Source organism: Prevotella koreensis, from assembly GCF_003977605.1.
In the GTDB taxonomy this organism is placed as follows: domain Bacteria; phylum Bacteroidota; class Bacteroidia; order Bacteroidales; family Bacteroidaceae; genus Prevotella; species Prevotella koreensis.
Genome location: NZ_RYYU01000001.1, coordinates 300,189 through 530,874, shown reverse-complemented (window position 1 = coordinate 530,874; position 230,686 = coordinate 300,189). Strand labels below are relative to the sequence as shown.

The window sequence follows — 230,686 nt, the reverse complement described above, 5'->3', positions numbered from 1 at the left end:
AAGAAACATAAATGAATAGTTCAGAAAGATATATGATGCGCGGAGTGAGTGCGGCAAAAGAAGACGTACACAACGCGATAAAGAACATTGACAAAGGAATTTTTCCATTTGCATTCTGCAAGATAATCCCCGACATCCTCGGCGGAGACCCGGAATATTGCAACATAATGCATGCAGACGGAGCAGGGACGAAGTCAAGCCTTGCGTATATGTACTGGAAAGAAACCGGCGACCTATCCGTATGGAAAGGAATTGCCCAAGACGCAATAGTGATGAATACCGACGACCTTCTGTGTATTGGTGCGGTGGATAACATTCTTGTGTCAAGCACTATCGGGCGTAACAAGATGCTTATTCCCGGAGAAGTTATATCGGCAATAATCAACGGAACAGACGAATTGCTTGCAGAACTCAGAGCATCAGGAATAGGAATACACCCAACCGGAGGCGAGACGGCAGATGTTGGTGACCTCGTAAGAACGATTATAGTAGATTCCACCGTGACATGCCGAATGAAACGAAGTGAAGTAATCGACAACGCTAACATACGTCCCGGTGACGTAATCGTAGGTCTATCTTCCACAGGACAGGCATCATACGAAAAGCGATACAACGGCGGAATGGGAAGCAACGGACTTACATCGGCACGCCACGATGTGTTCTCAAAATATCTTGCGGAGAAATATCCGGACAGTTTCGACCACAGAGTGCCGGAAGGACTGGTATATAGCGGTGCCTGCAAACTTGAAACTCCGGTATCAGTAAAATACAGAACTCCCGACTCACAGGAAATTTCACAGAAGATAACCGCAGGTCAGTTGGTACTATCACCAACCAGAACATACGCACCGGTGATAAGGAAAATGCTCGACTATATGCGAGGCAGAATACACGGAATGGTGCATTGCACAGGCGGGGCACAAACAAAGGTTCTTCATTTCGTAGGAGACAACTGTCGCGTGATTAAAGATAACATGTTCGATGTTCCACCGCTTTTCCAACTTATAAAGGAACAAAGCGGAACAGACTGGAAAGAGATGTATAAGGTATTCAACATGGGACACCGCATGGAAGTTTACCTTAATCCTGAAGATGCCGACCGCGTGATTGAAATAGCAGGAAATTTCAACATCGATGCACAGATTGTGGGACATATCGAAGAGGGTCGTAAGAGTCTCACCATAAAGAGCGAGTTCGGAGAATTCGATTATTAATAACACAATAAAAACGTATCACTTACCCACACCCCATAACGACAATGACAGAGAATAACAATATACTACAAAAACTCGATGGCCTTGAGGCTCGCTACGAAGAAGTTACAACTCTAATTACCGATCCGGCAGTGATTGCTGACCGGAAAAGGTTCGTGAAACTCACCAAGGAATACAAGGATCTCGGAGACATCATGAACGCAAGAAAACGATACATCGACTGTCTGAACGGAATAAAAGAAGCAAAGGACATCCTTGCAAACGAGAGCGACCCTGAAATGAAAGAGATGGCAAGAGAGGAGCTTTCGCTTAACGAGCAACTGCAACCGAAACTGGAAGAAGAAATAAAGATTGCACTGATACCAAAGGATCCGGAGGACAGCAAGAACGTACAGATGGAGATACGTGCCGGAACGGGTGGCGACGAGGCTTGTCTCTTTGCCGGCGACTTGTTCCTGATGTATAAGCGTTATTGCGAATCTAAAGGTTGGCAACTTTCTGTGACCGACTTCAATGAGGGTGCAGTAGGAGGATATAAGGAAATAGACTTCGCCGTATCGGGGTCAGATGTTTATGGCACGCTAAAATATGAGTCGGGAGTGCATCGTGTGCAAAGAGTGCCCGTAACCGAGTCTAATGGAAGAATGCAGACATCTGCTGCAACAGTGGCGGTGCTGCCTGAGGCTGACAAATTTGAGGTGAACATCAACGAAGGAGAGATAAAATGGGACACATTCAGAAGCTCGGGAGCGGGCGGACAGAATGTAAACAAGGTGGAATCCGGTGTCAGACTGAGATATATGTGGAAGAATCCGAACACCGGAGAGACGGAGGAAATTCTGATAGAATGTACCGAAACGCGCGACCAGCCAAAGAACAAGGAACGCGCATTGTCACGTCTATACACGTTCATCTACGATAAGGAACACCAGAAGTATGTCGATGACATAGCAAGTCGCAGAAAGAGCCTCGTGTCAAGCGGCGACCGTAGTGCAAAGATACGCACCTACAACTTCCCGCAGGGACGTGTCACCGACCACCGCATCGGCTTCACAACCCACGACCTGCAAGGATTTCTCGGTGGAGACATACAGCCAATGATTGATGCACTGATGGTTGCCGAGAATGCCGAAAGAATGAAAGAAAACGAACTATAACCTCATAGGAAAGACAATGACAAGAAAAGAGATTACAGAACAGATTTTCAAAAAGAAATCGTTCCTATGCATCGGATTAGATACCGATATTAAGAAAATACCGAAGTCACTGCTTGACAACGATGACCCTATCTTCGATTTCAACAAGGCGATAATAGATGCCACCGCCCCATACTGCGTGGCATACAAACCTAATCTCGCATTCTACGAGGCTGCCGGAATAAAGGGAATGATTGCCTTTGAAAAGACAGTTGAATATCTTAAGAAAAATTATCACGAACACTTCATTATTGCAGATGCAAAACGTGGAGACATAGGTAACACGAGTGCGATGTATGCACGTACTTTCTTTGAGGAATACGATATCGATGCACTCACCGTGGCACCTTACATGGGAGAAGACAGTGTTGCACCGTTCCTCGGCTACGATGGTAAATGGGTGGTGCTGCTGGCACTGACGAGCAACAAGGGTAGTTACGATTTACAACTCACAGAAGACAAAAGCGGTGAGAAACTGTTTGAAAAGGTGCTTCGGAAAGCACAGGAATGGGGAAATGATGAAAATCTCATGTTCGTGGTCGGAGCAACACAGGGCAGAATGTTCGAGAATGTGAGACGCATTGCACCGCACAGTTTCCTCCTCGTGCCAGGCATCGGTGCACAAGGAGGTTCGCTCGAAGAGGTGTGCCGTTTCGGAATGACAGACGACTGCGGTCTGCTTGTCAACTCGTCGCGCGGTATAATATATGCCTCTTCCGGCAACGATTTCGCAGAAGTTGCGGCAAGCAAGGCAGAAGAGGTTCAGCAGCAGATGCAGGCTCTGTTACCATCTTTCAAATAAGTCGAGCGAGCCGCCGAGGGTGACAATCACTATGACGATGTTGCGCAGCGTGACGATGACGTTCCTCACGTCGCCCTCGCTCAATGACGTTTCCCTGACGATGCGCTCCACGAATCATTTCGAGGAGAACTTCAGCGGAGCCTTCTGCACGGCACAATAGGCCTTCTGTCCCTTGCGCGGCCCTATGTGCATGATGCTTTCAATCACATTGAATACCGGCATATTGTTTGTTGTTTTAAGTTATGAAAAAAGGGTGTAGTTCGCCTTGGAGCGGCATCCCGTTAATATCATTGTTCCGCATCTGCTTTCACACTCCTATAAGGACTCCTCGTGCACTCCTATAAGGACTCCTCGTGCACTCCTATAAGGACTCCTCGTGTACTCCTATAAGGACTCCTTGTGCACTCCCATAAGGACTCCTCGTGCAAGTTGTCCTCTTGAGTTTTTTAAGAGGCGGTTATATAAGATAAAATGGTGGAGGAACAAATATCCTTCACCATTTTATAATTATATTTGATTGTTATACATAGCGAAATGGCATATAACAACTATTTCCGGATATTCATTTCGCGATTTAGTTATCTTTCTTTGCCGTGGTATTCTTTTTTACAGTCTTCTTTTCTGTAGATTTCTTGACTGCAGACCTTTTATTTTCAACCTTATCAAGTTGTAGTTTCAGTCGTTCCTCGGCAGTTTGAAGTTTCTCCACTTTTGCCTGCAACCTCACAATCTCCTTTTCTTTCATTGTTATTTCGTCGCCTTGATTCTTTATTGTGGTGAGCAGAGAGTTGAGTTCTTCATTATCTATCTCATCGGGGTAAAGGCTGTTGACACGGTTAATGAAATCGCCAAGCACATTCATGTAGTTTGTGAATGCATCAAACGGAGAACTGTATATTCCACGGTCGAGCCCGATAATCGATGACTTTGTGGTCATGAAACGGAAATTGTTAGATGCCTGCAGATAGTCCCAGTCTTGGTTAATCTTAGGGTCATTTGCAATTCGCACACGATCGGCAATACTATATAGTTTGTTGAAAGCCTCACGCTGCATTACATTGCCAAGCCAGGCAGAAATGTCGCGTTCTTCATTTACCCACGACATGGGGTCTGATACGTTTATTGGGCCGACACTCTTGGTTTTCGATATTACCTCCGATGGTGTTGAGAAAGTGATGCCTCTCTGTTTTGCATACACCGGTATTGCCCGCATAAACTCAAGAATGTTTGACGACAACGGCTGTGCCACACCAAGAGCCGATAGTTCCATGAATATATTTATAACCTGCTTCTCTTCTGACAGGCGCGCTATTCGCTCAACGTAATCATCGGCAAAGAGAGGATATTTCTCCCACTCGGTGTTGCTGAAACGCAGCGATATGTCGTCAGAAAGTTCCACGTCACGAAGCAGAAGTTTCAATGCCGGAGCGAGAGAACAGTTATACACATAGTGCGGTGATTTCCATCCGAGTATATGTTTTGCCCCCTCGGTGAGCATTCCTTTGAAACCAAGTGCCGCGACCTGTGCTCCTATATCATCAGAATAGATTAGCGACGAGTTACGCATTACGGTGGGCTTTCTGCCGAAGTATTGCTCTACCTTTTCTGCTTGTTTTTTCACATCGGCAGCAAAGGCAGCCTCGTTGGCAAGTGATGAAAGACCATGACTATAAGGTTCGGCGAGAAACTCCACGCATCCCGTGCCATTGAGTTCCTGTAATTTCTCAAGAACTTCAGGTGCATGCATCTCAAGTTGTTCCATACCTACTCCCGAAAGCGAGAATGCCACCTTGAAATATCCCTCCGAGTCGCGTATCATCTCTCCCAACACATTTAGTGCCGGAATATATGAACGCTCCACGATGTCGCCTATAGTGCGCTCGTTCTCATAGTCATCATAATAATAATGGTCTGTACCGATGTCGAAAAAACGGTAACGTTTGAGATGTATAATCTGGTGTATCTCAAAATATAAGCATATTGTTTTCATACGTTAATCCCCCTTTTATCCCTTTTGGGAAGCCGTAACGGGGCATGGGCTTTCATATTTGTGTTTATTTTCCTTATTCTTCTACTTTTGAACGATACTATTCCCAACCGAGTGTACGGCGGTAGAGCGTGCGAATCCATGCTCCCACTTTCTCCCATGTAATCGTGTCCACCTCACGTTTCCCCTCTTCCTGAAGATACCTGAACAGACTCTCATTGTTACAGATAGAGTAGATGGCATCGGCAAGCGCATGTATGTCCCAATAGTCAACCTTTATACAGTTTTCAAGAATTTCCGCACAACCGCTCTGCTTGGATATGATGGTAGGCGTACCGCACTGCATTGCTTCCAGCGGAGAGATGCCGAAAGGTTCGGAAACCGACGGCATGACATATACATCAGATGCTTTCAAGCACTCATACACCTGCTTTCCACGCATGAAACCGGGGAAATGGAATCGGTCGGCAATGCCGCGTTCTGCAGCAAGGTTTATCATTGCCTCCATCATATCACCTGAGCCGGCGAAGCAGAAACGCACGTTGCGTGTGCGGTGCAGTACCATGTTGGCTGCCTCAACAAAATATTCAGGCCCTTTCTGCATCGTGATGCGTCCGAGAAAAGTAACTACTTTTTCCTTACCTGTATGGTCGGGACGCGGGATGTCTTGCAGTTCCTGTCGCAGCGGATAAACGGCGTTATGCACAGTGTAACACTTGCGTGGATCTTGGTGATAGTGGTTAATGACGGTCTGACGGGTGAGTTCTGAAACACACATTATGCAGTCGGCATTGTCCATACCGTTCTTCTCCATGCTATATACCGTAGGGTTTACATTTCCGCGCGAACGGTCGAAATCGGTTGCATGGACATGAATACAGAGAGGTTTTCCGCTTACATTCTTTGCATGTATGCCTGCCGGATAGGTCAACCAATCATGCGCATGAATTATGTCAAACTCCTCGGTGCGTGCCACAACTCCGGCAATGACAGAGTAGTTATTTATCTCCTCGTGCAGATTTTCGGGATAACCTCCCGCAAATTCCATTGCACCAAGGTCATTCACGTGCATATAGTTGAAATCAGCATATATATGCTCGCGCAGACGATAGTAATATTCGGGAGCCATAATTTTGCCCACACGCCCCTTCACGTATTCGTAGTCCACGTCACGATAGGCAATTGGCACTGCATTCATGGCAATGATACGCGCCGCATGAGTGCTCTCATCGCCGAAAGGCTTTGGCAGACATAGAGCCGTTTCTATATCGCCCTGCGCTTTCAAGCCCTCTGATATTCCGTAATTTGCAGTGGCAAGTCCTCCGAAAACATGTGGAGGATACTCCCAACCAAACATTAAAACTTTCATAGATTTCCTTATTTATATGTATATTTCTCCAGCATCTTCAAGGTGCGGAGAATCTCTGCGACATTCATTGCAAACGACATTGCCCCACGTGCACGGAAAGGTGGGTTACCGTCGCTCATCTCAGGAATTGTACCGAGACAGTTGATAAGCATTTCATCTTCGTAACCAATCATCTGTCGCTCAATAAAACTAAGGCGCGTCTGTTTATATAGTTTAAGACATGCCTCCATATAAAAACCTCCAAGCCACGGCCACGCAGTGCCCTGATGATAGGCATGGTCACGTTCCGACTGCGACCCGACGTACATAGGGTTATACCCATTGCTCTTAGGTGAAAGAGAACGCAATCCCTTCGGAGTGAGAAGTTCGCGGGTACAAATGTCGAGCACCGACTTCTGATGACTGCGGTCGAGTGGCGAATAGTCTAAGGCTACAGCAAAAATCATGTTGGGACGCACGCTAAGGTCAGACACGTTGTCATCCACATAATCGTAAAGATAGCCGTATTCGTTAAGGAAAGTGTCGTTAAAAGATTTGCGAGCCTTTTCCGCACGTTCCTCCAACAAACTCACTTCTTCAACAGAATTGTCGTAAGTAGCAAGTTTGGCGGCAAATTTCAAGGCATTATACCATAGCACGTTGAATTCAACTATAAATCCTGTACGCGGAATCACAGGATGCCCATTCACCGTTGAGTTCATCCAAGTGACGGCTTTATCCTTACCATCGGTGCGCAAAAGTCCATTCTCTTCAAGCGTGAGGTTTGGATGTCTGCCATCAATGATGAATCCAATGATGTCGCGCACCAATTTACCATACATCTTTATACATTTCTCATCGCCGGCCTCCTTTGCATATTGTTGTATCGCCCATATTGCCCAAAGCGGCACGTCGGGTTGCTCTATTTCGTATATTTTCACAGTATTCGGCTTGCCTTCCATGAACTCTCTAAGTCCGTGCTCCGCCGTTTTCATCACGAGTTCAAAATAATGCTGTTCCTCAATGGCAAGTGTCAGTCCGGGCAGCGAGATGAACGTGTCGCGTGCACGGCATTTGAACCACGGATACCCGGCAAATATATATCTCTCGTCTTTTTTCGTGCGATTATGGAATTGGTGCGCAGCGTTCACGAGACAATGGAAAAAATTATCTCGCGGAGAACGTTCTTCCACCTCCTTGTCGAATAATGTTTTCAGCGAACGCGTCTTCACCTCGCTTGTTGAGGCTGCGAATACCACACTCTCTCCTTTCTTTATGTCCATCTCGAAATATCCCGGCACGTAAAGGTCTTCGTTTGAAGAATATCCTCTCTCTTGGTCTTTTGGATATTCCATAGCGCGGTACCAATCGGGCATGAACACGAAATTGTTCTTCTTTGAGAACTGCATGTAAAGTTCAGGGTAACCTGCATACATACATGTACATATTCCATTGTCCACGTCATGGTAGTCCCTGCTTGCAACCGAGTTCTCATGAGTAAACTCTCTAACGCTGCGGAAAGCAAGGAAAGGACGTAAACGAAGTTTTGTTGCCGAATGGGCATCAACCAAGGTATAGCGTATCAGAATACAGTCTTCATAGTGTCGGAACACCACTTCTTTCTTTAGCACCACCCCACCGACACGGTAAAGCGTAGTAGGAACTTTGCCGCAGTCGAATTCGCGGATATACTTATGTCCATTAGGACTATAGTTGTTACCCTGATACCTATGCAGACCAAGATTGAACTCGGCACCATGCTGAACTACCGTGGCATCAAGCGAGGACAGCAAGACATGGTTCTCGTTGTCAAGTCCGGGTATCGGAACCACAAGCATACCATGATATTTACTCGTGTTGCAATCCACAATCGTAGAACACGAGTATGCCCCAGAGCGGTTGGTACGCAGCAACTCGCGTGTCAATGCCTCCTCCAAGTTGGTCATCATGGCCTTTTCAAATCGAAGATAACTCATATTTATATATATTCAAAAACAATAAATTTCACTTTCATAGAAAATCAACTTCATGATTGTTGGTTGTGCATGTTTTCATTCCTTATCAGTCCGGCATGATGAAGTTTAGCACCTCTTGTTCCACCTCCACACGATAACTTCCATGAATATTTTCAAGCATTCTGCCGTCTATATTGACAGGTGCATGGGGCGTACCCACAAACTCCACTTCACGAGTGCGATATGGATGCACACTCTTATGGTTGAGAATCTTTCCCGATACGAAAAGATAGAACCCCTCCAACAACTGCATCACTTCAGGGTGATAGACCACTGATACGTCAAGCAATCCATTGTATGGCACGGCATTAGGCGTCTGTCCGTAACCATGAGCATTGCCTACACACACCGTCATCACCTTGCGTTTAACAACATCACTGTTTATCTTAATGTGCATCTTGTAGTCTTTCCTCCTGAATATCAACAATACGAAAGAGAATACGAACGACAATATTCGCGAACCTAAGAAACGACGGGTCTTCTGTCGTAAGTTCATTATATCGGAAAGCAGTCCAACGTTAACACTGTTTAAGAAGTAACGGTGCTGCTTATTTCCCTGTTTGTCTGTGTATCTGATGCAACCAAGGTCTATTTTTCTCACGCGACGTTTGATTATCCATTCTATCTGTCGCTCTATGTCGCCTTCTCCCATTTCCCAAAATGATGCAAAGTCATTCATCACGCCGTTCGGTATCAGTCCTAAAGCAATCTCATCGCGTACATGCTTCTCTGCTTTCATCAAACAGTTGGCCGCATCGTTAAGTGCAGAATCGCCTCCAACAACCACTATGGTTTTGTAGCCGTTGCTCATTAGCATCGTTATCAGACGTTCCACGCTCTTGCTGTTCTCGCTCTGCACGAAGTCGTATTCCACATTCTTCTCCAGAAGACAGTGTTCAACTTTCTCCCAGAATTTATTACGACGTTGCGTAACATGCTTCGGGCAATACACTATGCCCCATCTCGACCGGTTCTCCATATTCTTATCGATTAATCGGAAATCACCTGTTGTCTTTCTCTTCTAAATTTTAGAATACGTTCTATCTTTTCCTCCATAGACAGTCTCGCATCCAACCATTTTATCTCAGTCCCTCTGCGTTCCATTCCTCTGAACCACGTCATTTGACGCTTCGCAAACTGATGGATTGCAATTTCAAGCGATCCGAACATTTCTTCGCGAGTAGTCTTTCCGATAACATACTCCGTTACATACTTATATTCAAGTCCGTAATATATAAGATCATCGGGCGACACACCACTTTCAAGTATGCCCCTTATCTCTTCCACCATACCCTCGTCAAGCCTCTGTTTCAGTCTCTTCGTTATTTTTTCTCGGCGCATATCACGGTCTATATCAACACCGATAACGAGCGAATCCATCTTCGGCATGTCCCTTTCTTCGGTAGGGTTCTCAGCATTATATGTTTCAATCTCTATCGCGCGTATTGCTCGTTGCGCCGTGTCCAAATCGGTCTTGTTGTGCATGGTGGTTTTATTCCGCGCTTTCAGTTCACGGAGGATTGCTGTCAGTTCGTCGAGTGTCTTGCCTTCCAGACTTTCTCTTAGCGCAGCGTTCTGCGGCACAAGAGAGAGAGCATAGCCTTTCAGTGCTGCCTCTATATACAATCCCGTACCTCCACATAGTATCGGTTCCGCTCCCCTACCCACTATTTCATCGTAGGCATTGTGGAAATCTTGTTGATAGCGGAAGAGATTATACTTCGTCCCCGGTTCGGCAATATCAATCAGATGATATGGTATCTGCTTTCCGTCAACAACATAGTCGGCAAGGTCTTTGCCCGTACCGATGTCCATGCGGCGATACACTTGTCGGCTGTCGGCAGAGATTATCTCCCCACCGATGCGTGCCGCAAGATGTGCCGCAAGAGTTGTCTTGCCACTTGCCGTAGGGCCAAGTATTGTTATCATGTTTGCAAAGATAAATAATTTATTTGAAAAAAGAAAGAATTTTCCTATTTCTAAAAAAATATTATTGTCTTTATCTAAGTATATGTTCATAATTAATTGTAATCATCCGTATGTTTATTTTTTTTCTTTGAAAAATCGTTCGGCATCTTTGTCGTTTGAAAAATATTGTTTACTTTTGCATTTGTTAAACCATAAAACTATATTTGTTATGAGAAATACAATGATAAAGATAATGGTATGTATCGCTCTTATATTGTCTGTAACGACATCATGCGAGAAAGGTTATTATGGAGAGAACGAAGATAATAAAACCGTAACGCCTCCTGACAACAAAGACGACGGTAATAAAAAGGATGACGGCACTGATAAAGGAGACAAGGACACTGGCGGAGGTGATGAGTCAGGAGACTCCGGCTCGGATGGCAGTGATACCGGTAATGACAACGATGAAACTGAAACACAGCCTACCGACAATGACAAGTTGACCGTAAATCAATTCATTAAATACAATTTTACAGGACAGAGATGGGTGACAGGCTATATCGTTGGCGCATGCACAAAGTCTATAAAGAATGCCGATTTCGAACCTCCTTTCAAATATCCGCAGGCTATACTGCTGGCTGATAATCCAAAAGAGAAATATCAGGGAAATGTAATCAGCATTGGATTGCCAAGCGGTTCGTCAGCGAGAAAGCAACTCAATCTCGTGGATAATCCCAAAAACTACGGTAAACGAATTTCCATATTTGGCGAACGTGCCACTTATCTGGGTATTACAGGTATCAAGAAGCCGGATGGTTGGGAGTTCGAGTAATCCACAAAAAGACAGGAAGAAAGTTTTAACCCAAATCTCTAAGTTTGCAATATGAATTGCAGTCATTAGACTGTTATTTCTCCATCTCGTATTGACTTTATCGCTTACTGACATCTTTTACTTGCTTGCTACCATATTGCCAGCCCTATTTTCTCGCCGTAGTTCGCTACATCTTTGATAATGGAACAGACTACCTGACCAACAATCAAGCAAAATCTGTGCAGGCTTTAATGAACGATTGGGGATAAAAAATGACAATGGACGTAAAATTTAGTCCATTGTCATTTTTTTTTTTTCAATTATCAATTCTCATTTTTCATTTTCTTTATTCCATTATTAAGGAAATCCAAATATCCCTTAATATCCTCTTTGTAAACGAAAGAACCGGAGAGTGGTTTTCCTTCAGCATCAACCGTAACATAGAACGGCTGTGCGAGATAACCGAACTTAGTTTCTTCGAGATAACTCCACTTGTCGCCCACGGTGCGCAATATCTTCTTCGTATTGTTAGGCATTGTAACCTCAAGGGGCTCTTTCAGCGGTGTTTTATCATCGACATAAAGCGAGATGAGGATGTAGTCGTTGTTCAGACAGTCAGCCACTTGTGGGTCTGTCCATACGGCAGCCTCCATCTTACGACAGTTCACACAACCATATCCTGTAAAGTCAAGAAGAACCGGTTTACCTGTTTTTGCTGCTTCGGCCATTCCCTCCTCATAATCTAGATAGTGTGCCTCCACAACTTTTGTGTTCAGATTAAAGTCCTGCGTATTCATCGGCGGTGCAAACGCACTGATTGCCTTACACGGAGCACCCCACAGTCCGGGTATCATATAAACAGTAAAAGCGAGAGACATCATACCAATCATTATCGCTGCCACCGGTTTGGCATTGGTATCGCCACCCTCTATATCGCTTTGGAAACGCATGATACCACAAAGATATAGTCCGAGCATTCCGAAGATAATAATCCACAGACTTATGAATACCTCACGGTCGAGCAGATGCCAACCGTAAGCAAGGTCGGCCACAGAGAAGAATTTCAAAGCGAATGCAAGTTCTATGAAACCTAATGTTACTTTAATGGTGTTCATCCAAGAACCACTCTTAGGTGCCTGTTTCAGCCAAGCAGGGAACATCGCGAACAGTGTAAACGGCAGGGCGAGTGCTATGGCAAAGCCCAACATTCCGATTGCCGGTGCCAAAATCTTACTTGATGTAGAGAAATCGACAAGCAGGAATCCGATGATAGGACCGGTACATGAGAACGAAACAATTGAGAGGGTAAATGCCATGAGGAATATTCCCAGCAATCCACCGGTCTTACCGGCTTTTGAATCCAACTTGTTACTCCATGATGACGGCAACGTAAGTTCGAACCAACCGAAGAACGAAAGGGCAAATACAACAAGGAGCACACAGAAGAAAATGTTCATGTATGCGTTCGTGGCAAGGTCGTTGAGTTGTTGAGCACCATAGAGTCCTGTAACAGCGAGACCTAACGTCACATAAATAACAACAATAGAAAGGCCGTATGTCATTGCATCGCTTATTGCCTTACGCTTGTTGTCTTTCGCTCTTTTAAGGAAGAAACTTACGGTCATCGGTATTATAGGCCATACGCATGGAGTCAGCAAAGCAATGAATCCGCCGAGGAAGCCCATAAGGAATATTTTCCAAAGCGAAGATGTATTTTCTGAATCTCCGTTCATTGCATTCAGTTCGTCTATCACCGGCTTCCATAAATCTCCGGATATTTGCCCTGTGGTAACAGTGGTTCTTGCAGCATTGGCGGCAGAATCTGCCAGTGTAGTGTTTTCTTCGGCATCATTCTCTGCGTTGTCTTTGGCTGCAGCAGCATCTTCTTTTTGTTCTTCCTGAGCATCTTTGTCGTCAGTTTTCGGCGCATCACCGTTATAACTGAAATCTACAGAAGTAGGCGGCAGACACATCTCGTCGTTGCATGCACCATACTCAAGTCGGCCACTTACACTATATTTTCCTCCGGTGGCCTTGAAACGCTGTGAGAAAGTGACGTTATTCTCAAAGAATCTCACTTTCATTCCGAACATTTCATCAAATTCATTGTGCTCTTTACCAATGGCTTTCATTTTGCCCTCGGCTTTCGCACCCTCGATTTTATCAATAGTCAATTTGGCAGAAGTAGGACCTCCTGCCGGCAATCCGATGCCATAAACATGCCACCCTTTGTCGATAGTGGCAGTGAAAAGCACATCGAATGTGTTTTCATTGACTTGTTTTTTTGCAGCCTTGAATCGTACTGGCTTTCCCATCATCTGTGCAGATGCATTGCTTGCAAATAATGCCACGATGATGAATACTAATAAAGATTTTAATCTTGACATAATAGTTTTTTATATTTAAGGTTTATAAGATTTTTATCTGTGTTCTTTAATTCTCTTTTTCATCTTCCACAACCTTCGGACCTCTCACCTTATCGGTCTTTTTCAGTCCGCTGCGTATCTCGATGTTCACTCCGTCACTCAGACCAGTAACCACTTTCTTACGCTCATAGGTCTTATTGTCTCCTTCACCTTTTACTATATATACGTATGTTTCCGAATTTTCAAACACTATTGCACTCTCCGGAATAGATAGCACTCCTTTTGCACTCTGCAATTCAATCTCTGCATTTGCACTGTAACCGGAGCGCAGTTTACTTCCCGCAGGAACACTTACCGCAGCCTTTACCTCAAACTGGTTTGCACCGTTTGTCTCTATGGCCTTGGGCGATATGTATTCAAGACGTGCATCGAAATGCAGGTCTTGCAGTGCACCAATGGTTATTTTCATAACCATTCCCTCGTGCAGTTGCCCCACCTCTGTCTCGTCAATATTGCCACGGAATATAAGGTCGCGCATATCTGCAACGCTTGCTATAGTTGTTCCATCGTTGAAAGCGTTGCTCAGAATCACCGAGTTTCCCACTTTCACCGGTATATCGAGTATTATTCCGCTTATCGTAGAACGTATTAATGTACTGCTTGCACTGGCATTGCTTGCCGACACACCGTCGCGCACAACCTGCAACGCGTCAGTGGCAGCCTTTTTCTCTTCCTGTGCCTGTTTCAGAACCTGATGCACTTTATCATATTCGTCAGCACTGACGAGTCCCTTATCGTATAATGTCTTTTCACGCTCATAGTCTGTCTGTGCCTGTTTCAGGTTAATGTTGGCAAGGCTCACTCGACTCTGTGCCGAACTCAGTTGCGACATGTCGGGTATCACCTTCACCTTAGCAATCACTTCTCCGGCAGTCACAACGTCTCCGGCAACTTTATAAATCTCTGTTATGATACCGCTTATCTGCGGTTTCACATTGATTTCATTGCGTGGCTCTATCTTACCGGTGATTACTGTAGTCTTACTGATATTCATCACTTTCGGTTCAAACTCGTCATACACATCTTCCTTAGGCAGGGACTTTATGTATAGAAACACAAATGTCCCAAGGAACACCAATGTAACCAAAGCCGCCAAAACAAATTTATAATATCGTTTCATATATTTATGATTTACTTTTCATAATCGCTCAACACTCATCCATCAATCCTCAACGCTCATCACTCATCCCTCATAGCATCAACAGGTTTTATATTCATCGCTCTCAATGCCGGAGCAAGCCCTGCCACTACGCCCAACACACTAAGAAGTGCGAGTGCCGCAAGTGCCGCCCAGAAACTTATTTGGAAGTGAGCGGCAAGAATACCATCGGTGGTATTTCCCAGTTCCAGCATCTCCAGAATAAATACCGAGAATAGTATTCCCATCATTCCGGCCACTGTCGTGAGCAACATACTCTCGGTTATTATCTGCGAGAGAATGTTAGATGGTGTCGCTCCTATCGCCCTGCGTATTCCGATTTCTGTCGTCCGTTCTTTTACCGTGACCATCATTATATTGCTAACACCAATCGCTCCGGCAAACAGAGTGCCGATACCGACAAGCATTATCAGGAAATTCACTCCCGAGAAAAGGTTGCTTACCATTCCGAACATCACCTCCGAGTTGAAAACACTTATGGCTTTCTCGTCAGTAGGGTCTATATAGTGAGCCTTTGCAATCACCGCTCGCATATTGTCGGTTATCTCGCTTATTGGCACTCCATATTTCGCAGTAACGGCAATAATGTGTACGGTGTCGCCTTTATTGTAAGCCTGCTGCATCATCGACAGCGGTACCGATACCGATTCGTCGGCATTTCCGTTTATGTTGATATTGCCGCTTGAGTAGTCAACACCTACCACATTATAATATATATTATCCACACAGATGCGCTTTCCGCATGGGTTGCCGCCACCGGGGAACAGTTCCTTATATATATTCTTTCCAATGACACACACCTTACGGTTCTGCTTTATGTCCATATCATTGAGAAATCTCCCGTATTTCAACTTCGGTTGTTCCACATTCTGATAGCCTGCGAGCAGTCCTTTCATTGTCACACTGCTCTTTTTCTCACCGTATGTGGCCGTGCGTCCCCATTCAGAAATCATAGGCTGAACCTCCTCAAGACCTGCCACATGCTGCTTAAGCCTCACCACATCGTTATAGTTCATGCTCCACGATCTGCCTTTACGCAGTCCGTTACATGGCTTTGTCGTAGGCTGTGCCCATATCATTGCCGAGTTTGTGGCGAAACCGTCAAAGTTGCTTGACAGCAACTCGCGCAATCCATTGCCACCTCCGAGCAGTGTCACAAGCATGAATATGCCCCAGAACACCCCAAAGCCTGTAAGCAACGAGCGGCTCTTGTTTCTCGTTATTGTATCGAGAATTTCTCTATGACGGTCAATATCAAATAGTAGCACCTTTTTTACTTTTCAACATTCAACTTATCACTCCACCCGAATACGACAGAAAACTCTTTCGAAGCAAAGCGAAGAAAGAACGCTCAACACTCAACGCTCATCACTCCGCCCTCAGTGCCTCAATCGGCCTTATCCTTGCCGCTTTCCTTGCGGGAACCATCCCGGCAACCGTTCCGGCTATCACCATCAGCAACGTTGCTTCTATGCAAACGTCTAAACCGACTGTCGGGTTAAGGAATATAGTAGCCTCGAACACTCCGGAATTCACCTTGGTATGTCCGATGGTTGCATCCATATATTCGTTGGCTGCCACCCCGAACAACATTCCCAAATATCCGAAGAACGTAGTTATTATAACACTCTCTATTATTATAAGTTTCAGGATAGACCACGGTGTTGCACCAATGGCTTTCCTTATTCCGAACTCGCGTGTGCGTTCTTTCACAGTAATGAGCATGATATTCGACACCCCGACGATACCACTCAACAGCGTGAACAAACCAATAACCCACAATGCCGTCTGTATGATTCTTGTTCCTTTATCCATCTGCATGCTCTGCGTGAAACGATTCCATATCCATATTGCTCCCTCATCGTCGGGTGCTGCTTGGTGGTTACTGTTGATTCTTGCCTTGTATTGCTTCTCGAAATCCTCGTTTTCCTTTTCGGTTTTCAGTCCGTGGAACGAGAACACTATAATATCAGTCTTGTCACCTTTATTATATATCGTACGGAAAGTGGTAAACGGAGTGTATATATAAGCATTTCGTCCGCTTTTATCGGCCTTGTATATACCAACTACGCGAAATGTCATTTTGCCCACATTGACATACTCGCCAACGAAATCTTTCATCTCACCATTCCACAGTTCCTTGGCATCATCGTTATTCATAACGATAACCTTGCGTCTTTCCTGCAAATCAATGTCGTTAATAAATCGTCCGCAAAGCATTTCTTTCTTGTCAACCAACGCATCATCGGGATATACTCCCTGCATTTGCGTACTGACATAACTATCCCCGCGGCTTACGATGTTTCCCGATTGCTGTATTGAGGCCACCACTTTATCTATTACATTGCCAAACTCTTTGTTTGTAGTAGAGATGTCTTTATCGTTCAGCGTTATATTGCGCCCTTCTTTCAGTCCGTTGTAAGCCTTTGTTGTGGAGCCTGCGCCCACCATCATCGAGTTACTGAAGAATCGCGATGTCTTTTGCATATTTGCGTTTATCAGTCCGTTACCGGCACCAAGCAGAAATATAATCATGAAAATACCCCACGCCACTGAAAATCCTGTCAGTGCCGTGCGCAGTTTATTCCTCCTTGCTGTCGCTAAAATTTCTGCAAATATATCACGCATAGTTAATATCCATTCATCGCTCCACGTTCAACACTCATCTCTCAACACTCAACGCTCAATCACCCCATCCTTAATCCTTATCACCCTATCGGTCTGCCCTGCTACCCCCGGATCGTGTGTCACGATAATCATCGTCATTCCCTCATTGCGGTTCAAGTCTTTCAGCAGTTGCATCACTTCCACACTCGTTTTGGAATCGAGAGCACCGGTAGGTTCGTCGGCAAGTATTATCTGTGGGTTTGTAATCAATGCGCGTGCCGTGGCAACACGCTGTTTCTGTCCTCCCGACATTTCGTTTGGATAGTGGTCGGCCCAAGCCTTCAATCCCAGTTTGTCGAGATATTCCATTGCCATCTGATGACGCTTGCGACGACCAACACCCTGATAGAACAATGGTAATTCAACATTCTCCACTGCCGTTTTGAATGATATGAGATTGAACGACTGGAAAATAAATCCTATCATTCTGTTTCGGTATTCGGCGGCCTTACGCTCGCTGAGGTCTTTTATCAACGTCCCTCCGAGAACATATTCTCCGGAATCGTAGTTGTCGAGAATACCGAGAATGTTGAGTAAAGTAGATTTACCTGAGCCTGACGCTCCCATGATGCTCACAAACTCGCCACGGCTGATGTCAAGGTCGATTCCTTTCAGCACATGCAACGGTTGTGCACCAAGATAGGTCTTGTTTACACCTCTCAGATGTATTATACTTTCCATATCGTACTTTTTCGGGTAGCAAAGATATATAAAAACGATAACATGGCAAACAAAAAAACACTTTTTTATACTTTCTTTTAATGTGAAAACTTGTGTAGTGTTATGCGTTTAGTATGGCATACGAATGTAATTTCGCCCAATTTGCTGACCAAAACCGCCCATTTTGCAAAGCAATTTCGCCCAATTTGCTTTTCAATTTCGCCCAATTTGTTCCGTTATGTCATAGAAAAAGCCGGGCAAAACATTCAGAATTGCCCGGCATTACCTATGATTAGCAAAAGCCATTAATTGTCATGACCACAGTCTAAAGCCTTCAATGCCTCGCCAGTTGTTTCGGTTAAGAGAAGTCTTCATCATCTTCCCATGATGTGTAATCATTTTCCTTGGCTCCTGCCTCAGTTCCGTCAGGGGCGATAGGCACGTCGCTTGTTCCTTGAGATATTGTTCCCAACAGTCCTTCACAATTTACATGGACAAGATTTATTTCCGGTTTTTCGTATTTCTTCATTGTCGTTTATTTTATAAGTAGATGTTCTAAATTGAACACATCTACAATCTATCTTTCTTCTTTGTTTACTTTGTCATCATCTTTATGTCTCTTTTTCATTCTCCTCTCGTCTTTAATCAGTCATGTAACCAGTTACACTCTTTATTTTAATAAGAGCGGAATGACTGAAAGAGAGACATAAATATCATGAGAACTTATTTTTAATACATACTTGATATTTTTTTACCATTCAATATGTATATCCCTTTTGGCAAACGTTCCATGTTGCCATCTTTAGCAACGAGTGTTCCGTTCAGGTTGTATATGTTGCCATCGTGTGTCGATGTGGAAACATGATGATTGATACCTGTTGTGCTCTCGAACTCAATATCCTTTGCCGGTGATGTCCCGGTGGGACATGAGAAATAGCAGCGGAACGCTCCGACGTTAACACCATGTTGCTCGTTTGCCTGTGCAAATGTACCATCGTTTGCGATATATATATAATAATTTGTTGTATTATCAGAAACAATGTTCTTGCGCTCCATTGTACCAATGAATTTAAAGGTACCCACTTGTTCCGGTATAGGTGTTCCGCAGAGTATGTATTTATCGTTGAACGGCTGCAGACTCTTGGCTGTTACGTTTGCAACGAAGAGATAAGGTTTGAATGCTTCTATTGCCGTTACTTCCTTGAATATTAACACGTCGCCTTTCTTCTCTGCCATATAATATGCCTTTCCTTTCAACTGCGACATTTCTTCTGACGAGATTCCGAACGGCAAACAAATAGTGCTGCGGCGATTGGCGGTAAATTCGCGGTCGAAAAGCGTTGTGGTGTTTATACCGATACCGGTTCTTGCAGACATTGTGTAATATCCTCCGTTAATAATCTCGTATTCCGAACTCTTCACACTTGTATTGTCCTGTCCGTCGTTAAACAGAAATTTGTTTGGACTGTCGGTCTGAGAATTATTATATTTCCATTTCCAAATTTTATTGCCATTGGCAGCCTTGCCCACATATTGGCATGGTTGTCCGGGCCAGTTGTCGCCTGTATATTTCACCCCTTGTCGTTCGGTATTCCATGCCCAGCACGATACGCTGTTCCATGCTACCGGTGATTCGAAGAACGCCACCAACTCATTATTGTTGAATGTGAGAGGACTTATTTCATCACTGATAACCTTATCCTTATTCTCTTCCGTTTCGTCAGTAACATTATTGTTGCTATATGTGTAGAATACATCACCTGTTATATTCTCAATGTTACCGGTCTTGGTATCGTCACCTCCCTTACTTACTATGAAATTCAGACTATTTGTTTTGAAAGTCATATAGTAGTAAGGCGTATCACCCACCATCTTCTTGTGTCCGAGTTGTGTTCCCGGCCAACCATCTGAAAGTACTTCATCGTTCGCTCCCCATACATACAAATATAATGGGTCTTGATCGGCTTTCACATATACATTTATGTCTTTTGCCGTTTCGGTCTCGATATAGTAGGCATAGTTAGGATTTTCGGCTGTTCCCTCAGACACTTTGGTATATCCTCGCATATCTACCCCTTGCGGAAAGCCACTGAGAACCATCACTTTTTTGTTTTCTCCCTGCACTATTGTAACATATCCGCCATCGTAATATTTACCTGACACTATTTTGCTTTGATTGGTGATACCGGCCTCTTTGCGTGCCGCTATCATCTTCGCCAGTTCCACCTTGTGGTCTTTCCAATGTTGCAGGAATATGCAAGGCGTTCCGGGCATTGCAAGAATGAATGCGTTGGCTGCCAAAACGTTATTGTCCAATCGGTTTGATTTTTCTCTGTAAGTGTCGTGGTTGTCAACGAATGTCACAGCATAGCGACTCATGTTAGGATCGCCGGCAATTCCTTTGTTTGAAAGTGCTCCCCAATTGTTGTTCTCGAAAGCGTTATTGATAATGTCTTTCAGCGGAAAATCGAATGCCGCAGAGGTATATCCGGTTCCCTTTATCCAGTTTACGACGTTGGTATAGTTTCCGTCCCAATATTCGCCCACAGAATATGTCGGCTTTGCTTCGTTGTTATATATCTGTATAAAACCTGCACCGAAACCTTTCACCATGTCATAACGGAATCCGGCATACTCCAATTCGTTCTTCAGGAAGTTCACGTATGTCTTTATGTTCTGCTGAACAGTGGCATTGGTATGATCGAGATCGCGATAACCATCGAAATCATCTCCGGTATCATCGTTTCCTGTCAGTTTGCCCTTTACAGGAGAATCGTCCTTACGATTTGCCTCATCGGTGCGACAAATGCCAGAAAAGTTGTTGTTATCCCATGTCAAAGAATAGTTGAAACCGGTCTTACTGCCTGTCACATTTTCGTTGGGGAAATCTGCCCAAGAGTCCAATCCGTTCTTATGATTCACCACTACGTCGGCAATAATTCCCGTTTCTTTTTCTTTGAAAGTAGAAATCATTGTCCGGAGTTGTTCTTCTGTACCGAAACATGAGTTGTTGTTGAGCCAGAAACATGGGTCATAACCCATGCTCTTGCTATTTGGGTCGTGATAAAAACTTGATGTTTTTCCGGCATTGGGTATCCAAATGAGTGAGAAATTTCTTGAAAGTTCTTCTGCTTGATTTGTCAAAACAGACCATTTGGTGTCATCGTATGAGTCCCAATAGAATCCTTGCAACATCACGCCTTTGTACTGTGAAGGCCAGCCTTCGGCCTGTGCAAAGATAGGTATGCACAAACACCATAGAAATACTATTTGAATTAAACGTCTCATAAAACAGTTTGATAAAATTATTATTTGTTTAAAAGTTTTTTCTTACGATTTCCTTATTGCCCCAAGGATGTATGTGCAAAAATATAAAGTAAAAATAACATCTGTAATTGTTATGTGCATTATCATTATCTGTCACAATGTAAACGTTTGCATAAAAAGCACATAAAAAACGTGTTACGGACACCGCTTGAGAATGTCCGTAACACGTTTTTAATATAAATAAACCATCTACAGATTGTCGAGAATCACCTCATTTTCCGACTCCTTGACATTGTCATCGGTCTCCTTGTTATTCGGTGGCAATATCGGATAGCCGTTCTCATCGTACTCTGTTTCTCCGTCTTCATCATATATACTGTCGTTTGTCTCTTGACGAGCAGGAGTCCAACCACCACAATAGTACATATCTTGTGTTATTCCGAGCGATGACGGTGATGGAAAATGTGCTCTGTAACGTTTGAAAGCAGGGTCTGCAAGCACTTTCTCAAGGAAAAGTCCGCAAATTGGCAACGCCGTTCGCGAGCCTTGTCCCAAAGCACCTGTACGGAAATGGATGCTTCGATATTCGCCTCCTACCCACGCTCCGACCACAAGTCGTGGCGAAACGCCCATGAACCAAGCATCGGAGTGGTTGTTTGAAGTTCCTGTCTTGCCGCCAAAGTCGGTATCAGTGAACTGACTGACATACTGCCACAGCGACATCGACGTACCTCCCGGTTCGCGCATTCCGCCCATAAGAAGTTGCTGCACAAGTCCTGCAGTCTTCTTAGAGACGGCCTCCTCGCCGTCAGATGGTGCAAGGAAAACCTCTTCGCCGTTACGGTCGATGATGCGTGTAACAAGCACAGGCTCAATGTGTGTGCCGTTGTTGGCTATTGTGGAGTAAGCATTCGCCATTTCAAGAAGGTTGACATCGCTCGAGCCAAGAGCCAATGACGGTTGGTCATCGAGCGGACTCTTGATACCCATGCGCTCTGCAGTGGCAATGATATTCTTTATTCCCATCTCTTGTCCCAGCCTTACGGCAATGGTGTTGATACTCCGTGCGAATGCCGATTTCAGCGGAATACTGTCTCCTGTGAATCTACCATCAGAGTTATGAGGTGTCCAGATGGTTGTTTCATGCTTCTTCTTGTCATACACTTCCATTCGTATATACTCGTCACGACGCTTGTCACAGGGCGTTAATCCTTGGTTCATAGCCTCAGTATAGACAAAGAGTTTGAACGTGGAACCGGGTTGTCGCATTGCTTCTACCTTGTCATATTTCCACGAAGCGAAATCGATGTCGCCCACCCAGGCCTTGACATGACCATTCTGTGGTTCCATAGCCACAAAGCCGCAGTGCATGAAACTCACCATGTATCGTATGGAATCCATTGTCGACATTTCCTTTTCAATGCTTCCTTTTTCATAGTCGAAGAGTCTCACCTTGTGTGGTTTATTGAGATAATGGGTAATGGAGTCGGGAGAGTTGGGGAACTTCTTCTTCAAACTTTCATACACAGGAAGTTTCATTGCTATATTCTCTATGAATCCAGGTATCACCTGCTGGTTCTCATCACGCCATGGTTCGGCTCCATGCCAATGGTTGTCGAAATTACGCTGCACCTGTCTCATCTGTTTGAATGCAGCCTCTTCAGCATATTTTTGCATTCGTGTATCGATGGTGGTGTATATCTTCAGTCCACTGGTATATAGGTCGTAACCATTGTATTCACACCATTCTTTCAGGTGTTTTGCCACTGCCTCGCGGAAATATGTTGCCTGACCATCGTATGGGTTGTCAACTTTCACATCGAGTTTCATAGGAATCTTCGATATTGAATCTTTCTGTTCCTTGGTTATATCGCCCAGTCTCATCATGTTGTCAAGCACCACATTCCTTCTTGCTATACTGTTCTCCGGGTGAGATATGGGATTATAAGTAGTAGTGGCCTTCAACATTCCCACAAGAGTAGCGGCCTGCTCCAATGTCATTTTCTGTGGAGTGGTGTTGAAATATGTCTTACATGCAATCTTTATTCCGAACGAATTGGCACCGAAATCAACAGTATTGGCATACATCGTAAGTATTTCATCCTTGCTGTATAAACACTCAAGTTTTACGGCAATAATCCACTCTTTGCTCTTCATTATCAGCATACGTATGCCAGGAATGTTCCCAAGTATGCCCGTACTGTACTGGGTTCGCACTCTGAACATATTCTTGGCCAACTGCTGTGTGATAGTAGATGCTCCACGCGCATCGCCCCCGAAAATCATATCTTTTACCACAGCGAACAAGCCTATAGGGTCTATGCCAAAGTGTTTGTAAAAACGTTCGTCCTCCGTGTCTATTAGTGCGCGCCAGAATGCGGGATTAACGTCTGAATGTTCTACCGGAGTGCGATTCTCGTTATAATATCTACCTATAAGCACTCCGTCGGCACTGTATATTTCCGAGGCATCACTTGTTACAGGATTGCTTATCTGAAAGAAACCGGGTGACTTGCCGAACAGCCACAGGAAATTCATATCCACGGCACCGAGATAGAGCATGAAAGACACCATTAAGGTAGCAACGGCAGCCATGGTCTTGACATACCAAGGCCTGTTGATATAAAGACCCTTATACCATTTCTTAAAAGCAAAGAATCTTTGCCTGCACCATGATAATGTCTTTGATATTTTCTTAGAAAGTGATTTTTTTGCCATATTACTTTTCTTTCATAAAAGATTACTTTGCAAAAATACAAAAAAAGCGTATCAGTTGACAACGCTTTCTATATAATTTATGATTTCTTCAACATTGTTTGGTGAGAACCACCTTATTTCTTCATCGCGCTTGAACCATGTAAGTTGCTTTCGGCAATACCTACGTGTATTCCCTTTGATACGCTCTATTGCCTCATCGAGTTGCAAAACGCCATCGAAATAAGTGAATATCTCCTTATATCCTACTGTATTCAAGGCATTCTCGTTTCTAAAAGGGAGCATACGGCGCGCCTCATCCACAAGTCCGTCGGCAATCATACTATCCACACGGAGATTTATTCGCTCGTAAAGTTCTTCTCTTGGACGGTCAAGTCCTATCTTTATTATATTGAACGGACGTTCTTTTTTCTCGTCTTTTCTGAACGATGTATATGTCTTGCCGGTCTGGTGACATATCTCCAGGGCATGTATAACGCGGCGATGGTTTTTCTTATCTACAATCTCATAATGGCAAGGGTCAAGCCTTCGCAGTTCCTCAACAAGCGAGTCAAGTCCCTCTTCGGCATATCTGCGTTTCATCTCAATGCGAATATCCTCACGGATAGTAGGAATATCGTCAATGCCTTTGCATACCGCATCAATATACATCATGCTTCCGCCGGTGAGCAATGCCAAGTTGTCTGTTTCCAACTGCTTGCCAATCAACGTCAGAGCATCCTGTTCGTAAGATGAGGCACTGTAATAATCGCAAATGTCGTGAGTTCCGACAAGGAAATGCTTCACCCTCGACTGTTGTTCGATTGTCGGTGCAGCAGTACCTATTGGTATGTCGCGGAATATTTGTCTGGAGTCCGCGTTTATTATAGGTATATGAAAATGCTCGGCCACACTGAGACAAAGTTCTGTCTTGCCTACGCCTGTGGGGCCGAGTATTACAATAAGAAAACCTTTCTTTAACACCTTATCTCAATATTCCTCTCTTGGAACTCTCAACGAAATCAATGATATACTTTATCTCAGGAGTCATCGGAAGACTGTTCTTTATTTCCTCGACACCCTCTGAAAGCAGTCCCTTGGAATAGAGAAGACGATAGGCCGTGTGTATCTGTTCTATCTGTTCGTTGCTATATCCACGGCGGCGCAGACCTATAAGGTTTACTCCCGCATATCGTATAGGTTCTTTTCCGGCAATTATATACGGCGGAATATCTTGTGACGAACGACTTCCACCCTGCACCATAACGTATCCGCCGATGCGACAGAACTGATGAATAAGCACCGATGCGGAAATAATGGCACAGTCGTCAACGGTAACCTCTCCGGCAAATTTTGTGGAATTGCCGATTATGCAGTTTGAACCTACAACACAATCGTGGGCAATGTGCATGTTCTCCATCAGCAGGTTATTATTGCCTACGGTGGTTTTGCCTTTGCTTGCCGTACCCCTTGAAATGGTTACATTCTCACGGATAGAGTTGTTATTGCCTATCTCGCAGATAGAGTCTTCGCCTTGAAACTTCAAGTCTTGCGGCTTAGTAGAAAGACTTGCGCCGGGGAATACCTCATTGCCCGAACCGATACGTGCTCCGTAATTCACCGTGACGCTGTTCTGCATCACGTTATTATCACCGATAACGGTATTACGGTCGATGTAGCAAAATGGTCCGATGATGTTGCCATCGCCGAGTATCGCCTCGGGATGAACGAATGCTAAAGGACTTATCTGGTTTGCCATAGATTTAAGTTTATCCCTCTCTAACCCGAAGTTCGGGAAGACCTAAAAGGGATTCGGGTCTTTCAATGGTTATAAATGCCGCCCTTGCAGGCAGTATATCAGAGTCAGTCTATTACTTGTTCTTCACTATCTGCGCCGTGAACGTTGCCTCACTGACAACTTGGTCACCCACAAACATATATCCTTTCATCGAAGATATGCCGTGACGTACCGGTGCAAGCAGGTCAACTTTGAAAAGAAGCGTGTCACCGGGCACCACCTTTTGGCGGAACTTCACATCGTCTATCTTGAGGAAATATGTGCTCCACTTTTCAGGTTCCTCGACATTATTAAGCACGAGAAGTCCTCCACACTGTGCCATTGCCTCAATTTGCAGCACTCCGGGCATAACCGGTTCCTGTGGGAAATGTCCTTGGAAGAAAGGCTCGTTGCTTGTAATGTTCTTCAATCCCACGATGCTCGTTGGGCCGAGAGAAATCACCTTGTCAACAAGTTGCATGGGATAGCGGTGCGGGAGCAGTTCGCGAATACGATTCACGTCCATCACCGGTGCTTCGTTAGGGTTGTAGAACGGAGCCTGTACCTCGTGTTTGCGTATTTCCTTGCGCATCATGCGGGCAAATTTATTGTTGATAGTATGCCCCGGACGAGTAGCAATGATACGTCCCTTTATCGGCTTTCCTATCAGCGCCATATCGCCAATTATGTCAAGTAGTTTGTGACGAGTACACTCGTTCTCCCACACAAGCGGTTTGTGCTGTATATATCCGATGTTGTTTGCATCCATGTGTGCCACTCCGAGCAGGTCGGCAAGTTTGTCGAGACGCTCCTGTGTGGTTTTCTGTTCATATATTACGATAGCGTTATTCAGGTCGCCGCCCTTTATCAGATTAGCGTTCAGCAATGGTTCAATATCACGCACGAATACGAATGTGCGTGCCGCAGCCACTTCATCGGCATATTTTTCCATATTGTCGAGCGATGCGAACTGGCTGTTTATGAATTTCGAATCAAACGAACACATAGCGGTGATTGAGAACTCCTCATCCGGAAGGATTGTTATAACAGAGCCGCTTTTCTCGTCTATCACCTCATGCTTGTGACGTATTACGTAGTAGTCCTTTGGTGCGTTCTGCTCCTCGATGCCTATTTCGTTAATCTTATCTACATACATTGTTGCAGATCCATCGAGTATCGGAAACTCCGGACCGTTCACCTGCATCAGACAGTTGTCTATTCCCATAGCATAAAGTGCCGACATTGCGTGCTCTATGGTCGAGATTCTGATGTCTTTCTTACCGATAACCGTGCCGCGCGTTGTTTCTACCACATTTTCTGCGACAGCATCGATAATCGGTTGCCCGTCAAGGTCTATTCGCTGTATCTTATATCCCGTATTCTCTGCTGCGGGATTAAACGTTACGGTGAGGCTTAGTCCGGTGTGAAGTCCTTTACCGCAAAGAGCGAAACTTCCTTTTAGAGTTGTTTGCTTTGACATATTGTGAGTTTTTAATTATCTGTTACTATTATACCTTATACTTTCTTTACCTCTTTCATTTCTTCGAGTTCACGCTTTAACTGTGCAATCTCTTTGTAAATCTGGGGCAACTTCTTATATACGGCGAATGCGCGGAAAAATTCCTTCGGGTCGGTTGCAGGACTTCCTATAAGGCTCTCTCCATTGCCTTTCGTATTGCTAATGACACCGCATTGCGCTCCGACAAATGTCTTGTCGGCCACGGTGATATGTCCGGCGCAGCCTGCCTGACCTCCGAACATGCACCATTTTCCAACTTTCGTGCTACCGGCAAGTCCCACTTGAGCAGACATTACCGTATTTTCGCCAACTTCAACATTGTGTGCAATCTGCACAAGGTTGTCAAGTTTGACACCTTTTCTGATAATCGTGCTTCCCATTGTCGAGCGGTCAACACATGTATTCGCGCCTATTTCCACGTCGTCTTCTATTGTAACGATGCCTATCTGCGGTATCTTATCATAACCATTTTCGTTCGGAGCAAAGCCGAAACCATCGGCTCCTATCACGCTTCCGGAGTGTATGGTAACCCGATTGCCTACTCGACAGTCGTGATAGATAGTGACGTTAGGGTAGATTACGCATCCGCAACCCACCTTAGTACACTTACAGATTACCGTATTGGGATAAATCTGAGTGTTGTCTCCTATCTCTACGCCCTCCTCAATCACTGCGAACGGCCCAACATAGCACCCCTCGCCTATCTTTGCATTTTCTGCAACGCTCGCTTTCGGGTCGATACCCGTGCGTCCGGGTTGCATCTGCTGATAGATTTGCAATAGTTTGGCCACGCAATCGTATGCGTTATCCACTCTGATGAGTGTTGTCTTGACCGGTTTTTCGAGTACGAGGTCTCTATTTATCAGCACCACACTCGACTCCGTATCATAAATAAAATGAGTGTATTTGGGATTTGAGAGGAAAGAAATAGCCCCTTCTTTACCTTCTTCTATTTTGGCAAAAGAGTTTATCTTGGCATTTTCGTCGCCCTCTATTTCACCCTGTATAAATCCGGCAATTTGCTTTGCGGTAAATTCCATCTTTCTTATTATATATACAAAATCAGTTGCAAAGGTAATCGTTTTTCCTTAAAAACGTTGATAACATAGATAATATTTACGAATTTTTTTGGAAAGGAGTCCCACGTTCAGTATTTCCGACGATTCTGATATGTCTTTTATCATACCATCCTTATATAGAATTGATATGCGGTCTTCGTTAACATCATACATGTCTTTCTGAATGGTGTTCACACTCATTAGATACTCAGCCTCTTCAATGCTCACTCCGTATATCTTTGTGAGTTGCTCACGCAGTTCGGCGATGCGCTCTTCTGTAATCGGCTCGCTGCTCACTTCCACCTTGAATATGTTGCGATTGAGCATGTCAGAGGCCAGCAGCGAGAGTATTTTATCATCGCTCTGCGCCCATACTTTCATTGCACTCCAGATGTCGTTGTCATCGAGTTGTCCGTAATTCAGCAGGGCATCGGGCGAATTTCTGAACATTCTGCCGTCAACTTCTCTTGTCAGGAAATACTTCAAGCACGGCGGAGCGAAAACGTCCTTACCTTCTGATGCAAGACGCTTGGCACGTAACAGGGTGTTTACAAGCACTTTCTCGCACGCCACGGCAGTCTTGTGCAGATAAACTTGCCAGTACATCAGTCGCCGCGATGTGAGATAGTTCTCTATCGAGTATATACCTTTCGACTCTACCACGAGTTGATCATCCACCACATTGAGCATCTTTATTATGCGTGCCGAACCGATATTACCCTCATTCACGCCTGTGAAAAAACTGTCACGGCGCAAATAGTCGAGGCGATCCATGTCGAGTTGCGAACTTATCAACTGGTGAAGGAAACGCTTGGGATAGTCATCCTTGAATATCTTCAGCGTAAGGTTGAGCGCACCGTTCATCTCACGGTTTATCTGCTCCATCATCATGAGCGATATTTCTTCATGCGAGATGCCGGATATAAGAGTGTTTTCAAGGACATGCGAAAACGGCCCATGCCCGATGTCATGCATCAATATGGCCGCTCCGACAGCCTCTGCTTCCGAATCGAAAATGAATATCCCCTTGCCGGTAAGGCTCGTTATCGCCTCACTCATCAGATGGAAAGTACCAATCGAGTGCTGAAAACGAGTGTGCTGTGCTGCGGGATAGACAGCGTTGGCAAGTCCTAACTGTCTTATACGCGTCAGTCTTTGCATCAACGGATGCTTCACTATTGAGAGAATAAGACCGCGCGGTATTTTGATGAACCCGAATACCGGATCGTTTATTATCTTCGAATCATTCATGATGCAAAGGTAGAAAATAATATCCTAACGTCCAAATAATAAGACATTATGCTATCCGCAGTATGTTGTTCGGCATGTATGGAGTTTGTAAAATGGGCGAAATTGCAAACCAAAACAGCCGAAATTACTGAGCAAAATGGGCGAAATTGGTTTGCAATTTGGGCGAATTTGAAATTCAGACAATGGTTATCCGCGTGCCGTTTGACTATTTTGCAGGGAACATTTGGACAATGTTTTGCTCGCGATGGCACACACGCACCTCCACTCCATACTTTCTGCTGATATGCTCTGCAAGGTGTTGGGCACTATATACCGAGCGATGCTGACCACCGGTGCAGCCGAACGAGAACATCAGTGATGTGAAACCACGCTGAATGTAACGCTCCACATGCGCATCAGCAAGTTCATAGACGTGTGAAAGAAACGTGAGTATCTCTCCGTCATCCTCAAGGAAACGTATCACAGGCTCGTCAAGTCCCGTAAGTTTCTTGTATGGTTCGTAACGTCCGGGGTTGTGGGTCGAACGGCAATCGAACACATAGCCGCCTCCGTTGCCACTCTCGTCTTCAGGTATTCCCTTGCGATAGGAGAAACTATAAACACGCACCACAAGCGGACCTTTACCGTCATACTTTGAGAAAGTTGCCGGTCCGTCCTTCGGGTGAGCCTTATAGACATCGTTCTCGGCGGTCTTATATCCGTCGGCACGCTCCTTTACAGAGTCTTCACGAATGGCAAACTGAGGTAGTTCGGTAAGCCTACGGAGCATTTCCATCATGTAAGGATATGGGAAAGCATCAAGTTCCAACAGTTCGCGAAGGTTCTGTATTGCCGGAGGTATGCTGTCAATGAAATGCTGCTTGCGCTCGAAATAACCTCTGAAACCGTATGCTCCGAGCACCTGCATGGTGCGGAAAAGCACGAACAACGACAATCTGCGAACGAAATGGCGCACCGAAGGCACCTCGATATAATTGCGCAGGGAGTCGTAATACTCGTAAACGAGTTCGCGACGCAGTTTGTGTGAGTATCTCGCAGATGCCTGCCAAAGGAATGAGGCGAGGTCATAGTAGAACGGTCCACGCCTTCCGCCCTGGAAATCAATGAAGTATAACGAATTTTCCGTACCTCCGTTCACGTCGGCCTTCAGCATAACATTGCGTGCTTGGAAATCCCGGTAAAGGAAACTATCACACTTTTCTTCGGTAAGGTCTTTGGCGAAAAGACGGAAGTTTGCTTCGAGTTTCAGTTCGTGGAAGTCTATTCCGGCAGGCTTCAGGAAGCAATATTTGAAATAGTTTAGGTCGAAGAGCACTGAGTCAACATCAAACTCCGGCTGCGGATAGCAGTTGCTCCAATCCAACTCTCTCGCTCCACGTATCTGTATATTGGGCAGTTGGCGTATCGTCTCAACGAGCAACTGCTTCTCTCTCTGGTTATATCTGCCTCCCGCTTCACGTCCGCCACGCAGGGCATCGAAAAGAGATAGCGAACCGAGGTCTTCCTGCAGATAGCACATCTCATCGTCGGCAACGGCAAGAACACGCGGCACAGGTAAGCGGCGATGCTCGAAATGGCGCGAAAGATAGACAAAAGCATGGTTCTCCTCACGACTTGTGCCGACAACACCTACAATCGTGAAACCGTCTCGGACGATAATTCTGAAATAACTACGGTTGCTTCCCGCACCGGCCATTTTTTCTGTTGCAACGGGATCTTCACCCTTATACTTGCGGTAAAGTTCAATAAGTCGCTCCATCATAAATCTATTTTCGCAATGGTCACAACAAGTCATCATCTTTGTCATTGCGCTTCTTCTCCCACTGCACAATGAAAAAATCGATAAGCAACAGCAACATGAATATGCCCAGTGCCATAAAGAACGACCCGGTCAGTAACCTCAATCCGACAGCAACCACAGCAAAAGCCACCCATTGCCAGGGACTTATCTTATAATCTTTTATATCCATAAGTTATATTTTCTGCAAAAGTAAACAAAATTATCCATATAAAAAAATATAACAAGTGGGTATTTATAACATCACATCTGATTATGGAAGAAAAGCAAAATATCGAGACCGGACATTGGAAGCAGGTGTTACGGTCAATAGTTGTACACCAATCCCAACATTATATATCCCGGAATTCTGCTGTAACTCTCTGTTGATGTATAGTATGGTGTCGTTACAGTGTTCCACCATTCTGTTTCACGCAGATTTAATATGTTTTTAACAGTCAGAGCCAACATCAACTTGTTTATCTTGTAGTCAATGTTACAACCGAGATCATACAGATTACTTTTGTAACCATTACCCGTCACCCGGTAGTAGCCGAACTGCAGTTGTCCCCTTAAGTTGTTGGCACGAAACAGTAGTTTGGAAACGATATCTATCTTGTCTGCATCACTCCTTATGTCTGTAATGCTCACTACACTCCTGTTGTGAGAATATTTCATGGAGAGGTCAAAATTAAATAATGATTTGAATTTTGTCGTAACATTCAAGTCGGAAGAAAAGAAATACATCTTTGTTTCGTTCATTTTGTTGTTAATTGCAGACGCGTTCTTCATATAGTTTGCAGATAATGTACCTTTCAGAGTTAATGGCAAACGCTTAAACCTCTTATCAATAGTTGTCATAAAATAGACATTATCGTCAGTCCCTCCACTTTCATATTTAGTGATGCTGACAATATTGTTTTGGACAATATTCTGCATAATGGTATTCCGTCCGGAAGACATGTTTGCTAAAACAACGAAGAACAACTGCTTGTCAACATTATAGTCTTGATATGACAGCATAAGTTTGTTACTCTTATTATATGGCGACATGATGCCCGAACCTGCAGAAATCTCATTATAAGCATTGACAATATTAAGTCCGGACAATTTTTCCATATCAATGAGTTCATTCCCGCGTGTCAGGGATAACGACAAATTTCTGAATACATTGAATTTATATCCAATCTCTGCCAAGGGGTATATAGCCCATGAATGGTTTGAGAATCTCGAAGTGTAACGGTTGTTCTCAGAAACCAACATTGCCCCTATACGATACCACATTTTGTGTGAGTCATTCTTCAGATAAAATTTCAATGCCAACTCATTTATGTCTAAACGTTCATCATTTTCTGCCATATCATTTCTACGAACAAGACTTAATTCTTGGGTATCATAAAGATAATTCACAGAAGTTTCAAATTTAAAGTTATTCTTTAAAACAAACGAATAGCCCAAAAACAATGCGGCATGCAGCCTTTCTGTATTCATGCTGTCGTTATAAAGATATATGTTATCTGGTGTCAGAAAATATGAAACAGGAAGAATTTTCTTGTTGGTATTCAGTTGCATTGCACGTTTCCAGCAATTATATCTTATATTAGCCAAGGTCGTAAACAGACCATCACCAATACCTATCTTCGTCGAAATATCAGCCTCTGCGGCACAAGTCTTTTTGTTGTTATTTATTGCGTTTTCGGTAATGTCGCCTCCATCGGTTCTTGCATCATTCCTATCTTTCATTCCTGTTGCATCAAACTTTACATTCATCTGTGTATGGACATTACCTCGAGGCTTCCAATCTGCTTTAAGTTTCCCAATGATAAAATTCCCATTTTGTTCATTATTCGAGAAAGTGTTTGCAACGGAAAGATCTGAAAGGAAAATATCTTCTCTATGCGACCGTCCCGCTTGACTGAAATGATTAAGGAGGACGTTTCCACTCAAAACCAACTTTTTAGAGAACTTGTATTTAGCATCAAACAACATGATATCGCTCAAGTCCTTATGAACATTATCCGGTCTGTAAAAAAGACTGCTTTCTGTATCAGACAGCGTCATTCTTATACTTCCGTCAGAATTAAGGTCTTCAATATCAATTATACGTTTAATGTATTCTCCGATAGTGAACAACGGCACACCGATGTTGTTGCCGGCAAGTAACGATGTGAAGGAAAATCTTTCGGCAGTTCCCATTGTGAACGACCTAAAGTTGTAACGATTTTTATATCCATAATTCAGGTCTGCACGTCCGGAAATATGGCCAATGCCCTTCGTCTTTATGTTAAGTGCAAGTTGATCTTTCTGACTGAATCTGTCACCTATGTTACCTGCCTTATAGTTTTTTATTATTTCTGCGCCGTCAACAAGATCTGCCGCCATGTTTTTCAACACATATCCACCGGCATCTTTAGTAAACAAGTCCTTACCATCAATGAGCAGTTTGTTCACTGCATCACCGCCATACGACACACTACCATCATCGGTTACGCTGACACCCGGCAATGATGTAAGCAAATCGGAAACACTGTTTTCAAATCCGTTGCGTAAATGTTTCGTGTCAAATTTAATCGTATCACCGGATATTTTCACTCCGGAATAAAAGCCCTTTACAACAACCTCACTCAACATTGTATTACCTTCAGATAACACAATATAAAAATCTTCACCTCCTGATGTTACCTCCTGTTTGTAATCCTTATATCCGAGACTTCTCACAACAAGCCAATATGATTGCTTGTCTTTTTTTGTATCAATCCTGAATGTTCCGTCTTGCTGTGTTGTGCTGTAAGCAACCATTGGCGGTGTAAGAAGACTGTCATTATACAATAATACAGATGCTCCCATAACAGGCATGTCATCTTCTCCCCTAACCTGCCCTCCAACATACATTTGTGAATATATGGCAATAAAGGGGAAAAGACAAAACAACATGCACAGACAGGCTCGTTTTGACACCGTCATGCAACCATTTACTAACACAATGAGGTGTTTAGTATTAACGCCCATAATATTTATGTTTGTTTTTCTGACTATCTGTAGAATTGAAACAAAGAGGAAACGCGCATCTATTACTCGTAAACTTTCACTGAGGTGGCTTTTTCCAGATTCTTTCCAAAGTCAACTTTCTCCATCTTATATAATTCGGCTTCCGTTATGTTTTTTCCTTTCGTAGGTATCTCCAAATCTACTTCTGCCAACTCGGAAATCTCTTTCAAGTCAATATAATATGCGGGCATTTTCATCCGTATGACAAGTCCCGGCAAACCATTATAACCGAATGGGACGTATGAGAAAGGAACATCGGTAGTGAACCATGCAATAATCTTTGGATTACCCCTCAACACAGCCTTGGAACAAAGCTTACCATGTATAGTGTCCGTTTGCGAAACAATATCCCAATCGTTTCTTTCAATCTTTTCCTTCGACAGATATAATTGTCCGTTATACTCCGACTGTCTGATGCAAATACTGTCCCTGAAATCCATGAATATATTCTTCACATCCACAGTCATCGGCATTGCATCTATACTTTCCGGTTCTTTCTTGAACAAATACCTACCATCATAAACCGAAAGCGAATACACCTTCTTGTCTTTTTTTATTCTTTCCATGATGATATTCCTTGCCATCTCATTTTCAATCTCCAAAAAGCCATTATGCATTATAAATGTTGAGACATAAGTACATTTTATTCCTTTCGGTTGTGCTCCTGCCGAAAGGGACATGATGGAAAATAAAAACACAATTAATAATTTCATAGAAAACAATTTTAAGTTAGTAATATTTAAAATATGAACAGTCTTATAATTAAGTTCTATACACGCACAAATATATATTTATTATTTGATATAAGCAAGGTTTTTATTATGTTTTTTCTTAAATTTTACATTTCCCATTGTTTTTCATTGCATATTCATAGTATTTATTTAATACAGAATTGTAAATCATTAGCCGACATTCAAAATAATAACCATACATTGATAATAAAAAAAATCGGGTGCCTCACGGCATCCGATTTTCAAAAACAAACTACTTAAAAACTAATCTACTAAAACAAATCAAAAAAATATCTTTAAACGGACTGTGTCCGATATAATTTTATTGTTTCGCTTGCAAAATTAGAATATTTGAGCAAATCGCCAAAATCTTTTCTTTATTATTTATGCAGAAAATGGACAAAAAGACAAAAAGAGAGGCCAATTTTGAACCATTGGCCTCTCTTTTGATATGTTTGGTTTACAAAAACATACATTATGTTACATCATACCGCCCATTCCGGGAGCACCGCCCATAGGCATCACCGGTTTGTCTTCCGGTTTGTCAACGATAAGACACTCGGTGGTAAGGAACATACCGGCAATACTTGCGGCATTCTCAAGAGCAACGCGAGCAACCTTTGCAGGGTCGATTACTCCTGCCTCGTGCAGGTCTTCGTAAACATCGGTACGAGCGTTATAGCCGAAATCGCCATTGCCCTCACGTACTTTCTGTACCACTACTGCACCCTCGCCACCGGCATTGGTAACAATCTGGCGCAACGGTTCTTCTATTGCACGCTCCACAATCTTGATACCGGTATCCTCATCGGCATTGACACCCTTCAGTGCCTTTACTGTCTCGATAGCGCGGATATATGTAGTACCTCCACCGGCAACCACACCTTCCTCGATTGCAGCACGTGTAGCGCAGAGAGCATCGTCAACGCGGTCTTTCTTCTCCTTCATCTCCACCTCGCTGTTTGCACCGACATAGAGCACTGCAACACCGCCTGCAAGTTTGGCAAGACGCTCCTGAAGTTTCTCCTTATCATAAGAACTTGTGGTCTTTTCTATCTCGTTCTTTATCTGTGCAACGCGATCAGCGATAGCCTCTTTCTCGCCTGCTCCGTTCACGATAGTGGTGTTGTCCTTAGAAACAACTACCTTATCGCAGGTTCCGAGCATTTCGAGTGTAGCCTGCTCAAGTTTCAAGCCCTTCTCCTCACTTATCACAAGACCACCGGTGAGAACTGCGATGTCCTCAAGCATTGCCTTGCGACGGTCGCCGAAGCCCGGTGCTTTAACAGCACAAACCTTCAGTCCTGCACGAAGACGATTTACAACGAGTGTTGTGAGAGCCTCTGAATCAACGTCTTCTGCGATAATAAGCAGCGGCATACCGTTCTCTGCTGCCGGCTGAAGTACAGGCATAAGATCCTTCAGGTTTGATATCTTCTTGTCGTAGATAAGGATGCGTGGGTGATCCATAACACACTCCATCTTGTCGGCATCGGTCATGAAATATCCTGATAGATAGCCACGGTCGAACTGCATTCCCTCAACAACACCGATGTGAGTGTCGCGACTCTTGCTTTCTTCTATTGTGATAACACCGTCTTTGCTAACCTTGCGCATTGCATCGGCGAGCAACTTGCCGATTTCCGGATCGTTGTTTGCACTCACCGTTGCCACCTGCTCAATCTTGTCGTAGTTGTCACCAACAACCTCTGCGTGTGCCTTGATGTATTCTACTACTGCAGAAACAGCCTTGTCGATACCACGTTTCAAATCCATTGGATTGGCACCTGCGGTAACATTCTTCAAACCAACATTGATGATACTCTGTGCAAGTATCGTTGCGGTGGTTGTTCCGTCGCCAGCATCATCACCGGTCTTTGATGCAACACTCTTGACCAATTGTGCTCCCGTGTTCTCGAAACGGTCTTCAAGTTCCACTTCCTTTGCAACGGTAACACCGTCCTTGGTAATCTGTGGAGCACCGAATTTCTTCTCGATAATTACATTGCGTCCCTTAGGACCAAGTGTAACTTTCACTGCGTTTGCCAACTTGTCAACACCATTTTTCAGCAAATCGCGCGCATCCATATTGAATTTTATATCTTTAGCCATAGTTATGTTAAAAGTTAAATATTAAAAGTTAAATGTTTATTTATTGATAACTGCGAGAACGTCGCTCTGTTTCATGATGAGATATTTCTTTCCATCATGCTCAAGTTCGGAACCGCTATATTTTCCATAGAGAACCTCATCGCCCTCCTTGAGAATCATTTCTTCTTCTTTTGTACCGTTGCCTGCTGCCACTACAGTGCCGTGCAATGGTTTCTCTTTTGCCGTATCAGGAATGATGATACCGCCAATTTTCTCCTCAGCCGATGCCGGAAGAATCAGAACTCTGTCTGCCAATGGTTTGATATTCATAATTATTAATATTAAAATGTTTAGTAATCTTTGCCCATATCAATGCGAAAAACGTGCCAAACTGACATTTGACACGTCTTGTCACCATGATACTGAAATTTTGTCAGTACCATTAATGCTGTCCTAAAAGAGCGACAGAGAATGCCATGCCTACCCTATCACCTTGAACTTGGCGAATTTCAGCAGTAGTTGTTTTGTTCCGACATTACGGAATTCCACTGTTGCCTTGGTATTCTCTCCCGTTCCTTCTATTCCGGTAACACTGCCTATGCCGAAACGTTCATGCTCTATCGTACTGCCCACCTGCAACTGTGAGGAAACGGAAGATGACTGTCCGGCGGCATGAACAGGTCTCATCGGAGATGTAATGCTGCCGATGCGTCTCATGTTGCCACCCGCTGCGGCAAGTGTACGTTTGAAAGCAGGCGACAAAGGGTCGGTTCTTCGCTCTTCACGATGCACAGCCTCGCGTATCTTTGGGTCGGCACGGAATTGCGATGCAACCGGATTGGAATTCTGATAACGGTCGCCACTGTACGAACCAAACGATGCGCGAGCAGGAGACGAGAAGAAAGAACTATCCGAATCTCTATCCACACGCATCATGGTGGGGTCTATATCGGCAAGAAAACGGCTTGGGGAGTCGAACTCCATTTTGCCATATCTGAATCTGTTGCGGGCACAAGTGAGAATGCAATTGCGCTCGGCGCGTGTGATTGCAACGTAGAGCAAGCGGCGCTCTTCTTCAAGTCCGCGCTTGGTATCGGCAGACATCGGACTGGGGAATATGTTCTCCTCAAGTCCAACAACAAACACCGTGGGGAACTCAAGTCCCTTTGCGGAGTGAATGGTCATCATGGTGACGCGTGCCGCATCGGTATCATCATCGCTGTCGAGGTCGCTGAGCAAAGAAACCTCCTGCAAATAATCCACAAGCATCAGATGTTCGTCGCCTTCCTCGCGCTTGTTTTCCACGAAGTCTTGCAGTCCGCTAAGGAGTTCCTCGAGGTTCTCTTGTCGCGACACAAACTCCGGTGAGGAGTCGCTGTAAAGGTCTTTCTGAATACCGGAAACAGAGATTATCTCTTTTCCGAGTTCGTATGCATCGGCATGTTCTCTCTGCTCTATGAACTGCATTATCAGTTCTCTGAAAGCATTGAGTTTGTTAAGTGTTCCCTTGTTAACATCGAGTAGCGTCTTGACTGGGTTTGAAATCACGTCCCACATACTCATTGAAGATTCGTATGCACGTGCATATATTTTTGAGATTGTGGTCGCACCGATACCGCGTGTGGGATAATTTATTACCCTGCGCAGTGCTTCGTCGTCATTGGGATTTACCACAAGACGGAAGTATGCAATGACATCCTTTATCTCTTTTCGTTGGTAGAAACTCAATCCCCCATACACTCGGTACGGAATATTATATTGACGCATCGACTCTTCGAACGCACGGCTCTGCGCATTGGTACGATATAGGATTGCAAAATCATCCCAATCGCAGTTTTCACGTTTACGTATCGACTTTATTTCGTTACACACCAATATTGCTTCTTCTCTGTCACTATATGCCGGTTTCAGAATTATCTTGTTGCCATCTCCGTTCTTGCTGTAAACGTCTTTCGGTATCTGTCGTTCGTTATGACGTATCAGACTGTTGGCTGCGGCAACGATGTTCTGTGTGCTTCGGTAATTGCGCTCAAGTTTGAACAGCCGTGCACCTTCGTACATTTTCTGAAAGTCCAAAATGTTGTCTATGTTCGCGCCTCGGAAACTGTATATACTCTGTGCGTCGTCACCCACCACACACACGTTCTGTCGTTCTCGCGTGAGTTGATATACAATCTTTTGCTGTACGGTATTGGTGTCCTGATACTCATCTACAAGCACATATACGAAACGCTCGGCATATTTCCGTCTGATGTCTTCGTTATCCCTGAAAAGTGTATGGGTCATGAGTAGCAGGTCATCGAAGTCCATAGCATTTGCCTGTTTACATCTGTCGGCGTATGCCATATATACCTTATATAATTCATGCATGCGCTGCTGATTATCGCGCGTAATGGCATTGTGGTCGTTGGAATAATCGTATGCCGTTATGAGGCGATTCTTCGCCATGCTTATTCGGTTATGAACGGTAGATGGTTTATAGACTTTGTCATCGAGTCCCATCTCCTTGAGTATGTTCTTCACCAACGAACGTGAGTCAGCCTCATCATATATGGTAAAGTTAGAGGTGTAACCAAGCTTCTCGGCCTCTGCTCTTAATATTCTCGAAAATATGGAATGGAAAGTTCCCATGACCAGTCTGCTCGCGACATCATTGCCCACGAGCGAACCTATGCGTTGCTTCATTTCGCGTGCAGCCTTGTTGGTGAACGTAAGAGCAAGTATGTTCCACGGCTTAACTCCTAATTGCAGAAGATAGGCAATTCTGTAAGTCAGCACGCGGGTCTTGCCCGAACCGGCACCGGCAATGACCAACGAAGGTCCTTCTGTGTTCACGACGGCTTCGCGCTGGCTGTCGTTAAGTTGCAAAAGAATACTTTCTGTTTCCATAATACTACTTCTTATATATTCCTCCCTTTACGGTGCTCTTGTCAATATCCTCGTTCTCGGCAGGGAATTTCGGTATAAACCTCATGTTCGCCTCTATTTTTCCCCGCCTGCTACGCACATACTTGCTTGGTTCAAGTGATGAGAATTTTCTCGGATTTGGCAGTGTGGCAGCTATCAAAGCACACTCGGAACGTGTCAGGTCTTTGGCTGACTTTCCGAAATGCAACCGTGCCACAGCCTCCACTCCATATATGCCATCGCCCGTCTCTATGGAATTCAGATAAACCTCCATTATTCGCTGTTTGCTCCACATCAGTTCGATGAGCACGGTGAAGTATGCCTCAAAGCCTTTCCTCAACCACGTCCTGCCCGGCCATAGAAATACATTCTTTGCCGTTTGCTGCGATATGGTGCTCGCACCGACTTTCTTTCCGCCCGCCGCATTCTGCTTTGCGGCATGTTCTATCTGTTTGAAATCGAATCCGTGATGTATAAGGAATCTTGCGTCTTCGCTTCCCATAACTGCCACCGGCATGCTTGGCGACATCTCTTCAAGTGATACCCACTTGTGCTCTACACGTGGCGCATGGCCATCAAAAATCTGTTCAACACAGCGTATGACCATGAGCGGCGTTACATAGACAGGCAGGAATTTATAGATAATAACCGAAACTATGGTAGAAACGAAGAACGTTACCACCACAAAACGCAATATCTTTCGGATTTTCTTCCACATCTTTATCAGTATGAAGCGTTAAAAAAAGAGGGCGACCATAGATAATCGCCCCCTTGATTGTTTCGTACAAAATGACGCTTAACGAAGAGAGCCGTTGTTTGCGGCATTAATCATCGCCTCACTTGCATACATATAAACCTCAACACGGCGGTTCTGTGCCTGACCTGCAGGATAGTTGTTGCTGGCAACAGGATTCTCCTGACCATAACCTTCGCAAGACTTAATCTGGTTGTACTTCACGCCTTGGCTTGTGAGGAAGTTGCAAACGCTCTGAGCACGCTGCAAAGAGAGTTGTCTGTTCTTCTCGTAACTCTGTGAAGCAGAACAGCCACGCCATCCCTGATTGTCGGTATAACCCTGAATTGCAACGTCTGTATCAGAGAACTCTCTCAACACACTTGCAAAGTTACTAAGGGCTGCTTTTGCCGAATACTGCAAATCTGCCTTACCTGAACTGAAAAGGATACCACTGTCGAAAGAAACCTTTACGGCCTTCAATCCGTTAGCATCGGTAATCTCTTCAACCTTAGCATTCTGAATACCCTGTGCTCTCTCAGCAGCCTGATCCATCTTCTTGCCAATCAATGCACCGGCACCGGCACCTACGGCAGCACCAACTGCGGTTCCTACGGCAGTGTTTCCTGCCAATTTACCTATGACAGCACCTAACACTGCACCACCACCTGTACCGATTAATGCACCTTTACCGGTGTTATTACAACTAACCAATACAGCAAGACACATTGCAAGTGTCATAAACTTAAACTTCTTCATTTTCATAATAGTTTTAAATGTTAATATTAATATAATCTATCATCAATTACACATGTTTGTAAACATAAACCTCTGCAAATTTAATTCTTTTTCTTGAATAACACAATTTAAACCAACTTTTTTTATTATTTTTGCACTCAAATTTTAAATAAGTATATTTTAGAGATGGCAAAAGAACTAAAAGAACTCACCAAACGCGCTGAAAATTACAGTCAGTGGTATAACGATTTGGTGGTTAAGGCAGACCTTGCCGAGCAGTCTGCAGTGCGCGGTTGTATGGTGATAAAACCATACGGCTATGCTATATGGGAGAAGATGCAGCAACAACTTGACCTCATGTTCAAGGAAACCGGAGCACAGAACGCATATTTCCCATTGCTCATACCAAAGTCTTTCCTTTCCAGAGAGGCAGAACACGTGGAAGGCTTTGCAAAGGAATGTGCCGTAGTTACTCACTATCGCCTCCGCGCGAAAGAAGATAAGAGCGGTGTGGAGGTTGACCCTGCCGCAAAACTTGAAGAAGAACTGATTGTCAGACCTACATCAGAGACAATTATATGGAATACATATAAGAACTGGATTCACTCATGGCGCGACCTGCCATTGATGTGCAACCAATGGTGCAATGTCATGCGTTGGGAAATGCGCACAAGGCCTTTCTTGCGCACAAGTGAGTTCCTTTGGCAAGAGGGTCACACTGCACATGCAACGAAAGAGGAAGCAGAGAAAGAGGCAAAACTCATGCTTTCGGTATATGCAAAGTTTGCCGAAGAGTGGATGGCAGTTCCTGTAGTGCAGGGTGTAAAGAGCGAAACCGAAAGGTTTGCCGGTGCTCTCGACACATACACCATTGAGGCCATGATGCAAGACGGAAAGGCTTTGCAGAGCGGAACAAGTCACTTCCTCGGACAGAACTTTGCAAAAGCATTCGACGTGACATTTCTTAATAAAGACAACAAGCCGGAATATGTTTGGGCTACATCATGGGGTGTATCGACACGTTTGGTTGGTGCACTGATAATGACACACTCCGACGATAACGGACTTGTACTTCCTCCACGCCTTGCTCCGTTGCAGGTGGTGATAATACCTATCGCCAACAAGCCCGAACAACTTGCCGCAGTAAGTGAGAAAGTTGACGTTATCGTGAAAGAACTGAAGACAAAGGGTATCAGCGTTAAGTATGACGATTCTGACAACAAACGCCCCGGATTCAAATTCGCAGACTATGAATTGAAGGGTGTTCCTGTTAGATTGGTACTGGGTGCACGCGATTTGGAGAACGGAACCATTGAGGTGATGCGCCGCGACACACTTGAAAAGGAAACACGCAACATCGATGGAATATCCGACTATGTTGAGAAACTCCTCGAAAAAATACAGCAGAACATTTTCAACAAGGCCAAGACTGCACGTGACGCACGCATATACGAATGTGACAACTATGAAGACTTCAAGGAACGTATTAAGGATGGCGGTTTCTTCCTTTGCCACTGGGACGGTACTTCAGAAACCGAAGCAAAGATAAAGGAGGACACACAGGCCACGATACGTTGTGTTCCGTTAGGATTCGAACAGACAGAGGGCGTGGATATGGTGAGCGGCAAGCCTGCAAAGCAGCGCGTAATAATAGCACGCAGTTACTAATCCACGGCACAATAATCGCTAATATATAAATGTGAGGAACTCGTGAGTTCCCCACATTTATATTAAACCCATATCGTTTTCATTTCAACAGCCTGCCACTCCGATAAGCCTTCATAGTCCCTTCTCCGTCACGCCTTATCTCGATACGTCCTCCAAGCCACTCGGTGAACGGCAATTCATCGGCGAAAGTATAATAATTCACTACCCTTTCATGTGACAATTCCACTACGGCATTATGCAGTAATTCCTCGCCACACACATCAACTTCATGAGCGGCAACTCTCCTTATATCATCTCTCATCCAACCTCATTTGATGCATCTCGTCTAAACTTATGGCAACAGAAGTGTCGCTCCTTTCCTCCGGTCGATTCATCGGCTCCTTGCTGTCTTGGTTTTCCGGCATATTCTTAGAATTCCCGTGGAAGCGGATAAGGCGCACATTGTATATTGAAACTAATTTCAGCGTTGTGGTATTCTGCACCCCACCGCCATCATTCATATAGAAGAAGCCTTTCACTTCCTTAATTCCAACACGCTTGCTGTCGGCAACTTCCAGCGTCCTATGCTGCGAACCGGAGAAATGCACCACACTCGAAGCAACACTATCGTTAGCAAACCTCACTGCAAGCATAGCCACACCATCCTGCATTCCGTCTTGGAAGATGAAGTCGGTGTCGAAGTTCAATATCATACGGTCGCCTTTCTGATAGGCACTATCTGCCACAATCGTGAACGAGAAAGTGTTATATGGCGGTTGCGGTAACAGCACAATAGAACGTTCGCCCAACCAAACATTCGTGGTATCGGCATCCGAAGTAAGCGTGCCATAACGATTTATGTCGGCCGCAGAGGCTCCAAGTGCAAGGGCTTTCTTACTTAGTCTTTCGGCCACATCTTCATAAATATCATGCAGACGGTCGGGATAACGAGCGTAATAAACCATCGAAGAGTCGAATTGCGCCTGTGTCACATCATGCTTTTTCAGAACTCCCAAGCGATAGAGCAGACGATAATACTCAATATTATCGGCTGCAGCGGGGTTGCTCAGTGCCATACCGTCTGCAACATGGAGGTCGATAAGAATCTCTTCCATGTCATCGGGCTGTATTACATCGCCCGGAACTCCCGGTTTGCAGGCTATAAAGAAACAGCATACCGAGAACAACAACAATATGTCACGAAGCCTGTTCATTTTTTCTTACGTGAGAAACTTATAGAGGAAAGTTCCCTGCGATAGAACAACAGCAATATTGCCACACCAACACTGATGCTGGCATCGGCAAAATTAAACACCGGACTGAAAAAGATGTAGTCGTCACCACCGACAACAGGCACCCATTCCGGCCATGTGGTTTCTATCAGAGGGAAATAGAACATATCCACAACCTTACCCATAAGGAACGGAGCATAGCCTTCACCAAACGGCACAAAGTAACTCATATACTCCGGAGACGAGGCATTGAATATCAGTCCGTAGAACATACAGTCAATCATGTTGCCCACCGCTCCGGCAAATACCATTGCCAGACAGATGATATACCCCATACGCGCTCCTTTACGGATAACCTTTGTGAGATAATATCCTATTAACGATATTGCCACAATACGGAACAGACTCAACACCAATTTATTGAAGAAAGTCATGCCATACGCCATACCGTTGTTCTCGATGAAGTTTATCTTGAACCAACCGGTGATATCTATCACCTCATGAAGGCGCATGTTAGTCTTGACCTCAATCTTTATGACTTGATCTATTAATAATATCGCAACCACCAAAAGCACCACTATAAGCGTAGTGCGTCTATTATTTTCGCGCATCTATTTTTTCCTTGCTTCCTTCGACTGTACGCTCAAAGTTGCATGCGGTACTACGCGTAAACGCTCCTTCGGTATCAGTTCTCCGGTAATACGATCAATGCCGTAAGTCTTATTCTCTATTCTGATGAGCGCACCTTCAAGCCCTTGTATGAACTTCTGCAAACGACCGGCCTGCTGCATCAGTTCTTCCTTTGTCTGCGTTGCGCTACCCTCTTCAAGAACCTTATAGGTTGGAGAGGTATCCTCAACTCCGTTACCGTCTGCGTTCATCAAAGAGCGCATCATCTCATTGTAGTCATGACGAGCGGTCGCAATTTTCTCATTTATTATGCCACGGAACTCTTCAAGTTCTTCGTCGCTGTAACGTGTTTTTTCTGCCATAGTTGTTTAGTGTAATAGTATTAATGAAATTATATCTTTTCCACTTTGATATTCAGAACGAAACTATCGAAATCAACCTCTGCAGCATCGTTTCCGGCAATGATGATATTGTCGGCAAGAACCTGTGAAGCGATGTAGTCACCGAAGTTCTTTACCGCAGCATCAGTATTCTCGTTTGGTGCGATTGTTACATTTATACGGTCTGTTATCTCAAATCCGCTATCTTTTCTGATATTCTGAATACGGTTGATAAGTTCGCGTGCCATACCCTCCTGACGCAGTTCTTCAGTCAGTTCTACATCGAGAGCCACCGTAAGGTTTCCTTCGTTGCTTACGAGCCAGCCCGGGATATCCTCGCTAACCACCTCTACATCGGCAAGGTCAACAACAGTCTGCTCTCCCTGAATGTTGAGAGTGATGCTGCCTTCGTTCTCAAGGCGTGCAATATCTTCCTGTCCGAGTGCCGACATTTCTGCGGCAATTCCTTTCATAAGTTTGCCGAACTTCTTGCCCATTGTTCTGAAGTTACACTTCACTCTCTTGACAAGAACGCCCTGACCTTCAACGAAATGCAGTTCCTTAACATTTACCTCGCTCAGTATAAGGTCTTTCACTGCCTCTATACGTTGCTGCTGTTCTGCATCAACGGCAGGTATCATTATCTGACTAAGCGGTTGTCTAACCTTTATATTAACCTTTCTTCTCAACGCAAGAACGATAGATGTTATTTTCTGTGCTATGCGCATGCGCTCTTCAAGATCTACATCGGTTTCTCCTATCGGCTGCGGGAACTTTGAAAGATGCACGCTATCGACATCCTCACGACCTGTCACGCTGACAAGGTCGGTATAGAGTTGGTCGGCATAGAACGGTGCGAACGGAGCGAGCAGTTTCGCCACGGTCTCCAGACATGCGTAAAGTGTCTGATAAGCCGCAATCTTATCTTTCGAGGTTTCTGCTCCCCAGAAGCGTTTTCTATTAAGACGGACATACCAGTTGCTAAGGTCATCATTAACGAACTTATCTATCATTCGTCCTGCCTTCGTGGGTTCAAAGTCGCTCATGGCCTCATCCACACCGATGATTAGAGAGTTCAGTTCGGAGAGAATCCACCTGTCAATCTCCGGACGTTCACTTACCGGAATCTCAGCCTGCGAATAATCGAAGCCATCGACATTTGCATAACGACAGAAGAAAGAATAAGTGTTGAACAGAGTGCCGAAGAACTTACGGTTTATTTCCTCCACTCCCTTCGGGTCGTATTTCAGATTGTCCCAAGGTTGGGTATTTGTCATCATATAGAAGCGCACAGCATCGGCTCCGTTTTTCTTTATCTCGGAGAACGGGTTTACAACGTTGCCGATATGTTTAGACATCTTAATGCCTTTCGCATCGAGCACAAGACCTGTCGAAATAACATTCTTGAACGCCACACTGTCAAACACCATCGTTGCAATGGCATGCAGTGTGAAGAACCAACCGCGTGTCTGGTCAACACCCTCGTTGATGAAATCGGCAGGATAAGCCAGTTTTTGGTCTATCACGTCTTTGTTCTCAAACGGATAATGAACCTGCGCGTATGGCATTGAACCGGAGTCAAACCAAACGTCTATTAGGTCTGTCTCGCGGTGCAACGGCTGTCCGGTGGCACTGACGAGCACTATATCGTCAACGTAAGGACGGTGCATGTCGATTCTGTCGTAGTTCTCCTTCGAGTAGTCGCACGGCACAAAACCCTTGTCTTTCATCGGGTTGCTCTTCATTACACCGGCAGCAACACTCTTTTCTATCTCATTATATAGTTCCTCAAGACTGCCGATGCAGATTTCCTCGCGCGATTCTTTGTTGCGCCATATAGGAAGCGGTGTGCCCCAGAAACGCGAACGCGACAGATTCCAGTCGTTCAGATTCTCAAGCCAGTTGCCGAAACGTCCCGTACCTGTTGACTCCGGTTTCCAGTTAATGGTTTTGTTCAGTTCCGCCATTCGCTCCTTGCAAGCCGTAGAACGGATAAACCAAGAATCGAGCGGATAATAGAGCACCGGTTTATCGGTACGCCAGCAGTGCGGATAGTTATGCACATGCTTCTCTATTCTGAATGCTTCTCCGGCCTGTTTCATCTCTATGCAAAGCACGATGTTCAGATCTTCGGCCTTGGCTGCAGCCCCCTCATCGTATTTTCCATCAATATTGAACTCCGGTGCGTATGCGTTCTTCACAAATTCACCCTCGTGCTTGGAGTACTTTTCCGTCACAAGGCATTTCTCTATGAATTCATTTGCAAGTTCCTCTCGCACGTAATATTTTCCTTGCAGGTCAACCATCGGGCGTGTCTCGCCATCGCCGGTAATCATAAAGAGTGATGGTACGCCAGCAGCCTTTGCCACTTTCTGGTCGTCGGCACCGAATGTAGGAGCGATATGTACAATACCCGTACCGTCCTCTGTTGTGACATAGTCGCCAGGAATAACACGGAAAGCCTCCTTTTCCATCTCTACGAAACGGTCATTACCAATTGAGAATACGCTGTCAGGACGCTCCTCTGCCGCTTTCTTCACAAAAGCGGGCGATTTGTCATCGAGTTTTTCTGACGGTTTTACCCATTGCATGAGTTGTCTGAACTTCATTCCAACGAGGTCAGAACCTTTATAATGCCCCACGATACGGTACGGAATGACCTTATCTCCCTGCTTATACTCATCGAGGTTGAGATACTCTCCGTCCGGATTGAGATAGGCATCAACACGCGCCGCCGCCATTATAGCAGAAATTTTCTCGCCGTTGTAGGGGTTATATGTCTGCACACATACGTAGTCAATCTTCGGACCAACGCACAGTGCGGTATTTGATGGTAAAGTCCAAGGTGTCGTCGTCCATGCGAGGAACACCGGTTTTCCCCATTTCGTCATCTCCGGACGCGGGTCAATGATGTCGAACTGCGCCGTCACGGTGGTGTCTTTCACGTCGCGATAGCAACCGGGTTGGTTCAGTTCGTGACTCGAAAGTCCCGTGCCGGCAGCCGGAGAATACGGTTGTATGGTATATCCTTTATAGAGAAGTCCTTTGTCATAGAGTTGTTTCAATAACCACCAAAGCGTCTCTATGTATTTGTTTTCGTATGTAATGTACGGATTGTCAAGGTCAACCCAATAGCCCATCTTCTCTGTAAGTTCGCGCCATTCGGCAGTAAACTTCATAACGTTCTCACGACATCTGCCATTATAATCTGCCACAGAGATATATTTTGATGACTCGTGATTGTCAATGTCGGCCTTCGTTATTCCGAGTTCTTTTTCCACTCCAAGTTCCACAGGCAGGCCGTGGGTGTCCCATCCGGCCTTACGATGCACTTGGAATCCTTTCATTGTCTTATATCTGTTGAAAGTATCTTTTATGGCGCGTGCCAGCACATGGTGTATTCCGGGATGCCCGTTTGCCGAGGGAGGACCCTCGAAGAACACAAACTGCGGACAGCCTTCACGCTCTTCTATCGAGCGAATGAACATATCTGTTTCATTCCATTTCTTCAGTACATCCTCATTTGTCTGATGCAAGTCGAGACCTGCGTGTTCAACAAATCTTTTTGTGGCCTTTGCCTTATCGTTGATTTTCATATATTGTACGTTCTTTTTATCAAAATATAATGTTACATTTTAAGACGTGCAAAGATAAGCAGAATTATCGACACTGCCAAAAAAAACGCTCAAATATTACCGCAACAGCCACACCATGACACCTTTACGACATGTAAAGCGAGTGTATCATCTCGGTTTTACATTACAGACAATAATTTTTCAAAAAGAACTATATTTGCAGTAACAAACAATACAACGAATGCTTATGATTAAGCAAAGATAATTCAAAGACAGTAAGACTTGAAGATATAATAAACTCTTCGGACACATCAAAACGTTCACTAACAAGAAGTTGCTTTTCATCTTTAACCTACCAAAACACAAAAGCAATCTGGAAAACAGACAGTTAAACACGTTCACTATCGCATTTCGTAATATCATCAAAAACAATTTCGCCCAAATTACAAAGTAAATTCGCCCAATTTGCAAAACAAAATCGCCTATTTTGATCAGCAATTTCGGCCAAATTGGTTGGTTGTTAATAACGATATGAATGACAATCGATGATTGAAAAAAATCAGATATAACATTGATTAATATATGAATATTTGTGGGTTTAGAAAAAATCCGCTAACTTTGCAAGCGAAAGCAGCGTTCCGGCTCTGTCGCTTGTGTCGCTTCATGCAATGACACAAGAGGAAAGTCCGGGCAGCATAGGGTGCTCCACTTCCGAAAATAGAAGTTGTTGGCGACAGCAAGTAAGAGCAGAAGAGAATGACCGCCATGCCGTTTGGCTGAAAAGACAAGGACAAGGTAAGGGTGAGAAGGTGGTGTAAGAGACCACCAGGCGGCGGGTGACCGTCGTGCTGTGCTCACTGGAGGCTGCAAGTTCATGTAAACCGTCGTTGAGGGTTGCCCGCCCGACTAACTCCGACGGAGGGTAGAACGCTTGAGGTGCGGGGTGACTCGCATTTTAGATAGATGACAGGCACCGGCGACAATCATGCCGCCGGAACAGAACCCGGCTTATAGGGGCACTGCTTTCTTTTTAGAAACATAGCCTGTAAACAATAAAAAGATCGTGTATAAATAATAAAAAAGAACAAAATGGAATTACCCGACTTTATGTCATACTCCGATAAATTCTCTAACGGAGACTTTCTCGACAAGGTGCAACGCATAGCAAAACGTGCCGGAAGTAAGTTGGTATATGGCTCACTTCTGCTTTATTATACGATACAGAGCGACAAGGTGTCGCGCACTGACAAGGCGATAATAATTGGCGCACTGGGCTATCTTATCAGTCCGCTCGACATGATGCCCGATGCCATTCCTATCGTCGGTCTTGCCGATGACATGGCAGTGCTCGTATATGTACTGAAAAAGGTGTGGTCACTCATTTCTGACGAGGCTCGCGTGAATGCCAAGAACAAGATGAAACTCTGGTTCGACGAGGACGAGATGCAGGATGTTGACAATATCCTTAACGACAAGGAGCAATATACCGAGGGATAATCTCCCAACCCTATTCCCGTTTTTTTAGCACACTATTAAACAGCAATCCATTTCCAAACATCTATCCATAAAGGAGAGATAATGTTTGGAAAGGGAATTGTAGGTGTTTTTATTTATAAGAAAATGACAAAAGTAAATGGATAATCGGCAAGTCGAATCTCATCGACATCGCCAATTATCCATTACTATTTTTCAAACTTACTTTCGTCGGTTTTCGGTCAGAAAACTGACAATTTTCAAATTCACATTACTTATCAGAATCTATAACCAAGTGTCATTATAACCTGATGACGCTTGTTGCTGACAGTTGTAACATCAGGAATGTTGTTGTAACTCATGGTTTCTCCTGTCACACTGTTGGTGAAAGTCTTGCTACTTCCTGAATATTCCATAAATGGGTGGAAGTCGCCATCTTGCGCACTATACTGATAAGCGATATCCAAATTCATGCTGCCAACCTGATAACCCAATCCACAAGTGATGCGGTTTGTCGCTTTCCAGTTGGTGTAGTCGGTTGTGGAAGCATAGTAAGAACCCGGCGATTGTAAGGTACTGTTCTTGAAACCATTTACATTATACATCGGACTTACATAGTTGTATCCAAATCGTAGGGCAAGTTCCGGTACAGGCTTATACTCCAATCCGAGTTTCAGTGTGCTCACACCTTTAAGCGAATAGGCAGTGTTTCTGTTCATTTCACTGTCTGAAGAACTCGTTTCATAATATGTGTCATACCACCAATCATATCCCTCACCGTCTATGATGCGGTTGTCCATAGCACTGTAATCGGAAAATTCGTATGATGCTCCGAGTGCAAGATAGTTGCCAACGGTATGTCCGAGAGACAGTCCAAATCGCCATGCGGTGTTGAACTTGAAATCGTAAGACTCGCCTGCCCTGCCCTTATCGTATGCACCATAAGGCGTATTATTTTTAAGAGTGGTGCTATTAACGGTTTTAAGGTCATAATACTTAGGCGATGCGATGAAGACACCAATGCGGAATGGTGAAAACTCTATCGGTCGAAAGATTGCTCCGAATTTCACATCGAATCCTGTTCCGGTGATTTGGCGTTCGTCTCCGATAACGACATTGCCGCTTCCTATACGCTCGGCATATTCGCTATAGTTATTGTAATGCACATCATAAAATCCGATTGACATACCGAGATAGACACGGTCGTTAAGATTTGAACTTATGTTGAAGTCATATTCTCCCACATATCCCTTGTTAGCACGATCCATTGTGAAACCAGTGGCATCGTACGGGTTGAAATCGAGCACGGTTTTTCCGCCTTCCTTAATCTCACGAGTCAACATTGCATTATAATACAGGTAGTCTATCTGGCTGAAGGTTGACGCATTTTTACCATTGGCATCATAGCCATGAATACCCTTGTCGAGACTTCCCTTAGGATAGAACACCTCTTCTGCCTGTTTAAGATACGAGAGTTTGTTCTGCGAAGCACCGTTGAGTTTTCCAACAGTGTTAAGGATATAGTTGAAATCGCGACTCTTATGATAATTGAAACCAATGTTCAAGTAAGACGTTTTGCCTGATTTGGCTGTATATACCAAACCTATCTGGTCAAAACTTGCGTGCGAAGTATTACCGAAATCGAATTTTCTTGCATCCTGCTGACTGATAAAACCGGCCGAAACACTTATTACAGGACGACGGAAAAGTCCGATTCCGGCAGGGTTTGTTGACATTGTAGAGATGTCGGCTCCGAGTGCTTCCATTGCTCCACCCATACCAACATATCGTGCTGTTCCGTTGAGATCTTCCGTGGCAATGTTTGCATTCTCATAAGTCTCCTGTGCCATTGCAGGTAAAGACATTGCAAATAGCAAAGACACATAAATTATTTTTTTCATAATTATCTGTATTTTTTATTTTTCCATTGATAAATAAGCGGGGCTATCTGCGTCCGCCGAAATGGCCACCACCACCGCCACCACTTCGACTACCGCCACCAAAAGAGCCACCGCCACTACGGCTGCCACCATTGAATGAACCGCGAGAACCGTTATTGTTGTTATCTCGTGTGCCGCCACGGCTACTCGTACCAAATCCGAACGAGCCGTTGTCAATGCGGTTGTTAGTCTCGAGCGAGCCATTGCGAGAACTATTTCCGTTATAAGAGTCGTTGGAATAAGAAGAAGGACGGCGTGTTCCGAACGATCCATTTCTGCCCGAGCGAGAACCGTGACCAACATTTACAGAAGACGTTCCGCGCCTGCTTCCGGAGAAACTGCCACGATGTCCGCCTCCACCCGAGCCTGTTCCACGACCGGCAATACCATTATCATTCCTATAACGGACATAATAACTGCCATAGTAAGGATAATAACCGCCGCCATACCAGTTGCCATACCAAGAAGAATACCAACCGTCATAATAACGATGATATCTTCCGTAAGGGTAATACCAGTAGCCATAAGGATAACGCCAATCATAAAAGAACGGGTCATACAGTCCATAATATCCGTACCATCTGAAATAACCTCCTCTGCGCAAATACCAATAAGGATAGTAGCCATAGTAGTCATAATAACCACCATGCCACGGATAGTGCCATAGATAATCGTCAAAACGACTCATGCGACGGCTGTAAGCATATTCAGACTCCATATCATATTCAGAATCGGAGGTTATGTACTTTTCATCTTCCAATCCTGAATGGAACTCGATTATGTCGTTACCAAGGGAATCTTTAGACGTGGTTTCATAATAACTATGTACCGGCCGCCTGTTATACTCGTCCACATCTCTTAGCGAACCGCTATAATAGTCAGAAGACACCTTTGACCGTTCATTAGAACGTGGAGTGGTTTGCTTATCCACATTCTTGCTGGGCGTAAAATACAAATCATCGTTTTGCGCCTGTATTGCTATCGGTATAAGACCGGCAATCAGTGTTAAGAAAATCAACTTCTTCATATTTATTTTGTTTATGTTTATTCAAATTCATGGCATATACACATTACCACACATGCAAAAATAGATGTATTTTACTTGCAAAAGTACGGAAAAACCCTAAAGCATGGTAGGTTTTTCCCTATTTTTTGTATATTTGCACTCGGAATTTAACGTTTTGACTAAAAAAAATAATAATATAATGAAATACATTGAGGTTGTTTTTGTTTTCTACGATGAAGAAAAAGGGCTTATCAGCGACCAGCATACACTAACCACGGCACGCGACATCACCGCTTCACTTGCAGGAGAAATCGGGTTCGACAGTTTCGTTGAAACCGATAATGGGATGAAAGGATATATCCTTGAAGAAATGTTCCACAAGAATACTCTTGACGATTGTCTCACGGACTTTCCCCTATATAATATAAGGATAGAGTATTCATACGGAGAGGCGGAAGACAAGAACTGGAACGAGACATGGGAAAACGAAGGTTTCGAACCTATCAACATAGACAATCTGTGCATTATACACGACACTGTTAACTGCCCTGACACGACAGAAGGCATGATCAACATCATGATTGATGCCAAGCAGGCGTTCGGTACGGGCAATCATGAGACGACACGGATGATTGTCAGCACCATGTTAAAATCAGACATTGAAGGAAAGCGCGTACTCGATTGCGGATGCGGAACAGGTATATTGTCTATACTCGCAGCAAAACAAGGGGCTGCCAGAGTGACCGGTTACGACATTGACGAATGGAGCGTAAGAAACACAGAACACAATGCCGAACTGAACGGAGTGGGAGAAAATATAGAGATTTTGCTCGGCGATGCGAACGTACTGACCCATGTTTCGGGTGTCTTTGACATTATAATAGCAAACATCAACCGTAACATCCTAATTGCCGACATACCCAAATTCAAGGAGGTTCTCGCATCGGGCGGAATGATGATTCTAAGCGGATTTTATGAAGACGACATAAAAATGATCGTTGACAAGGCAGAAAACATGGGAATGACATTCAACGAGAAAAAGACCGAGAATGGCTGGGCGATGATTGTATTGAAGTCGTAAGCCGACTAATCTATCGTAAGTTGCCGCAGGTCATAATAACTGCCGTTGTATATATTCAAATCAACATTGCCGTTAATGCCCGGCAACCTGCCCGCATCGGTGTGCTGCCAGAACTTCCAAGGGCCGTTATACTCTACCTTATCCACGTAATAATGGGCTATCCAATACGGATAGTCTTCAAACACGTCCGTGTTAAGATACTCCATTTTGAACTTATAATAGGTGTATATGATTGGCTTCACATGGTATTTGTCTTCCACGATATGCAACCATGTGAGCACGTCACGCTGGAATTCCTCGGTCGAAACGTTCTTCGGTTTGTGCTCCACATCAAGCACAGGGGGCAAGTCTCCTTCAAGCAGATTCACGTTCTTCAGAAAGAATTGTGCCTGCTCTCGCGGACTTGACTTATTGCTCCAGAAATGATATGCTCCACGTATGAATCCATGCTCGCGGGCATTATAGAAATTAGACACGAACGTTTTGTCGATGCGCGACGAACCTTCGGTGGCTTTCATTATTACAAACCGCACGGGATGTCCTTGTATTGTTGCCTCTTGAAGGTCTTTCCAGTTGATTCGTCCTTGATAGTGACTGATGTCTATTCCGTGTATTTCATATCCTTCGGGATAGTCGGCCTCACCATATATTGCCCGCCAGCGAAAACTGTATGGACTGATAAAGAAATAATAGAAAGCAGCAATATAAACCACAACGACCAAGAAACCGCCAAGCCACCATGACCATGCGGGCATCCGGCCGAGTAATGATTTCTTCTTTTTTTTATGATAACGTCGTGTGGTATTCATGCTTCATTAATAAAAAAAGTTTGTGATTGGGAAAATGTGATATCTGCTTTATCGTATTAGAAGCAAACACATCATAACTTTTCGGCATAATGACAACATCCTTTTTCCCAATCACAAACAAAGAGTATTAAAGTTTTCCTTGCTCAAGTGCAAGAGTCATCGTTGGCTGGTCGCACACCTCCGTCGGTCCCCAATACTGTATCGGACCCGGATATATGAAGCATGTGTTCTTTGACCACTCGCCACGTTGCTCTGCGAAAGTCTTGAAAGGTACTCCCTCAAGGTCAACAAGTGCCTTGCGTATCACAGGCTTTCTCTTTCCGTTACGACGTTCCATGTTCATCATCATCGTAATAGGCACACCGCCTGCAATCCATTCTTCAGCCGGAGCAGTAGTGTTCTTAACGATTGCCATGTATCCTGTCTTGCCGTTGGCAATAAGTTGAGCCGCGCTCGTACCGAGTGCATAGCAATAGTCTGCATCGAAGTTTGAAGGCGCAGCGCAACGTCCTTCATATCCGAAGAAATGGTGCTGGGTAGCAAACTGTCCGTTGAACATACCGGTTTTGCGCCAACGCTCAAGTTTGGTAGCAACCATCGAGGACAACAGTTTCTCTGTCTCAATGAGACTTACCTGCACATTACCATGCGGGTCGCGGTCGAGTGCCAACTGATGCGCCACGCTCGTAGGCAACGAGTTGAACACTGCAAGGTTCTCATCGGAAATCTGCTGCTTAACGAAGTCAATCTGTTCGATACGACTGATAAGGTGTGCTCCCGGCATAGCGAGCACATCGTTAAGTTCGGAAATGAGGTTTTTAATGGCCGGGATAAACTCGATGAGTCCTTCCGGGATAATCACCGTACCGAAATTCTCACCCTTCTCTGCACGGCGTGCAACAGAGTTTGCGATATATGTTACAACATCATCAAGTGTAAGGTCTTGTGCTTCTACCTCCTCTGAAATAAGACAGATGTTAGGCTGGGTCTGCAATGCACACTCAAGAGCGATGTGAGAAGCCGAACGACCCATTACTTTTATGAAGTGCCAGTACTTTCTCGCAGAGTTACAATCGCGCTCAATGTTTCCTATAAGTTCAGAATACGTCTTGCATGCTGTGTCGAAACCGAATGAGGTTTCTATCTGGTCGTTCTTCAGGTCGCCGTCGATTGTCTTAGGACAACCTATCACCTGAACGCCATAATTCTTGGCTGCATAATACTCGGCCAATATACATGCGTTGGTATTAGAGTCATCGCCACCTATTATTACAATGGCCTTTATGTCGAGTTCGCGGACTATTTCATACCCTTTTTCAAATTGTTCTTCTTTATCAAGTTTTGTACGTCCGGAACCAATCATATCGAAACCACCGGTATTACGGTAATCTTCAACGAGTTCTTCAGTTATTTCGATATAATCATGATCAACAAATCCGCTGGGACCGAGAATAAAACCAAAGAGTCTGTTCTCCGGATTAAGTCTCTTTATGGTATCAAAAAGACCTGTGATAACGTTATGACCTCCCGGAGCCTGACCCCCCGAAAGGATTACGCCCACATTCATCTTAGCCATTTTTGATGGCTTGCTACTCTCAAACTCAATGAGTGGCATTCCGTATGTGTTCGGGAAGAGTTCCTTAATTTCCTCCTGATTGTCAACACTTTGAGTTGGCTTACCTTCTTTTACCTTAACTGTGCCTTGAAGACTTTTAGGCAACTTGGGCAAATAAGCAGCGCGCGCTTGCTGCAATACATTTTTTTTCATCTTTACCTGAATAATTAATCCTTTAATATATTTCCTTTTATCTATAATCTAAATCTGAATGCAAAAATACTGTTTTTTTATGACACGGAGAAAGAAAAGAGGTTGAAATAAACCTTTTTAAGTTTTTTTTTTCAGCAAAATGCTTGCAATATTCAAAAAATAACTATATTTGCAATATTGATATTACAAAGAATAAGAATTTAATAAGGAAAGGAGCATCTAATCATGGCAAATAAGAGGAATCTGAAAAAGGCTATCAACAACGTATGCGAAAATTTGTTTGCAGAGTGCATCGCATCGTCTTTATACAACGGGAAGCCTGACAATGAACATGTTAACATCATACTCGCCTCAATAATAAACATAAATAACGATTTCGTAAGGCGCATTTCCCATCCAGAACCGGGAATGACAGCCAAGTCTTATTACAACCATTTACGAAATGATTTCGATAAAAGTGTTGACGAAGTCATTGACAATATATGTAATTTAGGATAACACAAAGATGACAGAAAAGTTTTGCCGATGGCTATTATATAGACAAATGGGGTGGAAAAAAAACGTAACCGAAACCCACCCCGATAAATACATAATCTGTCTGGCACCGCATACCAGCAACTGGGATTTCATTTTAGGACAACTCTATATGAGAGCCGAGGGTATGAAATCTAATTTCATGATGAAGAAAGAGTGGTTTGTAGGGCCACTCGGTGTGTTATTAAAGAAAATCGGAGGAATACCTGTATGGCGCAGCAAGAAGTCGAGCCTTACAGACAATATCGCGGAAACGGCAAAGAAAGAAAACACGTTCAGTCTCTGCATCACTCCGGAGGGAACACGCTCGAAGAACCCTGACTGGAAAAAAGGATTCTATTTCATTGCCCATAAGGCAGAAATCCCTATATTGCTATATGCGGTTGACTATCAGAAGAAACTGATACAATGCACAAAAACCATAATACCCAACGGTGATGTGGATGCTCAGATGCGCGAAATAAAACTTTACTATAAAGATTTCAAGGGCAAAAGACCCGAACTTTTCAGTATAGGAGAAATATAATGAAGAAACAATACCTGTATATCGTCATTGTTTGGGCATTATTTGCCGGATGTGGTTCACAAAGAATATTCTTCCAACAACAACCCAAAGTAAATATGCGCTCCAACCTGCCATCGGAATCTGAGGCTCCGATAGGCTCAGCGAAGCGCGAATATAGGCACAGTAACTCTAACTGGGGAGTGGAATATTCTGGTGAGCAATGGGTTAGAAATATGTCAAAACCTATCCGCATAACCGAAGGATTGGCAAATCGCCACCTCTCGGTGACACCAAGCCACGGCAGATACTACGACCGCGGAAAGGACAGATGGAAATGGCAGCGACCCGAACTATTCTGCACAACAGAAGATTTGTTCACCCAAACCATAGTCATTCCTTACCTCATACCGATGCTTGAGAACGCCGGAGCAACGGTGTTCACATCGAGAGAGCGCGACTGGCAACGCAATGAGGTGGTTATTGACAACGACGACCGCACCAAGCAGCCTCAATACACCGAGACAAACGGACACCGCACATGGCATGATGCCGGCACAACAGGCTTCGCCTCGCGTAGAAGAGAATATACAAACGGTGAGAATCCTTTCCTTGAAGGAACCGTAAGAGTGGCACGAACATCAAACCGCAAGAACCAAAGCCTGATAACATACAAGCCTAACATCCCAAAAGAAGGGCGGTATGCGGTGTATGTAAGTTATGCTACCCTACCCAACAGTATAGACGATGCCGAATACATAGTCTATCATAAAGGCAGAAAGACCGTATTCCACGTAAATCAGAAGATGGGTGGAGGCACTTGGGTATATCTCGGCACATTCGGTTTCGAGCAGGGTTGTTCGCAAAGAAACTGCGTCGTTGTTACCAACGTGAGCGACAAGAATGGCGTGGTTACATCGGATGCCATACGTTTCGGAGGCGGAATGGGTAACATACAACGAGCAGGAATGACAAGCGGACTGCCGCGATGTCTCGAAGGCTCACGATATAATGCGCAATGGTCGGGCGCACCGACAAGCGTTTATAACGCAAAGGAAGGACAAGACGATTATACGGACGACATCAACACGCGCTCAAGAATGACCAACTGGTTGGCCGGTGGGTCGTGTTATGTGCCCGGTCTCAGCGGACTGAAAGTTCCTATCGAACTCTCGCTTGCCGTACATAGTGATGCCGGCTATCACAACGACTATTCATCTGTATTCGGAACGTTGACAATATGCACTACCGAATATCACGACGGAGTGCTCAATTCGGGAATATCAAGAAACCATTCCAAAAATTTCGCCACATCGCTATTACACGATTCGCAGCGCGATCTCAGTAATAAGTTCGGTTCATGGACTGCCCGCAAAGTCTATGACCGCAACTACTCAGAGAGCAGACTGCCCGAAGTTCCCTCTGCCATACTTGAAACTCTATCTCATCAGAGTTTTCCCGACATGAAGTATGGACAAGACCCGAACTTCAAATTCGTCTTCGCACGATCAATATACAAAACCATTCTAAGGTTTGTTGCCAACATGCACAACACGTCATACGTGGTACAACCGTTGGCTCCCACCAATTTCAACATACGTTTCATTGACAAGAACAAGGTAAGACTCAGTTGGAATCCGGTAAACGACCCGCAAGAATCTTCGGCGAAACCTACTTCATACATGCTTTACACATCATTATCGGGAGGCGATTTCGATAACGGACAACCGGTAAGAGGCAACTCATGCCAAATGGAACTGCAACCGGAAATTCTCTATAATTTCCGAGTAACGGCGGTAAACAAGGGTGGCGAAAGTTTCCCAACCGAACAGTTGTCGGCCGTTTGTCATGAGGGAGCAACGCGCACGATTATGATTGTGAACGGATTTCACAGACTTTCGTCACCGGCAATCCATGAAACCGCAAGCGAGCAGGGCTTCGACATGAACGCCGACCCGGGTGTTACATACGGCCCGACAGCCGGTTGGTGCGGAGCACAAACGGCTTTCGACAAGAGCAATATCGGCGTTATAAGTTCATCGGGATTGGGATTCAGCGGCAACGAACTGCAAGGTAAATTCATTGCGGGCAACGATTTCAACTATACCACAACCCATGCAGAGGCCATTATGTCAGCAGGTAAATATAATGTGGCAAGTTGTTCGAGCACGGCTGTGGAAAATGGAGTGGTTAATCTTGACAATTATTACTGCGTAGATTTGCTACTCGGACTTGAAAAAGACGATGGTTACTCGTTCGTACCATATAAGACATTCAGTAAAAACATGCAACGCTTACTGACAGAATACACCCGCAGTGGCGGCAGACTGCTCGTAAGCGGTTCATATATAGCCTCTGACATGACATCAGAAAGCGAAAGAAACTTCCTTAATAACGTGCTCAAAGTGGACTATAACGGTGAAACACCGTCACGCAACTATACCAATATCACGGGTATGGGCACATCATTCGACATCTACCGCACCATCAACGAAGACCATTACGCCGCCACATCGCCCGATGTTCTTCACCCCGTAGGCTCTGCTTTTTGTGCATTGCTGTATGGTGACGGACGTGGCGCAAGCATAGCATACGACGGACGCGACTACAAGTCGTTCGTAATGGGCTTCCCGTTCGAGTGCATAAAATCTCACTCTAAGCGCAATGCGGTGATGAGAGGAATACTATCATTCCTTATGAAAAATTAGAAACATCATAGAATTGTAGAGTATGTGAGTGCCGATAACGTAATCATGGCACATACTGACGTATTTTAGTAAACAATAACTTGGAAACAATGAAGATACAAGCAAATGCCTCGGGAACAAGAAACATAGAAGTAACCGAGGAACACCTGCAAACAATAGAGAGATACTCACTGCTTAAAAACCTCGTCGATAGTAACGGAATAATAGACGAGACTGTGCTCGAAAAACTGCGACTGAACGTGCGTTCCATTCTGGGAGCACAACCTGCGGCAGACAAGAGCCTGCTCGACCTGTGTCTTGACGTATTATATAATCCGAATATGAAGGCTATCGGGCTGCACAATCTCTTGCTGCTTTATATCGAACAAACGAAGAAAGGAGAGGACGAGCAATAACGCAAATGCCGCAACTCACCGATTTTCTTCCTACTACAAAGAAAGAGATGCAACTCCTTGGTTGGGATGTTGCAGACGTAATCCTTTTCTCCGGCGATGCATACGTTGACCACCCCTCATTCGGAGCGGCGGTAATTGGGCGTGTGTTGCAGAGTAAAGGCTATCGAGTGGCCATAGTTCCGCAGCCCGACTGGCACGGCGACTATCGCGACTTCAAAAAACTTGGCCGCCCGAGATTGTTCTTCGGAATATCTCCGGGCTGCATGGACTCGATGGTGAATAAATATACTGCCAACAAACGGTTACGTTCCGAAGATGCTTATAGTCCCGACGGCAGGCACGACTGTCGCCCGGAATACCCTACGGTGGTATATTCAAAGATACTGAAAGAACTTTATCCCGATGTGCCTGTCATAATAGGAGGCATCGAAGCATCACTGAGACGACTCACCCACTACGACTACTGGCAAGACCGTTTGCGCCGTTGCATCTTGTGCGACAGCAATGCCGACCTGCTGAGTTACGGCATGGGCGAGAAGACCATAGTGAAAATAGCCGAAGAAATTGCTTCGGGAAGAGATGTAAGAGAACTCCGCGAACTGCCACAGACGGTGTTTCTCGCCAAGAAAGATGAGATACCAGATGGTATCAACGCTGACGATATTGTGCTACATTCACACGAGGAATGTTTGCAAAACAAGAAGGCAGAGGCAGAAAACTATATGCACATAGAGGAAGAATCGAACAAGATGCACGCGCAAAGACTGATACAGAAAGTCGGAAACGTGTATGTCGTGGTAAATCCGCCATACCCGCCGATGACCACCGAAGAACTCGATGCTTCGTTCGACCTGCCTTATACACGTCTCCCCCATCCGAAATATAAGAACAAGCGCATACCTGCATACGAAATGATAAAACACTCGGTGAACCTACACAGAGGATGTTTTGGTGGCTGCGCGTTCTGCACCATATCGGCACATCAAGGCAAATTCGTAGTGTGCCGTTCAAAGGAGAGTATTCTGAAAGAGGTTAAGGAGGTAGTAAAACTGCCCGACTTCAAAGGCTATCTGTCTGACCTCGGTGGCCCATCTGCCAACATGTACGGAATGAAAGGGCGTAACCAGAATGCGTGTGAGAAATGCAAACGACCATCGTGCATACACCCTGCCGTGTGTCCGAATCTGAATACCGACCATTCAAAACTGCTGAACATCTATCATGCTGTGGATGCTTTGCCACAGGTTAAGAAGAGTTTTATCGGCAGTGGAGTGAGATATGACCTACTGTTGCATAATTCAAAAGATGAAAAAACTAACGAATCAGCAAAACAATATACCCGCGAACTGATTTGCAAGCATGTGAGCGGCCGACTGAAAGTGGCACCGGAACATACTTCAGACGATGTCCTGAGACTCATGCGCAAACCAAATTTCCAACTCTTCGACCGATTCAAGCGGGTGTTCGACAAAATAAACCGCGAAGAGAACTTGCGCCAACAACTCATTCCTTATTTTATAAGTTCGCATCCGGGATGCCGCGAAGAGCATATGGCAGAACTCGCCGTGCTTACCAAAAGACTTGATTTCCATCTCGAACAGGTGCAAGACTTCACCCCCACACCGATGACCATTGCCACCGAGACATGGTACACCGGCTACGACCCATACACCCTCGAACCTGTATTCAGTGCAAAGACACCGCGAGAGAAACTCGCACAGCGACAATTCTTCTTCTGGTATAAACCTGAAGAACGCCGAAATATAGAAAAAGAATTGCGACGCATAGGCAGACAAGACCTCGTGAAGGAATTATACAGCAAGAAACGTTGAGCGATGAAAGTTGAGCGTTGAGCGATGTTAATCCAAGTTGTTTATAATTCAAACTTTCTTCGCTCAACGCTCCGCTCGGCTCCGACAGAAGACGATTTCGAAGAAAAGCGAAGAAATAACCCTCATCGCTCCGCTCGGCTCCGATAGGAGACGCTTTCGAAGCAAAGCGAAGAAAGAACGTTACAAAAACGCTCATCGCTCAAGACTATGCTCTTAAACCAATCACTAAGAACGCCGGCAAACTGATTTTGCGAATCGCTTACGAGCATTATAACCTGCGAACCATCATCAAGTCGCGGACCAAGACACATCCCCTCATAGTTTGCAAAGGAATGAGAAAGCAATCCGAGAGAAGTGCGCCAGCGGCAAACAAGTTGTTTGCTGACGAAAGGTGAAGCGTCTGAAAGAGTGTCACCCTGCCCTATCTGCACTTCATTCTCTACATCAACCGCATAAATCTTCATCACGGAAAATGCTCCGAGATAACCATCAGGGATATGCAACTCACGTTCAAGAACGAGCAAACGACCATCTTCAAGCACCGTCATGGCACTCACTCCACACACTATGCTTTTCATCTTTCCACCATCCTCCGGAGCATCCATAAGATACGCGTACTGCCTCCTGTTGCCTTCTGCATCAGTAGAAATAAGTCTTAGAGGCTGTCGCGACACACATTCGGCCGTTACCATAGTCCCATCTTCTTTCAATGGACATTCCGTTGTTGTCCAAAACAGATTGTTCGCGGCATCATATGCAAGCGATTCCGTTCCACGATTAGGATAAGTCTTACCTTTCAAATCTCCGAAATCGAGCGTTTTACCGGTCGGAGTGATTTTCGCGTTATATGCGAACTTATCTATCGAGAACTCTTTGGCCTCGTTTGTTTCTTCACAAGCGATGAAAAATGACCTTGAACGAGGACAATAAACAATATCCTCATTGTCCATGTTACGCTCGCCCGTAGGTAGCGTATATACATGTTTGGCACTTATTATGTTTCCGGTCTTCCTATCCACTTTTATTCTCACGAACACTATCTCACCTCGCTTGCTTTTATCACTGACAAGCGCATAGAGATCGTTCTCCACATTCACTATGCCACTATAGTTGCCTGCCGGAATGGCATTGCCGAAATCATGGGCTTTGTTTTCCCTCACAAGTACAACACTATCCTTACCATCTGCCACCGCCAACGTGCCTGTCATTATAAGTAACAATGCCGACAAAAATCCGTTTCTAATATCCATTACTTTTCACAAAAAACGTTTTCTGTCTGCAAAAATACAATTTTAGCGGCAAAGAAGCAAATCAATACCTTTCCAAAAGATATCCTTTCGCTAACCAAATTCGCCCAAATTGCAGCGCAAATTCGCCCAAATTGCTCACCAAAACAGGCGAATTTGGTTTGTATAAGAAATCTTCTCACATTACAGTTCACGACAACCTATAATTATATATATAATGTGACATCCTGATTCTGCCCACATCAATACGTCTTTTATATAAATCACTCCTTAATATTACACCACAAACAATATCGTGCACGATAAACAACAAAGATTTGTTAAAGCAACAACTATCGCGCGCGATATTATCTAAAAGGTGTTAATATTTAAAATAAATCGCTTGCGATATTAATTATTTATCATATCTTTGCATTGTCAAAACGGAACAGACATCCTAAAGACAGTAAAATATTTCGTAATTAATAAATAACAAATGATATGAAAGAACAAGTATTACAAGCAATGCGTGAAGCCGGAAAACCGGTATCTGCAGGAGACGTAACAAAATCATTGGGTGCAGACCGCAAGGAAGTTGATAAGGCTTTTGCCGAGTTGAAAAAAGAAGGAGCAATTATTTCTCCTGTTCGTTGCAAATGGGAACCAAGTAAATGAGCAAGCAAATATTAATAGTAATTACGGTGGCTTTGCTTACAATGCTCGGCTACGGTCAAAAAGCAAATGCTCAACACACAAATAATAAGGAAAATAAGATAATGAACACAGTTTACGATTTCAATCTGAAAGACAAGAAAGGCAACGACGTTAGTCTCTCTGAATATAAAGGTAAGGTATTGATGATAGTTAACACAGCAACCGGTTGCGGTTTCACACCACAATATGAAGTTCTGGAAGATATGTATAAAAGATTTAAGGCAGACGGTCTTGAAATATTGGACGTGCCATGCGATCAGTTCGGACACCAGGCTCCCGGTTCTGACGAGGAAATCTCTCAGTTCTGCACAATGAAATTCGGCACTGACTTCCCACAGTTCAAGAAAGCAGATGTTAACGGCAAGAACGAACTCCCATTGTACACATGGCTGAAGAGTCAGAAGGGTTGTGAAAGTTCTTTCGACGAGAAAATCGCCTCTGTAATGGAAAAACTTTACAACGAGAGCAATGATGAACCTCGTAAGAAAGACGACATACAATGGAACTTCACAAAGTTCATCATCAATCGTCAAGGCGAAGTGGTGGCACGATTCGAGGCTAACGCTGATATGAAACAGGTTGAAGAATGCATCTCAGCACTGCTGAAACAGTAATTCTCAGATATTCTCACAACGTCCCGATACTTGCCAAGGTATCGGGATTTGATTATTTTAATCAGTAACCACAAAACATGAATAATAACGAGCAACTGAAACTTGAGAACCAACTTTGCTTCCGTCTTTATACAGCAGCACGTCTGATTGTTCAGGCCTACGAACCGTTCTTAAAACCACAAGGCATCACCTATACTCAATATTTGGTTCTTCTGGTGTTATGGGAAAACGACAATCTGCCGATAAACGAAATCGGCAAACGACTGCTTTTAGGCATAAATACCACTTCTCCACTAATCAAACGTATGGAGAAACAAGGGCTTGTGGCTCGTCATGACAGTGATACCGACAAGCGTCAACAGATTGTTTACCTCACACAAAAGGGAAAAGATCTGAAGAAAAAGGCTGCTGTCATTCCGAGCTGTATGAAAGAAAACCTCACCTCATGCCATCTGGAACCGGAGAAACTGATAACGATGATACCCATTCTCGATGATTTTATAGACAAAATGAATAACAAGGAGTAACCTTTTCGTTACATCGCAAAGAATATTTACATAACAACAAATGGCTGTCCGCATGGATAGCCATTTATCGTTTCCATAATTCAAACAAATATCCGAAATTGACACAAATTAATATTCACAACAAATCATTACGTGACATAAGAAATATTAAAATGGGAGAAAAGGCATAAAACCATGAAAATAAGTGAATAAAAATTATTTTATGAATAACTTTATTAGTATCTTTGCACCCAAACTTTTCACACATTTTTATGGACTGGTTAATTCATTTATTTAAAACTACCGACTCGGTTGCACACATCGTGCTTTTGTATTCTATTGTGATTGCCGCTGGAGTCTTGCTGGGCAAGATTAAAATAGGCGGCATTTCACTTGGTGTAACTTTCGTTCTCTTTGCCGGAATCATTGCAGGTCATTTCGGTTTCACTGCTCCAACAAGTACCATTACCTTCATTCAGGAATTCGGACTCGTGCTATTCGTCTTTATGATTGGTTTGCAGGTAGGACCCGGTTTCTTTGAAAGTTTCGGTTCTGCCGGACTGCGACTTAACGCCATGGCAACCATAACAATCATTTTGAACGTGATTGTGATGTTCGTATGTTATTTCATTTTCTTCGACACTTCAGATTCTGCCAACCTGCCGATGATGGTTGGAACGCTGTATGGTGCAGTAACCAACACGCCCGGTCTCGGTGCTGCCAACGAAGCATTGAACAGCGTGTTCACCAATGTAAAGCCCCCGCAGATTGCATCCGGATATGCTTGTGCCTATCCTCTCGGTGTTATTGGTATTATCGGTGCTACGATTCTCATAAGATATATATGTAAGATAAAACTCAGTAAAGAAGAAAATGACCTTGAACTTAAAGAGAATGGCAACGCCAATGTGAAGCCTTGCCAACTACATCTGAAAGTAACGAATACCTATCTTGAGGGCAAGACCCTGAAGCAGGTGCATAGTTTTCTAAATCGCGACTTCGTATGTACCCGCATACTTCACGACGGACACGTAAGCATACCTAACCGTGACACGATATTTCATATCAACGACCAGTTGTTCGTGGTATGCACAGAGGCTGACACAGAGGGAATAACAGCCTTTATAGGACCAAAGATAAACGTGGAATGGGAGAAACAAGACATGCCGTTGGTGAGCAAGAGGATTCTCATTACGCGTCCGAGCATTAACGGAAAGACTCTCATCGACCTGCAACTATCGAGAGTTCATGGCGTAAACGTTACCAGGGTAACGCGGCAAGGCATGGACATATTTGCCAGTGCATCGCTGCCACTACAGGTTGGCGACCGCATAATGGTGGTTGGTCCGGAAGATTCGGTAAACCGCGTAGCAGATATGATGGGCAACTCGATACGCCGTCTTGAGGCTCCTAACATCGCAACAATATTCATCGGAATAATAATAGGAATCTTGTTCGGTTCTCTTCCGATAGCAATTCCCGGTATGGTGGTACCATTGAAAATCGGTATCGCAGGCGGTCCGCTTATCATCGCCATACTGATTGGCAGATATGGGTACAAAATACACCTCGTTACATACACTACAACATCTGCAAACATGATGCTTCGAGAAATAGGACTCGTGCTATTCCTTGCAAGTGTGGGTATAAAAGCAGGTGCCGGATTCTGGAATACGGTAACAGAGGGCGATGGTATGCTATATGTTCTGACGGGATTCCTCATAACCGTGATACCAATTCTTATCGTCGGACCCTTGGCACGCCTCCGTTTGAAACTTAATTATTTCACTATAATGGGTATGATAGCCGGAACTTATACCGACCCTCCCGCACTTGCATACGCCAATTCGTCATGCTCGAAAGAAGCACCTGCGGTGGGTTATTCGACAGTATATCCGCTCAGTATGTTCCTTAGGATTTTTATGGCTCAAACTATTATTCTTGTATGCTGTGGCGTTTGACACAGCATACAAGCTTAAAAGCCGTAGGAAAGAATCACGTTTGATAAGCAACAAACAAAACTGATATAATAATTATACAATGAAAAAACTGATTCTAACACTGGCAGTATTGTTTACCGGCATCGTGATGTTTGCCCAAGGAGCCAAGAACATCAAGATAAACGAAGTGCTGACAAACAATACTGCCAGTTTGCAAGATGATGTCGGGCGACATCTTCCGTGGTTAGAACTTGCCAACTCTTCGTATTCCACATACAACGTGCGGGGTATGTTCATCACCACAAACAGGAAAGTACTCGACGAAAACCTATCTGCGCCCGAACGAATAAAACTGATGAGCCCTATTCCCGGTGAGGAAGAAAGGACACAGATGGCCGGGCAGCAACACCTCATACTGTTCTTAAACTCCAGTCCTACGGCCGGAAAACTGCACTTCAGTGTAAGAGTAACTCCCGGTGAACCTACATGGGTGGCTCTCTACGATGGCAACGGCATAGACCTTATAGACTCAATATCGGTACCGGCACTCGGAGAAAACAAGTCTTACGCAAGAACAAAAGACGGTTCAAGACAGTGGGACATAAAGCCGGCAGAGGCTGTTACGCCCGGAATAGGCAACTACATCGAGATTAATGAGTCGAAAATTGCACGACTAAAACGAGACGACCCACACGGAATCGGTATCACCGTACTGTCAATGGGTATCGTTTTTTCGTGCCTTATATTGTTATACGTCTTCTTCACACTTTTCGGAAAATACATCATTGCATCAAAGAAAGAGAAGAAAGAGAGAGAGAAAATCAGCAAATATCCGAAAATCGTCGAGAAGAAATCCGACAGAAACGATAACGAAACAGCAGACGATGTTGCTATCGCAGTGGCCACACTCGCCATAAACGAAGAATTGGCAACATACACAGCGGTTATAGCAATGGCTCTAAAGCAGTATCAAGATGACATACACGACGAAGAGTCTGATGTCATAACAATAACGCCGCATGAAACAAGGTGGCACAATTCATTCAATAATCTTTGATAAAAAACATAAAACCAAATATAAACAATAAACAGAAATCATTATGGGCAACTATCAATATAAAGTAAACGGGATAGAATACAACGTAGAAATACAGGATATTGAAAACAACATAGCATACGTTTCAGTAAACGGAAAACAGTTTGAAATAGAAATGCCGGAGACCATAAAGACTCACAGCAAACCAAATAAAGAGGTAACGCAGAAAGAAAGTAAGCCCGCGACAGTAACAAGAAAGCAGACTCCGGAACCTAAGCAGGAAAGCAAACCGGCAAGCAAAGGGATGAAAGTGACTGCACCGCTGCCCGGAACGATAACCGAAGTGAAAGTCACCGTAGGACAAGCAGTGAAAGAGGGTGACACTGTAGTAGTTCTCGAAGCAATGAAGATGCAGAACAACATTGAGGCAGAGACCAATGGTACGATAACCGAAATACATGTAAGCGACGGCGACACCGTGATGGAAGGTAAACCGCTCGTTACCATCGGTTAAATAAAACAGAAGTAAGAAATGGGATTTACAGATTTCATAATAAGCAACTTCAATGAGTTCCTATCGTACACCGGCTTTGCCAATACCACGATACCCAACCTCATTATGATTGCCGTGGGCGCTTTCTTCATCTGGCTTGCCATAAAGAAAGACTTCGAACCACTGCTATTGGTGCCCATCGGACTCGGCATAATACTCGGAAACATACCTTTCCGTGCGGATGCCGGACTGGAAATAGGATTGTATGAAGACAACTCGGTGCTGAACATTTTCTATCAAGGAGTGCGCAATGGCTGGTATCCGCCACTTGTATTCCTTGGCATAGGAGCAATGACCGACTTCTCTTCGCTCATAGCAAACCCAAAACTCATACTTATCGGTGCCGCTGCACAGTTTGGTATCTTCGGTGCATACATGACTGCCTTGGCACTTGGATTCGAACCTAATCAGGCGGCAGGTATAGCAATTATCGGTGGTGCCGACGGGCCTACCGCCATTTTCCTCTCGTCAAAAACCGCTCCTAACCTTATGGGAGCAATCGCTGTGTGCGCCTATTCATACATGGCATTGGTGCCTGTCATACAGCCTTTCATAATGAAGGTCATGACAACCAAGAAGGAACGACTGATTCGTATGAAGTCACCACGCCAAGTATCACAGACAGAGCGCATACTCTTCCCTATCATCGGATTGCTTCTGACGACCTTCATCGTGCCATCCGGACTTCCGTTGCTCGGCATGCTGTTCTTCGGCAACCTGCTGAAAGAGTCGGGAAAGACCACACGTCTTGCAAAGACCGCAGGTTCGGCACTCAACGACATAGTTGTGATGCTGCTCGGTCTTACAGTCGGCTGCTCCACTCAGGCAAGCGAGTTCCTGACGATGAACACCATTTTCATATTCTTTATCGGTGCCTGTGCTTTCATTGTTGCTACGGCAAGCGGTGTAGGCTTTGTAAAACTGATGAACCTGTTCCTGCCAAAGGACAAGAAGATAAACCCGCTCATTGGAAACGCTGGAGTGTCGGCCGTTCCCATGTCGGCACGTATCTCTAACAACGTCGGACTGGAATACGATCGTCACAATTTCTTGCTAATGCATGCAATGGGACCTAACGTGGCCGGAGTTATTGGCTCTGCCGTGGCTGCAGGTGCATTGCTCGGTTTCCTTAAATGATAAATAATATCTGAAATATGGAACGACTAAAACTTGCCATCATAGACTCTAACACCTTATCGGTATTGGGATTGAAACATATCTTGCAAAATGTGATGCCAATTGTAAAAGTAGAGTCTTTCTACTCTTTTGATGAATTCGAGTCTCAAGAACCGGAACAGTTTGCACATCTTTTTGTTGCGATGAATATAGTTCTCGACAATCGAGCCTTCTTTCTCGAACAAGTGCGTCGGACAATTGTGCTGACAACATCGCAAGACTCTCAGATGAGCGGCTTCAAATGTATCTGCATAAACGTGCCTGAAAAGCAACTGATACGTTCCTTACTGGTGATGCACAGTGGCGGGCATCCCAAAGGAGCATACCTGCCACAACTCCCAGAATGCCTGAGCAGACAGATTCTGACAAACCGCGAACTGGAAGTTATGTCTCTCATAGTGCAAGGCTTCATAAACAAGGAAATTGCCGACAAACTGAACATCGGTCTTACAACGGTAATAACCCACCGCAAGAATATTATGGACAAACTTGGCTTGAAGAGCGTATCGGCACTGACAATCTATGCCGTGATGCATGGGTACGTTGACATCAGCAAGATATAAATTCCTATCGTGAACTATATGTTTTGCATTATGATAAAAAGAAACCGGTCGTTGGAATTGTTATCAACGACCGGTTTTTGTATTTTTACGTAATAGACTTACAATTTCACGGAACTTATATCAACGAGATTGTTAACAATGGCATAAATGGTAAGTCCTGCGGCACTATGTATCTGCAACTTACGGGCAATGTTGCGGCGATGAGTTATTACCGTGTTTATAGAAATGCAGAGATGGTCGGCAATCTCCTTGTTGGCCATTCCCTGAACCACACTTACTATAACCTCGCGCTCGCGTTCGCTTAACGACTCCCCATTTTCAGTGTTATGGCTTATCATTTTCGAAATCTTCACGCTGACATCACTCTGCTTCTTCAGTCTTTCGAGACGGCGAATGGCAGGAATAAAGATATAGTCCTCTATCTCTGCATGCTGACCAAGCCACTTTTCACTCTTATACAAGTCTGTAAGCACGGCCATGAGTTGGTTGTTGTGCAAAGCATCAGAAGGAAGATACTTGATAATGATGTTCTTTAGTTCGCGCAGTTTGAGCGTAGTCTGCCCATGATGCTTTGAGAAAGTCTCAATATCATAACCATCTTCCGGTTCTCCATTCAGCAGTTTGTCAACGTATGGGAACACGTTTTCTTCCTCATATTTCATGTGCGTCCTTATCTCTCGCGCATAAGAATCATATAGTTTCAGTATAAGTCTGGCCAAGTTATCATTCTCGTCGAGAGCCGCAAAGAGTTCTTTACGTATTGTCGGAAGTTGGTAGTCAAGGTAATAGACATGCGATGCTTTCAGATAATGCAACAATGTCGGTACTGAAAGACGACCGTTGTCATCACTGTCTCGATAACCGTTGATAGAGAAATTAACCACTGCAAGGAATGTGTATGTATCCACATCCTGGTCTTCACACACCTCCTTTACCGTCTTATCGCCAAATCCAAGGTTTATTCCGAATCTACCTAAACTCTCAAGTATATGATAATTGTCGGAGATGAGTGTTATCATCTTGTCCTCGGCTTCATACATTTTATAGTCACGCATATCACTTACCTTATATAATTAATAAAGGCATAGAGAAAACACAGTTGTCATTCTCCATATCTTTTAATGTTGTTACTATTTTGCGTATGCAACGGAACGAGTCTCTCGGATAACAGTTATCTTAACCTGTCCCGGATATGTCATTTCGTTCTGTATCTTCGTTGCTATCTCTCCTGAAAGTGTTTCGGTGTCCCTGTCGTCCATCTTGTCTGCTCCGACAATTACACGAAGTTCTCTACCGGCCTGTATGGCATAGGTCTTTGTTACTCCCGGATAACTCATTGCAATTGCTTCAAGGTCGTTAAGACGCTTTATGTAAGCCTCTACAATCTCTCGGCGTGCTCCCGGACGTGCACCGCTTATGGCATCACATACCTGTACTATCGGGGCGAGCAGAGTCTGCATTTCCATTTCGTCGTGGTGAGCACCTATAGCATTGCAAATGTCAGGTTTCTCCTTGTACTTCTCTGCAATCTTCGCTCCATATAGAGCATGTGGCAATTCGCTTTCCTCATCAGGCACTTTACCAATATCGTGAAGCAATCCTGCGCGTTTGGCTTTCTTGGGGTTCAGTCCGAGTTCACTTGCCATCACCGCACAAAGGTTTGCCGTCTCGCGGGCATGTTGCAAAAGATTCTGTCCGTAAGAAGAGCGGTATTTCATCTTTCCAACAATCCTTATTAGTTCGGGATGCAGACCATGAATACCAAGGTCTATCGATGTCCGCTTTCCGGTTTCTATTACCTCGTTGTCAATCTGCTTCTTTACCTTTGCCACAACTTCTTCAATACGCGCGGGATGAATACGTCCGTCGCTTACGAGTTGGTGCAGGGCAAGGCGGCAAATCTCACGGCGAATAGGGTCAAAGGCCGAGATTACAATGGCTTCAGGAGTATCGTCAACAACAATTTCCACACCACAGGCAGCCTCAAGGGCACGGATATTGCGACCCTCACGGCCTATTATGCGACCTTTCACTTCATCATTATCAATATGGAATACGCTGACCGAGTTTTCTATTGCGGTCTCGGTAGCCGTGCGCTGTATTGTCTGTATAACGATTTTCTTTGCCTGTTGGTTTGCGTTGAGTTTCGCCTCGTCCATTATTTCGTTGATATACGATGCAGCGTCTGTGCGTGCTTCGTCTTTCAGACTTTCCACAAGGCGTGTCTTTGCTTCTTCTGCACTCAATCCTGACAGTTCTTCGAGTTTCTCACGTTCCTGTAATTGCATCTTTTCCAATTCCTCTTGCTTTACCGCAATGATTTTTTTCTCGTTTTCGATGCGCTGCTGCTGTTGTTCTATTTCCTGTCTGCGCTTTGCAACATCTTCCTGTTTTTGAGAGAGGGCGATTTCTCTTTGTTTCAGTTTGTTCTCGCTTTGTTGGATACGTTGTGTGCGTGTTCTTACCTCTTTTTCGAGTTCGTTTTTCTTGTTTAGGAAAGTTTCCTTTACCTCCAGCAGTTTTTTCTCTTTCAGCACCTCTGCTTCTTTTTCTGCCGTAGATAACATCTCGTTATATTTTCCCGTTGCAATGTAACGGAAAACGGAATATCCTATGACACCACCTATCAAAAGTGCAGCCACGGCTATTATTGCATAAATCATAAATGTATAAGTTTTTTATATTATGTTAATATTCTCGTTATTTCTCTTTATTATCACAGAACCTCCTCTATTTCCGAAGTTATCTTGGCGAGAATATCATCGTAAGGAGAAGTATCATTACGGTCTTTGTTTTTCACGTATCGCAATGCGATGTCTATCAAGGCCATATAAAGTAGTTCCTTGTCGCTTTTGCGCCCTTTGAAAACCTGTGCGTAATTGTTTACTGTCTCCGTAATAAGTTTTGCGGCATTACGATAAAACTCCTCTTCCTCGCGTACAATGGTCACGGGAAGTTCCATATCGTAAACATGCAATCTTATGTGTAATTTGTTATTGTCTTCTGCCATTTGCCTCGGTATTAGGGTCATTCCTCCGTACCACTGAGCAACGTGATGCATTTGTTCACGTCTCTTATGAGACCGGCCACGCGCTTCTTGGCACCTTCAAGGTCACCATCTGTTACTTCAAGCATTTTTGCCATCTTGAGCGAATTGTAGTCACGCTGTGCTTGCTGGTTCTGAGATTCCAACTTTTTTATCAAGGTATCTCGCTCATCCACCATAGCATACAACTCTTCATTCTCCTTTTTCAGTTGATTGAAGCGGAGTATCATCTGCCTTACGCGCGTTGTGAAGAGCGTTATAGTTTTCTCATTTGCAGCCATGCACCTACAATTTTCGACAAAAGTAGCATTTTTTTATAATATAACAAAATTTCTATAACGAAATTTCGTATTTTTTTAGTATTCCGATTATTAAGATGCTCGCCATTGATGATTGGCTATATCAATCCTGATCTTTTCTTCCCGGTTCTTTCTTTGCAAGAATCACCACTTGATAAACGAAATCAGTAACCCATTTTTGTGAAAAACCGAGTCGCTTATTGTACTGGCGCACCGCTATCGCAGACTTCATCACTCCTGCATCGCTATAGTCATTCTTTGTGAATATATCGTTGACGGTTTTCTCGGTCATGCTATATATGGCTTTCTTGAAGAAAGAAGGCACGCGAAGTTTGAACTTCATCAGGTTGCCCATAAGCATCATAAGATCTTGAGAGAAACCTTGAAACTGAATCATGTAAGTCTGCACGTCTTGCAACTTACGACAGTTTTTCTTCAGACTCAAATCAATTTCCTTGAAAAAATCGTCTGAAGTTCCATACATTTCTTTCATCATCTTACGGCAATGACTCTTCTCGCCCACTCCCAACTTATTATTCACCGTAGGCACTTTCAATGTTGTCTTGAATGTCCTAAGGTCGGGAAGCCACGCGAGGTTTGTTATTCCGAGACTTGAAGCCATTGAAGCTTGAAAGTAAACTCTGACAAGAGTCATATAATCTTCCATGCCACCAATCTTTGCTTCTTCACTATCTTTACGTCCAAATAATTTATTTAAGAAACTCATGATTACTACAAAATTTCGTGCAAAAGTACTCCTTATTTGCGAAAAATCAAAATATTTTGTCATATTTCTCCATATTACAGTTGCTATCTCCGATTTAATTATTACCTTTGCAATGATTTTTGCAAAAATACTTTTTGGATAAAACATTTTTTATGAAAGGAATAGTTCTTGCCGGAGGTAGTGGCACACGACTCTACCCTATAACAAAGGGCATAAGTAAACAGTTGATTCCAATCTTTGACAAGCCGATGATTTACTATCCCATCTCGGCTCTAATGCAGGCTGGAATAAGAGATATCCTAATAATTTCCACTCCTCACGACCTTCCGGGTTTCCAACGTCTGTTCGGTGACGGGAAAGACATCGGTGTGAATTTCGAGTATGCCGAGCAGCCATCACCAGACGGATTGGCACAGGCATTTATAATCGGTGAGAAATTCATTGGCGACGATTGCGTATGCCTTGTGCTCGGAGATAATATATTCCACGGTGTAGGGTTTACAGAAGTTTTGAAGCAAAGTGTCATCGATGCAGAGAAAAACGGAAATGCAACTGTCTTCGGATACTATGTGAACGACCCTGAAAGATACGGTGTGGCCGAGTTCGACTCGCAAGGAAACTGCCTCTCAATAGAGGAAAAACCAAAGAATCCAAAAAGCAACTATGCCGTTGTGGGACTATATTTTTATCCCAACAGCGTGGTGGAAATTACCAAGAATATTAAACCAAGTGCACGTGGAGAACTTGAGATTACTACCGTAAACCAAGAATATCTCAAACGCAAATGCCTTAAGGTGCAGACACTTCAGCGTGGCTTCGCATGGCTTGACACAGGAACACACGACAGTCTGTCTGAAGCAAGTACATTCATTGAGGTTATAGAGAAACGACAGGGACTGAAGATAGCATGTCTTGAAGAGATTGCATATACAAATGGCTGGATAGATGCCGCACGTGTATCTGAACTTGCAGAACCGATGCTAAAGAACGATTATGGACAATATTTGAAACGCCTGATAAACGAATAAAGCAATAATTACAAGAATACATATTAATATATTAGATAATGATGGAAGAGAAGAAGAATTATGAAATAACAAACATTATTGAGGAAGAGGAACAGTCGGCATTCAGTTTTGCGTCTATATATGCAGCATTTATTCTGAACTGGAAATGGTTTGTATTGTCGCTTATTATCTGTGTTGGATTGGCGGCAGCCTACCTCAGATATACAACACCTATATATCAGACAACCGCTCAACTCCTAATCAAGGCTCCGGAAAAAGGTTCTGCTTACAGCAGCAACAGTTTTAAGAGTACACTTGCCACCGGTGTAGTAAGCAATAATGAGGGTATCATGAACGAGATACAGATTCTGCGTTCACAAAGACTTGCCGAACAAGTGGTAAGAGATTTGAAACTTTATGTCAACTATATAAGACACGGACGTATTAACGATGTGTTGATGTATAAAGACAATTATCTAAATGTGGACTTGGATCAAGTAAGTCTGAACAACTTGATTTACGACATAAAACTTGAAGTATCACGCGAGAAGAACTCTTTCAAAATTCATGGTACGGCCGGTAACACAGAGATAGACCAGACAATAAAGTCTCTGCCGGCATCTATAAAGACAAGTGTCGGAATAATATCATTCACTGCGAACCCATTCGCTTCGCTGAAAGACGGCAATGAGATGACCGTTATAATAAGTTCTCCTAAAAAAGTATGCTTGAAATATGTTGCAGGATTAGAAACATCAACGATGGATGAAACATCGATAGCAATACTGAATTTGAAAGATGAGAACATAAGTCGTGCATCCGACTTTCTCAAGCAACTCGTAGTATGTTATAACCGTCAGGCTAATGAAGATAAGAACCAAGTGGCATACCGAACAGAGGAATTCATAAACAGTCGACTTGAAAAAATCAATGCCGAACTTAATAGCACAGAGGGAGAACTCGAAGCCTATAAGAGACGTAACAATATGGTAGAACTGAGTATAAGTGGTTCTGCTGCGGTTGCTAACAGCAATGAGTACGAAAAACAACTTGCAACGGCAAACACACAGATACAATTGCTTAACGAACTAAGTTCTTATGTCAGAGAGCCGGGGAATAAATATCAGGTAATACCTTCTAATGTAGGTCTTTCAGACGGAGCATCTACACAACTCATCAGCCGATACAATCAGGTTGTAATAGAGCGTAGCCGACTGCTTAAGACCGCAAGCGAATCAAGTCCGGTCGTTACACCATTGACTGAAGAACTCAATGATCTCTCATCAAGCATACAGCAAGCCTTAAACCAGCAACGCCGCTCGGCAGAGATACAGCGAAATTCAATCGCATCGCAATACGGACAATACGCAGGACAGATACAACAGACACCGGGACAAGAGAGAATGCTGACACAGATAGGACGACAGCAGGAAGTGAAGTCAGGACTTTATCTGATGCTTTTGCAGAAGCGCGAGGAGAACTCCATATCGCTTGCAGCAACTGCCGACAAGGGAAAACTCATTGACGACCCGATATATACAGGAATGATAAGTCCTAAATCAAATATCATTTTCCTTATCGCACTAGCGGTGGCTATCGGTCTTCCGTCTCTAATACTATTCCTCATAAGCATATTCCGATACAAGATAGAGGGGCATGAAGATGTAGTGAAACTCACCAAACTGCCTATTATTGCCGATGTTGCCGTGGCAAGTGAAACGGCTAAGACAAAGGCAGGAATCGTAGTACATGAGAATCAGAACAACCAAATGGAGGAAATATTCCGCTCTATGCGAACAAATCTCCAGTTCATGCTTAAGGGGAACGATAAGGTTATCATGTTTACATCATCAATTTCCGGAGAAGGTAAAACATTCACTGCTGCCAACCTTGCAGTAAGTTTCGCTCTTCTGGGTAAAAAAGCAGTGTTGATTGGCCTTGATATACGTAAGCCTCGATTGTCAGAATTGTTCGAACTGAAAGACCATACCCACGGCATCACTCCACTATTGTTGCAAGATGACCCGACATGGGAAATGATTCAAGAGCAGATTCTGCCATCAGAAATCAACGACAACCTCGAACTTTTGCTTGCAGGTCCTATTCCTCCTAATCCGGCGGAACTACTTACACGTGAATCTCTTGACAAGATAATAAACATAATGCGTGATAAGTACGACTTCATCATCATCGATACCGCACCCGTTGGCCTTGTAACAGATACGCTACAGATAGGACGCGTATCAGATGCTACTATATATATGTGTCGTGCCGACTATACACCTAAGACAAGTTTCGACCTTATAAACGGACTTGCAAACGAGAAGAAACTACCGAATATGGCCTTGGTAATCAATGGCATCGACATGTCGAAAAAGAAACACGGCTATTATTACGGCTACGGCAGTTATGGCAAATACGGTCGTTACGGACGATACGGCAGTTACGGTAATTATGGTTCTTATGGCCAATATGGCTCTTATGGTCAATATGGTAACAGCCATTATGCAAACAAGAACGACAGTTCGATAAAACTTAAATAACCCTTATAAATGGCATGTCTGTTTTTCAGACATGCCATTTAAAATATGCAATCATATATATCCACGAACATATATAATTAATATCACAAAATGAAAAGAAAACTAACAAAGGTGCTCGTGCTTGGTTCGGGCGCACTTAAAATCGGACAGGCCGGCGAATTCGATTATTCTGGCTCACAGGCTTTGAAGGCATTGAAAGAAGAAGGAATCACATCGGTACTCGTCAATCCCAACATTGCCACGATACAAACCAGTGAGGGCATTGCCGATAAGGTTTATTTCCAACCTGTGAACACACATTTCGTAACGGAGATAATAAAGAAAGAACGCCCTGACGGAATACTACTTGCATTCGGAGGACAGACTGCACTTAATTGTGGAACAGAACTTTACCTGAATGGAACACTGAAAGAATATGATGTAGAAGTGCTCGGAACAAGCGTTGAGGCTATTATTAATACTGAAGACCGCGACCTTTTCGTGAAGAAACTTGACGAGATAGGCATGAAGACACCGGTGAGTCACGCAGTAGAAAATATTGGAGATGCACTTAAAGCGGCTAAAGAGATAGGATTCCCGGTCATGATTCGTTCGGCATACGCACTCGGAGGTCTCGGTTCCGGTATCTGTCAAGATGAGAAGGCGTTCAAGACTCTTGCAGAAAGTGCCTTCACTTTTGCACCGCAAATCTTAGTTGAGGAAAGCCTGAAAGGATGGAAAGAGATAGAATTCGAATGCATACGAGATGCCAACGACCACTGTTTCACCGTGGCTTCAATGGAAAACTTCGACCCTCTCGGCATACATACCGGTGAATCGATTGTTGTTGCACCAACTTGTTCGCTCACCGGAGAACAAGTTGAGATGCTGCAAGACATCTCAAGACGCTGCGTAAGACACTTGAACATCGTGGGAGAGTGTAACATTCAGTTTGCTTTCAACGCAGAAACGAACGACTATCGCATCATTGAGATTAATGCACGCCTGTCACGTTCGTCTGCCCTCGCATCCAAAGCCACAGGTTATCCGCTCGCTTTCGTTGCCGCGAAGATTGCATTGGGCTACACACTCGACAAAATAGGAGAAATGGGAACTATCAACTCAGCCTACGTCGCACCACAACTCGACTACATGATTTGCAAGATTCCACGTTGGGATCTTACCAAATTTGCGGGCGTGAGCCGCTTGATAGGTTCAAGCATGAAGTCGGTCGGCGAGATAATGAGCATCGGACGTTCTTTCGAGGAGATGATTCAGAAAGGATTGCGCATGATAGGACAAGGTATGCACGGCTTCGTTGGCAACGATCACACGCGATTCGAGAACCTTGAAGAGGAACTACAGCATCCCACCGACCTACGCATCTTTGCAATAGCACAGGCTCTGGAAGAAGATTATAGTGTGGAACGCATAGAAGAACTGACAAAAATAGATAAGTGGTTCATATCCAGACTGAAGAATATCGTTGATATAAAGCACGAGTTACAGAAATATAACGATATCGAAGCCCTACCCGACACCTTGCTGCAGAAAGCCAAACAAGCAGGATTCTCCGATTTCCAGATTGCCCGTTTCGTATTGAAGCCACAATCAACAAACATGGAAAATGAGACCCTGAAAACAAGAAACTACCGCAAAGAGCGTGGTATTATACCATCGGTAAAGCGTATCAACACCGTGGCAAGTGAGCATCCGGAACTTACTAACTACCTTTATTTCACATATCTGCCACTTGCAGAGCCTACAAATTCTGACAAGATGACTACCGAAGAATGGCGCGAGATAGTAAGCAAGACAGGAATAAAGGTACAGAATGACATTCCATATTACAAGAACGAGAAGTCAGTGGTGGTACTCGGTTCGGGCGCATACCGCATAGGTTCGAGCGTAGAGTTCGACTGGTGCTCCGTAAATGCAATAAACACAGCACGCAAACTGGGATACAAGTCGATAATGATAAACTATAATCCGGAGACCGTATCCACAGACTATGATATATGCGACCGTCTCTATTTCGATGAATTATCAATGGAGCGCGTGCTTGATGTAATAGATCTTGAAGAACCACGGGGCGTTATAGTCAGCGTTGGAGGCCAGATCCCGAATAACCTCGCGATGAAACTTCACCGTCAAAGCATACCGGTACTCGGTACAAGCCCTGTCAACATCGACCGAGCAGAGAACCGTGACAAGTTCTCGGCAATGCTCGACAAACTTGGCATCGATCAACCTGCATGGCGAGCACTGACATCAATCGATGATATAAAAGAGTTTGTAAAAGAAACAGGATTCCCTGTATTGGTGCGCCCATCTTACGTACTTTCTGGTGCTGCAATGAACGTATGTTATGACAATGAGGAATTAGAGCGTTTCCTGAAGATGGCTACCGAGGTCTCGAAGGAGTTCCCTGTCGTTGTTAGTCAATTCATGAAAGAGACCAAGGAGATAGAGTTTGACGCTGTGGCAGATAAGGGTAAAGTCGTGGAATATGCCATTTCAGAGCACGTGGAGTATGCCGGAGTACACTCAGGAGATGCCACAATTGTGTTCCCTGCGCAACATATCTATTTCTCAACAATACGTAGAATAAAGAAGATTGCCTATAAGATTGCCGAAGAACTAAATATTTCAGGACCATTCAATATTCAGTTCCTTGCCAAAAACCGCGAACTGAAAGTCATTGAATGTAACCTGCGTGCCTCACGTTCATTCCCGTTTGTATCAAAAATACTTAAGTGTAATTTTATCGAAACGGCAACGAAAATCATGCTTGATGCACCTTACGAGAAACCTGACAAGAGCGAGTTCGACATTGACCGCATCGGAGTTAAGGCTTCCCAGTTCTCTTTTGCACGACTACAGAATGCCGACCCGGTGCTTGGAGTAGATATGTCATCTACTGGTGAGGTGGGTTGTTTGGGCGACGACCTGCACGAAGCACTGCTCAATGCACTTTTAGCCATTGGCTACCGACTGCCAAGACGTGACGGAGGCGCGGTGCTTATATCTTCGGGAGCAGCCAAAGGAAAGGTTTCTTTGCTCGAGCCGGCACGCCAATTGGTAAAGAACGGCTATAAGATTTACGCCACACCGGGCACTGCTATGTTCTTCAAGGAGAACGATGTGGAGGCTACTGCGGTGGCATGGCCAGACGAGGAGGGAGACAACAACGTTATGGACATGATTGCGGAACACAAATTCGACCTCATAATCAATGAACCGAAGAATCATTCTAACCGCGAACTCACCAATGGCTACCGCATACGCCGTGGTGCAATCGACCATAACATTCCGCTTATGACCAACGTCCGCCTCGCCAAAGCATTCATCGAAGCGTTCTGTAGCATCTCACTTGAAGAGATTAAGATAAAGAGTTGGCAGGAATACAACATGTAATTCCTAATTTATACGAAAGTTAACAACATAGAATGAAATCCATATCATTTCCATTTATATAATGGACGATATGGATTTCCTTTTTATCCACGCACCAATTTCTATATGAGTTCAAAATAGGCACATCAAAAAAGAGTTCTAATATTATATTGGTGTCAACTAAAACTCTTCTTTATTTCACAACCACTTTTTTACCATTCACGACATATATGCCGGCAGGTAATTGGCTATTTTCTTTAATTCGCATTCCTCCCAAGGTATAAGTTCCCTTGTGGTTTTCCGATTCATACGAATTTACATTTTCTATTCCGCTTGCCTCTCCCGTCATGAAGACAATCTCGTCCAAGCAGAGACGATACTGGTCTGTACTGTTGTAATGACGGAAAGCAACATATTTCGTTCCCTCCGGCAAATTGACAGCACGTTTCAGCCAAGGAGTCATCACCGGCGGATTGCCATCGGTAGTCTCGTTGTCGCCAATCTTTCTTGGTGTCTTTGCCGATTGCTGACCAATTGTTTCCTCGAAGATTATACTGAAGTCAGCCGGCTCCTGCCCTGTTGAGGATGCACACACTGCATAGTGCTCGACAGGAAAGTGTTCATCGCCTGTACACACATAGTATGAAACATTCCCTGCACCGCTTATTTCAGGACTTATGATATAATTGTCTGGAGTAAGTGCACTGCCAAACCATGATTCGGAAATCATAAATCCTTCCGTTTCATTAGCCCCCTTCCAACCATCGAATTGATAGATGAGCCGCCAGTTATGACCATCATTGTCCACATCAACATACTTCCAATCGATAGGGGCATCCTTGGTCTCAAAGTTCTGAGACAACACTACAGTCTGTGCATTCACGTCTTGCGGACAGAACGAAAGTGCCGGTATTGCCATTAAAAAAGCAATGTACATTTTGTGATAATAGTTTTTCTTCATAGTAATAATAAATTTTGGGGATACCGAATCACCGGCATCAGGTTAATAAAAAGAGATTAATATTTTGCAAATATAATATTTTATATTGAATATTGGTACAAAATGTTGAATTTTAACTAAACTTCTGCATACAGATGAAAAAAAATATTACTGAACATTGATAAAAATAAAAGAGAAAACTTGTGGGATTAGATTTTTATCTGTAATATTGCAAATTATAATAACCTTTAAATATATTAATACATGAAACAAAATTACAAGAAGTACTCGGTACTTACATTTTTACTGTTCTGTTCATTAAGCATTATGGCAGAAAACGTGATAGTAAAATTTGCACAAGGTGCACAAAATGTGACAACTAATGCTTATTTAGTCAACCCATCCACTTCGCAAGAAGAGAAACTTGTTCCTGCAGAAGACGGATTCACTTATGAGGTGCCATCGGGCAGCAAAGTGCGTTTAGAAGCAATACCAAATGAAGGATATGTTGTATTTGTTTGGGAAAGCGGAAATGACGAGAGTAGCATGAGCGAGATACGTGAATCTTACTCCACAACACAGCAAGTGTTTGATAATGTAACAAGCAACAAGATTGTTACTTTGGACGTTTGTAAACTTGTCCCCGTAACCTTCATCGTTCCCGCAGAAGGTTCGGAAGGTGCCGAAGTAAATGTAGAGGAACAAGGCGATTTCGGTCGAGTGATCGCACCGGAGGCCGATGGTATCACATACATGCTTCCTGAAGGACGAGGTGCATATTTTGACCCGCGTCCGTCAACAGGATACAACATTATGGTTTGGAGTTTTGGCGATAACATGTATTTCCCCTCTCGCCCTGACCAGTTTTACAAACAAAACATTTCTAATGGTTTCTATCTTACAATATTTTTCTATAAGGACGGAGACACACGCACCATTACATATACCCAACCGGAGAGTGCCGTCATAACTTGTCGTAATCGCAGCGAATATGAGAGTCCGGAAATCGAGTCAGGCACGAAAGTAACTCCCGGCGATCATATTCTTTTCGAGATTGCTCCTTTAGACAATCCTGATGGAAAAGTACCGGTTGCTTATTGGGTTGTTAATGATCAACCTTATGTCGATGCACTCGGAGATTACATTACAGATAACTCAATCAATTTCATAGCCGTTGAAAACATAGACGTGAAAGTTGTACTTGAAGGTGAAGAGCCAACGGGAATGGATAATGTAAAATCCAATGGTATGACAGTTAATGCAAACGCATCAACTGTATCTGTGACCGGCACAGAAGGCGTGGTCGCTATTTACGACATGCAAGGTATATGCTTGGGCAAACAGGAAAGCATAAACGGTAATGCTACATTCCGTCTGCAAGGCTCTGTCAAGGGTGATGTGATTATTGTGGTGTCAGGCGACGAACACAAGAAAGTTGTACTGAACTAAACATCAGTTCTCCACAAATATGAATAAACAAACAATAACAAGTCTGATACTTGTATTGGCAGCATTGTTGCCAATAACAGCGTCTGCACAAGACTATTACGATGCTGCCGTGCAGCCAAAAGGTAACGGCATGGCGGAGAATCCTTACAAGGTGGAAACTCCTGAAAACCTACTTTGGATTGCAGAGCAGGTAAACTCAGGGATTGACTTTGCCGGTTTAAATTTCGAGCAAGTAAATGACATCGATATTGCCGCCACCAGGAATTGGGACGAAGGGCGAGGCTGGGCTGCCATCGGTGGGGTTCAAATTATTAATGGTCGCTTAGTGAAATTATCCTTCAGAGGAAACTACGATGGAAAGAACCATAAGATAAGCAACTTGTATATTAACCGCATGACCGATTTTCAAGGTCTTTTCGGATATGTTTACTCCGGCACTGTGCGAAACCTTACCATCGAGAATGCACAAATTACCGGACTTGAGAACATCGGGGTGCTTGCGGGATATGCCTTTGAGGAAAATATTGAAAACTGCCATGTCAAGAAGTCGGTTATAAACAGTCGTGGCATTTACCTGGGCGGACTGCTCGGCTATCAATCGGATGGCACTACTGCTAACTGCTCGGTCGAAGCCGACATCACCGGATATGATTATATCGGAGGCCTTACAAGTTGGTGCGTTGATGGAAAAATAACCGGATGTTCTACAGCAGGCAGTATCAAAACCATTGAGAATGCAACCGACGACAGGCTTGGTCGCGTTGCAGGTGGCATTGCCGGTTTCCTCAGCAGTTGTACGATGAGCGAATGTATGACCACGGCACGAGTTGAAGGTGGAAATCAAATTGGTGGTTTGGCAGGCACTGCCGTGAAATCGACAATCGAAAAGAGTTTCGCTGCCGGAATGATCAAGGGAATTACCTACGTTGGTGGTTTCATGGGCAAGAACGAGGAAACAAGTATCAGCGACTGTTATGCCCGTTCAGAAGTTGAAGGAGATGTAAGTGTTGGCGGATTCATAGGGTCGCTCGACTATGCCGGCAGTGACATTGTACGCTGCTACTCTACCGGGAAAGTGACAGCACTCAATAATCAAACCGCAGCAGGTTTTGTTGGCAACAAATCATACACTGCAACAATAAAAGATTGTTACTACGACAAGGAGACATCGGCTCAAGGAGAAGCCGTAGGAGGTTTCTCACACAACGATTGTGATTGTAAACCGATGACCACTGAGCAGATGAAATCTCAAGACACATTTGAGGGATGGGATTTCAACAATGTATGGAGCATTGACAAGAACAGAAACGATGGATATCCAATTCTCAAATCATCGCCTGTTACTGCAAGCATCGGCACAACAATCATTAACGAATCGGACGTGCGAGTGTACATAGCAGGTGGGCAACTCAACGTAGCAAGCAGCCAAGTTCCTTTGGCAAGGGTCGAAGCATTTGCACTCGACGGAACTCAACTGTTTGAGGTTAAGTGCAACAATGCCAATGCTGTTACATACAGCCTGCCAGATAACAGTCACATGGTGCTCATAATACGTACCATTCTTGTCAACGGCAACATTACAACAGTGAAAGCCATGAAATAAGGCAGAGATTACACGAGTTCGGTATAAACTCCATCAAAAGCCTGCCGGTAAAATGTGTACTCTTGGGTATGTTATGAAAGTTTTATGATAAAAACAAAAGTAACGTTAAGGAAAAATATTACCGGACAGCAATAATTTCAAACAATTTCTTTTCACAAACCGAAAATATTCCGTATCTTTGCACCCGGGTTTAATAAAACCGAGATTGAGTATGACAGAGAGACATAATCATCCACGGTTACATACCTTATATAATAAAGGTATGGGCACAGCACAAGAAAATCGCAATTTTATTATAAAAAAATTGTCGGATTATTTGGCAGTTCCAAATAATTTGCTACTCTCTCATAGGCGCACCGTCGCTTATCTCCACGCCAAACACTTTATTTTATTACGCGCGCTACGCGCGCGAGCATATCGTACATCCCCTATAGTAAAAGGGCTAAACCTAATTTCCTTTGCCCTATTTTATACATTTTGTTGCGTAGCCTTGTCATTTGACATAAGCCCGATTGTTAACGGAATGTTCATCCATAAGTAATATACAAAGAAGAATTATAAATCATTTTTAATTTATCAAGAATATGAGACAAACAAAACTATTTTTTATGCTGTTGCTGGCAATGATCATGTCGGCAACGGGGGCTTTAGCTCAGTCCGTGGGAACTGTGTTCGACTATGGCACTTGTAAGTATAAGGTTTCCAAGAAAGACCTGAATGATCCTTCACTCAACGAGGCTGTAGTGTTAGAGATAGGAGGAACCGGCAAGGTAGTTATTCCTACAGAGGTGCAAACTCCTGTTGGAATGGATCAGGAAAAATACAAGGTGGTAGGCTGTTCCCCTTGGGATTCCAAGGTGGCTGAAGGCGTTACCGAAGTGGAGTTTTCCGAAGGATTCAGGGAAATTACCGCAAACTCTCTCCGCAAGCCTCAAACTCTACAGAAAATAATTATTCCCGCGTCTTGTGAGACGGTAGGGCACGGGTGTTTTCTTGATTGTCCGGCACTTACGAGTTTTGAGGTAAAAGCGGGAAATACCAAGTATAAGGCAGAGAACGGCTCACTGCTGTCTCATGATGGAACACAGTTGGTCTATGTTCCGGCAGGCAAGACAGAGAACTACACCGTTCCCACCGGCGTGACAGAGATTATGCCGTCGGCATTTTCCTGTTGCAAGAATATGGAAAAGATAACCATTCCGGCTTCCGTTACCAAGATTTCCGAAAATGCAGATTATCCCTCATTTAACACGAGTGGCACTCATTTTACGGTGGAAAGCGGTAATGCAAAATTCAAGGATATAGACGGCCTTTTGTGCGACAAAGCCGGCAAAAAACTCGTACATGTTCCTTTCAAATACGATAAACTGGTAGAACCGGAAAATAAACTGACAATTCCTGCAAGCGTTACCGAAGTGGCCGACAATGCCGCAATCGGTAGCAATATAAAAAAGCTTGATTTAAACAATACAAAGAAGATCGGTAATGCAGCCTTTAATTCGTGCAGCGCATTGGAAAGCGTAACGATTGGCAAGGATGTGGAATCGATTGGCCAGGGAGCATTTACCAACTGCCAATTCATCACGAAATTTGAAGTAGATGAAAATAACTCAAAATATAAGGCAGTAAACGACGTGCTCTTCACGCATGACAAAAAGACCCTCGTGCTCTATCCTTGTGGAAAGGAAAACGAATACACCGTGCCCGAAGGAACGACAAAGATTGATAAGTTCGCTTTTGCCGATGTTCATAAATTACCGAAAGTCCGGATTGCAAAGAGTGTAACGACCATCGAAGAAGCGGCTTTCAAGGGAGCAAAGATGCTGAAAACAGTAGAGTTCCTGTCCCCCTCACAACTTCAGGAAATCGGGACTTATGCCTTCCAGCAAACACCGTTGGAGAACGTTACCATTCCTTCATCCGTAGCCAAACTGGGAGACGCAAGTTTCGCCGATACGGAAAAACTCACAGAAGTACACTTTGCAGCCAATACTCTACTGAAAGAATTGCCGGGTAACCTCTTCCAGAACGCAAAAAATCTCGAAAAGGTTCTCTTTGACGGGGCGAATCAACTGGAGAAGATAAACAGTTATGTGTTCTTAAATTGTCCTAAACTGAAAGAATTCACCGTTCCTAAGACCGTTAAGGATATTGCCAGTGGTGCTTTCAAAGGTACGGCGGGCTTGGAAAAAGTAGGATTTGAAGAAGGCTCTGTGCTTGAACGTATCGGCGGAGGAGCATTTGCCGATTGTGGAATCAGGCATATCACTTTGCCTGAAAAAGTAAAATTAGTTCAGGAACTGGCTTTCGATCATTGTACGAATCTTACGGAGATAACGTTGCCCAAGATTTTCGAGAAAGTAGATCAAGGAGCATTCAATTTCTGCGAGAATCTCCTGAGATTTAAGGTTGAGGAGGGTAATATGAATTACACTACGCTCGACGGCATGCTCTGCGATATTACTAAGAAGAAACTTGAAGTATTCCCTGCCGGCAAGGCCGACAGCAAGTACACGCTCGTGCCCTATTTTGAGAAAGTCGCACCCTACTGTTTCTATGGCAGTAATAAAGTGACTAACATCACATTCCCCAAGACGGTAACGGAGATAGGAATTCGCGCCATTGCCCTTTGCAATAACCTGAAATCGCTCAGTTTCATGGGCGAGGACAATGTGCCCACGCTGAATGCGAACATCATGTATCAATCCGGCAACTTGAAAAACGTAACCATCTTCGTACGCAAGAAGTGGTATGAGAACGCGGCTAATAATGCCACCATCACGACGTACAACAACAGATTCAAAGAAGTGCACCCTTCGTTTGTAACGGCAACAGGCTACGACAGGGGCACGGAGTTCTTCCCCACCTCCGTCGACAATGTGGGCGTCATCAGCTTCTACGAGCCGCGCACATCGGCGATTATCCAAGAGAAGGCCGTGGAACCCGATTATACAGACAAACTCGGCAAGCACTGGAAGAAGAAGGAATACACCGTGAGCAGCATCCTCGACTTCGCCTACGAGAACGCCCAGACGGTAAAAGACATCGTCGTGCTCGCCGATGTCGGTGTGGTAGGTCTCAAGGCTTTCAAGGCGGACAGTCAGCTCAAGGGAATCTATTTCGTGGGAAAGACACCCGCCACCCTCAGTTCCAAGGACTACGAACAGCCCGCGGGATATCCTTTCAAGGACGGTCAGGCCATCTATGTGCGCCCCTCCGTGGTCAACGCTTACAAGACTGCATGGGAACAGGACCACACGCTCGGTATCACCTCGCAGATTCCGCAGAAGACCAAAGGGCACGGTGGTACGGTATGCTTCCCGTTCGATGTGAAATACCCGTCAGGACAAGGTAACAACGACATCAAGCCATACGTGCCGGTAGATTACAGTCATGTCCACGATGCGTCCAATCCGTTCGTCCGTGCATACAGCCTCGACGACTATTATATACCTGCCTTCACCGGCGCCTTCATCCGCAGCAAGGAAACATCGGCGGTAACGTCTTATTGCGAGATGGACAACGACCAAGCACACACCGCAATCACCTTGTCGGGCTACAATCCTATGGCCGATAACCGTATGGTCGGAGCAGTGGAAGACACGCCGCTTACTAACGAGAGCGGTTACCAGTACTACGCTTTCAAACAGGGCAAGTTAGTGAAATTGAACAACGGCGTCAACTTCCCTTATTTCAAGGCCTATCTCCGTCTGAAGAAAACCCCGGCCGGCGCGAAGTCTTTCAGACTTGTCTTCGGCGACGAAGACCCCGGCGAGACAACGGGTATTGACGGGGTAACCGAGTCTGACAGCGACAACGCTCCTTATTACAACCTGAACGGCATAAGAGTAACCCGTCCGACACAGGGGGTATATATACGTAATGGTAAAAAGATTATTATAAAATAATTGAAAAGAAAATGAAAAAGAAAAAATATCAACGTCCGGAGTTAGAAGTAGTTTATATAGAATCAAGTTCTCTGATGGAGGTATGGAGCATTCCCATTGACGACGACGATCCCGGCATCGGCCCCGGCCAAGAAGACGAAATCGGTGCCAAACAAGGAGGATTCTTTGATGACTCAGATTGGGGAGAAGATGACTTCAAATCTTGGGACAAATAACAACCGGATATACCTGCCGCCCTCGCGGTTTGACCGTCCGAACAATATGGGGCGACAAACCGCCGGGCGGTAAATGCAAAACCGGCTTGTCGGGATGTTTCGTAGGGGTACGAAGGATGGAAAACAAGAAAAAATCGTCGTCGTATCCCTACGATGATTAGAGAACGGGGAAATCCGTGCATCGTATGCCTACGATGACTGAAAAACGGCAAAGGGAGACCGTCGCATGGGTACGGCAAAGGAAAAGCAGAAAAGGAAACTCATCGTAGGGGTACGAAGTTCCAAAAACGAGAAATGTTGCCCGTCGCAGCCCTGCAACTCACATTATTACTAACCATCAAACGTAAAACACTATGGAAATAAAAGAAATGCGGCTCAGCCGCCTCCACAACATGGAGCACTTTCAGTTTGCCGGCCACGTGCTGGCAATGTGTCAGGAGGCCGACATCGAAAAACTCGAACCCGTGCTCATACCGCTGCAGAAGGCGTTCGAGGAAGAGGATGTCGCGCTGAACCTGCCTCGGCAGGAAGAGGGCACGAAAGAGTTGGAAGAACTCGACCGCGTGCGCGACCGGGCTTACCGTTCGCTGCAACTGCTCATCGACCTGCACCTGCACAGCGACGATGCCGCCTTACGTGCCTCGGCCGAGAGATTGGCAGAAGTCATGGCACGCTATCCCAAGATGCTACAGGTGAACTACGATAAGGAGAGCGGAATGGTGAAGAATCTGGTCACCGACCTGCGCACAGCCGATCTGGGCGCTCACGTGACGAAACTTGCCGCCAAGCCATACATCGACCGCCTGGAGAAGGCCAACACGGCGTTCGACCAGCGTTTCCGCTCGCGTCTGAAATCGGCCGTGCCCACGGGCACGTTCGACATCAAGGCTCTGCGTGCCGCAACCGACAAGGCGCTGAATGCCGTCATTCGCCGCATGGACTCGCTCGATGATTTGGAGCCGGGCACGCCCAAACTGGCCGAACTCATCAAGCAGTATAACGCCTTGGTGGACAAGAAACGCTCCACGCTGGCTCACCGTGCCGGCACGTCGTAGACGGCCCGCGAGAAGCGCACGGCCGAGTATGAGGCGCTGTTGAAGCCCGGTTTTGCAGCCTTGGAACAACTGCTGAATTTGGAAAAAGGCAGCCTCTCGTTTACGGGCAAGACCGAGGGTACAGGCTCGAAGCGTCATTATGAATTGACCGTCAAAGTCCAGACGGGGGCGGACGGCAAACCCAAGACAATTTGGGCGGGTGTGAACAAGGACGGTTCGTTGTACAACGTAGAAAAGACGTTACACGCCACGACGACGAAATCGAAAACTGAGCCGATGCCGGAAACATCTTCCGGCTCCTGAAATATTTTATCTATATAATCATTTATCATTAATTATTAAAAAGTGGGGCGCAGGCTGTGTTGTGAAACACGACCTGCGCCTTTATTATTCATTGTATGATTTATGAAATGTTATGCCGTAGCCGCGAATATCCAATCGTAGAGGCACGAGAAGATACCGAAGAGCATAATGCCTACAGTGCAAAGAGCAAGGGCAATACGAGTACCGGCATCGGTGCGGAACGTTGGCAGAGGGTTCTCTGCTGTATGGATATACATTGCCTTGACGATGAGCAGATAGTAGTAGAGCGACACAACAGTGTTAACCAGTGCCACGAAAACAACTACATAAGCCCAAGTTGAGCCTTGCTCTGCCGCAGCCATGAAGACGAAGAACTTCGAGAACATTCCGGCAAACGGTGGGATTCCTGCAAGCGAGAACAGGGCAAGCGTCATTAGGAACGCCAACTTGGGGTTCTTGCTGTAGAAACCATCGTAGGCACGAATGTCTGTACGGCCATCGTTATTCTCCTCCACGCTACCAATTACCGTGAATACAGCAAGGTTTGCCGCAACATATACAAGAATGTAGTAAGTGAGTGCCGCAACACCATGCTGGCTAGTACCTACCACGGCAAGCATTATATAACCTGCCTGTGATATGGAACTGAATGCCATGAAACGCTTGAGTTCTTTCTGACGAATCGCGAAAAGATTACCAATCGTGATGCTGAGAACGATAACAATGTAAAGGAGATACTCCCAATACTCTATCATCGGTGCGAACACTTTAATCAATATGGTGCAGAGCGCGAATGCTGCAGCACCTTTAGATATAACACTCAGATATCCGGTCACTGTGGTCGGTGCACCTTGATAGGTATCGGCTGTCCAGAAATGGAATGGCACGAGGCTAATCTTGAAACCCAAACCACTGAAGAAGAACACAAGACCTACGATGCTCAATGTGAGATGTTCTTTGCCGATAACAGCAGTGAAGTCATCGAAATAGAGTTGACCCGTTGCACCGTAAAGCATCGAAATACCATAGAGCATAACGCCACTTGAGAACGTAGCGGTAAGAATATACTTTGCCGCTGCTTCTGCAGAGTTGTGACGATACTTGTCGAGCGCAACAAGACATGCCATAGGCACACTCGCCATTTCAAGGCCTAGGAAGAACATAAGGAAATGTCCTGACGACATCATCATGTTCATACCGAGCAGTGTAGATATGACGAGCATATAGAACTCACCTTCCTTGAAAGCAGTATCTTCGCGTGAGAGCCATGCGCGAGCCTGTATTATGACTACAAGCGTGCCCGCAGCGAGTATTGTCTTCATCACGTTTGCGGCTGCTGTAGTGACATACATGCCGCCAAATGCCGTTGCAGGGTCTTTCTGCATGAAACTAACCACTGTCTGTGCAACCATCAGCAGACACATCAGAGGGTTGAACCATGTGCGCCGATTGTTCTTCGACGAAGCGAAATCTGCCACGAAGGCTATAATCAGAATGGCAACGAGGGTTGCCTCCGGAATCATATTGAGAAATTGACTATATCCCATAACTAAATGCTTGCTGTTAAGATGTTAGACAATACGTTACCTACCCCACTGTCGATTACTTTGCTTGCCCACATCGGGAAAGTACCAAGACCTGCGACACAGGCGATAAGACAGATTACGGAGAAGCGCTCATCCCATGTGGCATCGGTTAGTTTCACGGTGTCCATGTGCGGATATTGCAACTTCTGGAAAAGTATCTTGCCCACCACACGGAGAATATAAACTGCCGTTATTACGATTGAACAGCAGGCGATGATGGTGCATGCACGACTGAAAGTGTCAGCATTCTCGAACGAACCCACAAAAATTGTCATCTCTGCAATGAATCCTGAGAAGCCCGGCAGACCGAGGTTGGCAAGACCGGCAATGACATATCCCACAGCGAGGAACGGCATTACCTTCATCAAACCACCGAGATAGCGCACGTCACGAGTGTGAGTGCGGCCGTAAATCATACCGATGAGGGCGAAGAAGAGTGCTGTCATGAGTCCGTGTGAAAGCATTTGCAGGATTGCTCCTGTGGCTGCTGTCTTGGTCATCATGAGAAGTGCAAAGAGCACCAATCCGCAGTGTGATACCGAGGAGTAGGCGTTGATGTATTTAAGGTCGGTCTGTACGCACGCCGAGAATGCTCCATAGACAACCGAAATGGTTGTAAGGATGAGGAATATCCATGACAACTCACGTGCAGCATCGGGAAGAAGATACATCGCAACGCGGAAACAGCCATAGCCTCCGAGTTTCATCAGCACACCGGCATGAAGCATTGACACGGCCGTGGGTGCAGAAGCGTGGCCGTCAGGACTCCAAGTGTGGAATGGGAAGAGTGCACCAAGCACACCAAAACCGATGAATATGAACGGGAAGAACACATTCTGAACGGCTGCCGGGATGTTATGCAGGGCGGCAATCTCATTAACGTTCATCGTGGTGGCACCACTGAAGAAGTAGATACCAAGGATTCCGAGAATGAGAAGTGCAGAACCTCCCATGAGCATCAGGGTTAGTTTCATTGCAGCATATTCCTTGTTACCACTCCCCCATACGCCGATGAGAAGATACATCGGTATGAGCGCAACCTCGTAGAACATGAACATGGTGAACAAATCCATCGATATGAAGAAACCATATACACCGGTAGAGAGCAGAGTGAACCAAAGGAAATACTCTTTCTTCATCGGTTGCAACTGCCATGAGGCAAATGTTCCGGTGAAAACTATGATGCTCGAAAGGAGCAACATTACCACAGAGATACCATCAACACCAACGGCATACTGTATGTTCAGCGGCTTAAACCAGTCGATGGCGTATGTGTGAAGCATCACACTGGTATCACCGCCGGCACGAGCCTGTATGAAATCTATTGTGAGCCATATTGACAGAGCCAGCAGAAATGATGAGCCGACAACCATCACACCACGCACCTGATTATCGTTGCGAGCAAGCCAAAGCGCGGGCAACATCAAGGCAGGTATAAGTACGAATAATGTTAATATAGACATAATTCTATTTACTATTTAACAATTTGTTATTTTAATGTATTATATTGCCAACAGTATAAGTGCAAGTGCAACGGAACCTGTCAGGAACCATACTGCATACTGGCGCACATCTCCGCTCTGCCAAGGACGAAGGCTCTCGCCTGCCTCGTTAGCTCCCCACGCCATGAAGTTGAAAGTGCCATCAACACAGTGACGGTCGAACCATGCTATCGGGCGAGAGAAGAAGCGGAAAATAATCTTATGAGTCACGAACATCCACACCTCGTCCATGTAGAAACGCTTGTATGCAGCACGATGCAGGCGTGGGAATATCTTATACAGACGGTCGGCAACAGGTTGCTTCTCACCTTTATATATATAGGTGGCAAGTGCTATGGCACATATCGCTATAATGGTAGATGTAAACGCAATTTTGGTATCGAAGTGAATGGTGTAGTCTTTGCCTGAAGCTGTGACGAAACTACCAAAACTTCCACCCCAATCGAGGAAACCTGCAAGTGTTGTGTATATGCCGACACCAACGGTTATCACACAAAGGATAATCAGAGGAAGCGTCATTGTGAGTGGTGCTTCATGCGGAGTGTGAGCGGCATGAGCCTCTTTGTTCTCCGTTCCCCAGAATATTCCGAAGTAGAGACGGAACATATAGAATGCCGTCATGGCAGCAACACCTGTCATCCACCAGCCACATATAGGACTGTATGCGAAGCAAGCGGAGATGATTTCGTCCTTTGAACTGAATCCTGAGAAGAACGGTATTCCCGCGATTGCAAGGCAGGAGATGAGGAATGTGATGTGAGTGATCGGCATATATTTGCGCAATCCGCCCATCATTGACATCTCGTTGGAGTGAACAGCGTGTATGATACATCCCGCACCGAGGAACAGACATGCTTTGAACATGGCATGGGTGAAGAGATGGAACATTGAAGCCATGTAGCCTAATTGTGCATGGTCATCAAGCAACTCGCCGTGATGTCCCGGCATTGAAACACCGAGTGCCACCATCATGAATGCTATCTGTGAGATTGTAGAGAAAGCAAGCACACGCTTGATGTCGCTCTGTGCACATGCAACAGCAGCGGCATAGAAAGCGGTGAAAGCACCTATAACCACGACAATGCTCATCTGGTTTGGCGCATATTCTATCCACAATGGGAACATGCGTGCAATCTGGAACACACCGGCAACGACCATCGTTGCGGCATGGATAAGCGCACTGACAGGTGTCGGGCCTTCCATTGCGTCCGGAAGCCAAATGTGCAGCGGGAACATTGCAGACTTACCTGCACCTCCGATGAACATAAGCACCAGCGCGGTAGGTATGATGAAGCCACCGGCAGCAACTGCCTTGGCAACGTTAGCGGTGATGAAAGGCTCTGTGCCCTGAGCCATCACTATGTCACCGGCAAAACTGAAACTGAACGACTGTGTGTAATAACCGAACAGCAAGATACCGATGAGGAAGAAAAGGTCTGCGAAGCGGGTAACAATGAACGCTTTCTTTGATGCGGCAACCGCAGAATGAGTGGGATAATAGAAACCGATGAGGAGGTATGAACTCACACCCACAAGTTCCCAAAAGAGATACATCTGGAAGATGTTGGTAGCCAACACGAGTCCGAGCATAGACATGGTGAAGAGCGAAAGAAAAGCGTAGTAACGCTGGAAACCTTTCTCTCCGTGCATATATCCGAACGAATAGATATGCACCATGAAACTTACAGTGGAAATCACAATGAGCATCATCACCGAAATCGGGTCGAGAAGGATACCGATGTCAAAATGAAGAGCACCTAATGGAAGCCATGTGAAGTTATAGGGAACGATTGTCTGATATACATCATTCACCCTGTCGGCCGTGAAATATACAAATGCAGTGTAATATGACAGTACGGTTACCAAGCCGAGAGACGTGGTTCCGATTAATCCTGCCACCTTATGAGACATCTTCATGCCCGCAAGTCCGATAATGACGAACGATAGCAGCGGCAGAAGCAGTATCAAAAAAGAATAACTGTAATCCATAATGAAATTCTGAAACTTTAATGATATTAATTTCTAAGTTCTTTGATGCTGTCAACCGAGTCGCTTTTGAAATTGCGGAAGACATTTATAATTATAGCAATTGCCACTGCAGTCTCTGCGGCACTCACACCGATTGAGAAGAGAGTGAAGAAGAAACCGTCGAGCATGCCCGGATAGAGTATGCGGTTGAAAGCGGCAAAATTTATATCTACAGAGTTAAGTATCAGCTCAACCGAGATGAGCATGGCAATGAGATTACGGCGAGAAATGAAACCATAGACCCCAATAAAGAACAACAGTGCAGATAACACGAAATAATATTCTACTGGTACCATCATTGCTTAATCCTTTCTTGAAATTACAATACCACCGATGATACATGCCAGGAGGAACACCGAAATGAACTCGAAAGGCAACACATAGCCGTACTTATCGGCACCAACGAGTTGGTTTCCGATTGTTTCGACGTTGACTTCAACATCAGGAAGTTTTGCGAAATTATTGATGAACTGATTCTTAAGGAACACTACCACGACTGTGGCAAGTCCGGCCAGAGTGACAAGAGCGCCGAAAATGATACGGCTTCCCTTAACATGCTCCACAAGACCTTGCAACGCACGCTTGTTTACCAGTTGTATCGCGAAGATATAAACCATTGTGATACCACCGGCATATACAGAAATCTGTGCCGCTCCAAGATAGGTGTAGCCAAGCAGGAAATAGAGACCTGCAACACCGAAGAGAACGAACAACAAGAAAGTCGCTGCTCTCATTATACGCTTAGTGGTAACGCAAAGAATGGCAGAGCCAAGGATTACCACTGCGAGAATTGCAAATACGATTATATTAGCCATTTCTCCTTACTTCTTTTTAGTATTAAACTTACCGATTTCCATCGGTGCGCCACCTTCTATCAGTTTAGGTAACGAACCGCCTTGATAGACTTCTTTGTCGAGATGAAGCACAAGAGCATCGCGGTCGAATACCGCATTCTCGAAATCGTTTGTAAACTCGATGGCATCAAAGTTACAAGCATTGGTGCACAACTGACAGAACATACAGTCGCCAAGGTCGTAACGATAGTCGCGCAGTTCGCGCTTCTTTCTGCCCGTTTCCTCGTTTGTCACCATTTCAGACACGATGCTTATCGTGCCGTTCGGACAAGCCTTCTCACACATCAGACAGGAAGTGCACTTGTATGCGCCATTCTCATCACGTTTGAAGACCAACCTTCCACGATGGCGTTGCGCCACATGTAGCGTTGTCTTGCGATTCTCCGGGTATTGTTCGGTTGACTTCGGCGTGAAATACTCCTTCAGCGTTGTCTTCATTCCAACGCAGAGGGTTTTCATTGCACTGCCAACCTCTCCGAAATATGATTTGTTGTTTTCCATATTCTATACCTTATTTAATATATATACCCAGAGCCACGATAACTGTCATCAGTACGATATTGATGAGAGAAAGCGGCATAAGATATTTCCATTCTAACTTCAGTATCTGGTCAATGCGCAGGCGTGGGAACGTCCAACGCACCCACATCAAGAGCCAAACCACAAGAAATGCCTTGCCGAAGAACCATACGAAACCGGGAATCATATCCATAACACCGTCGAAAGCGGCGACACCGATATTGATTGGTGCCCATCCACCGAGGAATACGGTAGCGGCAATGCCTGAAATAACGAAAAGATTGAGGTATTCTGCCAAGTAATAGAAACCGAAGCCCATACCGGAATATTCGGTATGATAGCCTGCGGTAAGTTCGCTCTCGGCCTCTGCAAGGTCGAACGGTCCGCGGTTGGCCTCTGCATTACCTGCAACGAGGAACACGAGGAAAGCGATGATAGCCGGAATGTGCCCCTTGAAGATCAGCCACTGCCAAGGACCGGTCTGTGCCTCTACAATTCCGCTCATCTGCATCGTACCTGTAAGTATCACGGCAGAAATGAGACAGAGACAAAGTGACATTTCATAAGAAATCATTTGCACAGCACCACGCATGGCACTCACCACAGAATACTTGTTGTTTGAACCCCAACCGGCCATAAACATTCCAACCACACCGATAGAAGAAACGGCGGTGAGGAGGAAAATACCAACGTTGAAATCGAGCACAACGGCACCCTTGTTCCAAGGAAGGAACGAGAACGTGCCCACGGAAGCCATGATGACGAAAATCGGAGCAATGATATACAGGAACTTGTCTGCCTTATCTACGAAGAAAATCTCTTTGATGAGCATCTTCAACACGTCGGCAATAACCTGCAACAGTCCCCACGGACCGACACGCATCGGACCGAGACGACACTGGAAGTAGGCACACACCTTACGCTCCATGAATATCAACACCATAGCAATGAGCGCATAGGCCGTGAGAATAAGCAATCCCACTACCACGCACTCAATAAGAATCGACCAAAAATTACTCAAGCCAAGTGTCTGGCGAAGCAACCCGTCGAACCATTGTGTAACTATATTAAAGTCGAACATAATGATTATCTGTTTTCTATTATAAGTTTTCTATTACCGGTCAATGTCAGGAATAACGAAATCCAACGCCGCTCCGGTGGTCACGAGGTCGGCAATTTTCTCGCCGCGCAACATCTCGTCCATTGCTCCGATAAGCGTCAGTCCCATCGGACGGAGTTTCAGTCGGTATGGTGTCTTGTCGCCACGAGAGTCGAGATATACACCTATCTCGCCGCTTGTTCCCTCCACGGAGAAGTACCATTGTCCTTCAGGAACCTTTATTATAGGTTTCTGCTTGATGTAGTATTCTCCCTCCGGAATATTGTCTATCAGTTGTTCGATGATGCGTATGCTCTGTTTCAATTCATTGATACGTATCATATAGCGTCCCATGGAGTCGCAAGTGTCGCATGTAACCTGCTCCCACTCCACTTTGTCATACATGTCGTAGGGGTGATTCTTTCGCACATCGTTTTTCCAACCGCTTGCACGTCCTGACGCACCGGACACTCCGTAACTGATGATATTCTCCTTATCCATTGTTCCTACGTTCTCGAAACGCCGGTGTGTGATGACGTTATCGCCAAACACATCCATGTATTCCTTTATCATAGGCTTGAGATAAGTACATAGTTTCTTAACGTTCTCCACGAAGTTCGGGTCGATGTCGTCTTGCAAACCACCAATGCGGTAGTAGTTCTGAATGAGTCGTCCGCCGGTAGTCTCTTCCATAACGTTGAGCACATGCTCACGGTCGCGCATGCAATACAGGAAGGCGGTGAGGGCACCGAGGTCCTGAGCACAGCAACCAAGATACAGAAGATGTCCGTCGATACGTTGCAACTCGTCCATTATTGTGCGTATATACTTTATTCGGTCGCTGAGTTCTATGCCCATAGCCTCCTCAATCACGCCCACCAACGCATGGCGGTGCATCATCGCTGCGAGATAGTTAAGACGGTCTGTGAGGGCAAGAGTCTGCGGATAAGTATATTCCTCACACATCTTTTCTATACCACGGTGTATATATCCGAGGTGCGGATAAATCCTCTTTATGGTCTCACCGTCGATGACTGTCTGCAGTCGTAGCACACCGTGAGTTGACGGGTGCTGCGGACCTATATTAATAACATATTCGTCGTCGGTGAACAATTTGTTCTGCTTGGAAACGAGTTTACCGTCTGCCCCAAGCGAATATTCCATTCCGTAGTCGGGTTCTTGGTCGTCCTCAAGCGAATATCCTTCTTTCGGTTTATAATCTTTTCTGAACGGATAACCCTCGAAATCGTTTCTCAAATAGAGTCGGCGCATATCGGGATGACCAAGGAACTTTATGCCATAGAAGTCAAACACCTCACGCTCCAAAAGATTAGAGCCCTTCCAGATATGGTATGTGGTAGGTATAACATAATCGTCACCCACCTGCTTTGCCATCATCTTCACGCTGATGCGCTCGTTGGTCTCGGTATTTTCAAGAATATAGATGCAGCCAAGTCCTTCCTCGCCGAAATCTTCTCCTACTATTGTTACAAGATAGTCGAAGTGTTTCTTCTCTTTCAAGTTCACCATTTCAGAGGCGAACTTATCGAAATCGAATATAATGTTCTCTAATTTCATTTCGCGTCCTCCTCTGTTTTTTGTTGAACTTCGGGTGCGGCCGGCTTTATGTCAGCAGGCTTTCCGTCAAGTGCCTCGCGCTCCATTTTGAAGTCTTCGGGCACATTGGTCACCACAATAGGTTTCTTTCCGTAGATCAGAGCCTCGTTGCTCAGTCCGAGTTCGCGTTCTTTCTCGTTCTGCTTATGGTTCACTCCACCGAAGAATTTCTCAATCTTCACCTTGCGCTGCAGTTGCATCATGCCATACATGATTGCTTCCGGACGCGGTGGACAGCCGGGGATAAACACATCTACCGGCACGATTTCCTCGATGCCTTTCACTACATGATAACTCGACTTGAACGGGCCGCCACTTATGGCACATCCGCCCACTGCAATAACATACTTCGGTTCGGCCATCTCATCATAGAGACGCTTCAGCGCAGGAGCCATCTTGTGGGTTATCGTACCGGCACACATGATGAGGTCTGCCTGACGTGGCGAGTTACGCGTAACCTCAAATCCGAAACGCGCAAAGTCATAGCGGGCACAGCCCACGGCCATGAACTCGATACCGCAGCAACTCGTGGCGAAAGTCAACGACCATAGGGAGTTTGAACGCCCCCAGTTGATGAGTTGGTCAAGATTGCCCGTAACGACATTAACCCCACCTTCGTGGAGTTCGTTTACGATTTTCTCAAGACCCTCATTGTCCTTAAACTCGGCGTAAGGAATGCTTTTGATTTTCGGCTTTCTCACTTCCATTCCAACGCTCCTTTCCGCCAGGCGTATGCCAAGCCAAATACAAGTACTAACAGGAAGAACCCGATGCTGACAAGAGCCATCGGGCCATACTGCTTAACAACCACTGCCCATGGATAGAGGAAAAGGGTTTCCACATCGAACATGAGAAACAGGATTGCGAATAGGTAGTAACCCACAGACATAGGTATCCACGACGAACCACGCGTAGGAATACCACACTCAAAAGGTTCGCCCTTCACCTTGTTGTAGGAACGGGGGCCGATAAGTTTCGCGATGACATACGCCCCTGCCACCAATACGATAGCCGTCAAAAAGACGGTAATCAACAAAGTAAAATTCATAAAGGTTTAGAATATATTTATTTTTTTGATTTCTCAATCGGCTGCAAAGGTAATAATTAATTCACAAACCAAAGAGTTAAAAAGAAAAAAAAACACCTTGCTATTGCCTTTTACCCCCAAACAGGCGTGAAGACAACAATATTTTAACGACTCGCCTGTATAATCTTGCTTATATCAGCCTCTATCTGTGCCATGAAAGTGTTGATTTTGGCATTGTCTTTCAGGTCGCGAAAAGAAATTTTCCGCCCCATAACCGAGACCTCCGTATCTTTACAAACGAACTTTCCTCTGGGCGATACGGCGACATTAAGTCTGTATATGTCATGGTCTTGATAGGAAAAGAATACATGTGCCGCCCCACTCTTCCATTTATAAGAATTTACATCGGCACTCAAAGCACCGTCTGCATATATCGGCAACATGCCATGAGCGTCGAGCGCGAGACTGTCAAAGGGTTCTGTCTTGGCACTATACATCACGTCAACATTTCCCTTGCATAGCACCAGCACATCATCAATACCCGGCACATTGCGCATCACGAATATCGAGTCGCCCAACAGCCGTATGTCACTCGCAGGCAAACTCACAAGAATATTGCCGCTCACCTCCCCGCAATTAAGGTCGGTAACAATAACATCATTGGGATAGTTGCCGGGATTTGAATACACAAAATTCACCGGATAATATTTAGTTGTGTCAATGACCGACATCAACTCTCCTTTCACATCCACCACTTCGGCAGGCATGCCATCTTTCCTTGCATCTCCCATGCCACAGGAAATGCAGACGAACAATGATATTAAAAACAGCAATCGTGACATACTATCTTTTTCTATGTGATTGCAAAGTTAACATTATTTTTCAAAGAAACAAAAAAAGGAAGGGATTTTTCCTACCCCTATTAGCCTTTTCCCAATTATTTTTATTACTTTTGCATTCGTAATATTTTTGCTAACTATGAAAGACTTCAATTATTATTCCCCCACCCAAGTGGTGTTTGGCAGACAATCGGAAGAAAAAGTGGCCGAACTGGTAAAGAAATATGGTGGCACGAAAGTTCTCGTACACTACGGTGGCGGCAGTGCCAAGAAAAGCGGATTGCTCGACAAGATGCTCAGACTTCTTGACGAAAAAGGCATCAGCCACATAGAACTCGGAGGCGTTGTTCCCAACCCTCTGCTCTCAATGGTATATAAAGGAATAGACCTGTGCCGAAAAGAAGGTGTCGATTTCATACTCGCCGTTGGTGGCGGAAGCGTAATCGACTCTTCCAAAGCAATCGCATACGGCGCATGCTACGACGGCGATGTGTGGGACTTCTGGAACGGAAAGAGCACTCCTCAGGCCGCACTCCCAATCGGCGCAGTACTTACAATACCTGCCGCAGGCAGCGAGATGAGCGACAGTTGCGTGATAACAAAAGACGAGGGACTGCTGAAGCGCGGCGTAAACAGCGACCTGTGCCGCTGCCGTTTCGCAATAATGAATCCCGAAAGAACATTCACACTGCCGCCATATCAAACGGCCGCGGGGGCAACAGACATCATGATGCACACTATGGAACGTTATTTCAGTCGCCATCAGGACATGACACTGACCGATGCCATTGCCGAAGCATTGCTGCGAACAGTCATGAACTGCACCTTAGACGTGATGCACGACCCGGAGGACTACCGTGCCCGGGCGCAGATAATGTGGGCAGGCAGCCTGTCACACAACAATCTTACGGAATGCGGACTGGAAAAAGACTTCGCCACCCACCGTCTCGAACATGAGTTGAGCGCACTGTTCGGAGTGACACATGGTGCCGGACTTGCCGCGATATGGCCAAGTTGGGCACGATATATGCTCCCACGCCACACCTCACGCTTCGTTCGTTTCGCCGTAAATGTAATGGGCGTAGAAAACGATTTCACATCTCCCGAACAGACGGCAGAGAAAGGAATACAAGCCTTTGAGACTTTCATGCACAGGATTGGCATGCCCATAACAATGAAAGAAATAATGGGTCGCGAAGTGACCGACGAAGAAATAGAAATAATGGCAGATAAATGCAGCCGTGCAGGTAGCATAACCATCGGGTCTCTTGAGAAACTAAGCAAGAAAGAAATGATTGAAATATATCGACTTGCGAAATAGAAACCTATCGGCAGACACACCAAGAAACACAAGCAAAAAGCATTTACTAACGGTTAAAATCCACTTTACGGTCATTCGCGCTGAAAGATATTTAACCCGAATCAATCATTAAAGCCCTCAACCGGTTTTGTTCGATTGTTGAGCAGATGTGCTGCCGTTTCATCGAAGGCGTAGCGGGCTACGTCGAGATGGAATGGTTGCGCAGATATCGGCAAGCAGACTAAAGCAGAAGGGAAGCATACCGGCAATAGGGAATCTAAGCAAATGCGGTCTAATGATCGATTTGAGGTAAACCCAAACATGCCAAAATGCAAACCAAAACGGGCGAAATTGGTCTGTAATTTGGGCGAAATTGGTCTGCAAATTGGGCGAAATTGCTTTCCGAAAGATATGCCATTGCTGTGTCATCGGCAGTTTGAGACAAGACGAACAAAGATATATCTAGTTCGATTGTTGATTAGATGTGCTGACGTTTCATCGAAAGCGTAGCGGGCTACGGAGAGATATAATGGCTGCGCAGATGTCGGCAAGCAGACTAAAGCAATAAGAAAGCATGACGGTAATAACAAATCTAAGCAAATGCGTTCTAATGAATCAATTTGGGTTTAATATTGAAGAACATGTGATGAATCTTTTAGAGAAATTGAATCGGTTAGTAAGAATAACGACAAAGAAGAATGAAGACGGCCTCGTTGAATACAGTTAGTACTTATTAAACAATGAGTTGTTAAAGAATTAACCGAAAGAGATTATTATACATAAAACAAGAAAAGCAAAACTTTTAACACAATAAACTTGATTTCGGAGTTTTAAAGATGTAACTTTGCAACCGAAAAACGCCACCATATATGTGGAAAATAAAAAAACTTAATGTATTTACCTAAATAAAACCGTTGACGGAATTAAACATGAAAAAATATGAAAAAATTGGGGGGCTGCTTACTATTCTACTTATATCATGCGATCCATATATTTATAATATAGGATTTAGTCCTCACACGGTAACCGGTAATAGTAATTTATACAAACTAATTGATCACGAGTTACTTCATCTTTGGCAATCACGTGCATTAAATGATATGTTTTTGCTGAATTATGGATTACAAGGAATAAATGCTTTATTGTTAAAAGGAAATTTTGTTAAAGATAGGAATTATTATGAAGACTTTGTCAATAACTACGAATGGTGGTAAAAGGATAAAATTTCTTGTTGCCACAATCATAGCAATCGTATTCTTTCATTCTTGTGATATAGGTTATCTAATTCCTTTTGAGAATAATCTCAAGCCTAATTTAGATATTGCTACAGAAACAGGTAGTGCAAGTATTAATTGTATGTGTTTTCAAGGAAAATATTATTATCTTGGTTACGACTTAAAAGGTAGTTATATCATCAATCCGGACTCTTTGAAATTATTGCTCAATGACGAAAATTTAATTTTTCAGCATGACAGACTCAAAAAAATATCAATCAATAAGGGCTATATAGTAAAGAGCAATTCTACAGTTAAAGACTGTTACATTTCTATAGATATACGTTATGAGCGTAAAGATGAAACTAAAGAAATCAAAAATCCCTTGATCTTATCAATACTCCCATCTGACTTTATCACGAGCAATGGGAAAAGAATTCTTAATGACACATTGAGGGTAAAATTGTTTAACCCTATGAAAAAATAATCTTTATCTGTTGAGAGAATAGCAAAATGGAATACTCTCGAAATTAGAATATAACCTTTAAAACATACAGATTGAGACCTCACACGGTAACCGGTAATAGTAATTTATACAAACTAATTGATCACGAGTTACATAATCTTTGGCAATCACGTGCATTAAATGATATGTTTTTGCTGAATTATGGATTACAAGGAATAAATGTTTTATAGTTAAAAGGAAATTTTGTTAAAGATAGGAATTATTATGAAGACTTTGTTGAGCATTACAAATGGTGGTAGAAGAACAAGGCTTCTTGTTACTGCAATCATGACTATATTGTTATTTCAGTCTTGTTGTACAGCCTCTCATCTGGTTTTTGATAATCAAAAGCCAAAGATAGATATTGCTACAGAAACTGGATTTGCAAGTATTAATTGTATCTGTTATCAAGGGAAATATTATTATATTGGTTATGAATTAAAAGGTAGTTATGTCATCAATACGGATTCTTTGAGACTGTTACTTAATGACGAAAATTTAATTTTACATAATCCTGAACCACAAAATATATCAATCAGTAATGGTTATAAAGTAAAGAGCAATACTACTGTTAAAGATTGTAATGTTACTGTATATATCTTCTATCATCGTAAAGATGAAACTAAAGAAATCAAAAATCCCTTGATCTTATCAATACTCCCATCTGACTTTATCACGAGCAATGGGAAAAGAATTCTTAATGACACATTGAGGGTAAAATTGTTTAACCCTATGAAAAAATAATCTTTATCTGTTGAGAGAATAGCAAAATGGAATACTCTCGAAATTAGAATATAACCTTTAAAACATACAGATTGAGACCTCACACGGTAACCGGTAATAGTAATTTATACAAACTAATTGATCACGAGTTACATAATCTTTGGCAATCACGTGCATTAAATGATATGTTTTTGCTGAATTATGGATTACAAGGAATAAATGTTTTATAGTTAAAAGGAAATTTTGTTAAAGATAGGAATTATTATGAAGACTTTGTTGAGCATTACAAATGGTGGTAGAAGAACAAGGCTTCTTGTTACTGCAATCATGACTATATTGTTATTTCAGTCTTGTTGTACAGCCTCTCATCTGGTTTTTGATAATCAAAAGCCAAAGATAGATATTGCTACAGAAACTGGATTTGCAAGTATTAATTGTATCTGTTATCAAGGGAAATATTATTATATTGGTTATGAATTAAAAGGTAGTTATGTCATCAATACGGATTCTTTGAGACTGTTACTTAATGACGAAAATTTAATTTTACATAATCCTGAACCACAAAATATATCAATCAGTAATGGTTATAAAGTAAAGAGCAATACTACTGTTAAAGATTGTAATGTTACTGTATATATCTTCTATCATCGTAAAGATGAAACTAAAGAAATCAAAAATCCCTTGATCTTATCAATACTCCCATCTGACTTTATCACGAGCAATGGGAAAAGAATTCTTAATGACACATTGAGGGTAAAATTGTTTAACCCTATGAAAAAATAATCTTTATCTGTTGAGAGAATAGCAAAATGGAATACTCTCGAAATTATAATATAAACCTTTAAAACATACAGATTATGAAAAAAGCATTTTATTTGTTCTCATGTCTTCTTCTATGTGCTTGTTGGGCACCATTCCCAAGTGCACATGAAAGAGCCATGCAGGTTGGGCGGTTTCGTCCAAACATAAATAACAATATTGAAGAAAAAATCAATATTGACGGTTATTATGTAAATACAAATCATAATAGAATTCATAAGTATAATAATGAGATACCATTTATTCTTTATAATGATGGTACATACGGTGATATTTATTTGGAGAATGAAGATTCTATATATAAGCAAAAAAGTGATTCGGTAGATTTTAAAAATCAATTATATTACGGTTTAGGTGGATATTATGAAGTTAAGGGAGATACGATAGAGGTGGATACTTATATACATTATCAACTTTCCATTACGTTAATTAAAAGATATTATAAAATAATAGACAGAAATCACCTCTTTTTCTTTAAAGAAATATGGGTAAAGTCACGTATAGACGATGAACCAGAAAAACCTTGTGAGCGTGCTGTGTTTTTTGAACTCATCCCCAACAAGCGTTTACCTCCATCAACGAAGTTTCGTTCAAAGTTAAAGAAATGGATTTGGGAGGACAAGAAGGATTGGAAGAACTATAAAAAAGCATACAAGGAAGCAATGAAAAAGAAATGATATGTTAATAACGCATGTATAACCTTAAACCCAAATGGGGTTAAAATATGTTCGTTTTCTTTGGAGTTTTATCAATAAATGAGTAATTTTGCAGACAAAACGGATAAGAGAACAATGAGTACCTCTGAAGAATATGCCCGTATGATGGCTCGCTCGCGCATCGATGGTGCGCTTGTCGGTGTTATGTGGGCTGTGGGTTTCCTGTTTACGGTAGCAGGTTTCACCAACCCTGCATGGTCTTTTGCAGCAATGATAATCAGCATTGCCTCGCCTTTCTACGCATTGTCACGAATGAAAAAGTTCCGAAGGAGAGTGCTTGGCAACAGCATGAGTTTCCGCCACGCATTGGGGTATGCAATAATGATGATGATTTGCGCAACATTGATTTTCGCAGCTGTGCAACTGGTTTATTTCCAATTTCTTGATAACGGTTATTTCCTGGAGCATTACAGCAATATTCTCCGCTCGCCTGAAATGGCAGAAACATTTGGGAACTATGGTCTTTCGGGGCAGGATGTCGAGTCGGTTATTGCCGTGCTTTCCGAAATGCGCCCCGTGGAAGTGGTGATACAGTTTCTCTCCGGCAACATACTGTTCAGCATGTTGTTAAGTCTTCCATTGGCACTATTCGCAAAAAAAGGCAACAACCACAAGGCCTACGGCAATGATGACGAAGGCTCTACTCTGATATAGAACTCTTAGAATCAACAATACATGGACATTTCTGTTGTAATACCTTTATATAATGAAGAGGAGTCGCTTCCCGAACTCTTCGCATGGATTGACCGCGTGATGAAAGAGAACAACTTCTCTTACGAGGTAATTTTCGTCAACGACGGTTCGCGCGACCACTCTTGGGACGTTATATGCGACCTGAAATCGAAACACCCGCAGGTGAAAGGCATAAAGTTCCGCCGCAACTACGGCAAGAGTCCTGCGCTATACTGTGGTTTCGAGGAAGCATCAGGAGATGTTGTAATCACTATGGATGCCGACTTGCAGGACTCCCCGAACGAGATTCCGGAACTCTACCGTATGATTACTGTTGAGGGCTACGACCTCGTTTCCGGTTACAAACAGAAGCGTTACGACCCATTGTCTAAAACACTTCCCACGAAACTGTTCAACGCCACGGCACGCAAGATAAGCGGGATAAAGAACCTGCACGACTTCAACTGCGGACTGAAGGCATACCGCATCGAGGTAGTAAAGAACATCGAAGTGTATGGCGAGATGCACCGCTACATACCATATCTGGCAAAGAATGCGGGATTCTCCAAGATTGGCGAGAAGGTGGTGCAACATCAGGCACGCAAATACGGCACGACGAAGTTCGGCCTCAACCGCTTCTTCAACGGCTATCTCGACCTCATCACGCTATGGTTTCTTAGCAGTTTCGGTAGCAAGCCGATGCATGTGTTCGGTTTTCTGGGCACTATTGTATTCATAATCGGCTTCCTCTCTGCTGCATTCATCGGTGCCGACAAACTTTGGTGTCTCGCAAACGGCATCAGACAGCGACTCGTTACCGACTCGCCGTTCTTCTACATCTCGCTGACAATGATGATACTGGGAACGCAACTCTTCCTCACGGGCTTCCTTGGTGACCTTATAAGCCGCTCATCACAGAACAGGAACGAGTACCAGATTGCAGACAAGATTTGAGAAACAACGCAGGAGTTGGAGTGGGAACGAGTGGTAAGAGGCGAAAAAGGAGAAATATTTTTTAAACAGATTATTCAACGGTATGAGAAAATTGTTCGGTATTATTACTTTCGCGGCATTGCTTGCGGCATGCACGTCAATAGACTGTCCGCTAAACAATGCAGTCTATGCCACATATAACCTGTATGGCAGCGATGGCAAACGCTACACGCTGAATGATACGCTTACCATTTTCACGGAGCGAAATACGGGCGGCGACACAATTCTCCTGAACCGTAAGACAGGAGCCACAACATTCAGTCTGCCGGTGAGTTATGCAGGCGATGCCGACCGGATGGTGCTTGAAATGCGCAACTCGGAAAACGAGGTCACATCAGACACCATTACGATAAGGAAAACAAACTCCCCCCACTTTGAGTCGATAGACTGTGGCCCCTCGTTCTTCCATACCATATTGGGAGTGAGTTGCACTCGAAACAGGATTGATTCGGTAATAATTAACGACAGAGAAATAAACAATGATGCCACCAAAGAGCATATACGCATATATTTCAATTCTGGCTCTTAGCCTCATGCTGATGCCTATGTCAGCCGATGCGCAACAGCAGAAATTGGTAGAAAAGCCTGACACGCTGCCGTTCTTTAGGGGCATTGCGGTGTCGGCCGACCTCGTGGGGGCTGGCATGATGACACTCGGCGACTACGGACAGTATGAGGGTGCGGTACGTGTGAACCTGCGCAACAGATATTTCCCCATTGTGGAAATTGGTTATGGCAAGACCGACCACACCAATGAAATCACAAATATGAGATACAAGACGAGCGCACCTTACGGCAGAATAGGCATAGACTTCAATCTTCTTAAAAACAAAGACGACATCTACCGTCTCTATGCCGGAGTGCGTTACGCATATACATCATGGAAATACGATTTGGAATATCCTGTCCTTACAGACCCTGTTTGGGGCGGCACAGTGGAATATGGCGGCAAAGACATCAAGTGCCACTACCATTGGGCAGAGGCGGTGTTCGGTGTTGATGCCACGATATGGGGACCGATACACCTCGGCTGGAGCGTGCGCTACCGCCAACGCATCAGTTATGACAACGGAATGTTGGGCAACTCTTGGTATGTTCCGGGCTACGGCAAAGACGGAAATTCGTGTTTTGGAGGTACGTTTAATGTAATATTGGAGATTTAACTATGAAACGTTTTTTTCAAATTCTTTTCCTTGTGTTGCTTGTTGTTGGTACTATACTCATAATAAGGCAACAGCAAACCATGCCCTATCAGCATGACACCGGCGAGGTGTTCGGCACGTTCTACACAATCACATATCAGTCTGACAAGAACCTGAAAAGCGAGATTGAGGCTGCACTGAAAAACGTTGACGACGAGTTTTCGATGTATAACAAGAACTCAACGGTGTCGAAAATAAACCGCGGAGAGAAGCCTGTACTGAGCGAAATGTTCATGGAGGTATATAATTTGGCACAGACTGTGAACAAAGAGAGTGAAGGAGCGTTCGACATAACGGTGGCTCCGCTGGTCAATGCCTGGGGCTTCGGATTCAAGACTCGGCAGATACCTGACAAGCATAAGGTGGACAGTATCTTGGCTTTCATCGGCAACGATAAGTTCAAGGTGGTGAACGAGGGCAATCAACTTGTACCCAAGAAGACCGACGCGCGCACCATGCTCGACTTCAGTGCCATTGCTAAAGGTTATGGCAGCGATGTTGTGGCGCGTCTGCTACGCAGTCACGACGTGAAAAACTTCATGGTGGAAATAGGTGGAGAAATCGTAACGAGCGGCAACAGCGAGAAAAGATTGCCCTGGAAAATCGGGGTAACAAAGCCGGTAGATGACTCGATAAGCGTTGACGGAGAACTACAGACGGTGCTCAACCTCACCGACAAGGCCATGGCGACAAGTGGGAACTACCGCAAATTCTACTATAAGAACGGCAAAAAATATGCTCATACAATAGACCCTAAGACAGGAAAACCGGTACAACACAACATTCTTTCGGCCACGGTAATTGCGAAAGACTGTGCCACGGCCGATGCCTATGCCACGACATTCATGGTTCTCGGCTTGGAAAAGACAAAGCGCGTACTGGAGAAACACCCCGAACTTATGGCCTATCTCATTTATTCCGGAGAGAAAGGGGAAAACGCTGTGTGGTTCTCTCCATCGCTCGAAGGAAAAGTTGCGAACTGACTTGACCTTTAGGAATTGCGCCTACACGACCATCTGCTACTGCTCCCGCCGTTTCAGGGAATGAGTCGTAACGATATGGAAACTGTCGTTGCGCATACTCGTTTGGCATTCTCAAAGCATGGCAGGGGCAAGGTGGTGATTCAAGAGGGTGAGAGATGTGACCGTCTGTGCTTCCTGCTGCAAGGCGAACTCACCGCAACAGAAAATGCCGACGATGGCAGTTACAGCATCGAAGAGACGGTGAAGGCTCCGGCAATGATACAGCCGGAACGCATTTTCGGTATGGATCAACGATATACAAGGACATTCACCACCACGACAGATTGCAGTATCGTAAGCATAGACAAGAAAGACACCACAAGACTTATGTCCGAGTTTGAGATATTCAGACTAAACATCCTGAACATACTCTGCACAAAGACGCAGCGGCTTTCACGCCAGCAATGGCGCAAAACACCGGAAACGATACGCCGGAAGGTTTTCGGTTTCATTGAAACAAGATGCCTGACACCGGCCGGACACAAGAGACTGAAGATAAAAATGGAGGTGCTCGGAATGCTGCTCGGAGAGAGCCGGATAAACGTTTCAAATTGTCTGAAAACTTTAGAGAATGAGGGACTGCTGACGCATAGCCGTGCGACAATGGATATTCCTGCGCTTGAGAAACTGAAGGAGTGAAATATTAGTTAAAAATTCGGGCATTAAGCAGCAACAAGGAATTATTTTATTACCTTTGCAGAGTAAAGGAAAGATATGAGAGAAAGTAGATAAACAGGATTATGGAGAGTAATAAAATCGAGAAGAAAGAACGTCAGAATCCGTTCTTCCTGAAATATAATACCCCACACGAGACCGCACCTTTCAACGAAATAAGACTCGAAGACTATGAGGAAGCGTTTGTTGAAGGCATAAGGCGAGACAACGAACAACTTGACAAAATCATCAATAACCCCGATAAGCCCACATTCGACAATACCTTGATAAGCAAAGACGAGGATGACGAATACTACGGACTGCTTGGTAGAGTGAGCACGGTATTCTTCAATCTGCTTAGTGCCGAGACCAACGATGATATGGACGCATTGGCACAGAAGTTGCAGCCGATGTTGACAAAGCATGCCAACGACATGATGCTCAACAAAAAACTTTTTGAAAGAGTGAAGCATGTGCATAGGCATCACCGTAAACTTACGGTAGAAGAGAAACAACTCCTGGAAAACAGTTATCAGGGGTTTGTGCGCTCCGGAGCATTGCTTGACGAGGCAGGAAAAGAACGATTGCGCAAACTTACGGAGGAGGCTTCGATGCTATCGCTGCAATTCTCACAGAATCTTTTAAAAGAGAACAAGGCCTATATCCTGCATATCACAGACGAAAAAGACCTTGACGGACTGCCCGAAACGGCACGCGAAGCAGCGGCAATGGCGGCAAAGGAACGCGATATGGAAGGTTGGGTGATAACACTCGACTATCCGAGTTTCGGACCGTTCATGACATATAGCACACGGCGTGAACTGCGCGAGAAACTGTATATGGAACGAAATTCGGTCTGCATACACGACAATAGCGAAAACAACCTTGACATCTGTAAACGCCTTGTGAACCTGCGCAGAGAAGTGGCGCAGTTGCTTGGCTACAAGACATACGCCGACTATGTGCTGAAAAGACGCATGGCGGGCAATACACGGAATGTTTACCGACTGCTAAACCAACTCATCGATGCATATAAACCTACCGCTGAGAAGGAGTTGGAAGAAGTGGAGAGGATTGCAAAGCGCACCGAGGGGAGCAGTTTCGAGTTGATGCCTTGGGACACCGGATTCTATTCGCACAAGTTACAGATGAAGAAGTATAACCTTGACAGTGAAATGCTGAGACCTTATTTCGAGTTGTCGAAGGTTATAGACGGCGTATTCGGACTTGCCAACAGGTTATATGGAATAACGTTCAAGGAGAACAATGAAATAACGGTATATCACCCCGACGTGAAAGCCTACGAAGTGTTTGACAACGATGGGAAATATCTCGCGGTGTTCTATGCCGATTTCCATCCGCGTAAAGGAAAACAGAGCGGGGCATGGATGACGGAATACCAAGGGCAATATATCGACAGAAAAGGCGAAAATATAAGGCCACACGTGAGCGTGGTGATGAACCTTACCAAACCCACAGAAGAGAAACCTGCACTGCTCACGCTTGCCGAAGTGGAGACTTTCTTGCACGAGTTCGGACATTCACTGCACGGAATATTTGCCAACAGCAGGTTCGGAAGCCTATCAGGTACCAACGTGCTGTGGGATTTCGTTGAACTGCCGTCACAGTTTATGGAGAATTTCTCTGTTGAAAAAGAGTTCTTGCGCACCTTTGCCTATCACTACGAGACCGGCGAAGCGATACCGGAGGAACTGATAGCACGCATCGTGAAGAGTCGGAATTTCATGTCGGCAATGGCATGTATGAGACAAGTGAGTCTGGGACTGCTCGACATGGCCTATTATACCAAGCACGATGAGTTTGACGAAGACATACTGAAATTTGAACGAAAGGCATGGGAAAAGGCTATCGTTACAAAAAAACGACATAAGCATAATACATGTATGACGGTTCAGTTCTCGCACATCATGGCCGGCGGATATGCCGCAGGGTATTATAGTTACAAATGGGCCGAGGTGCTGGATGCAGACGCTTTCAGTGTGTTCAAAAAGAACGGAATATTCGATAGGCAAACGGCACAGAGTTTCCGTGATAACATATTGTCGCGCGGAGGCACCGAACACCCTATGACTTTATACAAACGTTTCCGCGGAGGAGAGCCAACAATCGACGCACTTCTCAAACGGAATGGTATAAAAGTGAGGAAAAAGAAGAAATAATAAGTCGGAGAACATTGGAATACCGCTATGGACGAGAAACAGAAAAGACTTGACACGCGCTACCTGAGAATGGCTCGTATATGGGCAGAGAACAGTTACTGCCAACGGCGTAAGGTTGGTGCACTCGTGGTAAAGGAGAAGATGATAATCAGCGATGGATACAATGGAACGCCAAGCGGATTTGAGAATGTGTGCGAAGACGACAACAATGTCACAAAGCCATACGTGCTGCACGCCGAGGCTAATGCCATAACGAAACTGGCAAGGAGTTCAAACAATAGCGACGGCTCTACGCTCTACGTGACAGCATCGCCGTGTATAGAATGTTCGAAACTGATAATACAGGCTGGCATAAAGCGCGTGGTGTATGGCGAGAAATATCGACTGGAAGACGGAATAAATCTATTGAAGCGCGCCGGAATAGAGGTGGTGCTGCTCGATTTGGAAAATATGGAAAATAATTCATTGTAAGAATATGAAGCAAAACAAGAATAACCGATACATGCCTCTGCTGATGGCGGTGTGCGTAATGGCGGGAATATTGATCGGTACATTCTTCGCCAACAGGTTTTCGGGCAACAGATTGAACATCGTGAACAACGGTGGTAACCGAATCAATAACCTGCTGCACATTATCGACGACCAATATGTGGACAAGGTGAACATCGATTCGCTCGTAGAAAAGGCCATGCCACAGATACTTGCAGAACTCGACCCGCACTCCGTATATATAAGTGCGAAAGAGGTACAGATGGCTACAGACGACCTCAAAGGGTCATTCTTCGGAGTGGGAATAGAGTTCGTGATTCGCAATGATACGCTTCATGTGCAGGGAGTGATTGCCAATGGACCGGCTGAGAAAGCCGGAGTGATTGCCGGCGACAAGATAATAAGCGTTGACGACAAACCTTTCGTGGGCAAGGCGGTGAACAACGAGGAGGCAATGAAACGCCTGAAAGGAAAGAAAGACACAAAGGTGAAAATCGGTGTGAAGAGGTATGGCGACAAAAAAACAAAGTACTTCACCATCACTCGAGGTGAAATACCGATGAAGAGTATCACCGCTGCATATATGATCAACGACAAGACGGGATATATAAAGGTGAAGAACTTCGGCGAACACACCTACGACGAGATGACCATTGCGCTGGCAAAACTCACGAGTGAGGGCATCTCAAACATCATTCTCGACCTTCGCGACAATACCGGAGGGCTTCTGAAATCGGCAGTGCTTATGGCACAGGAGTTCCTTCCGGCCAACCAACTCATCGTTTACACCGAAGGACGCAAGTCACCACGACAGGACTATAAGAGCGACGGGCGTGGAGCATTCCAGAAAATGCCGTTGGTGGTACTGATAAACGAGTCGTCGGCTTCGGCTTCTGAAATCCTTGCAGGTGCCATACAGGACAACGACCGTGGTACCATAATCGGCAGACGGTCGTTCGGAAAGGGACTTGTCCAGCAACAGATTCCGTTCAATGACGGTTCGATGATTCGTCTGACAATAGCACGTTACTACACTCCTTCGGGAAGATGTATTCAAAAACCTTACAGCATTGGCGACGGAGCAGGTTACGAACAAGATTTGATACACCGCTATGAGCACGGCGAATTTTTCTCGCAAGACAGTATAAAGCATATGGGAACTCCGTATAAGACACGCATCGGCCGCCTCGTATATGGCGGTGGTGGCATCACTCCGGACATCTTTGTGCCGGAAGATACGCTCGGTATCACGTCTTATTACAAGGAAGCAGCGATAAGTGGACTGATACTTCAGTTTGCTTTCACATACACAGATGACAACCGTCTGAAACTGAACAACTTCAAAGAGATGATGCAGTTGTCTGACTATCTGCAAAAACAGAACCTCGTGGAGCAGTTTGCCAACTATGGTTCAAACCATGGATTGCAGCGACGCAATCTCATGATAAACAAGAGTTATAAACTACTCGATCGTTACATAAACAGCCGCATCATATATAACATACTGAACGAACAGGCTTGGATACAATACCTTAATCAAGATGATCCGGTGATAAAGAAAGCACTTGAGGTATTCGGTAATGGCGAAGCATTCCCCAAAAAGCCTGCACCAAAGAAAACTACAAGCAACAAGCAGAAGGTTGCATATACAAAAATGTACGGCGACCCGATAAATATCAATCAAAACATGAACATCATAGCGAGGTGCTAAAGATGGAAAAGAAAGATTTAAGGAAATTCATTAGAATGCAAAAGCGACAGTTCAGCCAGCAACAATTGGCAGAACTGTCGCTTTCTGTCATCAACAGACTGATGGCAAGTCCTAAGATGAAAGAGGCAAAAACGGTGCTGATGTACTACTCGCTCGATGACGAAGTGAATACGCACGATATCGTTGACACCGTTCTGAAGCAAGGAAAGACGGTGCTGTTGCCCAAAGTAATCAGCGAAACGGAAATGGAACTGCGGCGATATACAGGGCCGCAAGACTTGCAAGACGGTTTTTTCAATATCATGGAACCATCCGGCGAACTGTTTGAAAATTATGAAGATATAGACCTTGCCGTTATTCCGGGCATGGCTTTTGATAGTCAGAACAATCGCTTGGGAAGAGGTAAAGGGTACTACGACCGTATGTTGCCGAAACTCGTAAATGCTTATAAAATAGGCGTTTGTTTCGATTTTCAACATCTTCCTGGCATCCCTGCCGACGAGAACGACATAAAGATGGACGAAATAATATAGGCATCAGCAAACAGAAAAACCGTTCACCTATCCCCGGAAATCAATATATGCGTATGTCTATGATAAGTCGCGAACCCACACTTTGGTTGAGTCGCGAAACGAGTTGTGTACGCATCATGTTAAGATCGGCTCGCAATGCAGGGTTTGTTATCTTTACAAACAACACTTGACTGCGGATATATTTCTCCGAGGTATATCGCGAGACGTTATGCCCTACCACCGTTTCCCAAGACTCAATGAGACGGTTTTGCAGCATCGGCGTTTCCAAACCGTTCTGCCGCAAGGTCTTGTTCAACACCTCAGATAAGGCCAACACTTCTCGTCTAAACATAATCTGCCATTAAAGAATTAAATAAAACAAACAGCACATTGTCAACAACCAACTCTCAACAACAAATATTCCCTTCCCTCACCTCAAACAAACAATAGTCTGCTCCGCTGCCTTCGAGAATTTTGTCTATGTGCTCACGATTGGTATCGGTTATGAAAATCTGACCGAAATCCTCAGTTCCGACAAGCCTTATTATCTGCTCCACACGATTAGCATCAAGTTTATCGAATATATCATCGAGCAAAAGCAAAGGTGCAGTTCCCACCTTGCTCTTCAAAAACAACAACTGCGCAAGTTTCAGAGCGGTGACAAAAGTCTTGTTCTGTCCCTGACTTCCCTCTCGCTTCATCGGATAATCGCCAAGCATCATCTCAAGGTCGTCACGATGAACGCCATGCAACGAATAGCCCATTATGCGATCTTTGGCACGGTCGCAACGTATCACATCGAGCAACGGGCCACGCTGACAATGAGACACATAACACAAACTCACTTTTTCTTTATCCCCGGATATACGCTGATAAATCTCTTGAAAAAGTGGCGAAAGCGACTCTATGAAATCACGCCTTTTACCATACAGCAACTCACCTTCATGCGCCATTTGTTCCTCCCAAATATCAAGCAACGAACCGTCAGGCTCCGTTTCGAGTTTCAATAGCGAATTACGTTGCATCAAAGCCTTGTTATAACGGTTGAGTGAGTCAAGATAAGTGCGGTCGTATTGTGCCACAACAACGTCCATAAGTTTGCGTCTTTCCTCGCTCCCACCCTCTATCAGCACTGCATCAGACGGCGAAACCATAATCAAAGGCAACAGTCCGATATGTTCAGACAATTTCCGGTACTCTTTCTTATTGCGTTTGAAATGCTTTTTCGTGCCACGTTTCATTCCGCAATATACCAGTTCTTCATCGCCATTCTCACTCTCGTATGTGCCTTGAAGCATGAAGAAATTCTCTTCGTGACGTATTATTTGCGAGTCTATATTGGTATTTGCACTACGGCAGAACGACAAGTAATACAAAGCATCAAGCAGATTAGTCTTGCCTTCACCGTTGTTACCGACAAGGCAATTCAACTTCGGCGACAACTCCAATTCTGCCTCGGCAATGTTCTTATAATTTAATATCGAGAGTTTCTTTATTATCATCAGCGTATAATTATGCTTGCAAATTTCGGAATAATTTCGGAGATAGGGAAAAAAAAACAATAAAAGTTTCAGTATGTTAGATAAAATCACTAAATTTGCAACCCGAATTATGTTCGATTAAACAAAACAAAATTATAATGGCAAAAAAAGATGTTATGAAGAGCGTTGAAACAGATGACGCTCTCAACAAGAAAGAGGCATTGTTCATTCAGTATCGCAAGCCTATTCTTATCGCTATCGCAGCCATATTAGTGGTTGTGTTAGGTTTCTTCCTTTTCAAGAATTTCTATCTTGAACCACGTTCTCAGAAAGCAAGCACTGAACTTGCAAAGGGTCAGCAGTATCTCGATGCAGAGCAGTACGACAAGGCTCTCAACGGCGATAAGGCATCTTTCGCAGGGTTCTTGAAGATTGCAGACGAGTACAGTAACACTGACGCCGGAAACCTTGCAAACCTATATGCCGGAATATGCTATGCTCAACAGAAGAAATGGAATGAGGCTTTGAAGAGTTTCGAGGCATATTCTACAGCCGGCGATGCACTCGTTTCACCTGCCGCAGTGAACGCTTTGGCAGCAGCATACGCCAACACCAACCAGTTGGATAAGGCTGTCGATACTTACAAAAAGGCTGCCGACATGGCAGACAGTCGTGCTGAGGACGGAGTAAACAACTCTCTCTCACCGCAGTTCCTGCTCTATGCTGCAGACATTCTTACCCAGCAAGGCAAGAAAGATGAGGCGTTGAAGATTTATCAAGACATAAAGAAGAAGTATGTAAACTCAATGACTTATCAGGAAATTGACAAGTACATCGAGCGTGCATCAGTGAAATAATATGGCAACAGCACTTCACAACCTCTCAAACTACGACCCGAACAAAGTGCCCGATGCATCGAACATGTGTTTCGGTATCGTGGTTTCGGAATGGAATCCGGAGATAACGAGGGCACTGCTTGACGGCGCAGTAGGCACATTGGAAAAGCATGGAGCATTGCCGGAGAACATCCATATAAAGACAGTGCCAGGTAGTTTCGAACTCGTATATGGTGCTCATCAAATGACACTGAACGATGGTTACGATGCAATTATTATTCTCGGAAGCGTTATTCGTGGAGAGACACCGCATTTCGACTACATCTGTCAAGGTGTAACACAAGGCATAGCACAACTTAATGCAACAAGTCAGATACCGGTAATCTACGGACTTCTTACTACCAATGACCTCCGGCAGGCTCAAGACCGCGCAGGAGGCAGACTTGGAAACAAAGGAAATGAATGTGCTGTTGTTGCAATAAAAATGGCAAAGTTCTAACGAAACTATCACTCTCACAGAGTGAATAAACAGAAACGAGTAGTGACAACACCTCGCTCTTTATTACAAAGAAAGGTGTCTTCCCTACTCGTTTCTGTTTTATAATTCCCAAAGTAAAACAATTGCGCTTGCCCATTGCAATTGCACTTTTATGTTAAACGTTCTAAACAAAACGCACGACAAACATTATTTTTATCTACATTTGCAATCGGTTTAATATTTTAAATACTATAAAACGAGAATCATTATGAAGAAAGTATTGTTTATGGCAGTTGCTGCTGCCGCAATTTCATTCGCAAGTTGCACATCAAACACAAACAAGGGTGAGGCCAATGTTGCAGACTCGATCAACACTCCCACAGTTGAAAATGCAAAAGAAGACGTAACAACAGAACTGCAATCCAAACTCGAAGCAAAGGATGCAGAAGGCATGCTGAATGTTCTTAAGACAATCAACGAGAAAATAAAAACTCTGCAAGAAGAAGGAAAACTTGAAGAAGCAAAGAATTTGCTTATACAGGCACAGGACTTCCTTATCAACAATTCGGAAAAAGTTAATAGCGTAATCGGTGATAACGAAACCTTGAACAAAATGATTGAAGCAGTAAATGGTATTCCTGTTGAGGCTTTAGGCGCAAGCACAGAGGCATTGAAAGACACTAAAGAGGGAATTAAAGATGCCAAAGAAAGAATTAAAGACGCAGCAAACTCGGTAGAGAAAAAGACCGAAGAGGCCACAGACAAGGCAAAGAAGGAGGCCGATAAGAAAGCGAAAGAGGCTCTCGGCAAGGCTGCTAAAGGTCTGGGAATATAATCAAAACCTACTTATAAATAATATAAAGAAACAGAAAAGAAAGGTGAGAACACCTCTATTTGTCATCAAGACAAAAGTGTTCTCACCTTTCTTTTCTGTTTCTATATTATTGCCTTTTTCTCCTTATCTTACCTGGAAATCATCTTATCCTGTCTGCTGCACGCACCATAGCCTCATCAGCGAGAATACTACGGCGAGCAAAAATCAGAAGAACCACGTTGATAAATGGCAATGCTGCCACAAGAGAAGGAATGAACGTAGCATTTTCTACAAGCGGAACGGCAAAACCGTACACCACATATGCGGGATACCACGCAAACATAAGGAGCATTGACATCAGACACAAACGACTCTGAAATACGCGATTCTTATATGCGAATATTGTCGTCACAGTCAACGCACCGGAAAACAGTAGCACCACAAACATAGGCCATACCGAAAAATTATACGTTCCGTCAGACAGTTTCACCCATAGGTTGAACATCACAGATGATGCTTCCATACTCGCCGGCAAGTACATTCCAACCGGCATACAAAGACATACGATGGTGAGGACGAATGCCAGCAATAGGAATATGGTCTGTTTACGCTGGAGCATTATCGTCTTGATTTTGCGCATCCTTGTTCAGGTCGCGCCATACAACATTACCATCAACAAACTCCTGTGTCGCAAGCAAAGTAGATTTAGGAAGTTTTTCATAATAGCGTGAGATTTCTATCTGCTCACGATTCTCGAACACTTCCTCCAGACTATCATTGTATGAAGCAAACTCTGCCAACTTCTTGCTCAGATCTTGCTTTATCTCTGCGGAGATTTGATTTGCCCTTTTCGAAATTATTGCCACACTCTCATATATGTTATCTGTGTTATCACAAAGATCCATAATGTTACGTGTGACAGTGTTTACCGGTGCTTTTGACTTTTTGTAATCCATTTCTTTATCTTAATTTTATTATTATTTCATTTTTCATTACCCGTCCCCGTTCCGTTCATTATTCAAAAAGTTCGAGAAAATATATTCTTTTAAAATAAAAGAGGCGCGAAAAGTGCAGTCGTTACTCAACCTCAACTTTACTCTCTCCTGTGCCGGTGAATTTCTTACATATCTCTATATATTTCTCCGCAGTGGCACGTTCCTTTGAGTCGGGATATTCATTGATGAATCCATAGCACTCGTCTTCTGCATCGCGGAATCTATCAAGTTTCTTCGCATCAACACTTCGCTCTGCGAGTTCGAACTTACTTTTCATTATCAGTGTTGCAAATTTCTCACGCTCTTGACAGAAAGGATAGTCCTTCAAAGCGTTCTCTGCCGTTATAACACACGCCTCATAGTTGCTTCCTCCACTAAGACAGTTGCCGAAATAAGGGCCGAGATTATAGTAAAGTTGCGACGCGGCAAGTTCTTTCTGCACCAACTTGTCTTGCAGTTCCATCAACTTGCGCTGTGCTTCTTCTCTCCTTGCGGCATTCGGGAAGAGGTCGAGGTATTCCTGATATGCCGTTATCGCCGTATAAGTCGGGGTTTGGTCAAGGCGAGGTTCGGGCGTACTCATATACAGACTCTCACCGATATAGAATGCTGCCATTTCCGCATACACTCCTCTCGGATAGGCTTCAAAATACTTTTTGAAGTATTCCGCAGCCGTCTGATAGTCTTTCGACATATACTCTGCCATCGCCAGCATATAGAGACACTCCTCACCATTGTCCGTTCCCTTCTCAATAGTGACAAGTTCTTGTAGAAGTGTTACGGCACGGATATATTTACCCATCGCGAAACATTCCTTCGCATATTCGTACTTGTAATCTACATTGCTTGACTTATAAACTTTATTGAATTCGGCAGCACAACCGCTGAGCAACAAGACTGCAACTAAAGCCGAGAGAATGGTCTTCTTCATTATTTGGAAATTTAGGTGCAAAATTACACATATTTCTATTAACTGCAAAGCACACAATGCTTTTTTTCGTTAAAAGACACAAAGATTTTAAACACTAAGACAGATTTTGGGGACATAAAGATACACCTTTTTTGTCTAAAATGTGGCTTTGTGTAAAATCAGAATATGAATAAAAAGGGGGAATAATCGTTTGCGGTTTACAGGAATATTATTATCTTTGCATAATTAAAATTATTATTTAAAGACAATGAATAAATTAAGAATTTGTATTTTAACGGTATTGTCAATAATTACATTATCAATAAACGCACAGACAACAATAGTAACGGGATTGCTTAAAGACTCTACGCTCAACGAACCGGAGGCATACGCCACGGTAAGGGTTTACGATAAAGGCGATGCAAGTTCCGCCATTGCAATGTTCCTCACGAAAGATGACGGTTCGTTCTGCCATCAGATTACGGGCAAAGGAATATACAAGTTTGTTTTCAGTAGCGTTGGAAAGGAAGACCTACAGATTAATGTGGAGTTAGGAAATCACACCACAACTAATCTCGGAACACTATACATAAAAGAATCGACACACGCCCTGCAAGGTGTTGAAATAGTTGCACAGAAGCCTTTGGTAAAAATGGAGGTTGACAGAATGATATACAACGTTGCCGAAGATGCCGACTCTAAGACTGCAACGGTGCTCGACATGCTGCGCAAAGTGCCTATGGTGAACGTTGACGGACAGGACAACATCACTGTCAACGGCTCTTCCTCTTTCAAAGTTCTTGTCGATGGCAAGCCCAACGTGATGTTCTCTTCCAACCCATCAATGGTGTTCAAAAGTATGCCGGCCGTAGCAGTGAAGAACATAGAAGTGATAACCAACCCCGGAGCGAAATATGACGCGGAAGGAGTGGGCGGTGTTCTCAACATCGTAACGAACAAAATCGGTTCGCAGGCAGCACAGAGCATGGACGGAATAATGGGAACGGTGAGTGCCGGGGTGGGCATAAAAAACGCGATGGCAGCGGTTTTCCTCAGCGGTCAGACCGGCAAGTTCTCGTTCAACACAAACGTTTTCTACAGCCAGTCTTTCCCAATGGAAACTGAAGTCATGACTGAGCAGAAAAGCAATGCAGGCATAATCTCAAGCATATCAAACTCAAAAACGCGCGTTCCGTTCACAATGGCAAACGTAAGTATGGGTTACGAAATCAACCCGATGAGTTCTCTCAGCGCAACATTCGGCATGACCGATTACACAATGAAGAATCATGGCCAACCATCTACAATCATGTCCGGTGCTAAATATGGCAACAAATTCGCCTATTCTTACGACATGGAAATGGTAAACCGATACACTTCTCTTACCGGAAGCATTGATTACCGCCACTTTTTCAACGCAGAGAAAACCCGGTCAATTACGCTGACATACCAGATAACAAATAGTCCGATAAAAAATAAGTTGTATAACGATTTCCATGAAGCCTCTACGACATTCATAGACCTCACCGACCGCTATTCCGATGGTAGGAACAAGACAATGGAACATATTTTCCAAGCAGACTATTCAATGCCTCTTGCAACCGGACACAACCTCGACCTCGGAGCGAAAATACAATTGCACAACGCCACATCAGACTCGAAATACTATCTCAACAACATCTATAACAAGGAATTGAGCATGGAATATTCCTACAAAAACCGAGTATTGGCGGGATATACGGAGTATAACGGGAAATGGAAAAAAATCGGAACGAAAGCCGGATTACGCTACGAGAAGACATGGCAAGACGTGGAGTTTAAATTGGGTAACGGCAAAAATTTCTCAATAAACTATGGCAGTATCGTGCCGACGGCATCACTCTCCTACTCACCCACACCCACAAGCAATATCGGACTGACTTACAGCATGCGCATTTCGCGACCGGGTATAACCTATCTTAACCCATACGTGAATCACCCCGACCCATATTCCGTAACCTATGGAAACAGCGAACTCGACATAGAAAAGTCGCACAACATCTCATTGGTGTTAAACACTTTCTCATCACGATTCATGATGAATGCCACATTGCACTACAACTATACCGGCAACGGAATAGGAGAATACCGTTTCTATCGCGATAATATTCTGCACACCACCTATGGCAATATCATGCAGCGCAAACAAGTTGGACTTAACATATATGCCAACTGGCTCATGGCAAAGAACACAAGACTTTTCTTTAACGGTGGTGTCAATTATACCGATATGCAAAGCAACGAAATGGCAATGAGCAACAGGGGCTGGCACTTCAACGGCATGACCGGTATTCAGCAAACACTGCCGTGGAATGTGCAGTTGGGCGTTTATCTCATAAACTCATCAAAGACCCATACCATACAGGGATGGACTACCGGATATAACATCGTATCGGCAAATATCTCAAAGGCGTTCCTGAAAGACAAACTGAACATAGGCATACAGGCTGCGACAGGTCTCGCGAAAGGTGGCATCATAAAAATGGACACATACAGTAAAGGTCATGACTTCGAGAGAACACAGAACATACATATACCTATCAGAAACATATCACTCAATGTTTCTTACACATTCGGTAAGAATAACGGACAGCAGATGAATCAACGTCAATCGAAAATACAGAACGACTATATACAGCAAAAGTCACAGAGCGAGACGATTAACAACATCGGAGGCATGAACAAGTGATTGTAGATAGAGTGTGTTTAGCCTTTCTTTTCTTGCCGTTATTCTGTAAGTAAGAGAGTAAAACGGGCGAATTTGCAAAGTAATTTGGGCGAAATTGGTTTGCAGTTTCGCCCAAATTGCTTACCAAAACAGGCGAATTTGGTCGGCATAACATTAGAAATTACGGAGTGAAAGATTTGCTATAATGGAGAATTATGAGTAATTTTGCAATATGGATTTCAAACTGACATCGCAATATGAGCCGACAGGCGACCAACCGGAGGCTATAAACCAGTTGGCCGCGGGAGTGGAACGCGGAGAGAAGGCACAAGTGTTGCTCGGCGTTACAGGGTCGGGCAAGACGTTTACCGTGGCGAATGTCATAGCAAAAGTGCAGCGACCTACGCTGATACTGAGCCATAACAAGACGTTGGCGGCACAGTTGTACCAAGAGATGAAGAACTTCTTCCCGGAGAATGCTGTGGAATATTATGTCAGTTACTACGACTATTACCAACCGGAGGCTTATCTGCCACACACCGATACATATATCGAGAAAGACCTTGCCATAAACGAGGAGATTGACCGCCTGCGCCTTTCTGCCGTATCATCGCTGCTTTCCGGCAGAAAAGACGTTGTCGTGGTATCGTCGGTGTCGTGCATATACGGTATGGGAGGACCTGTTGCAATGGCAAACAGCGTCATAACGATAATGAAAGGACAGCGGCTCGACCGCAACATTTTCCTCCGGCAACTGGTGAATGCACTATACGTGAGGAACGATATAGAACTGAAACGCGGAAACTTCAGGGTGAAGGGTGACACGGTGGACGTGTTCATGGCTTACAGTGACAATGTGCTGCGCGTATCGTGGTGGGACGATGAGATTGACAGCATTGAGGAACTCGACTCTGTGACCTATCACAGTATGGCGCGATTCGACGAATACCAGATTTATCCCGCCAATCTTTTCGTAACGTCCAAAGAGCAGACCGCATCGGCAATACGCATGATACAGGACGATCTCATGGAACGGATAGAGTTTTTCACAGAACTCGGCGACTCGCTGAAAGCACAGCGAATAAAGGAGCGTGTGGAGTATGACATGGAGATGATAAAGGAACTCGGCCATTGCTCCGGCATAGAAAACTACAGCCGTTACTTCGATGGCAGACAGGCAGGGGAACGCCCTTATTGCCTGTTCGACTTCTTTCCGGAAAACTATCTGCTCGTGATTGACGAGAGCCATGTCAGTGTTCCGCAGATAAGTGCCATGTATGGAGGCGACCGCGCACGAAAGACCAACCTCGTGGAATATGGCTTCCGCCTGCCGGCAGCATTCGATAACCGCCCTCTAAAATTTGAGGAGTTTCAGAAAATGGCAAAACAAGTGATTTACGTTTCTGCCACACCGGCAGACTATGAACTGAATGAGGCAGAGGGTGTCGTTGTGGAACAGGTGATACGTCCCACCGGACTGCTCGACCCGGAGATTGAAGTGAGACCGAGCGAGAACCAGATTGACGACCTGCTGAACGAAATTGTGGAACGCAGCGAACGCAACGAACGCGTGCTTGTCACTACCCTTACGAAACGCATGGCGGAAGAACTTACAGAGTATTTGCTCAACAATGGCGTGCGGGCGAACTACATACACAGTGACGTGGCGACACTCGACCGCGTGAAGATAATGACCGACCTGCGACAGGGTGTGTTCGATGTGCTGGTGGGAGTGAACCTGCTGCGCGAGGGACTCGACCTTCCGGAGGTGTCACTCGTTGCCATTCTCGATGCAGATAAGGAGGGTTTTCTACGCTCTCACCGTTCGTTGACACAGACTGCCGGACGCGCGGCACGCAACGTTAACGGTAAGGTGATAATGTATGCCGACACCATAACGCGAAGCATGCAGCAGACTATCGACGAAACACTGCGCCGTCGAACAAAGCAGTTGAAATACAACGAAGAGCATGGCATTACACCAAGGCAGATAGTAAAGTCTGTGGACAGAAACTCACTCGTGAGAAATGGTGGCGAAGAAGTAATCAAACCTGTAAAGGAAAAGGCATATAAGCCATACATAGAGATGGACGGAATGGACATGGTTGCCGACCCGATAATGCAGAAGATGAGTCGAGAACAGATAGAGAAGAGCATCGAAAACACTACTTCATTGATGAAAAAGGCAGCAAAGGAACTCGATTTCTTACAGGCTGCGCAGTATCGCGATGAGATAATAAGGCTGAGAGGGATGCTGAGCGGTGAAGGTTGAGCGTTGAGAGTTGAGGGTTGAGCGATGAATGATATTACAAAAAATACGTAAAAAAACAATCAAAAGGACAGATAACCGACATTATTTGTTACCTTTGTCGGGAAATATAATGCCGGAGCAATAATATTTAAAAATAAAACAGACATGGATAATTACGAAGATATAACAAACAACGAACAGGAGGGACTGGCACAACGCCCCGACCACCGCATACATCGCAAGGAGAAAGACCCTAACAGATATTTCGTACTGCGCAACTGGCTGAACACGTTTTTCATTCTCGGAGCCATTGTAGGTATGTGTATCTATTTCTTCGGCGACCGTGATACGGGAACCTATATCGTGCTTGGCTCTATGGTTCTGAAGTTTGTTGAATGTATTTTCCGCGTGATGAAATAAATGAAGAGAACTCTTTTTCTTATCTCAATGCTCATGGTCATGACAACAACTGTCATGGCACAAATAGATTTCTCGTCAATAAACGAAGACGGGGAGATAATGACACCGGCAAAAAGGAAGAACAAGAGCGACTCGCTCGGCACCAAACACAAGGAAATTCCGAAAGGACTGAAGGTGTGGACTATCGATGAACGTTTCGGCGACAGACTGATGTCGCTGCCCGACACGATGCCGCACATGTATATGAACTCCATTTTCAATACCGGACTGCGTGGCGAATACAACAGTCTTGGCAACCTCGGAGCACCACGACAGAATCGTATCTTTGCCGACCGCAACGAACAAGAGCAGTTCATATTCATGCAGCCATACGACTATTTCTTCATACGTCCATCGCAGTTCCACTTCACAAGCACTCTTTCTCCGATAACAAACGTGTCGTTCAACACGGCTGGCGACCGTACCGATGGCGAGGAACACCTGAAGATTTTGTTTGCAGTGAACGCGGGAAAAAAACTCGGAGTGGGCTTCAAGTTCGACTATCTTTACGGCAGAGGATATTATCAGAACCAAAGTGCGAGCCATTTCAACTACTCAATGTACGGATCATATCTCGGAGAACAATACCAAGCACATATTCTCTTATCGACAAACCACGAGAAAGTAACGGAAAACGGAGGTATCACAGACGACAGATACATCACACATCCGGAGATATTCGATGACAATTTCAGTACTAACGAGATTCCTACGGTACTCTCCAAAAACTGGAATCGCAACGACAACCAGCACGTTTTCCTCTCCCACCGCTACAACATCGGCTTCAACCGTAAGGTGCCCATGACCAAAGAGGAAATAGAAGCGAAGAAATTTGCTATCGCTTCAAAGAAAGAAAACGAGGCAGAGAAAGCCAAAGAAGAGGAAAAGAGAAAGGCAAAGCGAGACGGACGCGACTTCGACGAGGATGCCTACGACAAAAAAGAAACATTCGCAGGGAGACCGGACGACGCAAAGATTGCAGGCAACCAGCCTACAGACAGCATGACGGTCGCCGACTCGGGACGCATCACCATAACAGGAAAGGAAATGGCTGACAGTCTGATTGCTGCCGAGTCAAAAGCGAAAGAGGGCACGGAGTGGATGAAGAATGAGTATGTACCTGTGACCGGTTTCATACATACCTTGAAACTGGATAATTACAGACGCATATTCCAAGCATACGAAACGCCGGAAAACTATTATGCTAACGATTATTACAAAGGTTTATTCGCCAATGGTGATTCGATATACGACAAAACAAATCACTACGAACTGAAGAATACTTTCGCAATAGCACTACTCGAAGGGTTCAACAAATGGGCAAAAGCAGGACTGAAAGTATTCGCCACATCAGACCTTCGCCATTTCGTTTTGCCGGATAACACCGGAGGTACAACAGCCTATAACGAGCACACATTAAGCATCGGAGGACAGTTGAACAAGACTTCGGGACAGACATTCCATTACGATGTGACGGCAGAGACATGGCTCGTGGGCGAGGATGCGGGGCAACTTAAACTCAATGCCACCGCCGATATAAACTTCGCTTTCCTCGGCGACACTGTCGGTTTGGCTGCTAACGCATACATACACAGACTCAACCCGACATTCTACTACCGTCACTACCATTCCAGACATCACCGTTGGGACAACGATGATATGTCTAAAGAAATAAGAACACGCATCGAGGGACGCTTCACTCTAAAAAAAAAACGCACCATGTTGCGCATTGCAGCCGAGACATTGAAGAACCATACCTATTTCGGACAGCAATACACCATCACCGACAAGTATCTGCGCACGGGCAACAACATTACGGTGAGACAACATGCAGGGAACATCAGCCTGCTCACTGCACAACTATCGCAAGACTTCAACATCGGTCCTCTCAACTGGGAGACAGTGCTCACCTATCAGAAGTCAAGCAACAAGGACGTGATTCCGGTGCCCGCGCTGAACGTATATACAAATCTCTATCTGAATTTCATGATTGCCCGCGTTCTGCGTTGCGACCTCGGAGCCGACATAAGATACTTCACAAAGTATTATGCTCCCGACTATTCACCCTCACTGGGTCAGTTCACGATTCAAGAAACAGGCAATCAGCGAGTGCAGATAGGTAACTATCCGATAGTCAATATCTATGCCAACATGCACTTGAAGCATACAAGATTTTTCGTGATGATGAGCCATGTGAATGCCGGTTCGGGAAACCGCAACTACTTCTTCACACCACACTATCCGCTCAACGAACGTGTATTGCGATTCGGTGTATCGTGGAATTTCTTCAATTAAGAAAGAAGAATACCCAACGAAACAAGCATTCCATAAACGAACATATTGCGAGCCGTTTCTCCGAGAACCGAGTTAAGAGCCTTCCCCGACCCTATCTTCACCATGTTACTGTATGTAAAGTAATGCAAAAGCAGGTAAGGTAGTGGCACGATGGCGGCAAGCAAATAACCTCCGACGATATAAAATCCCCCAATCAGGAATGCGATGAAACCGAGAAACAGATAAAAAGTCCTACTCTTGGCGGCTCCCATACGCACACAGATGGTCATCTTGCCTGCACGCCGGTCGTTCTCAATGTCACGATAATTGTTCACCACGAGCAACGTGTCTATCACAAGACCGCACGCAAGCGATGCCATTGCAGCCTGAACAGTCAGCGTATGAGTCTCAATATAATAAGGAATACAAACCGGAACGAAACCAAAGAACACCACCACCAGCACATCTCCCATTCCGACATAACTCAAATGAGTGGTGTAGAGAAAGCAGAAAACAACGCATAATATGCCGATGAGTATCATCTCAAGTCCTCCGAAGAATATCAAAGGGAGTCCTGTGAGGCATGCCAAGGCCGTTGTCACGGCTATTGCGACCCTCATTGCACCACCGCTTATCCACCCCTGCGAGCATGCCCGCTTAGGTCCGAGCCGTGTCTCGTCATCATTACCACGCACGAAATCAAAGTAGTCGTTAATGAAATTGGCATCAATCTGCATAACAAAAGCAAAAAGCACACACAGCAAGGCAGGCAGCCAATCGAACGTACCGGCAGAACGCAGGTCGGTATATGCAAGCGAGAGTCCTATCATCACCGGCACCGCAGCCCCGGCAAGGGTCTTGGGACGTGCGGCAAGAAGCCATGCACGCACTGAATTTTTCTTTATATTGCTGTCTTTCATACTTGGGTATTAAATCCGAAAAGATAACATTCTCTATATAAATATTTGCAAAATTAAAAACAAATATATATATTTGCAAAATAATTCGGACTTTTTTCATTATGAACAATAACGTCAGCCTTGACCTGATGGAGTTTATCGAAAAGAACATTCTGCCACGGTATGCCACGTTTGACAAAGCGCATAACATGGAACATGTGACAAACATAGTCAGGCGTTCACTCGAAATAGCACGCAAAATGGGAGCCGACATTGACATGGCGTACACCATAGCAGCCTACCATGATCTCGGACTTGAAGGACCACGAGCGATACACCACATCACGGGAGGCAAGATTCTCGCGGCAGACGCACGTCTGAAGAAATGGTTCTCGGCCGATAAAATCAAGATAATGAAAGAGGCGGTGGAGGATCATCGCGCCTCGGCAAGCCACGCCCCGCGCAGCATCTACGGAAAGATTGTTGCCGAAGCAGACCGCGACCTAACACCGGAAACAGTATTCAGACGAACAATACAGTTCGGCATTTCAAACTATCCGGAACTCGAAAAAGACGGGCAATGGAACCGATTTTGCGAACATCTTGAGAACAAGTATTCTCAGAACGGATACATAAAATTATGGATTCCCGGCTCGCCAAACGAGAAAAATTTGAAAGGAATAAGAACGCTTATCGAAAACAAGACCATGCTTCGAGAGGTCTTCGAGAGGATATATTCCGAAGAAAAGGAACTAACAAGATAACTCACTATAAAATTTTACAATACAGAAATTTTAGTTATTAAATCAATTCATTAATTATTTTAAAAAGTTACAGCTATGAAAAAGAAAGGTGTTTATTTGTTCTCTGCAGCCGTTTTGCTTAGTAGTTGCGGATTAGGGGGCAAGGATTTGGCAAATATCACAAACGCAGACGGTGCCATTGGCAGCATTATCAATGCGGCAACCGACACTGAGACAATAACAAACATTATCTACAACGTGATTGGTGCGTCGAAAATAACCGAGGAAGAACTGTTAGGCACATGGCGATACGAGTCGCCGGGATGCGCATTCACAAGCAGCAAACTACTCGCACAGGCCGGAGGTGAAGTCGCTGCAAAGAGCATTGAGAACGAGTTGGAGAAGACTTTCTCAAAGGTTGGGATAAATAGTTACAACACATCGTTCTCATTCAGGAAGGACAAATCATTCAGTGCGAAAATTGCAGGGCTGCCACTTGAAGGCACTTACACCTACAATCCTGAAGACGGTTCAATCGTTTTCAATAGCATGTTATTCTCAGCAAAAGGCTATGTGGTACGCAACGCGCAAGGCATCAGCCTGGTTTTCGATTCAAAAAAACTGCTTGACGTTCTGCAAATCATCTCCTTGAAGAGCGGCAACAGCGCAATATCATCATTAGGAGACTTAGGAAAATACATATCAAGCGTGCGTATGGGATTCGATTTGATGAGATAAAAACAAAACAAGATATTACAGTTCGCTAAACAAGATATTCCTCCAAACAACTCTTGGCATTCAAGTGGGTTGTATGGAGGAATATCTTGTTTAGCGAACAATAATACTAAAGAATAGTGTAAAAAGTCAGAGCCATCTGCAAAATCGGTTGATTTTGCAGATGGCTCATTATGATTTCCGCCGGTAGCGAAGTACTTCTTTACCTTTTGTACACTGTCGCGTACCGGGAAAACATTCAAATTACATAGTCAATTTGATTGACTGTTTACCCACTTTTACAATATATGCGCCATGAGCAGGTACCGGTATTGTAATGGTTGAGGACTTACTGTTGTCAGAATAAACGATGCTTCCGTTGGTTTGATAAATGACAACCGACTCGTTGCGAGGATTGTTGATAACAATGTTATCGCCTGCGAACTTAACCGTTGCACCGGAGAATCCAACCTTTGACGACTCGATTCCCAATGTTGGATTGTATGTTCCGACACCTACATATTCCAGAGTAGAGAAATCACTTTCTATGCGTGATACGCTTTGCTGGTCTTGAGCCTTTACTCTTACAGACTGTACGCGGTGGTAGATGTCTTTGGTGTCAGCCTTTTGCGGAATGATTACTTCAACCTCTCTCTTGTCTAACCATCTTCCGTAGAAGAACGGATCGTTGAATGTTTCACCCGTCTTGTAGTCTTGGTCGATTTTCAGACTGGCAAGATAGAGGTTTGACGGGAACGATACGGCATAAAATCCTATTATAGAGCGCTCAGTACCCTTTGTCAGTTGACAGTTGAAGTCCTGCCATACATTCGTCACGTTGCCGGGATATACCAACTCAGACTGTACATAGTTGCCATATTCTGCATCATAGGTGAAGAGAGCTATTGCACACTGTGCATATCCCTTGTGTTCCACATTGTTGACATCCCAATAAGTTCCTTCTTCTGCACTAGCTCTAAGAGAAATGTTGATTTTTCCTCCATTCTTTGACAAATCCATCTCCGGTGAAATCATACCTGCGTCACGATGGTTGTATATGTAGTGGAATGCGTCGAATGTCAATGCATCTTTATATACCGCATAGTTCTTCATAATCCATCCTGCCTGCGAAAGTCCATCTACAGTGCCTTCGTCATATACATGAGTGTCGGGATTGGTGGTTGAGAATTCTACTTCTTTACCATTGTTATATTTCAAACCTACGAGATTAAGGTCGGATATGTTGAAAGTTCCATTTTGTTCTGCCTTACGTTGATAGTAACTGATATAGTTGAAACGTTCGGCTGCCGGAACACTGTCCCACTCGGCTGTGTATTTTCCGTCATTTATTTGACCTACAGGCTTCAGGAATGGTGCAGCCACGTCCTTTATCTCCATTTCTGCAGATGGGAAAGAAACGTGTCCGCCTTTCTTTGAACTCACGGTATAGTAATATATATCGCCCGAATGTGCACCCGTCACGGTTTTCACAGTGTCAGTACAAACAACATTCTCCATCAATTTATTGACAATGTCACCCTGTTCGTCTTTCTGGTAAACATTGAGGATGTAGGAATCTGCCTCAGGCACCTTGCTCCATTTCAGGTCGAACTGTGCGGTATAGTCATCATTTCCCATGTAATTGAAATGCTTCATTGGTGTCGGTGTACCTGTATATTGGTTTATCTGGTAAACTTTCACGTCATCGACAAGGATGGATGCGTCCATCGCCACAATATTAAACAACGTGTAACCACCGCCGCCATAGAACATGTATTCGAATGTTTGCCACTCGGATGTGATTTCCGGCAACATTGTGTTACCAAGAAAAGACCACGAAGGAGCCATATTGTAAGTTTCCGCAGCCTCAAGTAGGACGTATTTTGCTGTCGGTTTACCTTCCTGCACACGTGCCTTGAACGATATGAAGCTGATGCCCTGATATTGTCCCACGTTAAGCATCGGAGTGTTCAACTGTCCCTGTGTGTTCTTTCCGTCTGCTTGAAGGAACAGTGTGCCACCTGCTGAATATGCATTATGCGAGCCCCAGCCCGGCATGTGCGTGAAATCGTTAAGCATATTAATCCAGGCATTGTCATCATTCTTGTAGTTGATAACTGTTTCGAAGTCAGGATTATCCGGTGTTCCCGTAGTGAACTTGGAAAAGTCCTCCGTGACAACCACGACCTCTGTGCCATAATCGAAAGGATTGACAGCCTTCTTGAAACGTGGTGAGTTCTTTACCGTCTGCTTAATACCAGCAGGTTTTTGATTGATTGTCCTGTCACATGACTGTGCTCCGACAGGCAACAGCGAGATGCTGAATGCACCTGCCAAAATCATTTTTCTTGTAAAATTACGCATAAGATTTAAAGTTTGATCTTTGATAAAAGTTAATTATAATATAAACATTCATGCTTCTACCGAAATGCCCCGATGTTTCCGTATAAGCCTCGCCATGGTAAAATGAAGTACCATGAATCAGAGCCTATTTATCAACATTAAAGGTACTTTCTTGTATTTTTCGCTGCAAAGATACATTTTTTTTTGAAAAAAGCAATCAAATATAAAAAAAAAAATATATCTTTGCAGCGAATTAACTATTATCAGTACCTGATATAATAAAAAAATGTGTGTTTTAACATGGTCAATGATACTTACTACATACAAGTACCATTATTGAAAAACGAGAAGGACAGACTAAGGGTTTACCTTATATATAATAATATAATAGGTAACACTTATCCGTACCTTTGCGACACTGACAATATTAACATTAAAATATCTTGAGATACTAAGAATCTAATTCTTTAATTTAAAAACCTAATAAAAATAACAATGAAACATTTCTATCTGACAAGCCTTGTGCTTGCACTAATGTCCGTATTACCGGCTTCCGGGCAGGTAAATGCGAAAGAGTTCCCCTTATCATCTTGGGGCGAATCAATTTTAAAATCTGCTCCGCAGATACCATATCGTACTCCACAGGCGATTGATGACAAGACTAAAGGAGTTACAATGTATGTCGGACAGTTTAAAAGTGAGAATAAAAAACGCAGATGGGTAAAATTCAGAACAGGCAATGCGTCTGACCTGATAACCATAAAGAACTTCACCCCCGCAAACGACCAGACTCAGCAACACGGTCTTTTATGCGGTGCTTACGACGGCAAAGACTATTATGCTATTTTTAACGAGTCTTTCACATACAGTATCTTCCCTGTTGCTTTTGCCAAGATGAACGTGGCGAATGGTGATACGACAAATATTTACAAATTCTCAGATGCCGAGAAGCAATACTGGTATAGCGGGCATGATGTATATACTATGGCATACGACAATAAAACAAAGAGCATTTATGCCTTAGGTAAAGATTATGAGACACAAACCATCAATGGCGAAGAAGTGACAGTTGGCTTTTCGGTACTTTTTACCATAAATAAGAATACCGGTAAGTTCAACAAAGTAAAAATAATGGACAGGGTCTATTATAATTTATGCTTCGACTATAACGGCGATTGCTATATGGTACGCCCGAAAGCAAAAAGCGAGGACGACCCAACTACAGTTGGAACGGAACTCGTGAAATTCGACAGCGATTTCAACATATCCGGCGCACCCATTGAGTGCAAGAGCGAATGGGGAGAATCATTCCTTATGTATTATTTCGGAACTATGAGTTTCAACCATACTACCGGAGATCTTTACTGGATACCGGTTGGTCGCTATGGAGCAACAACCATCTACACAGTAAATACAGAGACCGGTATATATACTCCAAAGTCATGGTTCCATCAGGGCAACTCATTTGTAGGACTATGTATTCCTTATATGACAGCCGAAAATGCCAAAGCACCGGCACAGGTTTCCAATATAGATGCACAAGCCGATATAAGCGGTCTCATGGTTGACACCATCAAATGGACTAACCCGACCAAGGCATGGGATAGAACTCCTCTCACGGAAATGAAAGAAGTGCTCATTTATCGTAAGAAGCAGAACATTGCTACAACCGAACTGACACCGACAGAAACTTTTCTCTCGGCAACCAATGCCGACCTCTTGGCCACAATACCGGCTCTTAACAAAATGGGAGAAGCCATGCAGTGGGTTGACAACAATCCTAATGAAGGCATAAACACCTACTATGTAGTGGCATCAAACGCAAATGGTGAAAAAGGTGTACCCGACAGCATCCGCTGCTATATGGGTCTTGATGTTCCCGGGGCTGTACAAAACATTCAGATTAAAAAGAAAGGAACAGGCATAGAACTGTCATGGGAAACTCCAACCAAGGGACTTAACAATGGCTATATCAAAGAGGCGGAACTTACATATACCTTGACAAGGCTTCCGGACAACGTGGTTGTTGCTACAGACTTAAACGCTACTACCTATACAGACAACACTTTGGGCGATCAGCAGAAATACTCTTATAAAATCCAAGCAAAGAACTCGGTAGGAGAAGGTGAAATAGCAGAATCGGAAGGTATCATGGCAGGTAGTGCCTTGACTACACCAATCAATCTGAGATTTGATAATCAGGATGATGCCAATCGTTGGTATTCTCCGACCAACCATCCTATATATTTCTACTATTGCGGAGGTTATGACGAAGATTCGAAATGTATGATAGGTTACAGCAACTATCAGGAAGCAGATGGCTTCCTCACTTCACCTCCTCTTAAACTTGAAGCAGGCAAGACTTATCGTATAACTACAGATTTCTATGTACACCAGAGGGATACGGAATTCGACCTGAAAATCTCTGTCGGCAAGAATGGCGAAGATCTTACCGATGCAACTGTAATAAAGGAAGAGAAAAACCTTTTATATCCTGAGATGTACCACCGCGTGGTGTACGAGGACATGTTCACGGCTCCTACTACCGATACTTATTATTACGGATTGCAGGTTGCTACACACAAAGCATATAACAATTTCAGACTTTACGGGCTGAATGTTGACTATGTAGCCGAAAACGACCTGAAGGCATTCTCTATTGATAATATAAAGGAAGCCGTTGTGGCGTATGATAATAAGTGCACGGTAAAGGTGCGCAATGTGGGATCCAAGACCCAAAGTAAGTACGGTATAAAGATATATTGCAACGACGAAGGTACACATACACTCGTTGGCGAGACAAAGGAAGTTCCAGAATTGAAATCCGGCGAAACAGCAGATGTTCAGGTGAAATTCAATCCTACAAAGGACGGTCTGTTCGATTTCTACGGTGTGGTGGAACTTGAAGGCGATCAAGATAACAGCAATGACACAACCGCTGTTGCTCATATCTATGTGGCTCCGGAAGGAACCACTCCATGGACAAATGTTGTTACCAGCGGCAAGGACGAGGGTCAAGACACTCACGGTCCGTCTATGAACTGCGACAAATACGAGCGTACACAAAGTGTTTACTATGCATCCGAAATAAATGCAGAAAAAGGTTGTGAAATCAAACGCCTTGGCTATGTCTATACACCTAACAGCAACCTTACCGACAGGACAGATCCGTTTGATGTGAAGATTTACCTCGCACATACCGACCTTACCAAGTTCACTGATTTGTACGACTGGTTGGATGAAGAAAAACTTACACTTGTATATGACGGAACATTCACTCTTGAGCCGGGTACGGAGAACGTCCTTTCGTTCAATCTTCAGACACCGTTTGAGTATGACAACACGAAGAATCTGATAGTAGTGTTCGATAAGACCGGTGCCGTTCCTTCCGAACTCGCTTTCTGTGCACTCTACAAAGTGTTCAATTCATGGGGTAGCACCTCGAATATCAACCGCTCGCTGGAATACGGAGGAAATGCTCCTTTCTCTCAATTTGGTTCCCAGACATACCAGTCTGCTCCTGTTCTGTATCTCGGTATTCAGAACAAGACAACGGGCATAACAAACAATGTCTATGTTGCAGGAAAGAACTTCTCTTTCGATTCCAACACCGGAATAATAACTTTCAATGAAGATATTAAGAACGCAGACATATACACTGCAGATGGCAAGTTGATAAAGAAGATTAACGCAGAAGTCAGCAGAACAACAAAACTTAACATGCCTGCCGGACTATATATCGTAAAGACTATTGCCGATAATGGTATCGTAACAAGCGTAAAACTTAATGTAAAATAAAAAATGAACTGTATCAGAAAATTCATATTTCTGTTATCACTTACAAGTCTCCCCGTTATAGGGGGAGACTTGTTTGCTCAAACAGGAAACAAAGAAATCTTCAGCCTGTCGCCGGTATCTGTTTCCGGACAGGAAAGTAATATGCAGACAGACGCAAACTCGAATATGCGTCTGGGGTATTGCACCACGGAATATAGTGTAGGTCTGATTGCTCAAATCTCCGGCTCACATTCCTACCACGCTGCCGTTCAATTCCCCAAGGAAATACTTAATAAGTATATAGGCAACAAAATAGATTCCATAGAATTTGCCATTAAACCCAAACGCGGAAATATGGCAGAAATATTCGTATGTACCAACTTGAAAGACATGGTAGGAACAACGCTCACAAAAGGTGTGTCTTTCAACTATCAGGAGGGATGGAACAAGATTAAGTTCAACACCCCGGTTACTATCAAGAAAGACATGAACCTTTATATTGGTTATGTCCTACATTTGAACGACGGAGAAGATTATGACTGCCTCTTGTTCGACAAGGGTGCATATTCTGTACCGGGGAAAAACTGGTACGGATATGACGGACAATGGTTCAACAACACGGCCGGCATCAATAAGAACATTTGTATCCGCGCCGTCATTTCCGGAAACAAAGTTCCGGATAACGACATCTCGCTTATGAAGCTTTCTCAGGCAGATGGAGGACAATATGTAGAGCAGAATAAGCCGAAACGTTATACTGCATATATACAGAACAATGGAAAAAAACATGTAAACTCCATTTCTGTGGTGGTATCGTCAAAGGGTGTGAACACTGCCGAGTTTATGATTGACGGCTTAGATGTACCGAACAACGAACCGCAGAAAATCGATTTAGACAATATATCTATCCCTGTTGAAGGAAACTATACTGCAACATTCACCATTACCAAAGTGAACGGTGTAACAGACCCGGATGATTCGGATAATATGGCGGAAGACAAGGGCTTCTCTATCAAGGAAGGAACAGGTCCGGTTGAACGAACAGTACTCTTCGAGGAGTTCACTTCCGAAGGCTTTGATGGATGTGCCAAGGCAGACAGTGTATATAGCAAGGCTCTTGAAAATCGTAATGACATAATCAGGGTTAAGCATCACCGGAACTACCAATCTCACAATGACCAGTTCGTCATTCCGGAGGATGCCGACTATACAGAATTGTACGGAAACTCCAAGACCTTTGTTCCGGCTGTATGCGTAGATCGTCTAATCGTAAGCGGATTAGAAGATCCGGGACCTGCTTATTTCATTGACGAAGAGCAGATGTTAAACCAATTCTTTAATCTTGCCAAAGGAATTTATTCATTCGTAACATTAGGTGTAGAACCAACTATTACAGATAACAATCTTGAAGTGAAAATAAACGGACATGCCGGAACAAACGAGATGCCACTCCAGACAGACCTTCGACTGGTTACATGGCTCGTAGAGGACGGCATTGTAAGCACGCAGCAGGCCGGCAAAGATCGTTTCATACAGAACGGTGTATTGAGAAAGGTTCTTAGCAACAGTGCATGGGGCGATGCTTTAGACATTTCCGGTTATGATTTCGAAAAGACTTACTCTGTGGCTCTGAAGCCGGAATGGAATGTTAATAACCTGCGTGTTGTATCTTTCGTAGGCAACTACGACCCAAGTTCAGCAAATCGCATCGTATATAACACTGCTCAAACTCTTTGCAAAGCTCCTACCGGAATAACACACACAGGTGCAAATAACGACAACTACATTTATATAATCGGTAATAGCCTCTTCGCTGCCGATGGCTATAAACTCGCAGGAACTTACGATTTGTCAGGAAGAAGCGTTCCTGCCGACAACCTCTCTCAAGGCATCTACGTCGTGAAAGTGACTGATGGCAATAGAGTATTCACTCAAAAAATATGTATCAAAAAATAGAAGAGTAAGAAAATATGAAGAAAAAATATATATTCTTTACATTGCTTCTATGCATTTTAACGGTTCAGGTGAAGGCTGTACCAACTCATTGTTTCTGGGGATATTGCAACAGCAAGGTAACCGGAGAGTTCGGCTCCAAGAAAAATGCAAAGGGGGCAATTTATATTCCGGCAGGTGTATCACAACTCTATAAGGGAAAGACCATTTCAACAGTCAAAATAGGATTGGCTGCCATGGCAAAATCTGTGAATGTTTTCATCACCAAAGACCTTAACGGCGAAAGTATAGTGACCAAAAAAGCCGGAATGCTCTACAAAGGATGGAACGAAGTGAAATTAAGTTCAGACTACACCATTGATGGTGAACCGTTTTACATCGGATATAGTTACGAAGGCGATAACATGTCTATGGGACGTTCGGAAATGTACTCCGAAAATGGTTGCTGGGCTGACCTCGGTGACGGATGGAACAACTATGCTACCGATAAAGCATATAACGCACTCGCACTTACAATTCAAGCGAAGATTTCGGGCGAAGACATGCCTAAAGACCTATGGCTTTATACCAATAGAGACATCATAGTAAAAAAAGGCGAACCATGCAAACTTGTCTTTGGCATAATGAACATGAGTTCTCGAATTGCACGAAATCTTAAGGTTGGCTACAGCATTGATGGCGCAGAGGAAAACATGGCCGAGTTTGAAACAGCAATGGGCTCAAATATAGAGAAGGAGTTCTACATAGAACATCCCGGTTTCAGTGAAAAAGGAATACACACCGTGAAGTTCCGATTGGCCGAAGTTGATGGAAAACCTGATGACTACATTGACAACAACACCGATAGTTCTCGCGTAAAGGTTATGGATGCCGTACCATGCCAGCGCATGGTCGTGGAGGAAGGAACAGGCACATGGTGTGGTTATTGTCCGAAAGGAATCGTCGCATTTGCAGAAATGTCGAAAAAATATCCCGACACATTCATCGGCATAGCAGTACACAAAGGTGACAAAATGGAAACAAGTTCTTACTCGGAAATGACATTCTCGGCATATCCACAATGCTACATCAACCGCGATCTTGAGCATCCTACCCCGCCGGAGTCTTCCTCATTGGAGGCTACCCATAACCAGATTGTAGCCAACGCGCCCACTGTGGGAGTGGAAGTGAAAGCAAACTTTTCTGACGCATCAAGGAAAAAAATCAATGCGAAGGCTATTGCAACATTCCTCACAGAACAGACCGGACTGGATCACAAATTTTCATTCGTGTTGTTAGAAAACGGAATAACCGGATACTATCAGGCCAACAATTTCAGCGGTGGTGGATTAGGTCAGATGGGAGGGTTTGAGAACCTACCTTCTTATGCCAGCATCGACATGAACCATGTGGCTCGGATGAACTACAACTACTACGGCATTAAAGGAAGCATACCTACCAACGTTGAGGCAGAACAAATAGTGGAATATGACGCAGAACTTGATGTGCCCGGCAACATCCAGCATACAGACAGCCTGCACCTTGTAGTATTGCTTATCAACAGCAAAGGGAAAATAGAGAATGCTGCTCAGGTGAAAGTCGCCCCGGAGATTGGAGCATCAATTTCCGACAACCGCAACAATATTATGCCCGAGTTCACTTTTGCCGGCGGACGTGTAAATGTCAATGGATTCAATGGCAAGGTGCTTATTTACGACACCTATGGCATGGAAATTCCTAACAACAATATTCCTGACGGACTATACATCATAAAATTCATAGACGGAGAGAAATCATTCATCAGGAAAGTGATGTTAAAGTAAGACAAAATAATACGACGCTGAAAGAATAATGACAATTAGGAAAAACAATCTATTCTCTAAAATTGTGTGAAAGATAGTACATTTCCTATTATAATTCAAAAGAGGGTGTGTCAAAAAAACAGACACATCCTCTTTTCTTATTTCACGTAAAACTATTTCAGTTGACAAAATAAACGTAATAAATCACACCGAGAATCACGGCAATAACAACCGTAATAACAGTTTTCAGCAAACAACTCGCAATCTTCTTCATCAAGAAAAATGCCGCTACCAGCACCACTATACCGAAAATATAATATAACAAATCGCCCATAATCATTATTTTATTGAATATTCATTGTCTTAAACCCACGCCTTACACCTCGTTCTCCAAGCCTCACATTCTCAATCCTTGAATGAAACTCTGCGGTATAGGAGTGGAAAATTCCATTTTCTCGTGAGTAACAGGATGATAAAAACACAACACGTAAGCATGCAGACAAAGCCTGCCTATGGGGTTGTCGCCATTGCCATACTTCACATCTCCACACACCGGATGTCCCATATCGGCGGCATGAACGCGTATCTGGTTTTTCCGACCGGTCTCAAGACTGAACTGCACGAGCGAATAATTGGCCTGCGTTTCCAATGTGTAGAAATGTGTCACGGCATATTTCCCACCGTTATCAGTGGGTGACGAATATGTGATATAGGCACTGTTGTCTTTCAGCCAGTTGGCAATCGTACCCTCTTTCTGCTCCATTCTTCCCGACAACAACGCAACATAGCGACGGTCATAAACAGCCTCGTGCCACTGATGTTCAAGTGCCTGCTCGGTTTGCATGTCCTTGGCATATATCATAAGACCACTGGTGTCACGGTCGAGCCTATGCACCACATGAGCCTGACACCGCTGTCGTGACTTATGGAAATAGTTATCGAGCACCGCTTTCACGTTAAGCGACGAATGTCCCGCAGCCATAGAAAGGATACCAACGGCTTTATCCACCACCACGATGTACTGGTCTTCATAAACTATTTTCACGTATCTGCTTCGCAAGATGTTGAGATTACGCTTCGTATTGCTCACCGCCACACACATTCCGGGCTTCAACATATAGTCGAACTTTGTAACACACGTCTTGCCTACAAGCACACCATGTCCTTGCAGAGTGGCCTTTATTTTCGACTTGCTCTGCCCTTTCACTTTCTCAAGCAGGAATTCCAGCAGCGGCTGTTCACGCTCAACCTCATAGCGAGTGTAGTCTCCTTTTTGGTCTATAATATTTCTTTTCATTCTCTTTTACCTTATTCCATATAGTACTACCTTTGTCACTTTGTCTCAAGTAACACTGTTTTCGTCAGTCAATTAGTTCTGCAAAGTTACTTTTTTTCCGTGTATCCACAAATTATTTACTTATTTTTATGGCACGAAAACACTGCCATTGCAGTATGATTTGCAACCGAGAAGAAAGTAATTTGGGCGAGATTGGTCGGCAAAATCGCCCAATTTGCTTTTCAATTTCGCCCAATTTGCATGGCAATTTGGCCGAAATTACTGAGATAAGATGTATGAAGCAAGGTTTCACAAGATATGTTTCTATTAAAAAGTGTTATTTCCACACATTACGATAAAAAAAGAATAGTGAAACACCATGTTTTAAATAAAAAAGTCGTAACTTTACACACAAAATCTAACGAACGCCTTAAGAATCCATTGGGAAAAAGGATTGGAAAACATTTAAATTATTCATTACTATATATGAACGAAAAGAAATTAATGACAAGGGCTGCCGACAATATACGCATATTGGCAGCATCAATGGTCGAAAAAGCAAATTCCGGACATCCGGGAGGAGCAATGGGAGGAGCCGATTTCATAAATGTGCTCTTCTCTGAATTTTTGGTTTACGACCCCGACCAACCCGAATGGTACGGACGTGACCGCTTCTTCCTTGATCCGGGTCACATGTCGCCAATGCTATATTCTGCCTTGGCAATGCAAGGAAAATTCTCTATCGAAGAACTGAAACAGTTCCGTCAGTGGGGCTCTCCCACTCCGGGACACCCCGAACGCAAAGTGGCACGCGGAATAGAAAACACCTCTGGCCCGCTCGGTCAGGGACATACATTCGCTGCCGGAGCGGCCGTTGCGGAGAAATTCCTTGAGGCTCGTCTCGGCAAAACACCGATACAGCACAAGATTTACGCATATATCTCAGACGGAGGAGTGCAGGAAGAGATTTCGCAAGGCACCGGTCGCATAGCCGGAGTGCTCGGTCTGAACAATCTCATCATGTTCTTCGACTCTAACGATATTCAACTTTCAACCGAAACGAGAGAGGTTATCAATGAGGACACAGCAGCCAAGTATAAGTCTTGGGGATGGAACGTAATGACCATAAACGGCAACGATGCAGACGAGATACGCGAAGCATTGAACGCCGCACAGAAAGAAGAGAGCCGTCCTACACTAATCATCGGTAAGACCGTAATGGGCAAAGGGGCACGCCGCGCAGACGGAACAAGTTTCGAGGCATGTATCAACACCCACGGTGCACCACTCGGTGGAGAGGCCTATATCAATACCATAAACAACCTTAACGGTGACATTGAAAACCCATTCCGGATTTTCCCGGAAGTGCAGGAACTGTATGCAAAACGCCGCGAAGAACTGAAGAAGATTGTTGCCAAACGTCATGCAGAAGAAGAGGAATGGGCAAAGGCAAACCCTGAGAAGGCCGCAATGCTGAAAGAATGGTTCGGCGGTAACGCTCCGAAAGTGGATTGGAGCGCATGCGTACAGAAAGAAGGCATTGCCACACGTGTTGCCAGTGCCACTTGTTTGGGCATTCTCGCAGAGCAGGTTGGCAACATGATTTGTGCCAGTGCCGACCTGTCAAACTCTGACAAGACCGACGGCTTCCTGAAAAAGACCAAGTCGCTGCAAAAGAACGACTTCGAAGGCGCATTCTTCCAGGCCGGTGTTGCAGAACTCACAATGGCTTGCATGTGCATCGGAATGTATCTGCACGGCGGTGTAATACCGGCATGCGGAACATTCTTCGTATTCTCCGACTATATGAAACCGGCTGTGCGCATGGCAGCACTGATGCAGGTGCCGATAAAATTCATATGGACACACGACGCATTCCGTGTCGGCGAGGACGGTCCGACACACGAACCGGTGGAACAGGAGGCACAAATACGCCTCATGGAAAAACTGAAAAACCATGCCGGAAAAGATTCGGTACGCGTATTCAGACCTGCCGATGCTGACGAAACAACAGTATGTTGGGCAATGGCAATGGAGAACACCGACACGCCTACCGCTCTAATCCTATCGCGCCAGAACGTTGCTAAACTACCCGCAGGCAACGACTATGAGCAGGCTCGTAAGGGTGCATACGTTGTAGCAGGCAGCGATGAGCAGTTCGACGTGATACTTCTTGCCGACGGTTCGGAGGTGAGCACGCTCGTTGCAGGTGCCGAACTGCTTAGAAAAGACGGTGTGAAAGTGCGCATAGTGAGCGTTCCTTCAGAAGGACTTTTCCGCAATCAGAGCAAGGAATACCAAGAGAGCATACTCCCGACAGATGCAAAGGTATTCGGCATGACCGCCGGACTGCCCGTGACACTCGAAGGTCTTGTGGGCAGAAACGGCAAGGTGTTCGGCATGCCAAGTTTCGGTTTCTCGGCTCCTTACAAGGTTCTTGACGAGAAACTCGGATACACGGCAGAAAATGTATATAATCAAGTGAAATCAATGCTATAATAAACAACTCGAGATTTGCAGTCTTACATCGAACGCCGTAGGCAGCAGATTGCGGACAGCAGATTGAGACCTAAAACGTGAATAATATGGAAATAAAGACAGTTGGTGTAGCCTGCGACCATGCGGGCTTTCCTCTCAAGCAGTTTGTAATGCAGTATCTGGAGGAAAAAGGGTATCCTGTAAAAGACTACGGAACATGGAGCGACACGTCAGTTGACTATCCCGACTATGCTCATGAACTTGCCAAAGGTATTGAGAGCGGTGAGGTTTATCCCGGCATCGCTATATGCGGCAGTGGACAGGGCATATCAATGACTCTCAACAAGCATCAAGGCGTTCGAGCCGGAGTATGCTGGAACCCGGAGATAGGGCAACTCATTCGTCAGCACAACGATGCCAATGTGCTCGTAATGCCGGGTCGCTTCGTCGATAACAATACGGCTCGCCAGATAATGGATAAGTTCTTCTCGGTTCCTTTCGAAGGTGGTCGCCATGCACGTCGCGTTGAAAAGATTCCAGTAAGAGAATAGTAATAGAAAATATCATTGACTATAAGGAGTGGGATTCAAACGAAACCTACTCCTTATTTTATATAATGAAGCAGTCGGGATAACTGCAAACAAGAATGCTCGACACCGACAAGCACATTGCAACAAAAAGATACGGCATACAGCCCGTAAGCAATGACCGCGAAACACCTTATTCGTTCCAATAAGTGCCAATATTCTTCCGAAATCCCAATAATGCCCATATTTTAGAAAAAAAACGAAAAAAGATTTTTTTATAACGTAAAAAACTTGTATCTTTGCAACCGCTTTAAACCCAAATCGGTCATTTGAGTCCTTGACTGATTTTGTTCGATTGTTGAGCAGATGTGCTGACTTTTCATCGAAGGCGTAGCGGGCTACGTCGAGATGTAATGGCAGCGCAGATGTCGGCAAGCGGACTAAAGCAGTAAAAGGAAGCATGCTGGCAATAGTAAATCTAAGCAAATGCGTTCTAATAACCGATTTGGGTTAAAATCAGCATGCAATAAAAGCAGTTGATAATAAAGAGATTAATATAGAGAAAGAAATAAATTATTGATTATCATTTAACAAACATCAAGATGACAAAGGCAAATATTATAGAGGAGATAGTTAGTCAGACCGGCATTGCCAGAAAAGACGTATCTGCTACGGTTGAAGCCTTCATGGACGTGATTAAAAGCAGTCTGTTGGACAAGAAAGAAAACGTATATCTGCGTGGCTTCGGTAGTTTCATAGTAAAGCACCGCGCAGAAAAGACTGCAAGAAACATCTCCAAGAACACTACGATAGTAATTCCCGCTCACGATTTCCCCGATTTCAAGCCGGCAAAGAGTTTCGTTGCCAAGATGAAGAGCGAGAACGTTGAGGACGAAGACTAAGAAATAAACTTATTAATTAACATCTAATTATTAACATTATGCCTAACGGAAAGAAAAAGAAAGGCCACAAGATGGCTACCCACAAGCGTAAGAAGAGATTGAGAAAGAACCGTCATAAGAGCAAGTAATCACACTTGCTCTTCTGCTTAGACCACCTTTCTGTTCATCAATCAAGAAGAACAGATACAGAAAAGACTCTCAAAGCGCAAGCGGCGAGAACTAAAAAACAAGACAATGACCAGCGAAGTAGTAATTGACGTCCAACAAAATGAGATTTCAATAGCCTTGCTGGAGGACAAAAATCTGGTAGAATATCAGAGTGAACCCCGCTCGGCTTCATTCTCTGTTGGAAACATCTATGTGGCCAAAGTCAGGAAACTGATGGCCGGACTGAATGCCAGTTTCGTGGATGTGGGATACGAACGCGACGCTTTTCTTCATTATCTTGACTTAGGTGGACAATTCAACTCCTACGAAAAGTACCTGAAACAGGTACAAAGCGACAGGAAAAAACTTTATCCGTTCTCAAAAGCCACCAGGCTTCCGGAGATGAAAAAGGACGGCACCATTACCGGTGTATTGGAGAAAGAAAAGGAAGTTCTGGTACAGATAGTCAAGGAGCCCATCTCTACAAAGGGTCCGCGACTCACGGCCGAACTGAGTTTCGCAGGGCGATTCTTGGTACTGATACCTTTCAACGATAAAGTTTCTGTTTCTACAAAAATCAAAAGCGGGGAAGAACGCGCCCGACTCAAGCAACTCATACAGAGCATAAAGCCCAAGAACGTGGGCGTTATAGTGAGAACAGTTGCTGAGGGAAAGAGAGTGGCAGAACTCGACTCCGAACTTAAAATCCTCTATAAGCGATGGGAGGATGCCATCACCAAGGTACAGAAAACGCAAAATAGACCTCAACTCGTATATGAGGAGACAAGCAGAGTGGTAGCATTGTTGCGCGACCTGTTTAATCCTTCGTATGAGAACATCTACATAAACGACGAACAGGTGTTCAACGAGGTGAAGGAATATGTCACGCTGATTGCCCCTGAAAAGGCAGGTATTGTGAAACTGTACAGTGGCAATGTGCCTATCTTTGACAATTTCAACATCACCAAGCAGATTAAGTCAAGTTTCGGAAAGACGGTGAACTATAAGCACGGTGCTTATCTTATCATCGAGCATACCGAGGCTATGCACGTGGTGGACGTGAACAGCGGCAACCGAATAAAAGCGGAAAAAGGACAGGAGGGAAACGCTCTGGAAGTGAATCTCGGTGCCGCCGACGAACTCGCACGACAACTAAGACTACGCGATATGGGTGGTATCATCATCGTTGACTTTATCGACATGAATCTGGCAGAAGACCGGCAGATGCTCTATGAGCGCATGTGTAAGAACATGCAGAAGGACAGAGCACGCCACAACATACTGCCATTGTCGAAGTTCGGACTGATGCAGATAACCCGCCAACGCGTCAGACCTGCAATGGATGTAAACGTAGAAGAGACCTGCCCCACATGTTTCGGAAAGGGAACGATTAAGTCGAGTTTCCTATTCACTGACCAGTTGGAGCGAAAAATTGACCGCCTTGTCAACAAAATTGGCGTCAAAACCTTATACCTACATGTCCACCCGTATGTTGCCGCATACATTAATCAAGGTTTCATAAGTATGAAACGCCGCTGGCAACTTAAATACGGACTGGGCGTACATATCATTCCTTCACAGAAGATGGGATTCTTGCAATATGAATTCTTTGACAAGAAAAAACAACTCATCGACATGCGAGAGGAACAAGAAGCAAAATAAAAAGAGCCTAATGCAAACATTCAATGCATTAGGCTCTTTTTTTCATTAGCCGTTTTACTAACCAAAATAGCCGGATTAGTATTCTATCTTGTCGGCCTTTGCCGTCCATGCGCGGAAAGCACGCAACGCCTCATCGTGCATTATAAACTGCTGTGGAAGTTCACGCTCATCGTTCGGTTTCTCCAACTCACGGTATATGAATGCATCGCTGAAATTAATGTCTTCGGCATCGTTCTTGTTACAACCACAAAAAACATGCGAAATGCGTGCCCAATAGATTGCACCGAGGCACATCGGACATGGTTCGCAAGAGGTGTATATCGTTGTTCCCTCAAGATTAAACGTATGAAGACGTGAGCAGGCCTCACGAATGGCATTCACCTCGGCATGCGCCGTAGGGTCATTGTTAGCCGTTACGCGATTCACACCGGTTGCAACTATTTCTCCGTCTTTCACTATCACGACACCAAACGGACCGCCACCTTTTTCCACATTTTCAACCGCAAGGTCTATGGCCATGCGCATGAATTTTTCGTTTTGATTTTCCATTGTCTTTCTAATTTGGTTGTAAAGGTAATAAAAAAAGTACGAAAAAACGCACATTATGCACTAAAAACATGCCATATTCAACACGAACACGCAAAAATAAGGCAAAAAGAGCATGAAGCAATTATTCAAATGCAACGCAATTAAAATCCCTCCCGAATGAAAATAACCACAAAAGGGTCTTTCCATAGGGAGGGAATAGGTTGTTTATAAATACTTATTCTGCCTCAGAGAACTCGTCTGTACCAACGCCACAGAGAGGACATACCCAATCTTCCGGCAGATCTTCAAATGCAGTTCCGGGTTCTATTCCATTCTCAGGATCACCAACTTCGGGGTCATACTCATAACCGCATACGTCGCAAACATACTTTTTCATCTTGTTTCGTTTTAAAATTATTAATAATATCTTTGTAAATAATACCGGTATCCTGAATGAATCATTAAGCAAATATTATGCCAACCAATCAGAAACACCTACTTACATTTCGTGGTGCAAATTTAAACAATAATTCCAATAATAAAAAACATTCATACGTTTTTTAATAATAATGAAATAAAATAGGCTAAATTAGTGATAATTTTGGGCAAAATTGATTTCCCGAACAATAAATAATGATTTACCATGAAGCAAAAAAGAGAGAAAAGAAAGTCACCAAACAGATAGTTTTCTACTCTCAGCAACGGTTATTAGCATATTAATTGTTACCTTTGCAAACCTGATTGGAAGTAAGAACCCACTACAGTTTAAAGTTTAACATTTAACATCCAACTTAATGCGCGTATTCATACTCGACTTTGACGGAACATTAGGCGACACCACAAACATCATTGTAAAGACCATGATGCAGACAATCGACGAACTACATCTGCCAAAACGCACACGCGAACAATGCACTGCAATGATAGGACTGCCTCTGAAGCAGACTTTCACGGAACTTTATCAAGACTTTGACCACACGGTTGTGGACGATGCTTTGGGAGACAAGTGCGTGAAAGTATATCGCCGACTGTTCGACATCAACAATACTCAAGGTGCTGTATCGTTGTTTCCGAATGTCAGAGAGACACTACACGAACTGCACCGACGTGGCGCAATGCTCACCATTGCAAGCAGTCGTGCAAGCGACACACTTATCGGATATGTGAAAAGTCTGCACTTAGAAGACATTATAACATACATTGTTGCAGCCGACAACGTGAAACACGCAAAGCCACACGCAGAACCGGTGCTCAAAACAATATCCGAAAATAACTTGCGACCGGAAGACTGTATCGTTGTGGGTGACACCCGATTCGACATCCTCATGGCACACAATGCCGGAGTGAAAGCGTTAGGAGTGACCTACGGAAACGGCAAACGCGAAGAACTGGAGGCTGTAAACACCGAGTATATCATTGATGATTTCCGTAAACTTCTTGAGTTGTTCTGAAAGAGATAGAGATAAGGAATGAGAAAGGAAGAAAATCCGGAAGAGCATATTTACCGCCTTTTCAATGATGCACTGAAACGTTATTCATTGATTGAAGACGGTGACCGTATCCTCATTGCACTATCCGGCGGGAAAGACTCGATGACACTGCTACGGCTGATGGCGCGAAGAGTGCGCATATTCAAGCCTCGCTTCGAGTTTGAAGCGGCTTTCGTTAAGATGCGAAATATTCCATATCAGTGCGATGAAGACTATCTGCGCGACTTCGCCGAGTCTTTGGGAGTGAGACTGCACGTCTTTGAAACGTCGTTCGACGAGAGCACCGACGAGCGTCACACACATTGTTTCCTGTGTTCATGGAACCGCAGGAAGATGCTGTTTGCCGCAGCCAAAGAACTAAAATGCAATAAGATAGCATTGGGGCACAATAAGGATGACATAATGGAAACCGCACTAATGAACCTCACTTTCCAAGGTCGTTTCTCTACAATGAAGCCAATGATGAAGATGGAACGTTTCCCCATGACGCTGATACGCCCCTTGTGCCTCATACGTGAACATAATGTGCTGGCATTTGCCGAGGCTGAAGGATTCAGGAAACAGTTGAAAAATTGCCCTTACGAAGACGCTTCACACCGCTACAACATGAAAGAAATCGTGGCACGACTCGATGAAATGAACCCGGAATTCAACTATTCCATATTCCGGGCAATGGGACTTTGAAATACGGTCAGTCTAATGTAAGTTTGTCCTTAAACCTTTATATTATTATTGCACCACTTTAAACCTCACTCTGAAACTCTTTTTCATCTCGTCCCAATTGGTTCCGAGAAGTTCAAAACGTCCTATCTGCGATGTCGAGCGCACATGTTTTCCGATGCAAGGGCAAACGTCGTAGTCGCCGATTCTCACCAAACGTATTGTTTCTGAGGCATCTTCCGGCAGACGCTCGAGCGAGAGTCGCGAGTCGGGCGAACCGTCAGGGGCTTCCATTACCATTCCTTCAAGTTCGGCACGCGTAACATATTCGTACACAACCGGCATGTCACGCTCTATCAGTGCGTTCATTTCCTGCTCTATTTCACGCTCTTCATGACGGTCAGGCTTATGGTCGAGGATATACGAAATCTTGCTTTTCTTCCTCTCCACATGAGCGTTGTTAGAGCGTTCGCACCCGAACATTCGTTGCATAAGTTGGTTAAGCAGATGCTCTGCGGTGTGTGCCGGGGGGAACTCCTCCTTGTTATGCTTGTTCAAAGTGTATTCGTCTGCCATTACAATAAAATAATTTTATTATTCATCTTTCTGTTTGCAAATATACATAACATTTCTTAAACTACAATGATATTAGTCTAAAGAAACACGATTTTATTCATACGAAATGGCATTATATCAGTTTTTTTATCTAATTTTGCAATCGTGACATTTATAATAATTCATAAAACATAAATTACCATGAAACAAAAAATAGCATTGATTACCGGTGCGACGAGCGGTATTGGACAGGCTTGCGCACGCCGATTTGCGCAGAACGGATACGCAGTTATTATCACCGGGCGTAACGAACGGAAACTCAGCAATCTTAAAAAAGAGTTGGAAGAGTCGGGAACAATGGTTCTGTCGCTGATATTCGACGTACGAGAGAGCGACAAGGCAGAGGCCGCAATCTCTTCACTGCCGGAAGAATGGAAAGCGATTGATGTTCTTGTGAACAATGCCGGACTGGCTCTCGGTCTTGACAAGGAGTACGAAGGCGACCCGACAGACTGGAACACTATGATAGATACCAACATAAAGGGACTGCTAACGATGACCAGATTGGTTGTGCCGGGTATGGTGGCACGCAACAAGGGGCACGTGGTGAACATCGGTTCGGTAGCCGGTGATGCTGCATACGCGAACGGAAATGTGTACTGTGCCACAAAGGCTGCGGTGAAATTAATCACCGACGGACTGCGAATTGATGTGGCAGACACGGCCGTCAGAGTGACAAACGTTAAGCCCGGACTGGTTGAAACGAACTTCTCTAACGTGCGTTTCCACGGCGACAATGCCCGTGCAGAAAACGTATATAAAGGAATCAAACCGCTCACAGGCGACGACATAGCCGATGTTGTGCTATATGCTGCCAATGCTCCTGATCACGTTCAGATTGCCGAAGTACTGGTGTTGGCCACCCATCAGGCCAGCGGAAGCGTTATTCACAGGGAAAGTTAAATCGCGAAAGGCGAAAAACGAATTCGGGCTTATATGACAAAAATGTGCTTATTTTAGAGTCGTTCTCTCTTATGTGACAAAAATGTGCTTAAAAACTCCCATTCCCCTTTTATTTTTTAGGGGAATGGGACTTTATAAAGTCCTGAATGAAGATCTTTCTTCTTTCCGTACTGATTCCCTTGTGTAGGTTCAATTTTGTCTTTAAATCTGCATTAAGTGATTCAATAGCATTGTTGGTATTTGGTATCTCCAACTCAGGGTAATCATAGTATGTCCACAAACACGACATATTCCTTTTAAGGCTCAAAAAAGCACTACGTAGAGTTTTATGAGTATAATGTGATTTACCATCTTCTGTTGTTGTTCGTTCCTTAAGAAAATCCTCCCATTTAGTATACCATTCTTCTAAAGCCCCAATAAAGGACTCTTTGTCCGTATGACATAACATCTTGGATATTGCAAGCAGTTCTTTAGAAGCCTCAAGTTTGGGTCTTGAGGTTAGTTTTGTCTTTATAGTCATTACTTGATGGAACTGGCATAATTGGAATTTATAATTGGGGAAAGCTTGTCTAAGTCCCTTAAAACCATCGCATACAAGACCTTGAATGGTATATCCAAGTAATTCCAAGTAGCTTATGCCCTCTTTGTAATCTTCAAGACGTTCATGCCTATTGATAAACTTAAACCAAAGTACATCACCAGACAATGAATCCTTCATAATAACTACACCAAAATTACGTCCCCAATAGGTGACATCCATTAAAACCACTACCGGACGAACAAGAAGGTTGGGCAGTTCTTCTTTATAAGATTTGGTGAGTTTCCTATAAATAGTCCTGGTTGAAACTCCGTACTCCTCTGATAGATCTTTGATTGTAAGATTACCCTTGGAATAACGATTGTTAACAATGGTATTTGTAAGACGCTTATGTCCGACAAAGCTCCTCTTACAGCACTTACAATACCAGCGTTGACAACCATTAAGATGACCACGTTTTATAGTCGATTTTGAGCCACAATAAAAGCAGATTTTTTGCCATAAAAATATAAATAGAACAAAGATAATGATTATTAGACAGTTGCAAGGATTTTAAGCACATTTTTGTCATATAAGCCAATATCGATTATAAAAAATGGAGGGTGTGTCAAAATGAAGTGCCCCCAAGAAGTTGGACGTTAAACACGTTATTTATTCCCTAAGGTATTGAGCTCGGTATTGCACCGGGCTCATTCCTTTCAACTTCATTTTTATCCTTTTATTGTTATACCATTCAATATAATCCTTCAAGTCCTTCTTGAAAAGCTCCATGGACTTATAATTGTTCGCATAGAGCAGTTCTGACTTCATTAGTCCGAAGAAGTTCTCCATGACGGAGTTGTCCAGACAGTTGCCCTTGCGTGACATGCTTTGCTTGATTCCATGTTTCTGCAAGGCATCCTGATAACTTTTGTGCCGGTACTGCCATCCCTGGTCAGAGTGAAGTATCGTCCCCCGGTCCTCTGGCAGCTTGTCTGTAATTGTAAAGACCTCATCCGGCATGTTGTTTATCTGTGAGAGATCAGCCCTGTCGGATATGTCATAGCCCAGCACCTCACCGTTGAACAAATCCGGTACAGGCGAGAGGAAACTTTTCTTGTCTCCTATGGCAATCCGGGATACGTCCGTGACAAGTTTCTGGTAAGGCCTGTCTGCCTTAAAGTCTCTATTAAGGACATTAGGGGCAATCTTGCCTATCGTGCCCTTGTATGAGCGGTATCGCTTCTTGCGCATCAGGCACTTCAGGCCCTGTTCCTTCATCAGCCTTTCCACCGTCTTGTGATTGATGGCAATGCCTTCGTTATGGAGCTGCATGGTGACACGGCGATAGCCGTAACGGCCTTTACTCTCATGGAATATTTCACATATACGCTTCTTCTCCACCTCATATCTGTCTGCCCTCCCAAGGGCTTTCAGATGGTAATAGAATATAGAGCGAGCCATCCCCTTGATCTCCAACAGTAACTCGAGACCATACTGCGGCCTTAATGTCTGGATGGCCTGTGTCCAGAACCTCGCTGCCAGGACTCCTCTTCTTCCATTAAGGCCTTTGCTTTTTTTAGCAGGGCATTCTCGGCCTCAAGCCGGCGTACACGGGTCTGAAGCTTCTCTAATTCTGTCTCTGGCTCTTTCTTCTTTGGGCGTCCCATATCTTTACTTGGTCGTCCGCGATAGCCATGACGAAGCAATTCCTCATAACCGCCGTGCTTGTACTGACGAACCCAACGGCATACACTGGCAAAACTAACGTCATACTCTACGCAAATCCGCCACAAAGGTAAGCAATCTTTTTCATATTCTTCTATTACGGATCGCTTTAATTCGTTTGTGACCTTTCTTTCCTTGAATTTTTCCAGACCATCCATACCATATTTCTCATATCTGCCAAACAGAATATAAAGATAATGGTCACGGACATGAAAACATTTCATCAACTCACACATGCTTGATCCTGACTCGTGCAAGCGGATGATTTCTTTCTTTTCTTCTAAACTGTGATGTCTATACATAATGAACCCCAGAAGTATTATGTCTAACTTCTGGGGTTCACTTCATTTTGACACACCCTCTTATTTATTGCAATATCTCTAACAATATTAATTGTTAACAAACTTGATGCGTTTGTTACAGTCATCAATCTTTGCCTGAAACTTAGCAATCTTCTTTTCCATCTTTCTTAAAGTCTTTTGACTCTTAGCCAACTTCTTGTTGATAGACTTAGCTTCCTTCAGACGCTTGATAGTGGTCTTTGCATCCTTAACAGTGTTTGATGCGTTGGTTGTGTTGAATTCTGTTGTAGCTACATTTGCTTCAACATTGATGTCAGCTGCTTTCTTGTTGAGTTCGACATTGTTTGCCTTCTCTTTTTCGTAATCTAACTGCAGTTTGTTTAACTCTGTAGTCATCTTGAGCACCTTCCGATGTTCTTTCAGAGTGTCAATCTTTTCACTATTTAAAGAAGAGGCACAAGATACAAAAGACAACGTTATTAATCCTAAAAAAAATAATTTCTTCATACTTATATTCTATTTAAATTAATTGTGCAAATGTATATAAAATATTGTTTATATGCAAAAGATAATATGTAAAACCTTTCCTTTTATGTAGAAATATTGTTTTTTAACAACTATCTTTTGCGTTATTATCCATCTATAAGTCAGTTCTCTTGTTATCTGAAAGCCTAATATTTACTTAGATAGAATCAGCTTCAACAAAAGGTATCATTCCACCGGTACTAAGGCAAAGGAGTCCCTGTCTCACGACAGAGGCTCCTTTTAGGGTTTAAAAAATCAGTTATCATTAAAACTTAATTGCTTATGTTCTTGTGGTTCTATGTGCCAACCATACTCTTGTAAGTTCTTTGCAAAAACAAAATCAATGAGGCTTTTTTGCTTATATTTCTTTGTTCCTTGCACAAACTTAGGTTGTTTTTGCTTTTCATAAAGAACCTGGATTACCTGAGAGTAACTTTCCTTACATCGTAGCTGTTCTTTATCTATTTTTTCCATGTAATAATCTACTTCATCTTTATCTAAATAGCTGTTAAGTAGTTGTAATATGGTATCTCTTTGAAAAGTTTCATCAAGTTGAAGCCAGTTGGTTTGCTTGATTTGTTTTCTTTTAGCAGGACGTTTAGTTTTATTTTCTTCATAGGGAAAAAGATACTCCCCTTCTTTGCATGGACGGTCTAATTCTGAGTCTTTAGATTTAGGGTGTTCACGTGTGTAGATGTAAAAGCGTAAAGACTTTGGAGAGCCATTACGCCCACGTCCATAGCGTTCTGCAACCTCATAATCAAACCATACATCTGAACGTTTTTCTCTATATAACTTATAAAGTTCCTGTTGTGCAGGAATAATAACCTTCTCGACCATCGTTTTAAATCGAGTATATTTCTCTTTCTCCAGCAACTCACCAGTTTTTGGGTCATGCAGCTCGGAAAGTCCAAAAGTAAAACGAAATGCTTCAACAGACATCTTGAAAACTCGTTTTTTATATGTTTCGTTCGGGGTAGATGGGTCTACAAAACGAAAATCACCTGAGTACTGACAACAGAACTCATAGAATTTCTGTGAATACTTTGATTCGAGTAAGATGGCAGTGTGAAGATTTAGAACTGTAAATGATTTAGTTAGGCAGATAACATAATCATATAGCTCTGGTGAAACACGCACTTTTTAGCATGATATTTTCAGCACTACTCCACCAAGCGGGGGAAGGTCTATGCTTATAGCACTGTCCGGTCTTAGAGACAGTTCTAAATCACTGTTCGTGAGCAAATCAACGGCCGTATAAGTTCCTTCTGCAATCTGCAAGAAGTCGAAGGCATGGCGAGGTATAGTTATATCACATTCTATAGGACGGTCATCGAAGTTTGAAACGACCAGCAATGTTTCTCTTTCGTGCTTGCGCAGGAACGCAAACTGACGATCGGCAATGTGCCGGTTGACGTACATAAGGTCGTAGAATTGTCCTTCGCTCACAACTCGTTCGCTGTTCGCGAGTGTCAGAATTTGCTTATACGCAGCCTCAAGCATCTTCTCGTCCTTGTGCAAAAGCCGACGGTTGAAATATCCGCGGTGCAAAGTATCTACACACCAATAGTCGAAAATGGTTGTTCTGCCGTCTCTGCCACTGAATCCTTCCTTGTCCATTCCTCGCTCACCGAACTCCTGACCGGCATAAAGCATGAACGGCGAGGTGTTGAGCAGAGCACAAACAATAAGTCCCGGAATACCTCGGCGGGCATCCACGGCAAAGAAATCGCTTGCGATGCGTTGCTCGTCATGGTTCTCAAGGAAGTAGAGCATATTGTCGAGTATATCATTGGTCTGCTGCCATTGGTTGGTAATATCTGACGTGCTGCGACGGTTACACATCACATCGCGCACACAATCGTACATTCCTACCTTGTCATAAAGCCAGTCAAAACCGGCTGATATATATTTTCGATACTCGTCGGGGTTATACACTTCGCCGATGAACTTAACCTCCGGATATTGGAATTTTACCTTATCCGTTGCCCAAGCCCAGAACGCAGCCGGCACCATTTCTGCCATGTCGCAGCGGAAAGCATCCACTCCTTTCTGTGCCCAGAAGAGCAATATGTCGGTCATTTTATCCCACGTGTCGGGTATCGGACTGAAATGTTCCGACCGTCCGCCGGCATCGCAATAGTCTATTCCGTAGTTAAGTTTCACCGTTTCATACCAGTCATTTCGCGATGGTGTGCTTGAGAAGACATCGTTACCTGTTGCACGAGCCGGCGATTCCTTGTATCGGGAATGTTCAGAACATGTGGAAGCAGACTGTGGCACATCGTCTTTCATCGCGCCACCCTCAACATTAGAGAGGTCGAGTGGCGCGTCAATATAATAAAAGTTGTTGTCGCGGGCGAAGTGCCAATCAGTGCAATCGTCCTCTCCAAGGTCTTTTACCTCCTCCGGTTTGCAGATACTTTGATACTCGCGCGCCACATGATTTGGCACAAAGTCCATAACAACTTTCAGGCCTATTTTATGCGCACGGTCGATTAGGGCAAGCCATTCATCCATACGATGCTCCGTATCAACCGCTATGTCGGGGTCGATGTCATAATAGTCTGTTATGGCGTATGGCGACCCTGCAACACCTTTCACCACGTCGGGGTGCTGGCATGGGATACCATGAGAGGTGTAGTCAGTCTGCGACGCATGACGTATCACGCCTGTAAACCACACGTGCGTTGCACCGAGAGTCTTTATTCTTCTCAGTATTGCATTGTCGAAGTCGTTCATTTTCCCCACCCCATTCTCCGCAATAGTTCCCCACTCCTTGTTCGTTGTGTTCCTATTTCCGAAAAGACGGGTGAATACTTGGTATATTATTGGCTTCATATTTATTTGTTGAACGATGAATGTTGAGTGTTCTTTATTCGCTTCGCTTCAAAAGCATCTCTTATCGAAGCCAAGCGGAGCGATGCGAGTTGAGCGTTGAGCGAAGTCTGTTTTTATATTTCTAATTTCGCTCAACGCTCAACTCGCATCGCTCAACAATATACGCTAAGCAGGCGTTTATTCAATCCCATGCACATTAACTTCGCGGCTGATTTTCACAATCATGCCCTGCAAAGCCTTGCCCGGACCACATTCCGTGAAGTCATTGGCACCATCAGCCACCATGTTTTCCACGCTCTGTGCCCAGCGCACGCTGCTTGTCAACTGTGCTATGAGGTTTTGTTTTATTTCCGCCGGGTCGGTATGTGGCTTACCATCAACATTCTGATATACCGGACATTTCGGAACTTTTATCTCTGTGGCCTCGATTGCTGCCTGCAATTCGTCTTTTGCCGGTTGCATCAGCGGAGAGTGGAACGCACCACCAACCTTCAGTGGCAATGCCCTTTTCGCGCCGGCTGCTTTGATTTGCTCGCACGCTTCGTTCACAGCCTCGATATTACCCGAGATTACCAACTGTCCCGGACAGTTATAGTTTGCCGGTACGACAACGCCCTTGTCACCTTTCTTGCTGATTTCCTCGCATATCTCTTCTATCTTGTCAAACGGCAGTCCGATGATAGCAGCCATAGTAGAAGGTGCAGCCTCACAAGCCTTCTGCATCGCCATAGCACGTGCATATACAAGGCGCAGTCCGTCTTCGAAACTCAATGCTCCCGCAGCAACGAGTGCAGAGAACTCACCAAGCGAATGACCGGCAGTCATCTCCGGCTTGAAATCATCGCCCATACAGAGCGCACTTATAACGCTGTGAAGGAAAACGGCAGGCTGTGTCACCTTTGTTTGCTTCAGTTCATCGTCTGTTCCCTCGAACATGATGTCTGTTATGCGATAGCCAAGAATATCGTTAGCCTTCTCGAAAAGTTCTTTTGCCAACGTATTGTTGTCGTAAAGGTCTTTGCCCATACCTACAAACTGTGCTCCCTGTCCGGGAAAAACAAATGCTTTCATCTTAATTTACTTTACCTTGTTTTAATTTAATTTCAGGCTGCAAAGATAGCAAAAAACAAACGAGAAACCAAATCTTTTCATTCTTTTCGTACTCAAGAACTGAGCACCCGACATCTTTTTTTGTAATCAATTTGCACAATTCGTTTTTTTTTATTTATTTTGCGGGCATAACCAAATCTGTTTTCAAGATTATGAATGTAGGGAAACGTATATGCGAAACGCTGAAAACCATACGCAAGCAGATTGCTGATGCAAATGGTATAGTATATGAGCCAAAGAAATGTAACTTCAAAGGCGAATGCAGGGGAACATGTCCGGCATGCGAACAAGAAGTGAAATACATCGAGAAACAACTTAACGCGCGCCGCATGCTGGGCAAGGCAGTAACGATAATAGGCGTAAGCACCGGTATCGCCGCACTGTCATCGTGCAGTCAAAAGACATCAAATAATTCGGATATGATACAGGGTGATACATGTACACAGGTAGATTATGAAGAATTTGACAAAGCATTGCAGCAATCAAATTGTAACGAAGAAATGATGAAAACAGGAGAGGCGCCAAAGAATTTTGGCTCCATTGAATACGACACTATTGCCCAGCCTAATTCAAGCAAAAAGGAAATTATAAAAAAAAGAGTAAAAGAAAATTAACAAACACTTACCATAACATGTAAGGAAATGAACGGATATTGCAATTCCGAAACCAGATCTTTTCATTCTTTTCGTACTCGAGAACTGAGCACCCGACATCTTTTTTCATAATCAATTTGCACAATTCGTTTTTTTTTATTTATTTTGCGGGCATAACCAAATCTGTTTTCAAGATTATGAATGTAGGGAAACGTATATGCGAAACACTGAAAACCATACGCAAGCAGATTGCTGATGCAAATGGTATAGTATATGAGCCAAAGAAATGTAACTTCAAAGGCGAATGCAGGGGCACATGTCCGGCATGCGAACAAGAAGTGAAATACATTGAGAAACAACTCAACGCGCGTCGCATATTGGGCAAGGCAGTAACGATAATAGGCGTAAGCACCGGTATCGCCACACTGTCATCGTGCAGTCAAAAGATGATACATAATTCGAGCATGATAACGGGTGGCAAATCTATTCCGAAGGATTCTATCGAAAATAACAAAGCATCGCAGCAATCAAATGATAATGAAGTAACAATGTGGTTAGGAGAGGTAATCGTAGATTCTGACTCCACTGCATGCGAAACTCTTGCCCCATCTACTTCAGACGATAACGGATTGGAACAAGGAGGAGTAAAAGAAAACTAACAAACACTTACCACAACATGGAAGAGAAAGAACGGATAATACAACTCCGAAAGGAACTGCATGCCCACAACTATAGATATTACGTACAGAATAGTCCAACGATAAGCGACAGGGAATTTGATTTCCTGATGAAGGAATTGCAGCAATTAGAAGAACGGCATCCTGACATGGACGACCCGAACTCGCCCACCCGTCGCGTGGGAAGCGACCTTAACCAAGAGTTCCGACAAGTGAAGCACCGCTACCCTATGCTCTCTCTTACCAATACCTACAACGAACAGGACGTGCGCGACTGGTTCGAAAGCGTGGAACGTGGACTGGCAGGCGAACCGTTCGAAGTGTGCTGCGAACTGAAATATGACGGTCTGTCAATTTCTCTCATCTACGAAAACGGACAATTCGTGCAGGCTGTGACGCGAGGCGACGGAGTACAGGGTGACGATGTGACGGAAAATGTAAAGACAATACGCACAATACCTCTCGTGATCAATCAAGGAACAAGCCAATCCCCCACCCTCACCGGCACCGCCACGACAGACAAGCAGCCATCGTTTGAAATACGAGGCGAAATTCTCATGCCGTGGAAATCGTTCGAACGACTCAACGCAGAGCGCGAAGCGGCCGAAGAACCGCTCTTCGCCAACCCACGCAACGCTGCAAGCGGAACGCTGAAAAGCCAGAAAAGCGAGGTGGTGGCGCAACGCGGACTCGATGCTTACCTATATTATATGCTTGGCGACGAACTGCCCTCCGATGGTCATTACGAAAACCTTATGACTGCCGCATCATGGGGATTTCAAGTTGTGCCACGAAACGGCAACTGCATCAAGAAAGCCACTTCGGTGGAAGAGATTTTCGATTTTATAAACCATTGGGACAAGGAACGCAAGAACTTGCCTGTGGCAACAGACGGTATAGTACTCAAAGTGAACTCCATGCGCCAGCAACGCGCACTTGGTTTTACGGCAAAAAGTCCGCGATGGGCAATAGCCTATAAGTTTAAGGCTGAGCGGGCATGCACCCGACTTGTAGAAGTGACCTACCAAGTGGGACGCACGGGAGCGGTGACTCCGGTGGCAAACATGGAACCGGTGCAACTTGCCGGGACAACCGTGAAACGCGCAACGCTTAACAACGAGGACTTCATCAACAGTTTCGACCTGCACATTGGTGACTATGTATATGTGGAAAAGGGCGGTGAGATAATACCGAAGATAGTTGGTGTGGATGTTGAAAACCGACCTCTCATGTCGCAACCGGTAATATTTGTCAGGTGCTGTCCGGAATGTGGCACGCCATTAGTGCGCATCGAGGGTGAGGCCGCCCATTACTGTCCTAATGACAGTGGCTGCCCACCGCAGATAAAGGGGCGCATCGAGCACTTCATCTGTCGCCGCGCAATGAACATCGATTCGCTCGGACCGGAAACCGTGGACGACTACTATCGCCAAGGCCTGATACACAACATCGCCGACCTCTACGACATCCGTGTCAGTCAGATAAACGGTGACGGAACTCGCGAGAAATCGGCAAAGAAAATCGTGGCAAGCATAGATGCCTCGCGCAACGTACCTTTCGAGCGCGTTGTTTTCGCACTCGGCATTCGCTTTGTGGGCGAAACTTCCGCCCGTCTTCTTGCCCGACATTTCAAGAACATCGACTCTCTGATGACGGCAAACGCAGACGAACTGCAAGAGGTTGAGGGCATTGGCGAGGTTATTGCAAAAAGTGTCATGGCTTATTTCAGCAACGAAGAGAACCGTAACATCGTGGAACGGCTGCGCGCCTACGGACTTCAAATGTCATTATCTGAAGAGCAGATGTCAGCGACAAGTAACCGACTGGCAGGCAAGTCGATAGTGATAAGCGGCGTTTTCGAACACCACAGCCGAGACGAATATAAGATAATGATTGAGCAGAACGGCGGGAAAAACGTGGGAAGCATATCCTCAAAAACCTCATTCATACTCGCAGGAGACAACATGGGGCCGAGCAAACTTCAGAAAGCGGAAAAACTCGGCATAAAGATTATGTCAGAAGAAGATTTCCTCAGTATGATTTCAGAGTAATAAAAGCACCCAAATAGTTCAAGTCTCATAGTTCATCACTCAACAAAACAGCCCGGATTGCCGACCAAATTCGCCCAAATTGAAAAGCAAATTCGCCCAATTTACTTTCCAATTTGGGCGAATTTACTTTCTTTCATATCATAAAACACACTTAGAAAGACAAAAATATGCCACATATTATATTCTATTTTTCTGTAAATTTCGCACACAAGTACAAAAAATGTGCAAAACTTTTTGGAGGTAAAAAGAAAAATATTATTTTTGCATGCAATATGTAAAATACTATGAATACAATACATAATTTTGAAGAATTAAGAGAAAGACTGCGCCAAGGCGAGCCATGCCGTGTGGCAGCAGTAGAGGCAACAGACGAGCATTCTGGCGAAGCGGTGGAGAAAGCCGTTAAAGAAGGCTGGGCTGTAGTTACAAACTTCGCCACGGGCGACCCTCAAGAGTCGGCAAACGAGGCTGTGGCAATGGTGCTTAGAGGTGAGGCCGATGTCATTATGAAGGGCATAATCAACACCGATGTGCTGCTGCGTGCCGTGCTGAATAAGGAACACGGACTGCTGCCGAAAGGCAACGTGCTGACCCACCTGAGTGCAATATACCTCCCGATGCTGGGAAGAATCGTGCTTATGGGCGATCCGGCAGTGATTCCCAACCCCACTCTCGAACAGCGTGAGGCTATAATCAGATACGCAATAAAGTTGGCAGGAGCATACGGAATAGAAGAACCACGCATCGCACTGATACACTGTACCGAAAAGATTTCTGAAAAATTCCCTATCACTCTCGACTATCAGAAACTCATAGAGATGTGCCAAAGAGGCGAGTTCGGCAAGGCTATCGTTGACGGACCGTCTGACTTGAAATGCGCAATATGCAAGGAGTCGGCAGACATAAAAGGAATAAAAAGTCCGCTCGAAGGACGTAGCGACGTGCTCATAATGCCCGACATACAAGCAGGAAACGTATTCTACAAGACACTGACTGCATTCACAGATGCACAACTTGCAGTGGGACTGATGGGTGCCGCATGCCCAATATCGCTGACATCGCGTAGCGACAGCGCGGACACCAAACTCAACTCGCTCGCAATGGCATGCCTTCAGGCCTCGATGGAAAGAAAAAAATAAACCGACAACGATAAAGGAACAAGATAAAACAATTAACTAAAACCTATATGAAAATACTCGCAGTAAACCCCGGAATGATTTCCACAAAGATAGGAGTGTTCGAAGACGAGAAGATGGTTATGAAAGCATGTATCAACCATCCGTACGACGAACTGTGCAAATACCCTAATATCATGGACGAGTTCGACTACCGCAAGGATGCGCTCATTGCCGAACTGAAAAGTCAGGGACATGATTTGCAATTCGACGTTATCGTCGGACGCGGGGGATTGGTGAAGCCGATAGAGAGCGGTGTGTACGAACTCAACGATAAAGTAATCGCCGACACACAGAACCCACGCCTGCACCACGCCTGCAACCTCGGCTCGCTGATAGCACTCGCAATGGCTAAGGAAATTCCCGGATGTCGTGCATTCACCGTCGATCCGGGTGTCGTTGACGAACTTGATGACATAGCACGCATCACCGGTATTCCCGAAACACCGCACCGCACGATATGGCACGCGCTGAACCAGCGTGAGATAGCCAAGAGATATTGCCGCGAACACGGACTGAAATACGAGGAGCAAGACCTCATAGTGTGCCACCTCGGAAGCGGAATATCATTCGCAATGCATCATCACGGACGTGCTACCGAGTGCTGTGATGCACTGAGCGGCGATGGTCCATTTACCCCATCTCGTGCCGGAGCCATTTCACCGGTGGACATCATACGCCTCTGTTTCTCAGGAAAATACAACGAAGAGGAGATGTTGCGCAAGATTAACGGACACAGCGGACTTACAGCACACCTCGGAACTAACGACGTGCGCGAAGTTGAAAAGCGTATCGCAGAGGGCGATGAGCACGCAAAACTTGTTCTCGACGCAATGATTTACAGCATCTCACGCCACCTGTCGTCACTCGCACCGTCCACCTACGGACATGTTGACGCAGTGATTCTGACCGGAGCAATCGCACACAGCAAATACGTGAGCGAGGGCATCAAGAAACGCATGGAATATCTCGCACCTGTATTCATATATCCCGGCGAAGACGAACTCGCCGCACTTGCCAACAATGCTTACAGAGCAATGATAGGACAAGAGGAGATAAAGGTGTACGAATAAGCAACAAAAGATTGTCAAAACAACAACCGCCCCCCCATAAGTCTTGCCTGACTTTGGTGGGCGGTTTGTAATTCAGTGACGCGCCATTTTCGACAAACTGCCATAAAAAAAGTTATTCACTTGCCCGTTCGGGAATAAATGAGTAACTTTGAAGCCCCATAGAAAATCCTCCGTAGTACGACATCACAAATGGGTATAAACAGACAAGAAGCAATGAGAATAGACATTATAACCGTACTGCCAGAAATGCTTGAAGGCTTCATCAACGAGTCGATACTTGCAAGGGCACAGAAAAAAGGACTGGCAGAGATACACCTGCATAATCTCAGAGACTACACGACAGACAAGTGGAGACGGGTTGACGACTATCCGTATGGCGGATTCGCGGGAATGGTGATGCAGATAGAACCGATTGACAGGTGCATAACGGCACTGAAAGCGGAACGCGACTACGACGAAGTGATATTCACCTCGCCCGACGGAGAGCAATTCAACCAACACACGGCAAACGACTTGTCGCTAAAAGAGAACATTATCATTCTATGCGGACACTACAAAGGGGTTGACCAAAGGGTGAGAGACCATCTCATAACACGTGAAATTAGCGTAGGCGACTTTGTGCTTACCGGTGGCGAACTGCCTGCGGCAATCATTGCAGACTCTGTTGTGCGCGTCGTACCGGGCGTAATAGGCGATGAACAAAGTGCCTTGTCAGACTGTTTCCAAGACGATTTGCTCGCCGCCCCGATATACACACGTCCGGCAGAATATAAAGGGTGGCGGGTTCCCGACATTCTGTTGAGCGGACATGAAGCGAAGATAAAGCAGTGGGAAATGGATCAGGCAATGGAAAGAACACGCCGACTGCGTCCTGATTTGCTGAAATAACCCACCATGAATTACGTGCAGCCAACTCTTCATTGACCGGCGATATCATATTGATTATATATTTAGAAATCCGGTCGAAAAGAATTTCTGATTACACGGCCTATTCCCTATTCGTAAACACGAACTTCTCTCCAAGTTTGAAACCCTCTTCATAAAGGCGTTCCAACTTGTCTATATCGCGCGTCATGCGGTCAACCTCCATCGGGCGTATGGGACGTATGCAAACAATGGAACTCTCTTCTTCCATCTTGTCAATCATGTCGAGTTGGTAATTATATACCGCTATACGATGGCTCAATGCTTCTCGCAAATGCGGGTATTTTTTGTATATGAAATTCGGAATGTTGCGGTCTTTGCCCGTGTTTCGGTATCCCTTGTTCCGTGTAAGCACCACTACATTTTTAGTATATCCTCGTTCTACGGAACGCATCACGGGAATACTGTCAACGATACCACCGTCAAGCATCGGAACATCGTCAACCATTACAATCTTACTTACGTATGGCAATGAACTCGATGCCCGCACAATGTCGAGTGCTCGCTGCTTGTCGTTCTTCTCCGAGAGATAGCATGCCTGCCCTGTGAGGCAGTTTGTCGTAACCATTTCAAACTCGGAACGATTGGCGAAGAACGTATCCCAATCGAATGGCAGCAACTTATTAGGCACGTCTTCATAAAGCAGTTTGCGATCGAAGATACAACCTTGCATCAACAGATGGCGCAGTCCGATATAATCATAACGCCCCATAAAATCGATATTAGATAGCCTCGCCCTTCGTGGTTGTCTGCTTATGTACGACATTCCGTTGCAAGCACCTGCCGAAACGGCCACGACATATCTGAAATATAAGTCGTGCTTCATGAACGCATCAAGCACCCCTGAAGTGAACACACCGCGCATACCACCGCCTTCCAATACCAATCCTGTTTTCCTGTCTATATTCATAACTGACGAAATCAGAGTGCAAAGATAGTAAAAAAAATGCATACAAACCATTTTATGCATAATTAATGATATTAAAACGAGTATGTTATGCATGTTTACATTTATTTAGAAATAATATTTGTTAGTTTCTAAATAATATTTGTATATTTGCAAACATTATTTAAAGCACTACTTATCATGTTCAACAAAGAAGTCTATGTAGAACGCCGCGCACAACTGAAAAGATTGGTAAAGAGTGGCGTGATAGTTTTGTTTGGCAACAATGAGTCGCCGAACAACTATCCATCAAATTCGTATTATCCATTCCGTCAGGACTCTTCGTTCCTGTATTATTTCGGACAAAAGCGCGACGGACTGGTAGGTGTTATCGATTGCGACAACGATAAAGAAATTCTCTTCGGAAACGACATCGACATCGAGGACATAGTGTGGTATGGTTCGGTTGACAGTGTCAGCAATCTTGCCGCACAAGTGGGTGTCAGTGACAGTCGTCCAATGGCTCGTTTGCAGGATATTTGCAACGATGCAAAGAAGGCAAATCGCAAGATACACTTCCTCCCACCTTACCGTTTCGACACTAAGATACAGATAATGGACTTGCTCGGGCTGCACCCATCACAGCAGAAGGAAGCAGCATCAGTGGAACTGATAATGGCTGTGATAAAGATGCGTCAGGTAAAAACCGACATTGAGATTGTAGAAATAGAGAAAGCATGCGCTATTGGTTACAAGATGCACACCACCGCAATGCGTCTCACAAAACCGGGACTTACCGAGAAATACGTCGGCGGACAGGTTGACGGTGTGGCTCACTCTATGGGCGAGCAGGTAAGTTTCGCTACAATCTTCACACAACATGGCGAGATAATGCACGGCACACCGTCTTACGACATACTGGAAAGCGGCCGCCTCGCACTGTGCGACTCGGGTGCGGAAAACTCTGAGAACTACTGCTCTGACAACACTCGTACTTTCCCTGTGAACGGAAAATTCACACAGCGTCAACTCGAAATATACAGCATAGTGGAAGCATGTCACGACTACGCGCTCGAAGTTTCTAAGCCGGGAGTATTTTATTATGACGTACACATGGGCGTTTGCCGAATGATGATAGACCGCCTCAAGGAAATCGGACTCATGAAAGGCGACACCGAAGAGGCACTGCACGCAGGGGCACACGCCATGTTCCTCCCACACGGACTTGGTCACATGATGGGCTTGGACGTACACGACATGGAAGGATTAGGACAACACTACGTAGGTTTCGATGACGAGATACAACCATCTGAACAGTTCGGCACGGCAAGCCTGCGCTGCGGAAAGAGACTGCAAGAGGGCTTCGTAATGACCGACGAACCGGGCATCTACTTCATTCCGGCACTCATTGACGACTGGCGCGCACGCGGTCTGCACCGCGACTTCCTTAACTACGACCTGTTGGAAACATACAAGGATTTCGGAGGAATACGTCTCGAGGACGACATTCTCATAACAGCCTATGGTTGCCGTATGCTCGGCGACAAAATCATTCCATACCACCCGAAAGACGTAGAGGAATATATGGCAAACAACCATATCGACCTTTGGTTTTGAAAAAAAGGAATGAGCGAATAAAAAGAACTATGTTTTTAAAAATAAAGTAAAACCACTAAACAACAATGAAAAAGATCTTAACACTCGCTGTGGCAGCAATGCTCGCCACAGGCGCAATGGCACAGGAAGCGGAAGCAAAGAACAACAAGCCTGTGTTCACAACAATCAAGGCTTTGCCTATCACAAGTATCAAGGACCAGAGTCGTTCAGGCACATGCTGGGCATACTCTACACTCTCATTCTTCGAGAGCGAGATTTTGAAGGCCTCCGGCAAAAACCTTGACCTCTGCGAAATGTTCATAGCAAACAAGGACTACATGGAACGTGCCATTCTCACAGTACGCATGCACGGTGACAGCCAGTTCGCACAGGGAGGTTCGGCTGCTGACGTTCTCGAAATAATCAAGCGTTATGGTATTTGTCCGGAAACAGCAATGCCATTGCCGGGCACAATGCAGGGTGACTCACTCGCTAACTTCAACGAATTCTTTGACGTAATGTCTCCATTCGTTAATGCTATTTCAAAGAGCAAGGCCAAGAAGATTTCTAACCAGTGGCGTGTAGCACTTCAGGGTATCATCGACTCTTATCTCGGAAAGTGCCCTGAGAAGTTCGTATATGAAGGCAAAACCTATACTCCGAAGCAGTTCTCAGAGAGCCTCGGAATCAACTGGAACGACTATGTAAGCATCACAAGTTACACTCACCACCCATTCTACACATCATTCCCGGTAGAGGTGCAGGACAACTGGCGTTGGGATCGTTCATACAACGTTCCTATGGACGAAATGATGCGCATCATCGACAACGCACTTGACAACGGTTACACCATCGCATGGGGTGGCGACGTTAGCGAAGACGGCTTCACACGCAAGGGTCTCGGTATTGCATACGACACCAAGGCTGTGCAAGGTCTGGCAGGAAGCGATGCCGCACGTTGGTTGAAACTTTCTTCTACAGAGAAGAACAACAAACTCGACTCTCTCGGTGTAAACGCACCTGAAATCGTTCCTACACAGCAGATGCGTCAGGATGGATTTGACAATTGGGAACTGACTGACGACCACGGCATGCACATCTACGGTCTTGCTAAGGATCAGAACGGAAAAGAGTACTACATGGTGAAGAACTCATGGGGCGAATATGGCGACTACAAAGGAACATGGTACATGACCAAGGCTTATGTTGCTGCCAAGACAATGGATTACCTCGTGAATAAGAACGCCATTCCAAAGGATATCCGCAAGAAATTAGGAATATAATTCCTTGCTGACAATCAGATGATAAACAAATGGCTTGCCGCTCCGACATATAAAGGAGTAGCAAGCCATTTTCACGTTAAAGGGCATCGTATTTACCCAAATCGGTGATTAATACCAGAATTATTTTTGCTCCGCAATAGAACAATATCAGTTAAGGACTTTAATAATCGCATGAGGTTTAAAAATAAAAAAGTATGATTTTTCGATTTACAATAGGAAAATTCATTTTTATTTGTTAATTTTGGATAAAACCGCAAACCTTTTGTAAATAAAGGCAGTTCGGAGGATTGAGAAAAATCTGGGTTACGAACTGGCAACGGTTCTCATTTCCTCATTCTGCCGTGATTTGCATATCAAAGAACTCCCAACGCTGAGCCACCAGCCTGTTTCAATGGCTCATTGTCGGAGACAAAGGTACACAGAATATATGAGATTACAAAACTTTTGAGGGATTTTTCGTTGTCTCGCGTTTTTATGCTACCTTTGCAAGCATAATTTATAATAGTACTACCCTATGGCAAAGATAACGGTTCAGAACACTGAAATAACAGTCTTGTCTTATAACGATAAGGATTATATATCGCTTACAGATATGGCTAACGGCAAACAAAGTGAAAGCCGTGCTGCTGACATCATCAAGAACTGGATCCGCACTCGTTATACTATCGAGTTTCTTGGAACTTGGGAGATGATTCATAACCCCAATTTTAAAGTGGTCGAATTTGACCACTTTAGAATGCAGGCAGGTTTGCCAAGTTTCGTGATGAGTGTGAGTGAATGGGTTGTGAAGACCAATGCTATCGGTATCATTGTCAAGAAAGGACGATATGGGGGCACTTACGCATTCAAGGATATTGCTTTCGAGTTTGGGACTGCCATTAGTGTTACCTTCAAACTCTACCTAATTGACGAGTTCCAGAGACTGAAAGAGGAGGAACAGAAGCAATTGGGGTGGACTGCCAAAAGAGAACTCTCTAAAATTAACTACCGTATTCATACGGATGCTATCAAAAGCCATCTGGTACCTAAAGAAGTAACCTCTGCACAGGCAAGTATCATTTATGCCGAAGAAGCCGACGTATTGAATGTGGCAATGTTTGGAATGACAGCCAAGCAATGGCGAGAGGCCAATCCAGAACTTAAAGGCAACATCCGAGATTATGCAACTATCAATGAACTGATATGTCTGTCGAATATGGAGAATATCAATGCCATGCTTATCAATGAAAGTGTTCCACAAGGCGAAAGGCTCGTTAAACTCAATCAGATTGCCATCCAGCAAATGCAGGTGTTGGAGGGGAATAGCAATAGGAATCTGTTAAAGTGAAAGGCTTTTATGACAGACAGGCTATATGCAAAATACATCTGGCTCATCTCCACAATCCACGATGCAGGCAAGATTTCGTTTGAGGATATTGCCCGCAAATGGGACGATGCGTATATCAATGATCTGCACCAGCCATTGAAACTGCGAACTTTCCATAACCATCGAAATGCGATACTGATGCAGTTTGGTATTGTGATAGAATACCAGCGGGGCTCTAACCTATATTACATTGACAATCCTGATGCACTGGAGAATGATTCTATCAACCAATGGTTGCTCGATTCTTTTGCTGTTAGCAATTTGTTGATGGACAACCGCTCTATCAGTGATAGAATCATGTTGGAGGATGTGCCATCTGGAAGGTACTACCTCGAAATCATTACGTCTGCGATGCGTGAGAATCGCCAAATAGTGATTGATTATGAGGATTTCTTTGGCAATACCATACAGGGGCTAAATGTTAATCCTTATTTCATCAGATTGTTCAAACGTCGCTGGTATGTGATGGCGCTTGTAATGCCAAAGAAAGAGATTCACCGCTTTGGACTTGATCGTATCAAGCGCATAGAGGTTTTGAATTCCAAGTTCAACTATCCCAAAGATTTCTCGCCTCTGGATTATTACATAGATTATTATGGTGTGTTCCATGATGCCAAGCCTATGACTATACGATTGAAGGCCTATCGCGAGAAACCACATTATCTGCGTTCACTTCCTCTGCATCATAGCCAACGTGAAATAGAGTCAAATGCAGATTATACTATCTTTGAGTATAAGATAGCACCAACCTACGATTTTATTCAGGAGATTCTGAGTCATGGTAACCAGTTGGAAGTACTATCGTCAGACACCTTCCGCCAGCAAATCAAGGCCATTATTCAAGAAATGCACGATTTCTATAAATAATTTTTTCTGATATGCAATTGTGTTGCATATTCCTGCCATAACTTTGCCAAAAAAATGAAAGAGTTATGGCAAATATTGATGAACTTAAAAGATTGGGTGAAAGGTTCCCCAATAAGAATGTTGGTTGTGGCAATCCTGATGCAAAAATACTGGTTGTCACGCAAAAAGCAGGAAACGAAGATGTAGATTTTGAGTATCTGAAAGAACTATTCAGAAATTTGCCTGATGCTGAAGATGAGAATGTCGATGTACTCAAGCTTTGTTATTATTTGGTGTATGACGAGGAACTGTTGAAAGATTCTTTCTTTGACAATTTCCAGGTAATACTATATTCATTCATAGATGGCAACCACCTGGATAAGCATGATCCAACCAAGTTGTTTGGAATGAAATGGATGAGTGAGTGTACTGTTGAAGATGGAGCAACTCAACATTTGTTTGTAGCACATTCTAAAGCAGATAACAATAGATCCGAAAGGCTCATGTTCTGCACATACCCATTTGGAAAGGTTTCCTATGTTATTCAGAAATGCACAAAACTGTTGCTAAATTGGTTTCTATTATCCCTCAAGAAGATATTTTAGAATTATAAGTGATGCAATATTTAAAAAGATGTGCTATATTTGCAAGCAAATAGCTAAAAGAATAATAATATGGAATATCCTAAAGAATTTAAAAATCTGATTAAATTTGTAAAGTCAAATTGTAAAGGCGAATATATTGGTGTTGGAAATCCAATATCTAATGTTTTGTTTGTTGGAAAAGAACCGGCAATCCCAGAGGAAAAGAAACTTCAGAGATTATGTGAAATAGAGGAGAATTGCACCCAGTGGGAAAACAATATTAATCAAGGCCTTGATATTATTGATATATTGCCAATGTATTGCAAGAATTATCAGTATAATCCATTATATCCATATAAGGGGCAAAAGTATTCCGTTTACACAGAAAAAAGCAAAAAGGGAGAAAGTGGTACTTCTAAAACATGGTATCAATATCAGAAATTATGGGATTTGATATGTGATGGTAAGACAAAGAGTCATTCTGATTTTATCGATTTTCATGAGCATTGCTTCTCTACGGAATTAAGTTCTGCCAATGAAAAGTATAGTTCTCGAGTTAATTCTGGAAATCGCACAAATTCAATTAATTTAAGAAAAGGATTATTAGGTCATCCCTTTTACCAAAGGTTTTCTATCATGATTCTCGCTGTAGGTCATTATCCAAGACAACATAATATTGATATTGAGTCTATCTTCAAATCAAAATGGAAAGGGCAAACATGTGTAGTTGGAAGATTCTGGTACAATATTCACGAATCTTTGACAGGTACACCAAAGTTATTAATACACACGAACCAATTATCAATGGTGTCTGATGAACTGATAACAGAAATCTCGGATAGATGTATAGAATTCAAAATTAAATACCATATAGAATTATAAATATGATACGGCGAAAATTTAAAATCAAGGACGGTGTTCTTCTTGAAACAACTGAGGTTAGAATAGAAGATTATTCGAAACTTCTTAAGTACAATATGAATCTAAAGAAGTTGGCAGATGACATCAGACGTTCAAGAAATGACGAACACTTTGAGAATTTTCTGTTGAAGGCTGAAAAACTTTTTGCAGAAGAAATAGAGAAAGTAAGAGTTGTAAAATATCCAGTATTGGGTAATCATTCTATTTTCTATTACATGTATGGTCACATGAGCGACTGGGTTAGATACGCAGAAAACGAAGTCATTTATGCAAAAGCATTACTAACTCAAGCATGTCATATAGTAGAAACCGTGCAAATCATTAGGCAAAGCCGCAATATTGAAGATGCTGTAAATAAACTGATGGCAGCATTAAACTTGGATGAGATAGGAGCAAAGTATGTAGCCAATCAAAGATTAAGCATCTTAACAGGTATCAGACCTGAACAACACAAAGAGGCTATAGCACATTTTGAAAAGCGACTTTCAAATGTAAAGGAATTGGCTAAATATGACAGATAGGTCATGAGAAACTCTCAACATTGGAACTCTCCTCTGAAGTCTGTAATGAAAGACCTCCAGAGTGATAATAGACCAACACAGAATGCCGCCTTGAAAGAATTGAGGCGACGTTTTGTTGGACTTGATAAAGAGGAACAGATGCAAGTCCTTGTACATCACCTTCGTCGTGAAAAGTCATTTCGTGAATGGGCATACTCACGATTGCTTGATTTGTGGGATGAGGCTTTTGAACCTATCGTCAAAAGTTTATGGGAGCAATACCATGAGGAAAAATGTGCTTGGGCGATTATTAGGCATTTTCCTCTTTCGTATGTATTGAAACACAAAGAGGACTTATCCGTTGGAAGAAATCGTCCATTTGTGGTTAGGCGCTTGTGTGAAGACAAATCTTACACAATTGATAGAGACAAACTCACCCCTTACGAATATATTTGGGTTCTCTCAACAACAGGAAGAGATATTACAACAGAAAGAGCATGGAGTCTCCTCATTGAAGCAACAAAAGATGTCTGTCAGGCAAAGGATACTGACGATTACGGACAAGGAGATACCTTCTCCGTAAAGATAAATAAAATACTTTATCATCTGGACAAGATGGATAAATCAGTCATTACGACCTCTTATCGGAATTGGTATCAATCATCCATTGAAAGCATCACGAATTCCCAGATATGGGATTGGTATAGGATTGCAAAACAGTTGAGATTTGATGGAATTAGGCACCCTTACGATATTCTCGCAGACAAATTATCTATGCATTTGCCAGAGTTAGAAATGTTTACTATTAGAAAGAATTTCTCTATTCAGTAAGCCTCGAAAGGAATAGGCTTAAAGTGTAAGTTCAAAAACGAAGTGCAATAAAAAAGTGGTCCTAGCCGAGAGATGTAGACGTTCTCGAAGCGTAGCGAGAGGTTGTCTGCATCTCTCGGCGAGGAAAAAGAGACAATCAGCAATACAAATAAAAAAGGGAGACCGAAATCTCCCAAAGATTAACTAACTTTGTATTGCAAATGTATCATCAATTAATCTCGGAGCAAAGGTCGCAAATTTTTGCCTTACTCCAAAAGAAAACAGCGAGAAAAGAAATTGCCGACATCGTCGGCATCAGTCAGGCAACACTGTCACGTGAAATCAAACGCAACAGCACGCCATCGGGAAAGTATATTTGGACGAGGGCACACGATATGGCTATGCAGCGCAGAAAGAGAACGGTAACGAATGCCAAACTATCCGACGAATTAGTCCGGAGGATCAAGGTATATTACCAACTACCGGTGGTCTCCAAGACAAATATCAGGGTATCTGCGCATAAATGAGGGGATAAAGGTGTCCCACCGGTCCATCTATAACATCATACACAATGACACAACAGGGAAACTTGCCGAACACACAAGACATAAGATGAAATACAGGCATCGGCCCAAGGGCGGACATCTTCCAATCAAGGACAGGGTGAGCATACATGAAAGAAGTAAGGAAGTTGATGGGAAAAGATTCGGAGATTTTGAGATGGATTTAATCGTCGATCCTAACCAAAACGCCATACTCACACCGGTGGAGAAATCCACCAATATGTTGCTTATGCAGAAACTGCCATTTGGGAAGCAGTCAAAGCCTCCGGCAAAGGTGGTTAGAAAACTGCTGCTACCATACAAGGACTACCTGAAGACCATTACAACTGATAATGGACCGGAATTTGCGGCACATAAGGACATCACGAAATATTTGGGAGAACCTGTGTACTTCGCTGATCCATATTGTTCATGGCAAAAGGGAACGGTTGAGAATACAAACAAGTTAATAAGACAATATATACCGAAAAAGGATTCGTTTGACCAATATACGGACAAGAGAATTATGTCGATACAAAAAAAATTGAACGAAAGACCGAGAGAAAAATTAAACTTTTCTACACCAAAGTGCGAGTTCTTCAAACATGTTTTGTAATTTTGCACTTGCTGGTTGACTCTACAATGCCTTTATTTATGAGCTGAACTGCGTTAATCATCCAAAAAAGCTTTTCTATTTCAGCATTATTTCGTAACTTTGGGGGCGCGTATTGCGCTTTTCTTAAAAGAGCCTTTTCGTTGGACAAACAAATCCATGAGCAGAGTAGAATTTACAAGACTCATGACTTGAAAGAAAAGGCAGATGATAAAGAAGGAAATAAAAACAATATAAATGCACTTTAAATGGAACTACGAAACACCATCTCCGGAACAACAGAAAGCGACAGAGGAACTTGCCGTTAAATTAGGGATGTCTCCTGTGCTGGTCTCACTCTTGATAAAACGCGGCATAACAACCGAATCGGCGGCAAAACGGTTTTTCCGTCCGCAACTCGGTGACCTCCTGAACCCATTCCTCATGAAGGATATGGACATCGCTGTTGACCGTCTTAACGATGCTATGGGACGCAAGGAACGCATCATGGTATATGGTGATTACGACGTTGACGGCTGCACTTCCGTTGCACTGGTTTATAAGTTTCTACAGCAATTCTATTCTAACATAGAATATTACATACCCGACCGATATGACGAAGGTTACGGTGTGAGTTATAAAGGAATAGACTATGCCAACGAAAATGGTGTCAAACTGATTATTATTCTCGACTGCGGAATAAAGGCAGTCGATGAAATTGCCTATGCCAAGAGTCTTGGCATAGATTTCATTATCTGCGACCATCACGTTCCCGACGATGTGATGCCGCCTGCCGTGGCAATTCTTAACCCGAAACGCCCCGACGACTCCTACCCTTTCAAGCACCTCTGCGGTTGCGGAGTGGGCTTTAAGTTCATGCAGGCATTTGCCAAGAACAACGGTATTCCGTTCTCAAGGCTCGTGCCGTTGCTCGACCTTTGCGCCGTAAGCATCGCCGCCGACATCGTTCCCGTGACCGACGAGAACCGTATTCTGGCATTCCACGGACTGAAACAACTGAACCAAAGTCCGAACATCGGACTGAAAGCCATTATCGACATCTGTGGTATGGGAGGGCGCGAAATTTCAATGAGCGACATAGTTTTCAAGATAGGTCCCCGCATTAATGCTTCGGGACGCATGGAAAACGGAAAGATGAGCGTTGACCTCCTTGTGGAGAAAGATATACAAGAGGCACTTAGCAAAGCGCACAACATAAACGAGTATAACGAGCAACGCAAGGACATCGACAAGCAAATGACCGAGGAGGCCAATCAGATAGTGGCGCGAATAGACAGCCAAAACCACCATAGCAGCATCGTGTTATACGATGAGAATTGGAAAAAGGGAGTTATAGGAATTGTTGCATCGCGACTCACCGAACTCTATTTCCGCCCCACGGTGGTAATGACTCGCGACGGTGACATGGCCACCGGGTCAGCACGCAGCGTGCAGGGGTTCGATATATACAGCGCAATAAAGAGTTGTCGCGACCTGCTTGTGAACTTCGGAGGGCATACATACGCCGCAGGACTGACCATGAAATGGAGTCATCTGCCGGAATTCAGACGACGTTTTCAGCAATATGTGGATGAGAACATACGCCCCGAACAGACTGAAGCGATACTCGACATAGACGCGGAGATATACTTCAAAGACATTACCCGACGGCTGCACAGCGACTTGAAACGCTTCGCACCATTCGGACCTGCCAATACCAAGCCGCTGTTCGTTACCAAAGGAGTTTATGATTTCGGTACGAGCAAGGTTGTTGGAAGACATCAAGAGCACATAAAACTCGAACTCGTTGACTCCAACTCCAACAACGTAATGAATGGCATCGCTTTCGGGCAGAGCGAGTCGGTGAGGTATATAAAGAGCAAACGTGCTTTCGGTATAGCATATACGATAGAAGACAACGTGTTCAAGAAAGGCGATGTTCAATTACAGATTGAAGATATTAAGCCGGAAGAGAAGGTCGAGAATTGACACTTTACGGTTCGTGAAGGTCTCTTCTATTATTCGCCGAACAACAATCGAACAAAATCAGTCAAGGATTCTAATGGCCGATTGGGGTTAAATATGCACGCTGTTTCATGATTTGTCGGAAAAGAGGATGGGTATAAGCGATTATCAATCGATACTGAAAGAATACTGGGGATATGACGATTTCCGGGGCATTCAGCGTGAGATAATCGAAAGTATAGGCAACGGCAAGGACACATTGGGACTGATGCCTACAGGAGGAGGCAAGTCGATAACGTTCCAAGTGCCGGCAATTGCCAAGTCCGGAGTGTGCTTGGTGATAACGCCTCTCATAGCATTGATGAAAGACCAAGTGGCAAATCTCAGAAAACTTGGTGTTAAAGCGGCGTACATAAATAGCAATATGAGCCACGGCGAAACGCTCACGACACTCGAAAACTGCGTACATGGAGGCATATCTCTGCTCTACATCTCTCCCGAACGACTATCTTCTGAACTCTTCAAGACAAAACTAAGACACATGGAGGTGAGTTTCATAACCGTGGATGAGGCTCACTGCATAAGTCAATGGGGGTATGATTTCCGTCCGTCGTACCTCGAAATAGTGAATATAAGGCAACTGAAACCCGATGCTCCGGTGCTCGCACTCACGGCAACGGCCACGCCGGAGGTGGTGGACGATATTCAAGAGAGGCTCGGATTCTGCGAGAAGAACGTCTTCAAGATGAGTTTTGAGCGTAAAAATCTTGCCTACATCGTGCGCCATGCCATAGATAAGGAGAAACAACTGCTGCATATCCTCAACTCGGTGGCGGGTTCTGCGATTGTATATGTGCGCAGCAGGAAACGCACAGTGGAACTTGCTAAACTGCTGACGGATAACAATATCAATGCATTGGCATACAACGCCGGGCTTGATAGCGAGATACGCAACCAACGACAGGAAGAATGGAGCAAATCGAAAATGCGCGTCATGGTAGCGACAAATGCTTTTGGCATGGGAATAGACAAACCCGATGTGAGGATTGTGGTGCATTGCGACTGTCCCAACTCACTCGAAGCATATTTCCAAGAAGCAGGACGTGCGGGACGTGACGGCAAGAAGAGTTATGCCGTGTTGCTGTATAACGATGCCGACAACAGAAAACTGATGAAGCGTATCGCCGACACATTTCCCACGAAAGAATACATAAGGAAAGTGTATGAACACCTTGCCTACTTCTATCAGATGGCAGTTGGTTTCGGAGAGGGAGTTACCAAAGAGTTCAATATGGATAAGTTCTGCGTTGCGTTCAAGCATTTCCCTGTACAAGTAGAGTCGGCTTTGCATATACTGACACGCGCCGAATACATCGCTTACGAGGAGGAACAAGACAACCGGGCACGCCTGCATTTCACTCTCGGGCGCGATGAACTTGACCGTCTGAATCATCTTTCTGAAAAAGAGAACATCATAATAACAACACTGTTGCGCTGCTATGGCGGACTGTTTGTTGAATATCAGTATGTCAACGAGAATTTCCTTGCACAGCAGGCAGGAATGGATGCCGTAGATGTCTATATTCTGTTGAAGTCGCTTAACGACAAACACATACTGCATTTCATACCACAGAAAAAGACACCTTATATAAAATACGTGCGCGACAGGGAGGACGGAGAGGATGTTGTCCTGTCTGCTGCAGTGTATGACGACCGCAAAGCCGATATGGAAAGGCGCATAAAAAAGATGATTGAGTATGTCAGCGATGAGAAGACCTGCCGCTCACGCATGCTACTAAAGTATTTCGGAGAGAAACGTGCGGATGATTGCGGACAATGCGATGTGTGCAATGAGCGCAAAATAAATCGTCTCTCCGAGCAACGACTGTCACCGGCAAAGCAACAGATAACGGAGTTGTTAAGTGACGGAAAACGTCACCACGTTACCGAATTGCGTCGTATCAACATTGACTCCGAGATTGTTGACGAGGCTCTCGAAGACCTTCTCGCAGAAGAGAAAATAAGAATGAACGGCAGTTTTATATTTTTTGAAAGCCGTTGATAGGTTGAACGAACTTTAGTTTTGAACGACAAACCTCCACTTCTTCACCACCGCGGGAAGGTGTTTTGGTTATACGTATCTTGAAAGCAAGCGCATCTTCGGCATCGGTCTCACGATAGAAATTAAGTCTGTCACCATAATACGATTCGGCAACGTAGGCTATGTCGAAACGCTTCAGCGTGTTCTCGCGATACCATTCCAAAGGGAAAAGGTCGAGCACATGCTCTATGTACTTCACCGAATTGATGTGTCCGTTAATATCAACATCGTGATATAACGTTTCTATCGTGCGCACAAGTTCTGCATCATCGGCCATTTTCACGCGTGATAGTTTCTCCATAGGATTCTCTTTCTCGTTTTCCACGTACTTCATTATCGTCCCGTCATTCACATCAAAGATATTAGAAGGTTGCCGAGTTTCTGTATCTATCATTGCCCAAATGCTTCTGCCGTAGCCGTATGTTTTGGGTCGAGTGTCATTATCAGAAGATGAAACGATGCGGAAACTACGGTTCGTGAAATAGCGCATTGCACTCTCAATCCATGTCTCTACACAGAAATTCTCATACTGCATCGGCATCTCATCCATCTCTATTGCCAATCGTGAGAGCACCCAAGTCTTGTTTATAGAGTTGAGATAGTCCATTCCGAAACCGCGGTCGCGACTATGAAAATCGGCTGCATTGAGCAAATGATTACCCAAGTTTCCCATGAAAAGGCGGTGACTGAAGTCGCAATGGAACGGCTCTGCCAAATTATCGTATTTCCCAATCTTATCTATTATTTCCATAATAATATGTTTAGAGGCATCTTCTTGAATATATTGACACCTTATTTGCTACACCGCAAAGTTACTGAAAAAAAACGAATAAGAGCCAATCGGGCATCGGATTTTTTGTGAAACGAAGTGTTACTATTCTTAATTATGGGTGATTTGGTTCGCAATTTAGTCTAAATGGGTTGGCCGGAATATATTATATCTATAAAGAATGGTTGGAAATGAAGCACTATATTATTAAAAAATCCCGCCCCTCTGGATGAGAGAAGCGGGAATATTATTAACTAATAATCTGATTTTCAGAATTATTTTGTTGTGTCATGGAATGTTACCACGCGGTTGAACTCAATCTGGTCGAAGAGTTTGTCAGTAGGACCATGACCCTCTACAGAGAGACGGCTTGCAGAAATCTTGTACTTCTTAACAAGTGCATTCTTAACAGCCTCAGCACGGTCGATAGACAGTTTCTTGTTCAGTTCGAGCGGACCCTCCGGTGAAGCATAACCGTCAATCTTAACCTTTGCATCCGGGTGGTTCTTCATGTAGTTAGAGATGAGTTCGATCGGAGCATACTGTGCCGGGTCGATTACACTCTTACCTTGACGGAAGATAACAGTAGGCTGCAGGTTAGCAACTTCCTTGCACTCAGGGCAATCCGGGCAAACACGTGCGTTGCACTCATCGAGCAGTTTGCGGAGACGTGCAATTTCACGATCCTTAGCATTGACATCGCTACGCAAGCCATTGATAATGCCGTTCAGACGGTCGATTTCTGCCTGGTCGCGAGAAGTAACAACCTTGAAATTGTGAGTACCGTTAGAGTTCTTGAACTTGTAAACGATACCTGCATTCAACTGGAAGTTTGCACGGTTAACGTTAAACTGTGTTCCGGTGTATGTCTTTCCTAAGTATGTGCTACCGATATAAATACCCTTCGGGCCGTTGAGTCCCCATGTAACTGCAGGCTCAATATAAATCTGACATGCCTTAGCAGCACCGAGGTTGAATGCTAAATCAAGACCTGCCTTTGCGGTAGTGTTGTTAAGGTTGTTCAACTTCATTTTATCGTTTGTACCGAACTGATGTCCCCAACCGAGACCACCAACAGCAACGACCTCGAATGGACGAGGCTCGCCAGTGTAACCACCGAACCAGTTGCTAAGATTAACAGTTGCAATAGCACCTACATTAGTGTAACGTACAAGAGTTTTCTTCTCCGGCATGAAACCTGGTTCTCCAGACTTATTTGAGAAGTAAGCATTGCCTTCAACAGCAATACCGAACACCGGAGTGAACCAGCGACCTATACGCAGACCTGCATTTGGGTTCAAACCACCAAGCCAGCCATTCTGACCTGTCATCTTTGTAGAAACTCCACCATTGATTCCAATGTAGATGTTGTCAAAAGTCTTGCTCTCTTCAAGAGCCTGAGCCGATGCAGTGAGAGTCATTGCAGCTGCTGCGAACAATACGAATAACTTTTTCATCTTTACTTTTTGTTTTAAATTAATTAGTTATTATTTATTTCAAAATTTGTTGCCCAAAAATTGTTATCGTGTGCAAAGTAATAAAAAAATATTGGAACTTACAAAAAAATTGACTTAAAAATAACATCATTAAAGAAGTTTTATTGACATAAGTTAATAAAAATATAAAAATCAAACGTTTTCTCACATCTTTTTTGTAATTTCGCAGCATGAAAAGGATTATATTGATTACCGGTGGACAACGCTCAGGGAAGAGTTCTTACGCAGAACGTTTGGCACTAAGTCTAAGCCCAACACCTGTATATATCGCCACCGCGCATATATGGGATGAGGAGTTCCGACAGCGCGTGTTGAGACATCAGGAAAGACGTGGAAGCCAGTGGGAAAACATAGAGGAGGAGAAATGGTTGAGCCGACATGATATATATAATAAGGTGGCGGTGATAGACTGCATCACGCTTTGGTGTACGAATTTCTTCTATAATCAAACGGCAAAGGAGTGGGAACAGCCATCAGTTGACATTGCACTGAAAGAAATACAGGAAGAGTTCGACCGCTTCACGGCACAGGATGCCACGTTCATTTTCGTGACGAACGAGATAGGAAGCGGCGGTGTGAGTCCCGATTTAATACAAAGACGCTTCACCGACATGCAAGGTTGGATGAACCAATATGTTGCAAGGCATGCCGACGAGGTGATAATGATGGTAAGCGGGATACCTGTAAAAATCAAAGGTTGAGTGCTTTTGCAGGTATTCACAACTCGTCTTAATATAAAAACGACAATGTTTTCATAATATGAGAAGTTTCAATATAAAAAAACCGAATGAAGTATTGCGTGCATCAATACGCGAGAAAATAGATAATCTCAACAAGCCCAAAGGCTCTTTGGGTATGCTTGAGACGCTTGCAGAACAGATATGTATGGTGCAACAGACACTCACACCAAAACTTAACCACCCTTGCCACATACTCTATGGTGGCGATCACGGCATTGAACGCGAGAAAGTAAGCGTCAGTCCGCGTGACGTGACATGGCAACAGATGAAGAACTTCACACGTGGCGGCGGCGGAGTGAATATGTTCTGCCGACAGCATGGCTTCAAATTGTTAATCGTAGATGTGGGTGTTGACTACGACCTTAGCGACAATCCTGACATTCTGAACCGTAAAATAGCCTGCGGAACAAGGAATTTCCTGTATGAAGCGGCAATGAGCGAGGAGGAATTTGACAAGGCTATCAGCATTGGAGCAGAAATTGCAGAACGCTGTAAAGATGAGGGGTGCAACATAATATGCACCGGCGAAATGGGGATTGCAAACACTTCTCCATCGAGTATATGGATGCATATTTTCGGAAACATTCCGCTTGACGATTGCATCGGAGTGGGAGCCGGACTTAATGAAGAAGGACTGAGGCATAAAAGAGAGGTGCTAACGAAAGCCGTGGATAATTTCAAGAAACAGTGGAAGGCAGACAACGGAGAGTGGACAATAGAGAACTGGAAACAGGTGATACGTTATTTCGGTGGTTTTGAGATGGTTGCAGCAATAGGAACGATGCTCCGTGCGGCCGAATTGGGAATGCTTGTAATGGTTGACGGTTTCATAATATCGGCCTGTATGCTCGCCGCATCACGCCTTTATCCCACGCTTCTCTACCACGCCATATTCGGTCATTGTGGCGATGAGAGTGGTCACAGACGTATGTTGGAACTAATGAATGCACGTCCGCTACTGCATCTCGGAATGAGACTTGGCGAAGGAACCGGTGCACTGTGCTCTTACCCTATCATAGAAAGTGCCGTAAAGATGGTGAATGAGATGAACAACTTCGATAACGCCAAAATAACAAAATACTTCTAAACAATACGCAGGCTCATGTTTGGGCATGCTATAGCAGCAGATTCCACAATGTCATGGAAATAAATATCGACAGAACAAAGTGGTGGCAGCGAATTTATGCCGCATTGATTTTCTTCACTCGCCTACCCTTATGGCGAATATATCAACCTCCACAGCAATGTTATCAGACCGTTGTGGAGCATTGGCCGCTGGCAGGGTGGCTCACAGGCGGCGTTATGGCAGCAACTGTGTATTTCGGAAGCATGTTATTCCCATTCCACATTGCGCTAATCATTGCCATTATTTCACGCATATTGCTCACCGGTGCGCTACATGAAGATGGGCTTGCCGACTTTTTTGACGGGTTCGGAGGGGGCGGAAACAACCGTGAGAAGATATTGAGCATAATGAAAGACTCGCACATCGGGACATACGGTGTATTGGGTCTGATTCTGTATTTGGCACTTCTGTATGCCGCGCTAAGCACACTCACGCCATTGGTTGCTGCAATAACGATATTTGCCGGAGATGCTTATGCCAAGATGATTGCTGCACAAATCATCATGTTTCTGCCCTACGCACGCACCGAGGATACAAGCAAGATACGCACCGTTTATCGCAAGATGAGCATAAAGGCAGGCATATTGCTTTTCATTCAAGGCACACTGCCGATGCTACCGCTCGTATATGCCGGTCTTCACGGTCTGATATTGCGCTGGGACTTGCTGATATTCGTGCCCTGCATAGTTATGTATTTCCTTTATTATATGATGCTTCGTAAGATAAAAGGGTACACCGGCGACTGCTGTGGTGCGCTTTTCCTTATGATAGAACTGTCTTTCTATCTTACAATGGCAATCAGATAACAATTCACTAAACACCAAATAACAATCAATATACAAAAGATATGGAAGTCTATATGATAAGACACACAAGCGTAGGAGTTCCTAAAGGAACATGCTATGGTTGGAGTGATGTGCCCGTTGCCGATACTTTCGAGCAAGAAGCGGCCGTCACAAAGGAAAATCTAAAGGGAATAGTGTTCGACAAAGTGTTCTCATCGCCACTGACAAGGGCGCGCATACTTGCCGAGTTCTGCGGTCATGAGAATCCGGAAACAGATGACAGACTGAAAGAAATGAACATGGGTGATTGGGAGATGATGCTTTATGACGATATAGAGAAACATGACCCTGCGATAAGAAAATGGTATGAAGACTACATGAATCTTGCTGCTACCAACGGCGAGAGTTACAGAATAGTATATCGTAGAGTTGCCGATTTTCTTGACGAACTGCGCAAGCAAAACTACCAAAGAGTGGCAATCTTCGCCCACGGAGGTGTGCTAATCTGTGCAGGAGTATATGCCGGACTCTTCCCGGAGGAAGATTGCTTCCGACATCTCACCCCATACGGAGGAATACAAGTTATAAACATATAAAACAAAATCGGTCATTAGCACGCATATGATTAGATTTTCTATTGCCGACATGCTTCCCAACTGCTTTAGTTCGCTTGCCGATATATGCGCTGCCATTACATCTTGACGTAGCCCGCTACACCTTCGATGAAATTTCAACACATCTGATTAGCAATCGAACAAAATCAGTTGAGAGCTCTAATGATCAATTTTGGATAAACAAAAAAGACTGCCGCAAGTGACCGAAATCACCATGCGGCAGGCTTTTTTTATCATAGTTACAAGCGCAACTACATCTTCTTTATGATGGAACGTCCGGCCTTGATAGCCTCCATATTGAGAGGAATCAAACCATGATGACGATCAGGAAGAGTTTTGTAGAGAGCCTTCTCCACACCCTTGTCACTAACTACGGGGCATACTTCAAGCAATCCTCCGAGTACAATCATATTGAACACCTTAGAGTTTTTCATCTCTGCGGCCTTGTCCATGGCATCAATGCGATATACATTGATGTCATCGCGCTTTGGCGGGTTGATGATACCGAAGCCGTCATAGATAAGTATTCCACCCGGTTTAATTTTCGGTGCGAACTTGTCGAGTGACGGTTGGTTGAGCACGATAGCAATGTCATACTTACTAAGGATAGGCGATGATACGCGTTCATCACTGACAATAACTGTCACGTTGGCCGTACCTCCGCGCTGCTCCGGACCGTATGCCGGCATCCAAGTAACTTCTTTATCTTCCATCAGTCCGGAGTAAGCGAGAATTTTTCCCATAGAAAGGACACCCTGTCCTCCGAAACCTGATATAATTATTTCATGTTGCATAGTCTGTCTTCTCCTTACTCTTTTGTTGTATCTTTAAGATCTCCTTGCGGATAGAATGGGAACATGTTCTCCTCCATCCATTCATTAGCCTTAGCAGGTGGCATCTTCCAGCCACTGTTACATGTTGATGTAATCTCAACCAAGCACGAACCCTTTCCGGCCATGTTTGCTTCGAAAGCCTTGCGTATGGCCTTCTTTGCCTTGTTAATATGGCCAACGGTATCGACACTCTGACGTGTCACGAAACATGTACCCTCGAACAATGCCGCCATTTCGGGCACTTTCAGAGGATAACCATGCAGTTGCGGATCACGTCCGTATGGACATGTGGCAGTCTTCTGGCCTACAAGCGTTGTAGGAGCCATCTGTCCACCGGTCATACCATAGATAGCATTGTTGATGAAGATTATCGTTATATTCTCACCACGGTTGAGAGCGTGGATTGTCTCGGCAGCACCGATACATCCCAAGTCACCGTCTCCTTGATAAGTGAACACCAAACGATCCGGCCACAGACGCTTGATAGCAGTAGCAACGGCCGGTGCACGACCGTGAGCAGCCTCCTGCCAGTCAATGTCAATATAACGATATGCGAACACGGCACAACCCACCGGCGAAACACCGATAGACTTTTCCTCCATTCCCATTTCCTCGATTACCTCGGCAACGAGTTTATGTACTACACCATGAGAACATCCCGGGCAATAGTGCATGGGGACTTCGTTCATCAGGGTCGGTTTCTTATACACCAGATTCTCTGGGCTTATTATCTCATTCTTTTCCATGGCTTACATCAGTTTGGTTTTGATAGCATTCACAATCTCATCCGGTTCGGGTACTATTCCACCCAAACGTCCAAAGTGTTCCACCGGCAGAGCGCCATTAATGGCAAGACGAACGTCTTCTACCATCTGACCTGCATTAATCTCAGCAACCAGCACACCCTTCTTTCCGCGTGCTGCTTCTACGATTTCTTTGGTCGGGAACGGCCACAGAGTGATAGGACGGAAGAGTCCTACCTTTATTCCTTCTTCCTTCGCAAGTTCAAGAGCCTTCTCGGCAATACGTGATGCAGAGCCGAAACTTACAATCATGTAGTCGGCATCTTCGAGTTGTTGTGTCTCATAACGCACCTCTTTGTCTCGTATCTCCTGATACTTTTCCTGAAGGTGAATGTTTCTCTTTTCCATCTCTTCCGACTGGAGTTCGAGAGACGTTATGATGTTAGGCTGACGATCCTTTGTGCGTCCGAAAGTTGCCCAAGGGCATTCTTTTCTGATTTCTTCTTCGGTGCGACGTGCCTTATAAGGAGGCAATATCACCTTTTCCATCATCTGTCCGATAACACCGTCAGAGAGGATCATTGCCGGATTGCGATACTTAAACGCCAGTTCATAGGCAAGTTCAACAAAGTCAGCCATCTCCTGTACGCTGTTAGGAGCAAGCGTTATTACATAATAGTCACCGTTACCTCCACCGCGCGTTGCCTGGAAATAGTCTGCCTGTGAAGGCTGTATCGTACCAAGTCCGGGACCACCACGCTGCACGTTGACAAACACACCCGGCAATTCGGCACCTGCCATATAGGCGATACCTTCCTGCATCAGAGCCACACCGGGACTTGAAGATGATGTCATTACTCGTTTACCGGCACCTGCGCCACCGTAAACCATGTTAATAGATGCCACCTCACTTTCAGCCTGAAGCACCACCATACCGGTAGTTTCCCAAGGTTTCTGTTCGGCAAGCGTTTCGATTACTTCACTCTGTGGAGTGATAGGATAACCAAAGTATCCATCAGTGCCACAGCGAATTGCGGCATGGGCTATCGCCTCATTACCTTTCATAAGAGTTACTTCTTGTTCTGCCATAGCTTAATTCTCCATACGTTTTTTGTAAACTGTAATACATCCATCCGGACACACCGTAGCGCACGATGCGCATCCGATACAATCATCGGGTCGCACCGCCTCCACATACGGGTATCCATGGACATTTACTTTCTTTGCTTCCAAGGCAATAACGTCCTTTGGGCAGGCTACAACGCATAAAGAGCAGCCCTTGCATCGGTCGGTATTTACCACGATAGCACCTTTAAATTTTGCCATAATGTTTTTTTTTGTCCTGTTAACCATACTGCCACAGCCAAGGCTGCACGGTTGTCAGGGGTTGTACATGTCTTTACAATAGTAGTTAAGAATGTCGTCGAGCATGCGTTTAGCCTCGACGGCAGGGCTATTAGGATCTAAGGCTATAGCCTCAAGATAACTGTTGATTGCATCACGAAAATTACCTTGACGACGGTAGTTATTGCCCTGCTGATAATATTCTTCGGCTGTCATTTTCTCTTATATGCCTCCAATGTGTTCTTCATAAGCGAGCAGATGGTCATCGGACCTACACCGCCCGGCACCGGAGTGATATATGAACACTTGCTTGCAACCTCATCAAACTTTACGTCACCGTTCAGTCGGAAGCCACCTTTACAACTATCGTCAGCCACCCTTGTCGTGCCGACATCAATCACCACTGCGCCTTCCTTCACCATGTCTGCCGTAACAAAGTCAGGCCTGCCGATTGCCGCCACGATAATGTCGGCATTGCGGCACTCCTCCTTCAGTGTCTTTGAACGGCTGTGGCAAACAGTAACTGTGGCATCGCCGTATTGCTTCTGCATCATCAGTTGCGCCATAGGTTTTCCCACAATGTTCGAGCGTCCGAGCACAACGCATTTCTTTCCGGACGTTTCTATGCCGTAGCGTTGCAGCAAAGTGATGATACCAAGCGGTGTTGCGGAGATGAAACAAGGCAGACCTATCGCCATTCTTCCGACGTTAATCGGGTGGAAACCGTCAACATCCTTGCGGTAGTCGATTGTCTCTATCACCTTCTGTTCATCGATATGCTTCGGCAGTGGCATCTGCACGATGAAGCCATCGATGTCCGGATCCTCGTTCATCTCACGCACCTTGGCAAGCAGTTCTTCCTCGGTCACGTCTGCCTCATAGCGTATCAGTGACGATTTGAACCCGCAAGCCTCGCACGAGAGAACCTTGTTCTTAACGTAAGTCTCGCTTCCTCCGTCGTGCCCAACGAGAATTGCCGCAAGATGAGGACGCTTCTTGCCTTGTTCTACAAGTTGCTCCACCTCATGCCTTATCTCTTCCTTGATCTTTGCAGCAGTTGCCTTGCCGTCAATCAAGGTGTAGGCGGGTTTGCCGTTGTTAGCATTTACGGTTGCATTATTATTATCTGTGTTCATAGTATGCACGTATATTATTATTTAAGAAAAACATTATCATTATCTTGAGAAGGCTTTATGCTTTTGGTATATTAGGCATAGGCATTCCTTTCATCATTCCCTTCATTCCTCCACTCGTCACCATCTTCATCATTTTGCGAGTCTGGTCGAACTGTTTTATCAACCTGTTCACATCCTGAATGCTTGTCCCGGAACCCTTTGCTATGCGGTTACGTCGACTGGTGTTGAGTATCTCCGGATTTGTCCGTTCTTTGGGAGTCATGCTCTGTATGATGGCCTCGATGCCCTTGAAGGCATTGTCATCAATATCAACATCCTTTATAGCCTTGCCCACTCCGGGAATCATCGCAGCCAAGTCCTTAAGGTTTCCCATTTTCTTTATCTGTTGTATCTGTCCGAGGAAATCGTTGAAGTCGAATTTATTCTTCATTATCTTCTTCTGAAGACGTTTCGCTTCTTCCTCGTCATACTGCTCTTGCGCTCTTTCAACGAGCGACACGATGTCACCCATTCCGAGTATTCGGTCTGCCATTCGTTCGGGGTGGAACACGTCAATGGCCTCCATCTTCTCTCCCGTACCAACAAACTTTATCGGCTTAGTGACCACTGTTCGTATAGAGAGAGCGGCACCACCGCGTGTATCACCGTCGAGTTTTGTCAGCACCACGCCATCAAAATTGAGGCGTTCGTTGAATTCGCGAGCCGTGTTCACAGCATCCTGACCCGTCATTGAGTCAACCACGAACAGAGTCTCATCGGGATTCAATGCCCTTTTCAGTGTTTCAATCTCCTGCATCATCTCCTCGTCAACTGCGAGACGACCGGCAGTATCCACTATCACGACATCGTTTCCGTTTGCCTTTGCTTCTGCAATACCGTGGTTTGCGATGCTCACCACGTCCTTGCTATCCGGTTCGCAGAACACCGGTACACCTACCGACGCACCCACAACCTTCAACTGTTCTATTGCGGCAGGGCGATATACGTCGCAGGCCACGAGCAAAGGCTTCTTGTGTTGCTTCGCTTTCAGCATATTTGCAAGTTTACCGCTGAACGTTGTCTTACCCGAACCTTGCAGTCCCGACATAAGTATTATCGCGGGTTTTCCGGTAAGTTCAAGTTCAGAAGCGGTGCCTCCCATCAGTTCGGCAAGTTCGTCATGCACAATCTTCACCATCAACTGTCCCGGCTTGATTGCCGTGAGAACGTTCATTCCCAAGGCTTTCTGCTTCACGGTATCGGTGAACTGCTTCGCCACTTTATAGTTTACGTCGGCATCGAGCAGTGCTCTGCGCACATCTTTCAGCGTTTCTGCAACGTTTATCTCGGTGATTTTTCCTTCACCTTTAAGTATCTTAAAAGACCTTTCAAGTCTGTCACTTAAGTTCTCAAACATTAATATTTAATTTCTTTTCTGATTTCCAACCTTGTTTCCAATCATGACAGAAAGGCTCAATATACACCTCTGTCTTTTCTTTGGCAAAGATAATAAAAATAATGAAAATATGATAACAGAGATGGGCTGATTTAAATTATTTTAAAACTACGCAATAAAAAAATTCCCATATCTGCGCTTTTATGTGCAAGAATTACGCATCGTGGCATCCTGTTTTTGATTATCTGACAAAAAGAAAGTGAGATAAGGGTATGCCGGAACATTCCATTATCAGTCAAATGACTGCCTTATAGAATGTTCCGACATACCCTCCAAAGTGTTGTTTCTTTTGATTTTTCAGTCGTATCCCTACCATTTTCTCTACCAATATCATGGATAGGGAACGATCATCAATTCACTTTAATAGACACGGCCTTTATCTCTTGCCAACCAGATTTGTCGGTAACGCGCACCATGAAGTGGTAGTCTCCGGCATCAATGTCTTTCGGTATCGGTATATTTATATTGGCATTAAACACCTGACTACCTGCCGGTATTTCGTAACTCTGATTGTAAATCCACGGATTTTCGGCTTTTTTCTTAGGATATAACGCGCAATCTCCGGCCACCGTTCCGTGTGAATGGTGGTCGAAATTGTTGTGTATCTCTATATTATAATTGCCCAACTCCATGTTATCAGTGAACTTGCAACGGAACGGAACCACATCGCCACGCTCATACACCTGACAGTTTTCGGGATAAGAATCCTTATCATCGCTTATGCTCGGCTTCTCCATGTCTTTCACTACCGTGTCGTCATCGCCGCCACACGATGCAAACAGCACTACGGCAACAACCGCCACAATGCCAGAAAAAAATCTTTTCATCATATTTTCATAGTTTTAACCAATGCTTTTTTGAAGTTCGGGAGCGTAGGAGATATGGGTACTGACAACCGTTATTCATAACGAATGCCTACAAAACTCAATCTATAAAGATGTTGCCAGCACAACAAACTCCTACAGTTTCCCGACTTCCGACATTTTTGAAGATCTGGATTATTTCACCTGAAGTCCTTCAACTTCTACTGTCGTAGATACGCCGTTAGCGTCTTTTACCGTGAAATGGAGGTGATATTCGCCCTTAGGAGCATCGGCCGGAATCATAGGATGCTCGTTGAAAGAGGCATCGGTAAGACCAACATAGTCGCCTGCGAACTCGAATTCTTTCTCATAGTCAGTGCCTTCTTTGTGTATTTCAACAACTATTTTCTGAATCTTGTTAGCAGCAGTGATGTGTGCAGAGATGTGCATTTTCTTGCCCGGAGATGCCGTCATACTGTTGTCATGACCAACCTCTTGTATCTTAATCTTCGGTGCTTCGTTATCCTTTACTTTCACGGTTATCGTCTCTTTTACAGTGGTTGACAGGTTGGCCTTGTCTTTTACGATGAATGTCATAGTGTATCTTCCTACCGGTGCATTTGCCGGAATATCAATATGCTTGTGGAATTTTGCATTTTTCTTACCAACAAATTCATCGCCTGTAAAACTCTTTGAGATTACAAACGATCCGCCTTCTTGTGCGATAGTCACATCGATTCTCTGTATCAGATTTTCTGCAAAGATGTTTCCTTCGAGGTGCATGTCATCACCGGCGACAGCCTCCTTGCTGTTTTTGTGACCCACTTCTTCGAGTTTTACTACCGGAGCATTGCCTACCTTATCTTCCTTGTCGTCAGAGCAAGAGGTCAAAACCATTGAGAATACAGAAAGCAGCACTGCTGCACTTGATATAATTATCTTTTTCATTTTCTTTTTTATTTTAAATTAATGTGTAATACCTCGCCTTCGTAAGGCATGTTTGAATTGTTTTTTTATTTAAATTTTCAGAACTCCAATCCAACCGACACACTGATATTGCGCCCTGCTTCAGACACTCCTATCAGCCGGTAGTAACTGGTGTGATCATAGTACCTGCGATTGAGCAGGTTGTTGCATTGCATGTTGGCGGTAAGTGTCATCCCTTTCAGATTCCACGTCTTGCCTGCCGACATGTTTATCAGATAGTAACCGGGAGTTGGTTTCTCCGGAGGCACTATCTCACTCTGCCTTCCCGTGAGTTGGTAGGTCAGTTGTGCGAACGACGTTCCTTTAGTTTCATCCTCCCCCGACTTTACTCTCAGTGTCAATCCTGCGCTCCACGGACGACTGAAAGGCAGTGTGTAGCCTTTCTTCTCGCCCGACTGCTGGCGTGCATACAGATATTCGCCTGTAAGTTCGCTCTCCATCCATGGCAGCCATTCATATTTCATTGTCACCTCACAACCCCATCTCATCACTTCACTCTGGCTGTAGTTATACACCTGCAGCCCTTCGTAGTAGTTGGAAGTGGGGTTCATATATATATAATTGGTGAAATAGTTGAAATAAGGGTCTATCTGTACGCTGAGTCGTTTGCTCTGCCAGTTTATTCCGGCATCCACCTGATACGACTCTTCGGGATCGAGGTCGGCGTTTCCTTTCTCATATCTGAAGATATGGTAGTTCACCCCATCGGTACCCAGTTCTTTCGCTATGGGAGTACGGAAGCCCTTGCCAGCATTGGCCTTCAGAGTCCAGTTGCCGGTGATATAGTTCACTCCTGCCGACCATGTGAGACTGCCGAAGTTGAGCACGCGGTTCTCCGACCTTTTTTTATATACGTTAACGCCATTATCGGGCGTGGCAAACCAGTCCTGATAAGCATATATATGTGTGCGCGTGAAATCGTATCTAAGTCCGGCGTTCAGAATGAGTTTTTCCGAAACATGGTAACGGTCGTAAAGATACGCACCGGCAGTGGCATTGCGGAAGTCAGGAATTATGAACCCCCAACCATAACGCTTGTTGCGCTGTAGTTCGGTACTCAGTCCCATGCTGATGTTATGATTTCCGGCCAAGAGTGTTTTTGCCCCTGCCACTATCGTGTAGGTCTGCTTGCTGAACTTGCGTTCAAGCGAACTCTCCGGCTTCGGCATATAGCCATGACTCACAGGTTCTGATTCTTCCTTACGCACATTATGCTGAAAAGAGAAGTCGAGAGAGAAATGCAGATTGGGCAGATGCAGTTCCGAGTGACTGACGGCCTTCAAATGGTTTACCGAGTGATATGGCAGCGAAATGTCGCGTTCCGAACTGTCGTAGTCGATGTCTGACAGACGGACTTCAAGTCCGTGGGCATTAGCGAAGAATCCGCTCTTGCCGTTGGTGTCAGAGAGTCGCAGACTCGTAGAGAAGCGTTCGCCCCTGTAACCCAGCATCACACTGCCGTCAATCTCACGGCCTGCGGTGTTGCGCAACCTGTTTTTATGGAGTTTTATATAATATGAGTAGTACTGTATGCTGTCTGTCGGCACCCGATAGTCGGCATAGTCGCTGCCTGACAGGCTTAACTTCCAATATAGACCGTTATTCATCGCGCCGCCAAGTTGTGCCGCAGCACCGAGCAAGGCATTGTTGCTGCGTGCGAATATACGCGCCTTTCCCTCCAACTTGCGGTCGGGAACGTGGTCGCTATACAGATTTATCACACCGCCTATGGCATCAGAACCACAGAGCAGAGCCGACGGACCTTTAACGATTTCAACACGGTCTATATCGAACTGGTTTATCTCCAGTCCGTGGTCTTCGCCCCACTGTTGTCCTTCGTGCTTTATTCCGTTCTCGGTGACTGCCATGCGGTTGAAGCCCAATCCGCGTATTGCGGGCTTCGACTCGGACGAGCCAATGCTCATGGCTTTCACGCCCGGTATGGTCTGAAGACTCTGCATGAGGCTTCCGCCAAGGTTTGCATTGATAAAGTCACCCGTAACACGCACGGTGTTCTGCGACGATTTCATCATCAGGTTGCGCCGGGCGTGATTACCCAACACGACAACATCCTGCATACTGCCACCTTTTATCGTGTCGGCTTCGCTATTTCTGTTCTGCCCATGAGAGGGCAAAGCGACAGCGAGCAACACGGCTGCATACATTCTTTTTTTCATAAATTGACATCCGGTATTGATACAATACCCTATGTCGGCATATTCTTATGCCGGCAAAGGAAAAACTAAAAAAACGGTATTGTTTCCGGAGGTCCGCGAAGGTAGTTGTGTTGTGTCGCACGCGAGCAGACAACCGTCTGCCTGTTACGTGGCAATGACTGCCCTTTGATAACAAAGGCGACTGTAAAAATGACAATCGGCACAAGATAGGGCAACGTGCTGAGTTGACACAGCAAGCAGTTGTCCATGTGGATAGTGCCATTAGAGAGATGGCCGGCATGCGGCGCGTGATTGACACAATCGGTACAACCGGTATCAGCCACATAGCCCCCATGCGTATGCAGCGACACCGCCAGAAGCATTGATAGAAACACCAATAGCAAAAGGCGTGATACGGATATGCGTCGTTTCTCTATTGTCATATCGGCTGCAAATTTAATAAATAACTTGCAAATATATGCGAACATATTGGTAATTTAACATTATATCACGAATAAACTAATATCGGCACTCATCACAATACTGCTATTTGCCGTGCTCAAAATAACAAGTAGCATACAAATGACACTTTTCGAAATTATTGGTGTCCGATAATTGTTTTGCAATGCAAAAGAGTCGCTTTTGGAATGTAAAGTTGCAATTTCCACTTTTCGACGGAACTATCTTTGCAAAATAGATGTGGTTTTACCTCGTGAAAATTATAAAGGTTGTGGCGTGTATATTCGCTTCAATGCTGTGGTTCGTTTTGTTGTGCCGTCTTCGTCTGGTTTCTCTTCGGTAGTTCGCTAAAGGTTGTTTGTGTGGCAGGTATCACACTTTTGGGAAAACGAGATTAGAGCTATTTCTCTGCGGAATGCCTTGCAAGGGACGTTATGGAGGTTACACAGTGTGTTGTAGTATAAAAAGAAAACGAGGGCGCATCTATGCCACCTTACCGCTTCGGGTTGGTGAACACTGATATGAACCCCGAAAGTTAGACAAAAAACTTTCGGGGTTTTATTATGAGTATTAAGAATAGAAAGAAACACGATTTGGAAGATTTGCAAAAGTATATGTATCTTCTTGATGACGGTCATTCATTTGAGAGTATCCATACTACATATGGTATAAATACGGAACATCTAAAAGTCTTACGTTCAAGATACCTCCAACAGGGTCCATGCGGATTGCAAAAAGGTAAAAATATCAAGGCTGATTTTGCATTAAAGAAACAAATTGTCCTTGAAATTGAGAAAAAGCACTTAACTTTGCACGCAGCCTCGTTAAAGTTTGGAGCGGCCCCTCAAACCATAAGTAGATGGTTAAAAGCATATCGTGAGGAAGGTTTGTCAGCTCTTTGCAAATTTAAAAGGCGAGGCAGACCACCAGGCATGGGCAGACCGAAAAAGAACAGCAAGCCTCTCAGCGAGTTGGAGAAACTTCAGAAAGAAAACCAGGAACTCAAGACAGAGAACGCTTTGCTAAAAAAAGTGAGAGCCTTAGTAGAGGAAAGGAATGCCCTTCTAAGAGAGATTGGGCACGTGCCATCGAAGAACTAAGACAAGAAGGACATTCTCTTGAGTATATGCTTGAGAGGATTGGAATGGCACGTTCTGTATTCTATTACCATCTAAAGCGTCTCAACAATACAGATGGATATGATGTTGTCAGAAGGAGGATAACCTCCGTGTATGACGAAAATAAGGGAAGATATGGCTACAGAAGAATCTGTTACGTATTGCGCAGTGAAGGAATGTTGATAAACCACAAGACTGTACAGAAACTTATGCGGCAACTGGATATGAAAGCAAAACGTAAAAAGCGTCACTATCACTCCTATAAAGGCGAAGTGGGTAAAATAGCTCCAAATGTGATTGTCGGAAACTTTAAGGCATCAGCTCCAAACCGGAAATGGACAACAGATGTCACCCAAGTATGCATACATGGGGTCAAGACGTATCTGTCTCCTATAATGGATATGTTTAACGGTGAAATCATTGCATACACCATATCAAGAAGTCCCAACTTGAAAATGACCATAGATATGCTGAAATCTGCATTTGGGAAACAGGCAAAATTTAATGGGCTAATTATGCACTCTGATCAGGGATGGCACTATCAGCACGGAATGTACCAGAAGATGCTTAAAGATAAAGGGATAGTACAGAGCATGTCTCGAAAGGGAAATTGCTTGGATAACTCCATGATGGAAAATTTCTTCGGATTAATGAAAAATGAACTTCTGTATGTGAATCATTTCGATTCTATTGAGGATTTTGAAAATGAACTAAAGAAATATATCTGGTGGTACAACAATAAAAGAATAAAACTTAGGTTAAAAGGAATGAGCCCGGCACAATACCGAGCTCACTACTATAAAAATTTTAATAATTAACGTTTAATTTAATGTCCAACTTTCGGGGGGCACTTCACACAGATGCGCCCTCGTATTTCTTCTGCCTTGCGAGAAAGTCACGAACTATTGTTCGCGGTAGTTGTTCAGTCGGTCGAGATAGAATTTTCTGAAGTCGCTCCACTTATAATAATAAGGTGTGGAGGTGGCGGGCAGCGGCATTGTTACCTCTTCCTCGTTGAGCAAAGCCTTCACCAGCAGGTCGGCTTTTGAGTTCTTCTGGTTCTTGTAGAATACGAGTTGGATATTGGCTGCCATAGGGAATATGCGCGAAGCAATCCAGCCGTGCGCCTCCAGACTATCTACCTGTTCCACCTGCACATAACTGCCGTTGAGGTCGAGCAGGCACGCCAGTGGCATAACCATCGTTTCGTGACCGAAGCGGAGGGTGGCTCCGGGGTGTGGTAAGGCAAGGCACGAATCGGCCTCACTGATGATGTTGCGCAACAAATTACGCTGTGAGAAGGGCTGACGACCGCCGTTCTGCGGTGCACCGGCAAAATTCAGATACCACCAGACATTGGCACGCTGCCACATGAGGTAGCGTTCATCGGGCGTGAAGATGTCATACAGCGACAACGAATGGCGTATTTCGGAGTTCTGAACGATGCCTGCCAGACCGAAAAGGTCGTGTGTAAACTGTTCGGCATTAACGTTTTTCGCCACATAGTCGGCATTTGTGAAGATGCGTGACATAAACGGCTGACAGTTCAGGTGACGTTTCTCCCAATCTTTCATGGTCTGTTTCACCTTTTCGTTCTCTCGTTGTCGGGCGAGGTTTTCGTCGTGCAGGTTCATGTAATACATATCGTGGTCGCTGGCATCGTGGCGTACTCGTAGGCGGGGATTGTGTTTGACCAGTTCCAAGAGTTCGTTCTCCATCGACAAAATACAGCGAATAACAACAGTAGATTTAGCATCTACCCACACCGAATCGGCAAAAACCTCAGGGAAACGTTCGTACATTCGGCGTGCAATTTGGCGATGTTGTTCTGCACCTAAGGGTGTAAGTTCGCCCCATCTCTTATACGATTCGTCATACATACGGCGCACTTTCATCATCGTTTCCCTACCCTTTTCGGTAAGAACTCCCGCAGAATCGGCACGTTCAAGTATGCGCAGGGGACGCAGATAGCCATTATCGGAAATTAAATAACGCGAACCGTGTCGGCCATAGTGTGAAATATGCACAGGAACATAGCCTGAAGGAGGCGCAGTAAGACATCCCGAGGGTGTGGGATAAGCAAGATAATTGCTTGCCGAAAGTTCCGGTTTAGCGTCGATTTCCTTTCTGAACGATTGCGCTGATAGTTGTAGTGACGACAGAAAGAACGTCATACACAGCAGAAAATAATGTTTTCTCATATCGTTATAATCTTATTTTTAGTTTGTACCCCCTATAGGTCATTAGAACGCATTTGATTAGATTTGTTATTGCCGGTATGTTTCCCTACCCCTTTAGTACGCTTGCCGACATCTGCACAGCCATTACATCTCGCCACAACCCGCTACGCATTTGAAGAAACGCCAGCACATCTGCTCGACAATAGAACAAAATCAGTCAAAGACTCTAATAACCGATTTTGATTTAAACGGACTGATTTTGCGCTGCAAAAAGCCAAAGTAAAAGACCTTGCAGCATTGTTTCGTTCTGCAAAGATAAGCATTTTTTGCGAGTATTGCCCATTTATCGGCTTCGAAATACAAACTTTCGCACGATAAGAAATAAAAGCGCAAAAGAAACAAGAAAGAAAGTAATGAGTAAGATGAGTAATAAAAAGAATTATTGCTGTCCGGTAAAAAATGATTTCGGTCTAAGTGCTTAAATTACAAGGCTCTGCGATAAAACACAGGTCGTATAGGTAACGATTTAGAAATGAGCGAAGTGCACTGACACACAATATTTTGAATAGCCCAAAAAAGCTCACTATTTCACTTGCAAAGATAATCCTTTGCAAGCAGAAGTGAGCGTTTTTTCATGTTTTTCTTCGTGTCAGTGAAAGAAAAAAGCGATAGTCGTTGCGAGCGGTTGCGATGAATGAGATGTAGCCGTACTCGTATCGCCACTTGCTTTTGGTGCATCTTCACTACGATTTCATCATGGAAGCCATTTGCGGATAATCAAAAGAATATTGTGCAAGAGGTAGAAGCTATTAAAGAATCTCTGGATAAAACTTCGCTCCTCTTCATAGACCTTGATTTATCGTTGTTGTTCTGAGATTGTTTTGTCTTTTCCCTTGATGGTATCCTGTAAGAAAATCACCTTCCTACGGATTTAGTTCTTCTCCTTCTCTTTTAGGGAGCGTTGTTGTCCTACCTCTTTCTCTAATTCCGTAATACGCTCAAGTTCAGCGTTTCCAAAGAACGAGTAGAGAGTTCCTTCTACTTGCAGTTTACTAGACTGCTTTTCCAACTCCTTGACTTTTATAATCAGTTCCGCTTTTTAGAGTTGTTTCTATTCCGTCTCTTTGAGTAGTTTCTTCTAATATTTAGTATTGGAGCGATGTTTGCTGGAGAATCCGAGAAAAATGACCTGATTAGAAAAATAAAGACCTAGAGAAACTGGTTGTTTTTTATTGCTGTCCGGTAAACATTTTTGTTATATAAAAGTTAAGGGCTAAAATCCTCTTTTGGATTTCAGCCCTTTTTGTTACTTTTGTTTCTGCTATTAAACTTCAATAACATGGGCAAAAGTACACATTTTATCGGACATCTGGTCTATAATCAGGTAATAAAATTACTTGATAAGCAAAAAATCAAGAAAATTAGCCTTGAAACACCCCGAAGTGAAGCTTATGTTAAGCGTCTTGACGGATGGACTCACCTTGTCATAATGCTCTTTGGCATCCTTAAACACTTTGATTCTCTGCGTGAAGTGGAGATTGGTATGAAGGCTGAAGTAAATAAACTGCATCATCTTGGTATCGACTATGTTGCTCGCCGTAGTACGCTTGCTGAAGCCAATAAGCGACGTCCAAAAGAGTTCTTTGCAAGCGTTTATGCGTACCTCTTAGAGCGTTATAGTGCTTTTTTAGCGGACAGCCGCCCAAAAGGTGAACAGAAGACATGGGAGAAACTTCTGTATATGATGGATTCAACTACGATTACCCTTTTTGACAACATCCTCAAAGGAGTAGGCAGACATCCTAAGAGTGGTAAGAAGAAAGGAGGTATGAAGGTTCATACGGTAATGAAGTATCACGTTGGCGTTCCCATGGTTGTACAGCTTACCTCTGCAGCTACGCATGACCATTATCTACTTAAAGAAGTGCATCTTCCAAAAGATGCAACCCTTACAATGGATAGGGCATACGTTGATTATGCACAGTTCCAGAGACTTACAGAAGAAGGAGTATGCTATGTGACTAAGATGAAGAAGAATCTCACGTATAAGGAACTATCCTCAGTAACCTATGTAAGTCCTGACGGGCTGGTTACGCATACAGACAAGAAGATTCTCTTTGAGAAGGGAGAGATAAGACACGAGGCAAGACGAGTTGAACTTTGGAGTAATAACTCACATAAGTCTGTTGTTCTGCTGACCAATAACTTTGAACTTGATGTAAAAGACCTTGAGGAGATTTACAAGCGTAGATGGGCTATTGAGTCCCTTTATAAGCAACTCAAGCAGAACTTCCCTCTGCATTTCTTCTATGGTGACAGTGTAAATGCCATACAGATACAGACATGGGTGGTACTAATTGCCAATCTGCTCTGTACAGTGATTGCCAGAATGATAAAAAGACATGTATCATTCTCGCAATTAGTAACTATGCTAAGGCTTACACTGATGTACTACACCGATTTCATCTTATTTATGGAAAATCCACAGAATGACGAACTCATCATAATGGCTGAAAAGGCAAATGCACCACCCAAAGAACTTGATTTATTTGATTAGGGGGGCTTGGATTTTAAAAATGAAAACGGAATTACCTATATAAAGGCAATTCCGCAAGGATTTCTATGCAATTTAAGTTTTACCGGACAGCAATAGTTGTTTTTCTATATTGAGACCTCTGCAAAACTCTTCATTTTCTTTGCCCATATCAAATATTTTTTGTACCTTTATGGCATGAAACAAAAGATATCCTCTCCAAGTTTTGCTGATATATTTCTTGGCCAAAGAAAGGTTAAGCAGACATTCTTTTCCCAAATAAATACAGTTATTGATTGGGCACCTATTCGTGCTATAATCGAAGCAGCTTACACCAAAGGCTGTAATTCTACCGGTCGTCCCTGCTATGACAGTCTTGTTTTATTCAAGATTGAATTGCTTCGCACCCGGTACGGTCTGAGTGACGGAGAGGTTGAAGATATCAGGTTAACGACCGGCTTTCCTTTAGCCGTTTTGCAGGTCTCGGAATGGAAGATACTGTTCCTGACAGTACTACCGTATGTCGTTTTCGTAATGTCTTGGTTGAGGCGGATTTATATGACACGCTCCTTGACGAGTTTAACAGGCAATTGGAAGTTAAAGGTGTCATTGTCAAGCATGGCGCAATTGTTGATGCAAGCATTACGAACACCCCACGTCGTCCCCGCGGATGTAAGAGTTATGAGGTCGTTGAGGATAGAAAAGATGATGATAACATGGAGGCTTCGGAAAAATCAATGGTCAAAGAAGTCGTCAAGCCTAATGTGGATGCGGAAGCCCGTTGGATAAAGAAGATGGGAAAACTCCATTTCGGTTACAAACGTCACACGGTAACGGATGAAAATGGGATGGTACTTGCCGAAGAAACAACAGCAGCCAATGAAAGTGATATTAAACACTTGGAAACTCCTTTGAAGAAAGCCAAACTACCACGAAAGGCACTTGTCTATGCGGATAAAGGATACGACTCTGCTGAGAATAAGGAAACCCTCAAACGTATGGGACTCAAAAGCCGCATCATGCATAAGGGAACAAGAGGACATGAGATTACCGAAAGACAGAAGAGGGTCAATATCGCTATAAGTAAGATACGCTACAAAGTAGAGCGTACCTTTGGTTCTATGCACAGATGGTTTGGTGCAGGAATAGCAAGGTATGTCGGACTCTCAAAAACACATGCACAGCATATAATGGAGTCCATTGCCTACAACTTATACAGGACACCGGGGATTATTGTGTGCAATTGTATCAAATAAGAGGAAACACACCCATAAAAGAGTGTGTTTACACTAAAGTTGCCTCATAAAGACATCCGTTGTTTATAAATATTCACTCATTTAAAGTTATAGAGATGAAAGGTTAGTGGGTGAAAGGTTTTGCAGAGGTCTCATATTGCTTTTGTTTTTTACGATAAGGCATTCCTTTTTAATCTCGGGAACAATTTCCCTCGGTCTTTCCATAAGTTGTACAAATTCATTATAAGTCATTTTATCTTGAAGCCTAAAAGCTTTGTTTACAAGAGAGGCTAGATCAGTAGATTTTCGCTTTTCTTTATCTGCTTTAAATTCTTCACCACGATAGATGAATGTGCCCATAAACAATGTTATGGGAATGTGTTTTTAATTCTCAATACTTTTATATGTTATTACATTTTCTCTAAATAAATATGCTTCTGAAGAACCAAAATCAACCATCCTATTTAAAATCCAAACATAATCGTCAATTAGTTTTTTGTCGTTTTTGATTATTGAAATGTGGTTATAGTATAGTCGTTTTATCAACCTTTCTGCAGAAGGATGTAGTAATGCAACGGTAGTGTCGGCTTCCGATTTGAATATATCAACTAACCAACTTATTGATTCTGGAAGAAAAGTCTTTTCGCCAACAGTTGAGAATACGTTAAGAATCGAAGTCGCTTTGTACTTACCTAAATCCTTTACCATTGATTGATAAAAATCTCTTTTGTTTTCAAGAGGTCTCCAATGAGTAGAGGTTTCTTTCCACTTTATATCAAGAAAAAGTGTTGCAAGAAAAAATTGCTTGCCACTCACCTTGATTTTATCAAAGAAATATTGCCATAATGCCCAAAAGTTTGTAATAAGCTTTTGGTTTAAATATTCTTCAGTCGAATTAGCAATAATATCGTCTAATTTGTATATTACAAACTCTGGTACTTTTGAAGAAAATTCAAATAGATCATCTGTTCTTCTAAGATTAGGCAATTCAATTTGATAAGTTGGGTCTATGATTAAATCTAGAACAGATTTAGATAATTCACTATTTGCTTTTAAAAGAAGTTCAGCCAAATAGAATTCCACGTCAAGAACTGATTCTGAATGAATTTGTCTCTTTTCTTTGTTGCGATTGTATGAATAATTTTCCTCGTGTTGCAAATCAGTAGTTAGTAAAGGAATAAAATGTTTGATGAAAGATTCAAAATCCATGTCTGCTATGTCGTATGGTGTAATTACAAAAGCTCTTGCAAGTAAATATCCCTCACACTTTTCTAAACTAATTTCTGAAAGGTCAAACTTTAAATTCTTATTGGATGAAATTTGTTGAACAAATTTTTCTTCCTTGTCCAGCACTTCCTTTAAACTATCTTCATCTTGGTATCTATGAGATTTAGGATTAGCTTTTTTGTAACAAGCATACTTAATGAGACCAAGCCAAACCCTTTTTGCTTCATTAGGAAATTGTTTGAAAAATACTTCTCTAAAGTATTGTATGATTTTGTCAAATTCGTGGTCGTAGAACGGTGCGAATAGCATATAAATCATTGTAGTTATTATACCGTTTTTATCTTCTTCGCTATCAACATTTTGCAAAAGCAAATGGAAAGAAGATAAAGCAATATCTTTTTCCATTATGTTGATGCTCATATTAAGGCCATAACCTCTGTTAAATGTATCTTGTAGGATAGAAACTATTGCATCAGTAATTATTTCTATACACTTTGTTTTTTGCTCTTCATTTATGTTTGTTGAAAAATCTCTCAGTCCTAATACAGCTAACGTAATTGGTCTGTCATAAAGGATATTTAAGGATCTTGATGAAGAATATTGCTCATAGCAAGATAACCAAGATGGAAAATCAATAATTTCTTTCTTTTCGTAAGTTTTTGAAAGTTGTCCTGAAATATTCAAAGACTTTGTATCTGCTTCAAAACTTTCTTTATTGGATTCAATAAACTTTACAACTTCATCATCGTATTCAGGTTGAATAGGAAAACCACCAAGTTTTTCATCATATTCTCCAACTTTATGGTTTCTGATATCCATTTCAGTTAAATTCTTTTTCCATATAACATCTTTACCTTCATTTCGTGCTTTTAGTTTGTCAATTATTTGGTGAATTTCTTTATTTAATTTTCCAACATTAAATTGGTAGTCTAAAATAAAATCTCGAAGTCCTCTTTGATATTTTTTTCTATGTGGAAGTTGATTTGATTCCCAACGCTCTTTTTGTGCAAATGAAATACGTCCATCCATTGGGGCAAGCGCTGAGTTTTCGTGAAGTGCTCGACTTAAATCCCACTCATAAAATTCCTTGACAGACAATAATGGCAACATCGCTTCTTCAACTTCTCCAGGATAAGCAATAGCAACGCTCGTTAAAACCGCTATTGGAGCAACATTATTGCTGTTTTTAAGAACATAATCAAATATAAACTTCAAGTTCTCTCTACTAACATCTGTCTTTCTTTTAGCCATTTCTAATAAAAACTTCTCAAGGCTCATTAGCAATGATTCCAATGCGTAGTTTGTAACGCTTAAACCTCTGTAAGCCGCCCATAATTCCCACGACGCATATAGTTTTGTTTTTGTTCCGTCATTCTGTTCTATTTCAATTTGAGAAATTTTATGTTTATATTCACAAGTAGCGTTTACATAAAATTCAACCGAATAATTGATAAAATCAATGATGAACTTCAAACCAACGATTGGGTGAATCCACAATAAATTATAAAAAGGCGTTTTGTAAATTCCCGAAGGGAAAAAGAAATGTCTATCTCTTATTCCCCAACATTCCTCATCACTCAAAGATTGTCTTGATATAAATCTAATTTCATTTGGATAATCAGATTCTTTTGTTGGTATATATTTCCAACTTTTCCAAGCTGTTTCAATAATCAATTCAGGCAATTCTTTTATCAAACGCTGGTTTCCTATACCTGAAAGACAACTTTCAATTACATTTTCGTAAAAAGAATTTAATCTCCAAGATTCCCGATTTTCTTTCTTGGTAAATGCTCTTGCAATAAGTTGTTTAATTTCTTCCTTTGAAATTGAAGCCAAGTCAAATAAAATTGAAATCAAGTTTGATGATTTACCTTTAGCATTTTCTTCTTGCCAAAATTCTTTTTCTTCTTCAACTTCTTTCAAATAGGTTAGGACAATAGATTTTGCCGCCTCTAATTCTGCGTTTTCAATTTTTTTGTATTGAAAAAGTAATCGGTAATACCAATCAGTGAGAAAATTGAGTATTGAAAGTTTTATTGATTCTAATTGACTATTGTTCTTTTTCGTAAAAAACAATGCTTCTTTCCAACCCGAACCAATCGGCAAAAGCAAATTGCTGTTGTTCGTTTTTGGGTCGCTTTCTTTGCAGCAAGTTTTTATGATATGCAAACATCTATTGAAGAAAACAGAGTTGTCTTCAAGAAGTTCTTTCTCAAAAGAAGTAAAAAATGAATTACTGTTTTCTGACTTAAATACAGCTACCAACAATTCATCTGCCCAATATTTTTCAATAGTTTGGTCAGCAATTGTTACCTTGATCAGTTCATTTATTTTATCGTTGTTGTCAATTAAATAGTCTTCCACCCAAAGACGAAATGCTCGTCTGATAGCCGGCTCGTTTCCTAAATTGCTGAAAAAATCTTTTGGATTTGGAAAGTCTTCAAACTTTGAAGAAACATATTTTACTAATGCCCAATCTTCTAAAATATCATGAGTAGGGGAATACTTCCTGTTGTTGTTTTCCTGAAATACAATTTCATCATTTTCTAAACAGGCTATAGCCTCTGCATCAGACTTATCGGGTCTAGTAAAGAGTTTCATTTCTCTTGCTCTCTTTACTGCAATTTCTTTAAAAGCTTCTTCACGTTTAATTGGAAGTCCATTTTTCGTGTTGGTAGAATCTACAACTAATGAGTTCCATAACTTGTCCTTAAATTCTGTCAGCGAAACATTAGTATAATCATCGTTTGTTTTACCGATTGCTAAGATTGAGAAATCCAGATATTTTGGACTTTGCAACAACTTGTTGACTTTGTCGTTTTTTAGAACACTATTTAACTGCGGAAACTTTTCAGCTACAAGTTTTAATTCTTCTTCATTAAGCGTTGGAATGTCAATTATACATATATTGTCTTTATCAATACCAAATTTTAATGTAATTAAATCAATCGCATATTTCCGTGACGAAGCAATTAATTTAATTTCTGGGTGCTCTTTAAGTAACGCTAATAACTGTTTAAAGGCACATTCAGGGTCTGCTTCCAATAGCTTTTCCAAGCTATCAACGAAAATAATTTTTTCAGGAATGAGGGAGATACATGAGAAAATATCTTGTATTGTTTCATTTACCCCTTGACTTGAGAAAACATTGGCGAGCGTAGATTCATTGAATTGGTCTGCTCTGAAAACAAACACACTTGCATTAGGATAATCTTTTTCAAGGATCTCTTTGATTTCAGCTGATTTCCCAACTCCAGGTTTTCCTGTCACAATCGTTAGTTGGAAATTACTTAGACCTACTAAAATTTTTTCTCTTAATTCTGATCGTTGTAAATGAAATTTGTTTTCTCCTTTTCCAATATAAGTTTTTATTGGTCGTAAAATCTCATTGCTGTCTGATTTAAGTTTTTCAACGGCTTTGAAGTATGAAGTTAAATGTGTGTTATCAAAATGCTGAAAGAAATCTTTATCTCTAATACTTTCAAGTGTCACACTTCCACCATTTGGATTAAGCGTAGCAACATAAGCAAAAATACTGTCCCAAATTTCTTTTTCGGTTGCTGCCGATTTTTTGTTTTTACTGAGCTTAATCAGATTGAGAAAATATGTTTTATCAATACTCCCTTCGTTTAGGAAATCATATTCCAAAACATCAACACATTTCAAAAACTCCCAAAGTTCTTTATCTGTCAAATATGTATTATTATTCGCTTCTTTTAGCACCTCACGAAAAACATCTAATCGGTCTTTCTTTCCTCTTATCCTGTTTACTTCGGTAATAAAATCTGCTTCTGTTGCGTGATTTTTTGCCCAATTAAAAAGTGATTTAAGATGATTTCTTTCATCTTTAGTTAAACCATTCTTTACTATAATAAGTTTATCTTTTGATTTGTCAAAAATTGAAGTATTATTATAGTCTTTCCAAAAAGCATTAATTACCTCTTTGAATATTTCATTATCAACAGTAAATGATATGTCGTGTTTTACCTGAATCAATATACGATGTTCACCACTTGCTGATTTTGCCGTAACCATAAAATCATCAGTTTCATAGCCTCTGTTATTTACTTGTAGTGCAACCTCCGATAATTCACCAGAATCAAGACATGGAGCATTACCATGAATGATAAGAGTTGTAAGAAACGCCGTTTGAACGAGTTGTTCAAAGTTTGTCCCACCTCCTCCTTTTTGAAATACGCTTCCTTTTTGTGACATATTAAGTTATTCCTTTAGTCTCCTCCCCATTTTAGACAACAGGTTGGTGTTTATTTTACTATTACAAACGTACTTATTTTGCTTTCTATAACATAGTTATTTGCTGTTGTAGAGTCAACCAGCAAGTGCAAAATTACAAAACTTGTTTGAAGAACTCGCCTTTTGGTGTAGAAAAGTTTAATTTTCCCCTGGGTCTTTCGTTCAATTTCTTTTGTATCGACATAATTCTCTTGTCCGTATATTGGTGAAACGAATCCTTTTTCAGAATATATTGTCTGATTAACTTGTTTGTATTCTCAACGGTTCCCTTTTGCCATGAACAATATGAATCAGCAAAGTACACAGGTACGCCTAAGTATTTCGTAATGTCCTTATGTGCCGCAAATTCAGGTCCATTATCTGTGGTAATGGTCTTCAGGTAGTCCTTGTATGGTAGCAACAGTTTTCTAACTACCTTTGCCGGAGTGCAAGTTACAAAAGCGCAAAATAAACAAGGAAGAAAGTAATGAGTACGATGAGTAATAAAAAATACGAATTGTCGTCTCTTTAACCCAAATAGCTCATTAGAACCAACTGATTTTTTTCGATTGACAGGCGTATGTGCGGCCGTTTCATCGAAGGTGTAGCGGGCTACGTCGAGATGTAATGGCTGCGCAGATGTCCGCAAGCGGACTAAAGCGGTAGGGAAGCATTCCTGTGATAACAAATCTATGCAAATGCAGTCTAATGATTGATGTGAGTTTAAAACCAATTTGGGCGAAATTGCCGTGCAAATTGGGCGAAATTGGAAAACAAAATGGGCGAAATTGGTTTGCAATTTCGCCCATTTTGAAATATGTGTAACGGTCTATACTATGCTGTCAAGGAAATATCTATGCAGCGAAAGGTTGCTATCGAGTTCCGGATGAAATGCCGTGACCAACTGTTTGCCTTGTCTGGCAGCAACTATTTTGCCTTCAACCTCTGACAATATCTTCACTTCGCTGCCCGCTTCTTCTATGTAAGGGGCACGTATAAAGGTCATCGGTATTTCGCCTTCTATGCCACAGAATGAACCGGTGGTGTGAAAACTTCCGAGTTGGCGGCCGTAGGCATTGCGCCGTGCAAGCATGTCCATCGTGCCGAGATGTTCGCGGTCGAGGAGTATCAGTCCTGCACACGTGCCCAGAACAGGCATTCCGCCCATAATGGCTTCGCGTATCGGGGCAAGCATTCCCTGTCGTTCGAGCAAGAGCATCATTGTGGTGCTCTCACCGCCCGGTATAACAATGGCATCCTTTGGTTGTTCCCAGTCACTTAGTTTCCTTACCTCGAAGGTCTCTACCCCAAGGCGGCCAAGCATCTGTTCGTGCTCTATGAAAGCACCTTGGAGCGCAAGTACTGCAATTCTCATATATTGTTTACTTGCCTCTCTCGGCCATCAGCAACTGTATCTCCTGCTCGTTGATACCCACCATTGCCTCTCCGAGATCTTCAGAAAGTTCAGCAAGCATCTTGGCATCGGTATAGTTTGTAGTGGCCTGAACGATGGCGCGTGCACGCTTCTCCGGATTTCCGCTCTTGAAGATACCGCTTCCTACGAACACACCTTCTGCTCCTAACTGCATCATCAGCGCAGCATCGGCCGGTGTAGCAATACCACCTGCGGCGAAGTTCACTACCGGCAGTTTGCCGTTGTCGTGTACGTAGCGCACCAGTTCGTAAGGAGCACGCAACTGCTTTGCCTCCTCGTAGAGTTCGTCTTCGCTCATGTTGACGATACGACGCATCTCTGCCTGTATCATTCTCATGTGTGTAACGGCCTGAACAACATCTCCCGTGCCCGGTTCTCCCTTGGTACGTATCATTGTTGCACCCTCGCTGATTCGGCGCAATGCCTCTCCGAGGTTCTTAGCACCGCACACGAAAGGTACTTCAAACTTTGACTTGTCAATGTGATATACGTTGTCTGCCGGTGAGAGTACCTCGCTCTCGTCGATATAGTCAATCTCGATGGCCTGTAGCAACTGTGCCTCTACGAAGTGACCGATGCGACATTTTGCCATTACAGGAATACTTACAGCCTCCTGAATGCCTTTTATCATCTTCGGGTCGCTCATGCGCGATACTCCTCCTGCTGCCCTTATGTCTGCCGGAATACGTTCAAGTGCCATAACTGCGCATGCTCCTGCGGCCTCGGCTATGCGTGCCTGCTCCGGTGTTGTAACGTCCATAATCACTCCGCCCTTGAGCATCTGTGCCAGTTGGCGGTTCAGTTGTTGTCTGTTCTCTTTCATTTTGATTTATTATTTTAAAAGTTTTTGCAAAGGAACAAAAAAACAATCAACGCGCCAAATAGTGTTCCCTTATTGACAAAAACAACTCGCTTTTGTTCAATTTAATCTATTGGAAACGGGCATAATTGCTATTATCGAATTGAGAAAAACACTTTTTTACATTTCGGTTATTGTTTTTATGGAAAGAAAATTGTATATTTGCAAATGTAATAATAAACAAGATAAATATACTAAAGATAACGCATAGCAAAGGAATTCATACGTAAGTATCACAAGAATATAATTGAGAAATGGATTAAATTCTTTGTATTGAAGCAGGCAATAAGAAGTACGAATATCAAGAAAAAAATATAATAATGTTATGGAGAGAATATTTATAAAGAACGCCAAAGATATAGGCAACCTCACGGTTTTCTTGCAGTTCAGCGATGACACAACGCAAACAGTGAACATTGGCGACTTTATACGTCGTCATCCACATCCTCAATACAACAAATATCTTGACCCTCGTAAGTTTAAACGGTTTTATATTGAAAACGGAAATATAGTTTGGGGCAAGAATTGGGACTTGATGTTCCCGATAGAACAGTTATATACCGGACAACCGGATAACGCCTAAAATAGAGTGTAACATTTTCCATAAGTCAATAGTAGGCTTATGAATATGAGGCACTTACTCTTGTCTGCCGCGGTATTCCGTAGGTGTTTCGCCTGTCATTTTCTTGAAAAACTTGGTGAAATGCGACTGTGAGGTGAAGCCGAACTGCCATGCTATTTCCTGAATGGTGCGGTCGGTGCTCTGCAAAGCAATCTTCAGTTGCTTCAATAAGTATTCGTCTATCATCGACTTGGGCGATATTCCGGCCATGCGTTTTGTCACTTGGGCGAGATAACGACTGCTAACATTCATCTTATCGGCATAATATTGCACATCGCTATGGCTCTCATGATGCTCTGCGATGAGATTAAGCAATTCGTTGTATAGTTCTGCACCGCGACCTTCTATATTGCCTGCCAACGCGGCTTGCCTGTTCACGTATGCCGTGGCCTCACTTATTGCTTTGTCCTTTGGCTGACCTTGCGCGAGATAGGCGGCAATAGATGCTGAAAAAACGCTGCGCATCCCGTGAATTTCCCAATCTACGAGGCTCTGCACCTGCAATTCGCGCACCACGATATGACACATCGGTAGCAACGCATGATTGATTTCTTCGGATAGTTCTTCGGAATAAAGTCGTTCACCTCGGGTGGTAGTGCCTACCGGGTCATACACTATCCAGCGCGGAGAGTATCTCTTCAACATACGCACTACGGCCTTAACCTGTCCTTGATTGCGCAACATGCCAATCTTCACAACCGCCGGACTCATGTCGTCCATTATCGCCTCCACCTGCTGTTCGAGGACATTGGCAGGGAGGTCGAAGAACTCCTGAATACCAAGGGTGGTCTGCATGGTAACCGTTGTAATTGCCGTAAGTGGCACACCACCCAACTCTGCAATCGTCTTTATGTCTCTCTGAACACCGGCACCACCTGTTCCGTCACTTCCGGTGATTGTCAATACACGCCTATTCCAAATACTTTTTTCCATTTATTTTGTATAATCGGGTGAAAACATTCCGATAATCGAGTGCAAAGGAAATAAAAAAATCGGGAACGACCAAATGGCATTCCCGATTTTATGATTTATATTTAAAATTATAATAAGTATCAGTTGGTGTGACAATGCTTATTCCCAATCACGCGGAAATGTTGCCACGACCGACATCGTACCGTCTTCTTCGTCACGGATTACGGCCAAGACATATTCGGGGTTGTCGTCCCCTGTCTCGTCAACATAATAGAGTTTCGAGCCCTCCAAGTCAGGGTCGTCATAACTATCTATCACTTTATTGTTGCCGATGATTTTCTTCTGCAATGCCGCTCCCTCTGCTAAGTCTTTCACTTCTGCACCAAGCGTGATAGTGGATAGTTTGGCATCGTCATCAAACAGGACTACGAGCAGGTCGTAATCTATGCCTTTGCGCTCAACGTTGGTAAAGAGATACGTGTTTGCCTCTTCGTCAATCATTATGCTGTCGCAATCCACCGAAACCTCGGCAGCCTCTTCTGTGGTCATTCCGAAGTTAAATCCTAAAATGTTCTGTGCACTCATTGTTACGCTCGTAACGATGAAAGCGAAAAAAAACAAAAGTCTTTTCATTATTATTATATAAAATTAGGCTGCAAATTTAAACGAATAGTTGCGAACTACCAAAACAAATATGAAATATTTTTCGTACGTTTATTTTTTATTGATTTTGATTGTCTGGACAGTAGTCAGGCAGCACGCAGAAACAATATTAATAGCCGCGACCAACGCCATTGTCGTTCGGTCACGGCTATCATTATCCTTGTTGTTATCTACTTTCATTTGTACCAGTTCGTGGAATCATAAGAATCCTTATACATTTCGTCCTCTTCGTTATACACATTGTCAAGTTCGAAATCTTCTTGGTTGTGGCATTTTGGTTTAATCTTCATGGCAAAATCTCCTTTATTATTTTTCATTCCGGTTCCCCACCCCGAACTTTGTTAGACTATTTCCGACTTGGGGCATAGTCGGCCAATATATTATCCCTGATGCAAATATATATAATTTCCCTTAGAACGCCAAACTTTTTTACAACTTTCTGAATCGATATGGCACAAATAAAGATGTAACTCGGAAATCATGATGTAATTTAAAATTTAACGTATGATTATAGATGGGGTTTTATAAAAACATATTTACAAAACACAAAAAACACCTGAAACAAATAATATCTTTATGTTGTTTTAAATTGATTAACACTTCGTTTCCCATAAATAAATCTTTTTTTCATTAACTTTGCAACCTAAATAAATCCAAAATAAGGGCAAATGAATTTTTTAAAGGCATTGTTCGGAGGTAAGGCAAAGACTCCGGAAGAAGAAAAGAAAGATTCGGAAGTACACGATTTCAACGTTTTGAAATACGACGGTAAGCAGGCTTTGGTTCAAGGAGATACCAAATTTGCCGTGAAATGCCTCACACATGCACTTGACATTAAGGACGACCCAGAAACGCGCGACTATCTGAGTCAGGCATTAATCAGGGAGGGCGACTTACTGAAAGCATACGAGCATCTTCAGAAACTGTCGGAAACAGAGCCGGACAACATCAAAATATATATGCGCATGGCGAATGTATCATTCATGATGGAGGACTATAACGCTATGGCAAACTCATGCGAAAAGGCGTTGCTGGTGGATAAAGACATGCCCGAACTGATGTACCTATACGCTCAGGCTTGCATCGGACTGGGTGACACTTCAAATGCTGTGGCAATGCTGACAAAGGCTATCAATCTGCGCGAAGATTACGGAGATGCCTATTTGTTGCGCGGCGAGACGCTGCTCGAAGACGGTAATCTGAAAGACGCAGAAGAAGATGCCGAATGGCTGATGGAACACCATGCAGATATCGAAGAGGTACTGCTACTGAATGCTCGACTTGAAAAGGCAAAAGGAAATGCCGATAAAGCGATAAAAATATATGGCCGTGTAATCGATATTAATCCGTTCTCGATAGAAGCATATACGGAGCGTGCCACCGTGAAACTTGAGCAAGGAGATCAAGCCGGGCATGATGAAGACATGCAGAAAGTAAACGAAATATCGCCGGAAGTGAACGAAGAGGATATAGAAAGGAAAATGGAACAGAAATATAAGGATAACAACCCATACGGTTTTTAAAATATAATGCCCCCATATCAATTAATAAAAGCCCCCATATAAATTAATAAAAAAAATCTAATAGTATCTAATTAACAATCATGAATAAAAGAATTAACACGCTATTTGCCATTTTGTCTGTTTGCATTGTGGCAATGGCCGGTCCTGTAACGCCTAAACAAGCACAGCAAAAGGCTTTGAATTTTATGAATAAAGACGGAGTAAGAACCGTCAAAGCCATGAAATTGGCGGGAAAAGTACAGAAAGGTGCTACCGCAAACAACGAAATGCTGCAAGACTATTATGTCTTCAACGCAGACAACAATAAGGGTTTCGTTATCATAAGCGGTGAAGACCGTCTGCCGGAGGTGTTCGGATATGGCGAGGGAACAAACCTCGACACAGAGAATATGCCTGAGAACATGAAGACAATACTTGACATGTATGCAAGATTGGTGAAGTATGTGGCAAGCCAACCGGAAGATTACAAGCCTGCCAATATATCATTGGCAAGACGGCAGGCCAAGCAAGATATCGCACCACTTTTGCAAACAAATTGGGATCAGGATAGACCTTACAACACATTGTGCCCAAAAGACGGATACCGCAATTCTTACACAGGGTGTGCTGCAACCTCAATGGCACAGGTGATGTATCACCACAAATGGCCGGAAGGACAATGTAAGGAAATTCCTGGTTATTATACAAGAAAATTGGATAAGAATATTGAGAAACTTCCTCCAACCACTTTCAAGTGGGAGAGCATGAAAAATACTTATAAAGATTACGACCAAGACCCATACAAAGCAGTGGCTACGCTGATGCAATACTGCGGTCATAGCATCGAGATGAGTTACTCCGCAGATGGTTCAGGTGCCTATTCTTTCATACAACCATACGCTCTGAAGAAATATTTCGGCTACGACAAAAAAACAAGAATCATCAATAGGGACGATTTCACGTTAGATGTATGGAACAATATCATCTACAACGAACTTGCATCTAATCGCCCTGTGGTATATAGCGGAGTGACAAGTAAGCAAGAGGGACACTCATTTGTAATTGACGGATACCGCCAATCAGACGGTTTCTACCATGTGAACTGGGGTTGGAATGGTACAAGCGACAATTATTTTGACATCACCGTGCTCAATCCTGACAACACATCAAGTGCCGGTTCGGCATCTACAAATGAAGGTTTTGCCTTAGAACAGGATGCCATTATAGGAATGCAAAAGCCTACCGGAGTGCAAGAAGCGTTCGAAGAGTATCTGACATCGAAAATCAACTATGTGAGAGACAACACTATCGAATGTTCATACGCTAACATGACTCCGTTAGATCTTGAGTTTGAATATGGTTTGGGCTATTACGACGAGAACGGAAAGATTGTAGTTTTAAAGAGCCATCCTTCTGTACTCATTAGGACATATTACTCTTTTCAAAATGTGAAGTACGACCTTAAAGACCTAATCCGGACTCCCGGAACATACCAGATATTCCCTATAAGCAAGAGTCATACAGCAAAAGAGTGGCAGCCAAGCGACGTAGCAGATTATATATATGTAAAGACTGTGCTTGAAGAAAATGGCAATATGACAAACACTCTCTACCCTGTTTTTGCTATTCAAATAGACAAGGTACAGATGAGTGATATTTCAGAAATCAACAAAGAGGTTACAATTACATATACTATAAAGAACAACTCGGACGCACCATATAGCGGAACTTTGTATTTATACATCGCAAGCAAGGACAGTAAGGACAAGGTACAACAGAAAGTGAAGTACGATATCCCTGCCAATGGCTCACAGGAAGTTAAGGTCAAGTTCACTCCGAAGCGCAATAGTGAATACCAAATAATTCTGGCAAGTAACGACAAGTACAACAACCGTCTCTCTGACGAGACACACCAGATTGGCGAGACACGACCTTCGTTTGAATCGAATTTGGATATTGAAAATGCCGGTAATCAGAACGGATTTAACTATCTGTACTCAAGTTCTGCAAATGGCAAACTCTCTATAAAGAACATTGGTAACAGTGCTTACAAACATAATTTAAAGATAGAATTGGCTTGCCGTAAGAACGGAATGTACGTTACGCAGGATCAGAAAGAAACTCCGGTGAACATCGCACCAAATGAGACCATCGAGGTACCGTTCAATTTCAGCGGACTGACCGACAATAAGAAGTATATGCTCAGATTCTCATACGAGTTTAATGAGTATATCAAATTCGCAGAACATCGCTTCACATCAAAATTGTCTGATACGAATGCCATCGAAACAACAGAGGTAGAAGCACAAGACAACAGCAATGCACCTGTATATGACATCACAGGACGCAAGGTTATGGATGGAGCGAACGACAAACTGCAACGTGGCATATACATAAAGAACGGCAGGAAATACGTTAACAGATAATCCCGAAGTAAGATTCGTGCCAGCAACAAGCGGCAAAAAGACGAAACAAAGGATACGTTCAAGTCCCGCTTCAAACATATTGAGGTGGGACTTTTTTCAAGAAAACCGACTTATAGCGAAGAAAAAGTACTATAAAAGAAACCGGATAAAACTATGGAACTTGATTTAGAGAAACCGGAATTGCCAAAATACGGCAAACGACCGTTCATAATAGCGGGGCCATGCAGTGCCGAGAGCGAGGAACAGGTGATGGAAACCGCAACACAACTGGCAAGGAACGGTTGTAAGATTTTCCGTGCAGGAGTGTGGAAACCGCGCACAAAACCGGGTGGGTTCGAGGGACATGGCGAACCGGCACTTGCTTGGCTGAAGAAGGTCAAGGAAGAAACCGGAATGCTTGTAACCACCGAAGTGGCAACACCGGAGCACGCAGAAATGTCAATGAAATACGGTATCGACCTGCTGTGGGTGGGCGCACGCACCACTACCAACCCATTTGCGATGCAGGCTTTGGCCGATTCGCTGAGAGGAACCGACATAACGGTGCTCGTGAAAAACCCGATAAGCCCCGACCTCGAACTGTGGATAGGAGCATTGGAACGACTAAACGGTGCCGGTATTAAGCGACTCGGAGCAATACACCGTGGCTTCTCAAGTTATGACAAGACCATATACCGCAACCGTCCGATGTGGCAAATTCCAATCGAACTGCGCCGCAGAATACCCGAATTACCCATAATATGCGACCCATCGCATATCGGTGGGAAGCGCGAACTGATTGCTCCGCTTTGCCAGCAGGCAATGGATCTCGGCACCGATGGCTTGATAATAGAAAGCCACTGCAACCCCGACGTGGCATGGAGCGATGCCGACCAACAGATTACTCCCGACGTTCTCGAAAAGATAGTATCACATCTCATCATACGCGACACCACAGACACTACAGAAGAAATTGCACAACTGCGACAGCAGATAGACGAACTCGACAACAGCGTAATGGATATTCTTGCTAAGAGAATGCAAGTATGCCGGGAGATTGGGCAATACAAAAAAGAAAATAACATCACCGTATTGCAGGCACGACGCTACAATGAGATTCTCGATAAACTCGGCGCGCAGGGCGCACAATGCGGCATGGATGCCGACTTCGTGAAAAAAATATACTCGGCAATACACGAAGAAAGTGTCAGACAACAGATTGATGTCATAAACAAATAACACTAATGGCAAGAAAGGATATACCGATGGCAGATTGTCTCAACGCCCATAGCGTCAGGATTATAGTGCTTTCGCTATGCCTTTTGCTCACAATATCAAGTGCGCATTGCCAAGAAAACACTGCCACCACAACCCGCCCTTTCACCTTTGTGGAACTGAACTGCGAGAACCTTTTCGACAATTCGCACGACACACTGAAACAAGACACAGAATGGCTCAACGACAGTCCGCGCCACTGGACATACAAACGATACCGACAAAAACTGAACAACATAGGCAAGGAAATCATTGCATGTGGCGAAAGTGGCGACGGTTGGCGGTTGCCGGACATCGTTGCTCTATGCGAAGTGGAGAACGACAGCGTGATGAGAGACCTCACAAAACGCTCGCTTCTACGCAATTCGCGCTACGAATACGTCATGACCGAGAGCCCCGACGTGCGTGGAATTGACGTTGCACTGATGTTCAGCCCGTCATCATTCCATATCATCAGCCACCGTAGCATACGCGTAACACCACTAAAAGATATGCGCCCCACACGCGATATTCTTTATGCCAACGGACTGATTATAAACGGTGACACGCTGCATGTATTCGTTGTTCATGCCCCAAGCAGATACGGTGGCGAACGCGCCACACGACCTTATCGTATGCAAGTGGCGGCAACGCTTGCAGCGGCAATCGACTCGATATACAGCATTTCGCCCGATGCACCAATTCTTGTGGCGGGCGATTTCAACGACTATCACGACGACCCGGCACCACGTTCGCTATATCAACACGGCCTTAACAACATCACGGCTCAAGCCAAAGGCTGCAACGGAGCGCAGGGTACATATAAATTCATGGGCGAATGGCGCAGCATCGACCATATCATGGCATCGCCGAAGATGAACGAAAGATTGATGGAAGCGCACATCGCCGACCTAAAATTTCTGCTCGAAGAAGATGAGAAATATGGCGGAAAAATGCCTCTGCGCACCTATCATGGATTCAAGTACAAAGGAGGATACAGCGATCACCTGCCGCTTGTGGCACGATTTAACTTGGAAGTGCCGGAATAATATAATGTCTTTGTCGCACATTAACAGATTTATTGAACATTATTTGAATCCTGAAAAATATAAAAACATGGCTTATATGACAAAAACACAAAACACTTAAAACTGAAGCATAAACCAAAATAGGCGAAATTGCTTTGCAAAATCGCCTGTTTTGGTTTTCAATTTCGCCGAATTTGGTCTGTAAATTGGGCGAAATTGAAATATGATGTGACGTTATGAGTTACCGGGAATCTGCTTTTTTCTTACCGAAATTTATAAGTAACAGTCCGAGCGCAGTCCAGAACAATTCGCGCAGACGTACTATCAAGGCAACAAAGATGCCGGCTGAAGACGTTAGTGCAAGCCCGGATGTTGACATCATGAACCCTCCCTCGCGGCCACCTATCTGCAACGGCATAAAGAAAAGCATATTGGCAAAGAGGCTGGTGAAAGCAAGTATCAGCACGCATTGCATGTAGTTTGCCGACGGCATGATAACAAGCAGTATGAAATAAATCTCTAAAGCCGAGAAAAAACGGCATGCCAACTCTAATAAAAGTGCACCATGGAAAGTACGGGGATTCTGCTTATGAAGTGCCGCAATCTGCTTGTCGATGTTGTCGAGTTCGTCGTGATGTTTGTCAATAAATCGTTTTGCCCATCCTTTTGCCCCCGGTATGTGACTTAAAAAAGCAAAAGCGCGGTTGGCAAGGCCTTTCTTGTAGCCTTTCATGAAAAACCATATACCCATCACACAGAATATTGTAACGGCCGCGAGAATGGCTGACATGACCGGTGTCAGCGGTTCTGTTATGACATATATCAGAACAGACAACAGCCAAAACCAGAAATGGCTGAAGATGTGTGTCATCGTATGGAGTATCACTGACGATGATGCCCGCTCGGTACCGATATATGATGAGAGTTCCATTATTCTGTAAGGCTCGCCTCCCATCAGTCCTCCGGGGGTGGCATAGTTGAGCGCGAAGCCGGAGACCATTATTTTGTATAGCCAGAAATAAGGGATTTTTTGTTGAGCGTTATTTATTCGCTTCGCTTCGAGAACGTCTCCTGCTGAAGCCGAGCGGAGCGATGAGCGATGCTCGTGGAGAGATGAGTTGGAAGGGTTTGGCAGCGGTGCGGTACTCTTTATTATAATATACCACGCCGTTGTATTGAAGAAATAGAGGAAAAACCAAAGCACAAGTACTGCCACAAACCAATAACCTGCATGACTAAGACCTTCCCAAACCTGCTTGAAGTCGAGTTGGGTTATCATCAGTCCGAGCAGCACCAGTCCGAAGATGAAGAATGCGTTCCGGTATTTTTTTTTCATTCTTGCCTACTCTTCCCTTACCTGTTTCTTTTGAATATTGAACCGAACCTTTTCGCTTTCGTCGCGTTTCTCATGGTAAAGTTTCTTCAAAGGGTCTTTTTTTGCCTCGTCATAGGTTGCCCTGTTGCGTGCTATGTCTATCGCAGAGTAAATGGCATAGCGCATGGTTTGTTCATCAACCTCGTTCTTTCCGGCCTTTCTGAACTCCGGTCCCATGTCCGGCATTGTCATCACCACAGGCATGGCGGCACTCATTTTCAGTCCGTTTTCTTGCTCTATCGTGCGGTAAGGTATTACGCCTTGGTCTTTATACATTGCCAATATTCCATCGAAAGCGGTGTATTGCGCCTCGCCGAAGAACTCCTCTGCAACGTAAGGGCCGAACACTTGCCTGCCCTCTTTCTCAAGTTTCTCTATCGCCGGCTTCAGTATTGTTGTCTCTTCCATGTTTTCATCGTTACCATTTGCTGACGCGGGATTCATTGCCAGCACTGCGATACGAGGATTGGTGATGCGGAAGTCACGGAGAAGTGTTTCATGCAATGCGGCCGCTTTCTCCTCCACAAGTTCTTGAGTTATGGCCTCTGCCACATCTTTCAATGGCATTTCGGTAGTCACAAATGCCATACGCATCTTCTTTCCGACAATCATTCGCAGAGCCTTTGCGTCGCCTCCGAGTTTCTTTTCCAAGAAATATGTTTGTTCGCCGTACATCGTTTTGCCAACCTTGAAATTGCTATCGCATACCGGTGCTCCCACTATCGCGTCCACATGTCCGTTCTGACAGTCGTCAATGGCTTTCTCCAATGCTTTTACGGCAGCCTCTCCCGACTCTTCCGTAGGTCGCCCGATATCTACTTTCATATCGTCCTCGAACACCGTGAGCAGGTTCAGTCTTCTCTCACAAGCCTCCTCTGCATTGTTTATTATGGTGAAATTGGCCTGTAAGTCCAACACGTTACGGTGATATGCCGCCACTTTCGGCGAGCCATATATTATCGGAGTACATAGTTCCAGCATTTCAGGTTCTGCGAAAGTCTTGAATATCATTTCGTAACCTATGCCGTTAGTGTCGCCATGTGTTATGGCTATGCGTATCTTTCTGTCTTCCATATTATTATCTGTTTACTTTTTATATTTATTCATTTGATGTTTTCTCAACTCTTTTTCTCGTCTATATTCATAAACCACTTAACATGTTTACCCATGTCTTTTCATCGTTCTTTTCAGTGAATATAGCCGCCTCCAACGGTTTTATGAGATTGCGTTTCTTGCTTTCCGGAGCATATACGAAGGCCTCCTTCACCACTATTCGACTGTTTGCCGAGTCTATTTTGCTGATACTGACGAACGGTCCGCCCATTGCGTCGCCCGTCATTTCCCACAATCCGCGCATCACCATCATGCCATGTCCTTTCCTACTGACGATGCTCGTTGTAACGCTTTTTGCCACAGTAGTCATGCGCATGTCCTTTGTCTCGCCCCGTATGTTGCCCCCCATCACGCTGTCGCGCATCTTCAAAGCCCTGTCAAGGTTTAAAGTGATGCCCGGATACGAGTATATACAGATGTTCTGCATGCCCGCCGGCGCATCATTGCTAAGCCATATAAAATCCGTTCCCTGCCTGTTCTTCTGCATATCGGCCGGAATCAAGGTTTCTATTCCTGTCGTTTCCCTCACCTTCTGCTCGGCTTTCGGGTTGTGCTTTTCTTTGAGTTGCTCCGTCGCGATTGTCATTTCGTGACTCAGCAGTTTGTCACGCACAATCCCACTGATGCTGTCTATACTTTCAGTGAGCGATTTCCGGCTGTCTGCATGAACGAACACCTGTATCATGTCATCATCGGTTATCCATGTCACCGTTGGCGAAGCGTTTTTCACAGGGTCAATATCAATGAGCACTGCGTTTCTCTTGTTGATGCCTGACTCATATTCTGCGAGACTCATTTTCACCGCATCGAACTGCGGTTCTGACTGCGGCAGTGCCTCAACATCCATGCTGAGAGCATTGCATATCAGTGATATTGCAACCGGATCATCGGTTGTCGATACCACGAAAACCTCAAAAGGACGACCTATTGATGGTGCCTTGTATCGACTGCCGGTGCATGCTGTGATGCAAAACACCACGGCTACGATATATATGAGGTGTTTCATTGTTGCTGTTTTCTTTCCTTATGCTTAGTGTTCAGCAATCCGCAAGCAGCAAAAATGTCTTGTCCGCGCGATGCACGTATCGTCGTGAAGATGCCGTGAGCAGTGAGATAGTCGCGCAGTTGTTCCATCTTCTTGTCGTCAGCACCATGCAATGGCACATCAGGTATTTGGTGAAATCGGATGAGATTTATCCTACATTCCAGTCCGTTCAGCAATCGTACTATCTCCTTGGCATGGTCAATAGAATCGTTGACACCGCCGAAAACGATGTATTCGAACGACAAACGACGCTGATGACTGAAGTCATACTGCCTAAGTAGAGCCACGATGTCTTCTATCGGCATTGCTTTCTCGGCCGGCATCAGTTCCTCGCGCTGTTTGTGAAGTGGCGAGTGCAGGCTTATTGCCACGTGGCACTGGCTCTCGTCAAGGAAACGTTTCAGTTTATTTTTCACGCCAACCGAACTCACCGTTATACGCTTAGGACTCCACGCCCAACCATATTCTGCGGTCAGAATTTCGGTTGTACGCAGCACGTTGTCAAGGTTATCCATCGGTTCTCCCTGCCCCATGAACACGATGTTCGTCAACGTGTCGCGTTCCGGCAGCGAGTAAATCTGGTTCAATATGTCTGTTGCTGTCAGTTGTCCTTCAAATCCTTGCTTACCGGTTTGGCAGAAAAGGCAATTCATCTTACAGCCCACTTGGCACGACACGCATAGCGTTGCGCGTTCTCCGTCGGGTATATATACTGTCTCAATGTTTGCCCCTGCCTTGCCCGTTGGGAAAAGATATTTGCGTGTTCCGTCAATTGATGTCTGCACGGTGATTGGCTCTGCCCTGCCTACGGTGAAACTTCCGGCCAGCAGTTCGCGGTTCTTCTTCGAGATATTCGTCATCTCGTTGATGCTAACAACACCTTTATCATACACCCAATTCGCTATTTGCTTAGCCGTAAATGCAGGCATACCAAGTGTGATGACGGCAGTTCGCATCTCGTCGGGTGTCATTCCTAACAGCGGTTGTTTCTCTCTCGTTTCCATCATGTTGTCATAATGTTGGTTGCAAAGTTACGTTTTTTTTCCCATTATTACTGCATTTCACGTATAATTTTCGTGTAATTTGGGAATTAAGAAGTATGGTTATTTCACGAATCAAGGGGATAAGACATCTTACCCCCTCAATCATTTCAGTCTGTCAATGCTCAGATAATACCGCGCATACGGTCTTCAAAGGCAGATAAGGCAGCCTTTGCTCCTTCTCCCATAGCCACTACAATCTGCTTGTATGGCACGGTGGAGACATCACCTGCGGCATAAACTCCGCTTATAGAGGTGCGACATGTGGCATCTATCGGTATCTCGCGGCGTGGCGACAGTTCCAATTCATCGGCGAAGAGGTCGCTATTGGCAGCAAGACCTATCTGCACGAACACTCCGTCGAAGTTGTAATCACTCTCCTTTTCGTCAATACGATTCTTCACTGTTAGCCCCGTAAGCCGTTGTCCGTCACCTATAATGCGCGTTGTCATGGCGTTGGTGTGAATATCAATGTTCGACATACTATTGGCTTTCTCTATCAATACATTGTCGGCACAGAGTCTGTCGGCAAACTCAAACACCGTAACGTGCGAGCAAATACCGGCCAAGTCGATAGCCGCCTCCATACCGGAATTGCCACCACCGATTACCGCAACGCTTTTACCTTTATAGAAAGGACCGTCGCAGTGCTGGCAGAAATGTATGCCATGACCAATGTATTTATCCTCATCGTTGAGGCCAAGTCGTCGCCATTTGGCTCCCGTGGCTATGATTACTGCGGGCGAAACAAATGCTTCTCCGCCTTTTGCCGTGACGCGTTTCATCTTATCTTTCAAACTCACACTGCTGATTTGGCGGTTCGTGAAGACCTTTATCGGATATTGCTCGATATGAGTGAGCAAGTCGGCAGAGAGTTGATTACCGGTTGTTTTGGGTACTGAGATAAGGTTTTCTATACCCACGGTCTCGTTCACCTGTCCTCCTACGCGCTCTGCAACCAATGCCACGTTAAGCCCCTTTCGGGCGGAATAGATAGCGGCAGATGCTCCGGCGGGGCCGCCTCCTATGACAACGACATCGAACTGATGCTCCACAATATCGGCAACGGCATCATGCTCGGTTCCCACTTTGTCTTCCAGTTCTTGTAAAAGTATGCCGAGGTCACCGCGTCCAATGTGAATCTGCTCATCGCCTACGAATACTGCGGGCACGCCTTGTATGTTAAGGCGGCTCACTTCATCTTGGAAAAGTCCGCCATCAACCATCTCATGACTGATACCGGGATTGATCAAAGCCATCACATTGAGAGCCTGCACCACCTCCGGGCAATTAGTACAGGTCAGAGACACGTATGTACGCAGATTCAAAGGAGTTTTCAGAGATGATATACGGCGGCGCAAAGCCTCGTCGGGGAGGTTCTTTCCCTGTCCGTCGGCATTGAGTATGGCGAGCAATAACGATGTAAACTCGTGTCCGTTGGGTATTCCTCGAAAACTGATGCCGGTCGGTTCGCCTTCACGCAGTATGCTGAAGCCGAACGAGTCATCATCTACGGCACGGCTCTCCATAGCAAGTTTGTCAGAGCAAGACACCATGTCTGTGAGAAAAGCCATGAGTTCGTCCTTCCGACTATTGTTATCGGATGCCGTGGCAACGAATTTTATGTTTGTATTCAATGACGCGAATACAGATTTTACCTGTTGTAATATATCTTTGTCTATCATGTCGTTTTTTCTGTTTCGGGGTTTATTATTCTATTTCAACTTAATCAATGAGTACGGCATAATATCTTCCATAAACGATAAAAACGAGACCGAAGCCCCGTTTTTATCTCTTTCTCTTCGCGGGCTATTAGAGTTTGCCAACGAGGTCGATGCTTGGTTTGAGGGTATCTTCGCCCTGCTTCCATTTTGCCGGACAAACCTCTCCTGCGTGAGAAGCCACAAACTGTGCAGCCTGAACCTTGCGAACGAGTTCCTCGGCGTTACGTCCGATACTGTTATCCTGTATCTCTGCCACTTTAACTTGTCCCTCCGGGTTTACGAGGAATGTTCCGCGGTAAGCCATACCTTCTTCTTCGATATACACTCCAAAGCCCTTTGCCAGTGTTCCGAGAGGGTCGGCGAGCATGGTGTATTTGATTTTCTTGATGCTGTCTGACGCGTCGTGCCATGCCTTGTGAACGAAGTGAGTGTCGCAACTCACTGAGAACACCTCTACACCCATAGCCTTCAGTTCGTCATATTTCTCTGCAAGGTCAACCAACTCGGTAGGACAAACGAAAGTGAAGTCTGCCGGATAGAAGAAGAACAATGCCCACTTGCCTTTTATATCGTCACTGCTGACAGTCTTGAACTCACCGTTCTGAAAGGCGTTTACTTTAAACTCTGGTACTCTTGAATTAATTATTGATTCCATTTTTTATATATTTTATTAGTTTGTTTTTGATTTTCTTTGTATCTGTTTTTCTTATTTCAAACGACTTTCAACGGCTTTCCAGTTGATTATCGACCATGTTGCATCAATGTGATCCACACGACGGTTCTGAAAGTCGAGATAGTAGGCATGTTCCCAAACGTCTATTCCCATGAGAGGATTAAGTCCGCTGTGCAGTGGATTGTCACCGTTTGGCTCTTTGGTGATTACGAGTTTGCCGTCCTTATCTTGCGACAGCCATGCCCATCCTGAACCGAATAGTGTTGCTGCGGCCTGTGCAAATTGCTTCTTGAACTCATCGAAACTGCCGAATGAGGCATTGATGGCTTCGGCAATCTTGCCCTCCGGAGCGTTGTTCTCAACCGGAGACATGAACTGCAAGAAATAAAGACTGTGGTTCAAAGACTGTCCGGCATTGTTGTAAACCGGACCTAAGGGTGCCGTCTTTACGATTTCCTCTATCGACTTGCCCTCGAGTTCAGTGCCCTCGATAAGGCTATTGGTAGTGTTAACGTAGTTCTGAAGATGCTTTCCGTAGTGGAAGTTTATCGTCTGTTCGCTGATTACCGGCTCCAAAGCGTTCGCTGCGTATGGGAGGGTTGGCATATTTATTTTCATAATTTCTTTTATTTGAATTGTTATTGTTTCATTTTCACACTGCAAAGGTAGTCTTAAACCACGATGCCCACAACAGATATATTCTATCATGCAATCGAAAAAATCTATAATCACACCTAAAGTGCTGAACATAAGATAGTTTGTTTTAATATACATATTTACGCATCGGCAAAAAAAATATATAACCTCTTTCTTATAACAAATAAATTTGCTAACTTTGCCAATCATAATAATATGAAAAAACAAGGAGAAATAAAACCATGACACTGCAACAATTAGAATATGTAATGGCTGTCTTTCGCTTCAAGCATTTTGCAAAGGCAGCCGAATACTGTAACGTGACGCAACCCACTTTGAGTTCGATGGTGCAGAAATTGGAGGACGAATTGGGAATGAAACTATTCGACCGAAACAAACAACCGATAATGCCCACACCTGCCGGAAAACTCGTTATAGAACAGGCTTGGGGCGTACTCGTGAAAGCAAAGAAACTGCGCGATACGGCAGAAGAGCAGAAAAAATCGCTGCTCGGAACTTTCAACATCGGCGTATTGCCGACCATTGCGCCTTATCTTGTGCCGCGCTTCTTCCCGAAACTGCTTGATGAGCACCCGGAAATGGACATACGCATCACCGAGATGAAGACTGCCGACATAAAGATGGCACTCATTCGCGGTGATATTGACGCGGCAATACTGGCACGCATCGACGGACTCGAGGACTTTGTTTGCCACACGCTGTTCTATGAGCAGTTCATGGCATACGTATCCGAGCACGATAGTCTGATCTCTGCAAAGGCAATACGGGTTGCCGACCTGAAAGATGAGTTCCTGTGGTTGCTCGATGAGGGGCACTGTTTCCGCGACCAGTTAGTGAAATTCTGCCAACTGAAAGCGGCATCGCGCAGCAAGAAAGCCTATAATCTTGGCAGTATAGAGACGTTCATGCGAATAGTTGAGAACGGAAAAGGCATAACTTTTATTCCCGAACTTGCAGCAATGCAACTCACCGAAAGCCAAACTCGGCTCTTAAAGCCGTTCGCACACCCGATTCCTACGCGCGAATTGGTGATGATGACAAGCCGTCATTTCATAAGGACAACGTTGCTCGATATGATTATAGAGCGTGTAAGACAGTCTGTTCCGGAATTTATGCTGACCCTGTCGCGCACAAGCGTACAGATTTAGCACGGCCTTACGACATGCCGTTCGAGTCTTATTTTCTGCTATTTGCACGTAGAATAACTTGTCATTTAATGCAGATTTGACATTCCGGAACATCATATTGTGCTGCAATTTCGCCCAATTTGCAAAGTAAATTCGCCCAATTTGAAAACCAATTTCGCCCAATTTGCTTTTCAAATTGGGCGAAATTGGTTTTCAAGAAGATGTCAACTACTGTTTCATACATTAAGTAATATGCTCACAATGCGCTCTGCCGAACGGCCGTCCCAACGTTCCGGAATGGCGCATGGCTTACGGTCGCCTGCGACAATAGCCTCAACAGCCTGAGACAACTGCGCCGCATCTTCGCCCACGAGAACGTTAGAACCTACCTTCACCGTTTCTATGTGCTCGGTGTAACTGTTCAGCGTGATGCACGGAACGCCGTTGAACGTGGCCTCTTCTGCCACATTCCCTGAATCGGTTACTATGCCTTTGGCATGCGCTGTGAGATAACCGAACTCAAGATAGCCAAGTGGTTCCACTACATTTACGCGCTTTCCGCCCTCCATATCGGCCAACAATCGGCACACTATATCCTTTGCCTTGCCACGCAATGGTGCTATTATTGGCACACTGCCGACTTTCTCAACCATTGATTGCAGCATGGAGCGCAAGTTTTCGACATCAGAAATGAGTGCCCTGCGGTTGAGTGTGAACACGATATATCCGCCCTCACTAAGCGATAAGTCATCGAAAACAGTCGGTCGTTGCCAACGGTTATGATTGAAACGGAGGTTGTCTATCAGTATGTTTCCAACCATATATACGCGGCTTTGCTCCGTTCCCTCGCGGTTAGTGATGCTGTTGTTGCTCATTCCGGCAGTGAAAAGAAGGTCTGACAGTCCGTCTATGACAAGGCGGTTTATCTCTTTCGGCATCTTGATGTCAAACGAGCGGGTGCCTGCTACGAGATGAGCCAGTTTCAGTCCTTGTTTCTTTGTCACGATAGCAGCAGCCATTGTCGATGCAAGGTCGTCAACAACTATTACCACATCGGCCGGATTGTTCTCAAGATAACGCTCGAATGTGCTCATCACCTTGCCTGTCAGTTCGTTAAGATTCTCGCAGTCTGCATCGAGGAATGCATCGGGACGCGGTATCTGTAAGTCGTCGAAGAGTGAGCCTTCAAGTGTTGGGTCGTCACTCTTGCCTGTATATACGAGACGATAGCAGATGTCTTCTGTCTTGTCAATCGCACGTATCAATGGTGCCACCTTTATAAAATTTGGTCTTGCACCGGCAACAATAC

At 44.1% G+C, this 230,686-nt stretch carries 195 protein-coding genes, 1 other RNA gene and 7 pseudogenes (1 of these 203 running past the window's edge); 96 read left to right on the top strand and 107 right to left on the bottom strand.

Annotated features, from left to right (window positions below):
* Nucleotides 1-11: 11 nt before the first annotated feature.
* Genes EHV08_RS02210 through pyrF form a run of 3 tightly spaced genes read left to right on the top strand, consistent with a single transcriptional unit; the run spans nt 12 to nt 3,212 of the window.
* Nucleotides 12-1,214: an AIR synthase-related protein gene (locus tag EHV08_RS02210; RefSeq protein WP_126677796.1), complete on the top strand. Its 1,203-nt coding sequence runs from the start codon at nt 12-14 to the stop codon at nt 1,212-1,214.
* Nucleotides 1,215-1,258: 44 nt separating this feature from the next.
* Nucleotides 1,259-2,371: a peptide chain release factor 1 gene (gene prfA / locus EHV08_RS02205; protein ID WP_126677795.1), complete on the top strand. Its 1,113-nt coding sequence runs from the start codon at nt 1,259-1,261 to the stop codon at nt 2,369-2,371.
* A gap of 16 nt (nt 2,372-2,387) precedes the next feature.
* Complete coding sequence (gene pyrF, locus EHV08_RS02200) at nt 2,388-3,212, top strand: orotidine-5'-phosphate decarboxylase (RefSeq protein WP_126677794.1); 825 nt, start codon at nt 2,388-2,390, stop codon at nt 3,210-3,212.
* On the opposite strand, the pseudogene EHV08_RS02195 reads toward pyrF, so the two are convergent.
* The 6 genes and pseudogenes from EHV08_RS02195 to miaA (EHV08_RS02170) all read right to left on the bottom strand — a co-directional run.
* Nucleotides 3,210-3,434: pseudogene (locus EHV08_RS02195) on the bottom strand (DNA-binding protein); the annotation flags it as partial. The gene pyrF and the pseudogene EHV08_RS02195 sit on opposite strands and share 3 nt — an antisense overlap.
* A gap of 352 nt (nt 3,435-3,786) precedes the next feature.
* Nucleotides 3,787-5,202, bottom strand: a complete 1,416-nt coding sequence (locus EHV08_RS02190) for an alpha-amylase (RefSeq protein WP_126677793.1) — start codon at nt 5,200-5,202, stop codon at nt 3,787-3,789.
* A gap of 97 nt (nt 5,203-5,299) precedes the next feature.
* On the bottom strand, nt 5,300-6,568 hold the full coding sequence (locus EHV08_RS02185) for a glycosyltransferase family 4 protein (protein WP_126677792.1): 1,269 nt from the start codon (nt 6,566-6,568) through the stop codon (nt 5,300-5,302).
* Between the two features lie 8 nt (nt 6,569-6,576).
* Complete coding sequence (locus EHV08_RS02180) at nt 6,577-8,493, bottom strand: glycogen debranching enzyme N-terminal domain-containing protein (RefSeq protein WP_126679392.1); 1,917 nt, start codon at nt 8,491-8,493, stop codon at nt 6,577-6,579.
* A 115-nt stretch (nt 8,494-8,608) separates the two neighbouring features.
* Complete coding sequence (locus tag EHV08_RS02175) at nt 8,609-9,541, bottom strand: diacylglycerol/lipid kinase family protein (RefSeq protein ID WP_126677791.1); 933 nt, start codon at nt 9,539-9,541, stop codon at nt 8,609-8,611.
* Between the two features lie 11 nt (nt 9,542-9,552).
* Nucleotides 9,553-10,491 (bottom strand): tRNA (adenosine(37)-N6)-dimethylallyltransferase MiaA, encoded by a 939-nt coding sequence (gene miaA / locus EHV08_RS02170; protein ID WP_126677790.1) that lies wholly within the window; start codon nt 10,489-10,491, stop codon nt 9,553-9,555.
* A 208-nt stretch (nt 10,492-10,699) separates the two neighbouring features.
* On the opposite strand from miaA (EHV08_RS02170), the gene EHV08_RS02165 reads away from it, so the two are divergent.
* A complete protein-coding gene (locus EHV08_RS02165; RefSeq protein WP_126677789.1) occupies nt 10,700-11,305 on the top strand; it encodes a DUF6359 domain-containing protein in 606 nt (201 codons plus the stop codon).
* A 302-nt stretch (nt 11,306-11,607) separates the two neighbouring features.
* On the opposite strand, the gene EHV08_RS02160 is transcribed toward EHV08_RS02165, so the two are convergent.
* The 22 genes from EHV08_RS02160 to EHV08_RS02060 all read right to left on the bottom strand — a co-directional run bounded on the left by EHV08_RS02160 (nt 11,608) and on the right by EHV08_RS02060 (nt 41,808).
* Nucleotides 11,608-13,671 (bottom strand): protein-disulfide reductase DsbD family protein, encoded by a 2,064-nt coding sequence (locus EHV08_RS02160; RefSeq protein ID WP_126677788.1) that lies wholly within the window; start codon nt 13,669-13,671, stop codon nt 11,608-11,610.
* 46 nt (nt 13,672-13,717) lie between these two features.
* Nucleotides 13,718-14,830 carry an efflux RND transporter periplasmic adaptor subunit gene (locus EHV08_RS02155; RefSeq protein ID WP_126677787.1) on the bottom strand — a complete coding sequence of 371 codons (1,113 nt, stop codon included), beginning with the start codon at nt 14,828-14,830 and terminating at the stop codon, nt 13,718-13,720.
* A gap of 59 nt (nt 14,831-14,889) precedes the next feature.
* Nucleotides 14,890-16,137 carry an ABC transporter permease gene (locus EHV08_RS02150; protein WP_126677786.1) on the bottom strand — a complete coding sequence of 416 codons (1,248 nt, stop codon included), beginning with the start codon at nt 16,135-16,137 and terminating at the stop codon, nt 14,890-14,892.
* A 100-nt stretch (nt 16,138-16,237) separates the two neighbouring features.
* A complete protein-coding gene (locus tag EHV08_RS02145) occupies nt 16,238-17,497 on the bottom strand; it encodes an ABC transporter permease (protein WP_126677785.1) in 1,260 nt (419 codons plus the stop codon).
* A 48-nt stretch (nt 17,498-17,545) separates the two neighbouring features.
* Nucleotides 17,546-18,217: an ABC transporter ATP-binding protein gene (locus tag EHV08_RS02140; RefSeq protein ID WP_390892055.1), complete on the bottom strand. Its 672-nt coding sequence runs from the start codon at nt 18,215-18,217 to the stop codon at nt 17,546-17,548.
* Nucleotides 18,218-18,554: 337 nt separating this feature from the next.
* Nucleotides 18,555-18,725, bottom strand: coding sequence for a hypothetical protein (locus tag EHV08_RS11400; protein WP_158676037.1), 171 nt, complete (start codon nt 18,723-18,725; stop codon nt 18,555-18,557).
* 200 nt (nt 18,726-18,925) lie between these two features.
* Entirely contained in the window at nt 18,926-21,484 is a 2,559-nt protein-coding gene (locus tag EHV08_RS02135; protein WP_126677784.1) for an alpha-amylase family glycosyl hydrolase, read from the bottom strand.
* A gap of 228 nt (nt 21,485-21,712) precedes the next feature.
* Entirely contained in the window at nt 21,713-24,181 is a 2,469-nt protein-coding gene (locus EHV08_RS02130) for a transglycosylase domain-containing protein (protein ID WP_126677783.1), read from the bottom strand.
* A gap of 51 nt (nt 24,182-24,232) precedes the next feature.
* A complete protein-coding gene (gene miaA / locus EHV08_RS02125; protein WP_126677782.1) occupies nt 24,233-25,141 on the bottom strand; it encodes a tRNA (adenosine(37)-N6)-dimethylallyltransferase MiaA in 909 nt (302 codons plus the stop codon).
* A 1-nt stretch (nt 25,142) separates the two neighbouring features.
* Nucleotides 25,143-25,916 (bottom strand): acyl-ACP--UDP-N-acetylglucosamine O-acyltransferase, encoded by a 774-nt coding sequence (gene lpxA, locus EHV08_RS02120; RefSeq protein WP_126677781.1) that lies wholly within the window; start codon nt 25,914-25,916, stop codon nt 25,143-25,145.
* Between the two features lie 112 nt (nt 25,917-26,028).
* The gene (locus EHV08_RS02115; protein WP_126677780.1) at nt 26,029-27,414 is read right to left on the bottom strand and encodes a bifunctional UDP-3-O-[3-hydroxymyristoyl] N-acetylglucosamine deacetylase/3-hydroxyacyl-ACP dehydratase; all 1,386 of its coding nucleotides are present in this window, start codon (nt 27,412-27,414) and stop codon (nt 26,029-26,031) included.
* Nucleotides 27,415-27,449: 35 nt separating this feature from the next.
* Nucleotides 27,450-28,493 carry a UDP-3-O-(3-hydroxymyristoyl)glucosamine N-acyltransferase gene (gene lpxD / locus EHV08_RS02110; protein WP_126677779.1) on the bottom strand — a complete coding sequence of 348 codons (1,044 nt, stop codon included), beginning with the start codon at nt 28,491-28,493 and terminating at the stop codon, nt 27,450-27,452.
* 48 nt (nt 28,494-28,541) lie between these two features.
* Nucleotides 28,542-29,762, bottom strand: a complete 1,221-nt coding sequence (locus EHV08_RS02105) for an HD domain-containing protein (protein WP_126677778.1) — start codon at nt 29,760-29,762, stop codon at nt 28,542-28,544.
* Between the two features lie 205 nt (nt 29,763-29,967).
* On the bottom strand, nt 29,968-31,521 hold the full coding sequence (locus tag EHV08_RS02100) for a RapZ C-terminal domain-containing protein (protein WP_126679390.1): 1,554 nt from the start codon (nt 31,519-31,521) through the stop codon (nt 29,968-29,970).
* Nucleotides 31,522-31,543: 22 nt separating this feature from the next.
* The gene (locus EHV08_RS02095; protein ID WP_126677777.1) at nt 31,544-31,732 is read right to left on the bottom strand and encodes a hypothetical protein; all 189 of its coding nucleotides are present in this window, start codon (nt 31,730-31,732) and stop codon (nt 31,544-31,546) included.
* A gap of 134 nt (nt 31,733-31,866) precedes the next feature.
* Nucleotides 31,867-34,548, bottom strand: coding sequence for a TonB-dependent receptor (locus EHV08_RS02090; protein WP_126677776.1), 2,682 nt, complete (start codon nt 34,546-34,548; stop codon nt 31,867-31,869).
* 62 nt (nt 34,549-34,610) lie between these two features.
* Nucleotides 34,611-35,300: a GLPGLI family protein gene (locus EHV08_RS02085; RefSeq protein ID WP_126677775.1), complete on the bottom strand. Its 690-nt coding sequence runs from the start codon at nt 35,298-35,300 to the stop codon at nt 34,611-34,613.
* 498 nt (nt 35,301-35,798) lie between these two features.
* Nucleotides 35,799-37,430 (bottom strand): chaperonin GroEL, encoded by a 1,632-nt coding sequence (gene groL / locus EHV08_RS02080; protein ID WP_126677774.1) that lies wholly within the window; start codon nt 37,428-37,430, stop codon nt 35,799-35,801.
* A 36-nt stretch (nt 37,431-37,466) separates the two neighbouring features.
* The gene (locus tag EHV08_RS02075; protein WP_126677773.1) at nt 37,467-37,739 is read right to left on the bottom strand and encodes a co-chaperone GroES; all 273 of its coding nucleotides are present in this window, start codon (nt 37,737-37,739) and stop codon (nt 37,467-37,469) included.
* 150 nt (nt 37,740-37,889) lie between these two features.
* Entirely contained in the window at nt 37,890-40,298 is a 2,409-nt protein-coding gene (locus EHV08_RS02070) for an ATP-dependent helicase (protein ID WP_126677772.1), read from the bottom strand.
* Between the two features lie 4 nt (nt 40,299-40,302).
* Entirely contained in the window at nt 40,303-41,034 is a 732-nt protein-coding gene (mtgA, locus tag EHV08_RS02065) for a monofunctional biosynthetic peptidoglycan transglycosylase (protein ID WP_126677771.1), read from the bottom strand.
* 78 nt (nt 41,035-41,112) lie between these two features.
* A complete protein-coding gene (locus EHV08_RS02060) occupies nt 41,113-41,808 on the bottom strand; it encodes an OmpA family protein (protein WP_126677770.1) in 696 nt (231 codons plus the stop codon).
* A gap of 165 nt (nt 41,809-41,973) precedes the next feature.
* Between EHV08_RS02060 and proS the strand changes: the two genes are divergently transcribed.
* Nucleotides 41,974-43,455 (top strand): proline--tRNA ligase, encoded by a 1,482-nt coding sequence (proS, locus tag EHV08_RS02055; RefSeq protein WP_126677769.1) that lies wholly within the window; start codon nt 41,974-41,976, stop codon nt 43,453-43,455.
* Nucleotides 43,456-43,534: 79 nt separating this feature from the next.
* On the opposite strand, the gene EHV08_RS02050 is transcribed toward proS, so the two are convergent.
* The 5 genes from EHV08_RS02050 to ileS are packed head-to-tail and all read right to left on the bottom strand — an operon-like array spanning nt 43,535 to nt 49,272.
* Nucleotides 43,535-43,756, bottom strand: a complete 222-nt coding sequence (locus tag EHV08_RS02050) for a hypothetical protein (protein WP_126677768.1) — start codon at nt 43,754-43,756, stop codon at nt 43,535-43,537.
* Nucleotides 43,746-44,648 carry a DUF4296 domain-containing protein gene (locus EHV08_RS02045; protein ID WP_126677767.1) on the bottom strand — a complete coding sequence of 301 codons (903 nt, stop codon included), beginning with the start codon at nt 44,646-44,648 and terminating at the stop codon, nt 43,746-43,748. The genes EHV08_RS02050 and EHV08_RS02045 overlap by 11 nt, the downstream gene beginning before the upstream one ends.
* The gene (locus EHV08_RS02040) at nt 44,645-45,277 is read right to left on the bottom strand and encodes a lipoprotein signal peptidase (protein ID WP_126677766.1); all 633 of its coding nucleotides are present in this window, start codon (nt 45,275-45,277) and stop codon (nt 44,645-44,647) included. Before EHV08_RS02040 ends, EHV08_RS02045 begins: the two co-directional genes overlap by 4 nt.
* Nucleotides 45,278-45,658, bottom strand: coding sequence for a TraR/DksA family transcriptional regulator (locus EHV08_RS02035; protein ID WP_126677765.1), 381 nt, complete (start codon nt 45,656-45,658; stop codon nt 45,278-45,280).
* Nucleotides 45,659-45,687: 29 nt separating this feature from the next.
* Nucleotides 45,688-49,272, bottom strand: a complete 3,585-nt coding sequence (gene ileS, locus EHV08_RS02030) for an isoleucine--tRNA ligase (protein ID WP_126677764.1) — start codon at nt 49,270-49,272, stop codon at nt 45,688-45,690.
* Nucleotides 49,273-49,881: 609 nt separating this feature from the next.
* On the opposite strand from ileS, the gene rnpB reads away from it, so the two are divergent.
* Both rnpB and EHV08_RS02020 read left to right on the top strand, forming a co-directional pair.
* Nucleotides 49,882-50,278, top strand: an RNA gene (gene rnpB, locus EHV08_RS02025) — RNase P RNA component class A.
* Nucleotides 50,279-50,340: 62 nt separating this feature from the next.
* On the top strand, nt 50,341-50,748 hold the full coding sequence (locus EHV08_RS02020; protein WP_126677763.1) for a YkvA family protein: 408 nt from the start codon (nt 50,341-50,343) through the stop codon (nt 50,746-50,748).
* Between the two features lie 254 nt (nt 50,749-51,002).
* Here the strand turns inward: EHV08_RS02020 and EHV08_RS02015 are convergent, their stop codons facing one another.
* Nucleotides 51,003-52,625: a hemin receptor gene (locus EHV08_RS02015; protein WP_126677762.1), complete on the bottom strand. Its 1,623-nt coding sequence runs from the start codon at nt 52,623-52,625 to the stop codon at nt 51,003-51,005.
* Between the two features lie 43 nt (nt 52,626-52,668).
* Complete coding sequence (locus EHV08_RS02010) at nt 52,669-53,691, bottom strand: hypothetical protein (RefSeq protein ID WP_126677761.1); 1,023 nt, start codon at nt 53,689-53,691, stop codon at nt 52,669-52,671.
* 178 nt (nt 53,692-53,869) lie between these two features.
* On the opposite strand from EHV08_RS02010, the gene prmA reads away from it, so the two are divergent.
* Nucleotides 53,870-54,751, top strand: a complete 882-nt coding sequence (gene prmA / locus EHV08_RS02005; protein ID WP_126677760.1) for a 50S ribosomal protein L11 methyltransferase — start codon at nt 53,870-53,872, stop codon at nt 54,749-54,751.
* A 5-nt stretch (nt 54,752-54,756) separates the two neighbouring features.
* On the opposite strand, the gene EHV08_RS02000 is transcribed toward prmA, so the two are convergent.
* Nucleotides 54,757-55,560, bottom strand: coding sequence for a glycoside hydrolase family 25 protein (locus EHV08_RS02000; protein WP_126677759.1), 804 nt, complete (start codon nt 55,558-55,560; stop codon nt 54,757-54,759).
* Nucleotides 55,561-55,687: 127 nt separating this feature from the next.
* The gene (locus EHV08_RS01995; RefSeq protein WP_126677758.1) at nt 55,688-57,328 is read right to left on the bottom strand and encodes a diphosphate--fructose-6-phosphate 1-phosphotransferase; all 1,641 of its coding nucleotides are present in this window, start codon (nt 57,326-57,328) and stop codon (nt 55,688-55,690) included.
* 225 nt (nt 57,329-57,553) lie between these two features.
* Here EHV08_RS01995 and EHV08_RS01990 point away from each other — a divergent pair, with 225 nt between their 5' ends.
* The 5 genes from EHV08_RS01990 to EHV08_RS01970 all read left to right on the top strand — a co-directional run bounded on the left by EHV08_RS01990 (nt 57,554) and on the right by EHV08_RS01970 (nt 63,299).
* Nucleotides 57,554-57,826, top strand: coding sequence for a hypothetical protein (locus tag EHV08_RS01990; RefSeq protein ID WP_126677757.1), 273 nt, complete (start codon nt 57,554-57,556; stop codon nt 57,824-57,826).
* Nucleotides 57,827-57,833: 7 nt separating this feature from the next.
* Complete coding sequence (locus EHV08_RS01985; RefSeq protein ID WP_126677756.1) at nt 57,834-58,388, top strand: 1-acyl-sn-glycerol-3-phosphate acyltransferase; 555 nt, start codon at nt 57,834-57,836, stop codon at nt 58,386-58,388.
* Nucleotides 58,388-61,072, top strand: coding sequence for a golvesin C-terminal-like domain-containing protein (locus EHV08_RS01980; RefSeq protein WP_238987988.1), 2,685 nt, complete (start codon nt 58,388-58,390; stop codon nt 61,070-61,072). The genes EHV08_RS01985 and EHV08_RS01980 overlap by 1 nt, the downstream gene beginning before the upstream one ends.
* Nucleotides 61,073-61,161: 89 nt before the next feature.
* Nucleotides 61,162-61,467, top strand: coding sequence for a hypothetical protein (locus tag EHV08_RS01975; protein WP_126677755.1), 306 nt, complete (start codon nt 61,162-61,164; stop codon nt 61,465-61,467).
* A gap of 5 nt (nt 61,468-61,472) precedes the next feature.
* Nucleotides 61,473-63,299, top strand: a complete 1,827-nt coding sequence (locus EHV08_RS01970; protein ID WP_126677754.1) for a YgiQ family radical SAM protein — start codon at nt 61,473-61,475, stop codon at nt 63,297-63,299.
* 122 nt (nt 63,300-63,421) lie between these two features.
* On the opposite strand, the gene EHV08_RS01965 is transcribed toward EHV08_RS01970, so the two are convergent.
* The gene (locus EHV08_RS01965; RefSeq protein ID WP_126677753.1) at nt 63,422-64,549 is read right to left on the bottom strand and encodes an esterase-like activity of phytase family protein; all 1,128 of its coding nucleotides are present in this window, start codon (nt 64,547-64,549) and stop codon (nt 63,422-63,424) included.
* A gap of 477 nt (nt 64,550-65,026) precedes the next feature.
* On the opposite strand from EHV08_RS01965, the gene EHV08_RS01960 reads away from it, so the two are divergent.
* The 8 genes from EHV08_RS01960 to EHV08_RS01925 all read left to right on the top strand — a co-directional run bounded on the left by EHV08_RS01960 (nt 65,027) and on the right by EHV08_RS01925 (nt 71,627).
* Nucleotides 65,027-65,200 (top strand): transcriptional regulator, encoded by a 174-nt coding sequence (locus EHV08_RS01960; protein WP_126677752.1) that lies wholly within the window; start codon nt 65,027-65,029, stop codon nt 65,198-65,200.
* 101 nt (nt 65,201-65,301) lie between these two features.
* Nucleotides 65,302-65,853, top strand: a complete 552-nt coding sequence (locus tag EHV08_RS01955; protein WP_126679388.1) for a glutathione peroxidase — start codon at nt 65,302-65,304, stop codon at nt 65,851-65,853.
* 77 nt (nt 65,854-65,930) lie between these two features.
* Nucleotides 65,931-66,380: a MarR family winged helix-turn-helix transcriptional regulator gene (locus EHV08_RS01950; protein WP_126677751.1), complete on the top strand. Its 450-nt coding sequence runs from the start codon at nt 65,931-65,933 to the stop codon at nt 66,378-66,380.
* Between the two features lie 251 nt (nt 66,381-66,631).
* Nucleotides 66,632-68,320, top strand: a complete 1,689-nt coding sequence (locus EHV08_RS01945; protein WP_126677750.1) for a putative transporter — start codon at nt 66,632-66,634, stop codon at nt 68,318-68,320.
* 79 nt (nt 68,321-68,399) lie between these two features.
* On the top strand, nt 68,400-69,356 hold the full coding sequence (locus tag EHV08_RS01940) for an OadG family protein (protein ID WP_126677749.1): 957 nt from the start codon (nt 68,400-68,402) through the stop codon (nt 69,354-69,356).
* A 43-nt stretch (nt 69,357-69,399) separates the two neighbouring features.
* Complete coding sequence (locus EHV08_RS01935; RefSeq protein ID WP_126677748.1) at nt 69,400-69,849, top strand: biotin/lipoyl-containing protein; 450 nt, start codon at nt 69,400-69,402, stop codon at nt 69,847-69,849.
* A gap of 18 nt (nt 69,850-69,867) precedes the next feature.
* On the top strand, nt 69,868-71,025 hold the full coding sequence (locus tag EHV08_RS01930) for a sodium ion-translocating decarboxylase subunit beta (protein ID WP_126677747.1): 1,158 nt from the start codon (nt 69,868-69,870) through the stop codon (nt 71,023-71,025).
* 17 nt (nt 71,026-71,042) lie between these two features.
* Nucleotides 71,043-71,627: a helix-turn-helix transcriptional regulator gene (locus EHV08_RS01925; RefSeq protein WP_126677746.1), complete on the top strand. Its 585-nt coding sequence runs from the start codon at nt 71,043-71,045 to the stop codon at nt 71,625-71,627.
* 98 nt (nt 71,628-71,725) lie between these two features.
* On the opposite strand, the gene EHV08_RS01920 is transcribed toward EHV08_RS01925, so the two are convergent.
* The 5 genes from EHV08_RS01920 to EHV08_RS01900 form a co-directional block, all read right to left on the bottom strand.
* Nucleotides 71,726-72,682 carry a LuxR C-terminal-related transcriptional regulator gene (locus tag EHV08_RS01920; protein ID WP_126677745.1) on the bottom strand — a complete coding sequence of 319 codons (957 nt, stop codon included), beginning with the start codon at nt 72,680-72,682 and terminating at the stop codon, nt 71,726-71,728.
* A 75-nt stretch (nt 72,683-72,757) separates the two neighbouring features.
* Nucleotides 72,758-74,290: a ribonuclease Y gene (rny, locus tag EHV08_RS01915; protein ID WP_126677744.1), complete on the bottom strand. Its 1,533-nt coding sequence runs from the start codon at nt 74,288-74,290 to the stop codon at nt 72,758-72,760.
* Between the two features lie 53 nt (nt 74,291-74,343).
* On the bottom strand, nt 74,344-74,637 hold the full coding sequence (locus EHV08_RS01910; RefSeq protein ID WP_126677743.1) for a cell division protein ZapA: 294 nt from the start codon (nt 74,635-74,637) through the stop codon (nt 74,344-74,346).
* Nucleotides 74,638-74,654: 17 nt separating this feature from the next.
* Nucleotides 74,655-74,954 (bottom strand): hypothetical protein, encoded by a 300-nt coding sequence (locus EHV08_RS01905; protein ID WP_126677742.1) that lies wholly within the window; start codon nt 74,952-74,954, stop codon nt 74,655-74,657.
* 121 nt (nt 74,955-75,075) lie between these two features.
* Nucleotides 75,076-75,699 (bottom strand): hypothetical protein, encoded by a 624-nt coding sequence (locus EHV08_RS01900; protein ID WP_126677741.1) that lies wholly within the window; start codon nt 75,697-75,699, stop codon nt 75,076-75,078.
* A 152-nt stretch (nt 75,700-75,851) separates the two neighbouring features.
* Between EHV08_RS01900 and rfbA the strand changes: the two genes are divergently transcribed.
* The 3 genes from rfbA to carB all read left to right on the top strand — a co-directional run bounded on the left by rfbA (nt 75,852) and on the right by carB (nt 82,645).
* Nucleotides 75,852-76,727, top strand: a complete 876-nt coding sequence (gene rfbA / locus EHV08_RS01895) for a glucose-1-phosphate thymidylyltransferase RfbA (RefSeq protein WP_126677740.1) — start codon at nt 75,852-75,854, stop codon at nt 76,725-76,727.
* 41 nt (nt 76,728-76,768) lie between these two features.
* Nucleotides 76,769-79,249, top strand: coding sequence for a GumC family protein (locus EHV08_RS01890; protein ID WP_126679387.1), 2,481 nt, complete (start codon nt 76,769-76,771; stop codon nt 79,247-79,249).
* Nucleotides 79,250-79,339: 90 nt separating this feature from the next.
* The gene (gene carB / locus EHV08_RS01885; RefSeq protein ID WP_126677739.1) at nt 79,340-82,645 is read left to right on the top strand and encodes a carbamoyl-phosphate synthase (glutamine-hydrolyzing) large subunit; all 3,306 of its coding nucleotides are present in this window, start codon (nt 79,340-79,342) and stop codon (nt 82,643-82,645) included.
* Between the two features lie 172 nt (nt 82,646-82,817).
* On the opposite strand, the gene EHV08_RS01880 is transcribed toward carB, so the two are convergent.
* Nucleotides 82,818-83,585, bottom strand: coding sequence for a choice-of-anchor J domain-containing protein (locus EHV08_RS01880; protein WP_126677738.1), 768 nt, complete (start codon nt 83,583-83,585; stop codon nt 82,818-82,820).
* A 306-nt stretch (nt 83,586-83,891) separates the two neighbouring features.
* Here EHV08_RS01880 and EHV08_RS01875 point away from each other — a divergent pair, with 306 nt between their 5' ends.
* From EHV08_RS01875 to EHV08_RS11845, 6 genes are all read left to right on the top strand, one after another.
* Nucleotides 83,892-85,013, top strand: coding sequence for a hypothetical protein (locus tag EHV08_RS01875; RefSeq protein WP_126677737.1), 1,122 nt, complete (start codon nt 83,892-83,894; stop codon nt 85,011-85,013).
* A 19-nt stretch (nt 85,014-85,032) separates the two neighbouring features.
* Nucleotides 85,033-86,616 (top strand): GLUG motif-containing protein, encoded by a 1,584-nt coding sequence (locus tag EHV08_RS01870; protein WP_126677736.1) that lies wholly within the window; start codon nt 85,033-85,035, stop codon nt 86,614-86,616.
* 584 nt (nt 86,617-87,200) lie between these two features.
* Complete coding sequence (locus EHV08_RS01865; protein WP_126677735.1) at nt 87,201-90,524, top strand: leucine-rich repeat domain-containing protein; 3,324 nt, start codon at nt 87,201-87,203, stop codon at nt 90,522-90,524.
* 11 nt (nt 90,525-90,535) lie between these two features.
* Complete coding sequence (locus tag EHV08_RS01860; RefSeq protein WP_126677734.1) at nt 90,536-90,739, top strand: hypothetical protein; 204 nt, start codon at nt 90,536-90,538, stop codon at nt 90,737-90,739.
* Between the two features lie 353 nt (nt 90,740-91,092).
* Nucleotides 91,093-91,794, top strand: a complete 702-nt coding sequence (locus tag EHV08_RS01855; protein WP_317125803.1) for a DUF6261 family protein — start codon at nt 91,093-91,095, stop codon at nt 91,792-91,794.
* A gap of 60 nt (nt 91,795-91,854) precedes the next feature.
* Complete coding sequence (locus EHV08_RS11845; protein WP_317125802.1) at nt 91,855-92,097, top strand: hypothetical protein; 243 nt, start codon at nt 91,855-91,857, stop codon at nt 92,095-92,097.
* Nucleotides 92,098-92,207: 110 nt separating this feature from the next.
* Here EHV08_RS11845 and EHV08_RS01850 read toward each other — a convergent pair whose 3' ends face one another.
* From EHV08_RS01850 to EHV08_RS01800, 11 genes are all read right to left on the bottom strand, one after another.
* Nucleotides 92,208-93,644 (bottom strand): NADH-quinone oxidoreductase subunit N, encoded by a 1,437-nt coding sequence (locus EHV08_RS01850; protein ID WP_126677733.1) that lies wholly within the window; start codon nt 93,642-93,644, stop codon nt 92,208-92,210.
* Between the two features lie 2 nt (nt 93,645-93,646).
* Nucleotides 93,647-95,146, bottom strand: a complete 1,500-nt coding sequence (locus EHV08_RS01845; protein ID WP_126677732.1) for a complex I subunit 4 family protein — start codon at nt 95,144-95,146, stop codon at nt 93,647-93,649.
* 39 nt (nt 95,147-95,185) lie between these two features.
* Complete coding sequence (gene nuoL, locus EHV08_RS01840; protein WP_158676036.1) at nt 95,186-97,174, bottom strand: NADH-quinone oxidoreductase subunit L; 1,989 nt, start codon at nt 97,172-97,174, stop codon at nt 95,186-95,188.
* A gap of 26 nt (nt 97,175-97,200) precedes the next feature.
* Entirely contained in the window at nt 97,201-97,509 is a 309-nt protein-coding gene (nuoK, locus tag EHV08_RS01835) for an NADH-quinone oxidoreductase subunit NuoK (RefSeq protein ID WP_126679386.1), read from the bottom strand.
* Between the two features lie 6 nt (nt 97,510-97,515).
* Nucleotides 97,516-98,028: an NADH-quinone oxidoreductase subunit J family protein gene (locus EHV08_RS01830; RefSeq protein WP_126677730.1), complete on the bottom strand. Its 513-nt coding sequence runs from the start codon at nt 98,026-98,028 to the stop codon at nt 97,516-97,518.
* A 6-nt stretch (nt 98,029-98,034) separates the two neighbouring features.
* Complete coding sequence (locus tag EHV08_RS01825) at nt 98,035-98,568, bottom strand: NuoI/complex I 23 kDa subunit family protein (RefSeq protein WP_126677729.1); 534 nt, start codon at nt 98,566-98,568, stop codon at nt 98,035-98,037.
* Nucleotides 98,569-98,578: 10 nt separating this feature from the next.
* On the bottom strand, nt 98,579-99,667 hold the full coding sequence (nuoH, locus tag EHV08_RS01820) for an NADH-quinone oxidoreductase subunit NuoH (RefSeq protein WP_126677728.1): 1,089 nt from the start codon (nt 99,665-99,667) through the stop codon (nt 98,579-98,581).
* 33 nt (nt 99,668-99,700) lie between these two features.
* Nucleotides 99,701-101,263, bottom strand: a complete 1,563-nt coding sequence (locus tag EHV08_RS01815; RefSeq protein WP_126677727.1) for an NADH-quinone oxidoreductase subunit D-related protein — start codon at nt 101,261-101,263, stop codon at nt 99,701-99,703.
* Nucleotides 101,260-102,009, bottom strand: coding sequence for an NADH-quinone oxidoreductase subunit B (locus EHV08_RS01810; protein WP_126677726.1), 750 nt, complete (start codon nt 102,007-102,009; stop codon nt 101,260-101,262). Before EHV08_RS01810 ends, EHV08_RS01815 begins: the two co-directional genes overlap by 4 nt.
* A complete protein-coding gene (locus EHV08_RS01805) occupies nt 102,000-102,350 on the bottom strand; it encodes an NADH-quinone oxidoreductase subunit A (RefSeq protein WP_126677725.1) in 351 nt (116 codons plus the stop codon). The genes EHV08_RS01810 and EHV08_RS01805 overlap by 10 nt, the downstream gene beginning before the upstream one ends.
* A 143-nt stretch (nt 102,351-102,493) precedes the next feature.
* The gene (locus tag EHV08_RS01800) at nt 102,494-103,171 is read right to left on the bottom strand and encodes a hypothetical protein (protein ID WP_126677724.1); all 678 of its coding nucleotides are present in this window, start codon (nt 103,169-103,171) and stop codon (nt 102,494-102,496) included.
* A 136-nt stretch (nt 103,172-103,307) separates the two neighbouring features.
* On the opposite strand from EHV08_RS01800, the gene EHV08_RS01795 reads away from it, so the two are divergent.
* The 16 genes from EHV08_RS01795 to EHV08_RS01725 all read left to right on the top strand — a co-directional run bounded on the left by EHV08_RS01795 (nt 103,308) and on the right by EHV08_RS01725 (nt 117,901).
* Nucleotides 103,308-104,489 (top strand): iron-containing alcohol dehydrogenase, encoded by a 1,182-nt coding sequence (locus EHV08_RS01795; protein ID WP_126677723.1) that lies wholly within the window; start codon nt 103,308-103,310, stop codon nt 104,487-104,489.
* A 908-nt stretch (nt 104,490-105,397) separates the two neighbouring features.
* Entirely contained in the window at nt 105,398-105,682 is a 285-nt protein-coding gene (locus tag EHV08_RS11395) for a hypothetical protein (RefSeq protein ID WP_158676035.1), read from the top strand.
* Nucleotides 105,648-106,169 carry a hypothetical protein gene (locus EHV08_RS01790; RefSeq protein WP_126677722.1) on the top strand — a complete coding sequence of 174 codons (522 nt, stop codon included), beginning with the start codon at nt 105,648-105,650 and terminating at the stop codon, nt 106,167-106,169. Before EHV08_RS11395 ends, EHV08_RS01790 begins: the two co-directional genes overlap by 35 nt.
* 243 nt (nt 106,170-106,412) lie before the next feature.
* Complete coding sequence (locus EHV08_RS01785; RefSeq protein WP_126677721.1) at nt 106,413-106,931, top strand: hypothetical protein; 519 nt, start codon at nt 106,413-106,415, stop codon at nt 106,929-106,931.
* 243 nt (nt 106,932-107,174) lie between these two features.
* Nucleotides 107,175-107,693 carry a hypothetical protein gene (locus tag EHV08_RS01780; protein WP_126677721.1) on the top strand — a complete coding sequence of 173 codons (519 nt, stop codon included), beginning with the start codon at nt 107,175-107,177 and terminating at the stop codon, nt 107,691-107,693.
* 74 nt (nt 107,694-107,767) lie between these two features.
* Nucleotides 107,768-108,406, top strand: coding sequence for a hypothetical protein (locus EHV08_RS01775; protein WP_126677720.1), 639 nt, complete (start codon nt 107,768-107,770; stop codon nt 108,404-108,406).
* 114 nt (nt 108,407-108,520) lie between these two features.
* On the top strand, nt 108,521-109,099 hold the full coding sequence (locus tag EHV08_RS01770; protein WP_158676034.1) for a DUF4199 domain-containing protein: 579 nt from the start codon (nt 108,521-108,523) through the stop codon (nt 109,097-109,099).
* A gap of 21 nt (nt 109,100-109,120) precedes the next feature.
* On the top strand, nt 109,121-110,071 hold the full coding sequence (locus EHV08_RS01765; protein WP_126677718.1) for a glycosyltransferase family 2 protein: 951 nt from the start codon (nt 109,121-109,123) through the stop codon (nt 110,069-110,071).
* Between the two features lie 82 nt (nt 110,072-110,153).
* The gene (locus EHV08_RS01760; RefSeq protein ID WP_126677717.1) at nt 110,154-110,639 is read left to right on the top strand and encodes a DUF6452 family protein; all 486 of its coding nucleotides are present in this window, start codon (nt 110,154-110,156) and stop codon (nt 110,637-110,639) included.
* Nucleotides 110,590-111,273, top strand: a complete 684-nt coding sequence (locus EHV08_RS01755) for a DUF6048 family protein (protein ID WP_126677716.1) — start codon at nt 110,590-110,592, stop codon at nt 111,271-111,273. Before EHV08_RS01760 ends, EHV08_RS01755 begins: the two co-directional genes overlap by 50 nt.
* Before the next feature lie 2 nt (nt 111,274-111,275).
* Nucleotides 111,276-112,295 (top strand): FAD:protein FMN transferase, encoded by a 1,020-nt coding sequence (locus tag EHV08_RS01750; RefSeq protein ID WP_126677715.1) that lies wholly within the window; start codon nt 111,276-111,278, stop codon nt 112,293-112,295.
* Between the two features lie 60 nt (nt 112,296-112,355).
* Nucleotides 112,356-112,973 carry a Crp/Fnr family transcriptional regulator gene (locus tag EHV08_RS01745; protein ID WP_126677714.1) on the top strand — a complete coding sequence of 206 codons (618 nt, stop codon included), beginning with the start codon at nt 112,356-112,358 and terminating at the stop codon, nt 112,971-112,973.
* A 101-nt stretch (nt 112,974-113,074) separates the two neighbouring features.
* Nucleotides 113,075-115,168, top strand: coding sequence for a M3 family metallopeptidase (locus tag EHV08_RS01740; protein ID WP_126677713.1), 2,094 nt, complete (start codon nt 113,075-113,077; stop codon nt 115,166-115,168).
* 27 nt (nt 115,169-115,195) lie between these two features.
* The gene (locus EHV08_RS01735) at nt 115,196-115,639 is read left to right on the top strand and encodes a deoxycytidylate deaminase (protein WP_126677712.1); all 444 of its coding nucleotides are present in this window, start codon (nt 115,196-115,198) and stop codon (nt 115,637-115,639) included.
* A gap of 4 nt (nt 115,640-115,643) precedes the next feature.
* Nucleotides 115,644-117,368 carry a S41 family peptidase gene (locus EHV08_RS01730; protein WP_126677711.1) on the top strand — a complete coding sequence of 575 codons (1,725 nt, stop codon included), beginning with the start codon at nt 115,644-115,646 and terminating at the stop codon, nt 117,366-117,368.
* 2 nt (nt 117,369-117,370) lie between these two features.
* Nucleotides 117,371-117,901 carry a 5-formyltetrahydrofolate cyclo-ligase gene (locus EHV08_RS01725; protein ID WP_126677710.1) on the top strand — a complete coding sequence of 177 codons (531 nt, stop codon included), beginning with the start codon at nt 117,371-117,373 and terminating at the stop codon, nt 117,899-117,901.
* 40 nt (nt 117,902-117,941) lie between these two features.
* Here EHV08_RS01725 and EHV08_RS01720 read toward each other — a convergent pair whose 3' ends face one another.
* Both EHV08_RS01720 and recF read right to left on the bottom strand, forming a co-directional pair.
* Nucleotides 117,942-118,232, bottom strand: coding sequence for a DUF721 domain-containing protein (locus tag EHV08_RS01720; protein ID WP_126677709.1), 291 nt, complete (start codon nt 118,230-118,232; stop codon nt 117,942-117,944).
* A 55-nt stretch (nt 118,233-118,287) separates the two neighbouring features.
* Nucleotides 118,288-119,382 (bottom strand): DNA replication/repair protein RecF, encoded by a 1,095-nt coding sequence (gene recF, locus EHV08_RS01715; RefSeq protein WP_126677708.1) that lies wholly within the window; start codon nt 119,380-119,382, stop codon nt 118,288-118,290.
* Between the two features lie 137 nt (nt 119,383-119,519).
* Between recF and EHV08_RS01710 the strand changes: the two genes are divergently transcribed.
* The 3 genes from EHV08_RS01710 (at nt 119,520) to EHV08_RS01700 (ending at nt 121,510) form a co-directional block, all read left to right on the top strand.
* Nucleotides 119,520-120,218, top strand: a complete 699-nt coding sequence (locus EHV08_RS01710; RefSeq protein ID WP_126677707.1) for a tetratricopeptide repeat protein — start codon at nt 119,520-119,522, stop codon at nt 120,216-120,218.
* Nucleotide 120,219: 1 nt separating this feature from the next.
* Nucleotides 120,220-120,696, top strand: coding sequence for a 6,7-dimethyl-8-ribityllumazine synthase (gene ribH / locus EHV08_RS01705; protein WP_126677706.1), 477 nt, complete (start codon nt 120,220-120,222; stop codon nt 120,694-120,696).
* A 247-nt stretch (nt 120,697-120,943) separates the two neighbouring features.
* Nucleotides 120,944-121,510, top strand: a complete 567-nt coding sequence (locus tag EHV08_RS01700; protein ID WP_126677705.1) for a hypothetical protein — start codon at nt 120,944-120,946, stop codon at nt 121,508-121,510.
* Nucleotides 121,511-121,649: 139 nt separating this feature from the next.
* On the opposite strand, the gene EHV08_RS01695 is transcribed toward EHV08_RS01700, so the two are convergent.
* The 3 genes from EHV08_RS01695 to EHV08_RS01685 form a co-directional block, all read right to left on the bottom strand.
* On the bottom strand, nt 121,650-122,129 hold the full coding sequence (locus EHV08_RS01695; RefSeq protein WP_238987987.1) for a DUF4293 domain-containing protein: 480 nt from the start codon (nt 122,127-122,129) through the stop codon (nt 121,650-121,652).
* A complete protein-coding gene (locus EHV08_RS01690) occupies nt 122,095-122,445 on the bottom strand; it encodes a DNA-directed RNA polymerase subunit omega (protein ID WP_126677704.1) in 351 nt (116 codons plus the stop codon). Before EHV08_RS01690 ends, EHV08_RS01695 begins: the two co-directional genes overlap by 35 nt.
* Before the next feature lie 121 nt (nt 122,446-122,566).
* Nucleotides 122,567-123,415 carry an outer membrane protein assembly factor BamD gene (locus tag EHV08_RS01685; protein WP_126677703.1) on the bottom strand — a complete coding sequence of 283 codons (849 nt, stop codon included), beginning with the start codon at nt 123,413-123,415 and terminating at the stop codon, nt 122,567-122,569.
* A 247-nt stretch (nt 123,416-123,662) separates the two neighbouring features.
* Between EHV08_RS01685 and EHV08_RS01680 the strand changes: the two genes are divergently transcribed.
* From EHV08_RS01680 to EHV08_RS01665, 4 genes are all read left to right on the top strand, one after another.
* Nucleotides 123,663-126,122, top strand: a complete 2,460-nt coding sequence (locus EHV08_RS01680; RefSeq protein ID WP_126677702.1) for a TonB-dependent receptor domain-containing protein — start codon at nt 123,663-123,665, stop codon at nt 126,120-126,122.
* A gap of 211 nt (nt 126,123-126,333) precedes the next feature.
* Nucleotides 126,334-128,373, top strand: a complete 2,040-nt coding sequence (gene uvrB / locus EHV08_RS01675; RefSeq protein WP_126677701.1) for an excinuclease ABC subunit UvrB — start codon at nt 126,334-126,336, stop codon at nt 128,371-128,373.
* A gap of 144 nt (nt 128,374-128,517) precedes the next feature.
* Nucleotides 128,518-128,772: a hypothetical protein gene (locus tag EHV08_RS01670; RefSeq protein ID WP_126677700.1), complete on the top strand. Its 255-nt coding sequence runs from the start codon at nt 128,518-128,520 to the stop codon at nt 128,770-128,772.
* The gene (locus EHV08_RS01665) at nt 128,773-131,106 is read left to right on the top strand and encodes a putative porin (RefSeq protein ID WP_126677699.1); all 2,334 of its coding nucleotides are present in this window, start codon (nt 128,773-128,775) and stop codon (nt 131,104-131,106) included.
* On the opposite strand, the gene menA is transcribed toward EHV08_RS01665, so the two are convergent.
* Entirely contained in the window at nt 131,103-132,005 is a 903-nt protein-coding gene (gene menA / locus EHV08_RS01660; RefSeq protein WP_126677698.1) for a 1,4-dihydroxy-2-naphthoate octaprenyltransferase, read from the bottom strand. The two genes, EHV08_RS01665 and menA, sit on opposite strands and share 4 nt — an antisense overlap.
* A 101-nt stretch (nt 132,006-132,106) precedes the next feature.
* Between menA and EHV08_RS01655 the strand changes: the two genes are divergently transcribed.
* Both EHV08_RS01655 and EHV08_RS01650 read left to right on the top strand, forming a co-directional pair.
* Nucleotides 132,107-132,748 (top strand): HD domain-containing protein, encoded by a 642-nt coding sequence (locus tag EHV08_RS01655; RefSeq protein ID WP_126677697.1) that lies wholly within the window; start codon nt 132,107-132,109, stop codon nt 132,746-132,748.
* A 75-nt stretch (nt 132,749-132,823) separates the two neighbouring features.
* A complete protein-coding gene (locus EHV08_RS01650; RefSeq protein WP_126677696.1) occupies nt 132,824-133,465 on the top strand; it encodes a DUF4923 family protein in 642 nt (213 codons plus the stop codon).
* A 240-nt stretch (nt 133,466-133,705) separates the two neighbouring features.
* Here the strand turns inward: EHV08_RS01650 and EHV08_RS01645 are convergent, their stop codons facing one another.
* Nucleotides 133,706-135,784, bottom strand: a complete 2,079-nt coding sequence (locus EHV08_RS01645; protein WP_238987986.1) for a hypothetical protein — start codon at nt 135,782-135,784, stop codon at nt 133,706-133,708.
* Between the two features lie 495 nt (nt 135,785-136,279).
* Between EHV08_RS01645 and EHV08_RS01640 the strand changes: the two genes are divergently transcribed.
* From EHV08_RS01640 to EHV08_RS01630, 3 genes are read left to right on the top strand one after another with little or no spacing between them, the layout of a single operon-like run.
* Nucleotides 136,280-139,582: a CARDB domain-containing protein gene (locus EHV08_RS01640; protein WP_126677694.1), complete on the top strand. Its 3,303-nt coding sequence runs from the start codon at nt 136,280-136,282 to the stop codon at nt 139,580-139,582.
* Between the two features lie 3 nt (nt 139,583-139,585).
* The gene (locus tag EHV08_RS01635) at nt 139,586-141,517 is read left to right on the top strand and encodes an Omp28-related outer membrane protein (protein WP_126677693.1); all 1,932 of its coding nucleotides are present in this window, start codon (nt 139,586-139,588) and stop codon (nt 141,515-141,517) included.
* A gap of 14 nt (nt 141,518-141,531) precedes the next feature.
* A complete protein-coding gene (locus EHV08_RS01630; protein ID WP_126677692.1) occupies nt 141,532-143,316 on the top strand; it encodes an Omp28-related outer membrane protein in 1,785 nt (594 codons plus the stop codon).
* 157 nt (nt 143,317-143,473) lie between these two features.
* Here EHV08_RS01630 and EHV08_RS11390 read toward each other — a convergent pair whose 3' ends face one another.
* Both EHV08_RS11390 and EHV08_RS01625 read right to left on the bottom strand, forming a co-directional pair.
* On the bottom strand, nt 143,474-143,629 hold the full coding sequence (locus EHV08_RS11390) for a hypothetical protein (RefSeq protein ID WP_158676033.1): 156 nt from the start codon (nt 143,627-143,629) through the stop codon (nt 143,474-143,476).
* A gap of 63 nt (nt 143,630-143,692) precedes the next feature.
* On the bottom strand, nt 143,693-144,592 hold the full coding sequence (locus EHV08_RS01625; protein WP_126677691.1) for an RluA family pseudouridine synthase: 900 nt from the start codon (nt 144,590-144,592) through the stop codon (nt 143,693-143,695).
* 465 nt (nt 144,593-145,057) lie between these two features.
* On the opposite strand from EHV08_RS01625, the gene EHV08_RS01620 reads away from it, so the two are divergent.
* The 4 genes from EHV08_RS01620 to EHV08_RS01605 all read left to right on the top strand — a co-directional run bounded on the left by EHV08_RS01620 (nt 145,058) and on the right by EHV08_RS01605 (nt 150,287).
* Nucleotides 145,058-147,070, top strand: coding sequence for a transketolase family protein (locus EHV08_RS01620; protein WP_126677690.1), 2,013 nt, complete (start codon nt 145,058-145,060; stop codon nt 147,068-147,070).
* Nucleotides 147,071-147,156: 86 nt separating this feature from the next.
* Complete coding sequence (gene rpiB, locus EHV08_RS01615; protein ID WP_126677689.1) at nt 147,157-147,600, top strand: ribose 5-phosphate isomerase B; 444 nt, start codon at nt 147,157-147,159, stop codon at nt 147,598-147,600.
* Nucleotides 147,601-148,178: 578 nt separating this feature from the next.
* A complete protein-coding gene (locus EHV08_RS01610; RefSeq protein ID WP_126677688.1) occupies nt 148,179-148,478 on the top strand; it encodes an HU family DNA-binding protein in 300 nt (99 codons plus the stop codon).
* Nucleotides 148,479-148,712: 234 nt separating this feature from the next.
* Entirely contained in the window at nt 148,713-150,287 is a 1,575-nt protein-coding gene (locus EHV08_RS01605) for an Rne/Rng family ribonuclease (protein ID WP_126677687.1), read from the top strand.
* Nucleotides 150,288-150,362: 75 nt separating this feature from the next.
* Here the strand turns inward: EHV08_RS01605 and EHV08_RS01600 are convergent, their stop codons facing one another.
* On the bottom strand, nt 150,363-150,836 hold the full coding sequence (locus EHV08_RS01600; RefSeq protein WP_126677686.1) for a nucleoside deaminase: 474 nt from the start codon (nt 150,834-150,836) through the stop codon (nt 150,363-150,365).
* Nucleotides 150,837-151,050: 214 nt separating this feature from the next.
* Nucleotides 151,051-151,212 (bottom strand): rubredoxin, encoded by a 162-nt coding sequence (gene rd, locus EHV08_RS01595; protein WP_125234693.1) that lies wholly within the window; start codon nt 151,210-151,212, stop codon nt 151,051-151,053.
* A 397-nt stretch (nt 151,213-151,609) separates the two neighbouring features.
* Between rd and EHV08_RS01590 the strand changes: the two genes are divergently transcribed.
* Together EHV08_RS01590 and EHV08_RS01585 are read left to right on the top strand one after the other, a co-directional pair.
* Nucleotides 151,610-152,266 carry an HAD family hydrolase gene (locus tag EHV08_RS01590; protein WP_126677685.1) on the top strand — a complete coding sequence of 219 codons (657 nt, stop codon included), beginning with the start codon at nt 151,610-151,612 and terminating at the stop codon, nt 152,264-152,266.
* Between the two features lie 18 nt (nt 152,267-152,284).
* On the top strand, nt 152,285-152,989 hold the full coding sequence (locus EHV08_RS01585) for a tRNA 2-thiocytidine biosynthesis TtcA family protein (RefSeq protein WP_126677684.1): 705 nt from the start codon (nt 152,285-152,287) through the stop codon (nt 152,987-152,989).
* Between the two features lie 45 nt (nt 152,990-153,034).
* Here the strand turns inward: EHV08_RS01585 and EHV08_RS01580 are convergent.
* Nucleotides 153,035-153,532, bottom strand: a pseudogene (locus EHV08_RS01580) (alpha-amylase family glycosyl hydrolase); the annotation flags it as partial.
* A gap of 189 nt (nt 153,533-153,721) precedes the next feature.
* Here EHV08_RS01580 and EHV08_RS01575 point away from each other — a divergent pair.
* Nucleotides 153,722-154,483 (top strand): SDR family NAD(P)-dependent oxidoreductase, encoded by a 762-nt coding sequence (locus EHV08_RS01575; RefSeq protein ID WP_126677682.1) that lies wholly within the window; start codon nt 153,722-153,724, stop codon nt 154,481-154,483.
* Between the two features lie 109 nt (nt 154,484-154,592).
* Here EHV08_RS01575 and EHV08_RS01570 read toward each other — a convergent pair whose 3' ends face one another.
* The 8 genes and pseudogenes from EHV08_RS01570 to fabD form a co-directional block, all read right to left on the bottom strand.
* A complete protein-coding gene (locus EHV08_RS01570; RefSeq protein ID WP_455430449.1) occupies nt 154,593-155,513 on the bottom strand; it encodes an IS256 family transposase, variant Zn-binding type in 921 nt (306 codons plus the stop codon).
* Between the two features lie 159 nt (nt 155,514-155,672).
* Nucleotides 155,673-156,518, bottom strand: a complete 846-nt coding sequence (locus EHV08_RS01565; RefSeq protein WP_238988078.1) for an IS3 family transposase — start codon at nt 156,516-156,518, stop codon at nt 155,673-155,675.
* On the bottom strand, nt 156,506-157,030 hold the full coding sequence (locus EHV08_RS01560; protein WP_126677679.1) for a transposase: 525 nt from the start codon (nt 157,028-157,030) through the stop codon (nt 156,506-156,508). Before EHV08_RS01560 ends, EHV08_RS01565 begins: the two co-directional genes overlap by 13 nt.
* An 87-nt stretch (nt 157,031-157,117) precedes the next feature.
* Nucleotides 157,118-157,537 carry a hypothetical protein gene (locus tag EHV08_RS01555; protein WP_126677678.1) on the bottom strand — a complete coding sequence of 140 codons (420 nt, stop codon included), beginning with the start codon at nt 157,535-157,537 and terminating at the stop codon, nt 157,118-157,120.
* 273 nt (nt 157,538-157,810) lie between these two features.
* Complete coding sequence (locus EHV08_RS01550; protein WP_394366050.1) at nt 157,811-158,497, bottom strand: hypothetical protein; 687 nt, start codon at nt 158,495-158,497, stop codon at nt 157,811-157,813.
* An 84-nt stretch (nt 158,498-158,581) separates the two neighbouring features.
* Nucleotides 158,582-158,695, bottom strand: a pseudogene (locus tag EHV08_RS11880) (RepB family plasmid replication initiator protein); the annotation flags it as partial.
* Nucleotides 158,696-158,698: 3 nt separating this feature from the next.
* Nucleotides 158,699-160,396 carry an alpha-amylase family glycosyl hydrolase gene (locus EHV08_RS01545; protein ID WP_317125801.1) on the bottom strand — a complete coding sequence of 566 codons (1,698 nt, stop codon included), beginning with the start codon at nt 160,394-160,396 and terminating at the stop codon, nt 158,699-158,701.
* Nucleotides 160,397-160,573: 177 nt separating this feature from the next.
* The gene (fabD, locus tag EHV08_RS01540; RefSeq protein WP_126677676.1) at nt 160,574-161,467 is read right to left on the bottom strand and encodes an ACP S-malonyltransferase; all 894 of its coding nucleotides are present in this window, start codon (nt 161,465-161,467) and stop codon (nt 160,574-160,576) included.
* A gap of 191 nt (nt 161,468-161,658) precedes the next feature.
* On the opposite strand from fabD, the gene EHV08_RS01535 reads away from it, so the two are divergent.
* The 6 genes from EHV08_RS01535 to trmD all read left to right on the top strand — a co-directional run bounded on the left by EHV08_RS01535 (nt 161,659) and on the right by trmD (nt 167,963).
* Nucleotides 161,659-162,120 carry a hypothetical protein gene (locus EHV08_RS01535; RefSeq protein WP_126677675.1) on the top strand — a complete coding sequence of 154 codons (462 nt, stop codon included), beginning with the start codon at nt 161,659-161,661 and terminating at the stop codon, nt 162,118-162,120.
* Nucleotides 162,121-162,296: 176 nt separating this feature from the next.
* The gene (locus EHV08_RS01530; protein ID WP_126677674.1) at nt 162,297-162,758 is read left to right on the top strand and encodes a hypothetical protein; all 462 of its coding nucleotides are present in this window, start codon (nt 162,297-162,299) and stop codon (nt 162,756-162,758) included.
* Nucleotides 162,759-162,775: 17 nt separating this feature from the next.
* Nucleotides 162,776-164,827, top strand: coding sequence for an NAD-dependent DNA ligase LigA (gene ligA / locus EHV08_RS01525; RefSeq protein WP_126677673.1), 2,052 nt, complete (start codon nt 162,776-162,778; stop codon nt 164,825-164,827).
* A gap of 284 nt (nt 164,828-165,111) precedes the next feature.
* On the top strand, nt 165,112-165,966 hold the full coding sequence (locus tag EHV08_RS01520) for a phosphate acyltransferase (protein ID WP_126677672.1): 855 nt from the start codon (nt 165,112-165,114) through the stop codon (nt 165,964-165,966).
* A gap of 47 nt (nt 165,967-166,013) precedes the next feature.
* Nucleotides 166,014-167,075 carry a butyrate kinase gene (gene buk / locus EHV08_RS01515; protein WP_126677671.1) on the top strand — a complete coding sequence of 354 codons (1,062 nt, stop codon included), beginning with the start codon at nt 166,014-166,016 and terminating at the stop codon, nt 167,073-167,075.
* Nucleotides 167,076-167,288: 213 nt separating this feature from the next.
* Nucleotides 167,289-167,963, top strand: coding sequence for a tRNA (guanosine(37)-N1)-methyltransferase TrmD (trmD, locus tag EHV08_RS01510; RefSeq protein ID WP_126677670.1), 675 nt, complete (start codon nt 167,289-167,291; stop codon nt 167,961-167,963).
* A gap of 100 nt (nt 167,964-168,063) precedes the next feature.
* On the opposite strand, the gene EHV08_RS01505 is transcribed toward trmD, so the two are convergent.
* The gene (locus tag EHV08_RS01505; RefSeq protein ID WP_126677669.1) at nt 168,064-168,909 is read right to left on the bottom strand and encodes a patatin-like phospholipase family protein; all 846 of its coding nucleotides are present in this window, start codon (nt 168,907-168,909) and stop codon (nt 168,064-168,066) included.
* A 177-nt stretch (nt 168,910-169,086) separates the two neighbouring features.
* Here EHV08_RS01505 and EHV08_RS01500 point away from each other — a divergent pair, with 177 nt between their 5' ends.
* The 11 genes and pseudogenes from EHV08_RS01500 (at nt 169,087) to EHV08_RS01450 (ending at nt 181,952) form a co-directional block, all read left to right on the top strand.
* Entirely contained in the window at nt 169,087-170,502 is a 1,416-nt protein-coding gene (locus EHV08_RS01500) for an aminopeptidase P family protein (protein ID WP_126677668.1), read from the top strand.
* 65 nt (nt 170,503-170,567) lie between these two features.
* The gene (locus tag EHV08_RS01495) at nt 170,568-171,764 is read left to right on the top strand and encodes a C1 family peptidase (protein WP_126677667.1); all 1,197 of its coding nucleotides are present in this window, start codon (nt 170,568-170,570) and stop codon (nt 171,762-171,764) included.
* A gap of 514 nt (nt 171,765-172,278) precedes the next feature.
* Nucleotides 172,279-173,091 carry a KilA-N domain-containing protein gene (locus EHV08_RS01490; protein ID WP_126677666.1) on the top strand — a complete coding sequence of 271 codons (813 nt, stop codon included), beginning with the start codon at nt 172,279-172,281 and terminating at the stop codon, nt 173,089-173,091.
* Nucleotides 173,092-173,100: 9 nt separating this feature from the next.
* A complete protein-coding gene (locus EHV08_RS01485) occupies nt 173,101-173,997 on the top strand; it encodes a helix-turn-helix transcriptional regulator (protein ID WP_126677665.1) in 897 nt (298 codons plus the stop codon).
* Between the two features lie 65 nt (nt 173,998-174,062).
* Nucleotides 174,063-174,581 carry a hypothetical protein gene (locus EHV08_RS01480; protein WP_126677664.1) on the top strand — a complete coding sequence of 173 codons (519 nt, stop codon included), beginning with the start codon at nt 174,063-174,065 and terminating at the stop codon, nt 174,579-174,581.
* A 69-nt stretch (nt 174,582-174,650) separates the two neighbouring features.
* Nucleotides 174,651-175,442, top strand: coding sequence for a hypothetical protein (locus tag EHV08_RS01475; RefSeq protein ID WP_126677663.1), 792 nt, complete (start codon nt 174,651-174,653; stop codon nt 175,440-175,442).
* Between the two features lie 2 nt (nt 175,443-175,444).
* On the top strand, nt 175,445-176,002 hold the full coding sequence (locus EHV08_RS01470; protein ID WP_126677662.1) for a hypothetical protein: 558 nt from the start codon (nt 175,445-175,447) through the stop codon (nt 176,000-176,002).
* A gap of 3 nt (nt 176,003-176,005) precedes the next feature.
* Nucleotides 176,006-176,812: a hypothetical protein gene (locus tag EHV08_RS01465; RefSeq protein WP_158676032.1), complete on the top strand. Its 807-nt coding sequence runs from the start codon at nt 176,006-176,008 to the stop codon at nt 176,810-176,812.
* Between the two features lie 200 nt (nt 176,813-177,012).
* Nucleotides 177,013-177,949: pseudogene (locus EHV08_RS01460) on the top strand (IS30 family transposase).
* 234 nt (nt 177,950-178,183) lie between these two features.
* The gene (gene recJ / locus EHV08_RS01455; protein WP_126677660.1) at nt 178,184-179,914 is read left to right on the top strand and encodes a single-stranded-DNA-specific exonuclease RecJ; all 1,731 of its coding nucleotides are present in this window, start codon (nt 178,184-178,186) and stop codon (nt 179,912-179,914) included.
* 127 nt (nt 179,915-180,041) lie between these two features.
* Complete coding sequence (locus EHV08_RS01450) at nt 180,042-181,952, top strand: RecQ family ATP-dependent DNA helicase (RefSeq protein ID WP_126677659.1); 1,911 nt, start codon at nt 180,042-180,044, stop codon at nt 181,950-181,952.
* Here the strand turns inward: EHV08_RS01450 and EHV08_RS01445 are convergent.
* Together EHV08_RS01445 and EHV08_RS01440 are read right to left on the bottom strand one after the other, a co-directional pair.
* A complete protein-coding gene (locus EHV08_RS01445) occupies nt 181,930-182,742 on the bottom strand; it encodes an acyl-[acyl-carrier-protein] thioesterase (protein WP_126677658.1) in 813 nt (270 codons plus the stop codon). The two genes, EHV08_RS01450 and EHV08_RS01445, sit on opposite strands and share 23 nt — an antisense overlap.
* A 293-nt stretch (nt 182,743-183,035) precedes the next feature.
* A complete protein-coding gene (locus EHV08_RS01440) occupies nt 183,036-184,217 on the bottom strand; it encodes an OmpA family protein (protein WP_126677657.1) in 1,182 nt (393 codons plus the stop codon).
* A gap of 209 nt (nt 184,218-184,426) precedes the next feature.
* On the opposite strand from EHV08_RS01440, the gene EHV08_RS01435 reads away from it, so the two are divergent.
* The 4 genes from EHV08_RS01435 to cobC are packed head-to-tail and all read left to right on the top strand — an operon-like array spanning nt 184,427 to nt 187,503.
* Entirely contained in the window at nt 184,427-184,957 is a 531-nt protein-coding gene (locus EHV08_RS01435; RefSeq protein WP_126677656.1) for a bifunctional adenosylcobinamide kinase/adenosylcobinamide-phosphate guanylyltransferase, read from the top strand.
* A 58-nt stretch (nt 184,958-185,015) separates the two neighbouring features.
* Nucleotides 185,016-186,083 carry a nicotinate-nucleotide--dimethylbenzimidazole phosphoribosyltransferase gene (cobT, locus tag EHV08_RS01430; RefSeq protein WP_126677655.1) on the top strand — a complete coding sequence of 356 codons (1,068 nt, stop codon included), beginning with the start codon at nt 185,016-185,018 and terminating at the stop codon, nt 186,081-186,083.
* Nucleotides 186,084-186,136: 53 nt separating this feature from the next.
* The gene (locus EHV08_RS01425; protein ID WP_203227037.1) at nt 186,137-186,928 is read left to right on the top strand and encodes an adenosylcobinamide-GDP ribazoletransferase; all 792 of its coding nucleotides are present in this window, start codon (nt 186,137-186,139) and stop codon (nt 186,926-186,928) included.
* 41 nt (nt 186,929-186,969) lie between these two features.
* Entirely contained in the window at nt 186,970-187,503 is a 534-nt protein-coding gene (gene cobC / locus EHV08_RS01420) for an alpha-ribazole phosphatase (RefSeq protein WP_126677654.1), read from the top strand.
* 269 nt (nt 187,504-187,772) lie between these two features.
* On the opposite strand, the gene EHV08_RS01415 is transcribed toward cobC, so the two are convergent.
* The 11 genes from EHV08_RS01415 to EHV08_RS01365 form a co-directional block, all read right to left on the bottom strand.
* Nucleotides 187,773-188,315: a 2-oxoacid:acceptor oxidoreductase family protein gene (locus EHV08_RS01415; RefSeq protein ID WP_126677653.1), complete on the bottom strand. Its 543-nt coding sequence runs from the start codon at nt 188,313-188,315 to the stop codon at nt 187,773-187,775.
* A gap of 14 nt (nt 188,316-188,329) precedes the next feature.
* Nucleotides 188,330-189,100: a thiamine pyrophosphate-dependent enzyme gene (locus tag EHV08_RS01410; protein WP_126677652.1), complete on the bottom strand. Its 771-nt coding sequence runs from the start codon at nt 189,098-189,100 to the stop codon at nt 188,330-188,332.
* Nucleotides 189,101-189,103: 3 nt separating this feature from the next.
* Complete coding sequence (locus EHV08_RS01405; protein WP_126677651.1) at nt 189,104-190,186, bottom strand: 3-methyl-2-oxobutanoate dehydrogenase subunit VorB; 1,083 nt, start codon at nt 190,184-190,186, stop codon at nt 189,104-189,106.
* Nucleotides 190,187-190,189: 3 nt separating this feature from the next.
* Nucleotides 190,190-190,423, bottom strand: coding sequence for a 4Fe-4S dicluster domain-containing protein (locus EHV08_RS01400; protein ID WP_126677650.1), 234 nt, complete (start codon nt 190,421-190,423; stop codon nt 190,190-190,192).
* Nucleotides 190,424-190,477: 54 nt separating this feature from the next.
* Complete coding sequence (locus tag EHV08_RS01395; protein ID WP_126677649.1) at nt 190,478-190,657, bottom strand: tetratricopeptide repeat protein; 180 nt, start codon at nt 190,655-190,657, stop codon at nt 190,478-190,480.
* The gene (gene folD / locus EHV08_RS01390; RefSeq protein WP_126677648.1) at nt 190,654-191,577 is read right to left on the bottom strand and encodes a bifunctional methylenetetrahydrofolate dehydrogenase/methenyltetrahydrofolate cyclohydrolase FolD; all 924 of its coding nucleotides are present in this window, start codon (nt 191,575-191,577) and stop codon (nt 190,654-190,656) included. The genes EHV08_RS01395 and folD overlap by 4 nt, the downstream gene beginning before the upstream one ends.
* 55 nt (nt 191,578-191,632) lie before the next feature.
* On the bottom strand, nt 191,633-192,973 hold the full coding sequence (gene ffh / locus EHV08_RS01385; RefSeq protein WP_126677647.1) for a signal recognition particle protein: 1,341 nt from the start codon (nt 192,971-192,973) through the stop codon (nt 191,633-191,635).
* 389 nt (nt 192,974-193,362) lie between these two features.
* Nucleotides 193,363-193,839: a DUF4625 domain-containing protein gene (locus EHV08_RS01380; RefSeq protein WP_126679383.1), complete on the bottom strand. Its 477-nt coding sequence runs from the start codon at nt 193,837-193,839 to the stop codon at nt 193,363-193,365.
* A 171-nt stretch (nt 193,840-194,010) separates the two neighbouring features.
* Nucleotides 194,011-194,763: a DUF4625 domain-containing protein gene (locus EHV08_RS01375; RefSeq protein WP_126677646.1), complete on the bottom strand. Its 753-nt coding sequence runs from the start codon at nt 194,761-194,763 to the stop codon at nt 194,011-194,013.
* Nucleotides 194,764-194,840: 77 nt separating this feature from the next.
* A complete protein-coding gene (locus EHV08_RS01370; protein WP_126677645.1) occupies nt 194,841-196,979 on the bottom strand; it encodes a TonB-dependent receptor in 2,139 nt (712 codons plus the stop codon).
* A 65-nt stretch (nt 196,980-197,044) separates the two neighbouring features.
* On the bottom strand, nt 197,045-197,401 hold the full coding sequence (locus EHV08_RS01365) for a hypothetical protein (RefSeq protein WP_126677644.1): 357 nt from the start codon (nt 197,399-197,401) through the stop codon (nt 197,045-197,047).
* Between the two features lie 579 nt (nt 197,402-197,980).
* On the opposite strand from EHV08_RS01365, the gene EHV08_RS01360 reads away from it, so the two are divergent.
* Together EHV08_RS01360 and EHV08_RS01355 are read left to right on the top strand one after the other, a co-directional pair.
* The gene (locus EHV08_RS01360) at nt 197,981-198,517 is read left to right on the top strand and encodes a helix-turn-helix domain-containing protein (RefSeq protein WP_126677643.1); all 537 of its coding nucleotides are present in this window, start codon (nt 197,981-197,983) and stop codon (nt 198,515-198,517) included.
* A pseudogene (locus tag EHV08_RS01355) lies at nt 198,478-199,353 on the top strand (IS3 family transposase); the annotation flags it as partial. The gene EHV08_RS01360 and the pseudogene EHV08_RS01355, both read left to right, overlap by 40 nt.
* 84 nt (nt 199,354-199,437) lie before the next feature.
* On the opposite strand, the gene EHV08_RS01350 reads toward EHV08_RS01355, so the two are convergent.
* Together EHV08_RS01350 and EHV08_RS11385 are read right to left on the bottom strand one after the other, a co-directional pair.
* A complete protein-coding gene (locus EHV08_RS01350) occupies nt 199,438-200,736 on the bottom strand; it encodes a histidine-type phosphatase (RefSeq protein WP_126677641.1) in 1,299 nt (432 codons plus the stop codon).
* Between the two features lie 910 nt (nt 200,737-201,646).
* Complete coding sequence (locus EHV08_RS11385) at nt 201,647-201,784, bottom strand: hypothetical protein (protein ID WP_158676031.1); 138 nt, start codon at nt 201,782-201,784, stop codon at nt 201,647-201,649.
* A 270-nt stretch (nt 201,785-202,054) separates the two neighbouring features.
* Between EHV08_RS11385 and EHV08_RS01345 the strand changes: the two genes are divergently transcribed.
* Together EHV08_RS01345 and EHV08_RS01340 are read left to right on the top strand one after the other, a co-directional pair.
* Entirely contained in the window at nt 202,055-203,272 is a 1,218-nt protein-coding gene (locus EHV08_RS01345; RefSeq protein WP_126677640.1) for an IS4 family transposase, read from the top strand.
* A gap of 174 nt (nt 203,273-203,446) precedes the next feature.
* Nucleotides 203,447-204,504: pseudogene (locus EHV08_RS01340) on the top strand (IS5 family transposase).
* Between the two features lie 87 nt (nt 204,505-204,591).
* Here EHV08_RS01340 and EHV08_RS01335 read toward each other — a convergent pair.
* From EHV08_RS01335 to pdxS, 5 genes and pseudogenes are all read right to left on the bottom strand, one after another.
* Nucleotides 204,592-204,843, bottom strand: coding sequence for a hypothetical protein (locus tag EHV08_RS01335; protein ID WP_126677639.1), 252 nt, complete (start codon nt 204,841-204,843; stop codon nt 204,592-204,594).
* Nucleotides 204,844-204,867: 24 nt separating this feature from the next.
* Entirely contained in the window at nt 204,868-209,925 is a 5,058-nt protein-coding gene (locus EHV08_RS01330) for a hypothetical protein (RefSeq protein WP_126677638.1), read from the bottom strand.
* A gap of 133 nt (nt 209,926-210,058) precedes the next feature.
* A pseudogene (locus EHV08_RS01325) lies at nt 210,059-210,385 on the bottom strand (IS30 family transposase); the annotation flags it as partial.
* Nucleotides 210,386-210,772: 387 nt separating this feature from the next.
* Entirely contained in the window at nt 210,773-211,318 is a 546-nt protein-coding gene (pdxT, locus tag EHV08_RS01320) for a pyridoxal 5'-phosphate synthase glutaminase subunit PdxT (RefSeq protein WP_126677637.1), read from the bottom strand.
* A gap of 7 nt (nt 211,319-211,325) precedes the next feature.
* Nucleotides 211,326-212,201: a pyridoxal 5'-phosphate synthase lyase subunit PdxS gene (gene pdxS, locus EHV08_RS01315; protein ID WP_126677636.1), complete on the bottom strand. Its 876-nt coding sequence runs from the start codon at nt 212,199-212,201 to the stop codon at nt 211,326-211,328.
* Nucleotides 212,202-212,562: 361 nt separating this feature from the next.
* On the opposite strand from pdxS, the gene EHV08_RS01310 reads away from it, so the two are divergent.
* A complete protein-coding gene (locus tag EHV08_RS01310; RefSeq protein WP_126677635.1) occupies nt 212,563-212,820 on the top strand; it encodes a DUF2442 domain-containing protein in 258 nt (85 codons plus the stop codon).
* A gap of 54 nt (nt 212,821-212,874) precedes the next feature.
* Here the strand turns inward: EHV08_RS01310 and EHV08_RS01305 are convergent, their stop codons facing one another.
* From EHV08_RS01305 to EHV08_RS11380, 3 genes are all read right to left on the bottom strand, one after another.
* On the bottom strand, nt 212,875-213,792 hold the full coding sequence (locus EHV08_RS01305; protein WP_126677634.1) for a hydroxymethylpyrimidine/phosphomethylpyrimidine kinase: 918 nt from the start codon (nt 213,790-213,792) through the stop codon (nt 212,875-212,877).
* 138 nt (nt 213,793-213,930) lie between these two features.
* Nucleotides 213,931-214,404, bottom strand: a complete 474-nt coding sequence (locus EHV08_RS01300) for a hypothetical protein (protein WP_126677633.1) — start codon at nt 214,402-214,404, stop codon at nt 213,931-213,933.
* Nucleotides 214,405-214,610: 206 nt separating this feature from the next.
* Nucleotides 214,611-214,751, bottom strand: a complete 141-nt coding sequence (locus tag EHV08_RS11380; protein ID WP_158676030.1) for a hypothetical protein — start codon at nt 214,749-214,751, stop codon at nt 214,611-214,613.
* Nucleotides 214,752-215,102: 351 nt separating this feature from the next.
* Between EHV08_RS11380 and EHV08_RS01295 the strand changes: the two genes are divergently transcribed.
* The 4 genes from EHV08_RS01295 to EHV08_RS01280 all read left to right on the top strand — a co-directional run bounded on the left by EHV08_RS01295 (nt 215,103) and on the right by EHV08_RS01280 (nt 220,644).
* The gene (locus tag EHV08_RS01295; protein ID WP_126677632.1) at nt 215,103-215,957 is read left to right on the top strand and encodes a tetratricopeptide repeat protein; all 855 of its coding nucleotides are present in this window, start codon (nt 215,103-215,105) and stop codon (nt 215,955-215,957) included.
* An 80-nt stretch (nt 215,958-216,037) separates the two neighbouring features.
* Complete coding sequence (locus tag EHV08_RS01290; protein ID WP_126677631.1) at nt 216,038-218,362, top strand: C10 family peptidase; 2,325 nt, start codon at nt 216,038-216,040, stop codon at nt 218,360-218,362.
* Between the two features lie 153 nt (nt 218,363-218,515).
* On the top strand, nt 218,516-219,580 hold the full coding sequence (locus tag EHV08_RS01285) for a bifunctional 3-deoxy-7-phosphoheptulonate synthase/chorismate mutase type II (RefSeq protein WP_126677630.1): 1,065 nt from the start codon (nt 218,516-218,518) through the stop codon (nt 219,578-219,580).
* Between the two features lie 5 nt (nt 219,581-219,585).
* Nucleotides 219,586-220,644, top strand: a complete 1,059-nt coding sequence (locus tag EHV08_RS01280; protein ID WP_238987983.1) for an endonuclease/exonuclease/phosphatase family protein — start codon at nt 219,586-219,588, stop codon at nt 220,642-220,644.
* Nucleotides 220,645-220,864: 220 nt separating this feature from the next.
* On the opposite strand, the gene EHV08_RS01275 is transcribed toward EHV08_RS01280, so the two are convergent.
* From EHV08_RS01275 to EHV08_RS01245, 7 genes are all read right to left on the bottom strand, one after another.
* Complete coding sequence (locus EHV08_RS01275; RefSeq protein WP_126677629.1) at nt 220,865-221,959, bottom strand: lysylphosphatidylglycerol synthase transmembrane domain-containing protein; 1,095 nt, start codon at nt 221,957-221,959, stop codon at nt 220,865-220,867.
* Nucleotides 221,960-221,965: 6 nt separating this feature from the next.
* Nucleotides 221,966-223,072: a PdxA family dehydrogenase gene (locus tag EHV08_RS01270; protein WP_126677628.1), complete on the bottom strand. Its 1,107-nt coding sequence runs from the start codon at nt 223,070-223,072 to the stop codon at nt 221,966-221,968.
* Nucleotides 223,073-223,139: 67 nt separating this feature from the next.
* Entirely contained in the window at nt 223,140-224,117 is a 978-nt protein-coding gene (locus EHV08_RS01265) for a DUF4837 family protein (RefSeq protein WP_126677627.1), read from the bottom strand.
* A complete protein-coding gene (gene rlmN, locus EHV08_RS01260) occupies nt 224,114-225,160 on the bottom strand; it encodes a 23S rRNA (adenine(2503)-C(2))-methyltransferase RlmN (RefSeq protein WP_126679381.1) in 1,047 nt (348 codons plus the stop codon). Before rlmN ends, EHV08_RS01265 begins: the two co-directional genes overlap by 4 nt.
* 161 nt (nt 225,161-225,321) lie before the next feature.
* On the bottom strand, nt 225,322-226,881 hold the full coding sequence (gene ahpF, locus EHV08_RS01255) for an alkyl hydroperoxide reductase subunit F (RefSeq protein WP_126677626.1): 1,560 nt from the start codon (nt 226,879-226,881) through the stop codon (nt 225,322-225,324).
* A gap of 127 nt (nt 226,882-227,008) precedes the next feature.
* Entirely contained in the window at nt 227,009-227,575 is a 567-nt protein-coding gene (gene ahpC, locus EHV08_RS01250) for an alkyl hydroperoxide reductase subunit C (RefSeq protein ID WP_126677625.1), read from the bottom strand.
* 51 nt (nt 227,576-227,626) lie between these two features.
* The gene (locus EHV08_RS01245) at nt 227,627-228,211 is read right to left on the bottom strand and encodes a superoxide dismutase (RefSeq protein ID WP_203227036.1); all 585 of its coding nucleotides are present in this window, start codon (nt 228,209-228,211) and stop codon (nt 227,627-227,629) included.
* A 260-nt stretch (nt 228,212-228,471) separates the two neighbouring features.
* Here EHV08_RS01245 and EHV08_RS01240 point away from each other — a divergent pair, with 260 nt between their 5' ends.
* Nucleotides 228,472-229,398, top strand: a complete 927-nt coding sequence (locus EHV08_RS01240) for a hydrogen peroxide-inducible genes activator (protein WP_126677624.1) — start codon at nt 228,472-228,474, stop codon at nt 229,396-229,398.
* 215 nt (nt 229,399-229,613) lie between these two features.
* Here EHV08_RS01240 and wecB read toward each other — a convergent pair whose 3' ends face one another.
* A protein-coding gene (wecB, locus tag EHV08_RS01235; RefSeq protein ID WP_126677623.1) for a non-hydrolyzing UDP-N-acetylglucosamine 2-epimerase crosses the window boundary here: on the bottom strand, nt 229,614-230,686 show its 3' portion. Its footprint extends 13 nt past the window's final position; the window shows 1,073 of its 1,086 coding nt (coding positions 14-1,086); its start codon lies beyond the right edge, outside the window; its stop codon occupies nt 229,614-229,616.

Bases quoted from the DNA above. Each gene is read 5' to 3' on its own strand.
- EHV08_RS02210 (WP_126677796.1), top strand. From the start codon at position 12: ATGAATAGTTCAGAAAGATATATGATGCGCGGAGTGAGTGCGGCAAAA.
- prfA (WP_126677795.1), top strand. From the start codon at position 1,259: ATGACAGAGAATAACAATATACTACAAAAACTCGATGGCCTTGAGGCT.
- pyrF (WP_126677794.1), top strand. From the start codon at position 2,388: ATGACAAGAAAAGAGATTACAGAACAGATTTTCAAAAAGAAATCGTTC.
- EHV08_RS02190 (WP_126677793.1), bottom strand. From the start codon at position 5,202: ATGAAAACAATATGCTTATATTTTGAGATACACCAGATTATACATCTC.
- EHV08_RS02185 (WP_126677792.1), bottom strand. From the start codon at position 6,568: ATGAAAGTTTTAATGTTTGGTTGGGAGTATCCTCCACATGTTTTCGGA.
- EHV08_RS02180 (WP_126679392.1), bottom strand. From the start codon at position 8,493: ATGACCAACTTGGAGGAGGCATTGACACGCGAGTTGCTGCGTACCAAC.
- EHV08_RS02175 (WP_126677791.1), bottom strand. From the start codon at position 9,541: ATGGAGAACCGGTCGAGATGGGGCATAGTGTATTGCCCGAAGCATGTT.
- miaA (WP_126677790.1), bottom strand. From the start codon at position 10,491: ATGATAACAATACTTGGCCCTACGGCAAGTGGCAAGACAACTCTTGCG.
- EHV08_RS02165 (WP_126677789.1), top strand. From the start codon at position 10,700: ATGAGAAATACAATGATAAAGATAATGGTATGTATCGCTCTTATATTG.
- EHV08_RS02160 (WP_126677788.1), bottom strand. From the start codon at position 13,671: ATGTCAAGATTAAAATCTTTATTAGTATTCATCATCGTGGCATTATTT.
- EHV08_RS02155 (WP_126677787.1), bottom strand. From the start codon at position 14,830: ATGAAACGATATTATAAATTTGTTTTGGCGGCTTTGGTTACATTGGTG.
- EHV08_RS02145 (WP_126677785.1), bottom strand. From the start codon at position 17,497: ATGCGTGATATATTTGCAGAAATTTTAGCGACAGCAAGGAGGAATAAA.
- EHV08_RS02140 (WP_390892055.1), bottom strand. From the start codon at position 18,217: ATGGAAAGTATAATACATCTGAGAGGTGTAAACAAGACCTATCTTGGT.
- EHV08_RS11400 (WP_158676037.1), bottom strand. From the start codon at position 18,725: ATGAAGAAATACGAAAAACCGGAAATAAATCTTGTCCATGTAAATTGT.
- EHV08_RS02135 (WP_126677784.1), bottom strand. From the start codon at position 21,484: ATGAGACGTTTAATTCAAATAGTATTTCTATGGTGTTTGTGCATACCT.
- EHV08_RS02130 (WP_126677783.1), bottom strand. From the start codon at position 24,181: ATGGCAAAAAAATCACTTTCTAAGAAAATATCAAAGACATTATCATGG.
- lpxA (WP_126677781.1), bottom strand. From the start codon at position 25,916: ATGGCAAACCAGATAAGTCCTTTAGCATTCGTTCATCCCGAGGCGATA.
- EHV08_RS02115 (WP_126677780.1), bottom strand. From the start codon at position 27,414: ATGTCAAAGCAAACAACTCTAAAAGGAAGTTTCGCTCTTTGCGGTAAA.
- lpxD (WP_126677779.1), bottom strand. From the start codon at position 28,493: ATGGAATTTACCGCAAAGCAAATTGCCGGATTTATACAGGGTGAAATA.
- EHV08_RS02105 (WP_126677778.1), bottom strand. From the start codon at position 29,762: ATGAATGATTCGAAGATAATAAACGATCCGGTATTCGGGTTCATCAAA.
- EHV08_RS02100 (WP_126679390.1), bottom strand. From the start codon at position 31,521: ATGGAGCGACTTATTGAACTTTACCGCAAGTATAAGGGTGAAGATCCC.
- EHV08_RS02095 (WP_126677777.1), bottom strand. From the start codon at position 31,732: ATGGATATAAAAGATTATAAGATAAGTCCCTGGCAATGGGTGGCTTTT.
- EHV08_RS02090 (WP_126677776.1), bottom strand. From the start codon at position 34,548: ATGGGCGTTAATACTAAACACCTCATTGTGTTAGTAAATGGTTGCATG.
- EHV08_RS02085 (WP_126677775.1), bottom strand. From the start codon at position 35,300: ATGAAATTATTAATTGTGTTTTTATTTTCCATCATGTCCCTTTCGGCA.
- groL (WP_126677774.1), bottom strand. From the start codon at position 37,430: ATGGCTAAAGATATAAAATTCAATATGGATGCGCGCGATTTGCTGAAA.
- EHV08_RS02075 (WP_126677773.1), bottom strand. From the start codon at position 37,739: ATGAATATCAAACCATTGGCAGACAGAGTTCTGATTCTTCCGGCATCG.
- EHV08_RS02070 (WP_126677772.1), bottom strand. From the start codon at position 40,298: ATGGAAACAGAAAGTATTCTTTTGCAACTTAACGACAGCCAGCGCGAA.
- mtgA (WP_126677771.1), bottom strand. From the start codon at position 41,034: ATGTGGAAGAAAATCCGAAAGATATTGCGTTTTGTGGTGGTAACGTTC.
- EHV08_RS02060 (WP_126677770.1), bottom strand. From the start codon at position 41,808: ATGAAGAAGTTTAAGTTTATGACACTTGCAATGTGTCTTGCTGTATTG.
- proS (WP_126677769.1), top strand. From the start codon at position 41,974: ATGGCAAAAGAACTAAAAGAACTCACCAAACGCGCTGAAAATTACAGT.
- EHV08_RS02050 (WP_126677768.1), bottom strand. From the start codon at position 43,756: ATGAGAGATGATATAAGGAGAGTTGCCGCTCATGAAGTTGATGTGTGT.
- EHV08_RS02045 (WP_126677767.1), bottom strand. From the start codon at position 44,648: ATGAACAGGCTTCGTGACATATTGTTGTTGTTCTCGGTATGCTGTTTC.
- EHV08_RS02040 (WP_126677766.1), bottom strand. From the start codon at position 45,277: ATGCGCGAAAATAATAGACGCACTACGCTTATAGTGGTGCTTTTGGTG.
- EHV08_RS02035 (WP_126677765.1), bottom strand. From the start codon at position 45,658: ATGGCAGAAAAAACACGTTACAGCGACGAAGAACTTGAAGAGTTCCGT.
- ileS (WP_126677764.1), bottom strand. From the start codon at position 49,272: ATGAAAATCAACGATAAGGCAAAGGCCACAAAAAGATTTGTTGAACAC.
- EHV08_RS02020 (WP_126677763.1), top strand. From the start codon at position 50,341: ATGGAATTACCCGACTTTATGTCATACTCCGATAAATTCTCTAACGGA.
- EHV08_RS02015 (WP_126677762.1), bottom strand. From the start codon at position 52,625: ATGAAAAAAATAATTTATGTGTCTTTGCTATTTGCAATGTCTTTACCT.
- EHV08_RS02010 (WP_126677761.1), bottom strand. From the start codon at position 53,691: ATGAAGAAGTTGATTTTCTTAACACTGATTGCCGGTCTTATACCGATA.
- prmA (WP_126677760.1), top strand. From the start codon at position 53,870: ATGAAATACATTGAGGTTGTTTTTGTTTTCTACGATGAAGAAAAAGGG.
- EHV08_RS02000 (WP_126677759.1), bottom strand. From the start codon at position 55,560: ATGAATACCACACGACGTTATCATAAAAAAAAGAAGAAATCATTACTC.
- EHV08_RS01995 (WP_126677758.1), bottom strand. From the start codon at position 57,328: ATGAAAAAAAATGTATTGCAGCAAGCGCGCGCTGCTTATTTGCCCAAG.
- EHV08_RS01990 (WP_126677757.1), top strand. From the start codon at position 57,554: ATGGCAAATAAGAGGAATCTGAAAAAGGCTATCAACAACGTATGCGAA.
- EHV08_RS01985 (WP_126677756.1), top strand. From the start codon at position 57,834: ATGACAGAAAAGTTTTGCCGATGGCTATTATATAGACAAATGGGGTGG.
- EHV08_RS01980 (WP_238987988.1), top strand. From the start codon at position 58,388: ATGAAGAAACAATACCTGTATATCGTCATTGTTTGGGCATTATTTGCC.
- EHV08_RS01975 (WP_126677755.1), top strand. From the start codon at position 61,162: ATGAAGATACAAGCAAATGCCTCGGGAACAAGAAACATAGAAGTAACC.
- EHV08_RS01970 (WP_126677754.1), top strand. From the start codon at position 61,473: ATGCCGCAACTCACCGATTTTCTTCCTACTACAAAGAAAGAGATGCAA.
- EHV08_RS01965 (WP_126677753.1), bottom strand. From the start codon at position 64,549: ATGGATATTAGAAACGGATTTTTGTCGGCATTGTTACTTATAATGACA.
- EHV08_RS01960 (WP_126677752.1), top strand. From the start codon at position 65,027: ATGAAAGAACAAGTATTACAAGCAATGCGTGAAGCCGGAAAACCGGTA.
- EHV08_RS01955 (WP_126679388.1), top strand. From the start codon at position 65,302: ATGAACACAGTTTACGATTTCAATCTGAAAGACAAGAAAGGCAACGAC.
- EHV08_RS01950 (WP_126677751.1), top strand. From the start codon at position 65,931: ATGAATAATAACGAGCAACTGAAACTTGAGAACCAACTTTGCTTCCGT.
- EHV08_RS01945 (WP_126677750.1), top strand. From the start codon at position 66,632: ATGGACTGGTTAATTCATTTATTTAAAACTACCGACTCGGTTGCACAC.
- EHV08_RS01940 (WP_126677749.1), top strand. From the start codon at position 68,400: ATGAAAAAACTGATTCTAACACTGGCAGTATTGTTTACCGGCATCGTG.
- EHV08_RS01935 (WP_126677748.1), top strand. From the start codon at position 69,400: ATGGGCAACTATCAATATAAAGTAAACGGGATAGAATACAACGTAGAA.
- EHV08_RS01930 (WP_126677747.1), top strand. From the start codon at position 69,868: ATGGGATTTACAGATTTCATAATAAGCAACTTCAATGAGTTCCTATCG.
- EHV08_RS01925 (WP_126677746.1), top strand. From the start codon at position 71,043: ATGGAACGACTAAAACTTGCCATCATAGACTCTAACACCTTATCGGTA.
- EHV08_RS01920 (WP_126677745.1), bottom strand. From the start codon at position 72,682: ATGCGTGACTATAAAATGTATGAAGCCGAGGACAAGATGATAACACTC.
- rny (WP_126677744.1), bottom strand. From the start codon at position 74,290: ATGATTTATGCAATAATAGCCGTGGCTGCACTTTTGATAGGTGGTGTC.
- EHV08_RS01910 (WP_126677743.1), bottom strand. From the start codon at position 74,637: ATGGCAGAAGACAATAACAAATTACACATAAGATTGCATGTTTACGAT.
- EHV08_RS01905 (WP_126677742.1), bottom strand. From the start codon at position 74,954: ATGGCTGCAAATGAGAAAACTATAACGCTCTTCACAACGCGCGTAAGG.
- EHV08_RS01900 (WP_126677741.1), bottom strand. From the start codon at position 75,699: ATGAGTTTCTTAAATAAATTATTTGGACGTAAAGATAGTGAAGAAGCA.
- rfbA (WP_126677740.1), top strand. From the start codon at position 75,852: ATGAAAGGAATAGTTCTTGCCGGAGGTAGTGGCACACGACTCTACCCT.
- EHV08_RS01890 (WP_126679387.1), top strand. From the start codon at position 76,769: ATGGAAGAGAAGAAGAATTATGAAATAACAAACATTATTGAGGAAGAG.
- carB (WP_126677739.1), top strand. From the start codon at position 79,340: ATGAAAAGAAAACTAACAAAGGTGCTCGTGCTTGGTTCGGGCGCACTT.
- EHV08_RS01880 (WP_126677738.1), bottom strand. From the start codon at position 83,585: ATGAAGAAAAACTATTATCACAAAATGTACATTGCTTTTTTAATGGCA.
- EHV08_RS01875 (WP_126677737.1), top strand. From the start codon at position 83,892: ATGGCAGAAAACGTGATAGTAAAATTTGCACAAGGTGCACAAAATGTG.
- EHV08_RS01870 (WP_126677736.1), top strand. From the start codon at position 85,033: ATGAATAAACAAACAATAACAAGTCTGATACTTGTATTGGCAGCATTG.
- EHV08_RS01865 (WP_126677735.1), top strand. From the start codon at position 87,201: ATGAGACAAACAAAACTATTTTTTATGCTGTTGCTGGCAATGATCATG.
- EHV08_RS01860 (WP_126677734.1), top strand. From the start codon at position 90,536: ATGAAAAAGAAAAAATATCAACGTCCGGAGTTAGAAGTAGTTTATATA.
- EHV08_RS01855 (WP_317125803.1), top strand. From the start codon at position 91,093: ATGGAAATAAAAGAAATGCGGCTCAGCCGCCTCCACAACATGGAGCAC.
- EHV08_RS01850 (WP_126677733.1), bottom strand. From the start codon at position 93,644: ATGGGATATAGTCAATTTCTCAATATGATTCCGGAGGCAACCCTCGTT.
- EHV08_RS01845 (WP_126677732.1), bottom strand. From the start codon at position 95,146: ATGTCTATATTAACATTATTCGTACTTATACCTGCCTTGATGTTGCCC.
- nuoL (WP_158676036.1), bottom strand. From the start codon at position 97,174: ATGGATTACAGTTATTCTTTTTTGATACTGCTTCTGCCGCTGCTATCG.
- nuoK (WP_126679386.1), bottom strand. From the start codon at position 97,509: ATGGTACCAGTAGAATATTATTTCGTGTTATCTGCACTGTTGTTCTTT.
- EHV08_RS01830 (WP_126677730.1), bottom strand. From the start codon at position 98,028: ATGGCTAATATAATCGTATTTGCAATTCTCGCAGTGGTAATCCTTGGC.
- EHV08_RS01825 (WP_126677729.1), bottom strand. From the start codon at position 98,568: ATGGAAAACAACAAATCATATTTCGGAGAGGTTGGCAGTGCAATGAAA.
- nuoH (WP_126677728.1), bottom strand. From the start codon at position 99,667: ATGTTCGACTTTAATATAGTTACACAATGGTTCGACGGGTTGCTTCGC.
- EHV08_RS01815 (WP_126677727.1), bottom strand. From the start codon at position 101,263: ATGAAATTAGAGAACATTATATTCGATTTCGATAAGTTCGCCTCTGAA.
- EHV08_RS01810 (WP_126677726.1), bottom strand. From the start codon at position 102,009: ATGGAAGTGAGAAAGCCGAAAATCAAAAGCATTCCTTACGCCGAGTTT.
- EHV08_RS01805 (WP_126677725.1), bottom strand. From the start codon at position 102,350: ATGAATTTTACTTTGTTGATTACCGTCTTTTTGACGGCTATCGTATTG.
- EHV08_RS01800 (WP_126677724.1), bottom strand. From the start codon at position 103,171: ATGTCACGATTGCTGTTTTTAATATCATTGTTCGTCTGCATTTCCTGT.
- EHV08_RS01795 (WP_126677723.1), top strand. From the start codon at position 103,308: ATGAAAGACTTCAATTATTATTCCCCCACCCAAGTGGTGTTTGGCAGA.
- EHV08_RS11395 (WP_158676035.1), top strand. From the start codon at position 105,398: ATGAAAAAATATGAAAAAATTGGGGGGCTGCTTACTATTCTACTTATA.
- EHV08_RS01790 (WP_126677722.1), top strand. From the start codon at position 105,648: ATGAAGACTTTGTCAATAACTACGAATGGTGGTAAAAGGATAAAATTT.
- EHV08_RS01785 (WP_126677721.1), top strand. From the start codon at position 106,413: ATGAAGACTTTGTTGAGCATTACAAATGGTGGTAGAAGAACAAGGCTT.
- EHV08_RS01780 (WP_126677721.1), top strand. From the start codon at position 107,175: ATGAAGACTTTGTTGAGCATTACAAATGGTGGTAGAAGAACAAGGCTT.
- EHV08_RS01775 (WP_126677720.1), top strand. From the start codon at position 107,768: ATGAAAAAAGCATTTTATTTGTTCTCATGTCTTCTTCTATGTGCTTGT.
- EHV08_RS01770 (WP_158676034.1), top strand. From the start codon at position 108,521: ATGAGTACCTCTGAAGAATATGCCCGTATGATGGCTCGCTCGCGCATC.
- EHV08_RS01765 (WP_126677718.1), top strand. From the start codon at position 109,121: ATGGACATTTCTGTTGTAATACCTTTATATAATGAAGAGGAGTCGCTT.
- EHV08_RS01760 (WP_126677717.1), top strand. From the start codon at position 110,154: ATGAGAAAATTGTTCGGTATTATTACTTTCGCGGCATTGCTTGCGGCA.
- EHV08_RS01755 (WP_126677716.1), top strand. From the start codon at position 110,590: ATGATGCCACCAAAGAGCATATACGCATATATTTCAATTCTGGCTCTT.
- EHV08_RS01750 (WP_126677715.1), top strand. From the start codon at position 111,276: ATGAAACGTTTTTTTCAAATTCTTTTCCTTGTGTTGCTTGTTGTTGGT.
- EHV08_RS01745 (WP_126677714.1), top strand. From the start codon at position 112,356: ATGAGTCGTAACGATATGGAAACTGTCGTTGCGCATACTCGTTTGGCA.
- EHV08_RS01740 (WP_126677713.1), top strand. From the start codon at position 113,075: ATGGAGAGTAATAAAATCGAGAAGAAAGAACGTCAGAATCCGTTCTTC.
- EHV08_RS01735 (WP_126677712.1), top strand. From the start codon at position 115,196: ATGGACGAGAAACAGAAAAGACTTGACACGCGCTACCTGAGAATGGCT.
- EHV08_RS01730 (WP_126677711.1), top strand. From the start codon at position 115,644: ATGAAGCAAAACAAGAATAACCGATACATGCCTCTGCTGATGGCGGTG.
- EHV08_RS01725 (WP_126677710.1), top strand. From the start codon at position 117,371: ATGGAAAAGAAAGATTTAAGGAAATTCATTAGAATGCAAAAGCGACAG.
- EHV08_RS01720 (WP_126677709.1), bottom strand. From the start codon at position 118,232: ATGTTTAGACGAGAAGTGTTGGCCTTATCTGAGGTGTTGAACAAGACC.
- recF (WP_126677708.1), bottom strand. From the start codon at position 119,382: ATGATAATAAAGAAACTCTCGATATTAAATTATAAGAACATTGCCGAG.
- EHV08_RS01710 (WP_126677707.1), top strand. From the start codon at position 119,520: ATGGCAAAAAAAGATGTTATGAAGAGCGTTGAAACAGATGACGCTCTC.
- ribH (WP_126677706.1), top strand. From the start codon at position 120,220: ATGGCAACAGCACTTCACAACCTCTCAAACTACGACCCGAACAAAGTG.
- EHV08_RS01700 (WP_126677705.1), top strand. From the start codon at position 120,944: ATGAAGAAAGTATTGTTTATGGCAGTTGCTGCTGCCGCAATTTCATTC.
- EHV08_RS01695 (WP_238987987.1), bottom strand. From the start codon at position 122,129: ATGCGCAAAATCAAGACGATAATGCTCCAGCGTAAACAGACCATATTC.
- EHV08_RS01690 (WP_126677704.1), bottom strand. From the start codon at position 122,445: ATGGATTACAAAAAGTCAAAAGCACCGGTAAACACTGTCACACGTAAC.
- EHV08_RS01685 (WP_126677703.1), bottom strand. From the start codon at position 123,415: ATGAAGAAGACCATTCTCTCGGCTTTAGTTGCAGTCTTGTTGCTCAGC.
- EHV08_RS01680 (WP_126677702.1), top strand. From the start codon at position 123,663: ATGAATAAATTAAGAATTTGTATTTTAACGGTATTGTCAATAATTACA.
- uvrB (WP_126677701.1), top strand. From the start codon at position 126,334: ATGGATTTCAAACTGACATCGCAATATGAGCCGACAGGCGACCAACCG.
- EHV08_RS01670 (WP_126677700.1), top strand. From the start codon at position 128,518: ATGGATAATTACGAAGATATAACAAACAACGAACAGGAGGGACTGGCA.
- EHV08_RS01665 (WP_126677699.1), top strand. From the start codon at position 128,773: ATGAAGAGAACTCTTTTTCTTATCTCAATGCTCATGGTCATGACAACA.
- menA (WP_126677698.1), bottom strand. From the start codon at position 132,005: ATGAAAGACAGCAATATAAAGAAAAATTCAGTGCGTGCATGGCTTCTT.
- EHV08_RS01655 (WP_126677697.1), top strand. From the start codon at position 132,107: ATGAACAATAACGTCAGCCTTGACCTGATGGAGTTTATCGAAAAGAAC.
- EHV08_RS01650 (WP_126677696.1), top strand. From the start codon at position 132,824: ATGAAAAAGAAAGGTGTTTATTTGTTCTCTGCAGCCGTTTTGCTTAGT.
- EHV08_RS01645 (WP_238987986.1), bottom strand. From the start codon at position 135,784: ATGATTTTGGCAGGTGCATTCAGCATCTCGCTGTTGCCTGTCGGAGCA.
- EHV08_RS01640 (WP_126677694.1), top strand. From the start codon at position 136,280: ATGAAACATTTCTATCTGACAAGCCTTGTGCTTGCACTAATGTCCGTA.
- EHV08_RS01635 (WP_126677693.1), top strand. From the start codon at position 139,586: ATGAACTGTATCAGAAAATTCATATTTCTGTTATCACTTACAAGTCTC.
- EHV08_RS01630 (WP_126677692.1), top strand. From the start codon at position 141,532: ATGAAGAAAAAATATATATTCTTTACATTGCTTCTATGCATTTTAACG.
- EHV08_RS11390 (WP_158676033.1), bottom strand. From the start codon at position 143,629: ATGGGCGATTTGTTATATTATATTTTCGGTATAGTGGTGCTGGTAGCG.
- EHV08_RS01625 (WP_126677691.1), bottom strand. From the start codon at position 144,592: ATGAAAAGAAATATTATAGACCAAAAAGGAGACTACACTCGCTATGAG.
- EHV08_RS01620 (WP_126677690.1), top strand. From the start codon at position 145,058: ATGAACGAAAAGAAATTAATGACAAGGGCTGCCGACAATATACGCATA.
- rpiB (WP_126677689.1), top strand. From the start codon at position 147,157: ATGGAAATAAAGACAGTTGGTGTAGCCTGCGACCATGCGGGCTTTCCT.
- EHV08_RS01610 (WP_126677688.1), top strand. From the start codon at position 148,179: ATGACAAAGGCAAATATTATAGAGGAGATAGTTAGTCAGACCGGCATT.
- EHV08_RS01605 (WP_126677687.1), top strand. From the start codon at position 148,713: ATGACCAGCGAAGTAGTAATTGACGTCCAACAAAATGAGATTTCAATA.
- EHV08_RS01600 (WP_126677686.1), bottom strand. From the start codon at position 150,836: ATGGAAAATCAAAACGAAAAATTCATGCGCATGGCCATAGACCTTGCG.
- rd (WP_125234693.1), bottom strand. From the start codon at position 151,212: ATGAAAAAGTATGTTTGCGACGTATGCGGTTATGAGTATGACCCCGAA.
- EHV08_RS01590 (WP_126677685.1), top strand. From the start codon at position 151,610: ATGCGCGTATTCATACTCGACTTTGACGGAACATTAGGCGACACCACA.
- EHV08_RS01585 (WP_126677684.1), top strand. From the start codon at position 152,285: ATGAGAAAGGAAGAAAATCCGGAAGAGCATATTTACCGCCTTTTCAAT.
- EHV08_RS01575 (WP_126677682.1), top strand. From the start codon at position 153,722: ATGAAACAAAAAATAGCATTGATTACCGGTGCGACGAGCGGTATTGGA.
- EHV08_RS01560 (WP_126677679.1), bottom strand. From the start codon at position 157,030: ATGTATAGACATCACAGTTTAGAAGAAAAGAAAGAAATCATCCGCTTG.
- EHV08_RS01555 (WP_126677678.1), bottom strand. From the start codon at position 157,537: ATGAAGAAATTATTTTTTTTAGGATTAATAACGTTGTCTTTTGTATCT.
- EHV08_RS01550 (WP_394366050.1), bottom strand. From the start codon at position 158,497: ATGTCTGTTGAAGCATTTCGTTTTACTTTTGGACTTTCCGAGCTGCAT.
- EHV08_RS01545 (WP_317125801.1), bottom strand. From the start codon at position 160,396: ATGAAGCCAATAATATACCAAGTATTCACCCGTCTTTTCGGAAATAGG.
- fabD (WP_126677676.1), bottom strand. From the start codon at position 161,467: ATGAAAGCATTTGTTTTTCCCGGACAGGGAGCACAGTTTGTAGGTATG.
- EHV08_RS01535 (WP_126677675.1), top strand. From the start codon at position 161,659: ATGAATGTAGGGAAACGTATATGCGAAACGCTGAAAACCATACGCAAG.
- EHV08_RS01530 (WP_126677674.1), top strand. From the start codon at position 162,297: ATGAATGTAGGGAAACGTATATGCGAAACACTGAAAACCATACGCAAG.
- ligA (WP_126677673.1), top strand. From the start codon at position 162,776: ATGGAAGAGAAAGAACGGATAATACAACTCCGAAAGGAACTGCATGCC.
- EHV08_RS01520 (WP_126677672.1), top strand. From the start codon at position 165,112: ATGAATACAATACATAATTTTGAAGAATTAAGAGAAAGACTGCGCCAA.
- buk (WP_126677671.1), top strand. From the start codon at position 166,014: ATGAAAATACTCGCAGTAAACCCCGGAATGATTTCCACAAAGATAGGA.
- trmD (WP_126677670.1), top strand. From the start codon at position 167,289: ATGAGAATAGACATTATAACCGTACTGCCAGAAATGCTTGAAGGCTTC.
- EHV08_RS01505 (WP_126677669.1), bottom strand. From the start codon at position 168,909: ATGAATATAGACAGGAAAACAGGATTGGTATTGGAAGGCGGTGGTATG.
- EHV08_RS01500 (WP_126677668.1), top strand. From the start codon at position 169,087: ATGTTCAACAAAGAAGTCTATGTAGAACGCCGCGCACAACTGAAAAGA.
- EHV08_RS01495 (WP_126677667.1), top strand. From the start codon at position 170,568: ATGAAAAAGATCTTAACACTCGCTGTGGCAGCAATGCTCGCCACAGGC.
- EHV08_RS01490 (WP_126677666.1), top strand. From the start codon at position 172,279: ATGGCAAAGATAACGGTTCAGAACACTGAAATAACAGTCTTGTCTTAT.
- EHV08_RS01485 (WP_126677665.1), top strand. From the start codon at position 173,101: ATGACAGACAGGCTATATGCAAAATACATCTGGCTCATCTCCACAATC.
- EHV08_RS01480 (WP_126677664.1), top strand. From the start codon at position 174,063: ATGGCAAATATTGATGAACTTAAAAGATTGGGTGAAAGGTTCCCCAAT.
- EHV08_RS01475 (WP_126677663.1), top strand. From the start codon at position 174,651: ATGGAATATCCTAAAGAATTTAAAAATCTGATTAAATTTGTAAAGTCA.
- EHV08_RS01470 (WP_126677662.1), top strand. From the start codon at position 175,445: ATGATACGGCGAAAATTTAAAATCAAGGACGGTGTTCTTCTTGAAACA.
- EHV08_RS01465 (WP_158676032.1), top strand. From the start codon at position 176,006: ATGAGAAACTCTCAACATTGGAACTCTCCTCTGAAGTCTGTAATGAAA.
- recJ (WP_126677660.1), top strand. From the start codon at position 178,184: ATGCACTTTAAATGGAACTACGAAACACCATCTCCGGAACAACAGAAA.
- EHV08_RS01450 (WP_126677659.1), top strand. From the start codon at position 180,042: ATGGGTATAAGCGATTATCAATCGATACTGAAAGAATACTGGGGATAT.
- EHV08_RS01445 (WP_126677658.1), bottom strand. From the start codon at position 182,742: ATGGAAATAATAGATAAGATTGGGAAATACGATAATTTGGCAGAGCCG.
- EHV08_RS01440 (WP_126677657.1), bottom strand. From the start codon at position 184,217: ATGAAAAAGTTATTCGTATTGTTCGCAGCAGCTGCAATGACTCTCACT.
- EHV08_RS01435 (WP_126677656.1), top strand. From the start codon at position 184,427: ATGAAAAGGATTATATTGATTACCGGTGGACAACGCTCAGGGAAGAGT.
- cobT (WP_126677655.1), top strand. From the start codon at position 185,016: ATGAGAAGTTTCAATATAAAAAAACCGAATGAAGTATTGCGTGCATCA.
- EHV08_RS01425 (WP_203227037.1), top strand. From the start codon at position 186,137: ATGGAAATAAATATCGACAGAACAAAGTGGTGGCAGCGAATTTATGCC.
- cobC (WP_126677654.1), top strand. From the start codon at position 186,970: ATGGAAGTCTATATGATAAGACACACAAGCGTAGGAGTTCCTAAAGGA.
- EHV08_RS01415 (WP_126677653.1), bottom strand. From the start codon at position 188,315: ATGCAACATGAAATAATTATATCAGGTTTCGGAGGACAGGGTGTCCTT.
- EHV08_RS01410 (WP_126677652.1), bottom strand. From the start codon at position 189,100: ATGGAAAAGAATGAGATAATAAGCCCAGAGAATCTGGTGTATAAGAAA.
- EHV08_RS01405 (WP_126677651.1), bottom strand. From the start codon at position 190,186: ATGGCAGAACAAGAAGTAACTCTTATGAAAGGTAATGAGGCGATAGCC.
- EHV08_RS01400 (WP_126677650.1), bottom strand. From the start codon at position 190,423: ATGGCAAAATTTAAAGGTGCTATCGTGGTAAATACCGACCGATGCAAG.
- EHV08_RS01395 (WP_126677649.1), bottom strand. From the start codon at position 190,657: ATGACAGCCGAAGAATATTATCAGCAGGGCAATAACTACCGTCGTCAA.
- folD (WP_126677648.1), bottom strand. From the start codon at position 191,577: ATGAACACAGATAATAATAATGCAACCGTAAATGCTAACAACGGCAAA.
- ffh (WP_126677647.1), bottom strand. From the start codon at position 192,973: ATGTTTGAGAACTTAAGTGACAGACTTGAAAGGTCTTTTAAGATACTT.
- EHV08_RS01380 (WP_126679383.1), bottom strand. From the start codon at position 193,839: ATGAAAAGATTTTTTTCTGGCATTGTGGCGGTTGTTGCCGTAGTGCTG.
- EHV08_RS01375 (WP_126677646.1), bottom strand. From the start codon at position 194,763: ATGAAAAAGATAATTATATCAAGTGCAGCAGTGCTGCTTTCTGTATTC.
- EHV08_RS01370 (WP_126677645.1), bottom strand. From the start codon at position 196,979: ATGAAAAAAAGAATGTATGCAGCCGTGTTGCTCGCTGTCGCTTTGCCC.
- EHV08_RS01365 (WP_126677644.1), bottom strand. From the start codon at position 197,401: ATGACAATAGAGAAACGACGCATATCCGTATCACGCCTTTTGCTATTG.
- EHV08_RS01360 (WP_126677643.1), top strand. From the start codon at position 197,981: ATGAGTATTAAGAATAGAAAGAAACACGATTTGGAAGATTTGCAAAAG.
- EHV08_RS01350 (WP_126677641.1), bottom strand. From the start codon at position 200,736: ATGAGAAAACATTATTTTCTGCTGTGTATGACGTTCTTTCTGTCGTCA.
- EHV08_RS01345 (WP_126677640.1), top strand. From the start codon at position 202,055: ATGGGCAAAAGTACACATTTTATCGGACATCTGGTCTATAATCAGGTA.
- EHV08_RS01335 (WP_126677639.1), bottom strand. From the start codon at position 204,843: ATGGGCACATTCATCTATCGTGGTGAAGAATTTAAAGCAGATAAAGAA.
- EHV08_RS01330 (WP_126677638.1), bottom strand. From the start codon at position 209,925: ATGTCACAAAAAGGAAGCGTATTTCAAAAAGGAGGAGGTGGGACAAAC.
- pdxT (WP_126677637.1), bottom strand. From the start codon at position 211,318: ATGAGAATTGCAGTACTTGCGCTCCAAGGTGCTTTCATAGAGCACGAA.
- pdxS (WP_126677636.1), bottom strand. From the start codon at position 212,201: ATGAAAGAGAACAGACAACAACTGAACCGCCAACTGGCACAGATGCTC.
- EHV08_RS01310 (WP_126677635.1), top strand. From the start codon at position 212,563: ATGGAGAGAATATTTATAAAGAACGCCAAAGATATAGGCAACCTCACG.
- EHV08_RS01305 (WP_126677634.1), bottom strand. From the start codon at position 213,792: ATGGAAAAAAGTATTTGGAATAGGCGTGTATTGACAATCACCGGAAGT.
- EHV08_RS01300 (WP_126677633.1), bottom strand. From the start codon at position 214,404: ATGAAAAGACTTTTGTTTTTTTTCGCTTTCATCGTTACGAGCGTAACA.
- EHV08_RS11380 (WP_158676030.1), bottom strand. From the start codon at position 214,751: ATGAAAAATAATAAAGGAGATTTTGCCATGAAGATTAAACCAAAATGC.
- EHV08_RS01295 (WP_126677632.1), top strand. From the start codon at position 215,103: ATGAATTTTTTAAAGGCATTGTTCGGAGGTAAGGCAAAGACTCCGGAA.
- EHV08_RS01290 (WP_126677631.1), top strand. From the start codon at position 216,038: ATGAATAAAAGAATTAACACGCTATTTGCCATTTTGTCTGTTTGCATT.
- EHV08_RS01285 (WP_126677630.1), top strand. From the start codon at position 218,516: ATGGAACTTGATTTAGAGAAACCGGAATTGCCAAAATACGGCAAACGA.
- EHV08_RS01280 (WP_238987983.1), top strand. From the start codon at position 219,586: ATGGCAAGAAAGGATATACCGATGGCAGATTGTCTCAACGCCCATAGC.
- EHV08_RS01275 (WP_126677629.1), bottom strand. From the start codon at position 221,959: ATGAAAAAAAAATACCGGAACGCATTCTTCATCTTCGGACTGGTGCTG.
- EHV08_RS01270 (WP_126677628.1), bottom strand. From the start codon at position 223,072: ATGGAAGACAGAAAGATACGCATAGCCATAACACATGGCGACACTAAC.
- EHV08_RS01265 (WP_126677627.1), bottom strand. From the start codon at position 224,117: ATGAAACACCTCATATATATCGTAGCCGTGGTGTTTTGCATCACAGCA.
- rlmN (WP_126679381.1), bottom strand. From the start codon at position 225,160: ATGGAAACGAGAGAGAAACAACCGCTGTTAGGAATGACACCCGACGAG.
- ahpF (WP_126677626.1), bottom strand. From the start codon at position 226,881: ATGATAGACAAAGATATATTACAACAGGTAAAATCTGTATTCGCGTCA.
- ahpC (WP_126677625.1), bottom strand. From the start codon at position 227,575: ATGGAATCAATAATTAATTCAAGAGTACCAGAGTTTAAAGTAAACGCC.
- EHV08_RS01245 (WP_203227036.1), bottom strand. From the start codon at position 228,211: ATGAAAATAAATATGCCAACCCTCCCATACGCAGCGAACGCTTTGGAG.
- EHV08_RS01240 (WP_126677624.1), top strand. From the start codon at position 228,472: ATGACACTGCAACAATTAGAATATGTAATGGCTGTCTTTCGCTTCAAG.